Origin of the sequence: Cupriavidus necator A5-1, from assembly GCF_000744095.1 — a bacterium.
GTDB classification, from domain to species: domain Bacteria; phylum Pseudomonadota; class Gammaproteobacteria; order Burkholderiales; family Burkholderiaceae; genus Cupriavidus; species Cupriavidus necator_A.
Genome location: NZ_JQLI01000008.1, coordinates 1,476,921 through 1,704,399, shown reverse-complemented (window position 1 = coordinate 1,704,399; position 227,479 = coordinate 1,476,921). Strand labels below are relative to the sequence as shown.

General features: G+C 64.6%; 209 protein-coding genes, 1 tRNA gene and 13 pseudogenes (2 of these 223 only partly in view). 93 read left to right on the top strand and 130 right to left on the bottom strand.

Translation table 11 applies throughout. The features are described 5' to 3' along the window. Nucleotides 1–411 carry the 5' portion of a porin gene (locus K307_RS32025; protein WP_230626377.1) on the bottom strand. Its footprint begins 57 nt before the window's first position, so 411 of the gene's 468 nt are visible here — the first part of the coding sequence; its start codon is at nt 409–411; the stop codon falls past the left edge of the window. A gap of 58 nt (nt 412–469) precedes the next feature. Here K307_RS32025 and K307_RS32020 point away from each other — a divergent pair, with 58 nt between their 5' ends. Next, nucleotides 470–1,111 (top strand): IS607 family transposase, encoded by a 642-nt coding sequence (locus K307_RS32020; RefSeq protein WP_042878237.1) that lies wholly within the window; start codon nt 470–472, stop codon nt 1,109–1,111. Further along, on the top strand, nt 1,092–2,633 hold the full coding sequence (locus K307_RS32015; protein WP_051975251.1) for an RNA-guided endonuclease InsQ/TnpB family protein: 1,542 nt from the start codon (nt 1,092–1,094) through the stop codon (nt 2,631–2,633). The genes K307_RS32020 and K307_RS32015 overlap by 20 nt, the downstream gene beginning before the upstream one ends. Here the strand turns inward: K307_RS32015 and K307_RS32010 are convergent. Next, a complete protein-coding gene (locus K307_RS32010) occupies nt 2,610–3,149 on the bottom strand; it encodes a porin (protein WP_419187208.1) in 540 nt (179 codons plus the stop codon). The genes K307_RS32015 and K307_RS32010 overlap by 24 nt on opposite strands. A 37-nt stretch (nt 3,150–3,186) precedes the next feature. Between K307_RS32010 and K307_RS32005 the strand changes: the two are divergent. After that, nucleotides 3,187–3,636 (top strand): annotated as a pseudogene (locus tag K307_RS32005) (protein glxC); the annotation flags it as partial. A gap of 1 nt (nt 3,637) precedes the next feature. Next, nucleotides 3,638–4,995, top strand: a pseudogene (locus K307_RS32000) (FMN-binding glutamate synthase family protein). 10 nt (nt 4,996–5,005) lie between these two features. On the opposite strand, the gene K307_RS31995 reads toward K307_RS32000, so the two are convergent. The 3 genes from K307_RS31995 to K307_RS31985 are packed head-to-tail and all read right to left on the bottom strand — an operon-like array spanning nt 5,006 to nt 7,751. Continuing rightward, nucleotides 5,006–5,374, bottom strand: a complete 369-nt coding sequence (locus tag K307_RS31995; RefSeq protein ID WP_042884956.1) for a hypothetical protein — start codon at nt 5,372–5,374, stop codon at nt 5,006–5,008. Next, nucleotides 5,371–6,288: a DUF2950 domain-containing protein gene (locus K307_RS31990; protein WP_042884955.1), complete on the bottom strand. Its 918-nt coding sequence runs from the start codon at nt 6,286–6,288 to the stop codon at nt 5,371–5,373. The genes K307_RS31995 and K307_RS31990 overlap by 4 nt, the downstream gene beginning before the upstream one ends. A gap of 20 nt (nt 6,289–6,308) precedes the next feature. Further along, on the bottom strand, nt 6,309–7,751 hold the full coding sequence (locus tag K307_RS31985) for a DUF3300 domain-containing protein (RefSeq protein ID WP_042884954.1): 1,443 nt from the start codon (nt 7,749–7,751) through the stop codon (nt 6,309–6,311). A 151-nt stretch (nt 7,752–7,902) separates the two neighbouring features. On the opposite strand from K307_RS31985, the gene K307_RS48115 reads away from it, so the two are divergent. The 3 genes from K307_RS48115 to ppk2 are packed head-to-tail and all read left to right on the top strand — an operon-like array spanning nt 7,903 to nt 9,667. Next, a complete protein-coding gene (locus K307_RS48115; protein ID WP_155301307.1) occupies nt 7,903–8,148 on the top strand; it encodes a hypothetical protein in 246 nt (81 codons plus the stop codon). A gap of 24 nt (nt 8,149–8,172) precedes the next feature. Further along, nucleotides 8,173–8,745: a YSC84-related protein gene (locus tag K307_RS31980; protein ID WP_042884953.1), complete on the top strand. Its 573-nt coding sequence runs from the start codon at nt 8,173–8,175 to the stop codon at nt 8,743–8,745. A 40-nt stretch (nt 8,746–8,785) separates the two neighbouring features. Further along, a complete protein-coding gene (gene ppk2 / locus K307_RS31975) occupies nt 8,786–9,667 on the top strand; it encodes a polyphosphate kinase 2 (RefSeq protein ID WP_042884951.1) in 882 nt (293 codons plus the stop codon). 52 nt (nt 9,668–9,719) lie between these two features. Here ppk2 and K307_RS31970 read toward each other — a convergent pair whose 3' ends face one another. Further along, nucleotides 9,720–10,307, bottom strand: a complete 588-nt coding sequence (locus K307_RS31970) for a hypothetical protein (RefSeq protein ID WP_042887651.1) — start codon at nt 10,305–10,307, stop codon at nt 9,720–9,722. Nucleotides 10,308–10,644: 337 nt separating this feature from the next. On the opposite strand from K307_RS31970, the gene K307_RS31965 reads away from it, so the two are divergent. Next, nucleotides 10,645–11,460 (top strand): helix-turn-helix domain-containing protein, encoded by an 816-nt coding sequence (locus tag K307_RS31965; RefSeq protein ID WP_080745286.1) that lies wholly within the window; start codon nt 10,645–10,647, stop codon nt 11,458–11,460. A gap of 108 nt (nt 11,461–11,568) precedes the next feature. On the opposite strand, the gene K307_RS31960 is transcribed toward K307_RS31965, so the two are convergent. From K307_RS31960 to K307_RS31910, 11 genes are all read right to left on the bottom strand, one after another. Continuing rightward, nucleotides 11,569–11,970, bottom strand: coding sequence for a hypothetical protein (locus tag K307_RS31960; RefSeq protein ID WP_042884950.1), 402 nt, complete (start codon nt 11,968–11,970; stop codon nt 11,569–11,571). A gap of 84 nt (nt 11,971–12,054) precedes the next feature. After that, the gene (locus K307_RS31955; RefSeq protein WP_042884947.1) at nt 12,055–12,309 is read right to left on the bottom strand and encodes a hypothetical protein; all 255 of its coding nucleotides are present in this window, start codon (nt 12,307–12,309) and stop codon (nt 12,055–12,057) included. A 205-nt stretch (nt 12,310–12,514) separates the two neighbouring features. Then, a complete protein-coding gene (locus tag K307_RS31950; RefSeq protein ID WP_042884945.1) occupies nt 12,515–13,576 on the bottom strand; it encodes a phosphotransferase family protein in 1,062 nt (353 codons plus the stop codon). Nucleotides 13,577–13,605: 29 nt separating this feature from the next. Then, nucleotides 13,606–14,394 carry an SDR family NAD(P)-dependent oxidoreductase gene (locus tag K307_RS31945; RefSeq protein WP_080745285.1) on the bottom strand — a complete coding sequence of 263 codons (789 nt, stop codon included), beginning with the start codon at nt 14,392–14,394 and terminating at the stop codon, nt 13,606–13,608. A 35-nt stretch (nt 14,395–14,429) separates the two neighbouring features. Continuing rightward, nucleotides 14,430–15,899, bottom strand: coding sequence for an NAD(P)(+) transhydrogenase (Re/Si-specific) subunit beta (locus K307_RS31940; protein ID WP_042884940.1), 1,470 nt, complete (start codon nt 15,897–15,899; stop codon nt 14,430–14,432). Then, nucleotides 15,896–16,246 carry an NAD(P) transhydrogenase subunit alpha gene (locus tag K307_RS31935; protein ID WP_042884939.1) on the bottom strand — a complete coding sequence of 117 codons (351 nt, stop codon included), beginning with the start codon at nt 16,244–16,246 and terminating at the stop codon, nt 15,896–15,898. Before K307_RS31935 ends, K307_RS31940 begins: the two co-directional genes overlap by 4 nt. Before the next feature lie 22 nt (nt 16,247–16,268). Further along, nucleotides 16,269–17,387, bottom strand: a complete 1,119-nt coding sequence (locus tag K307_RS31930; RefSeq protein WP_042884937.1) for a Re/Si-specific NAD(P)(+) transhydrogenase subunit alpha — start codon at nt 17,385–17,387, stop codon at nt 16,269–16,271. A 113-nt stretch (nt 17,388–17,500) separates the two neighbouring features. Beyond that, nucleotides 17,501–18,295 carry a TauD/TfdA dioxygenase family protein gene (locus K307_RS31925; protein ID WP_042887647.1) on the bottom strand — a complete coding sequence of 265 codons (795 nt, stop codon included), beginning with the start codon at nt 18,293–18,295 and terminating at the stop codon, nt 17,501–17,503. Nucleotides 18,296–18,329: 34 nt separating this feature from the next. Further along, on the bottom strand, nt 18,330–19,301 hold the full coding sequence (locus tag K307_RS31920) for a zinc-binding dehydrogenase (protein ID WP_042884935.1): 972 nt from the start codon (nt 19,299–19,301) through the stop codon (nt 18,330–18,332). 61 nt (nt 19,302–19,362) lie between these two features. Continuing rightward, complete coding sequence (locus K307_RS31915; RefSeq protein ID WP_042884933.1) at nt 19,363–19,728, bottom strand: hypothetical protein; 366 nt, start codon at nt 19,726–19,728, stop codon at nt 19,363–19,365. After that, complete coding sequence (locus K307_RS31910; RefSeq protein ID WP_042884932.1) at nt 19,718–20,179, bottom strand: hypothetical protein; 462 nt, start codon at nt 20,177–20,179, stop codon at nt 19,718–19,720. The genes K307_RS31915 and K307_RS31910 overlap by 11 nt, the downstream gene beginning before the upstream one ends. Before the next feature lie 219 nt (nt 20,180–20,398). On the opposite strand from K307_RS31910, the gene K307_RS31905 reads away from it, so the two are divergent. The 6 genes from K307_RS31905 (at nt 20,399) to K307_RS31880 (ending at nt 28,301) form a co-directional block, all read left to right on the top strand. After that, on the top strand, nt 20,399–20,689 hold the full coding sequence (locus tag K307_RS31905) for a UxaA family hydrolase (protein ID WP_022534327.1): 291 nt from the start codon (nt 20,399–20,401) through the stop codon (nt 20,687–20,689). Between the two features lie 5 nt (nt 20,690–20,694). Then, nucleotides 20,695–21,849 (top strand): UxaA family hydrolase, encoded by a 1,155-nt coding sequence (locus K307_RS31900; RefSeq protein WP_042887645.1) that lies wholly within the window; start codon nt 20,695–20,697, stop codon nt 21,847–21,849. A gap of 6 nt (nt 21,850–21,855) precedes the next feature. Beyond that, nucleotides 21,856–22,560 carry a GntR family transcriptional regulator gene (locus K307_RS31895; RefSeq protein ID WP_042884931.1) on the top strand — a complete coding sequence of 235 codons (705 nt, stop codon included), beginning with the start codon at nt 21,856–21,858 and terminating at the stop codon, nt 22,558–22,560. Further along, nucleotides 22,557–23,591, top strand: a complete 1,035-nt coding sequence (locus tag K307_RS31890) for an Ldh family oxidoreductase (protein WP_042884929.1) — start codon at nt 22,557–22,559, stop codon at nt 23,589–23,591. Before K307_RS31895 ends, K307_RS31890 begins: the two co-directional genes overlap by 4 nt. A 91-nt stretch (nt 23,592–23,682) precedes the next feature. Next, entirely contained in the window at nt 23,683–27,249 is a 3,567-nt protein-coding gene (locus K307_RS31885; RefSeq protein WP_042884928.1) for an indolepyruvate ferredoxin oxidoreductase family protein, read from the top strand. A gap of 71 nt (nt 27,250–27,320) precedes the next feature. After that, a complete protein-coding gene (locus K307_RS31880) occupies nt 27,321–28,301 on the top strand; it encodes a tripartite tricarboxylate transporter substrate binding protein (protein ID WP_042884927.1) in 981 nt (326 codons plus the stop codon). A gap of 42 nt (nt 28,302–28,343) precedes the next feature. Here the strand turns inward: K307_RS31880 and K307_RS31875 are convergent, their stop codons facing one another. Beyond that, on the bottom strand, nt 28,344–30,074 hold the full coding sequence (locus tag K307_RS31875) for a SulP family inorganic anion transporter (RefSeq protein WP_042884926.1): 1,731 nt from the start codon (nt 30,072–30,074) through the stop codon (nt 28,344–28,346). 290 nt (nt 30,075–30,364) lie between these two features. On the opposite strand from K307_RS31875, the gene K307_RS31870 reads away from it, so the two are divergent. Then, nucleotides 30,365–30,715 carry a hypothetical protein gene (locus K307_RS31870; protein ID WP_042884925.1) on the top strand — a complete coding sequence of 117 codons (351 nt, stop codon included), beginning with the start codon at nt 30,365–30,367 and terminating at the stop codon, nt 30,713–30,715. Between the two features lie 26 nt (nt 30,716–30,741). Here the strand turns inward: K307_RS31870 and K307_RS31865 are convergent, their stop codons facing one another. Next, nucleotides 30,742–31,137, bottom strand: a complete 396-nt coding sequence (locus tag K307_RS31865) for a nuclear transport factor 2 family protein (RefSeq protein WP_051975247.1) — start codon at nt 31,135–31,137, stop codon at nt 30,742–30,744. Nucleotides 31,138–31,190: 53 nt separating this feature from the next. Continuing rightward, entirely contained in the window at nt 31,191–31,805 is a 615-nt protein-coding gene (gene wrbA / locus K307_RS31860) for an NAD(P)H:quinone oxidoreductase (RefSeq protein ID WP_042887643.1), read from the bottom strand. 319 nt (nt 31,806–32,124) lie between these two features. Between wrbA and K307_RS31855 the strand changes: the two genes are divergently transcribed. After that, nucleotides 32,125–33,036: a LysR family transcriptional regulator gene (locus K307_RS31855; RefSeq protein WP_042887641.1), complete on the top strand. Its 912-nt coding sequence runs from the start codon at nt 32,125–32,127 to the stop codon at nt 33,034–33,036. Between the two features lie 34 nt (nt 33,037–33,070). Here the strand turns inward: K307_RS31855 and K307_RS31850 are convergent, their stop codons facing one another. Beyond that, complete coding sequence (locus K307_RS31850; RefSeq protein WP_042884924.1) at nt 33,071–33,532, bottom strand: RidA family protein; 462 nt, start codon at nt 33,530–33,532, stop codon at nt 33,071–33,073. A gap of 476 nt (nt 33,533–34,008) precedes the next feature. Here K307_RS31850 and K307_RS31845 point away from each other — a divergent pair, with 476 nt between their 5' ends. The 6 genes from K307_RS31845 (at nt 34,009) to K307_RS31820 (ending at nt 43,471) form a co-directional block, all read left to right on the top strand. Further along, on the top strand, nt 34,009–35,250 hold the full coding sequence (locus K307_RS31845) for an efflux RND transporter periplasmic adaptor subunit (protein ID WP_042887639.1): 1,242 nt from the start codon (nt 34,009–34,011) through the stop codon (nt 35,248–35,250). A 281-nt stretch (nt 35,251–35,531) separates the two neighbouring features. Beyond that, the gene (locus tag K307_RS31840; RefSeq protein ID WP_042887638.1) at nt 35,532–38,723 is read left to right on the top strand and encodes an efflux RND transporter permease subunit; all 3,192 of its coding nucleotides are present in this window, start codon (nt 35,532–35,534) and stop codon (nt 38,721–38,723) included. Nucleotides 38,724–38,734: 11 nt separating this feature from the next. Then, entirely contained in the window at nt 38,735–40,216 is a 1,482-nt protein-coding gene (locus K307_RS31835) for an efflux transporter outer membrane subunit (protein WP_042887637.1), read from the top strand. 58 nt (nt 40,217–40,274) lie between these two features. Next, nucleotides 40,275–41,213 (top strand): LysR family transcriptional regulator, encoded by a 939-nt coding sequence (locus K307_RS31830; RefSeq protein WP_042884923.1) that lies wholly within the window; start codon nt 40,275–40,277, stop codon nt 41,211–41,213. A 131-nt stretch (nt 41,214–41,344) separates the two neighbouring features. Further along, nucleotides 41,345–42,232 (top strand): LysR substrate-binding domain-containing protein, encoded by an 888-nt coding sequence (locus tag K307_RS31825; protein WP_042884922.1) that lies wholly within the window; start codon nt 41,345–41,347, stop codon nt 42,230–42,232. A gap of 120 nt (nt 42,233–42,352) precedes the next feature. Next, the gene (locus tag K307_RS31820) at nt 42,353–43,471 is read left to right on the top strand and encodes an NAD(P)H-dependent flavin oxidoreductase (protein WP_042884921.1); all 1,119 of its coding nucleotides are present in this window, start codon (nt 42,353–42,355) and stop codon (nt 43,469–43,471) included. 36 nt (nt 43,472–43,507) lie between these two features. On the opposite strand, the gene K307_RS31815 is transcribed toward K307_RS31820, so the two are convergent. After that, nucleotides 43,508–44,188 (bottom strand): MOSC domain-containing protein, encoded by a 681-nt coding sequence (locus K307_RS31815; protein ID WP_042884920.1) that lies wholly within the window; start codon nt 44,186–44,188, stop codon nt 43,508–43,510. Between the two features lie 54 nt (nt 44,189–44,242). On the opposite strand from K307_RS31815, the gene K307_RS31810 reads away from it, so the two are divergent. Continuing rightward, entirely contained in the window at nt 44,243–45,124 is an 882-nt protein-coding gene (locus K307_RS31810; RefSeq protein ID WP_042884919.1) for a LysR family transcriptional regulator, read from the top strand. Nucleotides 45,125–45,178: 54 nt separating this feature from the next. Here the strand turns inward: K307_RS31810 and K307_RS31805 are convergent, their stop codons facing one another. The 7 genes from K307_RS31805 to K307_RS49935 all read right to left on the bottom strand — a co-directional run bounded on the left by K307_RS31805 (nt 45,179) and on the right by K307_RS49935 (nt 51,686). Beyond that, entirely contained in the window at nt 45,179–46,162 is a 984-nt protein-coding gene (locus K307_RS31805) for an NAD(P)H-dependent flavin oxidoreductase (protein ID WP_051975246.1), read from the bottom strand. A 2-nt stretch (nt 46,163–46,164) separates the two neighbouring features. After that, a complete protein-coding gene (locus tag K307_RS31800; RefSeq protein WP_230626201.1) occupies nt 46,165–46,713 on the bottom strand; it encodes a cytochrome b in 549 nt (182 codons plus the stop codon). A gap of 19 nt (nt 46,714–46,732) precedes the next feature. Continuing rightward, entirely contained in the window at nt 46,733–48,406 is a 1,674-nt protein-coding gene (gene actP / locus K307_RS31795) for a cation/acetate symporter ActP (RefSeq protein WP_051975245.1), read from the bottom strand. Continuing rightward, nucleotides 48,403–48,717 carry a DUF485 domain-containing protein gene (locus K307_RS31790; RefSeq protein WP_042884917.1) on the bottom strand — a complete coding sequence of 105 codons (315 nt, stop codon included), beginning with the start codon at nt 48,715–48,717 and terminating at the stop codon, nt 48,403–48,405. The genes actP and K307_RS31790 overlap by 4 nt, the downstream gene beginning before the upstream one ends. Before the next feature lie 194 nt (nt 48,718–48,911). After that, entirely contained in the window at nt 48,912–50,432 is a 1,521-nt protein-coding gene (locus K307_RS31785; RefSeq protein WP_042884916.1) for a CoA-acylating methylmalonate-semialdehyde dehydrogenase, read from the bottom strand. 364 nt (nt 50,433–50,796) lie between these two features. Then, the gene (locus tag K307_RS31780) at nt 50,797–51,390 is read right to left on the bottom strand and encodes a uracil-DNA glycosylase family protein (protein WP_080745434.1); all 594 of its coding nucleotides are present in this window, start codon (nt 51,388–51,390) and stop codon (nt 50,797–50,799) included. A gap of 122 nt (nt 51,391–51,512) precedes the next feature. Further along, nucleotides 51,513–51,686, bottom strand: a complete 174-nt coding sequence (locus K307_RS49935; RefSeq protein ID WP_230626199.1) for a hypothetical protein — start codon at nt 51,684–51,686, stop codon at nt 51,513–51,515. Nucleotides 51,687–51,924: 238 nt separating this feature from the next. Between K307_RS49935 and K307_RS31775 the strand changes: the two genes are divergently transcribed. After that, complete coding sequence (locus K307_RS31775) at nt 51,925–52,482, top strand: gamma-glutamylcyclotransferase (protein ID WP_196251629.1); 558 nt, start codon at nt 51,925–51,927, stop codon at nt 52,480–52,482. 70 nt (nt 52,483–52,552) lie between these two features. On the opposite strand, the gene K307_RS31770 is transcribed toward K307_RS31775, so the two are convergent. Both K307_RS31770 and K307_RS31765 read right to left on the bottom strand, forming a co-directional pair. Next, nucleotides 52,553–53,812, bottom strand: a complete 1,260-nt coding sequence (locus K307_RS31770; RefSeq protein ID WP_042884915.1) for an MFS transporter — start codon at nt 53,810–53,812, stop codon at nt 52,553–52,555. Nucleotides 53,813–53,845: 33 nt separating this feature from the next. Further along, nucleotides 53,846–54,394 (bottom strand): flavin reductase family protein, encoded by a 549-nt coding sequence (locus K307_RS31765; RefSeq protein ID WP_155301305.1) that lies wholly within the window; start codon nt 54,392–54,394, stop codon nt 53,846–53,848. A gap of 122 nt (nt 54,395–54,516) precedes the next feature. On the opposite strand from K307_RS31765, the gene K307_RS31760 reads away from it, so the two are divergent. The 5 genes and pseudogenes from K307_RS31760 to K307_RS31740 all read left to right on the top strand — a co-directional run. After that, on the top strand, nt 54,517–55,041 hold the full coding sequence (locus tag K307_RS31760; protein ID WP_051975243.1) for a MarR family winged helix-turn-helix transcriptional regulator: 525 nt from the start codon (nt 54,517–54,519) through the stop codon (nt 55,039–55,041). A 259-nt stretch (nt 55,042–55,300) separates the two neighbouring features. After that, nucleotides 55,301–56,569, top strand: a complete 1,269-nt coding sequence (locus K307_RS31755) for an acyl-CoA dehydrogenase family protein (protein WP_051975242.1) — start codon at nt 55,301–55,303, stop codon at nt 56,567–56,569. 55 nt (nt 56,570–56,624) lie between these two features. After that, nucleotides 56,625–57,599 (top strand): amidohydrolase family protein, encoded by a 975-nt coding sequence (locus K307_RS31750; protein WP_042884914.1) that lies wholly within the window; start codon nt 56,625–56,627, stop codon nt 57,597–57,599. A gap of 60 nt (nt 57,600–57,659) precedes the next feature. Continuing rightward, on the top strand, nt 57,660–58,571 hold the full coding sequence (locus tag K307_RS31745) for an intradiol ring-cleavage dioxygenase (RefSeq protein WP_051975241.1): 912 nt from the start codon (nt 57,660–57,662) through the stop codon (nt 58,569–58,571). Further along, a pseudogene (locus K307_RS31740) lies at nt 58,568–59,620 on the top strand (maleylacetate reductase); the annotation flags it as partial. The gene K307_RS31745 and the pseudogene K307_RS31740, both read left to right, overlap by 4 nt. A gap of 63 nt (nt 59,621–59,683) precedes the next feature. Here the strand turns inward: K307_RS31740 and K307_RS46695 are convergent. Next, complete coding sequence (locus K307_RS46695) at nt 59,684–60,577, bottom strand: HpcH/HpaI aldolase/citrate lyase family protein (protein WP_080745432.1); 894 nt, start codon at nt 60,575–60,577, stop codon at nt 59,684–59,686. 341 nt (nt 60,578–60,918) lie between these two features. Between K307_RS46695 and K307_RS31735 the strand changes: the two genes are divergently transcribed. The 7 genes from K307_RS31735 (at nt 60,919) to K307_RS31700 (ending at nt 67,905) form a co-directional block, all read left to right on the top strand. Next, nucleotides 60,919–61,104, top strand: coding sequence for a hypothetical protein (locus tag K307_RS31735; protein ID WP_042884913.1), 186 nt, complete (start codon nt 60,919–60,921; stop codon nt 61,102–61,104). A gap of 958 nt (nt 61,105–62,062) precedes the next feature. Continuing rightward, nucleotides 62,063–63,136: a substrate-binding domain-containing protein gene (locus K307_RS31725; RefSeq protein WP_051975240.1), complete on the top strand. Its 1,074-nt coding sequence runs from the start codon at nt 62,063–62,065 to the stop codon at nt 63,134–63,136. Between the two features lie 63 nt (nt 63,137–63,199). Beyond that, entirely contained in the window at nt 63,200–64,222 is a 1,023-nt protein-coding gene (locus K307_RS31720) for an ABC transporter substrate-binding protein (protein ID WP_042884911.1), read from the top strand. Between the two features lie 79 nt (nt 64,223–64,301). Continuing rightward, the gene (locus K307_RS31715; RefSeq protein WP_042884910.1) at nt 64,302–65,120 is read left to right on the top strand and encodes an ABC transporter permease; all 819 of its coding nucleotides are present in this window, start codon (nt 64,302–64,304) and stop codon (nt 65,118–65,120) included. 10 nt (nt 65,121–65,130) lie between these two features. After that, a complete protein-coding gene (locus tag K307_RS31710) occupies nt 65,131–66,015 on the top strand; it encodes an ABC transporter permease (RefSeq protein WP_042884909.1) in 885 nt (294 codons plus the stop codon). After that, nucleotides 66,008–67,066: an ABC transporter ATP-binding protein gene (locus K307_RS31705; RefSeq protein ID WP_042884907.1), complete on the top strand. Its 1,059-nt coding sequence runs from the start codon at nt 66,008–66,010 to the stop codon at nt 67,064–67,066. Before K307_RS31710 ends, K307_RS31705 begins: the two co-directional genes overlap by 8 nt. Next, nucleotides 67,063–67,905 (top strand): phosphodiesterase, encoded by an 843-nt coding sequence (locus K307_RS31700; RefSeq protein ID WP_042884905.1) that lies wholly within the window; start codon nt 67,063–67,065, stop codon nt 67,903–67,905. The genes K307_RS31705 and K307_RS31700 overlap by 4 nt, the downstream gene beginning before the upstream one ends. A 54-nt stretch (nt 67,906–67,959) precedes the next feature. Here the strand turns inward: K307_RS31700 and ggt are convergent, their stop codons facing one another. From ggt to K307_RS31675, 5 genes are all read right to left on the bottom strand, one after another. After that, the gene (ggt, locus tag K307_RS31695) at nt 67,960–69,666 is read right to left on the bottom strand and encodes a gamma-glutamyltransferase (protein ID WP_042884899.1); all 1,707 of its coding nucleotides are present in this window, start codon (nt 69,664–69,666) and stop codon (nt 67,960–67,962) included. Nucleotides 69,667–69,792: 126 nt separating this feature from the next. Continuing rightward, a complete protein-coding gene (locus K307_RS31690; RefSeq protein WP_042887622.1) occupies nt 69,793–70,332 on the bottom strand; it encodes a DUF1097 domain-containing protein in 540 nt (179 codons plus the stop codon). A gap of 29 nt (nt 70,333–70,361) precedes the next feature. After that, nucleotides 70,362–71,630, bottom strand: a complete 1,269-nt coding sequence (locus tag K307_RS31685; RefSeq protein ID WP_080745283.1) for an amidohydrolase family protein — start codon at nt 71,628–71,630, stop codon at nt 70,362–70,364. 212 nt (nt 71,631–71,842) lie between these two features. Then, complete coding sequence (locus tag K307_RS31680; protein WP_042884897.1) at nt 71,843–72,493, bottom strand: response regulator transcription factor; 651 nt, start codon at nt 72,491–72,493, stop codon at nt 71,843–71,845. After that, the gene (locus K307_RS31675) at nt 72,490–73,599 is read right to left on the bottom strand and encodes a PAS domain-containing sensor histidine kinase (protein ID WP_042884895.1); all 1,110 of its coding nucleotides are present in this window, start codon (nt 73,597–73,599) and stop codon (nt 72,490–72,492) included. The genes K307_RS31680 and K307_RS31675 overlap by 4 nt, the downstream gene beginning before the upstream one ends. Before the next feature lie 415 nt (nt 73,600–74,014). On the opposite strand from K307_RS31675, the gene tauA reads away from it, so the two are divergent. The 4 genes from tauA to K307_RS31655 all read left to right on the top strand — a co-directional run bounded on the left by tauA (nt 74,015) and on the right by K307_RS31655 (nt 78,093). Next, nucleotides 74,015–75,013, top strand: a complete 999-nt coding sequence (gene tauA / locus K307_RS31670) for a taurine ABC transporter substrate-binding protein (protein WP_042884894.1) — start codon at nt 74,015–74,017, stop codon at nt 75,011–75,013. 88 nt (nt 75,014–75,101) lie between these two features. Then, a complete protein-coding gene (locus K307_RS31665) occupies nt 75,102–75,878 on the top strand; it encodes a taurine ABC transporter ATP-binding protein (protein ID WP_042887620.1) in 777 nt (258 codons plus the stop codon). 10 nt (nt 75,879–75,888) lie between these two features. After that, nucleotides 75,889–76,764: an ABC transporter permease subunit gene (locus K307_RS31660; protein ID WP_042884893.1), complete on the top strand. Its 876-nt coding sequence runs from the start codon at nt 75,889–75,891 to the stop codon at nt 76,762–76,764. A 159-nt stretch (nt 76,765–76,923) separates the two neighbouring features. Then, entirely contained in the window at nt 76,924–78,093 is a 1,170-nt protein-coding gene (locus tag K307_RS31655; protein ID WP_042887619.1) for a monovalent cation:proton antiporter-2 (CPA2) family protein, read from the top strand. Nucleotides 78,094–78,584: 491 nt separating this feature from the next. Here the strand turns inward: K307_RS31655 and fabI are convergent, their stop codons facing one another. The 14 genes and pseudogenes from fabI to oxc form a co-directional block, all read right to left on the bottom strand. Then, nucleotides 78,585–79,364, bottom strand: a complete 780-nt coding sequence (gene fabI / locus K307_RS31645) for an enoyl-ACP reductase FabI (protein ID WP_042884891.1) — start codon at nt 79,362–79,364, stop codon at nt 78,585–78,587. 71 nt (nt 79,365–79,435) lie between these two features. Then, a complete protein-coding gene (locus K307_RS31640; protein ID WP_051975239.1) occupies nt 79,436–81,637 on the bottom strand; it encodes a DUF3141 domain-containing protein in 2,202 nt (733 codons plus the stop codon). A gap of 4 nt (nt 81,638–81,641) precedes the next feature. Then, complete coding sequence (locus K307_RS31635) at nt 81,642–82,820, bottom strand: acetate/propionate family kinase (RefSeq protein WP_042884890.1); 1,179 nt, start codon at nt 82,818–82,820, stop codon at nt 81,642–81,644. Between the two features lie 10 nt (nt 82,821–82,830). Beyond that, on the bottom strand, nt 82,831–83,772 hold the full coding sequence (locus tag K307_RS31630) for a phosphate acetyltransferase (protein WP_042887616.1): 942 nt from the start codon (nt 83,770–83,772) through the stop codon (nt 82,831–82,833). Between the two features lie 100 nt (nt 83,773–83,872). Continuing rightward, nucleotides 83,873–85,150 (bottom strand): MFS transporter, encoded by a 1,278-nt coding sequence (locus K307_RS31625; RefSeq protein WP_230626197.1) that lies wholly within the window; start codon nt 85,148–85,150, stop codon nt 83,873–83,875. Between the two features lie 61 nt (nt 85,151–85,211). Next, nucleotides 85,212–86,060 (bottom strand): pyruvate formate-lyase-activating protein, encoded by an 849-nt coding sequence (gene pflA / locus K307_RS31620; protein WP_080745282.1) that lies wholly within the window; start codon nt 86,058–86,060, stop codon nt 85,212–85,214. Next, nucleotides 86,060–88,321 (bottom strand): formate C-acetyltransferase, encoded by a 2,262-nt coding sequence (pflB, locus tag K307_RS31615; protein ID WP_042887612.1) that lies wholly within the window; start codon nt 88,319–88,321, stop codon nt 86,060–86,062. The genes pflA and pflB overlap by 1 nt, the downstream gene beginning before the upstream one ends. Before the next feature lie 495 nt (nt 88,322–88,816). Then, nucleotides 88,817–89,500: a YoaK family protein gene (locus K307_RS31610; RefSeq protein ID WP_042884888.1), complete on the bottom strand. Its 684-nt coding sequence runs from the start codon at nt 89,498–89,500 to the stop codon at nt 88,817–88,819. A 73-nt stretch (nt 89,501–89,573) separates the two neighbouring features. Continuing rightward, nucleotides 89,574–89,714 (bottom strand): annotated as a pseudogene (locus tag K307_RS51220) (IS4 family transposase); the annotation flags it as partial. Between the two features lie 43 nt (nt 89,715–89,757). Then, a complete protein-coding gene (locus K307_RS51215; protein WP_419187207.1) occupies nt 89,758–89,823 on the bottom strand; it encodes a hypothetical protein in 66 nt (21 codons plus the stop codon). 42 nt (nt 89,824–89,865) lie between these two features. Further along, nucleotides 89,866–91,065, bottom strand: a complete 1,200-nt coding sequence (gene yfdE / locus K307_RS31605; RefSeq protein WP_155301304.1) for a CoA:oxalate CoA-transferase — start codon at nt 91,063–91,065, stop codon at nt 89,866–89,868. Between the two features lie 16 nt (nt 91,066–91,081). After that, entirely contained in the window at nt 91,082–92,497 is a 1,416-nt protein-coding gene (gene oxlT / locus K307_RS31600; RefSeq protein WP_230626195.1) for an oxalate/formate MFS antiporter, read from the bottom strand. 220 nt (nt 92,498–92,717) lie between these two features. Beyond that, nucleotides 92,718–93,968, bottom strand: coding sequence for a formyl-CoA transferase (frc, locus tag K307_RS31595; RefSeq protein ID WP_042887609.1), 1,251 nt, complete (start codon nt 93,966–93,968; stop codon nt 92,718–92,720). Between the two features lie 50 nt (nt 93,969–94,018). Continuing rightward, nucleotides 94,019–95,791, bottom strand: coding sequence for an oxalyl-CoA decarboxylase (gene oxc, locus K307_RS31590; protein ID WP_080745280.1), 1,773 nt, complete (start codon nt 95,789–95,791; stop codon nt 94,019–94,021). A 661-nt stretch (nt 95,792–96,452) separates the two neighbouring features. Between oxc and K307_RS51210 the strand changes: the two are divergent. Continuing rightward, nucleotides 96,453–96,782, top strand: a pseudogene (locus K307_RS51210) (hypothetical protein); the annotation flags it as partial. Between the two features lie 123 nt (nt 96,783–96,905). Here the strand turns inward: K307_RS51210 and K307_RS31585 are convergent. From K307_RS31585 to aspT, 3 genes are all read right to left on the bottom strand, one after another. Beyond that, nucleotides 96,906–98,285 (bottom strand): glutamate decarboxylase, encoded by a 1,380-nt coding sequence (locus K307_RS31585; protein WP_042884887.1) that lies wholly within the window; start codon nt 98,283–98,285, stop codon nt 96,906–96,908. Nucleotides 98,286–98,364: 79 nt separating this feature from the next. Further along, the gene (locus K307_RS31580) at nt 98,365–100,020 is read right to left on the bottom strand and encodes a bifunctional aspartate transaminase/aspartate 4-decarboxylase (RefSeq protein ID WP_042884886.1); all 1,656 of its coding nucleotides are present in this window, start codon (nt 100,018–100,020) and stop codon (nt 98,365–98,367) included. A 54-nt stretch (nt 100,021–100,074) separates the two neighbouring features. After that, nucleotides 100,075–101,766: an aspartate-alanine antiporter gene (gene aspT, locus K307_RS31575; RefSeq protein WP_042884885.1), complete on the bottom strand. Its 1,692-nt coding sequence runs from the start codon at nt 101,764–101,766 to the stop codon at nt 100,075–100,077. Between the two features lie 344 nt (nt 101,767–102,110). Between aspT and K307_RS48100 the strand changes: the two genes are divergently transcribed. The 6 genes and pseudogenes from K307_RS48100 (at nt 102,111) to K307_RS31550 (ending at nt 107,130) form a co-directional block, all read left to right on the top strand. Then, the gene (locus K307_RS48100; RefSeq protein WP_155301303.1) at nt 102,111–102,311 is read left to right on the top strand and encodes a hypothetical protein; all 201 of its coding nucleotides are present in this window, start codon (nt 102,111–102,113) and stop codon (nt 102,309–102,311) included. Nucleotides 102,312–102,632: 321 nt separating this feature from the next. Then, complete coding sequence (locus tag K307_RS31570; protein ID WP_042884884.1) at nt 102,633–103,283, top strand: response regulator transcription factor; 651 nt, start codon at nt 102,633–102,635, stop codon at nt 103,281–103,283. Between the two features lie 83 nt (nt 103,284–103,366). Beyond that, a pseudogene (locus K307_RS31565) lies at nt 103,367–104,464 on the top strand (sensor histidine kinase); the annotation flags it as partial. A 16-nt stretch (nt 104,465–104,480) separates the two neighbouring features. After that, entirely contained in the window at nt 104,481–104,933 is a 453-nt protein-coding gene (locus K307_RS31560; RefSeq protein WP_042884882.1) for a response regulator, read from the top strand. Then, on the top strand, nt 104,927–106,405 hold the full coding sequence (locus K307_RS31555) for a PAS domain-containing protein (protein ID WP_042884881.1): 1,479 nt from the start codon (nt 104,927–104,929) through the stop codon (nt 106,403–106,405). Before K307_RS31560 ends, K307_RS31555 begins: the two co-directional genes overlap by 7 nt. Nucleotides 106,406–106,875: 470 nt before the next feature. Beyond that, the gene (locus K307_RS31550; protein ID WP_042884880.1) at nt 106,876–107,130 is read left to right on the top strand and encodes a hypothetical protein; all 255 of its coding nucleotides are present in this window, start codon (nt 106,876–106,878) and stop codon (nt 107,128–107,130) included. Between the two features lie 579 nt (nt 107,131–107,709). Here the strand turns inward: K307_RS31550 and K307_RS51205 are convergent. After that, complete coding sequence (locus K307_RS51205) at nt 107,710–107,865, bottom strand: helix-turn-helix transcriptional regulator (protein WP_419187206.1); 156 nt, start codon at nt 107,863–107,865, stop codon at nt 107,710–107,712. A gap of 566 nt (nt 107,866–108,431) precedes the next feature. Continuing rightward, the gene (locus K307_RS31545) at nt 108,432–109,235 is read right to left on the bottom strand and encodes an NAD(P)-binding protein (RefSeq protein ID WP_230626193.1); all 804 of its coding nucleotides are present in this window, start codon (nt 109,233–109,235) and stop codon (nt 108,432–108,434) included. Between the two features lie 413 nt (nt 109,236–109,648). Between K307_RS31545 and K307_RS31540 the strand changes: the two genes are divergently transcribed. After that, nucleotides 109,649–110,731: a hypothetical protein gene (locus K307_RS31540; RefSeq protein ID WP_042884879.1), complete on the top strand. Its 1,083-nt coding sequence runs from the start codon at nt 109,649–109,651 to the stop codon at nt 110,729–110,731. Nucleotides 110,732–111,144: 413 nt separating this feature from the next. On the opposite strand, the pseudogene K307_RS31535 reads toward K307_RS31540, so the two are convergent. The 4 genes and pseudogenes from K307_RS31535 to K307_RS31520 all read right to left on the bottom strand — a co-directional run. After that, nucleotides 111,145–111,438, bottom strand: a pseudogene (locus K307_RS31535) (LysR substrate-binding domain-containing protein); the annotation flags it as partial. 18 nt (nt 111,439–111,456) lie between these two features. Next, complete coding sequence (locus K307_RS31530) at nt 111,457–112,785, bottom strand: IS4 family transposase (protein WP_042875593.1); 1,329 nt, start codon at nt 112,783–112,785, stop codon at nt 111,457–111,459. A gap of 128 nt (nt 112,786–112,913) precedes the next feature. Further along, nucleotides 112,914–113,465: pseudogene (locus K307_RS31525) on the bottom strand (LysR family transcriptional regulator); the annotation flags it as partial. A gap of 292 nt (nt 113,466–113,757) precedes the next feature. Continuing rightward, entirely contained in the window at nt 113,758–114,738 is a 981-nt protein-coding gene (locus K307_RS31520; protein WP_042884877.1) for an alpha/beta fold hydrolase, read from the bottom strand. Nucleotides 114,739–115,009: 271 nt separating this feature from the next. Here K307_RS31520 and K307_RS31515 point away from each other — a divergent pair, with 271 nt between their 5' ends. The 5 genes from K307_RS31515 to K307_RS46680 all read left to right on the top strand — a co-directional run bounded on the left by K307_RS31515 (nt 115,010) and on the right by K307_RS46680 (nt 119,155). Next, the gene (locus K307_RS31515; protein ID WP_042884876.1) at nt 115,010–115,489 is read left to right on the top strand and encodes a DUF6130 family protein; all 480 of its coding nucleotides are present in this window, start codon (nt 115,010–115,012) and stop codon (nt 115,487–115,489) included. Between the two features lie 165 nt (nt 115,490–115,654). Next, nucleotides 115,655–116,119, top strand: coding sequence for a MarR family winged helix-turn-helix transcriptional regulator (locus K307_RS31510; RefSeq protein ID WP_042884875.1), 465 nt, complete (start codon nt 115,655–115,657; stop codon nt 116,117–116,119). 112 nt (nt 116,120–116,231) lie between these two features. Next, nucleotides 116,232–117,224 carry a carbon-nitrogen hydrolase family protein gene (locus tag K307_RS31505; RefSeq protein WP_042884874.1) on the top strand — a complete coding sequence of 331 codons (993 nt, stop codon included), beginning with the start codon at nt 116,232–116,234 and terminating at the stop codon, nt 117,222–117,224. Nucleotides 117,225–117,252: 28 nt separating this feature from the next. Further along, entirely contained in the window at nt 117,253–118,302 is a 1,050-nt protein-coding gene (locus K307_RS31500; protein ID WP_230626192.1) for an alpha/beta fold hydrolase, read from the top strand. A gap of 667 nt (nt 118,303–118,969) precedes the next feature. Then, on the top strand, nt 118,970–119,155 hold the full coding sequence (locus K307_RS46680) for a 2Fe-2S iron-sulfur cluster binding domain-containing protein (protein ID WP_329955939.1): 186 nt from the start codon (nt 118,970–118,972) through the stop codon (nt 119,153–119,155). A 342-nt stretch (nt 119,156–119,497) separates the two neighbouring features. On the opposite strand, the gene K307_RS31495 is transcribed toward K307_RS46680, so the two are convergent. The 6 genes and pseudogenes from K307_RS31495 to K307_RS31475 all read right to left on the bottom strand — a co-directional run bounded on the left by K307_RS31495 (nt 119,498) and on the right by K307_RS31475 (nt 124,173). Beyond that, nucleotides 119,498–120,427, bottom strand: a complete 930-nt coding sequence (locus K307_RS31495; protein WP_042884873.1) for a 3-keto-5-aminohexanoate cleavage protein — start codon at nt 120,425–120,427, stop codon at nt 119,498–119,500. 70 nt (nt 120,428–120,497) lie between these two features. Further along, entirely contained in the window at nt 120,498–120,644 is a 147-nt protein-coding gene (locus tag K307_RS48090) for a hypothetical protein (protein ID WP_155301300.1), read from the bottom strand. A 171-nt stretch (nt 120,645–120,815) separates the two neighbouring features. Then, on the bottom strand, nt 120,816–121,718 hold the full coding sequence (locus K307_RS31490) for a bile acid:sodium symporter family protein (protein ID WP_042884872.1): 903 nt from the start codon (nt 121,716–121,718) through the stop codon (nt 120,816–120,818). Between the two features lie 38 nt (nt 121,719–121,756). Then, nucleotides 121,757–122,361, bottom strand: a pseudogene (locus K307_RS31485) (HD domain-containing protein). A gap of 17 nt (nt 122,362–122,378) precedes the next feature. Continuing rightward, entirely contained in the window at nt 122,379–123,134 is a 756-nt protein-coding gene (locus K307_RS31480) for a class II aldolase/adducin family protein (RefSeq protein WP_042884871.1), read from the bottom strand. Between the two features lie 37 nt (nt 123,135–123,171). Further along, the gene (locus K307_RS31475; protein WP_042884870.1) at nt 123,172–124,173 is read right to left on the bottom strand and encodes a 2-hydroxyacid dehydrogenase; all 1,002 of its coding nucleotides are present in this window, start codon (nt 124,171–124,173) and stop codon (nt 123,172–123,174) included. A 230-nt stretch (nt 124,174–124,403) separates the two neighbouring features. Here K307_RS31475 and K307_RS31470 point away from each other — a divergent pair, with 230 nt between their 5' ends. Together K307_RS31470 and K307_RS31465 are read left to right on the top strand one after the other, a co-directional pair. Further along, nucleotides 124,404–125,378 carry an AraC family transcriptional regulator gene (locus K307_RS31470; RefSeq protein WP_230626374.1) on the top strand — a complete coding sequence of 325 codons (975 nt, stop codon included), beginning with the start codon at nt 124,404–124,406 and terminating at the stop codon, nt 125,376–125,378. A gap of 176 nt (nt 125,379–125,554) precedes the next feature. Then, nucleotides 125,555–126,247: pseudogene (locus K307_RS31465) on the top strand (C4-dicarboxylate ABC transporter substrate-binding protein); the annotation flags it as partial. A 473-nt stretch (nt 126,248–126,720) separates the two neighbouring features. On the opposite strand, the gene K307_RS31460 reads toward K307_RS31465, so the two are convergent. The 3 genes from K307_RS31460 to K307_RS31450 form a co-directional block, all read right to left on the bottom strand. Beyond that, on the bottom strand, nt 126,721–127,830 hold the full coding sequence (locus K307_RS31460; RefSeq protein ID WP_042876962.1) for an IS5 family transposase: 1,110 nt from the start codon (nt 127,828–127,830) through the stop codon (nt 126,721–126,723). 287 nt (nt 127,831–128,117) lie between these two features. Beyond that, entirely contained in the window at nt 128,118–128,897 is a 780-nt protein-coding gene (locus K307_RS31455) for an SDR family oxidoreductase (RefSeq protein ID WP_042884868.1), read from the bottom strand. Beyond that, nucleotides 128,894–129,226, bottom strand: coding sequence for a nuclear transport factor 2 family protein (locus tag K307_RS31450; protein ID WP_230626190.1), 333 nt, complete (start codon nt 129,224–129,226; stop codon nt 128,894–128,896). The genes K307_RS31455 and K307_RS31450 overlap by 4 nt, the downstream gene beginning before the upstream one ends. Before the next feature lie 90 nt (nt 129,227–129,316). On the opposite strand from K307_RS31450, the gene K307_RS31445 reads away from it, so the two are divergent. Both K307_RS31445 and K307_RS31440 read left to right on the top strand, forming a co-directional pair. After that, entirely contained in the window at nt 129,317–129,679 is a 363-nt protein-coding gene (locus K307_RS31445; RefSeq protein WP_042884867.1) for a winged helix-turn-helix transcriptional regulator, read from the top strand. A gap of 483 nt (nt 129,680–130,162) precedes the next feature. Further along, nucleotides 130,163–131,458 carry a tetratricopeptide repeat protein gene (locus K307_RS31440; protein WP_042884865.1) on the top strand — a complete coding sequence of 432 codons (1,296 nt, stop codon included), beginning with the start codon at nt 130,163–130,165 and terminating at the stop codon, nt 131,456–131,458. 164 nt (nt 131,459–131,622) lie between these two features. Here the strand turns inward: K307_RS31440 and K307_RS31435 are convergent, their stop codons facing one another. After that, complete coding sequence (locus K307_RS31435; protein ID WP_051975234.1) at nt 131,623–132,147, bottom strand: FAD-dependent monooxygenase; 525 nt, start codon at nt 132,145–132,147, stop codon at nt 131,623–131,625. 94 nt (nt 132,148–132,241) lie between these two features. Further along, nucleotides 132,242–133,270: an IS630 family transposase gene (locus K307_RS31430; protein WP_042884863.1), complete on the bottom strand. Its 1,029-nt coding sequence runs from the start codon at nt 133,268–133,270 to the stop codon at nt 132,242–132,244. Between the two features lie 456 nt (nt 133,271–133,726). On the opposite strand from K307_RS31430, the gene K307_RS31425 reads away from it, so the two are divergent. The 3 genes from K307_RS31425 (at nt 133,727) to K307_RS31415 (ending at nt 136,181) form a co-directional block, all read left to right on the top strand. Continuing rightward, on the top strand, nt 133,727–134,005 hold the full coding sequence (locus K307_RS31425; protein ID WP_042884861.1) for a hypothetical protein: 279 nt from the start codon (nt 133,727–133,729) through the stop codon (nt 134,003–134,005). A gap of 77 nt (nt 134,006–134,082) precedes the next feature. Continuing rightward, nucleotides 134,083–135,099 carry an SGNH/GDSL hydrolase family protein gene (locus tag K307_RS31420; protein WP_042884860.1) on the top strand — a complete coding sequence of 339 codons (1,017 nt, stop codon included), beginning with the start codon at nt 134,083–134,085 and terminating at the stop codon, nt 135,097–135,099. A gap of 647 nt (nt 135,100–135,746) precedes the next feature. Further along, entirely contained in the window at nt 135,747–136,181 is a 435-nt protein-coding gene (locus tag K307_RS31415) for a VOC family protein (RefSeq protein ID WP_042884858.1), read from the top strand. Between the two features lie 273 nt (nt 136,182–136,454). Here K307_RS31415 and K307_RS31410 read toward each other — a convergent pair whose 3' ends face one another. Continuing rightward, nucleotides 136,455–136,763, bottom strand: coding sequence for a hypothetical protein (locus tag K307_RS31410; RefSeq protein ID WP_155301299.1), 309 nt, complete (start codon nt 136,761–136,763; stop codon nt 136,455–136,457). Nucleotides 136,764–137,938: 1,175 nt separating this feature from the next. Here K307_RS31410 and K307_RS31405 point away from each other — a divergent pair. Next, nucleotides 137,939–139,063, top strand: a complete 1,125-nt coding sequence (locus tag K307_RS31405) for an alkene reductase (RefSeq protein WP_042884854.1) — start codon at nt 137,939–137,941, stop codon at nt 139,061–139,063. Between the two features lie 342 nt (nt 139,064–139,405). Further along, on the top strand, nt 139,406–139,678 hold the full coding sequence (locus K307_RS31400; RefSeq protein WP_042884852.1) for a hypothetical protein: 273 nt from the start codon (nt 139,406–139,408) through the stop codon (nt 139,676–139,678). A 51-nt stretch (nt 139,679–139,729) separates the two neighbouring features. On the opposite strand, the gene K307_RS31395 is transcribed toward K307_RS31400, so the two are convergent. The 6 genes from K307_RS31395 to catA all read right to left on the bottom strand — a co-directional run bounded on the left by K307_RS31395 (nt 139,730) and on the right by catA (nt 146,131). Beyond that, nucleotides 139,730–141,115: an MFS transporter gene (locus tag K307_RS31395; protein ID WP_051975233.1), complete on the bottom strand. Its 1,386-nt coding sequence runs from the start codon at nt 141,113–141,115 to the stop codon at nt 139,730–139,732. A 297-nt stretch (nt 141,116–141,412) separates the two neighbouring features. Further along, nucleotides 141,413–142,189 (bottom strand): benzoate diol dehydrogenase BenD, encoded by a 777-nt coding sequence (gene benD / locus K307_RS31385; RefSeq protein ID WP_042884849.1) that lies wholly within the window; start codon nt 142,187–142,189, stop codon nt 141,413–141,415. After that, a complete protein-coding gene (gene benC, locus K307_RS31380; RefSeq protein WP_042884847.1) occupies nt 142,186–143,208 on the bottom strand; it encodes a benzoate 1,2-dioxygenase electron transfer component BenC in 1,023 nt (340 codons plus the stop codon). The genes benD and benC overlap by 4 nt, the downstream gene beginning before the upstream one ends. A 38-nt stretch (nt 143,209–143,246) precedes the next feature. After that, nucleotides 143,247–143,735 (bottom strand): benzoate 1,2-dioxygenase small subunit, encoded by a 489-nt coding sequence (gene benB, locus K307_RS31375; RefSeq protein WP_042884845.1) that lies wholly within the window; start codon nt 143,733–143,735, stop codon nt 143,247–143,249. Next, a complete protein-coding gene (locus K307_RS31370; protein WP_042884844.1) occupies nt 143,732–145,090 on the bottom strand; it encodes a Rieske 2Fe-2S domain-containing protein in 1,359 nt (452 codons plus the stop codon). The genes benB and K307_RS31370 overlap by 4 nt, the downstream gene beginning before the upstream one ends. Before the next feature lie 105 nt (nt 145,091–145,195). Then, entirely contained in the window at nt 145,196–146,131 is a 936-nt protein-coding gene (gene catA, locus K307_RS31365; protein WP_042884842.1) for a catechol 1,2-dioxygenase, read from the bottom strand. Nucleotides 146,132–146,307: 176 nt separating this feature from the next. Here catA and K307_RS31360 point away from each other — a divergent pair, with 176 nt between their 5' ends. The 3 genes and pseudogenes from K307_RS31360 to K307_RS31350 all read left to right on the top strand — a co-directional run. Further along, nucleotides 146,308–147,231 carry a LysR family transcriptional regulator gene (locus K307_RS31360; protein WP_042884840.1) on the top strand — a complete coding sequence of 308 codons (924 nt, stop codon included), beginning with the start codon at nt 146,308–146,310 and terminating at the stop codon, nt 147,229–147,231. A gap of 100 nt (nt 147,232–147,331) precedes the next feature. Next, the gene (locus tag K307_RS31355) at nt 147,332–148,459 is read left to right on the top strand and encodes a muconate/chloromuconate family cycloisomerase (RefSeq protein ID WP_042884838.1); all 1,128 of its coding nucleotides are present in this window, start codon (nt 147,332–147,334) and stop codon (nt 148,457–148,459) included. 157 nt (nt 148,460–148,616) lie between these two features. After that, nucleotides 148,617–148,889: pseudogene (locus tag K307_RS31350) on the top strand (benzoate/H(+) symporter BenE family transporter); the annotation flags it as partial. A 74-nt stretch (nt 148,890–148,963) separates the two neighbouring features. Here K307_RS31350 and K307_RS31345 read toward each other — a convergent pair. Beyond that, nucleotides 148,964–149,254 carry a hypothetical protein gene (locus K307_RS31345; protein WP_042884835.1) on the bottom strand — a complete coding sequence of 97 codons (291 nt, stop codon included), beginning with the start codon at nt 149,252–149,254 and terminating at the stop codon, nt 148,964–148,966. A 146-nt stretch (nt 149,255–149,400) separates the two neighbouring features. Here K307_RS31345 and K307_RS31340 point away from each other — a divergent pair, with 146 nt between their 5' ends. Both K307_RS31340 and K307_RS31335 read left to right on the top strand, forming a co-directional pair. Next, nucleotides 149,401–150,042 (top strand): IS607 family transposase, encoded by a 642-nt coding sequence (locus K307_RS31340; RefSeq protein WP_042878237.1) that lies wholly within the window; start codon nt 149,401–149,403, stop codon nt 150,040–150,042. Further along, nucleotides 150,023–151,564 carry an RNA-guided endonuclease InsQ/TnpB family protein gene (locus K307_RS31335; RefSeq protein WP_051975232.1) on the top strand — a complete coding sequence of 514 codons (1,542 nt, stop codon included), beginning with the start codon at nt 150,023–150,025 and terminating at the stop codon, nt 151,562–151,564. Before K307_RS31340 ends, K307_RS31335 begins: the two co-directional genes overlap by 20 nt. Here K307_RS31335 and K307_RS48085 read toward each other — a convergent pair. The 7 genes from K307_RS48085 to cysS all read right to left on the bottom strand — a co-directional run bounded on the left by K307_RS48085 (nt 151,541) and on the right by cysS (nt 158,287). Next, complete coding sequence (locus K307_RS48085) at nt 151,541–151,837, bottom strand: DUF6538 domain-containing protein (protein ID WP_155301298.1); 297 nt, start codon at nt 151,835–151,837, stop codon at nt 151,541–151,543. The genes K307_RS31335 and K307_RS48085 overlap by 24 nt on opposite strands. A gap of 110 nt (nt 151,838–151,947) precedes the next feature. Next, nucleotides 151,948–152,041: transfer RNA gene (locus tag K307_RS31330), tRNA-Ser, on the bottom strand. Between the two features lie 129 nt (nt 152,042–152,170). After that, the gene (locus K307_RS31325; RefSeq protein WP_042887591.1) at nt 152,171–153,421 is read right to left on the bottom strand and encodes an aspartate kinase; all 1,251 of its coding nucleotides are present in this window, start codon (nt 153,419–153,421) and stop codon (nt 152,171–152,173) included. Nucleotides 153,422–153,543: 122 nt separating this feature from the next. Further along, a complete protein-coding gene (gene tilS / locus K307_RS31320) occupies nt 153,544–155,007 on the bottom strand; it encodes a tRNA lysidine(34) synthetase TilS (protein WP_419187189.1) in 1,464 nt (487 codons plus the stop codon). Beyond that, the gene (locus K307_RS31315; protein WP_042884833.1) at nt 154,973–155,944 is read right to left on the bottom strand and encodes an acetyl-CoA carboxylase carboxyltransferase subunit alpha; all 972 of its coding nucleotides are present in this window, start codon (nt 155,942–155,944) and stop codon (nt 154,973–154,975) included. Before K307_RS31315 ends, tilS begins: the two co-directional genes overlap by 35 nt. A gap of 115 nt (nt 155,945–156,059) precedes the next feature. Continuing rightward, the gene (locus tag K307_RS31310) at nt 156,060–156,902 is read right to left on the bottom strand and encodes a DNA-3-methyladenine glycosylase family protein (RefSeq protein ID WP_042884832.1); all 843 of its coding nucleotides are present in this window, start codon (nt 156,900–156,902) and stop codon (nt 156,060–156,062) included. Further along, nucleotides 156,899–158,287, bottom strand: a complete 1,389-nt coding sequence (cysS, locus tag K307_RS31305) for a cysteine--tRNA ligase (protein ID WP_022534226.1) — start codon at nt 158,285–158,287, stop codon at nt 156,899–156,901. The genes K307_RS31310 and cysS overlap by 4 nt, the downstream gene beginning before the upstream one ends. A 292-nt stretch (nt 158,288–158,579) precedes the next feature. Between cysS and K307_RS31300 the strand changes: the two genes are divergently transcribed. The 4 genes from K307_RS31300 to K307_RS31285 all read left to right on the top strand — a co-directional run bounded on the left by K307_RS31300 (nt 158,580) and on the right by K307_RS31285 (nt 161,343). Beyond that, on the top strand, nt 158,580–159,302 hold the full coding sequence (locus K307_RS31300) for a tetratricopeptide repeat protein (RefSeq protein ID WP_042884831.1): 723 nt from the start codon (nt 158,580–158,582) through the stop codon (nt 159,300–159,302). Between the two features lie 70 nt (nt 159,303–159,372). Then, the gene (locus tag K307_RS31295) at nt 159,373–159,957 is read left to right on the top strand and encodes a peptidylprolyl isomerase (RefSeq protein WP_042884830.1); all 585 of its coding nucleotides are present in this window, start codon (nt 159,373–159,375) and stop codon (nt 159,955–159,957) included. A 21-nt stretch (nt 159,958–159,978) separates the two neighbouring features. After that, complete coding sequence (locus K307_RS31290) at nt 159,979–160,479, top strand: peptidylprolyl isomerase (RefSeq protein ID WP_042884829.1); 501 nt, start codon at nt 159,979–159,981, stop codon at nt 160,477–160,479. Nucleotides 160,480–160,545: 66 nt separating this feature from the next. After that, a complete protein-coding gene (locus K307_RS31285) occupies nt 160,546–161,343 on the top strand; it encodes a UDP-2,3-diacylglucosamine diphosphatase (RefSeq protein ID WP_042884828.1) in 798 nt (265 codons plus the stop codon). A 211-nt stretch (nt 161,344–161,554) separates the two neighbouring features. On the opposite strand, the gene cysE is transcribed toward K307_RS31285, so the two are convergent. Both cysE and K307_RS31275 read right to left on the bottom strand, forming a co-directional pair. After that, nucleotides 161,555–162,298, bottom strand: coding sequence for a serine O-acetyltransferase (gene cysE, locus K307_RS31280; protein ID WP_042887586.1), 744 nt, complete (start codon nt 162,296–162,298; stop codon nt 161,555–161,557). Between the two features lie 272 nt (nt 162,299–162,570). Then, the gene (locus K307_RS31275; protein WP_155301297.1) at nt 162,571–163,473 is read right to left on the bottom strand and encodes an RNA methyltransferase; all 903 of its coding nucleotides are present in this window, start codon (nt 163,471–163,473) and stop codon (nt 162,571–162,573) included. A 187-nt stretch (nt 163,474–163,660) separates the two neighbouring features. Here K307_RS31275 and K307_RS31270 point away from each other — a divergent pair, with 187 nt between their 5' ends. The 6 genes and pseudogenes from K307_RS31270 (at nt 163,661) to K307_RS31245 (ending at nt 169,672) form a co-directional block, all read left to right on the top strand. Next, nucleotides 163,661–164,476: an inositol monophosphatase family protein gene (locus K307_RS31270; protein WP_042884827.1), complete on the top strand. Its 816-nt coding sequence runs from the start codon at nt 163,661–163,663 to the stop codon at nt 164,474–164,476. 234 nt (nt 164,477–164,710) lie between these two features. Then, complete coding sequence (locus tag K307_RS31265) at nt 164,711–164,923, top strand: YdcH family protein (protein WP_042884826.1); 213 nt, start codon at nt 164,711–164,713, stop codon at nt 164,921–164,923. A gap of 57 nt (nt 164,924–164,980) precedes the next feature. Then, a pseudogene (locus K307_RS31260) lies at nt 164,981–165,166 on the top strand (polyphosphate kinase 2); the annotation flags it as partial. A gap of 78 nt (nt 165,167–165,244) precedes the next feature. Next, the gene (locus tag K307_RS31255; protein ID WP_042884824.1) at nt 165,245–165,679 is read left to right on the top strand and encodes a universal stress protein; all 435 of its coding nucleotides are present in this window, start codon (nt 165,245–165,247) and stop codon (nt 165,677–165,679) included. A 259-nt stretch (nt 165,680–165,938) separates the two neighbouring features. Further along, nucleotides 165,939–168,647, top strand: coding sequence for a DNA mismatch repair protein MutS (gene mutS / locus K307_RS31250; RefSeq protein ID WP_419187205.1), 2,709 nt, complete (start codon nt 165,939–165,941; stop codon nt 168,645–168,647). Next, nucleotides 168,644–169,672: a metallophosphoesterase family protein gene (locus K307_RS31245; RefSeq protein ID WP_042884823.1), complete on the top strand. Its 1,029-nt coding sequence runs from the start codon at nt 168,644–168,646 to the stop codon at nt 169,670–169,672. The genes mutS and K307_RS31245 overlap by 4 nt, the downstream gene beginning before the upstream one ends. A 72-nt stretch (nt 169,673–169,744) precedes the next feature. Here the strand turns inward: K307_RS31245 and K307_RS31240 are convergent, their stop codons facing one another. After that, entirely contained in the window at nt 169,745–170,272 is a 528-nt protein-coding gene (locus K307_RS31240; RefSeq protein WP_042884822.1) for an FKBP-type peptidyl-prolyl cis-trans isomerase, read from the bottom strand. Nucleotides 170,273–170,283: 11 nt separating this feature from the next. Here K307_RS31240 and K307_RS31235 point away from each other — a divergent pair, with 11 nt between their 5' ends. Together K307_RS31235 and K307_RS46670 are read left to right on the top strand one after the other, a co-directional pair. Continuing rightward, nucleotides 170,284–171,489, top strand: a complete 1,206-nt coding sequence (locus K307_RS31235; RefSeq protein ID WP_196251628.1) for a cupin domain-containing protein — start codon at nt 170,284–170,286, stop codon at nt 171,487–171,489. Between the two features lie 199 nt (nt 171,490–171,688). Beyond that, nucleotides 171,689–171,925, top strand: a complete 237-nt coding sequence (locus K307_RS46670) for a hypothetical protein (RefSeq protein WP_080745275.1) — start codon at nt 171,689–171,691, stop codon at nt 171,923–171,925. A gap of 98 nt (nt 171,926–172,023) precedes the next feature. Here the strand turns inward: K307_RS46670 and K307_RS31230 are convergent, their stop codons facing one another. From K307_RS31230 to K307_RS31200, 7 genes are all read right to left on the bottom strand, one after another. Next, nucleotides 172,024–172,812, bottom strand: coding sequence for an MBL fold metallo-hydrolase (locus K307_RS31230; RefSeq protein WP_042884821.1), 789 nt, complete (start codon nt 172,810–172,812; stop codon nt 172,024–172,026). A 73-nt stretch (nt 172,813–172,885) separates the two neighbouring features. Then, a complete protein-coding gene (gene bamC / locus K307_RS31225) occupies nt 172,886–174,121 on the bottom strand; it encodes an outer membrane protein assembly factor BamC (RefSeq protein WP_042884820.1) in 1,236 nt (411 codons plus the stop codon). Between the two features lie 48 nt (nt 174,122–174,169). Continuing rightward, nucleotides 174,170–175,054, bottom strand: a complete 885-nt coding sequence (gene dapA, locus K307_RS31220; protein WP_042884819.1) for a 4-hydroxy-tetrahydrodipicolinate synthase — start codon at nt 175,052–175,054, stop codon at nt 174,170–174,172. Nucleotides 175,055–175,190: 136 nt separating this feature from the next. After that, the gene (locus K307_RS31215) at nt 175,191–175,781 is read right to left on the bottom strand and encodes a class I SAM-dependent methyltransferase (protein WP_080745274.1); all 591 of its coding nucleotides are present in this window, start codon (nt 175,779–175,781) and stop codon (nt 175,191–175,193) included. Between the two features lie 17 nt (nt 175,782–175,798). Then, a complete protein-coding gene (locus K307_RS31210) occupies nt 175,799–176,464 on the bottom strand; it encodes a site-2 protease family protein (protein ID WP_042884818.1) in 666 nt (221 codons plus the stop codon). Between the two features lie 75 nt (nt 176,465–176,539). Further along, nucleotides 176,540–177,163 carry an L-threonylcarbamoyladenylate synthase gene (locus tag K307_RS31205; RefSeq protein ID WP_042884817.1) on the bottom strand — a complete coding sequence of 208 codons (624 nt, stop codon included), beginning with the start codon at nt 177,161–177,163 and terminating at the stop codon, nt 176,540–176,542. A gap of 81 nt (nt 177,164–177,244) precedes the next feature. Further along, entirely contained in the window at nt 177,245–178,090 is an 846-nt protein-coding gene (locus K307_RS31200) for a 3',5'-nucleoside bisphosphate phosphatase (protein WP_042884816.1), read from the bottom strand. Between the two features lie 158 nt (nt 178,091–178,248). On the opposite strand from K307_RS31200, the gene K307_RS31195 reads away from it, so the two are divergent. Continuing rightward, complete coding sequence (locus tag K307_RS31195) at nt 178,249–179,325, top strand: NAD(P)/FAD-dependent oxidoreductase (protein ID WP_042884815.1); 1,077 nt, start codon at nt 178,249–178,251, stop codon at nt 179,323–179,325. Nucleotides 179,326–179,334: 9 nt separating this feature from the next. Here the strand turns inward: K307_RS31195 and K307_RS31190 are convergent, their stop codons facing one another. Beyond that, nucleotides 179,335–180,228: an alpha/beta fold hydrolase gene (locus tag K307_RS31190; protein WP_042884814.1), complete on the bottom strand. Its 894-nt coding sequence runs from the start codon at nt 180,226–180,228 to the stop codon at nt 179,335–179,337. 134 nt (nt 180,229–180,362) lie between these two features. On the opposite strand from K307_RS31190, the gene K307_RS31185 reads away from it, so the two are divergent. Further along, complete coding sequence (locus K307_RS31185) at nt 180,363–182,093, top strand: acyl-CoA synthetase (RefSeq protein WP_042884813.1); 1,731 nt, start codon at nt 180,363–180,365, stop codon at nt 182,091–182,093. Between the two features lie 107 nt (nt 182,094–182,200). Further along, nucleotides 182,201–183,292: pseudogene (locus tag K307_RS31180) on the top strand (MFS transporter). Between the two features lie 45 nt (nt 183,293–183,337). Here K307_RS31180 and K307_RS31175 read toward each other — a convergent pair. Further along, entirely contained in the window at nt 183,338–184,192 is an 855-nt protein-coding gene (locus K307_RS31175) for a ferritin-like domain-containing protein (RefSeq protein ID WP_042884812.1), read from the bottom strand. 170 nt (nt 184,193–184,362) lie between these two features. On the opposite strand from K307_RS31175, the gene K307_RS31170 reads away from it, so the two are divergent. From K307_RS31170 to K307_RS31160, 3 genes are all read left to right on the top strand, one after another. Further along, nucleotides 184,363–184,887, top strand: coding sequence for a gamma carbonic anhydrase family protein (locus K307_RS31170; protein ID WP_042884811.1), 525 nt, complete (start codon nt 184,363–184,365; stop codon nt 184,885–184,887). Nucleotides 184,888–184,937: 50 nt separating this feature from the next. Continuing rightward, nucleotides 184,938–185,939 (top strand): Hsp33 family molecular chaperone HslO, encoded by a 1,002-nt coding sequence (locus tag K307_RS31165; protein ID WP_042884810.1) that lies wholly within the window; start codon nt 184,938–184,940, stop codon nt 185,937–185,939. A gap of 133 nt (nt 185,940–186,072) precedes the next feature. Beyond that, complete coding sequence (locus K307_RS31160; RefSeq protein ID WP_042884809.1) at nt 186,073–186,498, top strand: hypothetical protein; 426 nt, start codon at nt 186,073–186,075, stop codon at nt 186,496–186,498. Between the two features lie 121 nt (nt 186,499–186,619). On the opposite strand, the gene ftsB is transcribed toward K307_RS31160, so the two are convergent. From ftsB to edd, 12 genes are all read right to left on the bottom strand, one after another. After that, entirely contained in the window at nt 186,620–186,961 is a 342-nt protein-coding gene (gene ftsB, locus K307_RS31155; RefSeq protein WP_022534196.1) for a cell division protein FtsB, read from the bottom strand. Nucleotides 186,962–187,129: 168 nt separating this feature from the next. Continuing rightward, nucleotides 187,130–188,419 (bottom strand): phosphopyruvate hydratase, encoded by a 1,290-nt coding sequence (eno, locus tag K307_RS31150; RefSeq protein WP_042884808.1) that lies wholly within the window; start codon nt 188,417–188,419, stop codon nt 187,130–187,132. A gap of 98 nt (nt 188,420–188,517) precedes the next feature. Next, nucleotides 188,518–188,811: a DUF1330 domain-containing protein gene (locus tag K307_RS31145; protein ID WP_042884807.1), complete on the bottom strand. Its 294-nt coding sequence runs from the start codon at nt 188,809–188,811 to the stop codon at nt 188,518–188,520. A gap of 82 nt (nt 188,812–188,893) precedes the next feature. After that, complete coding sequence (gene kdsA, locus K307_RS31140) at nt 188,894–189,763, bottom strand: 3-deoxy-8-phosphooctulonate synthase (RefSeq protein ID WP_011614920.1); 870 nt, start codon at nt 189,761–189,763, stop codon at nt 188,894–188,896. A gap of 28 nt (nt 189,764–189,791) precedes the next feature. Next, complete coding sequence (locus K307_RS31135; RefSeq protein ID WP_042884806.1) at nt 189,792–191,444, bottom strand: CTP synthase; 1,653 nt, start codon at nt 191,442–191,444, stop codon at nt 189,792–189,794. A gap of 160 nt (nt 191,445–191,604) precedes the next feature. Beyond that, nucleotides 191,605–192,411 carry an alpha/beta fold hydrolase gene (locus K307_RS31130; RefSeq protein ID WP_042884805.1) on the bottom strand — a complete coding sequence of 269 codons (807 nt, stop codon included), beginning with the start codon at nt 192,409–192,411 and terminating at the stop codon, nt 191,605–191,607. A 14-nt stretch (nt 192,412–192,425) separates the two neighbouring features. Further along, nucleotides 192,426–193,247, bottom strand: a complete 822-nt coding sequence (locus K307_RS31125; RefSeq protein WP_042884804.1) for a peptidase — start codon at nt 193,245–193,247, stop codon at nt 192,426–192,428. A gap of 139 nt (nt 193,248–193,386) precedes the next feature. After that, nucleotides 193,387–194,232: a transglutaminase family protein gene (locus K307_RS31120; RefSeq protein WP_042884803.1), complete on the bottom strand. Its 846-nt coding sequence runs from the start codon at nt 194,230–194,232 to the stop codon at nt 193,387–193,389. A gap of 59 nt (nt 194,233–194,291) precedes the next feature. Continuing rightward, on the bottom strand, nt 194,292–195,257 hold the full coding sequence (locus tag K307_RS31115; protein WP_042884802.1) for an alpha-E domain-containing protein: 966 nt from the start codon (nt 195,255–195,257) through the stop codon (nt 194,292–194,294). 55 nt (nt 195,258–195,312) lie between these two features. After that, complete coding sequence (locus tag K307_RS31110) at nt 195,313–196,788, bottom strand: circularly permuted type 2 ATP-grasp protein (RefSeq protein ID WP_042884801.1); 1,476 nt, start codon at nt 196,786–196,788, stop codon at nt 195,313–195,315. Between the two features lie 302 nt (nt 196,789–197,090). Further along, nucleotides 197,091–197,597, bottom strand: coding sequence for a gluconokinase (locus K307_RS31105; protein WP_042884800.1), 507 nt, complete (start codon nt 197,595–197,597; stop codon nt 197,091–197,093). A gap of 151 nt (nt 197,598–197,748) precedes the next feature. Then, nucleotides 197,749–199,656, bottom strand: a complete 1,908-nt coding sequence (gene edd, locus K307_RS31100) for a phosphogluconate dehydratase (RefSeq protein WP_042884799.1) — start codon at nt 199,654–199,656, stop codon at nt 197,749–197,751. A gap of 242 nt (nt 199,657–199,898) precedes the next feature. On the opposite strand from edd, the gene K307_RS31095 reads away from it, so the two are divergent. After that, nucleotides 199,899–200,891 (top strand): MurR/RpiR family transcriptional regulator, encoded by a 993-nt coding sequence (locus tag K307_RS31095; protein WP_042884798.1) that lies wholly within the window; start codon nt 199,899–199,901, stop codon nt 200,889–200,891. A 4-nt stretch (nt 200,892–200,895) separates the two neighbouring features. On the opposite strand, the gene K307_RS50695 is transcribed toward K307_RS31095, so the two are convergent. From K307_RS50695 to K307_RS31075, 5 genes are all read right to left on the bottom strand, one after another. Further along, a complete protein-coding gene (locus K307_RS50695; RefSeq protein WP_329955938.1) occupies nt 200,896–201,351 on the bottom strand; it encodes a hypothetical protein in 456 nt (151 codons plus the stop codon). A gap of 27 nt (nt 201,352–201,378) precedes the next feature. Beyond that, a complete protein-coding gene (locus tag K307_RS31090) occupies nt 201,379–203,289 on the bottom strand; it encodes a DNA internalization-related competence protein ComEC/Rec2 (protein ID WP_329955937.1) in 1,911 nt (636 codons plus the stop codon). A gap of 224 nt (nt 203,290–203,513) precedes the next feature. Continuing rightward, nucleotides 203,514–204,347, bottom strand: a complete 834-nt coding sequence (locus K307_RS31085; RefSeq protein WP_042884796.1) for a TatD family hydrolase — start codon at nt 204,345–204,347, stop codon at nt 203,514–203,516. A 12-nt stretch (nt 204,348–204,359) separates the two neighbouring features. Further along, a complete protein-coding gene (lolD, locus tag K307_RS31080; RefSeq protein ID WP_042884795.1) occupies nt 204,360–205,100 on the bottom strand; it encodes a lipoprotein-releasing ABC transporter ATP-binding protein LolD in 741 nt (246 codons plus the stop codon). Beyond that, complete coding sequence (locus K307_RS31075) at nt 205,093–206,343, bottom strand: lipoprotein-releasing ABC transporter permease subunit (RefSeq protein ID WP_042884794.1); 1,251 nt, start codon at nt 206,341–206,343, stop codon at nt 205,093–205,095. The genes lolD and K307_RS31075 overlap by 8 nt, the downstream gene beginning before the upstream one ends. Nucleotides 206,344–206,492: 149 nt before the next feature. Here K307_RS31075 and K307_RS31070 point away from each other — a divergent pair, with 149 nt between their 5' ends. After that, nucleotides 206,493–207,602 carry a hypothetical protein gene (locus K307_RS31070; protein ID WP_042884793.1) on the top strand — a complete coding sequence of 370 codons (1,110 nt, stop codon included), beginning with the start codon at nt 206,493–206,495 and terminating at the stop codon, nt 207,600–207,602. Between the two features lie 39 nt (nt 207,603–207,641). Beyond that, nucleotides 207,642–209,339, top strand: coding sequence for a single-stranded-DNA-specific exonuclease RecJ (gene recJ / locus K307_RS31065; protein ID WP_042884792.1), 1,698 nt, complete (start codon nt 207,642–207,644; stop codon nt 209,337–209,339). A 17-nt stretch (nt 209,340–209,356) separates the two neighbouring features. Here recJ and K307_RS31060 read toward each other — a convergent pair whose 3' ends face one another. Further along, complete coding sequence (locus tag K307_RS31060) at nt 209,357–210,070, bottom strand: peptidoglycan DD-metalloendopeptidase family protein (RefSeq protein ID WP_042884791.1); 714 nt, start codon at nt 210,068–210,070, stop codon at nt 209,357–209,359. Nucleotides 210,071–210,273: 203 nt separating this feature from the next. Between K307_RS31060 and prfB the strand changes: the two genes are divergently transcribed. The 4 genes from prfB to K307_RS31040 all read left to right on the top strand — a co-directional run bounded on the left by prfB (nt 210,274) and on the right by K307_RS31040 (nt 214,902). Beyond that, nucleotides 210,274–211,378 (top strand): peptide chain release factor 2 gene (gene prfB, locus K307_RS31055; protein ID WP_155301296.1). Its coding sequence is split into 2 segments (ribosomal slippage): nt 210,274–210,354 and nt 210,356–211,378, totalling 1,104 coding nucleotides; the frame shifts between segments, so codons are not numbered across the junction. Nucleotides 211,379–211,521: 143 nt separating this feature from the next. Beyond that, nucleotides 211,522–212,280, top strand: a complete 759-nt coding sequence (locus tag K307_RS31050) for an SDR family oxidoreductase (RefSeq protein WP_042884790.1) — start codon at nt 211,522–211,524, stop codon at nt 212,278–212,280. Nucleotides 212,281–212,331: 51 nt separating this feature from the next. Beyond that, the gene (gene lysS / locus K307_RS31045; protein WP_042884789.1) at nt 212,332–213,885 is read left to right on the top strand and encodes a lysine--tRNA ligase; all 1,554 of its coding nucleotides are present in this window, start codon (nt 212,332–212,334) and stop codon (nt 213,883–213,885) included. 267 nt (nt 213,886–214,152) lie between these two features. Further along, a complete protein-coding gene (locus K307_RS31040) occupies nt 214,153–214,902 on the top strand; it encodes a glycine zipper 2TM domain-containing protein (protein WP_042884788.1) in 750 nt (249 codons plus the stop codon). Nucleotides 214,903–215,124: 222 nt separating this feature from the next. Here the strand turns inward: K307_RS31040 and K307_RS31035 are convergent, their stop codons facing one another. Beyond that, nucleotides 215,125–216,897: a hypothetical protein gene (locus K307_RS31035; RefSeq protein ID WP_155301295.1), complete on the bottom strand. Its 1,773-nt coding sequence runs from the start codon at nt 216,895–216,897 to the stop codon at nt 215,125–215,127. Between the two features lie 155 nt (nt 216,898–217,052). Between K307_RS31035 and K307_RS31030 the strand changes: the two genes are divergently transcribed. Then, nucleotides 217,053–218,072, top strand: coding sequence for a hypothetical protein (locus K307_RS31030; protein ID WP_042884786.1), 1,020 nt, complete (start codon nt 217,053–217,055; stop codon nt 218,070–218,072). 43 nt (nt 218,073–218,115) lie between these two features. Here the strand turns inward: K307_RS31030 and iscX are convergent, their stop codons facing one another. The 13 genes from iscX to K307_RS30965 all read right to left on the bottom strand — a co-directional run. Then, complete coding sequence (iscX, locus tag K307_RS31025) at nt 218,116–218,310, bottom strand: Fe-S cluster assembly protein IscX (protein WP_013956121.1); 195 nt, start codon at nt 218,308–218,310, stop codon at nt 218,116–218,118. A gap of 33 nt (nt 218,311–218,343) precedes the next feature. Continuing rightward, on the bottom strand, nt 218,344–218,682 hold the full coding sequence (fdx, locus tag K307_RS31020) for an ISC system 2Fe-2S type ferredoxin (RefSeq protein WP_042884785.1): 339 nt from the start codon (nt 218,680–218,682) through the stop codon (nt 218,344–218,346). A gap of 40 nt (nt 218,683–218,722) precedes the next feature. Continuing rightward, entirely contained in the window at nt 218,723–220,588 is a 1,866-nt protein-coding gene (gene hscA / locus K307_RS31015) for a Fe-S protein assembly chaperone HscA (RefSeq protein WP_042884784.1), read from the bottom strand. Nucleotides 220,589–220,684: 96 nt separating this feature from the next. Beyond that, nucleotides 220,685–221,203, bottom strand: a complete 519-nt coding sequence (gene hscB / locus K307_RS31010; protein ID WP_042887579.1) for a Fe-S protein assembly co-chaperone HscB — start codon at nt 221,201–221,203, stop codon at nt 220,685–220,687. Nucleotides 221,204–221,266: 63 nt separating this feature from the next. After that, nucleotides 221,267–221,500 (bottom strand): DUF3565 domain-containing protein, encoded by a 234-nt coding sequence (locus K307_RS31005; protein ID WP_042884783.1) that lies wholly within the window; start codon nt 221,498–221,500, stop codon nt 221,267–221,269. A gap of 22 nt (nt 221,501–221,522) precedes the next feature. Continuing rightward, the gene (gene iscA / locus K307_RS31000; protein ID WP_042884782.1) at nt 221,523–221,843 is read right to left on the bottom strand and encodes an iron-sulfur cluster assembly protein IscA; all 321 of its coding nucleotides are present in this window, start codon (nt 221,841–221,843) and stop codon (nt 221,523–221,525) included. A gap of 31 nt (nt 221,844–221,874) precedes the next feature. Continuing rightward, nucleotides 221,875–222,273, bottom strand: coding sequence for a Fe-S cluster assembly scaffold IscU (gene iscU / locus K307_RS30995; RefSeq protein ID WP_010809025.1), 399 nt, complete (start codon nt 222,271–222,273; stop codon nt 221,875–221,877). Nucleotides 222,274–222,339: 66 nt separating this feature from the next. Beyond that, nucleotides 222,340–223,563 (bottom strand): IscS subfamily cysteine desulfurase, encoded by a 1,224-nt coding sequence (locus tag K307_RS30990; protein ID WP_329955960.1) that lies wholly within the window; start codon nt 223,561–223,563, stop codon nt 222,340–222,342. Nucleotides 223,564–223,630: 67 nt separating this feature from the next. Then, nucleotides 223,631–224,185, bottom strand: coding sequence for a Fe-S cluster assembly transcriptional regulator IscR (gene iscR / locus K307_RS30985; protein WP_042884780.1), 555 nt, complete (start codon nt 224,183–224,185; stop codon nt 223,631–223,633). A 108-nt stretch (nt 224,186–224,293) separates the two neighbouring features. Next, nucleotides 224,294–226,402: a site-specific recombinase gene (locus tag K307_RS30980; RefSeq protein WP_042884779.1), complete on the bottom strand. Its 2,109-nt coding sequence runs from the start codon at nt 226,400–226,402 to the stop codon at nt 224,294–224,296. Between the two features lie 98 nt (nt 226,403–226,500). Continuing rightward, nucleotides 226,501–226,989: a low molecular weight protein-tyrosine-phosphatase gene (locus K307_RS30975; protein ID WP_042884778.1), complete on the bottom strand. Its 489-nt coding sequence runs from the start codon at nt 226,987–226,989 to the stop codon at nt 226,501–226,503. Nucleotides 226,990–227,166: 177 nt separating this feature from the next. After that, on the bottom strand, nt 227,167–227,409 hold the full coding sequence (locus K307_RS30970; protein ID WP_042884777.1) for a hypothetical protein: 243 nt from the start codon (nt 227,407–227,409) through the stop codon (nt 227,167–227,169). Between the two features lie 40 nt (nt 227,410–227,449). Then, nucleotides 227,450–227,479, bottom strand: the 3' portion of a protein-coding gene (locus tag K307_RS30965) for a hypothetical protein (RefSeq protein WP_022534159.1). Its footprint extends 192 nt past the window's final position; 30 of the gene's 222 nt are visible here — the last part of the coding sequence; its start codon lies off the right edge, out of view — the gene reads right to left on this strand; it ends in the stop codon at nt 227,450–227,452.

Sequence of the window (227,479 nt, the reverse complement as noted above, 5' to 3'; positions counted from 1 at the left end):
ATGCGAGTTGGAGTCCTCGTGGTCGAAGAACACGTAAGGCGTGGTGCGCTTGCTCAGGCTGTAGGCGGCCTGCACCTTCTTGAGCCGGCCCTGCGGGTCGCGCTGCACCGCGCGTTCCATGTAGTTGACGGTCAGGCTGTGCGGGCCGTACGGCACAGAGAAGCCGACCAGCCAGTACGGCACGTCGGCCCTGCTCGTGGCCGTGCCGGCGTAGCGGTCGCGTCCGTAGATGCCATAGACGTTGACCACGGTGAAGTTGTAGGAGGCCGTGGCCTGCACCTTGTCGCGGAAGTCGTTAGCCACCAGGCCACCGGTCTTGGCATCGCGCGAATAGCCCAGGCCCGCGGCAAAATTGCCCGCGGCATAGTTCAGGCCGATGTCGTACTGGCGGAAATCGTCTTCCGCCTTCACCGGGGGCAAGTGAGCAGCCCCTTGTAAACTGCTTATAGGTGTGTAATTATTATCACCCATGAGCATACTTGCTAAAGTTACGATGAAGGAGGCGTGCGCGATGCTGGGCATCCACCCTGGCACGCTTCGCCGATGGGAGCTCGACGGGAAGATCTCCGCCGATCGGACTCCGGGTGGTCATCGTCGCTATAATTTGACCGCTCTAATGGAGTTGGCCGGCAAGAAGGTCGAGGAAGCAGAGCGCGGGCGTACTACGCTCGCCTATGCGCGCGTTTCCAGCCACGACCAGAAGGCCGATCTGGAGCGTCAGTGCCAGGTGCTGGAGTCGTTCTGCGCTGCGAAGGGATGGCCCTTCGAACTCATCCGGGATCTCGGCTCCGGCATGAACTATGAGAAGAAGGGCCTCAAGCAACTGCTCAAACGTATCTGTGCCGGAGGCGTTGATCGGCTTGTCATCACACACAAGGACCGGCTCTTGCGATTTGGTGCAGAGCTCGTTTTTGCTCTGTGCGAGCAATTCGGAACGGAAGTCGTCATCATCAATGCCAAAGGCGATTCGACGTATGAGGAGGATCTTGCCTGCGACGTGCTTGAGATCATTACCGTCTTTTCGGCGCGCCTCTATGGCAGCCGTTCCCACAAGAATCGTCACGCCATGAAAGCCCTGAAAGAGGCTGCAGATGCCATTCAAGAGGGCTGATCCCAGCACTATCCAGTTCGCGAGGAAGGTCCGTCTGGTGGTGGACGCTGATGCTGCGGGCAAGCTCGACGGGCAATCCAAAATCTGCAACTGGCTATGGAATCGACTCAAGGACGAAGTCGAGACGCGCATGGCGGAGTTGTCCATCGTCGGCGGCTATGGCTATCTTGATGAGGCGCGAACCAAGAAGCTCCTGTCGGAGGTCTATTCCGAGATCGGGCTTCGCAACCTCGTGCCGCCGCTCAAGGAGCGTCATCCGTTCTTGCGCTGCGTGTTTTCTTCACCGCTGAAGAATGTCGCGCTGCGCATGGCCAAGGCCATTGCCTCGCATCGAAAGTCGAAGAATGGACAGCGCTGCGGCCCAGACGTGGGCTGGGTCAAGTACAAGGCATGGGCCAAGCACTGGATGAGCCTGGAATACGACGAGCCAGGCAAAGGCTGGAATGTTTCCCAGTTCGGTTGGCTCAACCTATCGTTCGGCGCGAACGCGCAAGGACAGCGGCTGTCGCTGCGCCTGAAGATGGAGAAGACACCCAAGGAGATCGCGAGCGCTCGCACTTGCCGGATCGTCCGCGAGGGCCGCGACCGCTATTTCGCTGTGTTCACGTTCAAGGGGCAGAAGAAGGCCAGGCAACGCGGCACGCGCGTGGTCTACATCGATCCGAACCTGAAGAACTTTGGCTACGCTCTGGATACTGAGGGGCGCGCCTTCGAATTGTCCAATCTTGAGAGGTTGAAGGAGTCGGAGCACATTCTCGATCGGCTAACGAGTCTGCGTGACCGGTGCATAGCAAAGTCGCTGTGGGTAGATACCGTCCACGGCGATGGCACGGTGTCGACGCATTGGCGTCCCAGTCGCCGCTGGAAGCGTTTGGACGACGCTGTGGAGCGAATGCAAACCAAAGTGCGAGAACAGAAAAAGCACTTCATGTATTCGCTGGCGAACCAGCTCTGCAGGCACTACGACGTGATTGGGATCGGCAACTACGTGCCGGAGAACACCAACCACGGCAAGGGCCGCAAATACAACCGCGCGGTAAGAAACAGAACGATGCACGGTGCATTCAAGGACATTGTCTCGTGGGTCGCGACGCGCTCCAGAAAGCATGCGCTGGTGCTGGATGAAACCGGCACCACGCGAACGTGCCATGCGTGTGGTCACGTTGTCGAGGGCGGGATAGCGCCCGCAATTCGGGAGTGGGATTGCCCGGGCTGCGGCACCTGCCACCTGCGCGACGAGAATGCCTGTCAAAACGGTCTGCGGCGGCTGCTGACGCAAGTCGGCGACGCTGTGGACTGCTCCCATCTGCCCTGCTCGGGCCCCGTTCAGATTATCGGGCGGTGTGATTGGCGATTCCATCCGCAAGGATGGACGGGAGTCCCGAGAGGGGGCGCCAATGTGAATTCAATGCGCCTGCCGGAGTACCGGCAGCGAATGCGCGCGTTACCGCGCGCTCGGGTTGGTGACCGCGCGTCCAAATCTGCAAAGACGTCGCCATCAGCGATGCGTAGGCTTGCTTAGATTTGGAAGAGCGGAACTGACTTTGGGCGTGGCCGGGTCCGGCCCGGCCAGGTTCACGCGCGCGCGCACCGAGAAGCCGCCGAAGTCCGGCGTCATGTAGCCGACCGCATTGGAGACGCGATTGCGCGCGTTCAGCACCTTGGTGCCGATCGCAGTCGCGCCGGCATCGTGGATGACGAAGTCCACGTTCTGCGTGACCTGCGAATAGATCGGCGAGCCGACGATGGTCGCGGAATCCAGCCTCCCCAGCGCGATCGCGCCGAAGCCGCCGCGCAGGCCGACAATGGCATTGCGGAACTGTGGGTTGGTGGCCACGCCGTTGTCCGTGCCGAAGCCCTGCTCCAGGCCGAACGCGGCCTGCAGGTCGCCGCCCAGGTCCTCGCTGCCGCGCATGCCCCAGCGCGAGGCATTGTCAGTCATCTGGGTGGTCGATCCGTCCGGCCCCTTCGGGTATTCGACATCGGTGTCGAGGCGTCCGTACAGCGTCACCGACGCGTCGGCCGCTGCCGACAGCATCGCCAGCGCGCCGCCGACGCAGGCGTGCCGGATCACTGTGGCGGAGAACATGATGAGCGGCAGGGTCCATGTCAGGGGCTTCGCCTTCTACGCCGCGGGCGCCACCGCGCAAGGCGGGCTGCCGGTGATCGACGGCGATGCGGGGCTGCGCTGCGGGATCTCGCTCAAGGGTGCCGATATCGTGGTGGGCGGCTCGGTCGGCAGCTTTTCCGCCTTCATGGCGCAGGCGGGCAACTTGGTGGTGCTGGGCGATGCCGGCGAGGCGCTGGGCGATTCGCTGTACGAAGCCCGCATCTTCGTGCGCGGCAAGGTGAAAAGCCTGGGCGCCGACTGCGAGGTCAAGCCGATGGGCGAGGCCGAGCTCGGCATCCTGGCCGACCTGTTGCGCAAGGCCGGCCATCACGACGTCTCCCCCGCATCGTTCACGCTGTACGGCTCGGCCCGCACGCTCTATCACTTCCATGTCGACAACGCAGGAGCTTACTGAGATGAATGCACCGTCCGATCCCCACGCGCTGATCTCCGGCTCCACGCAAACCCCGCCGCGCTTCTCCGCGACCTTCGATCCGGCCACGCTGGCCGAGATCCGCCCCGCGCCGCGGCCACCGGCATCTACGATATCCGCGGCGGCGGCACCAAGCGTAAGCTGCCGCATTTCGACGACCTGCTGTTCCTGGGCGCGTCGATCAGCCGCTACCCGCTGGAAGGCTATCGCGAGAAATGCGGCACCGACGTCGTGCTCGGCACGCGCTTTGCCAGCAGACCCATCCACCTGAAGACCCCCGTCACCGTCGCCGGCATGAGCTTCGGCGCGCTCTCCGCGCAGGCCAAGGAAGCGCTGGGCCGAGGCGCCACGCTCGCAGGCACCAGCACCACGACAGGCGACGGCGGCATGACGCCCGAGGAGCGCGGCCAGTCGCAGACGCTGGCGTACTAGTACCTGCCGTCGCGCTACGGCATGAACCCCGATGACCTGCGCAAGGCCGACGCCATCGAGGTCGTGATCGGCCAGGGCGCCAAGCCGGGCGGCGGCGGCATGCTGCTCGGCCAGGAGATCAGCCCGCGCGTGGCCGCGATGCGCTGCCTACCGGAAGGCATCGACCAGCGCTCGGCCTGCCGCCATCCCGACTGGACCGGGCCCGACGATCTCGAGATCAAGATCCTGGAACTGCGCGAGATTACCGACTGGGAGAAGCCGGTCCACGTCAAGATCGGCGCGACGCGGCCGTACTACGAAGTGGCACTTGCGGTGAAGGCCGGCGCCGACGTGGTCGTGCTCGACGGCATGCAGGGCGGCACCGCGGCCACGCAGGAGGTCTTTATCGAACACGTCGGCATCCCGATCCTGGCGGCGATCCGCCCGGCGGTGAAGGCGCTGCAGGACCTGGGCATGCACCGCAAGGTCCAGCTGATCGTCTCGGGCGGGATCCGCAACGGCGCGGACATGGCCAAGGCGCTGGCGCTTGGCGCCGACGCGGTGGCGATCGGCACCGCCGCACTGGTGGCACTGGGCGACAACGATCCGCGCCACCAGCAGAATACGCAACGCTTGGCACCGTGGCCGGCGCGTATGACGACTGGCACGAAGGCAGGGATCCGGCCGGCATCACCACGCAGGACCCGCTGCTGGCCGCCCGTCTCGATCCTGTCCAGGCGGGCCGGTCGCCTGGCCAACTACCTGTCGGTCATGACGATGGAGGCGCAGGTCATCGCACGCGCGTGCGGCAAGTCGCAGCTGCACAACCTGGAGCCGGAAGACCTGGCGGCGCTGACGGTGGAGGCCGCGGCGATGACGCAGGTGCCGCTGGCGGGAACTTGCTGGATCCCCGGTGCAGCAGGTCAATGAGCGACGGGTCTCAGCGGCCCATGCGCGCGTCGTAGCTGCGCGAGATGCGCTCGAGCAGGCCGGGATCCCCCGGGTCGCCGCCGTCGAACTGCACCCGCACCGTGCCGTCCGCCTGCCGGCGCACGCTGGCCGTGACCGGCCGGTTGTTGCGGGTGCCGGCCACCGTGCCGGACGAGAAATCCTCCGTGCTGATCGACACACCCTGGTCGCGCATGGCGCCGGCGGCCGCGGCAAAGGCGCGGTCGTAGCGGCTGGGCTGCGGCCCCGGGTAGGTGGTCGGGACCACCTCCGCCGGGTAAGGGTAGGGATAGCACGCCGTCAGCACCGGCACCGCGCCGAGCACGGCAATGCCCGCCAGGATCCGCAGCGCGTGTTTCATGGCGTCACCTTGGTCCAGCCAGGTCCGGGATCGAAGGCCTTGGTCGCCGCGGCCTTGCCAGTGCTGTCGGGTCCCAGGTCGCGTTCATAGACCTGGCCGTCGTGGCTGACCATGAAGCTCTTCACGCCGGTGTCGCCGTAACGTACCGGCCAGGCCAGCACGGCAAAGCCGCCGAACAGCTTGCCATTGACGACATAGTTGTAGGCCCCGCCGGGTGCGTTGGGGCCCTGGGCCGTCAGCAGCTTGTAGTGATAGCCGTAATAGCCGCCCTGCCCCGGATTGCGCTGGCCGGCGGTCAGGAATGCGGCCCCGAGCGGGCTGGGCGTTTCGCCGCCCGACGTCGGCCAGTACAGGCCGTCCTGCTTGCCCGGCGAACTCGCAAGCTTGCCCGCGTAGGCCAGCAGGCCATCGCCGTCATGGTCGGTGCGCGCGTATTCGCGCTGGGCGTCATAGACCGCGAGCATGGTCTGGATTACCGCAAGCTCATTGCGGCCGATGCGGCGTATGCGAATCTCGTCGACCCCGGCACGCGTATCGAACTGCCAGCCCTTCGATGTCTTCACCAGCGGCACTGGCAGGGTCCAGCCGTCATTGCCTACGGCGATGCGGGCGCGGCTGTCGCCCTCGGGCTGGATCGCATGCGAGATCCGCCAGGCCTCGAGAAAGCGGTACCGGACGTCGGCGCCGACCGGCGGGATCAGGTCGTGGAACCTGGCGCCCAGCAGCACCTTCATGGCATCGTCGTCGCTGGTGGCGACCGCCTCGCCAAAGGCGTTCATGGCGGCCTCGGGGGTTTTGAAGGGCTTCTGCGCGTGCGCGGCGTGCATGCCGGCAACGGTCAGCGCGAGCGCAAGCGCCAGCGCGCAGGCCAAGCGGCCAGGCAGGGATCGGGCAATGCTCAGTGGTGACGTCATGATCGAGGCTCCCTGGTCCGCTAGCGCCTGCCACCGCGTCCGCCGCCGCCGCCGAACCCGCCGCCGCCACGCCCGCCGCCACCGCCGCCACCGCCGCCTGCGCCGCCTGCGCGGCCTCCGGCCGACTGCATGCTCGAGCGTCCGCGATCGAAGTCGCGCTGTGACGCGCCGCCGCCGCCCACGCCCTGGAATGCATTGTCGCGCCCGCCACCGCCGCCGCGGTCGGCTACGGTGGTGGCCCGTTCGCCGCCGCCCCGTGACCGATCGGCAGCCCCTGCGCGGTCCGACACGCCGGCCCGGTCAGATACGCCGCCTCGATCGGAGACTCCGGCCCGGTCAGAGACACCGCCCCGTTCGCCGCCCCGATCACCGGCCCGATCACCGGCCCGATCACCGCCCCGGTCTCCGGCGCGGTCTCCCGCCCGATCACCCGCCCGGTCTCCGGACCGATCCCCGGCACCCGGCCGGTCCTGCCCGCCTGCCCGGTCACGCGCCGCGCGGTCGGACACGCCGGCACCGCCCTCGCGGCCCCGGAACTCATTGCGCCGGTCTGCGCCCGGCACATCGCGGGAGAATTTCTCGCGGGTGGCATTGTCGCGGTAGGCCACCCCCTGCCGGTGACCGGCGTCGTGCTGCCAGCGCCCCCCGCTCTGCACCTTGGTGCGGTCAAAGTTGCGATCGATATTGGTGGCCCGGTTGACGTTGACGTTCACGTCGCCACCACCCCAGTTGCAGTTGCCGAAGATCGCCCCGGCGGCGGCCAGCCCGACGCCCCAGGCAAAGCCCGTGGCCAGCGCGGCGCCCGGGTAGTAAGCGGGGTACGGCGGCCAGTAGTACGGCGGATAAGACGGATAGCCCCAGGAACCGTAGACCACGGTGGGGTTGTAGGCCGGCACGTAGATGACCTGCGGGTCGGCCGGCTCGATGCGCACCACGGTCTGCACGCCCGGCGCCGCGCTAGTCGCGGGCTCGACAATGACATTCTGCTGTTCGGTGGACTTGAGGTTGCCGGATTGCTGCGCCTTGTTGCGCAGCCGCTGCACCGCCGCCAGCACGTCTTTCTCCTGGGCCAGGAAGGCGTCGCCGAGCTTCTGCGTCCAGTCGAGCTTGTCATTCATCGGTTCGAGCACCTGCGGGAAGGCCACCAGCGACTTCACGCTGACATCCCACGGCTGGTCGGCCACGGCCTTGACCGCGGCGTCGCCCTTGACCTTGGGATTGGCCTTGAGCCAGCGCGCCGCGTGCACGATCTCCAGCGGGTAGGTGGAGGCCATCAGCACCTGCGACAGCACGGAATCGGGATAAAGCGCGATCGGCGCGACCAGCGCCTCGAGCTCCTCCGGCTTGAAGGTGGGTGGCGGATTCTGTACGTCTTGCGCCGCGGCACCGCCCGCTCCCGCCATCAGCGTGACAAACAGCCACGCCCAGCCGCACCGAAGCAGCCGCCTGACCAGAAAGGCCATATTCCCTCCTCGCAGCCGGTGACGTTCGCCATCCGAGGCGGGCTGTGTCAGCGCATCGACGGAAATAGTGTCTTCGTGTTGCGTGCCATTGCCAGCCAACATACGGAGCGCATTTTGCTCCATACGCGCTACGAAGGTAGTACGGCGACCCTTGGAATTCAACCGTTTTCAAATCCATGCCATGCAAACAAAGGCGGCCGGGGATTTCGACAGAAAAATTGATCGGCGTCAGGATTTACCCCCGCATTGTTTCTATCGTGAAAGCGACCCGCGTGCGCGCGCACAGGCGGATGCTGCATGGCGGGATCTTGAAAGCGGGACGTTGACCATGCAAAAAGCCGGCACAGGAATAATCGGCTGCGCGCTTTCCCTCGCGGCACTTGCAGTACGCCCCTGATATGCAAATAACCTGTGAGCTGCCATGAAGCGCCGTGACTTTCTCCTGATTTCCTCAGCGTCGATTGCCACCCTGGCGACCGGCTGCACCACCACCGGCACAGGCAGCAGCACCGATACAGCCGCCAAGCGCCGCGAGATCGATGCCGGTGTCGATGGTGCGATGAACCGGCTCTTTTCCTCCGCGCGCGGCGCCAACGAGCTGGCGCAGAAGGCGCAAGGCATCCTGGTGTTCCCGCGCATCCTGGCTGCCGGCTTTGTCGTCGGCGGCGAATACGGCGAAGGCGCGCTGCGTGTCGGCGGCCAGTCGGTGGCCTACTACCGGACGACCTCGGCTTCGTTCGGCCTGCAGGCCGGGGCCCAGTCCAAGGCCGTGATCCTGATGTTCATGACGCCGGACGCGCTGCAGAAATTCCAAGCCAGCAAGGGCTGGACCGCCGGCGTCGACGGTTCGATTGCCGTGGCCAAGATCGGTGCGGGCGGCGACCTGGACACCAACACCGTACGCGCTCCCATCGTGGGTTTTGTCGTCACCAACGCCGGTTTGATGGCCAACCTGTCACTGGAAGGCACCAAGATCACGAAGCTGGAAATCTGACCGGACCCCGCGGCAGCGGGAACGACGATAGAGGAGGATCATGGCCAAGGGAAAAGGGAAGCGCAAGGACAAGGACCGGACCGACACCGAGCCGCGCGAGCCGGACGCGGCTGGCAGCCGCGAGGAGAAGCCGGACCAGCAGCCACGCGAGCGCATGTCGGAGAAGGCGTACCAGAAGGAACTCTTCCCGCTGCATGTCGAGCTCGTCAAGCTGCAGCAATGGGTGCAGGCCAGCGGCACCAAGGTCTGCGTGGTGTTCGAAGGCCGCGACGGTGCCGGCAAGGGCGGCACCATCAAGGCCATCACGGAACGCGTCAGTCCGCGCGTTTTCCGCGTGATCGCCCTGCCCGCGCCGACCGATCGCGAAAAGAGCCAGATGTACGTACAGCGCTACCTCCCGCACCTGCCCGCCGCGGGAGAGATCGTCATCTTCGACCGGAGCTGGTACAACCGCGCCGGCGTCGAGCGCGTGATGGGATTCTGCACCGAAACGCAGGCCGAGGAGTTTCTCCGGGCTGTCCCCCTGGTCGAACGCGCCATCGTGCATTCCGGCATCATCCTGGTCAAGTACTGGCTGGAGGTCAGCCAGGAAGAGCAGACCCGCCGCCTGGAAGGACGCATCCAGGACGGCCGCAAGGTATGGAAGCTCACCGACATGGACTTGCGCTCATACAGTCGCTGGTACGAATATTCACGCGCGCGCGACGCCATGTTTGCCGCCTCCGATACCGAATATGCGCCGTGGCATGTGGCCAATTCCAATGACAAGCGGCGGGCGCGCCTGAACATCATCACGCACCTGCTGGCACAGATCCCGTACAAGGAAATCGAGCGCAAGCCAGTCAAGCTGCCTGCCAGGCAGAAGGCGGGCGGATACCGGGAGCCCGACTACCAATATCGGTATGTGGAAGAGCGATACTAGTCCCGGTCCCCGGCTGGCACTCCCGGGCGCGTGAGCCCGGGGCCGCCGGCATTCACTTCTTCTTGGCAGGCTCCACCGAAATCGCCATGGCCTCGGTGTACACCACCTGTACCCGATCGCCCTTCTTCACCGACTTCAGTTGCCCGGGATCCTCTACCAGCAGATCGATCTGGTTGCCCTTCGGGCCCTTGAGCGTCACGGTCTTGCTGGCAGCGTTCACCGCCACCACGTCGGCCGTCACCGTGACCTCCCTGCCGACCACCCCGCCAGGCTTGGCCCCGGGCGCCGCGCGTTCTTCCGTGGCCCGCTCGGTCGCCGTGGGCGGCCCCGACGCCTTGGTCAGGCTGAGCGAGACGGCCTCCCGATACTGCACGGTCACGACGTCGCCGACGGCAAGCTGATCGAAATTGCGCGCCTCTTCCCCCACAATCAGCTGGACGCTCTTCCCCTTCGTCGTTTTCAGCGTCACGGTCCGGGTGCCACGGTCGATGGCGACCACAGTGGCCTTTACGGTCGCGGTGCCGGTCGCCTTCGCCTGGCCCTGCGAGCGCTGGACGTCGACCGTGGTCTCCGGTTGTGCCACCGCGGTCTGCAGCGCAAGGCCCAGGATGGCCACGCCCATCAATGCTGATTTCTTCATGTTGCACTCCTCTGGAATGGAAATCTGGCCCGAGACGATGTCCCGGCCCGGCGCGGCGGCCTGGCTGTGCACGAAGCCGCACCGGCTGGCCTCCTTCAATCTAGGGCGAGTCCGTCCGCAGGAAATTGATCCGGGGCAAGGTTGGCGGGTATCAGCCCCGGGCGGCTCAGACAACGGCCTCTGGGATTGCCATCCCCGGATGGGGTTCTAACGTGCAGGACCTTGAGTGACTTCGGATGCCCATGTCCGCCATGTTCGCTGTTCTTTGTCGTCATTTAGGTATTGAATACGTACCGTGAGGCAGCCAAGGTGGCTTCCGACCCACAGGGGGTATGCAATGCTAGACGCCCATCAGTCCCGACGAGGTAGTGAAGCACCATACGCCGACTTGACATGGGGCGGCGCGCACAAGGCCAGCGATAGTGCGAGGGCGGCAGCAACCGAAAGCGCCTGCTGGCCCGCAGCGGCAGCCCTGCGCCGATGGAGCCAGGACGCCCCCACCGAGGTCGACCTGGGCACGCTTCAATCCGTCATGACCTGCTGGCGCCTGGTCCGCAAAGGCGAGGCCCTGTTCCGCGCCGGCGACCGCTTCGAGAGCATCTACAAGCTGCGCTCGGGTACCGTCAAGACCGTGGTCTCCGATGCGGACGGCCATGAGCACGTCAATGGCTATTTCCTCCAGGGCGACATCCTTGGCCTGGGCGGGATCAGCACGCAAAGTCATCACTGCGATGCGACGGCGCTGGAAGACTGCGTGGCCGGCTATATCGCCTTCAGCCAGCTTGAAGCGCTCTGCCGCGAGGTCCAGTCGTTGCAGCAAGAGATCCACCGCCTGCTGAGCGCAGAGATCGTGCGCGAATCGACGCGGCTGATGCTGCTCGGCAGCCATGGCGCGGAACAGCGCGTCGCCAGCTTCCTGCTGGATGTGCGGGCACGCCTGAACGCGCGCGGCCAGGCCGGCAGCGATTTCCATCTGCGCATGACGCGGGAAGATATCGGCAGCTATCTTGGCCTGACGCTGGAGACGGTCAGCCGCACGTTCTCGCGGCTGCAACAGGAGGGCCTGATCGCGGTGCGCGGCAAGCACGTCACGCTGGTCGATACCGAAGGCCTGGAGCGCCTGTGGCGCGGGCAGCGGCATTGCGTTTCCTGATAGCTTCGCTGCCTGAAGACATGGGACTCCTGCCGCGTCTGAAACGATGATCTCGGCTCGCCTTGCCCGGTTCCTGCGTAGCGCCCGGCCCAATGGGTTCGTGCCGGTCTACAGCCGCAGCTTGCGCGACTTCCATTCCCCATTCTTCTCCTTGCAGTACCACCCGGTCCAGGCTTCGGTTTCGCCGGCCCGGCGGAATTCACTGCGCAGCTGCCGGCACCGGTCGCCGCGGTCGTGCCGGGAATGCATTGGCGTGAAGGAACCTTCAACCTGCCGCTCGCGCGCGTCAGGCGGCAGCCTGAACGCCACCCGGGTCCCGTCGGCGCCCTGCTCCAGCGTCCTGCGAAAGACGTCGGTCAACGCAGTGACCTGCGCGGGCGTGAGCGTGCCGACGATGGTGCCGCCAAGGTAGTGGTCGAAGTAGGCAAGGGCCGGCCCTGACGACATGGCGCCGGCAATGCATGCGGCAAGACATGCAAGCGCCCGCAAGACCCTGTATCGCCTGTTCATCTCGGCTCCTCCGGCACTGCCTGCCCGGAATCGGGCAAGCGCGGCAGCACCGGACCCAACTTGCCCGCCAGCCGCGTCCGCGGCCTATTCGAAGCGTTCGTTCAGCACCATCGCGTCCACCTTGCGCTGCTTCCAGAACAGGTGGTTGATGCGCGGCTGCAGGAGTCGCAGCGCGGCATCCTCGACCGCGTTGAAATGCAGCGACACTGCCGGGCGGGTGCCATCTCCCGGCAGGCGTTCGATTTCATCGCAAGCCGGGAAGCCGTAGCGACCGATGAATTCCTGGATTTCCTCGTCGGTGGTCGCCGCGTCGATATTCGTTAGCATCAGCACACTCATTGAAGTCTCCTGAAGGCTCGGGATGCCAGACTGCCTGGGGTAACCGGTTCCGATGCGGTCATGAATCCGCGGGCCCCATCTCCCCTTCCTATCTTTAAGCTAGGCCGGATCGGAAGGCAAACTTTGATTCCCGATAAGGAACCCAGGGCAGATTCCATCACCTGCGGAGGCTTCGATCCGGCTGGCGCCGGACCGTACGTCGACGCTAACGCCCTGCCGCGCGGTAGCGCATGGCGAATTGCCACCCGAGTTCGGCCAGCGGCACCGCCTTCCTGCCGGTCTCGACGGCATCCGCCGCGGCGGCGTTGCCGCTCCTGGCACGCTTCCCGATGCCGTGCATGATCGCCGCGAGCCGGAAGAAGTTGTAGGCGAGATAAAAGTCCCAGTGCTCGAGCGCGTGCGTGCCGTTGGTCTCGCCGTACCAGCGCAGATAGTTCGCCTCATTGGGAATGCCCAGCGCCTGCAGGTCGAGCCCGCCGATACCGCGCCACAGGTCGGCCGGAATATGCCAGCTCATGCAGTGGTAGGCCAGGTCCGCCAGCGGGTGGCCGAGCGTGGACAGCTCCCAGTCGAGCACGCCGATGACGCGGGGCTCGGTGGGATGGAAGACGAGGTTGTCCATGCGGTAGTCGCCATGCACCACGCTGGTCTGCTCCGCGTCCGGGATGTGCTGCGGCAGCCACTCTGCCAGCGCCGCCAGCGCCTTGTTGTCGTCCATGCCGGTGTCGCGGCACTGGCCGGCCCAGCGGGCAACCTGGCGCGCCACGTAGCCGCCGCTCCTGCCGTAGTCCGCCAGGCCGGCGGCGCGGTAATCCACCCGGTGCAAGGCGCCGATCACGCGGTTCATCTCGCGGTAGATCGCGGCGCGCTGTTGCGGGGACTGGCCCGGCAGGGACTGGTCATAGATCACGCGGCCCTGCAGGAATCCCATCACGTAGAAGGGCGTGCCAAGGATCGCGGTGTCTTCGCTGTACAGGTAGAGCCGCGGAACCGGCACGTCGCTGTCGCGCAGTGCGTGCATCACGCGGTACTCGCGGTCGATGGCATGGGCGGACGACAGCAACTGCCCCGGCGGCTTGGTGCGCAGCACGTATTGCTGCGCGCCGCAGGCCAGCCGGTAGGTCGGATTGGACTGGCCGCCGGCAAGGCGCTCCAGGGTCAGTTCCGGCCGGTCGATCAGGCCTTCTGCGTGCAGCAGCGCTGCCAGGGCAGCGCTGTCGAAACCCGATCCGACAGTGGCGGCGGGAACTGCAAGGGCTTGTTGCATCGGATCGCTCTCCTCGATTGCGGGTGGGCTCAGAGCGAGCTGACCGCGTGGCCGCCGTCAACGGGCAGCACCGTACCGGTCATGTAGTCGGACGCATCCGAGGCCAGCAGCAGCAGCGCGCCGTCGAGCTGGCTGGGCTGGCCCAGCCGGCGCTGCGGAATGCGCCCGATCATGGCCCGGCCGCTGTCGGTCTCGAAGAAGCTGCGGTTGATGTCGGTCTCGAAGTAGCCCGGCGCCAGCGCGTTGACGCGGATCCCGTGCCGCGCCCACTCCAGCGCCAGCGAGCGCGTCAGGTGGATCAGGCCCGCCTTCGCGGCGGTGTAGGCAGGGACCTGCTGCGCCACGCGCAGGCCGAGGATCGACGCGATATTGACGATGCTGCCGCCGCTGCCGGCTTCGCGCATCATCCGCGCCGCGCACTGCGCCACGCGCCAGGCACCGTTCAGGTTGGTGTCGATCACACCTTGCCAGGCGGCCTCCTCCACCTCCATGGCCGGCCCGGTGGTAGCGATGCCGGCGCTGTTGACGACCACCTGGACCGGGCCGAGCCGCTGGCGCGCTGCCTCGAACGCCGCACCGACCGATGCCGGGTCCCTGACGTCGAGCGCAACGACGCAGCCTTGCCCGCCCTGCTTGCGCAGGTCCGCCAGCACGGCCTCGCCTTCGACCACGCGCCGCCCCGCCAGTGCCACCTTGCAGCCGGCGCGCGCCAGCGTCTGCGCAAAATGCAGGCCCAGGCCGCCAAAGGCCCCGGTCACCAGCGCCACCTTGCCTTCCAGGTCGGCAAACAGGCCGAGGTTGCGTTCTTGCTGGTTCATTCCATGTCTCCTCGTTATTGCTGTGAATCTGCGGCTCAGGCGGCCTTGAGCATGTCCTCGACCACCTTCTTGGCGTCGCCGAACACCATCATGGTCTTGTCCATGTAGAACAGCTCGTTGTCCAGCCCGGCGTAGCCGGCGGCCATGGAGCGCTTGTTGACGATGATGGTCTTGGCCTTGTAGGCCTCCAGGATCGGCATGCCGGCGATCGGCGACTTGGGGTCGTTCTTGGCCGCCGGGTTGACCACGTCGTTGGCGCCCAGCACCAGCACCACGTCGGCCTGGCCGAACTCGCTGTTGATGTCTTCCATCTCGAAGACCTGGTCGTACGGCACCTCGGCCTCGGCCAGCAGCACGTTCATATGGCCCGGCATGCGGCCCGCCACTGGGTGGATCGCGTATTTCACGGTCACGCCCTTTTCCGTGAGCGCTTCGGTCAGCTCCTTGAGCGCGTGTTGGGCGCGCGCAACCGCCAGGCCGTAGCCCGGGACGATGATGACCGTCTCCGCATTGCCCATCAGGAAGGCGGCGTCATCGGCCGAGCCCGATTTCACGTTGCGCTGCGCCTGCCCTGCCGGGGCGCTCGCGGCCGCGGCGTCGCTGCCGAAACCTCCCAGCAGCACGTTGAAGAACGAGCGGTTCATCGCCCGGCACATGATGTACGACAGGATCGCACCGGAGGAGCCCACCAGCGAGCCCGCGATGATCAGCATCGGGTTGTTCAGCGAGAAGCCGATGCCGGCTGCCGCCCAGCCCGAGTACGAGTTCAGCATCGATACCACCACCGGCATGTCGGCGCCGCCGATCGGGATGATGATCAGCACGCCCAGTACGAAGGCGAGCGCCAGCATGACCAGGAACGGCATCCACGCCTGCGTCAGGAAGAACGCGATGCCGAAGCCCACCATCGCCACCGCCAGCAGCAGGTTCAGCCAGTGCTGGCCGGCAAACACCACCGGCGCGCCCTGGAACAGGCGGAACTTGTAGCGCCCGGCCAGCTTGCCGAAGGCGATCACCGAGCCCGAGAACGTGATGGCGCCGACGAAGCAGCCGATGAAGAGTTCGATGCGGTTGCCCAGCGGAATGTCGTGCGAACCGGCAGCCGTGATGCCGAAGGCAGCGGGCTCCGCCACTGCCGCCACGGAAATAAACACCGCCGCCAGGCCGATCAGCGAGTGCATCGCCGCGACCAGCTCGGGCATCTTGGTCATCTGCACCTTCTTTGCCACATAGGCGCCGATGCCGCCGCCCACCACCAGCGCAGCCAGGATCAGCGCCAGGCCGGTGCCCGGCGCGGACGGGTCCGCCCCGCCGGACAACAACTCGCTCTTCAGCTTGAAAATCAGCGCCACCGTGGTGAGTGCCGCGACCACCATCCCGGCCATGCCGAAGACATTGCCGCGCCGCGCCGTGGTCGGGTGTGAGAGCCCCTTGAGCGCCTGGATAAAGCAGACCGACGCGCCCAGGTAGGACAGGGTCACCATATTCATCGACAGGCCATTCATTGCGCTACCTCCGCCAGTTTGCCGCCGGGCTGCCCCTTGGCTTCAAGCTGCGCCTTGGGTGCCTTCTTCCTGAACATTTCCAGCATGCGCTGCGTGACCAGGAAGCCGCCGAACACATTGACCGCCGCCAGCGCCACCGCCAGCGTGCCCATTGCGCGGCCAACGTAGCCCTCGGTCAGGCCGGCGGCCAGCATGGCGCCGACGATAATGATGGCCGAGATCGCATTGGTCACCGCCATCAGCGGCGTGTGCAGCGCGGGGGTTACCGTCCAGACCACGTGGTAGCCCACGTAGATCGCCAGTACAAAGATGATCAGGTTGATCACCGTGTGGCTAACCATTTCCATCGATATCTCCTTGATTGCCCATTCAGCTGGCCAACGCCAGTTCTTCGCGCCGCGTCATCAGGCAGGCCGCGACGATGTCGTCGTCGGTATTGATCACGAGCTTGCCGTCCTTGTCGATCAGCAGCTTGAGGAAGTCGAGCACGTTGCGCGCGTACAGCGCCGAGGCGTCGGCCGCGACCATGCTGGCGAGGTTGGTGTGTCCGATCAGCACGACACCGTGGCGCTCGACCACTTCGTCGGCCACCGTCAGCGGGCAATTGCCGCCCTGCGCGGCGGCCAGGTCGACCACCACCGAACCCGGCTTCATCTGCTGCACGGTCGCTTCCTGCAGTAGCACCGGCGCCTTGCGGCCGGGGATCAGCGCAGTGGTGATGACGATGTCGGCCTGGATCGCGCGCTGGTGGACCAGTTCGGCCTGGCGCTTCATCCAGTCCGGCGGCATCGGGCGCGCATAGCCGCCCACGCCCTGCGCGATCTCGCGCTCTTCATCGGTGAGGAACGGCACGTCGAGGAACTTGCCGCCGAGCGATTCGATCTGTTCCTTGACGGCGGGGCGCACGTCGGAGGCTTCGATCACCGCGCCCAGCCGCTTGGCGGTGGCGATCGCCTGCAGGCCGGCCACGCCGGCGCCGAGGATCAGCACGCGCGCCGCCTTGACGGTGCCCGCGGCGGTCATCAGCATCGGCATGAAGCGCTGGTAATGGTGCGCTGCCACCAGCACGGCCTTGTAGCCGGCGATATTGGCCTGCGACGACAGCACGTCCATGCTCTGCGCGCGCGTGGTGCGGGGCGCGGCTTCCAGGGCAAAGGCGGTGATGTTCGCGGCGGCCATGCGCGCGTTGTTCTCGGCATCGAAGGGATTGAGCATGCCGACCAGTGCGGCACCCGGCTTCATCTGCGCCAACTCGACTTCGTCCGGTGCGCGCACCTTCAGCACCAGTTGCGCGCCTAGCGCCTCAGCGGCGGTACCGATGCGCGCGCCCGCGGCCTCATAGGCGCTGTCGGTCTGGCTGGCACGCACGCCGGCGCCAGCCTGGACCACGACCTGGTGGCCCTGTGCCACGTATTTCTTCACGGTCTCCGGCGTTGCGGCAACGCGCGCCTCCCCCGCCCGCGACTCAGTCGGGATCCCTATCTGCATTTCAATCTCCTTTGTTCCCGTGCATTCCGTGCGTCGGGGGTGGACGGGCAACCTGTGTGCCGGGCGCCGCGCCCGCTCTCTGGCGGATGCGGCGCCGGATGTGACGGTACTTCTCAGCGCGGCACTTCACCTTCCAGCGTCACGCGGTTCAGTACCCGTTCGGCATTGCCATAGTCGTGCACGGCGTAGTGCATGGTGCAGCGGTTGTCCCACATCACCACATCGCCCTCCTGCCACATATGGCGGTAGACGTTGTCCGGCGTCACGGAGTGCTCATACAGGAAGTCGAGCAGCGGACGGCTCTCCGCTTCGGTCATGCCTTCGATGCACTGCGCGGTGTCGGGGTGGCCGACATAAAGCGCCTTGTGTCCGGTCTCCGGGTGCGTGCGCACGATCGGATGCACCGCTGTCGGCACCTTGTCCGAACCCGTCATCTTGGCCAGCCGCGCACCCGAGAAGCGGGCCCGCAGCCCTTCGATCATGCGCTGCATCGCCGGCGACAGGCGGTCATACGAGACGTACTGGTTGCACCACATGGTGTCGCCGCCGATGGGGATGGTGACGGCCGACAGGATCGAGATCTTCGGCGGCACCTCGGTATAGATCGAGTCGGAATGCCAGGCCTCGGTCGAGGCAGTTTCCTTCGGGATCTTGGTGACCTGCGCCAGTTCCGGGAACTCGGTCAGGCCCTTGAGCAGCGGGTTGCCCTGCACCGGCTTGCCCCAGCGCCGGGCGAACGCAACCTGCGCGGCCGGCTGCAGATGCTGGCCGCGGAACACCAGCACGCCATGCTCCAGGAACGCCCGGTGCAGGATCTCGAAGCTGGCGTCGTCGAGCGGCTGGTTCAGGTCGACCCCGGTCACGGCTGCAGCCACGGAGCCGGTCAGCGGCTTGATCTGGATTGTCATCATGTCTCCTCTTATCTCAGGCTTCTCTGTGGATTCAGTCGACCAGCAACACGATCTTGCCGACGTGCTGGTCTTGCTTCATGTATGCATGCGCGGCGTCGATGTCGGTCATGGCAAAGGTCCGGTCGATCGGCAGGCGCACGCGGCCCGCGCGCAAAAAGGGCAGCATGTCGCGCGCGCAGGCCTGGATGCATTCCAGCCGCTCCAGTTCCGTGCGGGTGCGGAAGGTCACGCCGATCAGCTGCAGGCGCTTGAGCCAGAGCTGCGTCAGGTCGATCTGGGCGGTCGCCGAGCCCAGCCGCGCGATATTCACCAGGCGGCCCTTGACCGCCAGGCTTTTCATATTGGCCTCGAACACCGGGCCGCCGACGGTATCGATGATGATGTCGACCCCCTTGTCGCCGGTGGCACGCATGACCGCCTCGACCTGGTCGTCCTGCGAGGCGTCGATGCCGACATCCACGCCGAACTGGCTGATCTTGTCCAGCTTGGCCGCCGAGCGCGAGGACGCGATCACGGGCCGGGCGCCCATCAGCGAGGCGATCTGGATCGCCGCCATCGCCACGCCGCCCGAGGCGCCGTTGACCAGCACCGACTCGCCCGCCACCAGGCGGCCGTTGGTAACCAGTGCGTCATGCGCGGTGATAAAGACGTTCGGGAACGCCGCGGCATCGATCCACGACAAGCCGTCCGGCACCGGGATCAGTGCCAACGGGTCGGCCACCACGTACTCCGCCTGGCAGCCGCGGCCATGGCCCATCACGCGGTCGCCCTTACGCCAACCGCTGACGCCTTCACCGACTTCGGCGATCTCGCCGGCAAATTCGACGCCGGTGGTAATCGTGTTGCCCGAGCGCAGCTCCTTCGCCTGGTTGATTTCGCCACGGTTGAGGCCTGCAGCGCGCACCCTCACCAGCACCTGCCCCGCTGCCGCCACCGGCACGGGGATATCCTGCACTTCGACCTTGCCGCCCTCGGGGCCCGGCACTACACGGACTGCCTTCACTGTTGTCTCCTTTTCCTGTCTCTCGACGTGTCTCTTGCTGTGTCTGCTGCGAATGCCTGTGCTACGCGCCGCCAAGCGCCGTCGCGCGGATCAGCGACAGTAGTTCCAGCGCCCGTTCGGCGGCAGCTTCTCCACCCGGATGGTTGCCGCGTACAAACGGCGCCCGCGTGTCCTCGATGGCGGCCAGGGCATGCAGCGGCTTCTCCGCCGCCACCGCCAGCCGCCGGAATTCATTGACCGTCAGCAGGTAGGTGTGGAACACATCCGCCTGCGGCGAGGTCGCGCCCAGCTTGTGCAGCAACGCATTCAGCCAGTGCGTGCCCGCCAGCATCGCGCCTTCGATGGTCATCTCGTAGTCGGCGCTGGTGCACTTCTGCAGCGATGCCTCGATGCTGCGCGCCATCGCCATGTGCTGTTCAATGTCCATGGCAGTCTCCCTCCAGGCGCGCTTCCAGCAAGGCCAGGCAGCGGCGCAGCGCGGCGTCGCAACCCTCGGCAATCTCGGCGGTCGGCGCCAGCCCTTCCCGCAAACAGGGATCGCGGTAGTGCTCGATGTGCTCCATCGCTTCCATCATCTCGGCGATATCTGCAGGCACCGGCCCCTCCACTTTCGGACGGCCGACATGCAGTACGTCGCCCAGCGGCCGGAACGCCGGCTTCAGGGCGCCATCGGGCTGCGGCACCAGGTAGACGCCGGGTTGCGTCGGGAACCGGTCGTCGTCCAGCGTGACGCCCGCCTGGTGCAGTGCTGCATTGACGGCATGGGTGCCGGCGGTCATGCCTGCCCAGAACCACAGGCCGAAGTCCTCCAGCGGATCCAGCCGTGCGCGCAGGGCCTGCAGCTTCGCGATCTTCTCCTTGTGTGACATGACGTTCATGTCCGCCCTCTCCGTTGATTCACTGCGTCGATGCTCCGGCGCACTGACAACATCGCCGTTGTCATGACGATAGACAGCGGCCGGGCCGATGTCAACAAACTTCTATATAGGACTTCTACCGTGCGAGTAGTGGTTTTCTCTGAGTTCCCCTATTTCTTCTTGACTGCATACCGTCCGGCTCCCTACATTTGATCTCAACACCTATACAGGAGTTTATCAATGCCCCGAGCCATCGTACTGAACCCGGCCGACAATGTGGCCACCCTGCTGGACGCCGGCCAGGCCGGCGAAGCCTGCGCGCTGGAAGGCGAGCGACAAGGCAAGCTCGTGCTGCTGCAAGACGTGCCGTTCGGCCACAAGATCTGCATCGCCGACACGGTCGAGGGAGAAACCATCCTGAAGTACGGCCAGGTCATCGGCCGCGCCAGCCGCGCGGTGCGCGCCGGCGAACACATGCACGTTCACAACATCGAGTCGGCGCGCGCCCGCGGCGACCTGCAAAAGGGGTAATGCAGATGACAACAACCTTCCTCGGATACCCGCGCGAGAACGGCGCGGTCGGTGTGCGCAACTGGGTCGCGGTGGTCTCCGTGATGGACAACTGCAATCCGGTCACCCGCACCATTGCCCGCACCGTGGGTGGCTGCATCCCGGTCACGACGCTGTTCGTGCGCGGACAGTTCGGGGCCGACCTGGATTTCGCCTTCGAGTCGCTGGCCGGCCTGGGCCGCAATCCCAATATCGCCGCGGTGCTGCTGGTGGGCCTGGAGGAGTCGTCGACGGAAGAGGTCGCACGCCGCATCCGCAGCACCGGCAAGCCGGTCGAACGCGTGCACCTGCAGCCTGACGGCACGGTCGCATGCATTGCCGAAGGCACGCGCAAGGCCAGCCGGCTGTCGCTGGCGGCGTCGAAGGCGCGCCGCGTGCCGTGCCCGGTGTCGTCGCTGGTGATCGGCGTCGAGTGCGGCGGTTCCGATACCACTTCCGGGCTGAGCTGCAATCCGGTGATCGGCCGCATGGCGGACATGGTGGTCGCCGGCGGCGGCACCGTGATCATTTCCGAGACCTCGGAGTTCATCGGCGCCGAGCACCTGTTCGCCGAGCGCGCCGCCGATGGCCGGGTGCGCGAGGCCTTTGTCACGGCGGTGCGCAACATGGAAAACCTGGCGATCTCGCGCGGGGTCGACATGCGCGACGACCAGCCTTCGCCCGACAATAAGCGCGGCGGCCTGACCACGGTCGAGGAAAAAGCGCTGGGCGCGATGGCCAAGGCCGGCACCAGCCCGCTGGTGGGCGTGCTGCGCTACGGCGAGGCGCCGCAGAAGAAGGGACTGCATTTCATGGACGCGCCGGCCGCGGCAGTGGAAAATCTCACTGCGCTGGCCGCCGGCGGATGCCAGCTCACCTTCTTCGGCACGGGGGTGGGCAATCCGATCGGCAGCATGGTGGCACCGACCGTCAAGGTGTGCGGCAACGTCAATACCCTGCACACCATGGCCGACAACATTGACTTCGACGTCAGCGGAGTCCTGCAGAACGGGGACAAGATCTCCGACCTCGGCGAGCAGCTGTTTGGCTATGCGATGGACGTCGCATCCGGCACGCGGCTGACCAGCGAGGTGCTCGATATCCGGGAGACCGCGGTCAGTCGATTCGCACTGAGCCTCTGAACAACCATGACCAAACTTAGCAGCGTCTCCGACGCGATCATCCGCTCCATCGAATCCGGCGCACTGCGCGAGGGCGATCGCCTGCCTTCCGAGGGCGAACTTGCCAGCTTCCATGGAGTCAGCGTCGGCACGGTCCAGAAGGCATTGGCACGGCTGACGCACTCCGGCCTGATCACGCGCGAACAGGGACGGGGCACCTTTGTCTCCGGGACGCGCGTGGCGCCGGCCGATGTCCGCTACCTGCGCTTTCGCGACGAACAGGGCAATGAGCTGCCGTCCTACGTCCACGCGCGCTCGGTGAAGCGGATCAAGCGCAAGGGGCCGTGGTCGGAGTTCCTCGCCGGTGACGGCTACGTGCGCATCGAGCGCGTGATCAGCGTCGGCGGCCACTTCGACCTCTACAGCGAGTTCTGGTTGCGCGAGGAAGACTTCGCGCAACTTGGCGGGCTGGACCGGGATGCCCTGGAGAAGAACCTGCGCGAGCTGATCGGCCAGCGCCTGTCGCTGCCGACGCTGCGCGTGGATCAGTGGATCCGCTTCGGCCAGGCCCCGGCCGTGGCCGCGCAGGAACTTGGGCTCGACCCCGAGACGCCGGCATTCATCATGGAGTTGCGTGGCTACACGCTGCGCGACCAGCCGCTCTACTACCAGTCGGTCTATGCCGCCCCGTTCGCGGAGCGCCTGATGATCGTGCGGGAGAAATCGACATGAGTATCCGCTGGAACACCGACCACCTCGCGCGCTGGGCCGCCGCCGTGTTCGAGTCGTGCGGCGTGGCGCCGGACCAGGCGACCGAAGCCGCCGCCGCGCTGGTGCGCAGCGAACTGCGCGGCTACAAGACGCATGGCCTGACGCGAGTCCCCTCCTACGTCGAACGCCTGCGTGCCGGCGATTTCAACCCGCGCCCCGAGATGTCGCACAAGGCCTTCCCGGGCGGCATCGTGCTGGACGCCGACGGCGCCTTGGGCCAGATCGCGGGCCCGCGCGCCGTGCAACTCGGGCTGGAGGCGCTGCAATCGAGCGCGTCCGTGCTGGTCGCGGTGCAATCGTGCGGCCATCTCGGCGCGCTGGGCATCCCGGCGTTGCTGGCCGCCGAGGCCGGCGCCTTCTGCATGGTCGGCCAGCGCACGCCGCCCGTGCTCGGGATGGAAGGCTTTGCCCGCGCCGCGATCGGGCACAACCCCATCGCCTTCGGCTGCCCGTTGCCGGGCGCGGCGCCGATCGTGTTCGACGTGGCCTGCAGCGTCGCCGCGCGCGGCCATATCCTGCTGGCCGCCCGTGAAGGCAAGCCGATTCCCGCGGGCTGGGCGCTGGACGCCGACGGCCATCCGACCACCGATGCGCAACGCGCGCTGGAAGGCTCGCTGCTGCCCACCGGCGGGCACAAGGGCATAGGCATCGCGATGATGGTGGAGTGCCTGGCCGGCGCCATGGCAGCTACCGCGGACTCGCTTTCTCCCGCGCGCAACACCGTCTCCGGCAGCGGCGCGGTCGGCCGCCAGGGTGGTTTTGTGTGGCTGGTCAAGCCGGACGCCTTTGCCGGCAAGGAGTTGTTCGCCGACTACATGGCGCAGTGGACCGGCAACTATCTTGCCGCCGGCGGCGCCGACGCCAGGCTCCCCGGACACCGTGGCGACGCGCTCGAGCGCGAAGGCCGCGCGCAAGGCATCGCCCTGCCCGATGCGGTGGTCCGGGCATTGGATGCGCTCGGCCGGGAACTCGGCATCCCCCTCCCCGACTAGCGCCGCTTCCATCACCAGTATTGCCCGAAATCCGGGTGCCACGGCACGCCGGCAGCCCCCGTTCAACCCTGTTTGCCTGAAAACCGCCCTTATGAATGCTCCAATCCTCCCCGACGCGGCCCGGCAGGCCATGCAAGCCGTGTCGATCGACGACAAGTACGCGCTGGACTCCGGCCGTGCCTACATGAGCGGCGTGCAGGCGCTGGTACGCCTGCCCCTGCTGCAGCGCAAGCGCGATGCCGAGGCCGGCCACAACACCGCCGCCTTTATTTCCGGCTACCGCGGATCGCCCCTGGGCACCTATGACCAGGCGCTGTGGCAGGCAAAGAAGCATCTTGCCGACAACCACGTGGTCTTCAAACCCGGCGTCAACGAAGAGCTTGGCGTCACGGCGGTATGGGGCTCGCAGCAACTGGACTTCGATGCCGCCAGCAAACGCTACGACGGCGTGTTCGGCATCTGGTATGGCAAGGGCCCCGGCGTCGACCGCAGCGGCGATGCGCTCAAGCATGCCAACCTCGCCGGCACCTCGCCGCTGGGTGGCGTGATTGCGCTCGCCGGCGATGACCACGTCTCCAAGAGCAGCACGCTGGCCCACCAGAGCGACCACACCTTCATGGCGTGCGGGCTGCCGGTGTTCTTTCCGTCCAATGTGCAGGACATCCTCGACCTCGGCGTGCATGCCCTGGCCATGAGCCGCTTCAGCGGGCTGTGGGCCGGCATGAAGACCGTGCAGGAGGTGGTGGAATCGGGCGCGTCGGTGACCACCGACTCGGATCGCGTGCGCATCGTGCTGCCGGAAGACTTCGCCCTCCCCGACGGCGGCCTGCATATCCGCTGGCCCGACGATCCGCTGGCGGCGGAGGCGCGCATGATGGAGTTCAAGTGGCCGGCCGCGCTCGCCTATGTGCGCGCCAACCGCCTGAACCGCAACGTGATCGAGGGAGCCGGCGACCGCCTCGGCATCATCGCCAGCGGCAAGGCCTACAGCGACACGCGCCAGGCCCTGCTCGACCTCGGGCTTGACGATGCCACCTGCCGCGCGCTCGGCATCCGGCTGCACAAGGTCAGCGTGGTATGGCCGCTGGAGCCCGACAGCGTGCGCGACTTTGCGCGCGGGCTGCGCGAAATCCTAGTGGTCGAGGAGAAGCGTCCCGTCATCGAACAGCAGCTCAAGGACGAGCTGTACCACTATCCGCCCGACGCGCGCCCGGCCGTGTTCGGCAAGTACCACCACACCGACGGCGCCGGCGGCGAATGGAGCCACCGCAAGCCCGCCGAGGACTGGCTGCTGCGCGCCAAGGCCGATCTGTCGCCCGCGCTGGTGGCCAAGGCCATCGCGCAGCGGCTCAAGGCGCTGGGCGTGCCGGCCGATGTGGCCGCGCGCATGGACGTGCGCCTGCAGGAGATCGACGCCAAGGAACGCGCCACCGCCCAGGGCGATGCGCGCGCCACCGACCGCCTGCCGTGGTTCTGCCCGGGCTGCCCGCACAACACCAGCACCCGCGTGCCGGAAGGCTCGGTCGCCACGGCCGGCATCGGCTGCCACGGCATGGTGGTGTGGATGGACCGCTCGACCACTTCCTGGTCGCAGATGGGCGGCGAAGGCGTGCACTGGATGGGCCAGGCGCCCTTCAGCAAGCGCACCCACATGTTCGCCAACCTGGGCGACGGCACCTACAACCATTCCGGCCTGCTGGCGGTACGCCAGTCGATCCACGCCGGCGTGAACCTGACCTACAAGATCCTGTTCAACAGCGCCGTGGCCATGACCGGCGGGCAGCCGGTGGACGGCCAGCTCGACGTGCCGGCGATGACGCGCGAACTGGCCGCCGAAGGCGCGCGGCAGATCGTCGTGGTCACCGACGAACCGGACAAGTACAAGGGCGTCAGCAATCTCGCCGCCGGCGTCACCGTGCGCCACCGCGACGAGCTCGATACCGTGCAGCGCGAGCTGCGCGAGGTGTCCGGTGTGACCGTGATCATCTACGACCAGGCCTGCGCCACCAAGAAGCGCCGCGAGCGCAAGCGCGGCACCATGGTCGATCCGGCCAAGCGCGTGGTCATCAACGAGCTGGTGTGCGAAGGCTGCGGCGACTGCTCGGTGCAAAGCAACTGCCTTGCGGTGCAGCCGGTGGAAACCGACTTCGGGCGCAAGCGCAAGGTCAACCAGGACACCTGCAACAAGGACTTCTCCTGCACCAAGGGCTTCTGCCCGAGCTTTGTCACGGTCGAAGGCGGCAAGCTGAAGACCCCCGCCCCGGCGGCTGGCGGCCGCGCCACACCGCCGGCCATCCCGATGCCCGCGCTGCCGGACGCCGGCAAGCCGCAGCGCATCGTGGTCGCGGGGATCGGCGGCACCGGCATCGTCACCATCGGTGGCGTGCTGGGCATGGCCGCCCACCTCGAAGGCAAGGGCGTAATCACCCAGGACGCGACCGGCATGGCGCAGATGGGCGGTGCCACCTGGAGCCACATCCAGATCGCCGCCAGCCCGGACGCCCTGCATGCGAGCCGCGTCGACATGGCCATGGCCGACCTGGTAATCGCCTGCGATACCGTGGTGGCCGCCAGCAAGACCTCGCTGGCCGCGATGTCGCCGGCACGGACCTATGTGGTGCTGAACAGCCATATCACCCCGACCGCAGCCTTTGTCCGCAACCCCGACTGGGATCCCCAGGTCGGCGAGGCCGTGGGCAGGATCGCGCAGTCCGTCGGCGAGGGCCAGCTCGCCAGCTTCGACGCCGAACAGGTGGCGAAGCAGCTGCTCGGCCAGTCGATCTACGCCAACCTGCTGCTGCTCGGCTATGCCTGGCAGAAAGGCAAGGTGCCGCTGTCGCACGCAGCCCTGATGCGCGCCATCGAGCTCAACGGCGTGCAGGTCGACAGCAACAAGGCGGCCTTCGAATGGGGCCGGCTGTGCGCCCACGATATGTCGAAGATACCCGCGCAGCCGTCCGGCTCGCAGGTGATCCAGTTCGTGCGCAAGGTGCCGGTCGAGGAACTGATGAAGAAGCACGCCGACTTCCTGACCGGCTACCAGAACCGGGCCTATGCGGCGCAATACGAGTCGTTCGTCGGCCGCGTGAAGGCGGCGGAATCGGTCGTCGGCGGCACCCGCCTGACCGAAGCCGTGGCCCGCTCGCTGTTCAAGCTGATGGCCTATAAAGACGAATATGAGGTGGCTCGCCTGCATACCGGCGCCGCATTCCGCCAGCAGATCGCGTCGATGTTCGAAGGCAAGGTCCGGCTGGTGCATCACCTGGCCCCTCCCCTGTTTGCGCGGAAGAACCAGGCCGGCGAACTGGTCAAGGGCTCCTATGGCCCGTGGATGCGCAGCGCGTTCGGCGTACTGGCGCGCTTCAAGGGCCTGCGCGGCACGGCGTTCGATCCGTTCGGCTACACCGTGGAGCGCAAGGAGGAGCGGGCCCTGATCGGTGAATACCGGCGCAGCGTGGAAGCCTTGCTGCCGGCACTTTCCGCGAAAAACCTCGACCTGGCGCTGGAGATTGCCCGGCTGCCGCAGGAGATCCGCGGCTATGGCCACGTCAAGGCGCGCAACCTGGCGGCCACCCGCACGCGCTGGGAGCGGCTGATGGCGCAATGGCAGCAAGGAGACGCGCAGCCGGGACAAATCAAAGCCACCGAAGCGGCATAAACCAAAGACTGAACCAACGAAGGCCCCGTCACCGTCACCGGGGCTCATCAGAGACAGCGAGGAGACAAGAGATGAAATCCGTACTGAACCGTTTTGGCCGTACCCTGGGCGCGATCGCACTGGCTGCCTGCGCCACCAGCGCACTGGCACAAGGCGGCTATCCCAACCGGCCGATCCGCATCATCGTGCCCTGGCCGGCAGGCGGCGGCGTCGATGCCGTCACCCGCACGGTGGCCGAGAAGATGACGGCCAGTCTCGGCCAGCAGGTCGTGGTCGACAACCGGCCCGGGGCAACCGGCAATATCGGCGCCGGCATGGGCGCCAAAGCGGCGCCGGATGGCTACACGCTGCTGGTCGCCAGCGCGCCGATGGCGATCAACGCCAGCCTGCACAAGAACCTGCCCTTCGACATGGGCAAGGACTTCGCGCCCCTTGGACTGATGGCAAGCTCGCCGTACATGCTGGTGGTCAACCCGTCCGTGGGCGGCTCGGTCAAGGAGCTGGTGGCACGCGCCAAGGCGGAACCCGGCAAACTCAGCTATGCATCGGTCGGTCCGGGCACCCAGCAGAACGTGATCACCGAGGTGTTCAAGGAAGCCGCGCATATCAATATCGTGCACGCGCCTTACAAGGGCGGGCCACAAGCGCTGACCGACATGGTGGGCGGCCATATCCAGGTGATGTTCCACGGCGTGCCGGCGGTGATGCCGTTCGTCAAGGGCGGTCAGCTCAAGGGCATTGCCGTGGCCAGCAAGCAGCGGCTGCCGTTGTTCCCCGACGTGCCGACCATGGCGGAAGCCGGCTTCCCCGGCATCGAGGCCAGCGAATGGTACGGCCTGGTCGCCCCGGCCGGCACGCCGAAGGAGATCGTGGCGATGCTCGGCAAGGAGATCGACAAGGCCCTGAACGCACCGGGCGTGCGCCAGCAGCTCGCCAGCAAGGGTTATGAGCCGGCCGGCCAGAGCTCTCCGGACCAGTTTGCGAGCTTCATGGCGGCAGAGCAGAAGAGATGGGCGCTGGCCATCAAGCAGACCGGGTTCCGGCTGGAGTAGCCGGCGCGCGGCGCAACCGGCCTGCGCCGCGCCCGCGCGGCTTCAGGCTGGTTCGCCGAGATAGTCATCCACCGCACTGCCCACCGTGGGGTGGAAGTTCTTGTCGCCAATCGCTTCCATCAGCTCGAAGCGCTTGAGCTTGTCACGCACCGGATCCTTCATCTCGGCGAAATGCAGCGCAATGCCGCGCTCGCGCAGGATGTGGCTCAGTTCGCGCAGCATGTCGGCCGAGGTGACGTCGACACTGGTCACCGGTTCGGCCGCCACCACCACCCTGCGTACAGGTGTCGGCGAATCGTCGATCGCTTCCAACAGGCGCTCCTGGAACAACTCGGCATTGGCAAAGAACAGCGGCGCATCCCAGCGGAACAGCAGCAGCCCGTCGATGCGCTGCGCATGCGGGTAGCGCTTGGTGTCGTGGTATCCCCGCAGTCCCTCGACACGGCCGAGCACGGCATAGTGCGGCCGCCAGCCGTCCCACAGGAATTCGATCACCGCAAGGACCACGGCCAGGATGATCCCCGGGATCGCACCGAACACGGCGACCGCGGCGAAGCAGACCATCGACAGCCAGAACTCCCACTGCTGGATGCGGTAGATGCGCTTCAGGTCCGCGAACTCGAACAGCCCGATCGCCGCCGCGATCACCACCGCGGCCAGCGCGCTGTTTGGCAGGTACTGCAGCAGGTTGGGCGCGAACATCAGCAGCGCCGCCACGGCCAGTGCGCCCACCACACCGGTGAGCTGGGTCTTCGCGCCCGCGGCTTCGGCCACCGGCGTACGGGACGCGCTGCTGCTGATCGGAAAGCCCTGGAAGAATCCCGCGGCCAGGTTGGCGGCGCCCAGGCCGACCATTTCCTGGTTCGGGTCGACGCGGGTGTTGGTGCGGGCGGCAAAGGTGCGCGACAGCACGCTGGTATCGGCGAACGAGATCAGCGCGACGGCAATGCCACCCAGCAGGATCGCAACCAGGTCCGCGCCGCTCACCCAGGGCAAGACAAAGCCCGGCAGGCCTTGCGGCGTCTTGCCCAGCACTTTCACCCCGTTCTGGTCGAGGCCGAACACGCTGACGGCCAGCGTCGCGACGACCACGGCAATCAGGATGCCGGGCACGCGCTCGAAGCGCTTCAGGAACAGGATCAGCACCAGGCTGCCGGCGCCGACCGCGAAGCTGTACCAGTTGGTTTCCCCGGCCAGGATCGCGCTGCCCAGGTTGATCATGTCCCGCAGCGGACCGGCGTCTTCAAGCGAGATGGCGAACAGCTTCGGCAGCTGGCTGACCAGCACGGTGAGCGCGATCCCGTTCATATAGCCATAGCGGATCGGCTTGGACAGCAGCTCGGTAATAAAGCCCAGGCGCATCAGCCCCGCCACGATGCAGACCACGCCCGAGACGATCGCCATCATGCTGGCCACCATGACGGCGCGCGCCGGATCGCCGCCGGAGACCTGCAACACCACCGCCAGGATCGGCGCCGCCAGCGCCGAATCCGGCCCCAGCACGAGGATCCGGCTCGGGCCAAGCATGGCATACACCAGCAGCGGGATCATGGTGGCGTAGAGCCCGTAGACACCGGGCACGCCGGAGGCTTCGGCGTAGGCGATGCCGACCGGCACCAGCATGGTCGTGAGCACCAGCCCGGCGGCGAGGTCTTTCGGCAGCCAGGCCGGCTGATAGTTCTTTAAGACCAGCAGTCCCGGGAGCCAGCGCAACCATCCGGGTGCCTTGTTGACTTCGCGCTGCGCTGCGGGGGTCAGGTTCTGGGGCTGCATGGTTCGAGTTCTGCCCTTGGGGGCAAGGGGTATGCATCGACTATAGGAGGTCGCGCTTTGAAAAATGTGCGCCGGCTCAAAGAAAAAATGCATTGGCCTGCGCGGGCAACGCCGGACCGAGGACGCCGTGAAACCCCTCCAATGCTGCATCGCAGCACCGTTCTCATGTTGCCATGCGGCCGCCGGATTCGCGGTGCCGCTAGGATCCATTAGTTTCTGACATTCCCGCGATAGGCACATATGATGGTTTTCTGGCGGGCACGCCCGTTATCCGTCCCGGGGAGAGAACGATGCCGATATCCATGAGATGCCTGGTAACCGGCCTGCTGGCACTGGGCTGTGCCTCAACGGCGCTGGCGCAGCGCGCAGCGACCGAGGGTGCCGCGAGCGCCATATCGGATGCCGTTCAGGGCGGGACCAATCCCTATCGAGCCCCGTCGGCAGCCACCCAGGATCCTGAAGAGGCCGCGCGCGCGAAGTGCGAGGAGCTGAGGGAGCAGTACAACGCCACATCCAAGAAGCGTTCCTACCACTCTTCCGGCCCGGGCACGCAGACCGCGCAGGGCCGCACCATTCCCAAGATCGAACGCGACAAGACGCGCAAGCAATTGCAGCAGGCGTATCGGGACAATTGCACGTAGCCAGGGAGGGTCTGCCGTGGAGGCACTCAACGCTCCACGTGCGTATACAGCTTGTTGACGATGACCCACTGTCCGCCGGTGTTCAGCAGCGACAGGAAATTGTAGTAGTTGAAGTCGCCCACCCGCACTAGCACGTTGGCTGACGCCACCCTGCCGATTACTTCGACCGACAGCACCGACATGCCGTAGGGCTCGTTCTGCGAAGCCGGGCTCCTGCGCGACGCCACACCTTGCAGGTAGGCGTCCACCGGCTTGTGCACGAACTCGCCGCGGACCTCGGCAAACAGTTGCGCGTCCGGATGGAAGGTGGACCTGAGCGCGGCAGCGTCGCCGTCGTAGATCGCATCGAGATACACCTGGAGTTGTTGCAGAACCTGCTGGTGCGCATTGCCAACCGGTTCCTGCGCGGTAGATGCCGTCATGGTTGCTCTCCGTTTGCGATGATGGAGCGGCGCCAGGCCGCTCCCCTATTTCCTTACTGGTTGCGCCCGCGCAGCAGCGTGGTGGCGATTTCGGCTATATGCCGGCCCTGGAAGCGCGCGCCGGCCAGTTCGTTCTCGCTCGGCTGCCGCGAACCATCCACGCCGGCCAGCGTGGTGGCGCCATACGGCGCGCCACCGGTGACCTCGTCCAGGCGCGTCAGGCCGCTGAACGAGTACGGCAGGCCCACCGTGATCATGCCGTGGTGCATCAGGCTGGTCAGGATCGAGAACAGCGTCGTTTCCGCACCGCCGTGCTGGCTGGCGGTGGAGACGAAGGCGCCGCCGATCTTGCCAATCAGCTTGCCGCCCGCCCACAGCTCACCGGTCTGGTCGAGGAAGTTGGCCACCTGCGCCGACACCCGTCCGAAGCGCGTCGGCGTGCCGATGATGATGGCGTCGTAGTCCGCCAGTTCTTCCGGCCGCGCGACCGGTGCGGCCTGCTCGAGCTTGGCGCCGGCGTCGCGGGCAACTTCCGGCGGCATCAGTTCGGGGACGCGCTTGACGCTGACTTCCGCGCCGGCACTGCGGGCACCCTCGCCAATCGCGTTGGCCAGGTGTTCGGTGTGGCCGTAAGTCGAGTAGTACAGCACCAGGACTTTCGCTTTCATTTCCATTTCCTTTGCAGCGCTCGCCTGGCCGAAGCCGTTGACGAGCAGACGTTTGATGAGTTGGATCATGTTGCCTTTCGGTTCGCGCGCCGAAGCAGCGCTTGGAAGCAATGTAGGTGTCGGGCCGGTACGGAAAAACCATGCGGGTGGAACATGTGGCCATACACCGTGTAACAAGCCACGGCGCGAGCGGCCCGCCGATGGCGCGCACGGCAAAGCCAGAGACGTCCTAGAATGTCAGCAAATCAAGGTGCCGGCCTTGCCCGTCCGCGATGGACCGCAGCCAGCCGGCAACCGTCATGACACGGTGTCACAGACCATGAAGCGCCAATTCGACGATCTGCAACTGGGCAGCATCGAACTGTTCTGCCTGGCGGCGGAACTCAGCAGTTTCACCGCGGCGGCGGTTGCGGCCGGCGTGACGCCGGCCGCCGTCAGCCGCAGCGTCTCGCGGCTGGAAGAACGGCTGGGCGTGCGCTTGTTCGTGCGCACCACGCGGCAGATCCGGCTGACCGATGAAGGCAGGTCCTATTACGAGCAAAGCCGCACCGCGCTGGCGCAGCTGGTCGACGCCGAACGGCAGATCAGCGGCCAGCACGCCACGCCCGCCGGGCGGCTGCGCATCAGCCTGCCGACGCCTTATGCGCACTACCGCGTGCTGCCGGTGCTGCCCGCGTTCCGCGAACGCTATCCCGAGGTCGAGATCGACGTGCATATCAGCAACCGCAACGTCGACTTCGCCGATGACACCTACGACCTGTCGGTGCGCGGCCGCGCACCGGACGATTCGACGCTGATCGCCCGCAAGCTGGAAGACGCGGAGATGGTGGTGGTGGCATCGCCGGCCTACCTGCGGCGGCACGGCACGCCGCAGACGCTGGAAGAACTGCATGCGCACGAGTGCATCCAGTTCGAGCGCCCCAGCAGCGGCCGCCGGCTGCCGTGGACCTTCCGGCTGGAGGGCGAAGAAATCGAGATCGCGACGACGGGCTCCTATGGCACGTCGGAAGACGCGCTCGGCGGCGCCACGCTGGCACGGGCTGGCGCCGGCCTGTTCCAGACCTACCGCTTCGTCGTGGAACAGGACCTGCGTGAAGGCTCGCTGGTGGAAGTGCTGCAGCAGTTCGGCGGCAATACCCGTCCCTTTGTCCTGCTCTATCCGCACGCGCGCCACGTTTCGCGGCGCGTGCGCGCCTTTGTCGATTTCCTGATAGAGAAATTCGCCGACTAGGCGCGGGTCGCGCTGATGTGCCGCAGGACCGTGCTCAGTCCCTGACCTGTGCGATCACCACCAGGATCACCGCCGCATTGCCTGGCTGCTGCGCCGGAGCGTACGCGGCGCGCGCATGCCCGGCCTTGTCGCCGAGCAAGTCGGCAAACAGGTCCGAGGCCCCGTCCAGCACCGCGGGCTGGTCGACATTGCCCGGCGCACTGCTGATATAACCCTCGACCCGCACGATGTGGTCCAGGCGGTCAAATCCGCCCAGATGGGCATCGATCTGCGCGAGGACATTGAGCGCCGCCAACTGCGCCGCCTGCTTGCCCTGCTCGACCGTCAGGTCCTTGCCGACCTGCCCTTGCCAGGCCACCTTGCCATCCTGCAGCGGCAACTGCCCCGAGATAAACAGCAAGTCGCCGGCACGGCTGACGGCCGTATAGCTGCCCAGCGGTTGCGGCGGCGGCGGCAGCTTCAGCCCACGTGCAGCCAGTTTCGATTCGACGGACATGATGACTCCTGGTTGGCGCAATGCGTTTCGGTTGCGGGGGTTCGGTTCACTGGCTCGCGGCGCTCAGTCCCGCCGTCTGCCTTGGGTCGAACTATAGGAAGCGGCGCCAGGCCGATAAACCCGCCGGGGCACACAGGAATTGATACATGGGGGAACAAGTGCGGCGCGCGGCGCCTCCAGGGTGCCGCTCCCTGCCTTTGGAGCCCTGCAAGCGGCCAATTCGCGCCAAATACCGGCTAGCACAGCCCATTTGCTATCAAATTCATAGCATCTGGATCGCCAACGTCGATCGCGATAAAAGTGGATCGTAGCCCCATCTTTTCCGCGTTCTTGTAGGTTCCCTCCAAAAGCTTACCTTGACACTATGATTTTCATACGTATATTCTGTAACGACGGATGACACACCGCCGGCTCTTTCCCAGCCGATGCCGGGACCGCTCGCCGACGAAGCCAAACGCAACATGGAGTACAGCAGGATGAATCCCAAACCCCGACGTGCGCTGATCGCCGTTGCCATCGTGGCAATTTCCGGCGTGGGCGTCGCCACCACGCTGCTGCGCCCCGGCCAGGGCGCGCAAGCCCAGGCCAGCACGCCGCCGCCCGCTCCCGCTGTGGAAGTGGCAACCACGGTTGGCCAGACCATCACGGAATGGGATGAATTCTCCGGCCGGCTCGAAGCGGTGGAGCGCGTGGAAATCAGGCCGCGCGTATCCGGCACGATCGAAGCGGTGCATTTCCGCGACGGCGCGATCGTGAAGAAAGGCGATCCCCTGTTCACCATCGATCCGCGCCCATATGCCGCGGAAGTGGCGCGCGCCGAAGCCGCGCTCGCGGCGGCACAGGTGCGGGCCTCGCACGCACAGACCGAGAAGGCGCGCGCGCAGAGGCTGCTCGACGACAACGCAATCTCGCGCCGTGAATTCGACGAACGCATCAACGCCGCCAGCGAGACCTCGGCCGACGTGCGCGGCGCGCAGGCCGCGCTGGAAGCGGCACGGCTGAACCTGGGCTACACGCGTATCGTCGCGCCGGTCACGGGCAAGGTATCGCGTGCGGAGATCACCGTGGGCAACCTGGTGGCCGCGGGTGCCGCCGCGCCACCGCTGACCACGCTGATGTCGGTGTCGCCGGTGTATGCGGCCTTCGAAGTCGACGAGCAGAGCTACCTGCGCTACACCGCGCCGGGCGCCGCCGGCGGCAAGGACGGCCTGCCGGTGTACCTGGGCCTGGCCGACGAGGACGGCCATCCGCACAAAGGCAAGATCCAGTCGGTCGACAACCGCCTCGATCCGCGCAGCGGCACGATCCGCGTGCGCGCGGTCTTCGACAACGAAGACGGCCGCCTGCTGCCGGGGCTGTATGGCAAGGTCAGGCTCGGTGGCGGCGCGCCCCACCCGGCCGTGCTGGTCAACGATCGCGCAATCGGTACCGACCAGGGCAAGAAGTTCGTGCTGGTCGCCGACAAGGCCAACAAGCTCGCGTACCGCGAAGTGGAGCTGGGGCCGACGCATGATGGCCTGCGCGTGATCCGCAAGGGCCTGGCGCCGGGCGAGACCATCGTCGTCAACGGCCTGCAGCGCGTACGGCCGGGCGATACGGTGGTGCCGAAGAGCGTGGCGATGGCCTATCGCCGCGAGCTGGAACCGCGCGGGGTTTCGCCGGATCGCAGGCAGGCTGCGAGCGAGAAAGGCGATGCCGACGCGAAGCGGGTGAGCTGAGTATCAGTCATGCGAGCCGATGGTTTGCTCCCCTCTCCCGCTTGCGGGAGAGGGGCTGCGGGAGAGGGCAGGAGCTTCGGCGAAGTGCCGGTGCTTAAACCACCCCTCTCCCTAGCCCTCTCCCCTGAGGGGAGAGGGGACCGGCCTGATGAACATTCAATGCCGTCGCCCCTGGCAATCGCCTGAGCTCGCAGACCGAGCGTCCGTAGTTTTTATCGTTCCCCAAGCAGTTGATGGCCCGCCATGGCGGGCACCAGGGGGACCGCTTTCCCGAGACCAAGATGAACCTCTCGAAATTCTTTATCGACCGCCCCATCTTTGCGGGCGTGCTGTCAGTGCTGATCTTCCTGATCGGCGCCATCTCGGTGTTCAAATTGCCGATCTCGGAGTACCCGGAAGTGGTCCCGCCCTCGGTGGTGGTGCGCGCGCAGTTCCCCGGCGCCAACCCCAAGGTGATCGCCGAAACCGTCGCCACGCCGCTGGAAGAGCAGATCAACGGCGTCGAGGACATGCTCTACATGTCGTCGCAGGCCAACAGCGACGGTAACCTGACGCTGACGGTGACCTTCAAGCTCGGCACCGATCCGGACAAGGCCCAGCAGCTGGTGCAGAACCGCGTCGCGCAGGCCGAGCCGCGCCTGCCTGAAGACGTGCGCCGCCTGGGCATCACCACGGTCAAGAGCTCGCCGGACCTGACCATGGTGGTCCACCTGGTCTCGCCGAACAACCGCTATGACATGACGTACCTGCGCAACTACGCGGTGATCAACGTCAAGGACCGCCTGGCGCGGATCCAGGGTGTGGGCCTGGTCAAGCTGTTCGGCTCGGGCGACTACTCGATGCGGGTGTGGCTGAACCCCGAGAAGCTCGCCGAACGGCACCTGGCCGCTTCAGACGTGGTCAAGGCCATCCGTGAGCAGAACGTGCAGGTGGCGGCCGGCGTGATCGGGCAATCGCCGTCGCTGCCCGGCACCGACCTGCAGCTGTCGGTGAACGCGCAGGGCCGCCTGCAGACCGTGGAGGAGTTCGGCGACATCATCGTCAAGACCTCGGCGGACGGTGCGGTGACCTACCTCAAGGACATCGCGCGCATCGAGCTCGGTGCGTCGGAGTACGCGCTGCGCTCTCTGCTCGACAACCAGTCCGCGGTGGGCCTGCCGATCTTCCAGTCACCGGGCTCGAACGCGCTGCAGATCTCGGCAGACGTGCGCAAAACGATGGAGGAGCTGAAGCAGAACTTCCCGGAGGGCCTCGACTACCGCATCGCTTACGACCCCACCCGATTCGTCCAGCACAGCATCGATGCGGTGGTGCATACGCTGTTCGAGGCCATCGCGCTGGTGGTGCTGGTGGTGATCCTGTTCCTGCAGACTTGGCGCACGTCGATCATCCCGCTGCTGGCGGTGCCGGTGTCGATCGTCGGCACCTTCGGGCTGATGCATGCGTTCGGCTTCTCGATCAACGCGCTGTCGCTGTTCGGGCTGGTGCTGGCCATCGGGATCGTGGTGGACGATGCCATCGTGGTGGTGGAGAACGTCGAGCGCAATATCGAGGAAGGACTGACGCCTAAGGAAGCGACCTATAAGGCCATGCACGAGGTAAGCGGCCCCATCATCGCCATCGCGCTGACGCTGATCGCCGTGTTCGTGCCGCTGGCCTTCATGACCGGCCTGACCGGCCAGTTCTACAAGCAGTTCGCGCTGACGATCTCGATCTCGACCATCATCTCGGCGTTCAACTCGCTGACGCTGTCGCCGGCGCTGGCGGCACTGCTGCTGCGCGGCCACGACGCGCCCAAGGACTGGCTGTCGCGCTGGATGGACCGCGTGTTTGGCGGCTTCTTCAAGCGCTTCAACCACTTCTTCGGCCGCAGCGCCGAAGGCTATGGCCGTGGCGTGAAGGGGGTGATCCGCCGCAAGGGTTCGGTGTTCGGCGTCTACGCGGTGATGCTGGCGCTGACCTGGGGCGTGTTCCAGCTCGTGCCCAAGGGCTTCGTGCCGGCGCAGGACAAGCAGTACCTGGTGAGCTTTGCCCGGCTGCCGGATGGCGCCACGCTGGACCGCACCGAGGACGTGATCCGCCGCATGTCGGAGACCGCACTCAAGCATCCGGGCGTGCAATCGGCGGTGGCTTTCCCGGGCCTGTCGATCAACGGCTTCACCAACAGCCCGAACGCCGGCATCCTGTTCGTCTCGCTCAAGCCGTTCGAGCAGCGCAAGAGCAAGGAGCTGTCCGGCAAGGCGATCGCGGCCAGCCTGAACAAGCAGTTTGCGTCGATCCAGGATGCGTATATCGGCGTGTTCCCGCCGCCGCCCGTGCAGGGGCTCGGCACCATCGGCGGCTTCAAGATGATCATCGAGGATCGCGCCGCGCTCGGCTATGACGCGCTGTTCGATGCGACCAAGGCATACCTGGCCAAGGCGCGTGCCACGCCCGAGCTGGCCGGTGTCTTCAGCAACTACCAGATCAACGTGCCGCAGCTCGACGTGCAGCTCGACCGGACCAAGGCCAAGCAGCTGGGTGTGCCCGTGACCGATGTGTTCGACACGCTGCAGACCTACCTTGGCTCGGCCTACGTCAACGACTTCAACAAGTTCGGCCGGACCTACCAGGTCCGGGTGCAGGCGGACGCCCAGTTCCGCCAGCACGCTGAGGACATCCTGCAGCTGAAGACCCGCAGCGCGAACGGCGACATGGTGCCGCTGTCGTCGCTGGTGAAGGTGAAGCAGAGCTTTGGCCCGGACAGCGTGATCCGCTACAACGCCTTCACGGCGGCCGATATCAACGGCGGTCCCGCGCCCGGCTTCTCGTCGGGCCAGGCGCAGGCGGCCGCCGAGCGGATCGCCGCCGAGACGCTGCCCAAGGGCATCGGCTTCGAATGGACCGAGCTGACCTACCAGGACATCCTGGCCGGCAACGCGGGCGTGTGGATCTTCCCGCTGTGCGTGCTGCTGGTGTTCCTGGTGCTCGCTGCGCAATACGAGAGCCTGACGCTGCCGCTGGCGGTGATCCTGATCGTGCCGATGAGCCTGCTGGCAGCCATCACCGGCGTGTGGCTCACGCGTGGCGACAACAACATCTTCACGCAGATCGGTTTCATCGTGCTGGTCGGGTTGTCGGCGAAGAACGCGATCCTGATCGTCGAGTTCGCCCGTGAACTGGAGCACCACGGCCGCACCATCGTGCAGGCCGCGATCGAGGCCAGCCGGCTGCGCCTGCGCCCGATCCTGATGACCTCGTTCGCCTTCATCATGGGCGTGGTGCCGCTGGTGGTCTCGAGCGGTGCCGGTTCGGAGATGCGCCATGCAATGGGCGTGGCCGTGTTCGCCGGCATGCTCGGCGTGACCTTCTTCGGGCTGTTCCTGACACCGGTGTTCTACGTCGCGCTCCGGCTGCTGGCCACGCGCGGCCAGCGCCGCCCGGCGCCCGCGCCGGAAGCGTCGGCCGCGCAAGTCGTGGCGTCTGCGGAGTAAGGGTGATCGACATGGACAACGTGATCAAGCAATACCTACCGAAGCTTGCAACCCTGGCCGCCGCGCTGGTGCTGGCCGGCTGCTCGCTGGCACCGACCTACAAGGTGCCCGAGACGGCGACCGCACCGGCGTTCAAGGAAGCCGAGGCGGCCGTCACGGAAGGCGCGCAATGGAAGACCGCCACGCCGGCCGAAGGCCAGCAGCGCGGGGAATGGTGGAAGGTCTTCGGCGATGCCGATCTCGACCGCCTGATCGAAGCTGCCGGCACCTACAACCAGGACCTGGCTGCCGCCGCGGCGCGGCTGAAGCAGGCGCGGGCCTTCACCGGCGCGACGGAAGCGGACCTGTATCCGCAGCTGAGCCTCGGCCTCGATCCGACGCGTTCGCAGCCGTCGGCGGCATCGCGCGGCCTGCCCGATGGCACGCCCGTGCGCGCCCAAACCGTGCTCAAGGCGCGTGCGTTTGCCTCATATGAGCTTGACCTGTTCGGCCGCGTGGCGAGCAGCGTCAACGCAGCACGCGCCGAAGGCGAAGCTGCCGAGGACCTGTATCGCTCCGTGCAACTGGCGCTGCAGGCCGACACCGCGCAGGCGTACTTCGCGCTGCGCACGCTCGACAGCGAGCGCGAACTGCTCAAGGCGACCATCCGGCTGCGCGAGGATGCGCTGTCGCTGCTGAAGAAGCGCTACGACGCCGGCGAGACCACCGACCTCGATCCGGCCCGCGCCGAAGCCGAACTCGGCAACGCACGCGCCGACTTGGCTGGCATCGAGCGCCGCCGCGCCAACCAGGAACATGCGCTGGCCGTGCTGACGGGCGTGGCGCCCGCGCAGTTCACGCTGGCGGCGCACCCGCTCGATACCGAACCCGTGGCGATTCCGGCGGGCCTGCCGTCGGAACTGCTCGAACGCCGTCCCGACATCGCCGCGGCCGAGCGCCAGATGGCCGCGGCCAATGCCACCATCGGCGTGGCCAAGGCCGCGTTCTTCCCGCGCATCACGCTGACCGGGTTGTTCGGCTTCGAGTCGGCGGATCTGTCGAACCTGTTCAAGTGGTCGTCGCGCGCCTGGTTGCTCGGACCGCTGGTCGGTTCCACCATCGCCCAGACCCTCTTTGACGGCGGCCGCAACCGCGCCAACCTGGCCGGCGCGCGCGCCGCGCACGAGGAAAGCATCGCGCGCTACCGCCAGAGCGTGCTGGTGGCCTTCCGCGAGGTCGAGGACAGCCTGGCCGACGTGCGCTGGCTGAGCCAGCAAGGGACTGCGCTCGACAGCGCACTGGCCGGCGCGAAACGTGCGCAACGCATCTCGCGCAGCCGCTATGACGCAGGCGCCGTCGACTACCTGACCGTGATCGACGCCGACCGCACGGTGCTGCAGGCCCAACGCGAGGCCAACCAGGTCGCCGGGCTGCGCGCGGCAGCGACCGTGTCGCTGGTGCGCAGCCTTGGTGGCGGCTGGGGAATGCCGCCGGAGGCGGTGGCGAAGCAGTAGGCCGGCAAGACTAAGGGTGTTGCTTGACGCCATCGTTCACCTGACTGAACAATGAACGATGCGCTACGAAAAACTCGACACCCTCTGGCCCCAGCTGCACAGCCTGATCAAGCTGAGCGAGGCTGGCAGTTTCACCGCGGCCGCGGTCCAGCTCGGCATCAGCAAGGGGGCCATGAGCCTGCGCATCTCGGAGCTCGAGCGTGCCGCCGGCGTTGCGCTGGTGCAGCGCACCACCCGCAGCGTGCGCCTGACGGAGGCCGGCCAGAAGCTGGTCGACGCCACGCGGGGCTCATTTGAAACCATCGAGCAAGGCTTCAGCGATGTGACCGATGCCATCGGCCACCCGCGCGGCCTGGTGCGCGTAACGGCTCCGGTGGCGCTGGGCCGGCAACAGCTGGTGCCGCGCCTGCCGGCTTTCCTCGACGCCCACCCTCAGGTGCGGATCGAGATCGAACTCTCCGACAGCTTTGCTTCGCTGGCCCGGGAAGGCTTCGATCTCGCCGTGCGGCACTCATCGACCGCGCCGGATACGCATATTGCCTGGACCCTGTGCCGCACGCAGGCCGTGCTGGTGGCCTCGCGCGCTTACTTGCGGAGGTCCGGCAATCCCCAGTCACCCGCCGACCTGGCGGACCACAATTGCCTGCACTACTTCCGCCGCGGTGAGCAGCCGAGCTGGAGCTTCGTGCCCACCCGTGGCGCCGCCAGCCGGCAGAGCGTGGGCATTCACGGCTGCTTCGCGGCGAACAACAGCGAGGCGTTGCGGGATGCCGCGCTGAACGGCCTGGGCATCGCCCTGGTCCCCGACTTCACTGCGCAGGCCGACCTGGCGAGCGGCAAGCTGGTCCGGGTCTTGCCAGGATGGCGGGCCGCCGGCGCGTTTGGCGACTTTATCTTTGCGATCCGGCCCTACAGCCCGTTCGTGCCGCGTGCCGTGCGCAGCTTTGTCGACTACCTCAAGCAGACAATGAAGGACGGTTTTTCGGTCAGCGCCTGACGGGCGCTGCCGGCCGGAGGCCAGCGCTCCCGCGCGCGGCGCCGCGGAGCCTTGACTTTTCGTTCTCAAAAAACAATACTTGTCTTAACTTAATTCCCATAATGAGAACGACACCCGGTGTCGTCAATAGCGTGGATCTAGCTGAACTTGAGATCTTCCGGACCGTTGCACGCGAACAGAGCATCACCCGGGCGGCCCGGGCGCTTGAACGCGTGCAGTCGAACGTCACGACCCGCGTGAAGCAGCTCGAAGAGAGCCTTGGCGTCACCCTGTTCGAACGCGACAGCAAGAAGATGACCCTGACGCCGGAGGGGCACCGGCTCCTCGGCTATGCGGAGCAACTGCTGGCCCTGGCGGAAGAGGCACGGCAGTCGATGCGCGCCAATGCCCCGACCGGCGTCCTGCGCGTCGGGTCGATGGAGAGCTCCGCGGCCACGCTGCTGCCCAAGCCGCTCGGGCGCTTCCATGCGGCCTGGCCGGACGTCGAGCTGAAAGTTTCAACGGGCACGACGCAGGCCCTGGTCGACGGCGTGCTCAGTCACGCGCTCGATTGCGCGGTCGTGGCCCACCCGGGCACGGCGGCGCCGCGCAACCTCGATATCGCCGAACTCGGCGAGGGACTCGACGGCATCTTCCTGCAGACCGAGGAACTGGTCCTGGTGCTGCCCGCCAGCCACCCGAAGGTGCGCCGGCCGCAGGATGTGAACCTGCGGTTCCTCGCGGCCTTCGCGCGCGGCTGCACCTACCGGCAATGTGCCGAGGACTGGCTGCAGCAAGCCGGCGACGATATCCGTCGCCAGCTTTCGGTCGTGGAGATGCCCTCCTATCACGCCATCCTGGCCTACGTGTCCGCGGGATCGGCCGTGGCGATCCTGCCGCGCTCGCTGCTGGCCCTGCACCGGGATGTGACCGAACTCCAGACCGTGCCCGTGCGGCCTGTCCACACCTTCCTGGTCAGGCGCTCCGGGTTCACGACGTCGGCGTATGAAGCGTTCCTGCGGGAGTTGCGCCATGACTAGTTGGCCGACCATGCAGCAGGCAGGAACGCAGAGGCTGTGAGATGGCGTAATCACCGCCGCCGTTTCACAGCGCCAGGAAAAACGTTGGTACTTCAATCCGTTCAAACAGGAAGCACTGCCATGAACACCGCAACGCCACCGAACAAGCCCCGCGACCTGCGCTCGCTCCTGGGCATTTCCACGCCCATCATCCAGGCTCCGATGGCCGGCGTCAGCACACCGGCCATGGCGGCCGCCGTCTCCGAGGCGGGCGGCCTGGGCTCACTCGGCGTCGGCGCGATGGACGCGGAAGCCGCACGCAAGGCGATTCGCGAGACGCGCGCCCTGACCGGCAAGCCGTTCAACATCAACCTGTTCTGCCATGCCCCGGCGAACGCCGATGTCGCGCGCGAGAAAGCGTGGCTGGACTACCTCGCCTCGCACTTCGCCGAGCATGGCGGCACGGCACCCACGAGCCTGCGGGAAATCTACAAGAGCTTTGTGGCTGACGATGCGATGTTCCGCATGCTGCTGGAAGAAAAGCCGGCAGTGGTGAGCTTCCATTTCGGCCTCCCTGCCCAGGAGAAGATCGACGCGCTGCGCGCCGCCGGCATCGTCCTGCTGGCCAGCGCCACGTCGCTGCAAGAGGCCCGCCAGGCCGAGGCCGCGGGCGTCAACGCCATCGTCGCGCAGGGGATCGAAGCGGGCGGGCACCGCGGCGTCTTTGACACGAGCGGATATGACGAGGGCCTCGGGACGCTGGCACTGGTGCGCGTCCTCGTGCGAAACACGCAGCTTCCCGTGATTGCCTCGGGCGGGATCATGGACGGCGCCGGTATTGCCGCGGTGCTGGCGCTCGGTGCGGAAGCCGCGCAGCTCGGCACGGCATTCGTCGCCTGCCCCGAGTCCTCCGCCGACGCGGCCTATCGCGCGGCGCTGACCGCCCCCAGCCCGCGTCCGACCACACTCACCCGCGCGATCTCCGGCCGTGCGGCCAGGGGCTTCATGAACCGGTTCACGGAACTCGGCATTGCCGCCGGCGCACCCGCGATTCCCGACTATCCGATCGCCTACGACGCCGGCAAGGCGCTTCACGCCGCCGCCAAGGCACAGGGCAGCGCCGAATACGCGGCGCAGTGGGCGGGCCAGGCGGCGCCGTTGGCCCGGTCCATTCCGGCCGGTGAACTGGTTGCGCAGCTGAAGGCGGAAACGAAGGAGGCGCTTGAGCGGATGGCGGCGCTGGGGAAAGAACTGGCCTGACGTGAGAAGTGATGCGTGTGGGCCTGTCCCCCTGAATCACCCGCCTGACTGAGCCTGGCGACGCTCGCGAATCCAGCGCACCCGCTCCGTCAGGCGCACCTTCCAGTCGTGCGCGAGCCCGTCAACCGCAGCCAGTTCCAGCATGTCCTCGATCCGCGGCGAATGCGCCGACTGCACGTTCCAGAACTCGTCGATGGAAAACCGCTCTGACGTTCTCCTGACAAGCTCCAGCGGATCGCCTGCCCGGATCGTTCCGGCTTCGATCACGCGGTAATACCAGCCGGTCATCCGTTCCCGGGCAACCACAAGTGATACGCCTTCGGTCGCGAAGCGATGATTGATCTTCCAGCAAGGGGCGCGCGGCTGCGACACTTGCAGCGTCACGCCGCCAACCCGGAAAATATCGCCGATATGCACATTGCGTTCGGTAAGCCCGGACGTCGAAATATTCTCGCCCAGGCTGCCCGGCACCAGTGCATCCGCAATCTGCGGAAAAAATGAAGCCAGGCTTGCATAGTTCTCCGCTGCAAAATGATGCATCGCTTTTTCCGGCCCGCCATGGACGCGCCGATCGGCTTGTTCGTCACCGACGATGCCCTCTGCAAAGACGTGCACGTCGCCTTCTACCCGCCGTTTGAAGATGCCGCTGCGATGGCCCTCCTCCCCGAGAATGCCGATGCCGCCCGCAAAGAGGGCATCGACGACGACATCTGCCATAGGTTTAACCATCCGAATCTCCGGTCTAGATCACACTGATCAAAGGATTGAAACATGGAGTTGCGCCAACTGAAGATGTTCTGTGCCGCCGCGGAATGCGGCAGCTTTACCGCGGCCGCGGAAGTCGTGCACTGCGTGCAGTCGAACATCACCATGCGGGTGAAAGAGCTGGAGACCGAACTGCAGCAGCCGCTCTTTATCCGGCACAAGAGCGGTATCACCCTCACTTCCGCAGGACAGACCTTCCTTGGCTATGCCCAGCGGATCCTCCAGCTGACGGAGGAAAGCCGCAACGCATTGCTTGACGACACCATACCGACCGGCACCTTGCGGCTCGGATCGATGGAGACCACCGCCGCCGTCCGGCTTCCCAGGGTGCTGGCCACCTACCGTAAGAAATATCCTCGCGTGCAACTGTCGCTGACCACAGGCACCACGGCGGAACTGATCAAGGCGGTCGAGACGCATCGCCTGGACGGCGCCTTTGTCGGCGGATTCCATCAGAATCCCGCGCTCCATCAGGAAGCGATCCTCAACGAGGAACTGGTCCTGGTCAGCAGCAACAAGTACCGGACCCTCGCCGAACTCACCACGGAGATGACGCAGCAGACCGTGCTCGTGTTTCGATCTGGCTGCTTCTATCGTTCCACGCTGGAGCAATGGCTTTATCAGACCGGGCTGATTCCGGGACAGATCCTTGAACTTGGCACCCTGGACGGCATCTTGTCCTGCACCGCCGCGGGCATGGGGATCACGATCCTGCCGAAGGCGGTGGTCGAGCACCATGAATCGCGCGACCTGATTGCGTGCCACCGCCTGCCCGATGCGTTCGCCAACGTCGCCACGGTGTTCATTCGCCGCAAGGACGGCTTCGAAACGTCGGCGCTGCGCGCCATGGTGAGCGTCGCGCATGAGCAGACGGCTAGCCCGCGGTAGTCTTGCCACTGACCCTGACGATCGCCAGGGTCAGCCGTTGATAGTGCCGCCAGCTCAGGCAGCCACGGGTAGTGCCTGGAGCGTACTTGCAGTGTCCCCGACCTGCCACGAAGAGAATCCCGCGACCAGCTCCGCGACACGCTCCCGGGCGGGAGCGACGCTATGGATCTTCCCGACGCCCTGCCCTGCATACAGCGACAACTTCTCCGCCATCTCTGGCTTGTCGATCACCCGGGCGCCGCCGCCGACGTACTTGACCAGGTTCCATTTCTTCCGGTTCGGAATCACCCGGTGCGGCGTGCCGAACGGCCACCCGAACGAGTAGCCGGTGCGGTACTCGGTATCGTCGATGGTGGCCTCGACGATCTTCTGCTTGTAGAGGTCATGGGCGAGCGACTCGGTCGCCGCGACGAAGGCAGTCCCGGCCCATACGCCCGCAGCCCCCACCTCCAGCATGGCCCTGACATCGGCACGGTTGGTAATCCCGCCCGCGGCCAGTACCGGGCGCCCCTCGGCGATCTCGACAAAGGCGGGCACCAGCGACGACACGCCAATGGTTCCCTGGTTGAGGTGCCCGCCGCCTTCCGCCCCCTGGGCCACCACGATGTCCGCGCCCCAGGCGATTGCCTGCCTGGCGAGCGCCACCGACCCGACCTGCACGATCACCGTGATGCCGGCCGCCTTCGCGCGGGGAATCATCTCCGCAAAATCGCCATAGAAGAGCGAGACGACACGCGGCTTTTCTTCCAGGATGACGCGGAACTGCGCTTCGAATACCTCCGGGCCGCCGAAGGACGGGACGATATTCACGCCAAACGGTTTGTCCGTCAGCGCCCTGGTCTCCCGTATCCACTTGCGTAGCGCCAAGGGCGGAAGGCGGAGCCCGCCCAGATGCCCCAGGCCGCCAGCATTCGATACGGCAGCGGCCAACGCAGGCCCGGATATTCCCGCCATGCCGGCCTGGAACACCGGGTACTCGATATCGCACAGCGCGGCTGCGAGGCTCATGCCGCGGGTCGGTACATTGTCATGCTTCATCGTCAGAGCTCCACTTGCTTGCCAAGCATACGTTTCAGCGTGTCGTTCCTGAGAACGAAGTGATTCTTCATGGCACCGAAGATATGCAGCGCCAGCCCTGCCAGGAACGCATAGGCACCGATCTTGTGGAGCAGCTTCGCCACATACTCGACGTCGGCATTCGGCGCCATCAGCGCGGGCAGCGCAATCCCGCCGGGCAGCCGCACCACATCGCCAGCGGCTGACATCGCCAGCCAGCCATCCAGCGGCAACAGCACCGGCGCGAGCGCAAGCGCCACGGCAACCGAGCGGCTTATCATCACCTCGATGGGATTGGGCGAGCCGACCGGAAGCGGATGCCAGGAAGTGAGCCGCGCCCACAGCCGGTAGCTGGCGACCACGAACAGCAGTGTCCCCAGCGTGCTGTGCAGCCCGATCAGCTCGGCCTTGCCCGCTCCGGCCTCCAGCTGGCCTGCCGACAAGCCGAGCCAGACCATGAACGCCACCGTCGCCGCGATCAGCCAGTGCAATACGATCGTAATGGGCGAGAACCGCAGCCCGGTATCCTTCATCTGCATTTCCTGCTCCCGATTAGTGACTCACCGCACCGGACGCGCCAATGCCGGTGTGCGCGCGGACAAACTGGTCTTCATAGGCGCTGCGTTCCCGGTCGGCCCGCGCGCTGCGGTCAGTGACCGATCCCAGCCAGGTGACCAGCAGTGCCACGTTCATCGATACCAGCGCCGGATAGTCGTACGGAAAGACTGCGTGCCGGAAGCCCAGGATCTTGACCCAGACCGCGGGCGAGAGCACCACGAGCCCGACCGCGCAGACCAGTCCTGCGATGCCGCCCATCAGCGCGCCGCGTGTCGTCAGGCCTTTCCAATAGATCGACAGCACCAGGATCGGGAAATTGACCGATGCCGCGACCCCGAAGGCCAACGCCACCAGGAACGCGATGTTCTGGTCCTTGAACAGGATGCCGAGGGCAACCGCGACCATGCCGATCGATACCGAGGCCACGCGCGAGACACGCATCTCAGCCGCCGGGCTGGCCCGGTTCTTCTTGATCACCTTGGCGTACAGGTCGTGCGAAACCGCCGACGTGCCCGCCATCGTGAGGCCGGCAACCACCGCGAAGATGGTCGCGAAGGCTACCGCCGAGAGGAAGCCCAGCAGCAGGTCGCCACCGAGTGCCTTGGCCAGGTGCATGACCGGCATGTTGCTGCCGCCGATCAGCTTTCCTCCCAGGATTCCACCTTCATAGAACGCGGGATCCCGTCCGACGATCACGATTGCCGAAAGGCCAAGCACCGCCACCACCAGGTAGAAGAACCCGATGAACCCGGTTGCGACAAACACCGACTTCCTGGCCTCCTGTGCATCCGGCACCGTAAAGAACCGCATCAGGATATGGGGCAGCCCCGCCGTACCGAACACCAGGCCCACCGACAGCGACAGCATGGAGAGCGGGTCCGATACCAGCGTGCCCGGCGCAAGGATCTTCACGCCATCCTTGTGGCTCGCCACGGCCTCGGCCAGCAATGACTCGAACGAGAAATTGAACTTCCAGAGCGCCAGGACGGCGAGCAACGTGCCGCCCGCCAGCAGCAGGATCGCCTTGATGATCTGTACCCACGTGGTCGCCACCATGCCGCCGAACGTGACATAGATCATCATCAGCAGCCCTACGCCGATCACGGCGTAGTTGTACTCGAGACCGAACAGGAGCTGGATCAGTTGCCCGGCACCGACCATCTGCACGACCAGGTAGAAACAGACGATGGTCAGCGAGCCGAAGGACATGAAGGTCCGGATCTTCACCTGGTCCAGCCGATAGGAGGCAATATCGGCGATGGTCACCTTGCCGAGATTGCGGATCTTCTCCGCGAACAGGAACAGCAGCAACGGCCACGCGATAAAGAAGCTGATCGAGTAGATAAAGCCGTCGTAGCCTTTGGCAAAGATCGTGCTCGTGACACCGAGCAGCGCGGCCGCCGACATATAGTCGCCGGCCAGGGCAAGGCCATTCTGGAATCCCGTAATGCCGCCACCGCAGTTGTAGAAGTCGTTAAGGGATTTGGTCTTCGCGGCCGCCCAATAGGTGATGCCCAGTGTCGCGACCACGAATACCAGGAACATCACAATGGCGACGCTGTTGGTCGGCTGCTTCTGCACCGCTTGCAGCGCGCCTGGCGCCGCCTCGGCAGCGGCCGCCCATAGCAACGAGGCGGCGGCCACGGCTGACTTCGCATTGGACCTCATTTCGTCGTCTCCTCCAGCAGTTGCTTGTTGAGGCGATCGAACTCACCGTTGGCGCGCCGCACATACAGGCCGGTCAGGAGCCAGCCGCCGACGATCATCACGATGCCGACCGGCCAGCCTACGGTGATGCTGCTCTGCGCGGAAATCGGCCTGGCCAGCGTCTCCGGGCTCACGGCGGCCACCATGACGAAGAGGTAGTAGGGAACAATCGTCAGCAGCGACAGCAGGACCACCAGCCGCTTCCGGCGCGTGACCAGCTCTGCAAAGATTGCGTGGGTGCGAATGCTGGAATAAGCAATCGTGTCAGGCATGTCTCCTCCTTATGAGCCTCGCCTATGTCGGTCGAGTGCTTCGGGGCGGGCCATCGGTTCGCATGGCCCCGGGGGTTGCCCCCGCGGAGGGCGGGGGTCCCCACTAAGTTATGTCGCGCCAGACCTCATGTACAACGATATCTGGTGATGCTATCCATCACTGCCGGTGATGCCGCTGGCACGCATCGCCTCCCTTACTTGGCAGTGGGCATCGCGAACTCCGCGCCCTTGGCAATGCTGTCCGGCCAGCGCTGCATGACCGACTTCTGGCGGGTATAGAAGCGCACGCCTTCTTCCCCGTAGACATGCATGTCGCCGAACAGGCTGCGCTTCCAGCCACCAAAGCCATGCCAGGCCATGGGAACGGGGATGGGCACGTTGATGCCGACCATGCCGACTTCGATCTGCCGCGAGAAGGCGCGGGCAATGCCGCCGTCGCTCGTGTAGCAGGACACGCCGTTGGCATACTCGTGCGCGTTGATCAGCGCCACGGCCTCGGCAAAGTCCTTGACGCGGACACAACCAAGCACCGGACCGAAGATCTCTTCCTGGTAGATCCGCATATTGGGCTTGACGTGATCGAACAGCGTCGCCCCGGTGAAAAAGCCCGCCTCGTGCCCGTCGACACGCAAGCCACGGCCGTCCAGCAGCAACGATGCGCCCTCTTCCACGCCGAGCCCGATATAGCCTTCGATACGCTCCAGCGCCGCACGGGTGACCACGGGGCCCATCTCCACCTCCGGGCGCACGCCGTTGCCGATCTTCAGGTTGCGGGCGCGCTCCGTCAGCACGGGAATCAGCCGCTCGGCGGTATCGCCCACCAGCACCGCAACCGACACCGCCATGCAACGCTCGCCCGCGGAGCCGTAGGCAGCACCGATCAGCGCATCCACCGCCTTGTCGATATCGGCATCAGGCATCACCACCAAGTGGTTCTTGGCACCGCCAAGCGCCTGCACCCGCTTGCCCGCACGGCTGGCGCGCTCGCTGATCGATTGCGCAATCGGCGTGGAGCCGACAAAGCTGACCGCCTTCACCTCCGGATGGTCGATCAGTGCCTCGACCACGTCCTTGTCGCCTTGCACGACATTGAAGACGCTGGCGGGCAGCCCGGCTTCGGCGAGCAGCTCGGCCATCATCAGGCTTGCACTCGGATCGCGTTCGCTGGGCTTCAGCACAAAGGTGTTGCCCGCGGCAATCGCGACCGGGAACATCCAGCACGGCACCATGCACGGGAAATTGAACGGCGTAATGCCAATGGCCACGCCCAGCGGCTGGCGCAGCGTCCAGTTGTCGATGCCGGTGCTGACCTGGTCCGTGTAGTCGCCCTTCAGCAACTGCGGGATGCCGCAGGCAAACTCGATCACATCGATGCCTCGCGCCACCTCGCCCTGCGCATCCGAGAAGACCTTGCCGTGCTCGGCCGTAATGATCGCGGCCAGCTCATCGCGGCGCGCATTCATCAGTTGCAGGAAGCGTTGCATGATCCGTGCGCGACGGATCGGCGGCGTTTGCGCCCAGGCGGGGAACGCCCGGGCCGCGGCGGCGACGGCGGACTCGACATCACCGCGGGTGCCGAGGACCACGTGGCGCGCTACCGCGCCCGTGGCCGGGTTGAAGACTTCCTGGCGGCGCGTGGCTTCGCCCGTGGTTCGTTGCCCGCCGATGTAGTGGGTGACATCGCGTTCATCGTCATAGCTGTGCGCTGCGCTCATCTCGTGCTCCTCGTGTGGACTGTTGAGGATTCGAGTGTAGGAGCGGGTCAGGCCGGCAACAATCGACGTTGACTCGATTTACTGTTTAGTGGATTGAACAATCCGGATCCGGTCCGTCAGCAGCAGCCCTGCGCCGCCCAGGCCCTCAACACAGCACGCCGATAAAGCTCTGGCTGATCTCCTTGCCAAACTCGGAGCACGCCTGCTCACCACCTTGGCCGCGGCATGGGTCAGCACTTCGGCTGGTGGCACAGGATCACGATGCTGAACCCGGTGTACCCGGCGGCGGTCGTGGCGGGCAATGTACGGAGCGCCGCTGGTGGGATCGTCCGGGACTTGATGGATGCTGATGGCGCTGCCCGGGTCAATCCGCCAGCGTCATCGCCACCTGCTGCCGCAGCACTGGTACCACGTCCGCTTCGAACCATGGGTTCTGGCGCAGCCAGAAGCGGTTGCGCGGACTCGGGTGCGGCAGCGGCATCCACTGCGGCAGATAGTCGGCATATGCCGCAACGGTGTCCGCGAGCGTCGGCTTGCTCCTGCCTTTCAGGTAATACGCCTGCGCGTGGCGGCCGACCAGCAGCGTCAGGCGGATATCGGGCATGAATTCAAGCAGCCGCGCATGCCACAGGGGCGCGCATTCGCGCCGCGGTGGCAGGTCGCCGTGGCTGCCCTTGCCCGGATAACAGAACCCCATCGGCACGATCGCCACCCGACTGGCGTCGTAGAACTGCTCAGGCGTCAGTTGTAGCCAGGTGCGCAATTGATCGCCGGAGGGGTCGTTCCATGGAATCCCCGTTTCGTGTACGCGCCGCCCGGGCGCCTGGCCAACGATCAGCAGGCGTGCGCCGACAGTGGCGCGCACGACTGGGCGCGGCTCATGTGGCAAGGTGCACGCGCGGCAGTCGGCGATGTCGCCGAGCAGGCTGCCGAACGGGGAAACGGAGATGGCTGGCAACGAATCGCGGCGATAGGGATCGGAGGCCAATTGTAGGCGCTTTGCTCCGGCTGCAACGTGCCCGGGTCCCTTGATCGACAGCGCCGGCAACGTCACAAAAGAAGAAATTGACGACTCAATTCTTAGCTGTTCAGCTTGTCCGGCCGGTTCAGCGTAATCGTCGCCACGCCCTCATTGAGGGTCAACTCGATGTTGGTGAAATTCATGATGGGTTCCTGTGGGAATGCCTCGTCGATCTGCCGCTCGCGCCGCGCCGGCAGATGCCAGGCTGGCGCTATCTTTGCAGCCAGGCCCATCCTAGGAGACCCGATAATTTATGTCAATATCATTACGTATATGGAAACTGACCTCACAAATACCCCGATCTCTTAGAGGCCATGTCGACGGTACCCGACACCATATTGTCGTACCAGACTAGGATGCCCCCGCCTCCGAACCACCAATCGAGCACGATGAGCAAACTGACCCGAGATCAACTTGTCGATGGCAGTATCCGCAGCATCCTGTCGATGCCGGCGGAACTGGAGTGGACCGATGAACAGCTCCAGCGTTCTCTCAACACGCTGCTGGCGTCCCGTCCGTGCCATGTGGGTGTTTGCCTACGGTTCCCTGATCTGGAACCCGCTGATGGAGTTCGCCGCGCAGCAAACCGCAACGCTGGAAGGCTGGCACCGGCGTTTTTTCCATTCGCACCATCTCGGCCCGGGGCAGCCTGAGCAGCCGGGCCGCATTCTCGGCCTTGAGGCAGGTGGCACGACGCAAGGGATCGCCTACCAGCTTCATGAAGACCAGGCCCTGACCGAACTCCGCCTGCTTTGGGCGCGAGAAATGGCAAGCGGGGTCTACCGCCCGACCTGGGGTCCCCTCGTGCTTGGCACCGGTGAGGTCGTGACGGCCATTGTCTTCGTGGTGAATGCCGAGCAAGCGCTATACGAGGCCGATTCGACCGTGCCGACGGTGCTCAGGCTGGCTGCCAACGCTGCAGGGGTGTTTGGCTCCAATGCCGACTACATTCGCGCGCTGGATGATGCCCTGAACGAACGAGGCGTGGCCGATCCCTATATCAGTGAAATCGCCAGGGCGCTCAGGTAGAGCGGCCTGGCGGTCGAATGGAAGAAGTGGGTTAACTGGCAACGAATCGCGGCGATAGGCTTCGGAGACGTCAGTGTGCTGCCGTCGCCCTCGGCTTCAGCCGACGCAGTGACAGCACTGCGATCGCCGCCACGGCCGCGGGCACGGCCATCCAGGCAACCATTGCCAGGTAGCCCCATCCTTGAGCCAGGAAGAAGCCCCCGATCAACGGCCCGACGACTGTCCCGACACGCCCTATCCCCAGCGCCCAACCCACGGCAGTCACGCGGATACGCGTCGGATAGAGTTCCGTAACCACGCCATTCATCAGCAACTGGGAACCGACCAGTCCGGCGCCCGTCAGGAACGTGGCAACCATCAGCAATTGCGTACTGTCGCCGCTCGCCACCACCACGATCCCGCCCACGGCCGCTGCATACGAGAGCGCGATCAGCGACAAGGCGTGGAAGCGCCGGGTGGAAACGCTCAGCAGCGCACCGCCGAACACGCCGCCAAGATTCAGCAGTGCAGTGGTGACGATGGCCAGGGACACGCTCATGCCCTTCTGCTTTAGCAGCGTTGGCATCCACGCCGTCATGGTGAACACGACCAGCAGCGTGCAGAAGTACGCCAGCCACACCAGCAAGGTGGTCCGACGGAATTCCGTGCCGAACAACTCCACCACGCTGCGCGCCGTTTCGGCCGGCGCATGCGCGTGGGCGGCATGACTGACAGAGGGTGTGCCAAAACTCGGAGACTCAGGCAAGCGAAGCAGCAGTCCCAGCCCCACCAGCAGTGGCAAACCGCCCCCAAGGAAGAACACGACCTGCCAACCAAATTTTCCGATCAGCGCAGCGCTGGCGAAGCCGCCCGCCACGGCGCCGAGCGGGTAGCCGGAGAACATGATGGTGACCATCCGCGCCCGGTACCCCGGCGACGACACTTCCGACGTCAGCGCGATCAGGTTCGGCATGGCGCCGCCCAGCCCGATGCCGGTCAGGAAACGCAGCACGAGCAGTTGCGGAACGGAGCTGGCATACGCCGTCGCGAGCGCGAAGGCGCCGAAGATAAGCGTCGAGGCGATGATCACGGGCCTTCGCCCGACCCTGTCCGCATACGGGCCGACAAACAACGTGCCAACGGTCAGACCTAGCAAACCCGCGGCGAACACCATGCCGAAGGACGACGCCGGCACGCGCCACACCTCGGCCAGCACGGGAGCAACGTAGGCGATGGCCTGCGTATCGAATCCGTCCAGCAGCGCTACCAGCGCACACCAGGCGGCCACTTCTGCGGGAACCACGCGCGGAGCCACCTTCGCCTCCGTCAATGAGGTACTTGTACGATCCATGGTTATATCCGATCGAAAGGGGTGGTGTCGCCGTCAGGCCGACTGCAGGCAGGCATAGTTGCCGGCATGAAAAGCAAGGGGGTTGGCATCGGAATAGGTGTAGCGACGCACCAGGCCGTAGAACACTACGTGGTCGCCGACTACCTGATGCGAGACGCGCTCACACTCAAACGTGGCGAGCGCGCCCTTGAGCCTGGGCAGCCCGCCAATTCCGCTCTCGAAGGCTTCTGCCACCTCCTCGAACTTGTCCATCTGCGGCCGGCAGAAGTGCCTGGAGATATCGATCTGCTCCGCATGCAGCACGTTGATGCAGAAATGCTCCGCGGCAATGAACGTGGCGAGGCTGCCCGCCCCGCGACGCAGGCTCCACAACACGATGGGCGGCTCAAGCGAGACCGAGCTGAACGAATTTGCGGTAAGGCCCTCGCGCTTGCCATCCACCCCTTGCGTCGTGACCAGGCATACGCCCGTCGCGAATCGCCCGAGCGCGTTGCGCAAGTCCCGCGGATCGAAATCCAGCGCCTCGAGCTTGCGGCCGGTCAAATCGCCCGGCGAGGCCACCCATGCCTTTTCCCAACTCATGACAGTCTCCTCCAGTAGTTGCATCCGACGCGTCCACGGCGCGCAGGACTGCATGCATGCGCATGCTAAGATTCACTTCGCACCGACTACGCGACGCTGCTGCCGCAGCCACCGACGCCAGCATGAAGCCGACCAAAAAATCCCCCCGGCCCGCTGCCGGAAAAACCAGCACCTCCACGCGTGGCGCGCCGGCCGCCCCCGTCGTCCCGGAGGGCTTCGACCTCGAACAGTCGGTGCCCTATCTGCTGAACCGTGCCGGCGTTGGCATCGGGGTCGCGTTCACCAAGTACTTGCGCCAGTTCGACATCACCTTGCCCGGCTACCGGGTGCTGGCATCGCTGTCGCACAAGGACCAGCAGGCCATCTTCGAGCTCGCCGAGCACACCAGCATCGATGTCTCCACCCTGTCGCGACTGATCACCTCCCTCGAAGACAAGGGACTCGTGGCCCGCCGGCGCGATGACGCCGATGCCCGCTCCGTCAAGATCCATCTCCTTCCCCCGGGCGCCCAGCTCGCCTCGCAGACCATTCCGCTCGGCGTGCTGTTCGAGCGGGTGGTAACGGCCGGATTCAGCGCCGACGAGGTCAAAGTGCTCAAGCAGATGCTTGTGCGCATGTACGGCAATTTGTCGCCTCTCAGCGAGTAGCGGTTATTTGCATTTGCAAGTTGTTTGGCAGTATAGATACTCGCTTCCGCAATCAGTAAGAAATTCTCATCGGGGTTTTCCCAGGGGCGCTGACGCGCCTTGTCTCTGTAGGTCGCGCGTGGCGCGCCTGATGCGCCATCGCAGCTGACCACACGCATCCTGGCCGGGGTAATCCCCTACCTATTTTTATTTGCATTTGCAAATATCAAGACGTAAATTCCGGTCAGGCATCGACGCCGTGTTCTGAAGAGAGTCAGCGATGAATCATTCCTCCACACCCATCCCGACCACTGGGGCGGACCCTGTGCGCGCCCCGGGCAGGCACTCGCCAGTTGCGGGTGCGCCTGAACTATCGACGCTGGTGGCATGCGCCAGGGAGATCTCAGAGGGCTTCCTGAAGCCCCATGCGCAGCAGACGGAAGAGTCCCGCCGCGTGTCCGAAGAGGCGACGGCGCTGTTTCGCGATGCAGGCTTCTTCCGACTGATGCAACCGGCGCAGTTCGGCGGCTATGAGTTCGGCTTCTCGGCCTTTGTCGACATCATCAGCGAGCTCGGCCGGGGTTGTCCGTCGTCGGCATGGGGATGCTCATTGGGCAGTGTTCATCAGTGGCTCATCGGGACCTTCCCCGCCCAGGCACAGCGCGATGTGTGGGAGCTGAATCCCGACGCCATCGTCTGCGGTTCGTACGCCCCCACCATCAAGGCCGAAGCCGTAGAGGGCGGCTACGTCGTCTCCGGCCGGTGGCATTGGGCATCCAATATCGACAACTCCCAATGGGCGATGATCGGCGTGCAGTTTGCGCCGGATGGCGAGACGCCGACGCCGCACGCGGGCTTCCTTCTCGTTCCGCGCGAGCAATGGTCCGTGCATGACGACTGGTTCACCGCCGGCCAGGCGGGAACCGGCTCCAAGGCCATCGACATCAAGACGCCGACGTTCGTGCCCGCGTATCGCAAGCTCACCTTTGCGCAGGCGTCGTCCAACCTCCCGCCCGGTGCGGCGCTGAACACCAACCCGATCTATCGCATCCCCTTCCTGTCGGCATTGCCGGTGTGCCTGGTCTCGCCCATTCTCGGCGCCGCACAGGGAGCGCTCGACGAGTTCCTGGCGATGGCGGGCTCGCGCGTCACGCGGGGCGCCGTCGCCGGCGGCGGCAGCCGCCTGGCCGAGTTCTTCCCGGTGCAGTCCAGGGTGGCGGAAGCTTCCGCGATGGTCGATGCCGCGCGCCTGCTGATCTACCGCGACATCGCCGAGGTCGAGACGCACGCCATGGCGGGCAAGGCGATCGATGTCGATACCCGGATCCGCAACCGCCTGGACCATGCCTTTGCGGCGCGGCTTTCCCGCGACGCCATCAATGCGATCTTCGACAACATCGGCGGCAACGGCCTCGCGCTGTCACAGCCCATCCAGCGGCTGTGGCGGGACGGTAATGCCATCGCTAAGCACATCAGCCTGAACTGGGATGCGGTGTCGTCCATGGCCGGACAACATCTGCTTGGGCTGGAACCCAAGGGACAGTATTGAGCGCGCCCTATCCGCCCATACGCGCGTTTCACACAGACAGAAAACAAGGACCATCATGCAAGGAAAGATCGGACTGGAAGAGCATTTTGCGATTCCCGAGACGCTGAACGACTCCGCGGGCTTTGTGCCCGGCGACTACTGGAAAGAGCTGAGCCACCGCCTACTCGATATCCAGGATGACCGGCTTCGGCAAATGGACGAGAACGGCATGGAGATGATGCTGCTCTCGCTGAACGCGCCCGCGGTGCAGGCGATCCCGGATCGCAAGCAGGCCTGCGAACTTGCGGTGCGCGCCAACGACTTCCTGGCGGAGCAGGTCTCGCGGCGCCCGGACCGCTTCCAGGCGCTGGCCGCGTTGCCGCTGCAGGATCCGGATTTCGCCACCGCCGAGCTGACCCGCTGCGTCAATGAGCTCGGCATGCGCGGCGCGCTGGTCAATGGCTTTTCCCAGATCGATACACCCGAGAATGTCGTGTACTACGATGCGCCGCAATACGCATCGTTCTGGGCGGCGGTTGAACAGCTCGATGTGCCGTTCTACCTGCACCCGCGCAATCCCATCGCATCATGGGCGCAGATCTACGATGGTCATCCGTGGCTGCTGGGCCCGACGTGGGCATTCGGGCAGGAGACGGCGGTACATGCGCTGCGGCTGATGGCGTCGGGGCTGTTCGATCGCCATCCCGCCCTCCAGATCGTGCTGGGTCACCTTGGCGAAGGCCTGCCCTACAGCCTGTGGCGGATCGATAACCGCAATGCCTGGGTCAAGGCACCCAAGACCTATCCGGCCAAAAAGACCTTCCGGCACTACTTCCAGCAGAACTTCCACCTGACCACGTCCGGCAACTTCCATAACCAGACGCTGATCGACGCTATGCTGGAAATCGGCGCGGACCGGATCCTGTTCTCGACGGACTGGCCGTTCGAGAACATCGATCATGCGGCCAAATGGTTCGATAGTGCCAGCATCAGCGAGGCGGATCGCGAGAAGATCGGCCGCACCAATGCGATCAAGCTGTTCAAGCTGTAGTCACCTGGCATCCGCCCCGGCGGATGCCAGCCTGACACCAACCCAGGCCATGCACGGAACATGAGAGACATCGACGAATTCAGCATCACGCAAGCGGTGATCGAGGCCAACCGCACTGGCAACGCGAGGTTGGTGACCATCATGGAAAGCCTGGTTCGCCACCTCCACGAGTTCGCACGCGAAGTCAGGCTGACCGAAGACGAATGGTTCGAGGGCATCCGCTTCCTGACGGAAACCGGGCAGATGTGCGACGACAAGCGGCAGGAATTCATCCTGTTGTCCGATACCCTCGGACTGTCCACGCTGGTCACGGCCCTGAACAACCGCAAACCGCAAGGGTGCACAGAGGCCACCGTGTTTGGCCCGTTCTATGTCGAGGACTCGCCCCTGGTCGACAATGGCGACGATATTGCAAACGGCGCGCACGGCATTCCGTGCTTCGTGTCCGGCAGCGTGCATGGGCTTGACGGCAAACCCGTGGCCGGCGCGGAGTTGGCCGTCTGGCAGTCCGATGACGAAGGCCTTTACGATGTCCAGCGTCCCGACGCGACGGATCATCAGGCACGGGCGCGGCTGCGGACCGATGCTGAAGGCAAGTTCCACTTCCGCTCGATCCTGGCGGTGCCCTACCCCATTCCGCATGACGGGCCGGTCGGCAGGATGCTCGATGCCCTCGGGCGGCATCCGTGGCGCCCCGCCCACCTTCATTTCAAGATCGAGGCGGGAGGATACGAACGGCTGATCACACACATCTTCCGCAATGAAGATGACTATCTCGACTCCGATGCGGTGTTCGGCGTGCGCTCGACGCTGATCGCCGACTGGACCGCGCACCCGCCCGGCATCGCACCGGACGGCATCCGGATGGAGCAGCCCTATTACACGCTGCACCACGATTTCGTGCTGAACCCGAAGCCCGCAGCAACAGCGCCACCAGCAGCGGTGCAGGAGGAAAGGAAGGAATCCGCATGAATCCCTTCGTCTACCAGGCCAACCCGGCACGCGTCGTGTTCGGCGCCGGCGCATTTGCCCAACTTCCCGCCGAGATCGACCGCCTGGGTTGCCGGCGGGCACTGTTCCTGTCGACACCAAACCAGATCGATCTCGCGCACGACGCGGCAGACCTGCTCGGCGATACTGCCGCAGGCATCTTCGACCAGGCCCAGATGCACGTGCCGGCGGGCATCGCTGCACAGGCGAGCAAAGCCGCAAAGGACACCGGCGCGGACTGCCTGGTCGCCACCGGCGGCGGCTCCACGATCGGCCTGGCCAAAGCCATCGCGCTCGACACCGGGCTGCCGGTCGTGGCTGTGCCGACCACCTACGCCGGCTCGGAAATGACGCCGATCTACGGCATCACCGACGAAGGACGCAAACGCACGGGCTCAGATCCGCGCGTGCTGCCGCGCACGGTCATCTACGATCCGGAGCTGACCCGGGGCCTTCCGGTCGGCATTTCGGTAACCAGCGGAATTAACGCGATCGCCCACGCGGCCGAGGCGCTATACGCCAGGGACGGCAATCCCATCATGGAGACGTTCGCCGAACTCGGCATCCGGGCGCTGGCGCGGGCCATTCCCGCCATCCGCTCGGATGCGGCCGACATGCAGGCGCGCTCGGATGCCCTGTACGGAGCCTGGCTGTGCGGCACGACCCTCGGCCACGTCGGCATGGCCTTGCACCACAAGCTGTGCCACACCCTCGGCGGCACCTTCAACCTGCCCCATGCCGAGACCCACACCATCGTGCTGCCGCATGCGCTCGCCTACAACCGCAAGAGCACGCCCCGGGCGATGCAGGTCCTCGGGCGAGCGTTCGATGCGGAAGACGGTCCGCGCGCGCTCTTTGAACTCGCGCGGAACAATGGCGCGCCAACCGCGCTTCGCGACATCGGCTTCCGGGAGTCGGACATTCCGGTAGCCGCGGATATCGCGCTCACCAATCCTTACTGGAATCCGGCGCCGCTGGAGCGTGAGGCGCTACTCGGGCTGCTGCAGCGGGCCTACCGGGGCGAGCCGCCGGAAGCGGCCGAACGGGCTAATGGAGCAGATTGGGACGATCCGGGGGGGGCTGATCCAACCGAATCAGTCCTCCCCGTCCACGTGGCACAGGATCCGGTGTGCCAGCCGCAAATGGGGCCGGTCGATCATGGCATTGCCGAGCCTTGCCACGCCCGAAGCGCCAACCCTGGAGAACGCGTCGACGACATGCCGGGCCCAACGCACCTCTTCCTCCTGCGGCATGAAAGCCTGATTGATGGCATCGATATGCGAAGGATGCGCGGCGGCCTTGGCCGTAAAGCCGTCGCGCTTCGCCTGCGCGGCTTCCTGCCCGATCTGCGCGGGGTCTGTCAGGCTGGTACTGACTGCATCAATGGCATCGATGCCGGCCTGCGCGGCCGCCAGCAGGCACATCGTGCGCGCCACGGAAAACGGTGCCGTGAGTTCCTTGCCGATATGCGAGGAGAAGGCGCCCAGCTCGGCGGCAAGATCGTCCACGCCCCACATCAGCGCCCGCAGGCGCATTGGCGCATTGCGATAGGACGACAGGCCGAACACGCCTTCCGAGGATTCCGTCGCCATGGCGATGATGGCGACCTCCCAGTTGTCGGGCAACAGCGCGCATTCGAAGGCTGCGAGGAAATCGCAGAGCCGGTGCACATCGTCGACGCTCCGGCACTTCGGCAGCACGATCGCGTTTGGCCGGTGCGGGATCACGGCGGCGAGGTCGCGCAGGATATGGCCTGACGCCAGCCCGTTGACGCGCACCAGCAAGGCCGGCTCCATCGACGCGCGGTTCTGCTCGAGGAACGACACCAGCTTGCGCCGCGCGTCTTCCTTGCCATGCTCCGGCACGGCGTCCTCGAGGTCGAACACCAGCCCGTCCGCCCCCGACTTTAGCGATGCCGCCAGCTTGCGGTCGCTGTCCGCGGGAACGAATAGAAGGGAGCGCAGGCGCTGTGGCAGGTTGTCGTGCATGGTCGCTGGTCTCCGGAACCGATTAGGCTAGTGGCGGCCAGGCATCACGGGCCTGGCATGCTGCCAACAATGCCAGCGATCGCGCGACCAGGCAAACCGGGTTTTCCGAAAGCAGGTTTCGCCAACGGCGAATGGGTCGAAGCCAGGCGCCGGTGTCGGTCCGGCGCCATCCCTTGTGGATCGGGTGTACGGCGCAGCCCAACACTCCATACCGTCCGCGGCCCCGCTGGCATCACGCCCGCCCTCACTCCATGCAGAATGCTGCGCCTGCGCCCGACAGGCACGATCGTTGCTTTTTTCCGGTACGAGCGCCCCCGCTCTCTAACCGTTGGAGAACCACCATGAGCACCCTGATCATCCGCGACCTGCCCAGCCGCACCCTCGACGCCACCGCTATGTCCGCCATCCATGGTGGGATCTACCGCACGCCGCAACAAATTCTGGCGTGGGAGGTCACCCATTTGCCCGCCACGCCGGACGGCCGTGTGCTAGGCCCCGATGGCCAACTGCACGTGCCCTCGATCTAACGGCCCATCAGCACGCTCGATACCTTGAACAGCGCCGGCTGCTCCCCGACCGCCAGCTCGAGGCGGTCGGCTCCGTGCACCGGCGGTTGCAAGAGGAAGCCTTCGCATCCCGTGCCTGGTAATCGATACCCCACACGTCACGCCGGTTCGCCCGGCTCTTGTCTTTGTATCGACACTTCTACTCTTCAGGTCGGACGTTCGCGCAACCGATATTCCGCAAAGTCATTACGCAGATGCCGCACATGACAAAACTGTCGATGTACCAGAAGTGACGAGGGTTTCCACCGATCTATATTTGAACGACAAATTTTGTTTCAGCCGGGGGCGACTACCACCTGAAGGGAGGTGGGAAATGAGCAAGACACTGTTAGTACTGGGGGCGACGACGGTCGCGTTGTGCGCCGGGGCAGCATGGGCTGGGACCACCAGTCCGCGCGACGTTTACACAGATGGCGCCATGGGGGTGCGGACGCCAGATCCATACAGTGATGGGGCAAAGACAAGCAAGTTCGATGTCTACACGGACGGTGCCAGAATCTCGGACAGGCGTGACGCCTTCTCCGACGGCGCAAGAACTATCGATAAGCGTGACACGTTTACCGATGGCGCTTGATGGCAGACCAGGTTGATCAAGCGCGATCGCGCAGCATCGAGGCCAAGGCATTGCCTTGGCCTCTTCTTTTTCATCGGCAGCATCCATGCTGTTCGGGCCCTACGCCCCACTGTCATACCCGCCCGCCTGGCGTTGATCAGTGACAGCGCTGGTGCGCTGTCATGCGCCTGTCATCACGCGCGGAAACAATACGCGGCGATACAGGGCGTAAATATTCCTCTCATCCAAGCGACGGCCTGACGCCGCGCACCGGTGGAATGTTTTGGACGCCCGCTTTTTTCCATTCGAAATGAAAACGTTTTCATTCTGGCCAGCCTTGACCGGGCACAGCGAAGCGCAGCGGAAATGACTGGGAGGCATAGCCCCGATGGCAAGGCGAGATCCGGCAGCGGTCCGACGCTGGCAGACGTCGCGGACGCCGCGCGTGTTTCGCTGGCAACGGCGTCCCGCGTCTTCAGCCATCCCGCCATGGTGCGCGACAGCACCGCACAGCGCGTGCATGACGCCGCGCGCAGGATGGAGTTCCGCCCGAACCTGCTCGGCAGCAAGCTGCGCGCCCAGCAGACGCGGATGATCGGCGTGATGCTGCCGACGATGGACAACGCCGTGTTCGCCGAATGCTGGCGTGGCATCGAGGAGGCCGCGCTGGCCGCGGGCTACTCGCTGATGCTGGTCACCAGCGGCTACGACCCGATGCGCGAGCGCGAGCGGATCGAGTACCTGCTGCGCCATCGCGTGGACGGCATGGTGCTGACGGTGGCGGACGCCGCGCACAGTGCGGTGCTGGACCAGCTCGACGCCGAGGGCGTGCCCTACGTGCTGGCGTACAACCAGGCGGGCGGGCGCAGCCGCAGGCATTCCGTCTCCGTGGACAACCGCGGCAGCGCCTGCGACGGGGTGGAGGCGCTGATCGCCGCCGGGCACCGGCGCATCGTCGTGGTGTCCGGCGCGTTCATTGCCTCGGACCGCGCGCGCCAGCGCTATGCCGGCTACCAGGACGCGATGCACGCGCACGGCCTGGCGCCGTTGCCCGTGCTGTCCCTGCCCTCGCATACCGCCAGCAACGCTGCACAGATCCGCGCACTGATCGATGAAGACGATGCCCCCACGGCCTTCTTCTGCACCAACGACCTGCTCGCCATCGGCGTGATCTCGGACCTGCGGCGGCTGGGCCTGCGCGTGCCGGACGATGTCTCCGTGCTCGGCTACGACGGCATCGCGCTCGGCAGCGTGATGGAGCCCCCGCTGGCCACCGTGGTGCAACCCAATACCGACATCGGCGCGCGCGCCGTCGGCCACTTGCTGGCGTGGCTGCATGCGCCAACCGGCGAAACGCCAGCCGCCGCGCGCGTGACCCTGCTGCCGCACGCACTGCGCGTGAGCGGAAGCATCGCCGCGCCGCCGACCGTATCCACCTGAGCATGTTCCGTTCATTGTGGCCTGATGTCTTTCCACCGACCGTTGCCAACCAAGGAGCCTCTCATGCAACCGTTTTCGTCCTGGCGCCGTCCGCTGCGCCGGCTCACCCTGATGCTCGCCGCGGCCGCGTTCAGCCACGGCGCCTTCGCGCAGACCGCGATCTGCTACAACTGCCCGCCCGAGTGGGCCGACTGGGCCACGCAGATCCGCGCCATCAAGGACAAGACCGGCGTCACCGTGCCGCTGGACAACAAGAACTCAGGCCAGTCGCTCGCGCAACTCGTGGCGGAGAAGGCGAGCCCCGTGGCAGACGTGGTCTACTACGGCGTGACCTTCGGCATCCAGGCAAAGAAGGACGGCGTGACCGCCGCGTACAAGCCGGCGCACTGGAACGAGATCCCCGACGGCCTGAAGGACCCGCAGGGCAACTGGTTTGCGATCCACTCCGGCACGCTCGGCTTCATGGTCAATGTGGACGCGCTGCGCGGCAAACCCATGCCACAGTCCTGGGCCGACCTGCAGAAGCCTGAGTACAAGGGCCTGATCGGCTACCTGGATCCCGCCAGCGCGTTCGTCGGCTACGTCGGCGCCGTCGCCATCAACCAGGCGCTGGGCGGCTCGCTGGATAACTTCGGCCCGGCCTTCAAGTACTTCAAGGACCTGCAGAAGAACCAGCCGATCGTGCCGAAGCAGACCGCGTACGCACGCGTGCTGTCCGGCGAAATCCCCATCCTGCTCGACTACGACTTCAACGCGTACCGCGCCCGCTACAAGGACCACGCCAACGTGGCCTTCGTGATCCCGAAGGAAGGCACGGTCGTGGTGCCCTACGTAATGAGCCTGGTCAACAAGGCACCGCACGAGGCCGAGGGCCGCAAGGTGCTCGACTTCGTGCTGTCCGACGCCGGCCAGGCGCTGTGGGCCAATGCCTACCTGCGGCCGGTGCGCAGCGCCGGCATCTCGAAGGAGGTGCAGGCGCGCTTCCTGCCGGCTGCCGAGTATGCGCGCGCCAAACCCGTCGACTTCTCGCGCATGGCCGAGGTCCAGAAGGCCTTCAGCGAGCAATACCTGAAGGAAGTCCGCTGAAGCCGCCGCCGGCGCCAGCCCGCCGGTCCCCTTGTGTCCCCGCCGATGCGGGGACGCACGCCACCGCACGGTCCCTGCCATGACAAAGCGAAATCTTCTCCTGTTCGGCTTCGCGCTGCCCGCGCTGGTCGTCTTCCTCGCGTTTTTCTGCCTGCCGATGGCGCGGCTCCTCGCGGTCAGCGTCGACGGTCCGCAGGGCGCCGGCGTGTACTGGACCGTGCTGACGAGCCCGCGCTACCTGCACAGTCTGATGGTCACGGTGCTGCTGTCCGGCGCCGTCACGCTGGCGACGCTCGTCATCGCCGGGATCGCCGGCACCTTCCTGCAGCGCAACGCCGTGCCGGGCAAGTCCGCACTGGTCGCGGTGCTGACGTTCCCGCTCGCGTTCCCGGGCGTGGTGATCGGCTTCATGGTCATCATGCTCGGCGGTCGCAACGGCCTGTCCGCGATGCTCGGCGACTGGCTCGCGGGCGAGCGCTGGACCTTTGCCTACGGCTTGGCCGGTCTTTTTGTGGGCTACCTGTACTTCTCGATTCCGCGCGTGATCCTGACGGTGATGGCCGCGGTCGAGAAGCTCGACACCTCGCTCGAGGAAGCCGCCCGCTCGCTCGGTGCGAGCCCGTGGCGCGTGGTGCGCGACGTGATGCTGCCCGCGCTGATGCCGGCGCTGCTGTCCAGCGGCGCGATCTGCTTTGCGACCAGCATGGGTGCCTTCGGCACCGCGTTCACGCTGGCGACGCAGCTTGATGTGCTGCCGCTGACGATCTACAACGAATTCACCAACTACGCCAACTTCGGCATGGCCGCCGCGCTCTCGATCCTGCTGGGCTCGGTGACGTGGGCGCTGCTGGCCGTCGCGCGCTGGTTCTCCGGCGATGCCGTCGCCGCCACCGCGTAGGAGACCGACGATGTTTCCCGTTCGCCCTCGCTTTCGCTACTGGCTGCAGCTCGCGCTCACGCTGGCCGTCTGCCTGTTCATGATCGTGCCGGTCGTGCTGTCCGTGCTCGCCGGTTTCACCAACAATATCTTCGTCGGCCTGGCCAGCGGACTGACCACGCGCTGGATCGAGGAAGTCTGGTCGCTCTATCGCAACACCATCTTCCTCTCGCTGGGCATCGCTCTGGCGTGCCTCGCCTGCACGCTGGTGCTCGGCGTGCCCGCCGCCTACTACATGGCGCTGCGCCGCAACCGCGTGACGCGCCTGATCGAGGAACTGCTGATGCTGCCTGTGGCCATCCCCGGCCTGGCTACCGCGCTCGGCCTGATCCTGCTCTACGGCCAGTGGCAGGCGCTGCGCACGAGCTGGGTCTTCATCCTGATCGGCCACGTACTGTTCACGCTGCCCTTCATGGTGCGCGCCGTGCTGGCGATCCTGTCGGCCATCGATATCCGCACGCTCGAGGAAGCCGCTGCAAGCCTCGGCGCCGGCCGCATGCAGCGCTTCTTCACCGTGATCCTGCCCAACTGCCGCCAGGGCATCCTGGCCGGCGCGCTGATGGTGGTCACGCTGTCGGTCGGCGAGTTCAACCTGACCTGGATGCTGCACACACCGACCACGCAGACGCTGCCGGTCGGGCTGGCCGACAGCTATGCGTCGATGCGCCTGGAGATCGGCTCGGCCTACACCATCGTCTTCTTCGTCATGATCATTCCGCTGCTGGTGCTGATGCAGGCGCTGACCGCCATGGGCGCGCGCGCCCGTCGACACGCCCGCGCCGACGCGCCGTCTGCTGTCGCCGCGCCCCTCCCCACTGCGCCGGCCGCCACCTCCACCGAGACCCGCCATGCATGAACCCACCACCATCCGCCTGCGCCACTGCGGCAAGACCTTCGCCGCCGGCGCGCTGGCATTGCAACCGCTGGACCTCGACATCGGCGCGGCCGAGACCCTGGTGCTGCTCGGCCCCTCCGGCTGCGGCAAGACCACCACGCTGCGCATCATCGCGGGACTGGAGTCGCCGGACACCAGTGGCGAGGTCTGGTTCGGCGAGCACAACGTGACCGCGCTGTCGATCGAAGCACGCGGCGTCGGCATGGTGTTCCAGAACTACGCGCTGTTTCCCAACATGACCGTCGCCGAGAACATCGGCTACGGCCTGCGCGTACGCCGCGTCGATGCCGCCACGCGGCGGCGCCGCATCGACGACATGCTGGGCATGATGCATCTCGGCCCGTTCGCCGACCGCCGCGTCGACCAGCTCTCGGGCGGCCAGCGCCAGCGCGTCGCGCTCGCCCGCGCCATCGCCGTGCAGCCGCGCGTGCTGCTGCTGGACGAGCCCCTGACCGCGCTCGATGCCAAGCTGCGCGATACCCTGCGCGCCGACATCAACCAGCTGCTGCGCAGCCTGCGCATCACGGCCGTCTACGTGACGCACGACCAGGCCGAGGCCATGGCGCTCGGCGACCGTATCGTCGTCATGGACCGGGGCCGTATCGCGCAGTCAGGCACGCCGCAGGAGATCTACCGGGCGCCGGCCAACGCGTTCGTGGCGGACTTCATCGGCACGATGAACCGCCTGCCCGCCACGGCGGAGACCGGCATCTGGCGACTGCCGGGCGGCGCGTTGCCGCGTGCTGGCGCCGCTCCCGCCAGCGGCTGCGCCGAACTGATGTTCAGGCCAGAGGATGTGGCACCGGCGGAAACGCATGACGCCCACCTGCTCGGCGCGGTCGTGACCGCGCTGTTCCTCGGCAACTGCACGCGGCTGCTGGTGGATGTCGGCGCCAGCGCGCCGCTGATCGTCGATACCGCGCGGCGCGACGGCTGGCGCGCGGGCGACCGCATCGGCCTGCGCGTCGACACCGCCCACATGATCACGCTGGCGGAGGCCCAGGCAGCATGACCGCACCCTATCTCGTCGCGCACGTCACGGACCTGCACATCAAGGCCGGTGGCAAGCTGTCGTACCGCATGGTCGATACCGCTGGCGCGCTGCACCGCTGGATCGACACGCTGCTGGCCGCGCCGCAATGCGCGGATATCGTCGTCATCACCGGCGACCTCGTCGACTTCGGCGCCGAAGCCGAATACCGCTTCCTGCGCAGCATCCTGCAACGGCTGCCGATGCCCTACCGGCTGTTGCCCGGCAACCACGACAGCCGCAGCGCGCTGCGTGCGGTCTTTACCGACCATGACTACCTGTTCGCCAATGGCGATGGCGAGGCGCCAGTCCACTACGCCGTCGACGCAGGACCGCTGCGCATCGTGGGCTTCGACTGCACGGTGCCCGGCAAGCCGGGCGGACGCGTCGATGCCGCGGCGCTGCCGTGGCTGCAGGCGACACTCGCCGCGGCCCCGGCGACGCCAACGCTGTTGCTGCTGCACCATCCGCCCTTCTATACGGGCATCGGGCATATGGACGAGCAAGGCCTGGAAAACGCGGCGGCGCTCGAGGCTGTGGTGCGGCAGCATGCGCAGGTCGAGCGCGTGCTCTGCGGCCACCTGCACCGGCATATCACGCGGCGCTTCGGCGGCACCATCGCCATGACGGCGCCCGCGCCAGCGCATCAGGTGGCGCTCGATCTCGATCCGCAAGCGCCGTCGCGTTTCCGCATGGAACCGCCTGGCTACCTGCTGCACTGGTGGCATCCGCAGCATGGGCTGGTGACGCATGCGGCCGCGATTGGGGACCATGGGCCGGCGCATCCGTTCTTCGATGCCGAGGGCAAGCTGATCGACTGAGTGTCCTCCCGCTGAAGCCATCGCGCTTGCCCTCCGAGGCGCGGGCGCAACGCCCTACAGTCCCAGCGCCCGCCCGTCGCTGCGCGGGTCGTGCGCGCCGGTGAGATGCCCCTCCGGATCGATCCGGATCGCGCCCGGATGGCCGGCAAGCTGGCTCTGTGCAGGAATCGGACTCAACTGATGTCCGCGCGCTGCCAGTTCGCTGAACACCGGCACGCCGGCATCCTGTTCCAGCTTGAGGCTGTCGCGGCTGTCCGAGAAGGTCTTGCCCAGCAGGAAGCGCGGCCGGCCCAGCGCCGTCAACGGATCCATGCCGTAGTCGATCATCCGGGTGAGCACCGCGGCCAGCGTCTGCGGCTGGCCGTCGGCACCTTGCGTGCCGTACAGCAGTTTGGGGCGCCCGTTCTTCAGGTAGATGCCTGGGTTGAGGGTATGGAATGGGCGCTTGCCGGCCCGCAATACGTTGGGGCTCGCGGGGTCGAGGCTGAACGAGGCGCCGCGGTTGTGCCAGAGCACGCCGGTGTCGCCGACGACGAGGCCGCTCCCCCAGTCGAAATAGACAGTCTGGAGCATGCTCACGCAGCGACCGTCCTTGTCGGCGGCGCCGATATACACTGTGTCGCCGGGCTTGAATACATGCGGCCACGGCATGGCCCGGTCCATGCGGATACGCCGCGCGTGGGCATCGAGATGCTGCCTGGACAGCAGACGCTCCAGCGGCACGTCGACAAAATCGGGATCGGCGACGTAGCGGTTCCGATCCAGGAACGCCAGCTTGACCGCCTCGACCAGCAGGTGATAGTAGTCCGCGCTGCCTTCCGGGATGCCCGCCAGATCGAAGCGGTCCAGGATCCCCATGATCTCCAGCGTGGTCACGCCTTGCGTGGGCGGACGCAGGCCAAGCAGCTCGCCACCGCGGTAGGCGACGCGCAGCGGCACTTCTTCCCGCGCCTGGCAACGCGCCAGGTCTTCGCTGCGCAGCGGGGAGCCGGCCTTCGCCAACCCGGCGGCGAGCCGCCCCGCCACGTCGCCCTCATAGAACTCCCGCCCGCCCTGCGTCGCGACCCGGTCCAGGGTGCGGGCCAGCTCGGGCTGGCGGAACATTTCGCCGGGCTTCGGCATGCGTCCGTCGGGCATGAACACCCGGCCGAAGCCGTTCCAGCCGGCCAGGTCCGCCGAGCGGAACTCCTGCCAGAAGCACTGTGAAGGGGTGACGGGAAATCCGTTGGCGGCGTACTCCGTTGCCCGCGCCAGCAAGCCGGACCAGGCCTGGGTACCGCCCCAGTGACTGCGGCTGAAGGCAAAGGCTTGGTCCCAGATGGCAACGGTGGCTGCGGCAGTGAGCGCCGCGCCGGGGCCCCGCAGCGGTATGGTGCCCGCATAGCCCGGGGTCTGCGACGCGGCCTGGCCGATGCCGGAAAACGTGCGCACGCTGCCGTCGCGATCGCTGACCACCAGGAAGGCATCGCCCCCCAGCCCGGTAAAGTGGGGATACGTCACGCACAGTACCGCGCCGATGGCAATCGCCGCCTCGATGGCGTTGCCCCCGGCCTTCAGCACTTCCAGCCCCGCCTGGCTGGCGAGTTCATGCGGGCTCGTGACCATGCCCGCGGACGAATATGCCCCCGCGCGCGCCGCTGGCGGCGCCTCGTGTGCGACGGCAGGCAACACCGTGCTGCCCGCCAGCGCGGCCGAGCCGGCCAGGAATGCCCGGCGCGATGTGCCGGCGCCGCAGCGATCCACTTCACTCAGATATTCCATACCCTCTTCCCCCGGAAACGTGGCAGCCGGGCAGCGCATTGGCGCCCTGCGCCAGCTGCCGTGATATCGAATCAATGGTGGTGCCGAGGCCGTGTCGCCGCTGGCGCGAAAGCCCGGCAGGACACGTCAGCTCAGGCCTCGCTCTTCCACCTGCCACGGCTGACGGGTAGCGGCTTCCGGGGCGGCATAGCGCTGCTTGATCCACGCATATGCCGGTCCCAGCGCGTTCATGGCGACGACTGCGCCGAGCGCGACGACCGGATCGCCCGGTACGGGACCAAAGCCGCCGAACAGCGTGGCAAAGTACGAGGCAAAGCCGAAAAACATCCCGGGGATAAAGCGCAGCGTGGCGAACACCCGCGCGAGGAACATCATCGAGGCATTGAGCGTGAACAGGATCACCATCTCCGCCACGATCAGGGCGGGCCCCGAGAACTGCTCGGCCGCCTGCCTGAAGCAGAGCACGATCACGAAGGCAAAAAGCGAGCCCACGGGCAGGGTCGGCCATATCTTCTTCAGGTTCTTCGGCGTCGGCCCGCCCATGGCAAAGGTCGCGGCCCAACTGATGAAAATGGCCCATGGCGGCAGGTGCGAGGCGTGCGCGGCAATGGGAACCGTGGTGATGGCCAGCAGTGAAGCCACGACTTCGGCAGGCAGTTTTCTCATGATCGTCTCCTTGTTGGACTGGCGTGGCGTCAGTGCGCGCAGCACCCGTGCCGGTGGATTTCACAGCGATGCTGGGTGACTACGGTGATCTTTCCGCGCTTCACCACCCACAGGCGCGGGGGGATATCGATCAGCGCATCGGCCACCTTGAAGGTGTCGAGGATCACCAGGTCAGCCTGCCGGCCGACTGCCAGTCCATAGGTCTCGTGCAGCCCGATGGCGCGCGCCGCGTTGTGCGTGCCCATGTCGAGCACCGCCAGCTGGTGCTCCGGCACGCCGAACTGGGCCACGTGCGCGAGCATGTTGCCGATCTGCAGCATGTCTGCCTTGCCGAACGGCGTGAACGCATTGCGGATGTTGTTCGAGGAATACGCCACGTTGACCCCGCCGCTGTGCAGGGCCTTCACCGGCGCGAGCCCGCGGCGCTGGTTCTGCACGTCCTTGCGCCCGCCCAGATAGAGATCGGTGGCCGGCAGCGTGACGATGCTGATGCCGGCCTCGCGTATCTGCCCGATCAGCGGCTGCAGCTGATCCGCGTCGAGCGCGCCCAGGCTGGTGACATGGCCCAGCGAGACGCGTCCCTGGTAGCCGGCCTCAATGGTCTTTTGCGCGATGTACGACACCGCGGCAAAGCGCTGGTCGCCGGTGTCGTCGGCGAAGTCGGCATGCATGTCGACCGGCGCGTCATACCGTTGCGCCAGCTCGAAGACCATGTCGATATGCCGCATGGTGTCGGCCCAGGTCAGCTCGTTGTACGGGCAGCCGCCCACCACGTCGGCGCCCATGTCCATGGCCGCCATCATCAGCTCGCGGGTGCCCTGGGACTTCAGGATGCCCTCTTGCGGGAAGGCCACGATCTGCAAGTCGAGCAGGTCCTGGTACTCCGCCTTCAGCGCGAGCAGCGTCTCCACCCCGATCAGCCCCTGGATCAGGTCGACATCGGGGTGGGCGCGGATGGCCACGGTGCCGTGCCTGACCGCCATGTCCAGCACCTGCCGGGAGCGGTCCAGCACGTCCTGGCGCTGCTGCTTGCTCTTCAGGATGCCGGTGACGCGGATGGCCTCGTCCAGCGTGCCGAAGCGCGCCGGCAGCCGGCGGTGCAGCAGGGCCTTGTCCAGGTGGAGGTGGGGCTCGACCAGCCCCGGGATGGCCGCGCGCCCGCCGGCCTCGATCACTGCGTGCGCCGGCGCGTCGATGCCGGGTTCCATCGCGGCAATGCGGCCGTCGCGGACGGCGATATCGGTCAGGGGTGCGTCGTCGCGGACGCAGGCGTCCCGGATCAGCAGATCCAGTTGCATGGCTTGTCTCCTCAGGTCTCTTTTTTCGGGACGAAGCCATGCGGTGTCGCTGCTGTCCCCCAAATGAAGCGGCTTTGGGGGACGGCCTGCCGCGGGGTCATGCGCGGCGGAAACGGGGGCTTCGTGATCTGAAGCGTAGGTGCCGGGGCGGCAGCCCTACATCAGGATCGGCTGAATTGGACCTAAGGATTCGCTTAGACGCACCGCACAAACTAGGCAGCGTCCCCAGCTTCGGCGAGCAGCCCGTGACGGATGGCGTAATGCACCAGCCCTGCTGTCGAGGAGATATCCATCTTGCCCAGGATATTGGCCTTATGGGTGCTCACCGTCTTGGCGCTGAGTGACAGCGCGACCGCGATCTCATTGATGCCCTGCCCCTCGGCCAGCATCTGGAACACCTGTAGCTCGCGCGCCGTCAGCCGTGCATGTGGCAGCACGGCCTCCGGCTGCCGGGCCTGCATGACGAGCCGGTCGGCGATCGTGGGCGAGACCACGGTGCCCCCCCGCGCCACCTTGCGGATGGCGCCGAGCAGCTGGTCCGACTCGACATTCTTGGTCAGGTAGCCGGCCGCGCCCGCGCGGATGGCCTGGACGGCGTACTGCGACTCGCGGTACATGCTCAGGACCAGGATGGGCAGCGCGGGATGGCTGGCCCGGATCTGCTGGATCAGCAGGATGCCGCTCCTTCCCGGCATCGACATATCCAGCAACAGCACGTCAGGCACGTCCAGGCGCAGCAGCGACAGCAGCTCGTGGCCGTCGGCTGCCTCGCCAACCACCTGCATGTCCGGCACGGTGGAAATGATCTTCTTCAGCCCATCGCGGATGATGGTGTGGTCGTCGGCAAGCGTGATGCGGATCATCTGGTTCCTCCCTTGCCGGAACAGCCGGTATTGGGTATCTGCGCTTCGACCCGCGTGCCTCCGCCCTTCTCGCTGGTCACCGCGAGCTTGCCGCCCAGCATCAGCGCGCGCTCGCGCATGCCCACCAGGCCCAGGCTGCGCCGGTGCCCGGTCTTCGACGCATCGATGCCGCGCCCGTTGTCCGAGACCACCAGCCGCAGGACGCCGCCGGTGTCGCTGAGTTCAACCAGCACGCGATCGGCGCGGCCATGCCGGCAGGCATTGGTCAGCGCTTCCTGTGCGATGCGAAACACCGCGGTGCTGACCTCGGCGCTGATCTCGCCAACGGGGTGCAGCGCCAGCTCACAGGTAATGCCGCCACGCTCGCGCTCTGAAAGCGATTCGGCCAGCCACTCGATCGCCGCGTTCAGGCCCAGCTCATCCAGCAGCGGCGGCCGCAGGTCCGCCGCGATGCGCTGCACCGCCTCCACCGTCGAATCCGCGATCTCCTTGAGCATCTGCACATGCTTGCGGCACGCTTCGTCGGCATCGGAGCCTTGCTGCGCCTCGATGAAACTGAGCCCGAGGCGCAACGCCGTCAGCGACTGGCCCAGTTCATCGTGCAGTTCGCGTGAAATGCGGGTGCGCTCGGCCTCGCGCACCGACTGCAGGTAGGCGGAGAGCTCGCGCAGCTGCGCGCGCGACGCCAGCAGCTCCTGCCTGGTTCGCTCGCCCTTCTCCACTTCGGCAAGCAGCGCCTGCTCGGAGCGCTTCCGGTCAGTGATATCCCGCGAAATGCCCACCGTACCGACGACCTCGCCATCGCGGCCGCGAACCGGCATCTTGATCGTATCGAACCAGCGCAGGCTCCCGTCCCTGGCATGGCGGCTTTCCTCGTAGCGCCGGCGGATACCGCTGGCCACCACGGCCTTGTCGGTGCGCAGGTAGACCTGTCCCCATTCCTCTGACCAGACCTGGTCCGGCGTGCGGCCCAGGATCTCGGCCTCGGTCCGCCCGCATGCGGCCATGAATGCGTCGTTGACAAGAATGTAGCGCGAGCCGACGTCCTTCAGCCAGGCCTGGTCCGGGATGTTGTTCAGTATGGCCCGCTGCAGGTCGACATCCATGTCTCCTCCTGTCAGTGCTCGCCATTCATCGCGGGCAGGCATGGATTCATGCGTTGTGATCATCAAGTGGCATGGCGCGCCTGCGTTCCCCGCAGACTATAGCCAGTGGGCGCTGGCAATGCTCTTGTCGTTTTCCTGAATGGAAGCGCGGATGGCGGGCCTGTTGCTCGCGCCGACCCGCAGCCGTGCCTGCCTTCCTGCACGTCGTCGAAAAGACCCCGCCATCCGGGCCGCTACAGGATTTCCATGATTGACGGCCCCGCCCGCCACCGCTCCGCCCGGCGCACCGCGGCACGCGCCCGCGCGGCGGACTCTGGTCCCAGCGAATCCCGGCAACTGGACCTATTGGCCAGTGACAGCCCTCACCTATAAAGCCGGGACACCCAACACCTTTTCCCTCTCGAGGAGCACAACCATGCGGTGGATCAAGCAAATCGCGACCTATGTCGCCCTGGTGGCAGCGCTGGCGCCGGCCGCGCACGCGCAAAGCAAGAATGTAGTGATTGCTTACCAGGACATGGTAGTGCCCTGGCGCTACGCCCAGGACATGAAGGAACTGGAAAAGCAGACCGGTTACACGGTTTCGTTCCGCCAGTTCGGCGGCGGCGGGGATGTGATCCGCGCCATGGCCTCGGGCCAGATCGCCATTGGCGAGGCAGGCACTTCGCCGATCGCTTCGGCTCTTTCGCAAGGGCTGGATGTCGAACTGTTCTGGATCCTGGACGACATCAACGCGGCCGAGGCGATGGTCGCGCGAAACGGCAGCAAGATCGCCAGCGTCGCCGACCTGAAGGGCAAGCGCGTGGGTGTGCCATTTGTATCGACGACGCACTACCACACGCTGGTCGCACTGGAACGCGCCAAGATCAATCCCAAGGACGTCCGCATCGTCAATATGCGGCCGCCTGAGGTCGCGGCCGCATGGGAGCGCGGCGACATCGACGCCACCTTTATCTGGGACCCGGTGCTGGCCAAGCTCAAGCAGTCAGGCACCGTGCTGACGACCTCGGGGCAAATCGCCGCCGACACGGGCAAGGCCACCTTCGACGGCATGATCGCCAACAAGAAGTTCGCGCGTGAGAACCCCGAGTTCATGGTCAAGCTGGTGCGCGTGCTGGCCGCCGCCGATGAAAACTATCGCAAGAACAAGGCTGCCTGGACCGCGGACTCGCCCATGGTAAAGGCCGTGGCCAAGATGTCCGGCGCCAAGGCTGAGTCGGTGCCCGCGAGCATGGCGCTGTACGCCTTCCCCACGTTGCAGGAGCAGGTCTCGGAACGCTGGCTGGGCGGCGGTGCGGCGCGTGCGCTGCAGTCCGCGGCGCAATTCCTCAAGGAGCAGGGCACCATCCAGGCCGTCCTGCCGGACTATGGGCCGGGGGTCAACGCGGAGTGGGCGAAGCGCGCGCTGCGCTGACGCCGCGACCGTGTCGCTGAAGCTGGTCGCCGTGCGGGAAGCCAATCCCGGCACGGCAGCCCCGAAAGTCCTGTTGTGGAAGCCCCTCATGTACAAACTCGAAATCGACGATCTCAGTGTCAACTACGGCACGTCAGGCGGCGCCAAAACGCTGGCCCTGTCGCAAGTCAATCTCACCATGGAGCGCGGCGATTTCGTCGTCGCGCTGGGTGCCTCCGGCTGTGGCAAGACCACCTTGCTGTCGTGCATCGCAGGCTTCATGGAACCCTCCGAAGGCGAAATCCGTCTGTGCGGCAAGGCTGTACACGGACCCGGTGCCGAACGCGGCGTAGTGTTCCAGAAGCACGCCCTGATGCCGTGGCTCAGCGTGGCGGACAATGTTGCGCTGGGATTGCGCCTGCGCGGCGTGGCGCGTGCCGAGCGGCTACGCGTCGCGCACGAGAAGCTCGCCGCGGTCGGACTGCAGGCGGTAGCCGACAAGCCGGTCTACCAGCTCTCAGGCGGCATGCAGCAGCGCGTCGGGATTGCCCGCGCGCTCGCCAGCGATCCTGCGGTGATGCTGATGGACGAGCCGCTTGGCGCGCTCGACGCACTCACGCGCGAATCGATCCAGGGGCTGATCCTGAAGCTCTGGGCCAAGGAACAGAAGATCGTCTTCTTTATCACGCACAGCGTGGAAGAAGCGCTGTTCCTGGGCACGCGGCTGATTGTCATGACGCCCTCACCCGGCCGCATCGCCCATACCTATGAGCTGCCGTTCGCGCGGCGCTACATCGAGTCCGGGGATGCGCGCGCGGTCAAGTCCGACCCCGAGTTCATCCGCTATCGCGAAGAGATCGTCGATCTGATCCATGCCACCGCCTGAGGAATACGAGATGCCCGCTTCCGTCCAACGCATCGAACCCACGCCACGCGCCCCGGCCAATACCGCAGCCGGCGCGGGCCAGCACATGAAGACCGTTTCGGGCTACCGCCTGCCAGGAGAGGGATCCAGCTCACGCATCTCCACCGTCACCGTGGTCCTGCTGCTTGCGCTGTGGTGGCTTGCCAGCCATCTGCGCTGGCTGCCGCCGCTGTTCCTGCCGACGCCGGAGTCCATCGTCACCGCCTTCATCGACGCCTGGCAGGGCAACCTGCAAGGCGGGCAACCGCTGACCGAGCACTTCACGGCCAGCATGCTGCGCGTGTTCGGCGCGTTCGGGCTGGCGGTGGTCACGGCGGTGCCGATCGGCGTGATGATGGGCGTATCGCGGATCGCGCGCGGCATCTTCGACCCGCCGATCGAGTTCTACCGCCCCCTGCCCCCACTGGCATACCTGCCGCTGATCGTGATCTGGTTCGGCATCGATGAGACCTCGAAGGTGCTGCTGATTTTCCTGGCCTGCTTCGCACCGCTGGCCATGTCGGCCCAGGCGGGCGTGCGCTCGGTCACCATCGAGCAGATCAACGCCGCTTACTCGATGGGTGCCTCGCCATGGCAGGTGGTCCGCCATGTGGTGATACCCGCCGCACTGCCCGATATCCTTACCGGGATGCGCATTTCCATCGGCTTCGGCTGGACCACCCTGGTCGCCGCTGAAATGGTGGCGGCAACCGCCGGACTGGGCCAGATGGTGCTCAATGCGTCTAACTTCCTACGTACCGACGTGGTGATCATGGGCATCGTGCTGATCGGCCTGATCGCCTACGTGTTCGATATGCTGATGCGCAAAATGGCGACGTGGCTGGTGCCCTGGAAAGGAAGGATGTGAGGTGCGCGAGGCCCGGGATCCGACGCACCGGGGTCGGCGCTTGCGGATTCCGGCCTGGCGGAATTCCTTTCCAGATTCGCTGCGGTGTGCTTGACTGTCAACGGTGGACGGTTGACTGACACGAATCCATAGCCCGTCCCCGCAATCGGGAGGGGAATGATGGAGCAACTGCTGATTGACTCGGTTGTATTCCTCGCCGCGGCAATGATCGCGGTGCCGCTGTCGGTACGCCTTGGCTTCGGTTCCGTCCTGGGCTACCTGATGGCTGGCGTGGTGATCGGTCCGTGGGGGCTGCGGCTGGTCACCGATGTCGATTCGATCCTGGACGTGTCCGAACTGGGCATTGTCCTGATGATGTTCATCATCGGCATCGAAATGGACATCGAAAAACTGTGGGCGATGCGCCGCTCCATTTTTGGCTATGGCGGGATCCAGGTAGCGCTATGTGCGGTGCTGCTGGCGGCGATTTTCACGATCTTCGGCGCGCCATGGCGCGTCGGCGTTGCCGCCGGATTCGCCCTCTCGCTGTCATCCACCGCGATGGTGATTGCGATCCTCGAGCAGAATCGCCTGATGGATACACCGGTCGGCCAGGCCAGTTTCGGTATCCTGCTGTTTCAGGATATCGCCGCAATTCCGATGATTGCACTGATGCCGCTGCTCGCCCCGATGCCAGCGGAAGCGAGCGCCCCGGCTGGCTGGATAGTGGCGCTGAAAGCGCTGGCCATGATCGCGGCCGTTGTGATCGGCGGGCGCTTTGTTTTACAACACGCGCTGCGCATCATTCAGAGGAGCGGAACGCGCGAGATATTTACCGTTTTCGCGCTGCTCTGGGTCATAGGTATTGCCTTGCTCATGCACCTTGTCCACCTGTCGATGTCACTCGGTGCGTTCGTGGCCGGGATGCTTTTGGCAGGGTCCGAATTCCGTCACGAGATCGAATCCGACATGGCCCCCTTCAAGGGCATCCTGCTCGGCCTGTTTTTCATCGCAGTCGGCATGTCGATTGATTTTAGCGTCCTGGCGGACAAGCCATTGCTGGTTGCGGTCCTGGTTTTTTCCCTTGTCGCAGGCAAGCTCGCGGCACTCAGGTTCCTGGCTAACCGGATCAATCTGCCGCGAGAACAGCGTGCATACTTTGCAATCCTGCTTTCACAGGGAGGAGAGTTCGCCTTTGTCGTGATGGCGGCCGCACAGGCTGCGCGCTTGCTTGATGCCGGCCAGCTATCCGTCGTCACGGTGGTAGTCGCGCTATCGATGGCTACGACCCCACTGCTCCTGCTTGCTCATCGCAAACTGGTGGTGGTACGTGCCACCGAGGAGGCGTGAGCTGGACATCTTCCGAGTGACGAATGGATCTCCTTGCCGGCTGTGACCCATGGAGAGTGTAAATCTTCAGGCAATCAACCACCTGCCCTTTCCAGGCAAGCGACACAACTCAACCATGATCTTGCGAGATCGCGTGAAGAATCGCGTCGCCGCGCGAAGTTAAACTGGCATCTATGCATCCGTTCCGTCCGCGTTCGACGATTATCAGCTGCTGCTTATGCAAAACGTCCAGTTCGACTCGGTCCAGGACATGAGCAAGATTGCCGGCCTTAACGAGCATCAACGTAGCAAGCTCGTGCGCGCTTAGCACATCTGTCTCCGTATCAGGCTTGAAGGCTGCCGCCTCACCTGAAGCACAGCAAGGCTATTTGCTAACGCACGCTGGCCGTCATCGCTATTTCCGGGCGGAAGACTGCTGATCCAAAGTTCCATGCCAGTATCCATCACAAGTAGGAGTCGGGCCCGGGGACCCGGCTTTCGAACCGCCGCGGTCAACCCATGATGCTGACGCCGCCGTCAACAAAGATAGTGTTGCCCGTGATGTGCCGCGCGAACGGTGACGCCAGTGCGGCGCACGCGTAACCGACATCCATGATGTCGGCGAGTTCGCCCATCGGCGCGCGCTCGCGCGCCTCGTTGAGCAGCAAATCGAAGTCCTTGAGTCCGGATGCAGCGCGTGTCTTCAGCGGCCCCGGTGAGATCGGATGAACACGTATGCGTTGCGGACCGAGTTCGCTTGCAAGGTAGCGGCAAGATGCTTCAAGCGCCGCCTTGACCGGCCCCATCAAGTCATAGTTCGGCACGACACGCGTAGCGCCAAGGTAACTCATGGCGAACAGCGATCCGCCCTCGTCCATCAGGGGCGCAGCGAGCCGTGCCATGCGGATGAATGAATGACATGATATGTCCATGGCATTCGCAAAGCCTTCAGGTGAGCTGTTGATCAGGCCGCCCTGCAGGTCTTGCTTTGGCGCGAATGCGATTGAATGCACGCCAATGTCCATCCGCCCCCATGTTGTTCGCACGACCTCGAAGAGCGCTTCCAGTTCACCCGGCTTCGACACATCAAGCGGCATTAGCAGAGTCGCTCCAAGCTCCCGACTCAGCGGCTCGACGTAGGCTTTCGCCTTCTCGTTCGCGTACGTAAGCGCCAGTTCGGCACCCATTTCGCGAAATGCGCGTGCGCAACCGTAGGCGATCGAATGCTCGTTTGCGATTCCAAGAATCAATGCTTTCCGGCCGGCAAGCGGCTGATTGGATACGTCTGGCATTCAGGCCTCCAGTTGCTCAAGCGTGTGCAATTCGTACTTCCCGCGTTTGCATTCCATAGCGCGCTCCTTCATCAAGTCGGTTCAGTCGATTTCAGGGGCTTCTCTCGCGGCGCGAGGCCGAGCCTGGCGGCAACGCGGTCGAGGCGGACCTGTTGCGCCGGCGCGATGTCGCCACGCGTAGCCGCGAGTGCCCGCGCGGCGTCGAGTGCCCGGCGGCGCTCCGACGTTGTCGGCAGCAGTTGTGTAAGGCCAGCCACCGCGCGCTCTTCGTCCCACAGCACGAGGAACGTCTGACGCCTGGCGGCCTGCTTCAGGTCAGCAAGACGGATGGTGCGGTCGAGCCCGGATTCGCGCAGCAAGTCGCGCATCGCATTGAACGGTCGTTCGTCGACGACATGGAGTTCGCGGCCGCAATAGACCAGTACCCGCATCGCACCGTCAAGGAAAGTGCCATGCTCGAACGACGTTTCAAGCTCGCGGCGCTTAAGGCGCCTGACTTCTTCGTTAAGCCAGCTATCGGCCTCGTGCAGGCGTTGTTGCACGGACTCCCGCTTGAGGCCGACCAGTGCCGCGAGCCATGGTGAGTCGTAGACTGCCTTGAACACCATCTCGACCGTGCTGTCCCGGCATGCCCCATAGGTATCGAGCCCATGCGCGATCGCGTCCGATACGCCATGCTCGCTTTCAAGCAGTGGGTTCGTGGGCGAAACAGCCTGGCGGTGCGCACGCACTGCATCCGCCATCATCTTGACCCCCCACATCGCCGGATTCAGGTCTGACAGCGTCCAGCGCTCGACGCGTGCAGGGTTCATCAGCCTGGTGCACGCAGCCGTCCACGGATTCGATGCAGCTTTCACGAATGGGGATATAAAGGTGTCATAGAGGCACTGGTTGATCTCGGCGGTCCGCTTGACAACCTCAAATGCGCGCTCATCGTCGCGCCCGTCATCGAGTGCAAGTATGTCGTCGATTTCGCGCGCTTCGAAGCGGATCAGGTAGCGCCCCTTGACAAACTCCAATCCCGGCAGGCCAGACCGCGTATCCTCAATCACCGCTTCATATAAACCGGGCGGCAGAGTATCGATCAGATCGAGCGCGCTGATGAATTCCGTATGCTCCTTCTTCGCGACGCCCGCTGAGACGAATATTCCCAAATGACCGACCTTTTCGTTCAGGCAATAGACGATCGTCTGTTCGTGGATTCGGATCTCCTCGACGCTGTCGTACAGGTCAGGAATCCAGTTCAGTGCTTGTTGCGGCGGTGTAATGTTGTCGCCCCAGGAGGCGAACACGATGATGGGCGAACGGATGTTACGCAAATCGATACGAACGTTGCCGTCGGCCGACACCACCTCGCCTGCGGACAAACGATTGCCGACGAAAAGGTTTTGCGTGATCCATTCCATTTCCTCCTTGTTCATCAGGAAATGGCCACCCCACCAGCGCTCGAACTCGAGGAAGCGCTCCGCTTCGGTATCGATATTCGCGTAGACGTTGTAGAGCTTCTTCCAGTAGGTGTTCGCCGGATTCATCTGTTCGAAGTTATTGACCAGATAGGCGCCGTCGAACATGCCGTTCCCGAGATCGCCGGCGAGCGATGCGAGCCATGTTCCCCCGAGCATGCCACCTGTGTAACGCATCGGGTTCTTGCCTTCGACGCCAGCCCAGTACGAGACGGGCGATCCCGCGAGCAGAATCGGCCCGACGCGCTCGGGCTTTGCTGCAGCCAGAATCAGGAGCGCCCATCCTCCCTGACAATTCCCAATCACGAACGGCCTGGCTTCGGCGTCCGGATGCAATTGGGCTACCCGTTCCAGAAACGCGGCTTCGGCTCGTGCGACGGATTCGATCGTCTGGCCCGGCTGCGGGTACGGGAGGAAGAACACGAAATAACATGGATGCCCCTGGCGCAGCGCGATCCCGATTTCGCTGTCCATCTTGAAGCCACCGATACCTGGGCCATGTCCTGCGCGCGGATCGATGACGACGAATGGGCGTTTCGTCGGGTCCGGCGTGACAACACCATCGGGCGGAATGATGCGGGCCAGTGCATAGTTGACCGGATGTGGCAGTTCGCGACCATCCGCGACGACTTCATACTTGAACGCAAGGACGGGCGGCTTGCCGGCACTCGCGTGATCGAGATAGATGTTTCCTCGCTGGCGCAGCGCATCCAGAAACAGTGCGCCCCTTTGCCATGCGTCAGTCGCATATTCGATGATGCATTGGGCCGGCACGGCAATGGGAGAAACGGTATTGGTCACAGTGGACATGTCTTTACACCTCCAGTCGTTCAAGCGTGTGCTGTGCAATCATGAGCTCCTCGTTGGTCGGGATTACCCATGCCGCAACCGTGCTGCCCGCCGTGCTGATCCTCGGTCCGTGACGCCCGTTCGCAGCGACGTCGAGCGAGACGCCGAGCCATGCCGCAGCGCGGCACACCCGTTCGCGCACGGGCGGCGCATGCTCGCCGATCCCCCCGGTAAACACGATCGCGTCGAGCCCGCCGAGGGCGGCCGCCAGCGAGCCAAGCTCGCGCGAGATCCGATAGCAAAACAGATCGACCGCGTTGGCCGCCGCAGGATCGTCACTTTCGAGCAGCGTGCGCATGTCGCTCGATATGCCGGACACACCCAGCAACCCCGAGCGGCGGTAGAGCAGGTTCTCGATCGCGCGGGCGTCCATCTTGTGTTCGTCCATCAGCCACAGGAGGACTCCGGGGTCGAGGCTGCCCGTGCGCGTGCCCATCGGCAGGCCTTCGAGTGCAGTAAAGCCCATGGTGCTCGCGATGCTCCTGCCCTGGTCCAGGGCGGCCATGCTCGCGCCGTTACCGAGGTGCAGCACGACCGTCTTGCCGTGCGCAGCGCGCTCGTCGTAACGGGACAGGCCGGATGCGATGTACTCGTACGACAGGCCGTGAAAGCCATAGCGCCGCACGCCTTGCTGCGTGATGTCGCGGGGTAGCGCGAACTGCGTCGCGATTGCGGGCTGGCCGTGGTGAAATGCGGTATCGAAGCAAGCGACCTGTGGCAAGGCCGGATGCCGCTCAGCGATCGCCCTCAGCGCGCTGAGGTGGTGCGGCTGGTGCAGCGGCGCGAGCGGCACGAGCGCTTCGAGGTTGGCAATCACCTCGTCGTCGACGCGCACGGCCGTCGCGTATCGGCTGCCGCCGTGCACGAACCGATGACCGGCGCCGATCGCCCGGTAGCCAGCCGCATGGCTATGGAGCCATTCGAACAGAAAAGCGATCGCGCCCTCATGACCGAGCGGTTCACCTGCAGACCAGCGCTCTTCGGCCAGCGCTTCGCCGCTCGCATGTCGGATCCGGAGGTGTGGTTTGGTGTCGATCTCCTCGAAATTGCCCGTGCAGATGCGGCTGGGCTCAGCGCCGCTCACGCCGAAGACCGAGAACTTGACGCTTGACGAGCCCGCATTGATCACCAGAATGACGTCCATGGAATGCCCCTCAGTTGACGATCGCTCGCGACGGATCGCGCCGCGCGAGCGCAACCAGCGCGGCGACCGCGCAGGACGCGAGCCGGACGACCACCGAATCCGCCCGACTGGTCAGAATGATCGGAACGCGTGCGCCGAGCACGATCCCCGCCGCGTCCGCGCCGGCGAGGAACGTCAGGCTCTTCGCAAGCATGTTGCCGGACTCGAGGTCCGGCACGACGAGCACGTTCGCGCGTCCGGCGACGGGCGAGGCAATGTTCTTGATCGCCGCGGCTTCCGGGCTGATGGCGTTATCGAGCGCGAGCGGGCCGTCGAGAATGCCGCCCTCGATCTGGCGGCGATCGGACATCTTGCAAAGCGCCGCTGCTTCAACCGTAGACGCCACTTTCACATTGACCGTTTCCATCGCGGACAGGATCGCGACCCGCACTTCGGGAAAGTGCAGCGCATGAGCCAGGTCGATCGCGTTCTGCACGATGTGCATCTTGTCTTCCAGTGTCGGTGCGATGTTCACTGCGGCGTCGGTAATGATGAGTGGCTCGTCGTGTCCAGGCACGTCCATCACGAAGCAGTGGCTGATGCGGCGCGCCGTGCGCAGACCCGTCTCGCGCGCGACGACGCTGGACATCAGCTCGTCGGTATGCAGCGAGCCCTTCATCAGTGCCTGCGCTTTTCCCTCGCGCACGAGGGCGACGGCCGCGTCGGCGGCCGCATGGCTATGCGGCACGTCGACGATGGGCATGCCTGACACGTCGAACCCTTGCTCGGCGGCGACGGCGGTGATCTTCGCCGCAGGGCCGACCAGCGTCGGCGCGATCAGCCCGAGTTGTGCCGCCTCGACAACGGCGCCGAGCGAGCTTCGATCGCAGGGGTGCGCGACAGCAGTCCGCGTGGGAGGCAGCGCCGCGGCCATCGAGACCAGGCGTTCGTATTTTTCGCGTTTGCGTTCCACAAGGTGCTCCTTCATCAATTCGCTTCAAGGGATTTCGCGCGCTTCTCATCCGGCTCGAAGCCCGGGAAACCGGCATCCCGGCCAATATGAGCCGGTTGCCTTACGCATGTGTCGCCGTGCGCGCCGCGGCACCCGTCTCGCGCAGGAACAGGGTGAGCACGAGAGACAGCACGATCGCGCCAACCCAGATCAGATCCGCATGCTGGTACGTCTGCAGCGTCAGCGGCATGCCACCGGACAGACGCATCAGTGCGAGGCCGAACAAAGGTGCGAGGAACGCGCTGAGAACGAACACCAGGAAGTTCATTGCGCCGGCGGCGCTTCCCTTCACGTTCTCCGGGTTGACTTCCTTAATCATCGTGTAAGGGATCATCGCCGCGCCGGAGCCGATGCCGAACAGGAGGCCACCAACATAAGGCGGCAAGAGCGCGGGCAGATAGACGATCGCCGCGATCGATAGCAGCATGAGCACGATGCCGCCGACCAGTACGGGCTTGCGACGCCCAATCCGATCGGCGAGATAGCCGAGCAGCGGTGCGCCGATGACCCAGCCGAGCGGGACCATCGACGAGCGGGCCACCGCTTCTGCGGCCGGCACGCCAAGGCCCTGGCGCAGGAAGTTGACGCCCCAGATCATGTCGCCGATTGTGGTCGGCATGAACAGCAATCCACCCACGAGACCGCACAGAAAGGACTGCGGGTTCGTCAACACGACCTTGTACGGCGCGAACATCGACCACACGGACCCGCTGGCGGGTTCGCCGCGGCCCGGCGTCACGACGAGCAGGAGAACGGCGACGAGCGCAGTGGGCACGGCGGCATAGATCCAGAATGCCTGCCAGGAGACGACCCCGTGCACGAGCGGGCCGACGCCGAACTGTCCGGCGAAGCCCCCGAGCATCCCGAAGCATTGTGTGAAGCCGACCGCGGTGGCCAGCCAGCGCTGCGAGAAACCCCGCGTTGCAAGATACACGGCACCCGTGAACGCGAATGCCGATCCCGCCCCTTGCAGCAGCCGCCCGACTTCGGCCGATGATGCCGCGCCGAGCCCGAACAGGACGCTGCCGGCCGCTACTACGAAAGTGCCGGCGGCGAGGGGCAGCTTTGCGCCATAGCGGTCGAGCGTCGCGCCTGCGATGATGGCAAAGCCGGCGTACGTGTAGAAATAAAGTCCCACCAGCGAGCTGACGCCAAGCGTGGTGAGCCCGAATGCCGCGCCAATCTCGGGGACCATCACGCTTGGCGCCGATCGGATCGCGTACTGGATGAAGTAGAAGACCAGCGCGAGAAACCAGGCCATGAGAAAAGGCCACTGAGCCGCGTGCGTTGCGGGACCTGCGACGGTGCGGAGTGCATCGCCTGTCTGGGACATTGCCATCACAATTCTCCTCTTTTGTTTTTCGAGCCACCCTATAAGGGCATGTCATCGGACGATTCGCCTATCTCGCGCGGCAGCCCTCGCTGCGCAACAGCGCAAGGGCCTGCTCGGTCTGCGCGGCCGTACACGCGGCTTTGCCATCGAGCGGGTAGTCGAGCCCGAGCCTGCGCCATTTGAACGCGCCCATCTGGTGGAACGGCAGCACTTCGACCCATTCGACGTTGCGCATCGGCGCCAGGAACCGGGCGAGCGCGCGGAGATGGGCGGACTCGTCGGTCAGGCCGGGCACCAGCACATAGCGGACCCAGACCGGTTTGCCGAGCGCCGCAAGCCGCTCGGCGAAGCGCAATGTCGGCGCGAGAGCCACACCGGTGAGACGGTGGTAAAGCGCCGGCTCGAAAGACTTGATATCGAGCAGCACGAGGTCGACTTGGCTCAGATAGGCGTCGTCCGCCCGCGCGCCGAGAAAGCCCGACGTATCCAGGGCGGTATGCAGGCCCAGCTGCTTTGCGGCGGCAAAGATCCGACTCGAAAAGCCAATCTGCACGAGCGGTTCGCCACCGGACAGCGTCAGCCCGCCGTTCATCGAGCGCAGCGCCGGCGCGAAGTCGGAGAGACGCACGATCGCCGCGTCAGCCGTCACGCGCGTGCCGCGCTTCAGGTGCCAGGTATCCGGGTTATGGCAATACTGGCACCGGAGCATGCATCCGGCGAGGAACAGCGTGGCACGAACACCCGGCCCGTCGACGAGCGAGCCGGTTTCGAGCGAATGCACGTAGCCGAACGTGCCGATCTCGTCCGTGAACCCTTCCGTTTCCGGAGCGTCAGGCGAACGGATGGCGCCGAACTCGTGGCGGCTGCCCGACAGATCCAGACCGCCAGTATCCGGCGTAGCGTCGTGACGTTGCATCACAGAGCTCCGTGGAAGGTGCGGTGGATGACATCGAGCTGCTGCTCCCGCGTGAGACGAATGAAGTTCACCGCATAGCCGGAAACGCGAATGGTCAGCTGCGGGTACTTGTCCGGATGGTCCATCGCGTCAAGCAGCGTTTCCTTGTTCACGACGTTCAGGTTCATGTGATAGCCGCCCTCGCCGAAATACGCATCGAACACCTGGATCGCGCGATCGAGTCCTTCCTCTTCGGCAAGACGCGTCACGGTCGGCACGACGGACACCGTATAGCTGATGCCGTCCAGCGCATTCACGTACGGCAGCTTCGCTACCGAGAGGCACGATGCGAGCCAGCCGATATGATCGCGGCCGTGCATCGGGTTCGCGCCCGGTGCGAACGGCGCGCCGGCAAGGCGTCCGTCTGGTGTGTTGCCGGTGGCCTTGCCATACACCACGTTCGACGTGATGGTCAGCACCGACTGCGTATGCACCGCCCCGCGATAGCACGGATGCTTGCGCAGCTTCGTCATGAAGCGCTCGACCAGTTCAACGGCGATCGAATCGACGCGATCGTCGTTGTTGCCGTACGTCGGGAACGTCCCCTCGATCCGATAGTCCTCGACGATCCCGTTGGCGCCGCGGATCGCAGTGACCTTCGCGTGCTTGATTGCGGACAGGCTGTCGGCGACCACCGAGAGCCCGGCGATGCCGAAGCCCATCGTGCGCAGGACGTCCCGGTCGTGCAGCGCCATCTCCAGCCGTTCGTAGAAGTACTTGTCGTGCATGTAGTGAATGCAGTTCATCGCATGCACATAGGTGCGCGCGAGCCATTCCATCATCGCGTCGAACTTGGCCATCACGTCGTCATAGACCAGCACATCGCCGGTGACGGCAGGCGCCGGGGGCGCCACCTGCTCGCCGCTGATCTCGTCGCGGCCACCATTGATCGCGTAGAGCAGACACTTCGCGAGGTTGGCACGCGCGCCGAAGAACTGCATCTGCTTGCCGATGCGCATAGCCGATACGCAGCAGGCGATCCCGTAGTCATCGCCGTGGATGGGACGCATCAGGTCGTCGTTCTCGTATTGCACGGCCGATGTATCACGCGAGATCGCCAGGCAGAAGCGCTTGAACGGCTGCGGCAGCTGCTTCGACCACAGCACGGTCAGGTTGGGCTCGGGGGCGGGCCCCAGGTTGCGCAGCGTTTGCAGCATGCGGAAGCTGGTGCGGGTTACCAAGGTGCGGCCGTTCAGGTCCATGCCGCCGATCGATTCGGTCGCCCAATAAGGGTCTCCCGAGAACAGGTTGTCGTACTCCGGCGTGCGCAGGAAGCGAACGATGCGCAGCTTCTGGACGAGCTGGTCGATCAACTCCTGTGCGCCGGCTTCGTCGAGCGTCCCGTCCGCGAGGTCGCGCTCGATGTAGATATCGAGGAACGTCGAAATCCGGCCGATCGACATCGCCGCGCCGTTGGCCTCCTTGACTGCGCCGAGATAGCCGAAGTAGATCCATTGCACGGCCTCTGCCGCCGTTTGCGCGGGTCGCGTGAGATCGAAGCCGTATGCCTGTCCCATCTTGACGAGGTCGTGCAGCGCGCGGGTCTGCTCCGCGAGTTCTTCGCGCAGGCGGATGACGTCATCGGTCGGCCACTCGTCGTCGATCTGCGCGCGCTCCGCCGCCTTCTCGTCGAGCAGGCGGGCGACGCCGTACAGCGCCACGCGCCGATAGTCGCCGATGATCCGGCCGCGTCCGTACGCATCCGGCAAGCCCGTGATGATGTGGGCCTTCCGGCAGGCAAGGATCTCTGGCGTGTACACGTCGAACACGCCGTCGTTGTGCGTCTTGCGATATTGGGTGAAGATCTCGGCGACCTTCGGCTCGACCTTCATCCCGACAGAGTGCAGGCCGTTCTCGACCATGCGAAGTCCGCCCCACGGCATGATGGCGCGCCTGAACGGTTTGTCGGTCTGCAGGCCGACAATCACTTCGTTGGGTTGGTCGATATAGCCCGGTGCGTGCGATGTCATCGTTGACGGCGTTGCGGGGTCCACATCGAGCACGCCCTTATGGGCCTCCTCGCGAAAGTACGGCCGCAATACGGCCCAAACGGCTTTCGTTCGCTCGGTCGGACCGGACAGGAAAGCGCCGTCGCCCTCGTACGGCCTGACGTTGGCAACGATGAAATCCCTGACGTCGATGCGTTTCATCCACGAGCCTGGCGCAAATTCACGCCAGGGGTCCGTGTCGTTCAGCTCATGGAAAGTCGCGAGTATGCTCATTTCGGTGTATTCCTCTGCTACGTTGATCATTGGTCATTCGACGGTCCTCTGTTTTCCGGCGAACGGCATTCCCATCCCTCGGTGCACTGCTCGGTGCAAACGGAGATCTGCGTGACTTCAATATCGGCTCGCTGACGGGGAAGCACAATGGATTCCGTCCTGACGTTCTGTCAGTTTTTCCCTACAATGAAAACCCGATTGCATGTGAGGCGATGGCGCTCGTGATCAGTGAGACGGTACGCTCTATCCTCGTGCAGCACGGAGGTGGGACCCGAATGTCAGTCTGGATTGGCGCAGATATCTCGTCGAATGCGCGTGCGCTTTGCTTTATCGAATGTAAGCTTGAGTTCGAGGGTTATCTGCCGTGTTTCCGGCCTTGGGCTCGAATCTGGGCGCAACTAGCCCTTGGTACCCGGATGCAGTCGATGCCGCGTCATCCACAGACGGCTGAGGGCAAACAGCGCTCATTCACAGGCATATCAACGCGGCACGTCCTCAACCTGCTATGGAGTCGCACACACGGCCCCGGGCATGCCTGTATATCTCGACCAACGCCGCGAGCAGAAGTGCTGCCGGCAGCCAGAGTGCCGCATCGTGCAAGCGGTGAGTAATCAGTCCGCCTGCCAACGCACCGAGCACGAAACTGAGACTGATGGCGCCAAGCACCGCGGCATCGCGCAAACCTGCTGCCTTGAACTGCGGTATGGTCGACTCAAAAAACAGTTGGAGGCAACGCCGCAGATTGCTGGTGGTCATCACCGACGAATATGTCTGATTTCCTGAATGCGTAAAAAACGTCGATTGCTGCGTCGCGACGAACGCAACGCCTGCTAACAGCCAGAATTCCGGCAGCCCTTTCAGCGCTGCGAACGCCAGAAACGCGATTTCGAACACCAGTGAGATGATTGCAGGTTGGTGCGGGTAACGCCAGGCAATCAATTGCAGCAGACGCGCAGCAAGAATGCCGCATACGAAGCCGATGAGTGGGTAGATGTGCCTCAGCGCCTGTTGAATGTCGCCGCCGCCAAAATTGGCGGCCAGCATCACGATGTTGCCAGTCATCGAGTTAGCGAGTACCTTACCGTGGCCAAGATAGGTAAATGCGTCAAGAAAGCCGCCATTCAAAGTAAGCAAGATCGCCACGTTAGGATGCATTTGCGCCGATTCAAGATTATTCATCGCATTAGATGATGGAGTCTGGCTGCGACACAGATGCCGCCGAAGTCCCTGAAGCCATTGCATTACACGCAAGTCACTCGTGACCAGTTTCCCTGCCGTACTTGATGCCGGCGAGGAAGTCCATTACGCGTCGCAGGCCTTGCCAGATTGTCTTGACCCCTGGTTCGCCATCGCCCTTGCGAGCGAGGAAGCCGCCGAGCCTGGCAACCAGACGGCGGCGGCTCGGGCGGCTCTTTCCTGTTGAGAATGATCGCCGCTTACCATTCATCTCGCTCAAACAGGAATTGCGCTTCGAGCTCGGGGCAGGTTCGCCCCAGCCGCATTAGCCATCACCAAGACCAGCAGCGAAAGTTCGGTCGGCGCACTCATCGCACGGTCTCCGTCCGCAGCGCGGATTGCACGCCGAACTCGTGGCGCAGCGCGGGTCCGTGCTCGTCAAGCGCCGGCGCCCCCGCGCGAACCTTCGGGTCGGGATAACCGCTGATCTTCACCGGATTGCCAGGCATCCGCACCCCTCCCGCCTCGATGAACATGTTGCGCGCTTCGGTCTGCGGTAGCTGTGCCGCCTCGGCAATGTTCAGCAGCGGCGCCACCGGTACGCCGGCCGCGTGGATCACCTGAAGCCAATGTGCAGCGGTTTCGCGTTTGAGCACCGACTCGAGTTCCGCCTTCAATTCGGGCTCGTGCGCGACGCGACTGGTGTTGGTCACGAAGCGCGGGTCGGTTGCAAGCTCCGGCCGGCCGATCGCCGTGCACAGCAGTTCGAACAGGTGGTCGTTTCCGCAGCAGATGACGAACGGCTTGTCTGCCGCGGCGAAAACGTCGAACGGAGCCATGTACGGGTGCCGATTGCCAATCCGCGCGGGCGCTTGGCCGGTCGCAACGTACGACATAAAGCCATGCTCGAGGAAGGAAAGCGTCGCGTCGAACATCGCAATGTCGACGTGCGCGCCCTTGCCGGTTCGCTCGCGCGCGTATAGTGCACTCGCAATGCCGCAAAACATGAAGACCCCGCCGCATAGATCCGAGAGCGATGTGCCGACCCGCGTCGGCGGGCCGCCGGGAAAGCCCGTTTCGTCCATGATGCCGCTCATCGCCTGAACGATGGTGTCGTACGCCGGAAGCGTCGACAGCGGCCCGGTCTGTCCGAAGCCCGACGACGACGCGTAGACGAGTCGCGGATTGATTTTGGCCAGCGCCTCGTACGAAAAACCGAGCCGCGCCATCGTGCCAGGACGGAAATTCTCGGTAAGCACATCGGCCTTACGGACCATTTTCAGAAAGATCTCGCGGTCTGCGTCGTCTTTGAGGTTGAGCACGATGCTTTCCTTGCCGCGATTCACGAAGCTGAAATAGAGCGACTGGTCGCCGACATACGGCTCGCCAACGTACGGGCCGTAGGTGCGCGTGTCGTCGCCGTGCCCCGGCGGCTCCACCTTAATCACGCGCGCGCCCAGGTCGCACAGGATCGTCGTGCCGAACGGGCCGTTCAACACGTGCGTAAGGTCGATCACCAACAGGCCGGCAAAGGGGCCAGCGGCGTTCTTGCGATGAGTGGAAGACATGATTCGGCTACCTTTATCAACGGATTACATTGGCTTGTTCAACTGGAGCTACTCTGCTGTCCTTTTTTACTGGCTTGCCCATCTTGGGGATGACAAATGTTGCCAGAGCGAATGCGATGAAAGATGTAGCACCTGTGATCATAAACGCCGTATTCCAGCCGAACCTGGTAGCAATCGCTGCGCCAAGACCGCCACCGAAGATCGCTGCAATTGCTTTAGCTGCCCAGAAGAAGCCATAGTTTTCAGCCGAATAAGCCGTACCAAAAACGTCGCTGTTTGTCGGTGGGAACAGAGCGTAGCAACCACCCCAAGTAAAGAATGCCAATGCCAGTGCAACGATAAAGGCGGCTGTCGAAACTGCTGCGACTGTTGGGAACGAGAACAGGATGATCGAATTGATGCCAAATAGGATAGACATTGTCTTGTAGCGACCAATCTTGTCCGAAACCGCGCCCCAGAATGGACGGCAAATACCGTTGAACAGATTTTGGATCGAAACTGCAATCGCCATAGCGCCAGCAGCGATACCGAGGCTCTTACCGTATGGAGCACTATTAGCAACCAGCAGCAGACCGCCGAAGTTTGCCGAGAAGAATGCCGCCCACAGTATCCAGAATTGCGGCGTCTTCAGCATTTGAGCCGAAGTGAAGTCTTTTTCAGTAACAACTTTAGCCTCTTTGACACCCTTTTGTTGGCCTGGGAACTTGATGACCAGTGCGATTGCGATAATCATCAGACCTTCGATCAAGCCGGTGTATTCAAATGCAGGACCAACGCCGCGTGTCTTCAACATGCCGCTAATCAGTGGCAGGAAAGGCAGAACACCCAGACCGTAGCCAGCAGCTGTAAATCCCGATGCCAGACCGCGCTTGTCCGGGAACCAACGGTTAGCTGTATTCATCGCGATACCATAGACGACGCCAACGCCGCCACCAGCCAATGTGTACAGTGCGTACAGGGCTGGCGCAGTTTCAGCTTGCCCCATGAATGCCCAACCAACCAAAACCATTGCACCGCCGACCATCAGTGTGCCCTTAGGACCGAATTTATCGACGAAGAAGCCGCCACCTGGTTGCGAAACTGCTTGAATGACTTGCGACAGCGTAAATGCGGTTTGCACGGCAGCAAGCGAAATCCCCAACTTGTCTTTCAGTGGATTTGCATACAGAGTCCAGGAATACTGGACACCAGAGACCATACACATCAGCAAAACAGCTAATATCAAGTAAAGCCAACGATTTTCCAGCCAACCGGCTGGTTGAACTTTCTGCGAATTATTCACGGCATCCTCGCGAAGAATTTGATTGGTGATCGGATCGGCAGTGTCCGGCATATTTGAGGCCGACACTTCAATTCCTTGCTCACTTTCGGTTTCCCAAACTGGTTTGTCTGAGCGGCACTGCATCCGCTCGGCGGGGTGTCGGACCGTCATGTGGGTCGGCCGTCCAACGGCCCAATTGCTCTGTACTACTACCTAAATGGCGAAGACCGCCACGCGCGAAGGCGCCGCAAACGATCAGGCCGAGCGTTGGCGGGGCCGACGAGCGCCATCGCAACGCGCCGCGCGGCAGCAAGCGCCGCGGCCTCGTTCTCGGACACCGCGTCGTCGACAACGCCCTGATACGGCAGCAGTCCCGGTACGCGTATCGCAGTCAAACTGCCTTGGCCTCATGCATCCTGGCGATTTGCTCCTTCGTGTAGCCGAGTTGCGCAAGCACCTCGTCCGTATGCTCGCCAAGAAGCGGCGACGCCGTGATCTCGGGCTTCATGTCCGAGAACTTGATCGGGCTGCCGACCGTCAGGTACTTGCCGCGCACCGGGTGGTCCACTTCGACGACCGAACCCGTCTTGCGCATCGACTCGTCGTAGGCGAGCTCCTTCATGCTGAGCACCGGAGCGCACGGGATGTCGAACTTGCGCAGAATATCGACGGCCTCGTACTTCGTCTTGTCGGCGAGCCACGCCTCGATCTTCGCAAAGATGTCGAAAATATGGGGCTGACGCGCCTGGGCCGTCTTGTAGTCCGGATCGTTGATCCATTCGGGACGCCCGAGCGCGCGGCAGATCGGCTCCCACGCCTGCCCCTGAATCGTGAAGTAGATATAAGCGTTCGGATCGGTTTCCCATCCCTTGCACTTGAGCACCCAGCCCGGCTGCCCGCCGCCGCCCGCGTTGCCGCCGCGTGGCACGACATCGGTGAATGTGCCGTGCGGATACTGCGGATACTCCTCGAGGTAGCCTACGCGTTCGAGACGCTGCTGGTCGCGCAGCTTGACTCGGCACAGGTTCAGCACCGCGTCTTGCATCGATACGGCCACCTTCTGCCCCTTGCCCGTCTTGTCGCGTCCGATCAGCGCCGTCAGGATGCCGATCGCGAGGTGCATGCCCGTATTGCTGTCGCCGAGCGCGGCCGCGCTCACCGTCGGCGGACCGTCCCAGAAGCCCGTCGTCGAAGCGGCGCCGCCCGCGCACTGCGCAACGTTCTCGTAGACCTTCAGATCCGAGTAGTGATGGCCTTCGGAAAAGCCCTTCACCGAGGCCACGATCATTTTCGGATTGAGCTCGTTGATACGCTCCCACGAGAAGCCCATCCGGTCGAGCGCGCCAGGACCGAAGTTCTCGACGAGCACGTCCGATTCGCGGATCAGCTTCTCGAGGACTTCCTTGCCTTCTGCCGTCTTCGTGTCGAGCGTCAGCGAACGCTTGTTGCTATTGAGCATGGTGAAGTAAAGCGCGTCGGCCTCGGGGATATCCCGCAGCTGATTGCGCGTCACATCTCCCGAGCCTGGACGCTCGACCTTGATCACGTCGGCGCCGAACCAGGCGAGCATTTGCGTGCAGGCAGGGCCAGCCTGAACGTGCGTGAAGTCGATAATCTTGATTCCTTTTAGTGGGAGGTTCACTTTCATTCTCCGAAGAATATGGGGCGTTGATCAGGGGATTTAGGGGGGCTTTAGTGCGCTTTCGCCGAGCTATGCGGATTGAGGTTCGTCAAGCGGCCGCTTTCCGTGCCAGCGGATTCATCGATGACGGCGTTGATGAGGGCGGGCTTGCCGAGCTCGAGCGCTTCGTTCACCGCCTTTTCGAGCTCAGCCGTCGTCGTGGCGTGGTAGCCGATGCCACCGAACGCCTCGATCAGCTTGTCGTAGCGCGCATTCTTGACGAACACGGTCGGGGCTACATCCTTGGTTCCCGACGGATTCACATCCGTGCCGTGATACACGCCGTTGTTGTTGAAGACGACCGTGCAAACCGGCAGGTGATAACGGCAGATCGTCTCGATCTCCATGCCGGAAAAGCCGAACGCGCTGTCGCCGCAGACCGCCAGCACCGGCTTGCCGGTCACGATCGCCGCGCCCACGGCATAACCCATCCCGACGCCCATGACGCCCCACGTGCCGACGTCGAGGCGCTTGCGCGGCTCGTACATGTCGATCACGGCACGGGCAAAATCAAGCGTGTTTGCACCTTCGTTCACGAGCGAGATGCCCGGATTCGCCTCGATGACATCCTTCAGCACGCGAAGCGCGCTGTGGAAGCTCATTGGCGTCGGATCCTTGGCGAGCGTCTCTGCCATCTTCGCCAGGTTCTTGTCCTTGCGCTCGCCCACGGCGCCCAGCCATTCGGCGCTGGGCTTCGGGAAGCTCGAGCCGATCTCGCCGAGCATCGCCGAGACGCACGAACCGATATCACCGATGACTGGAGCGGCAATGGCGACATTGCTGTCGATCTCCGTCGGTGCGATGTCGATCTGGATGAACTGCTTCGGCTTGCCCCAGGTCTTGCCCTTGCCGTGCGCGAGCAGCCAGTTCAGGCGCGCGCCTACGAGCATCACGACGTCGGCCTCCGCCAAAACGAACGAACGCGCGGCCGACGCCGATTGCGGATGGGTGTCGGGCAAGAGGCCCTTGGCCATCGACATCGGCAGATAGGGAACTCCGGTCTTTTCGACGAGCTCATGAATCTTGGCGTCGGCTTGCGCGTAAGCCGCACCCTTGCCGAGCAGGATCAGCGGACGCTTTGCGCTTTTCAGCAGATCGACAGCGCGCTTGATGGAGTCAGGCGCGGGCAGCTGACGCGGCGCCGGATCGACCACCTTGATCAGCGACTTGCGGCCCTTTTCGGCGTCGATCGCCTGGGCCAGCAACTTCGCCGGCAGGTCGAGGTAGACGCCGCCCGGACGGCCCGATACGGCAGCGCGAATAGCCCGCGCGACGCCGACGCCGATGTCTTCAGCGTGCAGCACGCGGAAGGCGGCCTTTGCGTGCGGCCTGGCGATGGCGAGCTGATCCATCTCTTCGTAATCGCCCTGCTGCAAGTCGACGATCTCGCGCTCGCTCGAGCCGCTGATCAGGATCATCGGAAAGCAGTTGGTCGTCGCGTTGGCCAACGCCGTGACGGCGTTCAGGAAGCCAGGGGCGGAAACGGTCAAGCAAATGCCGGGCTTCTTGGTGATAAAACCGGAAATCGCGGCTGCGTTGCCTGCGTTCTGCTCATGACGAAAGCTGATGACGCGCATGCCTTCGGCCTGCGCGAGACGCGCCAGATCGGTAACCGGGATGCCGGGCAAGCCATAGATGTTCTCGATACCGTTCACCTTCAGTGCGTCGATGACGAGATGAAACCCGTCGGTCATCTCTGTCTCTTGTTGCAGTGTGTCTTCTGCAGCGGAGTGCTGCAATTGCGCGCTGCGGGTTGCGCGTTGGTCTTCGTTGAGGTCTAGCATGATAGATTCCTTAATTAATGCCTGGTCGGATACTCATTGGCCTTTTTGCACCGCGATCGGTAGCGTGGCAGTCCTGCGATTGGCGGCAGTGCAAGATTCGTTTGAACGTAATGCCTGGCATGTTCACAGAACCGGACCTGGCCGAAAACTGAACGATAGTCGCAAACGCGGCGGCATCGTTGGTACCAGTATTGACGCACCAGTCAATTTCAGAAATCAACTCACTCTTGGACTCCTGTAGGGATTGGCTTACGCAACCACGTTCTTGATGATTCACCGAAGCATTTAAACCCGTGCAAATCGAAATCAATTCAATTTCATCTTGAAATGCTATCGGCATCGGCTGATAGACCGATGCTGTCAGGTAAATCCGACAGAGAGTCCGTACGGAATTAATTTTGCTACCCGGTCAGCAAGTAGCACTCCTAGGACGTAAAAATGGCCTACTAAAGGAGAAGAAGGCGCTCCATACAGTAACGCGCAAAATCGTGGTTCTCCGGCGAATCATTGGAGAGCTTAATTCGCGGGCCTGATGTTTCTGACGGCAATAAAACTGCATTGCTGCAGCGCGGGGAAACACTGTCAAAGCGGATAGACGGGCTGCGAGCCTCGGTCGATGCCCACGGCGCCGCAAGTTCAATACTCGCGGACTTGGCTAAGGATGGTGCTCAACCGGTGCACGCGCAAACGCATGCTGCGCGATGAGATGGAGCGCGCCGGCCGTGGCGTGATCTTCTGGCGCCGATTGCGCCCCATGCACCGGCGAAAGTAACGGGCCGTCGGCCGTTCCCTGTAGAGGCAATGCTGCGCATGCACCTGATGCAACGGTGGTTTGGCCAGCGCCCGTGGCATCCTGCTCGAGGTCGAGTGGCATATCGCGATGCGCCCGGGCAAGCGCCGTGCGTTGGACAAGGAGAGTCCACTGGGCAAGTTGCGAGATGAGCTCGAACGAGTCAAAGCGCGCATTCGCGCCAAGGAAGACCGAAAATACGGCCGGCAACGCTCGCGCTCATGCCGAAACTGGCGTCAAGTTCGGCATGAATGACCCATCGAAGCCCTCTGGCAACGCCCACCTCTCAATTCGCCCCTGTAGATGTTCCTTTGAACACCATCCTTAGCACTTGGCAGGCGATCGATTTACCTCAGGGTGCCCGTGAAGTTTGGGAGCGGTCGCACTCCCCCCGTGCGCCTCGAGATACTTGCAGGCATTGATGATGTCACGCGCCAGCATCTGCGTCACGTTCTGGTTGAGGTGAGGCCTGACCACCACCCGCAGGCTCTTGACTTCTTCGGCGTTCGCTGGCATCGAATACGCTGACAGCACCCATCCCTTCTCCCGCACCTTGTTCGATACGTCGAACTCATTGAACTTGGTGACACGCCGGTCGAGCGTCACGGCAACGACAGGAATGCGCTGCTGCTCGTTCATGACGTTGAAATATCCACTCTGCACCAGTGTCTTGCGCAAGGCGATCGCGTTGTCAAGCGTATGCCGCATGATCCGCTGGTAGCCGTCGAAACCAAGGCGCAAGAATTGATAGTACTGGACGGCGATCTGAAATGCGTTGCGACTAAAGTTCAACGTAGCGGTCGGCATTTCTCCGCCCAGGTAGTTCACGTAGAACACCAGGTCCTCGTTGAATACCTGCCGTTCGCGAAAAATTACCCAGCCAAGTCCCGGCGGGGTCAGGCCGTACTTGTGCCCGGACGCGTTGATCGACAAGACGCGAGGCAGGCGGAAATCCCATCGATAGTCGGGATACAGGAACGGATTGACGAAGCCTCCGGATGCACCGTCGATATGCATTGGAATAGCGATGCCTGTCTTTGCTTCGTACGCGTCGAGCCAGTCGTGAATGCCCTGAATATCGTCGTCTTCGCCGGTGAACGTCTGGCCCGCAATCGCAACCACGGCGATCGTGTTTTCGTCTACGTACTTATCCAGGTCGTCCGCAGTAAGCCGATAGTTCCCTGGTTTGAGCGGGACAATCCGCGGTTCCACGTCGAAATAGCGAAGGAATTTTTTCCACACAACCTGGACGTTGCCGCCGGTCACCATATTGGGACGCGTAGCGTCTTTCCCTTCCCGTTCTCTCTTCTGCCGCCAGTTCCATTTGTGCGCGAGGCCCGCGAGCATGCATGCTTCCGACGATCCGATAGTCGCAGTGCCATACGGTTCGACACCATCCGGTCCGTTCCATAGCTGATGCAGCCACTTGACCATTCGTGTTTCCATTGCGAACAGCTGCGGATACATGTCATGGTCGATGTAGTTCTTGAACATGTTGCGTTTGGCTATCTCGACTGCCTCGGGCTCCGCATAGGTCGTTACGAAGGACGACATGTTCAGCATCGGATTTGTGTCCGTCCATTCCTGGCTCAGCACAAGCGCCTCGGCTGCCCGCGCGGAAATGCCGGTTTTCGGAAATTCGTTCTCCGGCACTTCGATGTTGAACTGGTCATAAGACGTTACTGCTGCGATTGGCGTGGCCATTTACTCTCTCCTGATGATGACATGAGTGTCGATAAATGTGAAGCTGCTGACATGGTGTGTGACAACTGCACGCAGAGCGCTACAAGACTTTGTTGGGGTCTAGCTCCTGACCGGTGGCAAGGTTGTAACGCTCGACATAGTCCGCCAGTAGCCTTCGAATTGCGCGCCCGATCCTGGCGTAGTCGCTTTCATTCAGGTTCGCGAGAGACACACGGCCGGAATGATGTGGCGTGCCGAAGCCACGCCCCGGAAGCACGACGACTTTCGCTTCCGCGGCGAGACGGAACAGCAACTCTGACGGTTGGGTATTCGTGAAAAGCCAGTCAACGAATGGCTGGCCATACGCGCGCTTCCCGAGGTATTCCAGATCGATGACGGTGTAATAGTCGACCGCGTTTGAATCGCTCGCGTCGAAGCGGACGCCGATTTCCGTGTAGAGCGCCTGTTTGCGCCGTCGAATCAATTGCCTCAACGTGTTCTTGTATGTGTCGGTTGTATCCATCAGCGCGAACAGCGAGAAAAGGACCATCTGAATCTGCTGCGGGGTTGAAAGACCTGAGGTGTGATTGAGCGCTACGGTCCGACTATCGGCGACCAGTCTGTCGATGAACTTGAGATGCTCTGGGTCCGTCGTGATAGATTTGTAGCGCTCGTTGAGCTCCCGCTTTTTTACGGGCAGAAGCTGCGCAATCCGATGATCGAGCACGTTGTCCTGGTGGGCAGCAATGGTTCCAAGGCGCCAGCCGGTCGCGCCGAAATGCTTTGAGTAGGAGTAGACAAGGATGGTGTTCCTTGGGCAAAGCGCGAACAGCGACACAAAATTTTCCGCAAAGGTGCCGTACACGTCGTCAGTCACGAGAATCAGATCAGGACGGTCCTGCACGATCTGTGCGATGTACCGCAGGCTTTCATTGTCGATCCTGACAGATGGGGGATTGCTGGGATTCACCACGAAGAAGGCTTTCACCTGCGGGTCGCGCAGCTTATCCAACTCCTTCTTGCTGTACTGCCAGCCGCTCTCGACATCTGCATTGATTTCGACAACATTCAACTGGTAGTCGCGCAGATGCGGAATCTCAATGTACGGCGTGAAGATCGGGGTGCCCAGCGCGATCGTGTCGCCTTTGTTGAGCAGATAGTTTTCGCGCAGTGTGTTGAAGATGTAGGTCATCGCGGCTGTGCCGCCCTCGACCGCAAAAATGTCGAATTCGCCTACGAATGGGTGTTCGCCCACCATTTCCCGCCGCAGGTAGTGCCCGACGATGATTTCAGACAGGCATAGCATGCGATCCGGAACGGGGTAGTTCGATGCGAGAATGCCCTCGCACATTTCGTAAAGAAACTCGTCTACATTCAGCGCCAGCTGATCCCGGACGTAGGACACCGCTGCGCAGAGAAAGTCGACGCCTCGCACGTTTTGGTTTTCGCGCGCGAAAATCTCGAATCTATCCTCGATGCCTTCCTTCTTCGGGAACCCGCCGACGCCAGTGTGCAGGTGAGCAAAGGTGCGCTCCGATTCCCGCATCGCGAAGAGCCCGAGCTGCCAGAAGCCGTGCCGAGGCAGCGTTGCGAGAAAGTTGGGGTTGCCGCGCCCCGCATTTAGCATTGCCAGGTTCGCCGGGCGCTCGACGGCGCTTTCCCCCGCTGCCTTGATCAGTCTGTCCTTGAGTTCGAACGGGCTGAGCGCTCCGATTCCTGACATGTCGCTTCCGAGTGTCTTGATGCTGGTAGTCATTCGAATGCTCTCCAATGAATAGCGAAATAAAGACAGGTGCTCTGCGGACCGCGGCTATGACAACAGCATGACGACGACCATGCCCCAGATCGTCAGCAGCGTGTTGCCGACCGCATACGTCACCGTGTAGCCAAGCCCGGGGACCTGACTCTTTGCGGCATCGCAAACCATCCCCAACGCAGCCGTTGTCGTGCGGGCCCCTGCGCAACAGCCAAGCACAATCGCCGGATGGAACCTGAAGACGTACTTGCCTATCAGCATGCCGAGAATGAGCGGGACGGCAGTCGCGAAGATGCCCCAGAGAAAAAGGCTGACGCCGAGTTGCTTCAGACCGAGGACGAAGCCTGGTCCTGCGGTAATCCCTACCACCGCGATGAATACATTGAGTCCGAGTGAGTTCATGAACCAGATAGTCGGTTCGGGAACGCGTCCGAACGTCGGGTGGATTGCGCGAAGCCAGCCGAACACGATGCCTGCGATCAAAGCCCCTCCCGCAGTAGAGAGCGTCAACGGAATTGCTCCGACGTTAATCGTGACTGCACCGACCAGCGCGCCTATGGTTATCGCTAACCCGATGAAGGCGATATCCGCCGCGTTCGTCGCCCGGTCCAGCGTGCCAAGTACTTTGGCTGCAGCGGTGGTGTCCTGGGTCCGCCCAACGAGGGTTATCGTGTCGCCCCGATGAAGTTGTGTGCTGGGGAGCACAGGGATCGGGGTCTCCGTCGGGCCGCGCTTGATTTTTCTGATGAACACGCCTCGCGCAGCCGGAAGCAAAGCCAGCTGCTGGAGCGTCTGGCCGTCCACCGCTTTTTCCGAGACGTAGACATCGACCCCCTCGGCAGGTACGGCGAGGAGTTCGGCGTCGTCGACCTCCGTGCGGTCGGTCCCAAGCACCGACACGAGCTCGTTACGACGTCCGGCAACGGCCACCACGTCACCTCCTGCGAGGACGTAGTCGAGCCTTGCCTCTTCGATTGTGATGCCTCGTCTGACGCGCTCAATGAACAGGCGATCGCCCTTGGCCTCTATCGCCTCCACCTGACGGACGGTCAAGCCGACGACTGGACTTTCACTGGGAATCCGATAGGCACGCAGTTCGTACTCGTGCCACGCGCTTCCCGCACTGACGAGTTGCTGTGTGGATCCGAGGCTCGCCTCATATTCCTTGCATGCCTTGACGAGGTCGATTCGCAAGAGCTTCGGACCGAGTTGGGCAATAATGATGGCGGAGCCGACTGTCCCGAAGATATAGGTGACCGCATACGCGGTTGGCATCGAATCGAGCAGCGCCTTGGTTTGTGCAGGACGCAGACCGAGCCGGCCGATGGCGTCCGTCGCGAGGCCCATCGAAGCCGATATCGTCTGTGAGCCCGCGAACAGTCCGGCCGCCGAACCTACGCCATACCCGGCGAGCTTGGCGGCAACAATCGGTGCAGCCAGGCACAGGATGCATTGGACGACCGAGAACAGGGCCTGTGGAAGACCATCCTTGGCAACACCTCGGACGAACTGCGGTCCTACGCCGTAGCCCACCGCAAACAGGAACATCAGGAAGAACACGGATTTAACATTTGCGGAAATCGGTATCCCGAGCTGGCCTATCGCGATGGCAGCGAGCAGCGTCGATGTCACCGCACCAAGGCTGAAGCCCCGATAACTTTTTCCGCCTACCCAATATCCGATTCCAAGCGACATAAAGATCGCTATTTCTGGATGACTGCGCAGTGTCGTAACTATCCAGTTCATTTGATCGTCTCCCTAATCATGGAGTTCTAGAATCAGGAATTCAGCTCGATGTTTTTAAAACGATTCAGGTCTCTGGCTATGCGATCAATCGGTCAGGCGAGGAGGCTCGCCATCGCGCTCAGACCTTGGCAGAGCACGCATCCCTCCCGAAAATAACTATGGTTGCAAACGTGGCGGGCTGGTTTGAGTATTGGCGCAGGTAACAATCGCGGCTATCGATCTCGTCCCCTTGCGCTGTCAGGATCGGCCTACTTTCCCGCGCCAGCTCTCGATGATTTGCCAAGGCTCTGTCGCAGAAGGCGGGCGCTACGATCCCGGGAACGACAGGAACGAAAGAATGCTTGATGAAGACGCTGAATCCGGTGATGGCCCGAGCACTCAAACGCCTGCACCATCGGCTGGATGTGATCCACGTGCGTGCGCCGGTGTGTCCGATGCGCCAAGCCTGCGGACCCTGGAAGAGATGGCTGAACGATCATTCAACCGTGCATCGCCGGGCCCTCAAGCGGTTGCCGGTGCTGAAGAATGCATTTCTTCGTCGCTAGCGCCTTTCGCGGGCTAATCGTCAACGACTCGCAAATCCCCGCCATCACCGATGGGTGCTATGACCTCTGGCAGGGCAGGAGATTGCTTGAAAGCACCTGCAACCGTGTCCCGAATTACATGAACATGTAGTTTCGCGGCCGAGCACAAACTTGTAGGCTTTCCGGTATCGCGCTTCGCTCTGAGCGCGTAAAGCTGATGGGATGTGCCTCTGAAGCGGGCGAACCACGGCCCGCTGCATCAAGCATGCAACGCTGGCAACGGCGGACGTGAGATCGGATTCCCTTGCATTGCCGCTTGCGACAAACGTGGAGAGAGAAGACATGATTCGCGTATTGATCGCCGATGACCACGCATTGATGCGTGAGGGCCTGCGGCATATCCTTGAGAAGGCAACCGGATTCCACGTAGTAGGCGAAGCGGCCGACGGCTCCGCGGCGTTGCGCCTTGGGCGCACCACGCCAGCGCAGGTCATGCTGGTGGACCTGTCAATGCCAGGACGCAATGGCCTCGAGGTCGTGCGCCAATTGAGAAAAGAGAACGTGCCCGTGCGCACGATCGTGTTGACCATGCACGGCGAGCACCAGTACGCGGAGCGTGCGTTCAAGTGCGGCGCGCGGGGCTATCTGACCAAGGAGAGCGCAATGACGGATCTGGTCACTGCGATCACAAAAGTCGCGAGCGGCGGCGTCTACTTGAGCCCCGCCATGGCCGAGCGCGTGGCCTGCAACCTGGACCGGGACGTTGAGGCTTTGCCGCACGAACAGCTATCGGATCGTGAATTCGACGTCTTCAGACGGCTTGTCAATGGTGAGACGATCTCGGAGATCGCAAACGGGCTGTGCATCAACTCCAAAACGGTCAGTACCTACAAAATGCGGATTCATCAAAAGATGCAGATGAACAACGACATTGCCCTCATTCGGTACGCGTTGAAGAACGGTCTGTGCAGCGTCCCAGGTGAAGACGCGTAAGCGTCGCTTTCCGCTGAAACCCAAAGAAAATCTTGTTGGGAGGCTGGATGGACCCACTCAAGGAATCAAGTGGCCTCACCAACGAACTGTTCCGCCAGGTGGTGGAGGCGGCGCCCAACGCCATGGTGATGGTGGACCGCGATGGCCGGATCGTCCTCGTGAACGCGCAGACGGAGAAGCTGTTTGGCTATGAGCGCGATGAGCTGATCGCGAAGAGCATCGAAACGCTTGTGCCCGAGCGCTTCCGTGCTGCTCACCCAGGCTACCGCAATGCGTTCTATGGGGATCTTAAGAGCCGTCCAATGGGAATTGGCCGCGAGCTTTACGCGCTGCGCAAGGACGGTTCCGAGTTCCCCGTCGAGATCGGACTCAATCCGGTCAGAACGCCCGAGGAAGTATTTGTGCTCAGCGCGATTGTCGATATCACAGAGCGAAAGCGTGCGGAGCAGGAACTGCTCAGAAAGACGGATGATCTGGCCCGTTCCAATCACGACCTTGAACAGTTTGCCTACGTCGCCTCTCATGACCTGCAAGAGCCGCTGCGTGCAGTCGCCGGCTCCCTGCAAATGCTGCAACGCCGATATCAGGGCCAACTGGATCCACGGGCCGATGAGTATATTGCGCATGCGGTGGATGGCGCCACCCGCATGCAGGCGCTCATCGACGACCTGCTCACATATTCCCGTGTGGGTCGATCGGTAGATACATGGCAGCCGACTGACTGCGGACAATCACTTGCTCAGGCGCTAAGGAGTTTGAGCGTCGTGATCGAGGAGGCCGGCGCACGGATTAACCGCGCTGCGTTGCCAACGGTGCTTGCGACTCCCACGCAACTGACGCTGCTGTTTCAGAATCTGGTCGGAAACGCCATCAAGTTTCGGCACAAGGACCGTCCTGTGCAGATTGATGTAGGTGCCCTACGTCAGGGCGATTCATGGATGTTCTGGGTCAAGGACAACGGAATCGGCATCTCGCCTCAATACTTTGAGCGCATCTTTCTGGTGTTCCAGCGCCTCCATACCCGCGCCGAACATCCCGGTACGGGAATCGGTCTGGCCCTATGCAAGCGAATCGTTGAACAGCACGGCGGCCGCATCTGGGTCGAGTCCGCTCCGGATCAGGGCACGACGTTCTTTTTTACTCTGCACGCGAAGGTCGACGACGGAATTCCGTCGCGATAACGTACCGACGGCCACCATGGTTACCCACGCATCCGACGATCTCCTTCATATTCTCCTCGTGGAAGACAGTCCCACCGACGTGATGATGACACGTGAAGCTCTTGAGTATCACAACGTGCTGAATCCGCTGGATGTGGTAGACGACGGCGTGGAGGCGATGGAATACCTGAGGCGTGAGGGAAAGCACTGCGCCGCGCCCCGGCCCGGACTCATCATTCTCGATCTCAACTTACCGCGGAAAAGCGGGCGGGAAGTGCTCGAGGATGTCAAAGGAGATCCGGAGCTGATGAACATCCCAGTGGTCGTGCTGACCACCTCCAAGTCAGAGGAGGATGTGGCGAGATCATACGGACTCTATGCCAATTGCTACATTACGAAGCCTGTTGATTTCACCAAATTCATGGACGTCGTACGAACCATCAGTGAGTTCTGGCTTGGCGTTGTGACGCTGCCGCTTGTCCGATCATGAGTAGATCGAAGGAAACCAGAATTCTTCTGGTTGAGGATAGCGTCAGCGATGCGTTTTTGATTGAAACGGCGCTAGCGGATGTGGTGGAGTTCGAGTATCGGCTGGTTCGGTCCGAGCGCCTGTCTGACGGCGTGGCTCGCGCAAAATCGATGCGTTTCGATGTCGTGCTTCTGGATCTCGGACTGCCAGACGCACAGGGCCTCGACACAGTCAGATCATTCATTCGGCTATCGCCGGATGTTCCGGTACTGGTTCTCACGGGTCTGGACGACGCATCGGCCGGCTTGCTGGCCATACAAGAAGGTGCGCAAGACTACCTTCTGAAAAGAGATATCCGTGCGTCGGAGCTGGGTCGCGCAATTCGTTACGCCATCGAACGTCATCGCATCGCGGCGGCTCTTAGAGCGAGTGAGGAGCGATTTCAGCTCGCTGTGAGCGGCGCTACCGCGGGACTGTGGGATTGGAATCTGCAGACGGGTGCGATGTACCTTTCGTCCTATTTCAAGGAAACCATGGGCTATGAAGATAGCGAACTGCCCAACGACGCGCGAGTAATTCGGGATGCCATTCACCCGGACGACGCCGATAAGGTATTCACGAGTCTAAAAGCGCACCTGGAGCATAAGCGCGTCTACGACGTGGAGTATCGAGTTCGAACCAAGTCTCCCGATTTCCGGTGGGTTCAGTCTCGTGGGCAAGCACTGTGGAACGATTCCGATCAGCCTTATCGCATGGTGGGCTGGATCATGGATATTACAGATCGAAAACGGGCCGATGACGCATTGCGCGAATCGCGCGAAGAACTGCAGCGCCTGTCGGCGAATATTCAGCACGTACGGGAGGAGGAGAAGAATCGTATTGCACGCGAACTGCACGACGATCTTGGGCAACAGTTGGCGACACTGAAAGTGGAAGCCGCCAAGATCGAAGACCATCTTATGGCTGCTGAGACGGCCGCGCCGCTTGCAAACTTGCGCAAAGTATACTCGCTGATCGACCAGGTCATTGGCTCGGTCAGGCGGATTGCGGCAGGTCTGCGCCCCACGATGCTGGACGACCTTGGCCTGACTCCAGCAGTCAACTGGCTAATTGATGAGTTTTCAGCGAGCCACGACGTACAGGTGGTCCGCCGAATTGACGCGGATGACATTGCCTTCAATCACGAGGGCGGCACCGCAGTGTTTCGAATCGTCCAGGAAGCGCTGACAAACGTCGCGCGCCATTCGGGTGCAACCTCGGTGACGCTCGAAATCGTGCGCGAGGAGACGAATTGCATAGTACGCATCGTAGACAACGGCAGTGGTTGCCCTAGTGACGCGCGACGCAACGCGAACGCCTTCGGCCTGCTGGGAATGCGTGAGCGTGCCGCGCGCCTCGGCGGCGCCATCCGGATCAAGACCGCACCCGACCAAGGCTTCGCATTGACCGTTGCGTTGCCACTCGCAGCCGTCGAAACCAGGGAAGGCGAATGAAGGCCGGTCGAATGTTGGCCAGAGGCTGAACCACAGGCACAAATGCCGGTGTGGCATTCCCATCGCCTGCTTCGTCGCAGCGTTGCCGCTGTGCTCGTGCACGGGACCGCTGATGCTCGCGCGTATTGCATGCCACCAATATCGCTTGTCGCGCGCCGCGCCACAATCGATTCCGTCGCAACCCCCTGTCAGCATTCGCTGACACGGTGTACGTCACGCAGGCCGCTGCGATCCATTCCTGGCGAAGCAAGTGGATGTTGCCGACCGCCGTGTCAGCGAATCCTGACGGCATCCCGAGATGAAGTCGATTGTCGGAATCGTTGAGGAACTCGATACTCAATGTGAGCGCGCTATGCGAGCATTGCCTTGACAGGATACCCGGCTCATGTCGCGTACGGGAGCCGGGTCGTCGTCAACACGCCGCTATTGCACGGAGGCCGCGTCGCCAACTATCGAGAAGAGACTGCACCATGTCCTGTATCCTGCTGACCAATATTGATCCCGGTACCTCCGACGACGAACTCCGGGCCTTCCTTGCCAAGTACGGTCTGCCGCCCTGTGACGGGATCGTGCATTATCCCGGAAACGGGACACGGCCTGCTGTCGAGCTACGGTTTGACGCCGTTGATGCAGGCACACTGGGCATCTTCATTGATCGCATTCACAACATCTTCTGGAAGGATCGCCGGATCAGCGTCGCTATGCTGCGCGACTCTTTTCTATAGCAGTCCAACCGATGTAGGTTGCCTTCGCCAAGGCCTTCAGCTCTGCAGCCCTTCCGCCCGGTCTTTCGTGCGTAGGCTGAGCATGACTTGCTGCCTACCGAAGCCGTGGATCAAGTCTTGGGAATTCTGCGGCGAAGAGTAGTAGACGCCGCGGCGACGCGGCAGGTGTGTTGCCATCCGACTCTCCGCCGGCCATGTGTAACACCCACGTGGTTGTGTAGCAGTCGGACCAGGCCCGGAAAAAAAACAAAACCCCGGAAGACCGCGATCTTCCGGGGTTCGCCGCCGTTGCTGGCGGAGACGGAGGGAAACTCCGGAGTTGATACCCTTCTCCGGGCGCCCTCACGCCCCCATACAAATCAAGCACTTAGACGATGCCGCTTGTCTCGCCGGCACACTGAACGGCTCGGTGAATGGGACAAGCGCCTGTGCCAACGGGGCAGGCACCTGTAGCGTAGATCGGGTCGCGGCCCCAGGCAAGCCCGCCACGGCGGCGGCTTCAAGATTAGGCCGCATGCCGGGCGCGCTGCCGCTTCGTTGACACGCGCGTGACCACCGCGGTCAGGCCAGGCGGGAAATTTACCGCCAGCATGGCCAGCCAGTCGTCTCGCCGCAGTACGGCGAGCGCAGTGTGGCCGCGCCGCGCTCGAGGTCCTTCACGGAGCGCAGACTGACTCCGGCTCGCGCGGCAAGCTCGGCCTGCGTCAAATTCCATGACAGCCGCAGCAGGCGCACATCACGACCCACTGACGTGCACGCTCCGGCACAGCCGCTTCGCCCATAGTGGCCTCCCGTCAAGGACTTCGGAAAATCTTCACGCACTCGTGCCTAAATATAACTTATTTGTTATGAAATGAGTGTATCAAGTCCGTCGCCGGCGCGGATTGGTTCAGGCGCCTTGTGGCGCCGGGAACTGGAACGCCAACGAGAATGGGCTGCGCGGCAGGCAGTGACCTGCCGCCCATCCCGCCCGCGCTTGTCTAGGGCTAGCATTCGCGGACCCTGCAGGTCACCGCAACAGACCTGCCACGTGCTGCGCCGCCCGGCGAACGCGGAGCCCTTGCCACGCCACTGCAACGGCGAGCGCGCGGGATGCCAGTGGCCATGCGCACCATCGTCCGAAGCGCCGCCCCGGCCGAAATTGCCTGGAGTAGTTTTCCGCCGGACGCGTCCTATCATTGTGTGAGGATCCGCGCACCATGCCCGACGCCTGTCCTGCTACGCCGCAGAACCCGCGACGTCTCGCGCCAATGCCCCTAGTGTGCCAGCACCGGCAATCGTTTGCGAAGACCTTGCCGAATTCATTTCCTCGCGTCTATGCGGATAAAGAGCTTGCTCACCAAGGTATTCGCGACAAGCTCGTCCCCGATCACAACGTCCGACGCGCCGGCGCTCTCAAGCAGGTTTTTCCGTAAATTATTCTCACCGGGCACGGCGATAGCGAGCGCAGGATTGAGTGTGTGGGCCATCAATGTGACAGCCAGCTTATTGTCAGCATCGTGGACAGCCACGACAAGAGCTTTGGCGCAATCAAGCCGCGCGAGCCTGAGGACTTCGTCGAACACGCCAGGTGAGCCAAGTAAGGCCATATACTCATGAGCGCATGCTCGCTCGGCCGCGTACCGATCCGCTACCAAGACCAGTATTGTCTCGCCTGCCTCGCGCAATCGTTCCGCCACCAATTCACCAAGCGCATCGAAGCCAACCACGACGACATGGTTGACAAGCCTTTCCAGCTTGCGCTCCATCGCCCTGTTCTCGCGATACGCCATCACGTCGTCGCCTGACAGCATGCCTGTAAGCCTTGAAACTGCGTAGCCTCCGACCAGCATGGTCGCAAACATGGCCAACAGCATGAACACCTTCTTGCGATCATCGAATTCGGAGAAATCGCCGAGCGTGGTGACAAGGTTCATGCCGTCCCACAATGCTGCAAACATTTTGGTGCCAGGCGATGCGTTCGATCGATCAAGCAGCGCCAGCCCCACGACGGCACCGACGAGCAGCAAGACCAGCAAACCAATCGTATGGCGCACACGACGGCGCCATTCCCGTATTCGAAGCGCTCCAAGGTGAGGTTCATCGACCCGATAGAGCCACATCATTTACCTCCCTAATCCAATAAGGGAATGAGCAACGGCGGCTGCATTAAATCGCTCGCCGTTTTTCCTGCATTTCTTCGGCACCGCGCGATCAATCCGTGTATGTGTCCGTGGACAATATGCCTCCTTCAGGATAGGCCATTCACGAGGGATTATCTGGCAAGCCCGGGCGAACGGCGTGCTGCAGCGCCGCACGACGCTAAAGGTCGCCATTTTGGCCACACGACTGCCAAGCTTTCCATCCTGCACCGATGGCCTCTCGCTGGTCTTCAGGTATGATCTGCCAGCAGAAAGGTCAGTCAGCGAGCAGATGAGCGCTGACGAGCAAATGCCAGCGGCCAGGCCGAATTCGCAATCGCTGATTCTGGACTACGCGAGATGATTTGGCGCGTTTCGCCACGCTAAGCGGAGGAGACATGTTCAGCACAGGCAAGTCTCGTAGCAGTGCAAGACTCGCCCTTGCCTGCGTCGGCGCGGCACTCGTTTCGGGATGCATGGTCGGGCCGGACATTATCCGCTCCGGCCGACCGGCCTACAACAGCGCAATACTCGCCACCGGGGACGAGCAACTCCTGCAGAACATCGTCAGAACTCGGTTCTATGACAGTGTAGGCTTTCTTGCGGTGGCTTCAGTGACCGCGAACGTTTCAGTCACAGCTTCGGCGACAGTGCAGGCGGGCTTTGGGTCGGCGAGCAACTACGCTGGCAACCTCGTTCCGATTTCCGGCATGCTCACCGCGGAGCAGAATCCCACCATCTCCTACGCACCTCTTGCGGGCGACCAACTTCTACGACACCTCGGCGCAGAAACGTCGATGGAGCGCACCTTCCTGATGCTGAACAGCGCGGCCACGCCGGAGCAGGTCTGGAATATGATCGTCAGACGCATTAACAACTTGCGCAACCCTGACTTTCCGGATCCGCCGCTGCTCACCGTCGACCCCCGGTTCGAAGAAGTCGTAACTACCGCCAGCCTCCTGCAGCGGCGCGGAGTGCTGTACTGGGTGCAACTCGCGGGCAGTCAGAGTGGCTATGGATTGGTGATACACAGCTATTCGCCAGCGAACACTCATGAGGTCGAGAAGCTGCTTGCGTTACTCGGCATGAAGTACCCGGTACTTGCCGGAAACGACATCGTAATTCCCGTCCAACTCTCCGTTGGCTCGCCAGATCCGGGCAGCATTGCCATCGAAACTCGATCGCTGTTCGACATGATGCGCATAGCAGGCGCCACTATCGACTTGGCCCCTGACACGTCGGGCGTGGGCCGTCTCCCTGTTCCTGGCCCAGCGGCCCGGGGCTTGCGAATTCGCTCGGGAACTACTCCGCCTGCTGATGCGCGGGTAGCAACGCAGTATCGTGGCAGGTGGTACTACATTGCCGACGACGACGAGTTAAGCAAGCAATGGTTCACGGTCCTGCAACTGCTAGCTGGCGCACCGGCGGGGGGTGGCTCCGCAGCGCCGGTGCTTACGATTCCTGTCACCGGCCGGCATTAAGGTTTCCATGACTTCCGACGCATGTTGATGCAAGACACAGTTGTCTCGTCGAGTCCAGTGTTTATCCCACTCATGGAATATTCAAACGCTTGCGTGCGGACAGGGAAAATGTCGGCACGCTCCCTTTGTCCGCTTATCGGCCATTTCTGCCACTTGGCCTGATGCACCTGAATGGCTGAGATGGGTCGGTCAGAGACAGCCGTGGCCTGGCGGTGGGCATCCGGCCGAGACTGGCCAGGAGCCGTCATCCACGACCCTGACTACCGGTGTCCGAGTTCGGGCCGTCTACGGTCATTCAGGGGGGCTTGAACGACTCAAGCGTCTTCTGCTTCCGAAGCCTGTCCCTGACCCGAAAGAGCGACGCAGCAGGGATGAGTCGAACGCTGTCCCATGCATGGAATTCGCGCAGACTATCAGCTTTTTTTTCGAAACCCCGCGCGCCTCGCCTCAGCTTGTACCCGGACCTCGCCATCGCCTGCCGTGCGGCTCTTCACATGATCGATGAACGCGCGCAACTTCGGCATGATCTGCCGGCGGCCTGTATAGCAGAGAAACAGCCCCGGCATCACGGGCGCGTATGCCTCCAGCACATGTACCATTTTGCCCGCTCTCAACCCAGCCGCTGCCAGCGGCTCAGGTAGCTGGGCAAGGCCCAGGCCTTCCATCGCCGCGCCAAGCGTGGTGGGAAAGTCAATGGCGATGAGAGGCATCTCCTTATACAGAAGTCATGACTCTTCCCGCAGTGCCTGAATGGTGAGCGCGGCATCCATGGTTCGCTGCATGCCGATCCAGATCGTCTTGGCGCCGGGCTCACCATCGCTCTTGCGCCCAAGGAACCCACCCAGGGAAGCCACCAACCGAATCATCTGATTGAGTGTGACTGGTACCTTCGGGCGGGCTTTTTTGGCGAGCACGTATGCCCCCCGAATCTCGTCGGCGTCGAAGAACAGTGACGCATCCAGATCCGGGCAGGTTCTGCCCAACCGCATCAAGCGGGCAATGCGCCACGCCACCACCATATACAACGCCAAGGCCCGCTCCACGCGATCCATGTGCGATAGCTGTAGCGCTTCGACCTTGCAGCCGGTCTTCAGGACATGGAAGAACATCTCCACCTCCCATCGGGCTCGGTACCAGTCGACGAGTTCGATGACAGCATCGGCGTCCTGCGCTTCTCGGTTCGTCAACAAGCGCCAAACCACTGGCTTGATGCCAGCGGGCGCTCCGATCTCCCTGGCCTCCACACAGGTGAGCGCCGCTCCAATCGTACCCGGCAGCTGCACACGTTGTGCACGTAGCTCCTGTTTGACCTCGCGCGCTTTCTGGCCTGCACGCCCTGGCAAGATAAAGGTAATTTCCCCAAGCACCGGGCTGGCGTCAACGCTATCCCACAGCTTGCCCGCCTCAGCAAGGTTGCGGTTGTATTGGCTGCGGATCAGCCAGTCAGCCGGCTGGCCAAGTTCCTGGGCGCGCGCCATCAGCTCGGCGATGTCACCCTCGCGGTCCGTCACATACACCAGCCTTGTCTGGGGCAGCAGCGCGGCTTGCTCCGCCACCCGTTCGTACCCCTCGATCCAGCGCACGCTTTCCTTGATCCCGCTGCGGTGGCCATCGGCGTCCTTCAGTTCCCGAGCCCACATCCAGGCATCGATCACCCCCAGCGGCTCCCGGTCTGGCGTCACCGCGTAGGTCGGATGGAGATACATTCCCCGCTGGGCTTCGTAGCTCAACGGCCCCAGCCCCTCCATTTCCTGGCCATTGAAGTTCAGCTCGGTGGTGTCAGCGATGCACAGCACCACCGGAAATTGCGCGGCCCTCGCTGCAGTGCGCTCCCAATGGGGCTGCATCACGTCCCGCCAATCGATCTGCTCATTGCCCAGAAACCGATACGCCCCAATGGTTTGCGACCAGTCATCGCACGCACCGGGAATGCTCGCCGTAGGCAGGGCCGCAAACCGCTTGAGCAATTCCTTGGCGCGCCGATCCCGCCGCGGATCACCAAGATCCAGACTCTCAAATTCCTCGTCCACCCATGCCCCCGACTCGTTGCTCATTGCCGCTCGAAAATCCGAGAGTAAACGCGAGTCTGCGGATGTTTACAACCCCTTTCCCCAGAGTTTTCGCGGCATCAGCTATCCCGCCCCGCTGCGGAGGCCGTTCTACTTCTGTATAAGGAGATGGATGAGAGGGCCATCTCGATCGTTTGGTCGTTGTCGTTGAATGACCATAGCGCGAGCGCGCCGTTGGATCGCCGCCATCGCAAGCATGCATGTTGGCGCAGGTCGTTCGGGTGTCTGGGCTGGCCGCGCTCCGCGAAGTAGGCAGGGCTGCCGACGACGATGAGGCGAAATGGTGGCGTCATTGGCACCGCGACCATATCGGGAGCAACGAGGTGCCCCTGCCGGACAGCGGCATCGAATCCTTGACGCAGCAATCCGGCCGGCCGCTGGCCGAGTCCACGCGCAACCTCACTGGCGGCGACCAGTTCCTCGAAAGCAGGCTTTGCGCGCGCGAGAAACGGTTCGCCGGCTTCGGACAAGCTGACACTGCGCGAGTTGCGTATGAAGAGCGCTGCGCCAATGCGCGCTTCGAGTACACGCACCGTCTGGCTGATAGCCGACGGCGTCACGCCGAGCTCCGCTGCCGCCTTGCGAAAACTGCGATGCTGGGCAACGCTCAGGAACACCTCCACGCCGTCCAACGCGCCCTGCCTGACTGTGAAGTTTTGCTTCATGACCCGTCAACATTGTGATGAGTATTCGCTCGCTTATATCGATGATACCGTGGCACAAGCAATTCACGAGTGAGGATTTTGCAATGACTGATGCACTTGATGGCGCACGCGAACACTGTCGCGCGACCGGCCTGACCGAGCGGCTGAAGATCGCGCCCACTCCTAACTTCTGAAGGACAAACAGAGGGCCTCCACCTCAAGCCGGCCACGCCCCGATGGCCCGTTGAGCAGGCGAGAACGCGGCTTCATCGCGTCGCCGGCGCCACCGCGATACCGGCCGGAATGCTCTGCTTCATTTGGCGTCGAATGCGGCCCTTACTTCGGCAATGGTTGCGGCCTTGTCCTGCAGATGCGGATAGTGGCCAATATTCGGAAGGACGTGAAAATCCAGTCCCGCGCGATTGGCCAGCTCCTGACCCATTTCCTTTCGAATATAGATGTCCTTCTCGCCCCAGATGACGCTGACGGGAGTCTTCAGCTTGCCCAGGTTGGCTTCGAAATAGTCCTGGTCACGCGTGAAGTGAGAGTAGTAGTGATAGAACGAGTCGGCAGACGTCAGCGCGCCGTTTTGCCATCCATGGGCGATGTCTGCCTTGAATTCCGGTGTCACTTCATAGCGTGAAGACTCGGGAAGCCCACGGGTAAAGGCGTTCTGCAGGATCTCGTCGCGTGTGCGGTTGAACGCGGCATGGACCGCCTCGGCCGTCACGGGATCCTTGAGCCCCTGCAGACGCTCCTGCATGAACTGCGGCCGGTTGAACGGCGCGAAGTCGCCGACGACGATGCGCTTTGCAATGGCCGGGTCGTCGATGGCCGCCAGCAGGGCCGGCAGCGCGCCAATGTCCGTCGCGTAGATCACCAGATGCTGCTTGTCGATTCCCGCAATAGCGATGTAGTCCTTCAGCACCTTTGCGTAGTCGCTGGGAGCGTAGGAAAACCTGTCGGCGGGGGGACGCGATGACTCGCCATAGCCTGGCCAGTCGAACGCGTGAACTTCATAGTTCTGGCCCAGCGAGGACGCGATGTCTTTCCACGCATACAGCGTCTCGGGGAATCCATGCAGGAACAGCACGGTGCCCTTCGCGGCGGCGTTGTGTACAACCAGGCGCCTCAGCTTGATATCGGGGTTGACCTGGACGAAGCCAATCTCCGGTGCTTCGGGTTGCGGTGCCGCCGCGTGCGCGGTGCCAATGAGCAGCGTGGCAGCCAGCGCCGCCGCACCTGCGGCAGCCGTGAATCGGAGCGCGTTGCGAACTGTGGTTTTCGTCGTCATGTCATCTACCTTTTGCTTGATGGTCTGCAGGCATCCCAACCAATGCGGCGGGTAGCTGTTGCATATGCAGCATTGAAGGATGGACATGTATCCTGACTGTAGCGGACAACGGCTCTTAATGTATTGATTCGTATCGGCTGCGTGCGCCGGTACGTTGTCATACAAAAATCCCGACTGTGCGCCGCAGACGTGTGCTCAGATGCAACGCCTATGCTCAAGTTGCACGCCACATCCGCTGTGGATGTGCGTGTCTGCATAGAAGGACAACACCATGCACCCCATCCTCAAGTACCTGTCGGCTGCTGCCGTTGCGACGGCATTCTGCGCGAGCGCGTCAGCGCAAGTCGCGCAGAATGCCATCCGCCCGCCTGCCATCCTTCCTCTCAGTAGCGAGCCCGCGCCAAAGCTGATCCCGTACGCGGCGCTGCCCGAGCCGCTTGCGCGCGGCGTGGTCATCATCCAGTTTCGAACCGAGAATTTTCGTGTCATGCCGGTATTCGGTAAGCCTGCCGTCGACATCTCGCCTCGTATGGGACACCTGCATGTGACGGTAGACGATGCCCATGGCACCTGGGCCCATACGAGTGAGGACCCGATCATCGTTGTCGGGCTCACGCCGGGACCGCACAAGCTTCGCCTGGAGCTGGCCGACCCGAGCCACAAGATCCTGGCCACCGAGGTTGTGGCCGTCACGGTCCCCGACCTGAAGGTCTCGGGCTCGGCAGCGCCCTCCGCATCACATCAGCATTGAAGAAATTTGTACCCGTCTGTATCGCGCGCCGGCATTGACATGTTTCATGACAAATCCACGCAAGGCGCCATGCGGACGGGATACAAGCCCCGCCTTAAATGGGTGCTGACGCGATGCCTTTGGGATCGTGACCGCCGAAATGGCTGCATATGCAACACGATCACCATGAAGACCTCTGACTCTCGCACCCCAACAAAGGCCAGCGCAGGCGGCGAAATCCTGCGGAGCTGCCTGCTTACTCGTACCCGCCAGTTATCACGCGTCCTGACTGCGCTCTATGACGACGCTCTCAGACCATTCGGAATCAATGCACCGCAGTTCACGCTGCTTGTGATGATTCATGAACTGGGACCGATCGGCCGCGCGGCCCTTGGCCGCCGCAACCATCACGACCGCTCCACGCTCACCAGGAACCTGCAGCCGCTGCTGGCACAGGGATGGATCGTCGAAGGGCCTCCGGACGAGGATGGCCGGACACGGCCGCTTGCCGTCACGGGTCTGGGCCGGAGGCTGCTGTGCGATGCCGCTCCCGCATGGTCCACCGCACAGGCCAAAGCCACCGCAATGTTGGGCGAGTCAAACGCGGAAGCCATCATGGATATTGGCCGCCGGCTGCCCAGACACCCGTAGATCGTGCACTGCCACGATGCCCAGTCCCAGTTTTTTCTCGCCAATGTTGCATATGCAATATCAACATGGCCGAGGATTGTCGTCACCACATGTCGTCGCAAAGGAAGTAGTCATGAAAGTCGTGAAAGCCGCCGCAGTCCAGTTCAGTCCCGTGCTTTATAGCCGCGAAGCCACCGTCGAGAAGGTGGTCAGGAAGATTCTCGAGCTTGGCCAGAAGGGCGTGCAGTTCGCCACGTTCCCCGAAACCGTGGTGCCGTACTACCCGTATTTCTCCGCGGTGCAGACACCGATCCAGTTGCTGTTCGGTGACGAGCATCTGCGGTTGCTCGACCAATCCGTGACGGTGCCGTCAGCAGCCACCGACGCAATCGGCGAGGCTGCCCGCAAGGCGGGAATGGTGGTATCCATCGGCGTCAACGAGCGCGACGGTGGCACCATCTATAACACCCAGTTGCTGTTCGATGCCGATGGCACGCTGATCCAGCGACGCCGCAAGATCACTCCGACCCATTTCGAGCGCATGATCTGGGGCCAGGGGGACGGATCGGGCCTGCGTGCCGTCGACAGCAAGGTAGGACGCATTGGCCAGCTCGCCTGCTTCGAGCACAACAACCCACTGGCGCGCTACGCGATGATTGCGGACGGCGAGGAGATCCATTCGGCCATGTATCCGGGATCGGCCTTCGGCGAGGGCTTTGCCCAACGCATGGAGATCAACATCCGCCAGCATGCCCTGGAGTCCGGCGCCTTCGTCGTGAATGCCACGGCCTGGCTCGATGCCGACCAGCAGGCGCAGATCATGAAGGATACGGGCTGCGCAATCGGTCCGATTTCGGGCGGCTGCTTCACGACGATTGTGGCACCCGATGGCATGCTGATTGGGGAGCCGCTGCGCTCGGGCGAGGGTGAGGTCATCGCCGACCTCGATTTCTCGCAGATCGCCCGCCGCAAGACGCTGATGGACGCGGCCGGCCATTACAACCGACCGGAGTTGCTCAGTCTCATGATCGACCGCCGTCCGACGGCGAACATCCACGAACGCACGGCGTTTCCCACTTCCCCCATCGATCAAGGCGCCGACGACCCGCGTGCCACGCTTGTTTGAACCGCTCCCGATCTCCTGGAGAAATACGTTGAATACTCCTGCCAAGTTCGCATTTGCCGGCGTCACGCTGGCCGTCCTGATGACGGCAGCGCTGCCTGGCGTGGCCTGGCCGCTCGATACGGCCCCGCCTGCATCGCACACCGCCCACAAGGCTGCGCCGATGCGTAAGGCCGATATCTCCGACGCCGCGCTGGTGAAATCGCTACCGGGCTTCCGCAATGGCAGCGCCGAAGTCAACGGCGTACGGCTGCACTACGTCGTCGGCGGCAAGGGCGATCCGCTGGTACTGCTGCCGGGCTGGCCGGAGACATGGTGGACGTTCCACAAGATCATGCCAACCCTTGCCGAACACCACACCGTCATTGCCGTGGACCTGCGCGGGATGGGCGGATCGTCCAAGCCCGCCGATGGATACGACAAGAAGACAATGGCGCGCGACATCCACGCGCTGGCGAAATCGCTTGGCTATGAAAAGGCCAGCGTCGCGGGCCACGACATCGGCTCGGCCGTGGCGTTCTCGTATGCCGCGAACTTCCCGCAGGCCACCGACCGGCTGGTGATGCTGGAGTTTCCGCATCCGGACGAAAGCCTGCTGACGTTCCAGTTGCTGCCTGCCCATGGCACCTTTGGCGACAAACTCGATTTCGCGCACCCGTACCTGTGGTGGTTTGCATTCAACCAGGTCCAGGGACTGCCGGAGAAGCTGCTTGCCGGACGCGTCCGGATCGAGCAGGACTGGCTGTTCAAGTACTTCCTTGTCGACGAGAACGCCATCGATGCCCGCGACCGCGCCGTGTATGAGCGCGCTTACAACAGTGCGGAAGCCATTCGCGCCAGCAACGGCTGGTATCAGACCTTCACGCAGGACATCGCCGACAGCAAGACATACGGGAAGCTGGAAGTGCCCGTTCTGGCGATGGGCGGTCCCGCCTACCGCTGGATGAGCAAGGTGATTCCGCCAAAGGCGTCCAACCTGACTACCGTGAACCTGGAAGGCACTGGCCACTTCGTCCACGAAGAACGTCCCGAGCTCGTCGCAAAAGCGATTACCGAATTCCTGGAGCGTGATCGTCAATAGGATTCGCCGACCCCGGTCACCAAGCGACAGCGCGCCGCCTGGGAGAAAAACCGGCAGGCGACGGCACCAAGCAGGCGAGGCGCTCGGACCTCGCGCCAGGCGCGAAGCCGGACCCCTATACTGACGGCGCTCGCGCTGGCAATCCTGACCCTTACACTGACGGCGCAAAGAGTTCCAAGTAGCCGCCGCTGCAACCCTTCGGCTGTAGGACGTTGGACATACAACCCCGCCGCGCTTGCGCGCTCGCGGGGCTTTTGTTACCGGTTTCCTATAGCACTTGCACTTCGCGCGCGCTCCCGACCGGTCCATTCCGGCACTATCCGGGCTTCCTACGGCCATTCGGTCCATCTCTGGCAAGACGGAGCCATCCCGCACAATGACCGATGTCGGCCCGCTAACGGACGTACTGTTTCGCAACGCTGAACGTCTCAATGGGTCGGGATGCGACGACCGGGTGAAGGTGAAACGTAGGTCGTTTTCCGGAGCATCAGCCGAAGGCCCGACCAGGCGGATCGCTAAAACGCTGTCGTCACCCCAACGCGCCCCAGCACCTGCGTACGCCCGCTGGAGAACAGGAGAACGGAGAATAGGGACAGAACTATTTCGGGACCGGAGAACAGGGACAGAACTATTTCAAGATCTAGAGCAGAAATAGATCCGTCCCCTTTTGCGCTGTCCCCTTTTGCGCTCGGCGTGTCGCGAGGGACTGTGCCGAAGCTGCGAATTCCCGCTGGCATCCGGGACACCCGATCATCGAGACTACGTGTTGAGCGAGGAGGAGCGAGTTGCGAACAAGTCGATCCTGATCTGCGTTTCACGCGCGAAGTGTGCGGAACTCGTTCTGGATGTGTGAGCACGGGCGGAAGCCAGGTGCGGCCGACCGATTCTCGGCGCCGCCGGTCCAGGCCGCGCAGCGCCGACGCGTGGTGCTGGCCGGTGCCACCTGGCTCACGGGCAGGGCTGGCCGAATTGCCGCCGTTCGGCCCGAGGGAGGCGACGACATTCGCGGAGTGTCAGTGAGTGTCCGGTCCGAGAAAGCCGCCATTCGCCACGATCGAGCGCCCCGAACATACGCTTGCCTGATAGCGATCTGTTCATCCATGACGAGGCGCCATTCCATCGCCGCCCGTCTTCGGGCGCAGGGAGCCAGGCAGGTCTGTCGTAGTCCGTGCTCAAGCCGTGATCTCCCACTACCTCAGCCGAGCAGTACTTTGTCCTTGCCTTTAAGGCCAAGCATCTGCCTCGCCTCGGCCGGGGTCGCGATCTCGAAGCCAAGCCTCTCCAGCACGTCGCGAATTCTCGAGACCTGTTCCGCGTTCGACTTTGCAAGCTGCCCAGCACCGACAGTCAGCGAGTCCTCGAGCCCCACGCGAACGTTCCCCCCCATCAAGGCCGCTTGCGTGACCAACGGCGTCTGATGGCGACCAGCACCCAGGACCGACCACTGGTAGCCATCGCCGAACAGCTTGTCGGCGATGCGCTTCATGTGCACCAGATTCTCGGTGTCGGCCCCGATGCCCCCGAGCACACCCAGGACAAACTGCAGGAACAGCGGGCCGGTCACGACGCCACGATCCACAAAGTGCTTCAGGTTGTAGAGGTGGCTGACGTCATAGCACTCAAACTCGAAGCGCGTTTGGTGAGCGTTGCCGAGCCGGTCAAGCACTTCCTCGATATCGGCGAACGTGTTGCGGAAAATGCTCCGCCGGGTTCCCTCGATGAAGTCCCGCTCCCACTCGTACTTGAATTCCTTCATTTTCTCCAGGACTGGATAAATGGCGAAGTTCATCGTCCCCATGTTGCACGACGCCATCTCTGCCGAGATATCCAACGCACCAGCAAGCCGCTGGTCCAGGGTCATCGAGAACGTGCCCCCCGAGGTGATGTTGATCACCGCGTCGGTCGACGCGTGTATCGGAGCAAGAAACTGACGATAAACCTCCGGCTCGAAGGCAGGACGGCCGTCGACGGGATTGCGTGCATGGAGGTGGAGAATTGCCGCGCCAGCCTTGGCCGCGTCGATGGCCTGCTGGGCAATTTCAGCCGGGGTCACCGGAAGATGCGGGGACATGGACGGTGTGTGAACCGAGCCAGTCACGGCGCAACTGATAATGACTTTACGCATGATTGATGTCTCTTTCTAAGAATGTATAAATAGCCGCCGCTCTCTACGAGGGCAGGCTCAATCGCAACAACTACGCCCCGGAATGACGCAAAGGGAGGGTCGGAATTTTGGCATCGCAGTCGATCGCGATCGCCTGTCCCGAGATGGCAGAGCCCAGGTCACCGCAGAGAAACGCAGCGAGGGCGGCGATTCCTTCCATATCGACGAGCTTCTTCACCGACTGAGACGCCAGCGCAAGATCGATCTCTGCCTCCCGGGTTCGGCCACTGGCGTCCGCCCGTGCTTTGATAGCTGGCGAGCCACAGTCTTTGCTTCATGTTGCTTTCAGTCTCCTGTCCCTTGTCACATCACGTCAGAATCTTGTCGTTTGCCGACAGCCGCGCGATTATCACTGCCGACTTGCCGGAAGCGCGCCCTTCGCGACCACAGCGCTACCGGCGCCCTTGCGCACCACCCACCAGCCGAACGCCGCCGCGGTGAAATACATCAACAGGCTGTAGACCGCAGCCGGCAGCGACATCGTGCCGTTCTTGAGCACGACCAGCGCCAGGTAGATTGCGAGCGCGCCGTTGTGGACGCCGATCTCGAACGCGATGGCGCGGTTCTGCCCTTCGGTCAGGCGGACAGTCTTGCCGATAAGGTAGCCAACCAGCAGGCTCGCCAGGTTGAAGACCAGGCACGCTGCGCCCACGATCCGGAAGTTGGTGGAGATCACAACCCATTCCTTCACCACGATCGACACGATCAGCAGCACCAGGATCAACGACGATGCGATCTTGACCGGCTTGTCCATCATTTTCGAGAAGCCCGGCAGCTTCGCATGGATGAACATGCCGATGGTCACCGGGGCGAGTACCATCACGATGACTTCTATCGTCTTCTGGAACTGCAGCGGGATGTAGGCCTGACCTTCCATGAACTGGCTGAGTGCGAAGTTGACGATGGTCGGGATCGTCACGATAGCCAGCACGCTGTTGATGGCCGTTAGCGAGATGTTCAGCGCAACGTCGCCCTTGAACAGATGCGAGAACAGGTTGGCCGTGGTGCCGCCTGGCGATGCGGCCAGCAGCATCAGGCCCACCGACAGCTCGGCCGAAAGTCCGAAGGCCTTGCAGATGAAGAAGCACAGTGCAGGCAGCAGCAGCGCCTGCGCCAGCAGCCCCATGGTGATGGCCTTGGGCTGGACGAGGATGCGCTTGAAATCTTCAAGGCGCAGGTGCAGGCCCAAGCCCAGCATGATGATGGCCAAGGCCACCGGGAGTGCGATCGTGGACAGCGCGTTATCTTGCATGAGTGTCTCCTGGGTATCGTTATGTAGCCGGGCCTGCGTTATCGAGCGGCCTGGTTCGTGTCCATCGCTGCCTTGTAGACACCGTTGCGCGGCCGGGCGAACACGCGGCGCACCATTGGCTCGAACTCGCTGATCGGCAGCGTTTCGCCGTGCGGGTCGAACGCGGGGTTGTCATACAGGGCGCAGAACTCCGCGGTGCGCTCGTAGCAAGGGTGGGCCTTGAAGTGGTCGCGCAGGTCGCGGTCCATGCCGAGGTGGTGGAAGAAGAAGTACCCCTGGAAGATGCCGTGGTGCTTGACCATCCAGTGGTTTTCCTCGCTCACGAACGGCTGCAGCAGCGTCGCGGCCACGTCGGGGTGGTTGAAAGTGCCCAGCGTGTCGCCGATGTCGTGGAGCAGGGCGCAGACCACGTATTCCTCGTCGAGGCCATCGCGCAAGGCTAGCGTGGCGGTCTGCAACGAGTGGTGTAGCGGTCCACCGGAAAGCCGCCGAATTCACCGTCGAGCAACTTCAGGTGGGCCAGGATGCGGTCGGGCAGGCCGGCCGCGAGCTGACGGAACTCGCCGGCGATGCTCTGCCAGTCTTCGCGAGTGCTTTGGTCCAGCCGCGTGAAGCGGCTGCTTTGAGTGGGGTTCACGCTCATCGTTGTCTCCCGAGTGCTCAGGTCCTGTAGCTGGGGTCGATCCGGTCCAGCTTGCGCAGCACTGCCGGCCAGGCGATCTGTGCACCCTCCCCGGAGGTACCCGTGCGGATCACTTCCTTTACGTCGCGCTGAATGTTCGGGTCGACGCGAATCAGCTCGCCGCCGGCCTGTGCCGAGATCTGGATCTGGCAGCAGGTCTCGAGGAAGTACATGGCCAGGAACGTCTCCGCCACGCTGGCGCCCACTGTCAGCAGGCCGTGGTTGCGCAGGATGAGGTAGTTGTTGTCGCCCAGATCGGCCTGGAGCCTGGGCTGCTCGTCGGGGCGCAGGGCAATGCCTTCATAGTCGTGGTACCCCAGGCTGTGCAACAACAGCGTGGATTGCTGGGAGATCGGCAGCAGGCCTTCGCGCTGGGCGCTCACTGCGACACCGGCGCGGGTGTGCGTATGCATCACGCATTGCACTTCGTGGCGCGCTTCGTGGACGCAACTGTGGATCATGAACCCGGCGGGGTTGACCGGAAACGACGACTCGTGGAGCTTGTTGCATTGCGCATCCACCTTGATCAGCGACGAAGCGGTGATCTCGTCGAACATCAGCCCGTAGGGATTGATCAGGAAGTGATGGTCCTTACCGGGCACCCGCGCACTGATGTGGGTGAAGACCAGGTCTGTCCAGCCGTAGAGGGCTGTCGCGCGGTAGAGCGCGGCGAGTTCGACGCGCAGTTGCCACTCTTCGGGGCTGGTGTGGGCTTGGAGCGAAGGGATGTTCATGTTGGGTCCAGACAGTTGAGTTGATGAGCAGTACACATCAGGATTGAGCCGGCGCCTGTGCCTCGGGGTTGAGGCAATTGGCCAACGGCGCGCCGCGCAGCGCACCAACCAGGTTCTGGAAAGCCTCGCGCGCCATTTGCCGGTGTGTCTCGTGCGTGGCAGCGCCGAGGTGAGGTGTCAGCACGACGTTGGGCAACGCCAGCAATTCGGGGTACACCTTCGGTTCCCCCTCGGTCACGTCGAGCCCGGCGGCGGCAATGCGGCCCTCGCGCAGGGCGGCGGCCAGGGCGGCGTCGTCGACGACGCCGCCGCGTGCGGTATTGACCAGCACGGCAGTCTTTTTCATCAACGACAGCTCGCGAGTGCCGACCAGGTGGTGCGTAGCGGGGCCATAGGGCACCTGCACCATCACCGCGTCGCTTTGGGTGAGCAGTTCGTCGAGCGGCAGCCAGCGCACGCCGAGCGCTGCTTCCTCCTGCTCGCTTACGGGCCGCCGGCTGTGGTAGCACACGTCCATGTCGAAGCCCCGGGCGCGCCGGGCCAGCAGCGCGCCGATGCGGCCGAGGCCGATGATGCCCATGCGCGTGTGGTGAACGTCCTGGCCGGGCAGCGGCGAGAGTTGCCCGACCCAGCGGCCGGCACGCACGAAGGCGTCCGCCTCCACGATGCGGCGCGAAGCTGCAAGCAGCAGGCCGAAGGCCATGTCGGCAGTGGCGGCGCACACCGCGCCGGGCGTGTGGGCCACCCGGATTCCGCGCGCGGTGCATGCCTGCAGGTCGATGTGGTCGAAGCCCGCGCTGATCGTGATGACGAGTCGCAGCCGCGGGCACGACGCGAGCAGCTTGGCATCGATGCAATCGCCGGGGATGACGAGCGCGCAGTCGGCATGCTCGAACAGCGGGGCCAGGTCGCCGCCTTCCTCGCGCTCGGCAGGCATACGGACCTCGCCGAGTTCGCGCAGGATCGCCAGCGAGGCGTCAGGGATACGCCGCGACAGGGCGATGAGGGGCTTGTATGCGGTGGTCGTGCCAGCGTTCATTTCAAGTCCTTTCCCGGGCGGGTCTGTTGAGGCCGGGTGACAGTGGCTTCGGAATGCATCGTTGCCTCCTTCGTGTAATGGATAGCGCTGGAGTGAGGACAACGATAGGCGCATTCCCACCCACTGGCTTGATTCTGCATGACAATTCCTTGATTCCATGCGACACTGCGAGGATGACAGTTCATCACAACCTCGTTCGTGCCGCGGCATTGGAGAGTTACTCGCCCTTGGTGCAGTCGCTCGGCGGAGATCCGCACGCGCTGCTCGCCAAGGCAGGCCTCGACGCGAGCTCGCTCGACGACCCGGATCGATACCTGCCCTATCGAAACGTGTTGCAGGCCGTCGAGATCGGCGCCATGGAGTTGGGCGTGCCCGACTTCGGACTGCGTCTTTCCGATGCGAAAGACCCCAGCTTTCTGGGCGTGCTATGGCTGGCCATCCAGTCGGCCCGCAGCGTTCGGGACGGCATGTTGATGGCGGCCCGGCACATGCACTACCATGCGCCGGGTATTGCCATTGAGGTGCGCGAGGCCCATGGGTCGTCGCACGAGCAGGTCGAATTGCGCTTTCTGCTGCCGGACCTGCCGCTGCTGCCTCAGGCAACCGAGCACGCAGTGAGCCATATCTGCAAGGTAGTTCGCGTACTGTCGGACGCGGAGGTCGGCCCCGCGGAGGTTCACTTCCGCCACGCGCAAGCGGGCAGCAACCGCCAGTACCGGGAACACCTGGGACTGGTCCCCTGCTTCCGGTCAACGTTCGACGGCATCCTGGTGGAATCGGTCGCGTGGCGCAGACGGCTTCCCCGACAGAACGATCAGCTCCAGGCCTTCGTGGAGCGCTACCTCGTCGCGGCGGCGCCGCGGGCAAAGGCTTCGCTGACCGAGCAGGTGCTGCAGACCTTGCGCACCCAGATGAGGCTGGCACCGGTCAACCTCGTGGTCGTCGCGCGCGTGCTGCGCCTGCATCCGCGCACCCTGCAACGACGGCTCCAGGAGGACGGGCAGACCTTCGAAATGCTCAAGGACACGGCGCGACGCGAACTCGCCGGCCAACTGCTCGCGCAAGCGGACATCGGTCTTTCACTGGTGGCGCAGTTGCTGGACTTCGCGGACCAGTCCGTGCTGACACGGGCCTGTCAGCGCTGGTTCGGGAAGCCACCGTCGGTTGTTCGTCGGGAGTCGCTGGCACGCAGCGCGGATCGCTGAGTTGCCTCGCGGGGCAGCCCTTCTTCCCGAAAGACGAATAGCCGCAAGTCGATCTGCGGACAATGCGGGTCCCGGGCGACGAGCCCAGTTTGCCCGAAACTCACCAGATATGGATGGATTTTGCCGGACGGGATGTTCGCCGCCTTCACGAGATGATCGCGTAGCGCCATCGGCCTGCGCAGGCGTTCGCCCAGGCGCAGAGGTTTCCCTCTCTCTCCAAGCTCACATTCCCGCGCTCATCGACCAGCATCGCCAAGGATCTTCCGCAGGCGGATGTCACGCTGCTGGCCGCCACGGCCCTGCTGGTCTCCAGACGCCCTCCACCCCGCCCTGGTCTACCTGTTGCTGGAGGCAACCAGGTCCGTGCATGGCGGCGAGGACTACTTCACGCGGCTGGGCATTTTCCCAACCTGAATACGAGCGAGTTTCCGATCTCGGACGAAAGCACGCGCTACTTCAAGTCCGGACGCCCCTTCCTGCAGCGCTACCTGCCTTTCTGGCTCGGCAGCTTCATCGAGCGGCGCCTGCTAATCCTGCTGCCCTTCATGGCTTTGCTGCTCGGCTTGCTGCAGGCATTGCCGCGCATGATGGAGGCGCGGTACAAGAACCGGCTTGTAGTCTGGTACCAGGAGATCAAGGCGCTGGAAGATGAAATCTGGAGAAACGGCGAGCCGACCATAGAACAGGTGGCGCAATGGCGCGACGAGATCGAGAACATCGATGCGCACGCCAGCCAGATACGGCTGCCGCAGCGCTACTTCCAGGATGTCTACGCCCTCAAGCAGGCGATCGGCGTCGTCCGAGACCGGATTTCCCAGGCAGCCGCGAAGGTAAAGGAGTCCCCGGGCGACCGAATCCCGGACCAATAGTGAGTCGTGCTGGTACCACATCCGCGGAGCAAAAGGCTGAATTCGTATGCGAGGGCGCTGTCTCATGTCAGCCTGAAGCGGTGAACCGCAAGCCCGGTCCGAACGGCTACTCCGGGGTCGCCTTCCGCCGGACCCGATAGGCAGAAGTCGGCCAGCTTGAGTCACTCAAACACGATTTTCGGCCGTCCGTTTCCGCCCCGAGAAGAGACGGTCGCCAATGATGCTTTGACCTTAGGCTCGCCGCCCCCTGCGGACGGTCGCGAACATGCCCTGTCTCGCCGATTTTTTCTTTTGGCTCTGCAATTCAACTCGCGCCATCCGACCTAACAGGCCGCTGAAGTACTCGCTGCAGACAGGGCAAAGCTTCCCCCTGCGCGACGCACATGCCTCGTATTTTTCATAATCCGGAAGCCGGGCGTCATTTCATCGATTTTCACGCGGTTTGATGCCCATTTTTGGCTTCCTTGCTCCCATTACAGGCCCTGCGGACGGACTTGTCCTAGCGATCGCATCCGCACGAGGTTGTAAGCGGCCATGCTAAGTACAAACATCTGGTCGACCTTCTTCAAGCCGCGCACCATCACCTGACGCATGCGCCCGACCGTCTTGACCCAGCCGAAGCCCTGTTCGATCAGCTTGCGCTTCTGCTGCGAGATGGCATAGCCGACGCTGCGGGCAATCTCATCGGGCACCGCCGAGCGTCGCCCTGAAGTGTTTTGCGCCACGTGCGGAGTCACCTTCATATCAAGGCAGGCTTGAACGAACTCCTCGGCGTCGTAGCCCTTGTCCGCGCCCACGGTAACTTCGACGCCCGGCTCGTTAGCGACCTGCCGGGCGTCGTTGAGCATGGCCTTCGCGGCCTCGCGCTCAGCATATCCGTCGGCTTGGGTCACCACCGCGCTTACCACCAGGCCGTGGCGGTTGTCGCTCAAGGTGTGACCCATATAGCGCAGCTCACTGGCGGTCTTGCCCTTGCGATAGAGCTTGGCGTCCGGATCAGTCTTGGACTGATGCGTCTCGTTGCTGCGCTTCTCTCCTTGGAAGCCGCCGGTGCCACCGCTGTCGCTGTCAGCGCCATCGCCGCCGTCCTTGCGTACGAAGCTCTTGTGGCCGGCCCAGGCCTTAATCATCGTGCCATCCACGCTGAAGTGCTCGCCCGACAGCAAGTTGCGCTTGTGCGCGATGGCCAGCACCTCGTTGAAGAACGTGATCACTGCATCGTGCTGGATCAGCCGTGCACGGTTCTTGGTGAACACCGTTGGCACCCAGACTGCGTCGTCCATCGACAGGCCGATGAACCATCGGAACAGCAAGTTGTACTGCGTTTGCTCCATCAGTTGGCGTTCAGACCGGATGCTATACAGAACCTGCAGCAGCATCGCGCGCAGCAGCTTCTCCGGCGCAATGCTCGGGCGTCCGCCCTTGATATCGGCTTCGTACATGCTTGCGAACAGCCGATTCATCTTCGCCAAGGCCTGGTTGACCATGGTGCGGATCGGGCGCAACGGATGCGATTGCGGCACGAAATCTTCGAGTCGCCGCATGGTGAACAGGCTTTCGGTGAAGGTGTCGGCGCCGCGCATGAATCTCGGATGGAGTGGTGTCCGGTAATCAACGCTTTGGCACGCTACCGCGCTGACTTCGGGCTAGGTATTTCAGCAGCCTGCTAAGCGGCCATTGCCAACCATTCCTAAGAAACCAACATAGGTGATGGAGTGTTCTAGGTGAAGCTTGACTTAGCGTAGGTCCTTGCCACTCGGTCCCGACGACTAACAGGGCATGATATGGCAGCGCAAACGAGGCGTGGTCGCGGCTATCCGGCTGCCTGCAGGAGCGATCGGCACCGAAGCGGCAGGGCAAGCGGCGCTGATCACGCAGTCGGAACAGTTCCTCCGTCGATAACGTACTCAGTGCCGGTGATTGCGCTGGCCCGCGCGGAGACGAGGAAACCAATGAGCTCGGCCACCTCCCGGGGCGAGCACGGCCGGCCGAGAGGAATGCCGCCGAGCGAATCCATGATGATCTTGCGGGCGCCTTCCGTATCGATGCCGTTCTGCCGGGCGATCTCAGCAACGAGACCCGCGGCGGCATCCGTCTCGACCCAGCCGGGGGAGACACGCACGACGCGAACGCCCTTCGGACTGACTTCCTTGGACAAGGCTTTGCTGTAGTTCGACAGGGCAGCCTTGGCGGCAGCATAAGCAATCGTGGCCTCCGGCAACGGTAACTGCCTCTGGATCGACGTGACGTGGATGATGACGCCCGAGCGCTGCGCGACCATCGAGGGCAAAAGCGCGCGATCGATGCGCACTGCCGGGAACAGGTTCAGGCTCAATGCCTTGTTCCATTCGTCGTCGTCGAGCACGCTGAAGCCACCCGCCGGCGCAGATGAGCCGCCCACGACGTGCACGATTATATCGACGCCGCCGAGCCGTTCGAGCACGGCGTCGACAATGGTTTTACAGCCCTCGGCCGTCGTGATGTCCGCTCCGATAAACCATCCTTCGGCAAGGTCATCGGGACGCGAACGCGCCGTCGTAACGACGTTCGCGCCCGCCCTGCAGAGGTGTGCGACAACGGCTTTGCCGACGCCTTTGGTGCCGCCCGTGACGAGCGCCCTAAGCCCCTGAAGTTCGAGTGCGTCGCTCATCGGCGGATCTCCAGAGACGCGATCTTGCCCCCGGTTAGGACGAACGTGTAGGTCAGCTCGACCGGGCTACCGGGGAAGGCGCCCGTGAGCCGTGCGTGCATCGTCACGGCGGCGCCGTCCTGGGACACGCCCAACGGCTCGACGCTGTACTGGTACTTGGTTTTGCTGTCTTTCTTCCAGGCCTGGATGGCGTCCAGCCCCTCGATCGTGCGGCCTTCGTCGCGCACGACGGCATCGGCAGTAAAGCAGTCCGCGAGAGAGGCGGTGTCGGTCGTGGCTTCCGCGTTCAGATAGGCATCCAGTGGCGGCGGCAGTGTCACATTCATCATGTGGTCCTTCCTGAACGTCAGCGTTCGCATGTCCCAATGATGGCGCTATAGTTACCACATCGCAAGAACGCACTAAAAAGTAAGCAGGCCTTGGCTAACCGAAAAAAGTACACCCCCGCGACCGCCGCAATCGATGTCGAAGCCGCATTCAAGCTGCTGGAAGGGCGCTGGAAGCTGGTGATCCTGTTTCACCTTTTCGGTGGCCAGGTGCAGCGCTTTTCGGACCTCGAGAGGCTGATCCCCGGCATCACGCAGAAGATGCTTGCCCAGCAGCTACGCCGCCTCGAAGAGGACGGCATCGTGACGCGTACGGTCTATCACCAGGTGCCGCCGAAGGTGGACTACCGCCTGACCGATTGGGGCCAGGCGCTGTGCCCGGCACTGGATGCGATTCTGAAATGGGCGGAGCGCCGCGAAGACTTTCCATCTGCTGCGTCGAGCGTGCGTGCCTGAGGCTAACAGGCCTGTTCTCCGGAACTCAAGTTTTGTGGGTCGCCGACGAGGTGCCCGCTGCAAGTCAACGGGCGCGTCCGCATCGGTTGGGGGCGCTCCCAACGTTTTTGGAATCACTCCGTCGTGTCGCGCTACGATGGACTGCGTTAGCGATCCGCCACGTTTTGTGATGGCCGACGAGCGGTGGGCCGAAGCGTCATGCGCGATCTTCTCATGTCGCTACGGAGCGGACAGTCGTAAATCCAGTTCGAGCGGCTCCATCGGGTCGGTCAGAGACAGCCGTGGCCTGGCGGTGGGCATCCGGCCGAGACCAGGTTGAGTCAGTCGATCCCAGACTTTCGATGACCGAGTTGGCCGAACAAGAGACGTTGGCGGAGCGGCGGCGGAACGTCACGTGCACTATAAATAACGGACACGGCCAACGCCGGGCGCGCCGGCCCACTTCAAAATGTGTACTAATCGCCCTGCTCACGGGAGTGTGCCGTGCTGGAAGACCGATATGGATTGCCGCTGTCGACCCCGTCGCAGGCGGCACGCGACGCCTACGTGGCTGGCGTCGACAGTGTGATCTCCGGCGTGGCTGGATACCGGGAGTATCTGGCCGCGGCCCTGAAGGCCGACCCTGCCTTTGCCCTTGCACACATCGCGTTGGCACGGGGCATGTTTCTCGATGCCGACGTGCTACCCGCCCGTGGGCTGGCCGCAAAGGCGCGGCAAATGGTGGCATCCGCCACGCCGCGTGAGCAAAGCCACGTGAGCGTGGTGGCGCTCGGCGTGGAAGGCAGGCCTGTGCAGGCGATGCAGGCGATGCACGAACACCTCAAGACCTGGCCGCGAGACGCAATGGTGCTGGCCCCTGCCACCAGCGTGTTCGGCCTGTATGGTTTCAGCGGCGACCCGGATCACGAGGAACAACTCTATCAACTGCTGGCATCGCTTGCGCCTGCCTATGGCCGCGACTGGTGGTTTGAGACAGTGTACGGATTTGCCGCCTGCGAGACAGGCCGGCTCGACGAGGCATGGACACTAATTGAGCGCGCCCTCGCCGCCAATCCCAGCCATGCCCACGCAGCCCATTTCCGCGTGCACGTGATGTACGAACGAGGCGAGTCGGCAGAGATCGTCGATTTTCTCGAAGGCTGGATGCCGCAGCACGACAAGCGCAGCCTGACCCATTGCCATCTGTCTTGGCACGTGGCGCTGGCGGCGTTGGCTGTGGGTCGCCTGGAACGCGCATGGGACGCCTACCGTACCAGCGTTTGCCCGGGCGGCGCGTGGGGGCCGCCCATCAACGTGGTCACCGATTCGGCGTCGTTCCTCTGGCGCGCGGAACTTGCAGGCCACCCTCGCGATGCCACGGCATGGGGCGTGGTGCACGATCACGCGCTGCGCTGCTTCCCCAAGGCCGGGCTGGGCTATGCGGATGTGCATGCTCTGATTGCGTGCATAGTTGAGGAAGACTTCGAAGCGCTTCAGACGCGATTGGCGGAGATCCGCGATAAGCTCGCTGTGAACAAATACCCCGCCAGCGACGTGGTGATCGGCATCGCCGAAGGCTTTGCCGCTTATGCGGCAGAAGATTGGGACAGGGCGATTCACGCACTAGAGCTGGCATTGCCCGAGACCGTCCGCATCGGCGGTAGCCGCGCGCAGCGCGACCTCGTAGAACTGACGCTGGTTGCCGCTTATATCAAGGACGGACGGCCCGATGCCGCGCGGGCGCTGATCGACCGCCGGCCCGTGCGGCGCGCTGCCGTGGGCGTGGCCGGATACCACTAGTCAGCTGTCCGGGGAAGTCCATGGCCGACACTGACATCAGTGTGGGTTCTGTGCTTGCGAGCGCGGACTATGGTGGCACGAGAAGAGCCGCGCAATGAGCGAGAGGCGCAATGCGCAATACTGCCGCTGTCGTGGTAGCCAGCTCTGGCGGGTTGGGTGCACGTTCATGCCCCGGGTCCATGCAGCCCGAAGATCAACTCGGGGTCGCCTGCAACCCAATTGCCGTCCACCTGCGAGCGACGGCCGATGCGCCGCGTGCGTTCGAGCAGTTGCTGTCCAAGTGCAAGTTGCCGCGGCTCCCAATCGGCCAGCGCAGCCACCACGTCCCCGTGACGCTTCAAGGCGCCCGCCAGGGCCCAGGCATCGGCTGCTGCCTTGGCGGTTCCGGCCGCTGCATGCGGCCTGACCACGAAAGCCGCGTCTCCGATCAGGCAGACGCGGTCAAAGGCCATTTGTGGCACCTCAACATCGTAAATAACCTGCAGAAATGGCTGCGCGGCGCCGCACACGACCAAGCCTGCGCGCTGAACCAGATAGCGGGCTGCGTCGGGCAGGAAGCCGATGCCAGCGCCACGCTGGACCAACTCGGCGGGCGAGCGCTCGTAGACATCGACCTGGATGCCAAGATCGCGCAGCAGCAGTGCGGCTGTCAATCCACCGAGCGAACCGCCGATAATGGCAGCGCGCATGCTGGCTCCCAGTCAATACTTGCCAAGGCGGGTGGCCGGCTGCAAGCAAATTGGTGACCAACCGACCTTTATATTCACAACGATTATCACTTACTCATAAGTCAGAAATATAGCGCACAGATGGGTGCCTGAAGAACGAGCGCACGAGCTTCGGGTTGCGTCTAATTTGTGCAAGCTGCTCATGAATTCGCGGGCCCAGCTTTTCGCCTTTTTGCAAAGGGGAGCGCGCGACGCCGCTGCGCTTGACGTGACTCCACACTAACTCATCCGGATTGAGGTCCGGTGCGTAACCGGGCAGGAAATGCAAGGTCAGTTTGCCCTGCATACTGGCAACGTAGTCCTTGACGATGGCTTTCTTATGCGCTGGCAATCCGTCGACGATCAGATGTACCGCCTTCTTTCGATTGAACATCAGCTTCTTGAGCAGCGTGACGAACAACTCACCGCTGAGCCCGCCTTCGTACGTTGCAAACCAGAAGGCACCCTTCGAATTGACGGCGGACGCCGCGCTCATGCTTTGCCGCTGGCCCGGCCGCTCGACTACGGGTGTTTCGCCGCGCGGCGCCCAGGTCTTGCCATGCACCGAGTCAGCTCGAAAGCCCGATTCGTCCCAGAAGAAGATATCCGCCTTCTGCTCACGAGCCTGCCTGGCAATGGCCGGATACGTGTCGTGCCGCCAGCGATCGATTGCCTCCGGATCGCGTTGGTAAGCGCGCTGCAGCGGCTTTTGCGGCGTCAGGTTCAGGCGTGCCAGCATTGCGCCGATCGAGGCCAGACTCAGCGTCACGCCGAACTTTTGCTGCACCAGTTCGCGAACCAGGTTGCGCGTCCACAGCCCGAAATCGAACCCGTACTGCATCGGATTCTTGCCGTTGATCCATCGCAGCACCCGCTGCTCCTGCGCGGGCGTGAGCGTGCGCGGGCGACCCGTGCCTTTGGTCGAGCGCAGCGCCCGTACACCACGGCCGCGCGCCTGGGCGCGAATCTTGTACGCCCACGACCGATTCATCCCAAGCGATGCCGCGACATCATCCGGATGCTCCCCCTCGGCCATGCGTTGCACCGCCAGGATGCGCATTTCTTCAAGCGTGTTGTGAGCCAGGCTGCGACCGTCCCGTTTCATGAGCGCTCCCTTCAATGACTTTCGCTCAAGCATAGACCATTTGTCCGCTAAGTTCCTGACTTATGAGTAAGACTCACCGGCAACTCATTGAAGGCTACAAGTTTAAATGCTAGTACATGCTGAAGTGAGGCGCCACGTCTGGACCGACAAGGGTTGCGGAAGTTCGACGCAGAGTCGGGGGAGTGCCTGACGCGGGCGAGGACGAACTTCCTGTTCAGGAGGGGACATTCCAGCGAGTTTCAGAATTCGGCCGCACCTGGACCGTCACGTCGCTCGCTGCACTTGCCCGGGTGTACCTTCTATTCTTGGGAAGAACAGCGGTATATGCTTTCTGGGCCGGTGTCTTGCAACTGACGTCAGTCTTGCACGGTGACTTCCTGGTAACCGGCAGAGTTCCTCGTTCACTTCAAGCCGATGCGCTCCTGGCAGGCATTTTGGTTTCAAGGAGGCTTCTCCATGAGTGACGATCATTCTTCAGCACTCGAATACCGCAGAGCGATCCAATTCCACGAGGCAAGGAAGAGCCTGCCGGCTCAAGCATCTGCGACGTTCGACCAACTGCTTGACGCTTTCGGCGGTCCGATGTCAGATGCGGGCATCGCGCCCGCAACGGTCATCGAGCGCCTCGCAAGGGCCGCGGAGCCTGGCCTGATAGGCAACACTGGAGTGAAAGTTTACTTCTTTGCGGGAGGCCGGCTGTCTCAGGCGGCGTTGGATCGGCTCGAGAAGGAGTAGGCGCAAGAACGTTATGCAGGCTGGCTATAAGCCGGCCACGTCAGCGCAGCTACCCGGTCGACCAGCGGGGAGGAGCTATGCAAGGGATCAATGACAAGGTATGTGCTGCAATTTCTGCCATGCTGATTTCACTGCTTACCGCATGCGGCGGGGGCGGCACGAGTAATGGCAGTGGCGCGGCCACCCCGGCGAGCGGCATTCATCTGCAAATTGTCTCGTTCGGCGACAGCCTGTCGGACGTCGGAACCTATGCCCCGATCGCGAGCGCGGTGGGCGGGGGGCGTTTCACGACCAATCCGGGGCAAGTGTGGACTCAGGATGTCGCGCAATACTACGGCGATACGCTAAGCGCGGCGTTTACGATCGACAGCACTCATAAATTGAGTGCGCAAAGCGGCCTTGGCTATGCGGAGGGCGGCGCCACGGTCGCGACGCAGGCAAACCTGTACGACTTTCTTGCCGACTTGATCGGCAATATCGAAATGCCCGTCAATCAACAGGTTTCGAGCTATTTGGCCACTCACGGGAGCTTCAACTCCAATCAACTGGTGCTGGTCTGGGCTGGCTCGAACGACGTGCTTCGCGCCGGGGCGCTGCCGCCCGCGGCGCAGACCGTGCAGACTGCGGCAACCACCCTGGCTCAAATCGTCGGACAAATCGTCCAGAACGGCGCCACTCATGTCGTGGTGGTCAATGCTCCGAATATCGGGCTATCGCCCAAAGGCATCGCCTCGCCCGACGGCGGGGCAAACCTGACCCAATTATCGCAAATCTTCAACGATAGTTTGAACGCTGCCTTGCAGGCCAATGGCCTGCAAGGCAAGGTTATCCAGATCGATTCTTACACTTGGATGAACCAGATCATCGCGAACTTTCAGGCCAATGGGTTCGCCGTGTCCAATACCAGCGTCGCCTGCGACCCCACGAAAACGCCCCGTGCCACGGCATTGCTGTGCTCGCCGAGTACCTATGCGACGGCCAATGCCGATCAGAGGTACCTGTTCGCCGACGACCTTCATCCGACTACCCGTCTGCATGCACTTTTCGCCCAGTTCGTGGAACAGCAAATCGCTAAGAGCGGTCTCGGTCACTGAGCCTGGCAAAATGATGGCTCGCTACCAGAATCGTCGGGTTCTCGCCGTATTCCGTCCGACCCCGTCTTGCAAACGCGTGATTTCTAGCTGATTTTCGGAGATACCGGGTCATGCGGTAACGGGGTGACGAAGGATGCATGGGATGAAGTTGCCATGCGTCGGCATCTTAGCGTTCATGTTCGTTCTGTGCGAGCAGGACCCACAGCATGCGGCGTGCTTGTTGGCAATCGCAATCACCCCCCTTGCGTTCATGGAGTTGCCTGAACCATTGTTGCATCGTGCAGGCGGTCGGCACGCAACACCGACTACAACGTGCGTCGGCGCCCTGAACGAGGAGCGTGAGTTGGAAGAGGTTGCCGCGCAGGCTGATATGTCCGGGCCGCGTCCTGCCGCCGAACAATTGTCGCGAGAACGACCGTTGGACCTTTGGAAGTCGCCATTCAGCTTGCGCCAGTCCCAATGGCCGGAGAGGGTCGACAAAGGCCCACCGGCCGGCAACTGGCGGAAGTCGCTTGCCGACCAAAAGCAGCCAGCCGCCAAGGGCAGCTCTCGGGTAGGCTGTTTCCTCGGTACAATCATCCGCCCGGCTCGATCTAGACGCCAATTCCCCCAAATACGCGACACCGTTGAAAGAGGGACCGAAGGACATGACAGTCAAGCGAATGGACAACGTCCTGATAGTTGTCGACGATCTCGAAGCGGTGAAGGCGTTCTTTATCGAGTTGGGCCTCGAGCTTGAGGGCCAAACCACGGTTGAAGGGCCTTCTGTCGGGAGCCTCATAGGGCTTGGAGACGTCCGAGCCACCCTCGCGATGCTGCGGACTCCGGATGGGCAGGGAATTGAACTGGACAAATTCCACACACCAAACGCAGTCAGGTTTGGGCCCGTGGACGCGCCAGTGAACGCCTTAGGTCTTCGTCGCATCATGTTTGCCGTCGATGACATCGATGCTGTCGTTGCGCGGATGCTGGCCCATGGCGCAGAACTCATTGGCCAGATGCAGTACGAGAAATCGTACCGGCTCGCCTATATTCGTGGGCCTGAGGGCATCATCGTCGGGCTTGCCGAGCAACTCGGCTAAGGGCGGGCGGCTCGCTCGCGCGCACGACAATCACCGCGCAGGCAGGCAGCCGCCTAACCCCTTGTATGCCGGCTTTCCGGCCGTCTGGCGAGCCGGAACGAAGTTCGCCTTTGGGTCGGGAATGGCCATCGACCGGTCCGTCGCTGGTAAGCGAGCAAGACTGAATCTCGCCAGGCCTAGAGATAGACGGGAATCGCTGGCTGATGGGATTGTCAAGCAATGCGCCAGCGAAAAGGTCTCTGTTACCAGCAGAGCGTCTCGCGTTCGTCAGAATCAAGATGCCGCCGACTGCAAGAGTTCCTCGACGCCAAGCTGCTCTTTCCTCCGGCTTTGGCTAGTTTTGTTGACGTAGCCCTCCGGAGCGCACTCGCTGGGCGAAACGCCTTGGTTGCGAAGGTGGGCCGCGACCACCTCACACCATTTGAGCAACTGGTGCTTGTCAATATCCGCGACCACGTCTTCACCGAAAAGATTCGAAAGCTCAAGCGCGACTCCTGAAAATGCGGCGCCGTCATCTCGAATGGTCAATACCCCGTCGCCATCGTGGTCGCACATCTCAATCCTTGCGGCAGACATATCCATTACCTCCTGAAGCTTCGTAACGGTCACTTGACTCGTAACCGGCATAGCAGGCGCTCCCTGCCTTGTCGGTCTCTTGGCCAGCGTATCTATGCTAGAAGATCGGCTTCCCTTCCACCAAGGTGAGTAACGGGCCCGGGGCCACCGTCCTTGACGGCCGGGACGATTTACTGTCAGCGTAGCAGGGAGCTGCACCGGTGGATGGCCGAGTCGGCGGATTCTCTCCCGTTCGCTCAGGAGTTAGCAATGGCGGTTGCCGGCCCAAGCGCCACCACTGCGTCATGGACATTGGCTGCCACTACGCGAGCATTGAAATCTCCGGTCCGCCGGTGAAAAATTGGTTCAGCCACTTGGGGAGAAATGTCAGCGAGTGCGTGTGGCCAGCGGTTATCCGGATGGAGCGCCCTGACATCTTGGCTTCCTGGCTCAACTCTGCACGGAGGCTGGTCATCAGGGTGATGATTGCAGCCGCACACTGGTCGACGCGCAGCGATCCGGCGAACCCAATGGCTGCAATACTGCGGATTCAACCGGTCGACGCAACGATTTGCGGGGAAGTCGTACAGAATGGCCCCCTTCTGCTCGCAATGGCAGCATCCCACGATCGCGGTAGGAATGCCCATTACTGAGCACCCCCCGCACCGTCCGGGCTTCGGCAAGGTGTTTGAGGCGGGCAAAATGACGCTGGGGTTCATCGTGCCAATACGGATGACTGGATCTGGCACGACCCTGATGCGCAACTGTTTAGCGAGCACGCCGCGCGCTGGCGGACTGCGACCGCTGACCACGGCTTCAAACCTTTCGGCTACGGAATCTTTTTCGATCTTGATGCCAATGCGGATGCACCGTTATCAACCGGCCCCGTCTTGCGCGGCGGTCGCCACGCCCAGGTCGAATTCTTGAAGTCTCAAGAGACGGACCGTCATCAATCACGTTGCTTTAAACCTCAAGCCCACGCGTCGAGTCTCGGCAGACATCATCGAAGAGCTTGGGCACACGTGATACCTCATTTCAAGTCAGAGAGTGGCGCCTAGACGCGCTTTCTACAGCGACTATGTCCGGCGCATTGGTCGCCCTGCCAGCTCTGGCAGGGCTTCCGCTCCTACATTGCCATCAGCGCCGGCTCAACGTGAGGCCGGTCCGTAATTTTATTTCCTCACCCGAAAAAGGAGTCAACGATGACTGAACTCTTCAAGCCGTACAGCCTCGGCGACGCCAAACTGGCAAACCGAATCGTCATGGCGCCAATGACTCGGTCCCGCGCACCCGATGACGTCGCAGATGAGCGGACGACGCTTTACTACGCGCAACGCGCAACGGCGGGCCTGATCGTCAGCGAAGGCACGCCCATTTCGCGGGAAGGCCAAGGGCATCTCTTTAACCCTGGAATCTATACCGACGCGCAAGTTCGTGGGTGGAAACTCACGACGGATTCCGTACACGCAATCGGTGGAAAAATCTTTGCACAATTCTGGCACGTCGGACGCGTCTCGCACACGACAATCCAGCCCGGCGGTGCGGCGCCCAGAAGTGCGAGCTCGAGGGTCGCGCAAGGGGCAGTCGCTTTCGGATACGATGAGGATGGTGAACCCGGATTCCTCCCAGCCTCTGAGCCGATGCCTTTGTCCACTGAAGAGGTCGAGCGCGTGGTACAAGACTTTGTCACCGCAGCGGCCAATGCCGTCGCAGCCGGTTTCGACGGCATTGAAATCCACGCCGCGAACGGATATCTGTTTGAGCAGTTTCTCAATCCGCTGGTAAACGATCGTACAGATCGCTACTCGGCCAGCGCGGAGAACAGGCTTCGGTTCACGCTTGAAGTTGTCGATGCCATCGTGACAAAAATTGGGGCCAGCAAGGTCGGCATCCGTATCTCGCCATACGGTCAACTTTTCGATATGCCGCACTATCCGGATATCCTCAAAACGTACGAGGCGCTTTCTGCGGAACTCGGTCAGCGTGGGATCGCCTACATCCACATCATGGATCAGACGAACTTTTCAATGGCGCCCAAGGACGCCCACGCCTCTGAAGAACGCACGTTGGAACTACTTCGAAGAATCAAAGTAGCCTCGGGCAAGACCTCGATTATTCTCGCAGGCGGCATGACGCTGGACCGCGCAAAAAATCTCGTCGGCGACGGCCTCATCGATCTTGCCGCTTTCGGGCAGCCATTCATCTCGAACCCGGATCTGGTTCGCCGCCTTGAGCAAAGCCTGCCGCTAGCAACTCCGGACCGCGACACCTACTACGGCGGCGGGCTCAACGGTTACGCTGACTATCCGCCCTTCGCGCCCCAATGACCTGCGCGCGCGCCCTCTGGCGACCCTGAGTAGTTCCGTCCGGTCTACGTTATGGCCGATCGTGGATGGCTCCAATGGATCCGGCAGCGGTCGCTGAGTCGACGGAGTTCAAATGACCGAAACGGGTTCGGCCGTCGCCTATCGAACTGCAGCGTCCGCGCAGGACTCCGGTGCGATCTTGCTGTGGATTGACCTGCTCACTCGCACCGATACTTTGCTATTTGTGCTCCGGCTCGCTGTACAGCCTCTGATGCTTGCTGGATCTGCCCCGGATTTTCACTGAGAATTGCCGGCTCAGAGCTGGCAACCGCGGCCTGATAGGATTGTCGCAGCGAAGGACAAATGATGCTCATCCGAAAGCACACCAAGGTGGATGGCTTCGTCCTCGGCGACAAGATTGAGCCTGGCGAGAACGAGGTGAACGCGCATGGTGAAGAGGTAAAGATCTACCCCATGCTCTATGACACCATCTTGGTCAGAGCCGAGAAGCGCCTCCTCAACCTGCATAGCCGCGTCAAGGATGCTCCCTTCCTGCTGGAGCAACAAGAGGAGCTCAAGAAGTTCATGGCTCCTCTGCCTGTGCAGCAGATGGATCTCGCCGAAGTCTCTCAGTAAGAGAGTGCCATGGGGAGCTACGCGAGCATCACGGTAGGTGGATACCCAACGTCATGACCGACGGTGTTGGGCGCGCAGAACGGCGGTATGTTCGGCATCCGCTGCGCCTTGGCTCGACTTGCTGTCGATCACCGACGCCGATCGCTGATGGTCGATCAGGAGCACAGCCAGCACCGCGATGACAGCAGGCACTGCCATTGCGACGAAATTCTGCTGCAGCGGCAGGGACATGCTCACCAGCACGCCGATGACAATGGGTGCGAGAATTGCACCGCTTCTCCCGACACCGGAGGCCCAGCCAATACCAGTTCCCCGGACGGTCGCTGGATAAAACTGACCTGCATACGCATAAGTCACGATCTGCGTACCAATGGTGGACGCGCCGGCAAGTGCGACCACGAAGAACAAGGCTTCGGCCGGCATCTTGTAGCCAAGCAGGGTGATGGAAATTGCGGCAAGCGCGTACATGCCAACCAGGACGTGTTTGATATTGAACTTGTCTGCCAGCCAACCGCCGCCGATTGCGCCAGCCATCGCGCCAAAGTTCAGCACCAGAACGAACGTCAGTGCCGACCCGAGGCTATAGCCCGCGCCAGCCATGAGTTTCGTGAGCCACGAGCTCAATGCATAGACCATGAACAGGCACATGAAGAAGGCAATCCACAGCATCACGGTACTGAATCCACGGCCATCACGGAACAGCATGCTGATGGGAGCACTGGCACCCTTCTTGGCCTGCGGCAGGTCGAACCGGTCTGTCGCCTGGGCACGGTAGGACGGATCCATCTGGAGGAGTACTGCTCGGAGAGTGTCCAGACGATTTCGCTGGATCAGGAACGGTAGCGATTCCGGCATCAGCTTCAACACAGTAGGGATGATCAGCACGGGAACGCTCGCCGCCAGGAACACCGATTGCCAGCCGTACGTCTCGATCAGTGATTTGCCCATCAATGCTGCGAGCATCCCGCCTACGGAATACCCGCTAAACATGAGCGTGACCATCGTTCCGCGTATCTTGCGCGGCGAGAACTCTGTCATCTGAGCGACGACGTTAGGCATCACACCGCCGATCCCCAGTCCGGCAAGAAAGCGCGTCACGCTGAACGAAATCGGATCATGAGTCATTCCCGCGGCAGCAGTAAAGACGCTGAACAGTGCGATGCAGATAGCAATGGCCTTGGGCCGACCAATGCGATCGGCAATGGTTCCCATGATGACAGCGCCGAACATCATGCCGAATAGCGCGGAACTGACCATAAAGCCGGCACGTGTTGCGTCGACGCCCATGTCTTTCATGATGGACGGGAGGGCAATGCCCACAACGGCGAGGTCATAGCCATCGAAGATGATGATGATCGCGCACCAGAACAGTAGTCCGGCATGAAACCGGTTGAAGCGCGCGTCGTCCGCAAGCTTGTGAACGTCAATGTGACGCATGATTTGTCTCCTCCGTTTTTTTAGGAATGGCCGCGACATCCCCCGCGGCGTCTGCAGCTTGCGTGGGTAGGCAGCGGCTATCCGAGCTTGAAAACGTTGAATTTGCCAGTCGCCGTCTTGCGCAGCGCGGGCGGGGATGCGATGGTGCGCGGATACTTGTAGCGGGCGAGGCGGTCCTTCACGCGGCTCTTCAGCTTTGCTTCGTGTCTCGACGAATCCGGTTGGGCGCATTCACAGATTGCGCGCAGGATCTCTTGGACCGCCTCCATCCCTACGCGACGCAATCTTCGACAAGTTCTAGCCGTTGTCGCCGCCTGCAACCGGCAGAACGGCGCCAGTGATGTAGCCAGCTTCGTCAGAGGCGAGGAAGAGAATCGGCGCGATTTGTTCGTCGAGTGTTCCGTATCGCTTGAGGAACGTCGACTCGGTCACCTGCGTCACCGCCTCGCTCATCCAGGCCTTCTCTTGTTCGTTATCCCCAGCCGCGTTGCGCGGCACGCGTCGCGGAGGCGCCTCGGTTCCGCCGGGTGCGGCCGCGACCACGCGAATGTTGTGCTCGCCATACTCCATCGCCAGCGACTGCGTCATCGCGTTGACGCCACCCTTCGCAGCCGAATACGGCACGCGGCGGATACCGCGCGTTGCATTTGAGGAGACGTTCACGATCGTTCCGCGACCTCGCGCGAGCATATGCGGAAGCACCGCGTGGCAGGCGTACAGGGTGGGCATGAGCGAACGACGAATCTCCGCGTCAATCTGAGCCGGTTCGAATTCGGCAAAGGGCCGCATCCGGATGGCGCCGCCCACGCCGTTGACCAGGATGTCGATTCGACCAAAGATCTTTACCGCGAACGCCATGGTGGCGGCTGCGCCTTCATAGGTCTCGAGGTCGGCAATGAAGCCGGCGGTGTCGCCCCCCGCTGCTTCGGCAGCGACCTCGGAAACGAAGTCGGCGCGGTCGACAAACAGGACCTTCGCACCCTCCGCCGCTGCGCGCAGTGCGACACCACGGCCGATACCTTGGGCGGCACCCGTAACCACCATCACCTTGCCCTCGAATCTCTGGGCGCTCATGGCGTCACCGGGGCCGCGTTGGGCGTGAACTTCTCGTAATGGAAGTTGTTGGGCCTCACGCCGTTTTCGTCGAAGTACTTGCGCACGGCGTCGACCATCGGTGGCGGTCCGCACAGGTACACGTCAACGTCACCGTCGTTCAGACAATCCGCCGGCATATGCTGGGTCACCCAGCCCTTGCGAGGGTGGCTCGATTCCGCTTCCGCGACCACGGTGCTGAACGTAAAGTTGGGCAACTTGGCGACGTATGCCTCAATCGCCTCAACCTGGACCAGGTCGAGATCTCGCGTCACGCCGTAGATCAGATGTGCCTTCTGCGGCGAGTTCGCACGAACCAGGACTTCCAGCATCGACAGGAAAGGAGCCAAGCCCGTGCCGCCGGCCAAAAACAGCAATGGACGTTCCACTGCCCGAAGATAGAAGCTGCCCAAGGGGCCGGTCAGTTGCACCTTGTGGCCCGGCTGGGCCGATTCCAGCCACGTGCTCATCACGCCGCCAGGAATTTTCTTGATCAGGAAGCTGATCTTCGATGCGCCCGGCGCGGACGAAAACGAATACGAGCGATGCTGCCCGCTGCCCGGAACATCGATGTTCACGTACTGGCCAGCCAGGAAGACCGGAGGAATGCTGTCAACGTCCAACTCAAGGACGACCGCCGCATCATTGTGCTGTTCGACTTTCGTGACCGTCGCAGCGAACTTGCTTTGCTCGGTCTTGCACACCGTCGACGATGCCGGAACGGCGATGACGCAGTCGCTTTGCGGCACCATCTGGCACGTGAGCACGAGACCACTATCCTTCTCGTCCTCGCTCAGTGCATCCTCAATGTAGTCGTCGCCCAGGTCGTAGCTGCCACTCTCGGCGCGGCACTTGCAGGTGCCACACACGCCGTCGGAACAATCCATCGGCAGGTTGATCTTGGCGCGAAATGCGGCATCGAGGACCTTTTCGCCGGCCTTGCATTCGACGAAGCGGGTCACGCCGTCTTCAAAATTCAGTGCGATGTTGTAGCTGGACATGTTGCCTCCTGCGTCCGTTCTCATTCCGACCTGTGGCATCAGACGTGGTAGACGTCGAGCACCTGGCGGATGTAGTCATTCTTGAGCGCAATCTTCTTGCTCGAGATCAGCAAGCGTTCGTCAACCTTGCGAAGGGTGAGGTAGACGGTGCCGAAGAACTGGTCTGTCACCTTGTAGCGATGGCTCAGCGTGTTGAAGTTGTAGCGAACGTCGACTTCGTTATCGCGCTCCGCCAGCACTTCGACATTGGTAACGTTGTGGCTGGTGCGCGGTTCCGGCATCGACGCGCTGCTGCGCTCGGTTCTGATACGAAACACCCGGTCTTCCAGGCCGCCGCGGTCCGGGTAGTACATCAGCGAAATTTCGCTTTGTGGGTCTTCGGTGAGCCTGTCATCGTCGTCCCAGGCCGGCATCCAGTAGGTGACGTCATCTGCGTAGCAAGCCAGCCACTCGTCCCACTGGCGGTCATCAAGAAAGCGCGCCTCCTGGTAGAGCGCCTGACAGATTTTTTGATAGTCGATGGTCATACGGCCGCCTCTGCTTGTTCTTTACGCAGGGCTTCGCGCATCACCTGCATCCAGTATTCGTGTTGCACCACGAAGAGACCTTCGTCTTCGCTGCGCTCGCCCGAGATGAGCGGATTCAACCCCATGCCCTTGGCGTTCGCGTCGGGGCCGTGGACCCACAACGGTGCACCACGCGACATGTCGTTCCACATCGACGTCGTGCTGGCATAGCCCGCTTGGCACGCACGGAACTCTTCGAGGTCGTCGCTGGTTCCCATGCCAGAGACGTTGAAGAAGTCTTCGTACTGGCGAATGCGGATGGCACGGTTTTCTGCGCTTTCGCCCTTCGGCGCGAAGCAGAAGATGCTGACTTCGGTCTTGTCGACACTGATGGGACGGACCACCCGAATCTGAGTACTGAACTGGTCCATCAGGAACACGTTCGGGTACAGACACAGGTTGCGCGTCTGATTTATGATGTAGTTCGCCTTGTCTTCCCCGACACGAGCAGCGATCTCATCGCGGCGTTGATAGACCGGACGCACTTCCGGATTCATCGTGTTGGTCCAGAGCAGGATATGGCCATGCTCGAAACCATACACACCCGCAATCGACTTGCTCCAGCCGTTCGCATCGACGGCCTTGGTGCCTTCGACCTTGCGGCGGCCCATCGTCGCGGCGTAGTTCCAGTGCACGGTGCTGACGTGATAGCCATCGCAGCCGTTCTCCATCTGCATCTTCCAGTTGCCGTCGTAGATGTACGAAGAGTTACCGCGCAGCACTTCGAGACCTTCCGGCGCTTGCGAAACGATCTGGTCAATGATGACCTTCGTCTCGCCGAGGTAGTCCTCGAGCGGCATCACGTCTTCACTCAGGCTGCCGAACAGGAATCCGCGATAGTTCTGGAAGCGCGCGACCTTCTTCAGGTCGTGCGAACCCTGCTTGTTGAACTGCACCGGGTATTCGGTGGTCTTCTCGTCCTTTACTTTCAGAAGCTTGCCGGCGTTCGAGAACGTCCAGCCGTGGAACGGACAGGTAAAACTGCCCTTGTTACCGTGCTTGCGGCGGCACAGCATGGCGCCCTTGTGTGCGCACGCGTTTATCACCGCGTGCAGCTCGCCGGTCTTGTCACGCGTGATGACAATTGGCTGGCGACCAATCCACGTGGTGTAGTAGTCGTTGTTGTTGGGAACCTGGCTTTCGTGCGCCAGGTAGACCCAGTTGCTCTCGAAGATGTGCTTCATCTCGAGTTCGTACAGATCGGCGTTCGTAAAGATGTCGCGGCGGCAGCGGAAGACGCCATTTTCCTTGTCATCCTGAACGGCGTTGCTCAGCAAATCGTCCAGTTGTCGTGCTTTATCGATAGTTGCGGACATGAGTCGTCTCCCTATGCAGGCTTCGTGGTCAAGCCCTGTGGCATTGGTGCAGATTGTTCGTGCGGAGAGGTTAGCGGCCTGGCCAGGCAGGCCGCCGTGCGGGAGTTACGCCGCGGCGGATACGCGCGGGCGATTCACGAGCTGGTTGTCCTTGCCTTGCACCAGCGGTGTCAGCGCGATGTTGAATTCGATTTCCTTGTACGCGTCGTCCTTGAGACCGAGCGCAGCGCCGCCGGTCTTCTCGACTACGTGCGGTACGAGCTCTTCGCGCGTCGCGTACGCAAAGTCGTCCCAGATCAGCGGGTCGCCTTCGATGTTGATCTGCGTCGTAAGCTTGCGAGTCTTGTCGCTCGTCACGAAGAAGTGCACGTGCGCCGGACGGTTGCCGTGGCGGGCCATCGCGTCAAGCAGTTGTTGCGTGGCACCTTGCGGCGGGCAGCCGTAGCCAACCGGCATCAGCGTGCGGAACTCGTACTTGCCGTCAGCTCCTGTCTTCACTGCGCCACGAAGGTTGAAGTCATCTTGCGCGCCGGTCGGGTCGAAGTGCGAGTAGAAGCCCTTGGAGTTGGCGTGCCAGCATTCGACGACCGCATCGACCACAGGCTTGCCGTCCGGTCCGGTCACCGTGCCACGGATGACGAGTGGGCCCGCGTCCTCATCGGCATTGAGGTCAATCTTGGAGACGCCATCACGCACCGGGGCGCCGGCAACATACAGCGGGCCCTCGATCGTGCGCGGAGTGCCGCCGTGGATGTCGGCTTCTCGGTCCGCTGCATCCATGCGGATATCGAGATACTTTTCGAGACCCAGGCCCGCGGCCAGGAGTGCCGCCTCACCGTCTTGTCCGAGCTTGTTGAAGTAATTCACGCCGTCCCAGATTTCGTCGGGCGTCATGTCCAGGTCGTCGATGGCCTTGAAAAGGTCGCTCAGCAGACGATGAGTAATCTGCTTGGTGCGAGCGTTGCCATCTTGCCTTCCCAGATTGGCAGCGGCCTTCAGCAGGTCCTGCACTTCCTTCGATTCGAATACCTTGGCACTCATGTCTGCTCCTAAACTTTCTGTGTTTTTGGTGGGGTAAACCCTCGTTTCAGGCCGATCTGAATGGCACTCAGAAGGTATAATGCGGCGTTGAAACAGAGCGTGAAAGCAGAATAGAGGACGGCAAACGGCTCAGTCCAACACCGTTTTAGTATTGAGCTATATCTTGGAGGTATTGTATGGAGCTGCGACATCTCCGCTACTTTGTAGCGGTTGCAGAAGAACGCAACTTCACGCGCGCAGCCAAGCGGCTCCACATCGCGCAGCCGCCGTTAAGCCGCCAAATACAGCAACTCGAAGAGGCGCTGGGGGTGCAGCTATTCGAACGGAGCTCGCGTCCCCTTAAGCTCACCGAGACGGGCAAGTTTTTTTACTCGCACGCGGTGCAGCTAATTGCACAGACAAACGAGTTGGAATCGATGACAAGGCGCGTTGGCAACATCGAGCGCAGTCTGTCCGTCGGCTTTGTGGGTTCCACGCTCTACGGCATGCTGCCAAAGATCATTCGGCGATTCCGGGACGAGAACAAGTCGGTCGAGCTCAGCCTCCACGAGATGTCGACGATGGACCAGATTCGCGCGCTCAAGGACGGACGTATCGATGTGGGGTTCGGTCGGATTCGACACGAGGACGCGAACATTCGCCGGGTGATTCTCCGCGAGGAGAAAATGATTGTTGCACTTCCCGTCGGTCATCCGCTCTCTATGTCGAAGCCGGTGCTCGCGCTTAGGGATCTCATCTACGAAACACTCATTGTTTTTCCTAAGGCACCGAGGCCAAGCTACGCGGACCAGGTTCTCTCGGCTTTCCAGGAGCGAGCGCTTACGCCTCGGCGTATCTATGACGTGCGCGAGTTGCAGATTGCATTGGGGCTTGTCGCAGCGGGAGAAGGGATTTCAGTCGTTCCGAGCAGCGTCTATGGGCTGAAGCGCGACGACGTGAGCTACATGGAGCTGGATGACCCAACCCTCACGTCTCCAATCATCATGAGCATGCGGGCGATGGACGAGTCGCGTGACATCAAGGAAATGCTGGAATTGATCTATCGGCTGTACGAGGAAGAGCGGATTCCCTACGTACCTCGCACGGACAAGGGAGAGTAATACGATCATACCCCGGGGGTATGGCCCTAGACGTCGATGGTCTTGGACAGACGAATATTGCCGACGCAATACTGAAAGCTCCCACTTCGTCATTCTAGGTATGAACGCCCAAATTACATCCGTCGAAGCGATTCTGGTCGATCTTCCGACCATTCGCGCGCATCAGCTTTCCATGGCGACGATGCAACAGCAAACTATGGTCATCATTCGCCTGCGCTCGAGCGACGGCATTGAAGGCATTGGCGAAGCCACGACCATCGGTGGTCTTTCCTATGGGGAAGAAAGTCCCGAGGGCATCAAACTGACCATCGACACCTACTTGGCCCCGGCGTTGGTTGGACAAGATGCGACCAGCATCAACGCGGCCATGCTCAAGCTGAACAAGGTCGCTCGCGGCAATCGTTTCGCCAAGTCAGGGATCGAGACGGCTTTGCTGGACGCACAAGGCAAACGCCTTGGCGTTCCCGTCTCGGCACTGCTTGGTGGCGCCGTCCGCAAGACGCTCCCTGTGCTTTGGACGCTCGCCAGCGGTGATACCCACCGCGACATCGAGGAGGCCGAAATGCTGCTCGCCGAACGTCGCCACAATGTCTTCAAGCTCAAAATTGGCCGTCGCAGCGTGCGTGACGACGTGGCTCACGTTTCCAAAATCAAAGCCGCACTGGGTGACCGAGCGAAAGTTACCGTGGACGTCAATCAGGCATGGAACGAAGTCGATGCAGCTTTGGGCATCGAAGCGCTGGAGGCGGCTGGCATCGATCTCATCGAACAACCAACGCCGCGAGAGCACCGCGGAGCGCTTGCCCGGCTCGCAGCACGATTCACTGTTCCCATCATGGCCGACGAAGGCATTACCGGCCCTGAGGACGCTATCGAACTCGTGCGGGACGCCTGCGCCGACGTGTTTGCGCTCAAGATCGCGAAGTCCGGCGGGATCTTCGGAATGATGCGCACGGCGGCTATTGCAGATGCAGCGGGCGTTCTTCTCTACGGCGGGACGATGCTCGAAGGTAGTATCGGCTCCATTGCTTCCGCACACGGATTCAGCGCGCTTCCGCAACTGGCGTGGGGAACGGAGCTATTTGGGCCGCTGCTGCTCAAGGATGACATTGTGATGGCCCGTCCGCAGTATCGCGACTTCGATCTGCATATCCCCGAAGGTCCAGGCCTCGGACTTCAAATCGACGAAGAGAAGCTCGCGTTCTACCGTCGCGACAAGCGAGCCTAAACGCCTACCTGTTTTGGCGCTCCTCCCACCCGCAGGAGGAGCGTCGCGCCTCAGGAGGAGACATGCTGTATCTCGTAAGAACCCATCCATACCTGACGATGCAGGTAACGCCGCTCGCACGTCATCCGTCGTCGACGTTGATGACGCCGGCGACGCCATGAGTCGGGACGCGAACGACACGTTGGATTCCGTGACTGCCAAAGGCACCTGGTCCGTGTCAGCAGTTACGGCGGGGCTGCTCGCCGTCATCATCTCTTATGCCGGCCCACTGGCCATCTTCTTCCAGGCAGCGCATGCCGCCAATGTCGGCAATGACGTGGTGGCCTCGTGGGTATGGTCGATTTCGATGGGCGCCGCAGTTTCGGGACTGACGCTTAGCTGGCTGCTGAAGCAACCCATCATCACTGCCTGGTCGGCCCCGGACGCAGCCTCGCCCTCGCACGTTCGCGCGTGGCAAAAGGACTCGAAGCTACCCTCACGGACGATGATGTCTGAGGTGCGAAGCTAGCACAGTTCATTCAAGCGAGCGCCTGTGAGATGGCCTAGCCGGGGAACCCAATACTTGACGGGCTCGGTGTCCCGGTACTTCGCCGTTGCGGCGAGGATGGATTGTGTCTGTTCCGGCGAGAACGGTTGCCGCAGTTCAATGGGGTCGGGGCGCAACTCCATTCCCTCGGCTGGGTTGGTGTCTATAAGACCGCGATTGCGCGCCACGGTCAGCAGCAGGCGGATAAAGCCGACCTTCTTCGACACGGTAGCAGCGCTGTTGCCCTTCTCCAGCCAGATGTCCCGCATCCCGGCCACAGTTGTGCGAGTTAGCGTCGCTACATGAGGGTTCCCGACCTCGGCTACGGCGCGGGCTACCGCGTCAGCGGTCTTGTCGGTGGGGCAAGTGAGCAGCCCCTTGTAAACTGCTTATAGGTGTGCAATTATTATCCCCCATGAGCATACTTGCTAAAGTTACGATGAAGGAGGCGTGCGCGATGCTGGGCATCCACCCTGGCACGCTTCGCCGATGGGAGCTCGACGGGAAGATCTCCGCCGATCGGACTCCGGGTGGTCATCGTCGCTATAATTTGACCGCTCTAATGGAGTTGGCCGGCAAGAAGGTCGAGGAAGCAGAGCGCGGGCGTACTACGCTCGCCTATGCGCGCGTTTCCAGCCACGACCAGAAGGCCGATCTGGAGCGTCAGTGCCAGGTGCTGGAGTCGTTCTGCGCTGCGAAGGGATGGCCCTTCGAACTCATCCGGGATCTCGGCTCCGGCATGAACTATGAGAAGAAGGGCCTCAAGCAACTGCTCAAACGTATCTGTGCCGGAGGCGTTGATCGGCTTGTCATCACACACAAGGACCGGCTCTTGCGATTTGGTGCAGAGCTCGTTTTTGCTCTGTGCGAGCAATTCGGAACGGAAGTCGTCATCATCAATGCCAAAGGCGATTCGACGTATGAGGAGGATCTTGCCTGCGACGTGCTTGAGATCATTACCGTCTTTTCGGCGCGCCTCTATGGCAGCCGTTCCCACAAGAATCGTCACGCCATGAAAGCCCTGAAAGAGGCTGCAGATGCCATTCAAGAGGGCTGATCCCACCACTATCCAGTTCGCGAGGAAGGTCCGTCTGGTGGTGGACGCTGATGCTGCGGGCAAGCTCGACGGGCAATCCAAAATCTGCAACTGGCTATGGAATCGACTCAAGGACGAAGTCGAGACGCGCATGGCGGAGTTGTCCATCGTCGGCGGCTATGGCTATCTTGATGAGGCGCGAACCAAGAAGCTCCTGTCGGAGGTCTATTCCGAGATCGGGCTTCGCAACCTCGTGCCGCCGCTCAAGGAGCGTCATCCGTTCTTGCGCTGCGTGTTTTCTTCACCGCTGAAGAATGTCGCGCTGCGCATGGCCAAGGCCATTGCCTCGCATCGAAAGTCGAAGAACGGACAGCGCTGCGGCCCAGACGTGGGCTGGGTCAAGTACAAGGCATGGGCCAAGCACTGGATGAGCCTGGAATACGACGAGCCAGGCAAAGGCTGGAATGTTTCCCAGTTCGGTTGGCTCAACCTGTCGTTCGGCGCGAACGCGCAAGGACAGCGGCTGTCGCTGCGCCTGAAGATGGAGAAGACACCCAAGGAGATCGCGAGCGCTCGCACTTGCCGGATCGTCCGCGAGGGCCGCGACCGCTATTTCGCTGTGTTCACGTTCAAGGGGCAGAAGAAGGCCAGGCAACGCGGCACGCGCGTGGTCTACATCGATCCGAACCTGAAGAACTTTGGCTACGCTCTGGATACTGAGGGGCGCGCCTTCGAATTGTCCAATCTTGAGAAGTTGAAGGAGTCGGAGCGCATTCTCGATCGGCTAACGAGTCTGCGTGACCGGTGCATAGCAAAGTCGCTGTGGGTAGATACCGTCCACGGCGATGGCACGGTGTCGACGCATTGGCGTCCCAGTCGCCGCTGGAAGAGTTTGGACGACGCTGTGGAGCGAATGCAAACCAAAGTGCGAGAACAGAAAAAGCACTTCATGTATTCGCTGGCGAACCAGCTCTGCAGGCACTACGACGTGATTGGGATCGGCAACTACGTGCCGGAGAACACCAACCACGGCAAGGGCCGCAAATACAACCGCGCGGTAAGAAACAGAACGATGCACGGTGCATTCAAGGACATTGTCTCGTGGGTCGCGACGCGCTCCAGAAAGCATGCGCTGGTGCTGGATGAAACCGGCACCACGCGAACGTGCCATGCGTGTGGTCACGTTGTCGAGGGCGGGATAGCGCCCGCAATTCGGGAGTGGGATTGCCCGGGCTGCGGCACCTGCCACCTGCGCGACGAGAATGCCTGTCAAAACGGTCTGCGGCGGCTGCTGACGCAAGTCGGCGACGCTGTGGACTGCTCCCATCTGCCCTGCTCGGGCCCCGTTCAGACTATCGGGCGGTGTGATTGGCGATTCCATCCGCAAGGATGGACGGGAGTCCCGAGAGGGGGCGCCAATGTGAATTCAATGCGCCTGCCGGAGTACCGGCAGCGAATGCGCGCGTTACCGCGCGCTCGGGTTGGTGACCGCGCGTCCAAATCTGCAAAGACGTCGCCATCAGCGATGCGTAGGCTTGCTTAGATTTGGAAGAGCGGATTGGCTCGGTGGCCGGGCCGACATGGATGGGGTGGGCTGCGAGGCTTGCGCCCGTTCAACAGAAGGCGGGGTCAGGTCACGCCTCTGTGCAAATTCATCGTCCAGCGCAACGACAGCGCGTAGAGCGAGACGGACGGCGGCGCCTCTGTCTTTGACCCTCAGGCTGCGCAGGATTTCTCGCTTGCCATAGACGGCAATGAGGTCAACCGGCACCCGCTTGCGCAGGTAGTAGATGCCGTCTCGGCGGGTGAGGTACATGCTGGCTCCAGTCGCTTGTGTAAGGTACACACGCGCCAGCCAGCGGAAATCCGGAGCACAAAAAACAAAACCCCGGAAGACCGCGATCTTCCGGGGTTCGCCGCCGTTGCTGGCGGAGACGGAGGGATTCGAACCCTCGATCCAGGTTTTGGCCCAGATGCTCCCTTAGCAGGGGAGTGCCTTCGACCTCTCGGCCACGTCTCCCAAACTTGCGTTGTGTGAGGGAGCCACACAACGAAGCGCGTATTTTAGCGGCGCTGCGCGGGTTGGTCAACGAAAAATCGATGACACAACACAAAATTTGCAGTGCCGCCAGAAGTGTTCACGAACGGATCACGCCTGTTCCAGTTCGAAGGCCTTGTGCAGGGCGCGCACGGCCAGTTCCATGTACTTTTCGTCGATCAGGACCGAGATCTTGATTTCCGAGGTGGAGATCATCTGGATGTTGATGCCCTCTTCCGACAGCGTGCGGAACATCTTGCTGGCGATGCCCACGTGTGAGCGCATGCCGACGCCGACCACCGACACCTTGGACACCTTCGGGTCGCCCGAGACGCTGCCGGCGCCGATATGCGACTTGACGCCGTCGTTCAGAATCGCCAGCGCGCGCTGGTAGTCGGCGCGCGGCACGGTGAAGGTGAAGTCGGTCTTGCCGTCGACAGACTGGTTCTGGATGATCATGTCGACGTCGATGTTGGCGTCGGCGATCGGGCCCAGGATCTGGTAGGCGATACCTGGCTTGTCCGGCACGCCCAGAACAGTGATCTTCGCCTCGTCACGGGCAAAGGCGATGCCGGAGATGACGGCTGCTTCCATTTCAGACTCTTCCTCAAAAGTAATCAGCGTGCCCGAATGCATTTCCTGCTCGAGCGGCATAAGCGGGTCGGTCAGCGACGACAGCACGCGGGTCTTCACGCGGTACTTGCCGGCGAACTCCACGGAGCGGATCTGCAGCACCTTGGAGCCGAGGCTGGCCATTTCCAGCATTTCTTCGAAGGTGATCTGGTCCAGGCGGCGGGCGTCTTCCACCACGCGCGGGTCAGTCGTGTACACACCATCCACGTCGGTGTAGATCAGGCACTCATCGGCTTCGATCGCAGCGGCGATGGCCACGGCCGAGGTGTCCGAGCCGCCACGGCCGAGCGTGGTGATGTTGCCGTCGTCGTCGATGCCCTGGAAGCCGGTGATCACGACCACGCGGCCGGCGTCGAGGTCGCCCAGGATGCGCTCGTCGTCGATCGATTCGATGCGGGCCTTGGTGTACGACGAATCGGTCTTCACCGGCACTTGCCAGCCGGTGTAGCTGACCGCGTCGATGTTCTCGCCGTGCAGCGCGATCGCCAGCAGTGCCACGCTGGCCTGTTCGCCGGTGGAGGCGAGCATGTCCAGTTCACGCGGATCCGGCTGCGGCGAAATTTCCTTGGCGAGTCCCAGCAGGCGATTGGTCTCGCCCGACATGGCCGAAGGCACCACGACTACGCGGTGACCGGCGCGGTGCCATTTGGCCACGCGCTTGGCGACATTCTTGATGCGTTCCGTGGAACCCATCGAAGTGCCGCCGTATTTGTGAACGATGAGAGCCATCTTCTTGTCGACGCCAGCGATTGTGCAAAGCCCTTGAAAATACACGAACATGCCCTGTCAGGCAAGGCGGCACGGGCGTTGCGGGGTCGATTCGATGTGACGCGCGCGCCAGCTCGCTGACCTTAGTGCGGCGGCCTGGCACCGACCGGCGGCTGCGGCAGCCATTCAACGCGCCAGCGCGGCGCAGCCGGCTCAGCCGGCCAGCGCCGGTGCATGCCGAGCCCCGCAGCCATCACCAGTGTGTCACCGGACCACAGCAGCGGCAGCCAGCCCCGGCGCCAAGCCGGAATGCCGGCCTCCTGGCACGCCTGTTTGAGCGCGCGCGCGGGGCCGCCGGGGCGCAGCACGATGCGCTCGCCGCCGGCGCGGGCGGCCAGGCGCAAGGGCTGGCGCAGCACCGCTTCGGGCACGCCGAAGGTGTCGTCGCGGAAAAAGCGCAACTCGCCCCGCCACGCCGGCACGACGATGCGGTCCTCGCCGCGCCAGTCCAGTTTCACGGGCGCGGGCGGCGCCGCCGGGGGCGGGGTGCAGGCCAGTACCCGGTCGCGGAAGCGGCGCAGCACCAGGCCGTCGTGCGCAATCGCAGGCTCGCCACCATCATGCGTCACCAGTTGCTCGCGCATCGCCGCCAGCCGCGTGGTGGACGGCGCGCGCACGCCCAGGTCACGCAGCCACAGGCGCAGCACGGCGTCGGCGTGGGCTGCGGAGAGCGTGCGCAGCCCGTTCAGGTCGAGTTCGGAGAGCGTGTCGGCATCGCGGCCGGGACGGGCCAGTTGCGACAGCGCCGTGCCTGCCAGGTGCTCGATCAGTTGGCTGGCCTGCGCGAAATGCGCCGCGGCCTGGATCACGTTGGCGCGCAGCGCCGGGAAGGCCGACACCAGCGCGGGCAGGTGCAAGCGCAAGGCATTGCGCGCGTAACGGGCATCGGTATTGGAGGGATCTTCGATCCATTGCAGCGCGTTCGCCGCGCAATAGGCATCGATCTCGTCGCGCGCCACGTCGAGCCACGGGCGCAGCAGCATGACGCCGCTCTGCTCGTCGAGCGGCCGCATGGCCGGCATCCCCGCCATGCCCGCGACACCCGCGCCGCGGAACAACCGCAGCAGCACGGTCTCGACCTGGTCGTCCTGGTGATGGGCGAACAGCAACAGGCGCGCGCCGCTGTCGGCACACATCGCCGCCAGCGCGGCGTAGCGCGCGCGGCGCGCGGCCGCTTCCAGGCCCTCGCCCGCCTCCGGCTGCACCGACACGCGCCGCACGAAGTAGCCGACCTGCCACTGCGCGCACAGCGCGGCGCAGAAGCGGTCCCAGTCATCGGCGTCGGCCTGCAGGCCGTGGTGGACATGTAGTGCCACCACGCGCGCCACAGCGCCCCAGTCCGCCACGGCCGCGCAGGCGGCATGCAGCAGCGCGACCGAATCGCGCCCGCCCGACAGCGCCACCGCGATCGTCAGCGCGCCCTCGCCCGCCGCCGCGCCGCCGCCAGAAACAACAAAGGCCGCACCGGCCTGGAGGGCCTGTGCGACCTTGTCGGTCAGCGGGGTGGACGGGTCAGTCCTGGACGCCGGTTTCCTTGAACTTGCCATAGGCGAGCAGGCGTTCGTAGCGGCGAGCCTGCAGCTCCTTCACGCTCATGCCCTGGAACTGGCGCAGCGACTCGGCCAGCGAGCGCTTGAGCAGCGCCGCCATGGCCTTGTAGTCGCGGTGCGCGCCGCCCAGCGGTTCGCTGACGATCTTGTCGATCAGGCCCAGCGCCTTCAGGCGGTGCGCGGTCAGGCCCAGTGCCTCGGCGGCTTCGGGGGCCTTCTCGGCGGTCTTCCACAGGATCGAGGCGCAGCCCTCCGGCGAGATCACCGCGTAGGTGGCGAACTGCAGCATCTGCACCACGTCGCCCACGGCAATCGCCAGCGCGCCGCCCGAACCGCCTTCACCGATGATGGTGGCGATCAGGGGCACCTTCAGGCCGGCCATCACGTACAGGTTGTGGCCGATGGCTTCCGACTGGCCGCGCTCTTCGGCGTCGATGCCGGGGAATGCACCCGGAGTGTCGACGAAGGTGAAGATCGGCAGGCCGAACTTGTCCGCCAGCTCCATCAGGCGCTTGGCCTTGCGGTAGCCCTCGGGCTTGGGCATGCCGAAATTGCGCATGGCGCGCTCTTTCGTGTCACGGCCCTTCTGGTGGCCGATCACCATGCACGACTGGCCGTTGAAGCGCGCCAGGCCGCCGATGATCGACAGGTCGTCGGCAAAGGTGCGGTCGCCGTGCAGTTCGTGGAAATCGGTAAAGATCTCGCGCACGTAGTCCAGCGTATAGGGACGCTGGGGGTGGCGGGCGATTTGCGCAACCTGCCAAGGGGTCAGGTTGGCATAGATGTCTTTGGTCAGCTGCTGGCTCTTGCCGGCCAGCCGCGAAATCTCTTCGGAAATATCAACAGCCGAATCGTCCTGCACAAAGCGCAGTTCTTCGATCTTTGCCTCGAGTTCGGCAATGGGCTGCTCAAAATCCAGGAAGGTGGTTTTCATAAAATCACACGTACCTGTCTGTGAAGGGGCGCATTCTACCGGAATTTGGTCGCTATCTTAGCGCCTGCCAGATAGCCCGGACTGCACCTGCCACTAAATTTTCTTGCCCTGATGCCTAATACGTCACTGGCAGCGGGTCGAGACTGCGCCACATATACCACGTCGCCACGGTTCGCCACGGCTCCCAGTTAGCCGCGACTTCGCGCGCCTCGCTGCGGGTGACGGGTTCGCCGCTGAAATAGTTGGCGGAGATCGCGTTGATCAGGCCGATGTCATCGAGGGGCAGCACGTTGGGCCGCATCAGGTTGAACATCAGGAACATCTCGGCGGTCCAGCGGCCGATGCCGCGGATCTGCGTCAGCTCCGCGATCACCGCTTCGTCGTCCATCTGCGCCCATTCGGCGACATGCACCGTGCCCGCCTTGAAGTGGTCGGCCAGGTCGATCAGGTATTCCCCCTTGCGCTTGGACAGCCCGCAGCCGGCCAGCTTCTCTGGACCGGCGCGCAGGAACTGTGCCGGCGTCAGCTTGGGGCAGGCCGCATGCAGCCGCTCCCACACCGACTGCGCCGCCTTGACCGAAATTTGCTGGCCCACCACCGCGCGCGCCAGCGTGACGAACGGATCGCCGCGCGACACCAAATGCGCCGGGCCGTAAGTCGGGATCATCTTGCGCAGGATGCGGTCGCGCTTCATCAGGTCGGCGCAGGCCTCGTCCCAGTAGGCGGGGCGCACCGCATCGATGACGGTCTCGACCGGCAGCGGCACCGCATCCGCCTCGGGCAGGACGGCCTTTGCGTTGCGCGCGGTTTTTCTTGCCGGAACCTTTGCCGTATCCTGGCCATCAGGCAGCGGCGCCTCTTTGGCGCCAGCCTTGTCCGGGCGCGGACCGGCCGCCTTCGCCCGGCCCGTTGCGGCCGGCGGCGTGGCGGTGGCGGGCTTGCGCGCGGCAGCTTTCAAGCACGCCTCCACTCGGTGGCACCGCCCGGCTTGTCTTCCAGCACGATGCCCGCGGCCAGCAGTTCGGCGCGGATGCGGTCCGCTTCGGCAAAGTCGCGCTGGACCTTGGCGGTCTTGCGCGCCGCGATCAGCGTTTCGATCTGTTCCGGCGACGGGCCGTCGTCGGACTTGCCGCCCTGCAGGAAGGTGTGCGGGTCGCGCTCAAGCAGGCCCAGCGTGCCGGCCAGGCCCTTGAGCTGGCGCGCGGCCGCGGTCGAGCCGGTGCGGTTGATCTCGCTGGCCAGGTCGAACAGCACCGCCATCGCGATCGGGGTGTTGAAGTCGTCGCCCATGGCCTCGGCGAAGCGCTTCGCGTGCGGTTCTTCCCAGTCCACCGCGCAGCCGCCGGGCTGGCTGTCCTTGAGCGCGGTGTACAGGCGCGTGAGCGCGTGGCGCGCGTCGTCCAGGTGCGCGTCGCTGTAGTTCAGCGGGCTGCGATAGTGCGCGCGCAGGATAAAGAAGCGTACGACCTCGGCATCGTACGACTTCAAAACTTCCCGGATCGTGAAGAAATTGCCAAGCGACTTGGACATTTTCTCGTCGTTGATGCGCACGAAACCGTTGTGCATCCACATGTTGACGAAGGGCTTGCCGCTGGCTCCTTCGGACTGTGCGATCTCGTTTTCATGGTGCGGGAACTGCAGATCCGCCCCACCACCATGGATGTCGAAATGCTCGCCCAGCAGCGCGCAACTCATGGCGGAGCATTCAATGTGCCAGCCCGGGCGGCCGGCGCCCCACTTCGATTCCCACTTGCTCTCGGGCGGCTCGCTGGCCTTGGCCGATTTCCACAGCACGAAGTCCAGCGGGTCCTGCTTGGCGTCGTTGGCGCTCACGCGCTCGCCGGCGCGCAGGTCTTCCAGCGACTTGCCGGAGAGCTTGCCGTAGCCGTCAAACTTGCGCACCGAGTAGTTCACGTCGCCGTCGCTGGCCTGGTAGGCCAGGCCCTTGGCTTCGAGCTTGCCGATCATGTCGAGCATCTGCGGCACAAAGTCAGTCGCGCGCGGCTCGTGGTCGGGACGGATCACCCCCAGCGCCGCGGCATCCTCGTGCATGTACTGGATGAAGCGCGTGGTCAGCTGGCCGATGGTCTCGCCGTTCTCGACGGCGCGGCGGATGATCTTGTCGTCGATGTCGGTGATGTTCTGCACATACGTCACGTCGTAACCGGCGGCGCGCAGCCAGCGGTGCACCATGTCGAACACCACCATCACGCGCGCGTGGCCGACGTGACAGTAGTCGTACACCGTCATGCCGCACACATACATGCGGACCTTGCCGGGTTCGATCGGCACGAATGGCTGTTTCTCACGGGCGAGCGTGTTGTAGATGTTCAGAAGCTGCATGAAACGATGTGAGTGATGAGAGGAGACTGCCGGGTTCGCACAGCAGGCAACGCGGGTTCGTCCGCGCCCGCGCCACGGGCGCACCGCTGGCACCGGCCGCGACCGCATCGGCTGGCGCTGGCGCAAATCCGCCGCGCCCCATATCTTACCGGAAGGCGGTGTGCCGGTTGGCCGCGCGGCGTCGCTGGTCCGCGCGTCAGCCCGCCCGCAGGTCGGTGCGCGCGCCGGGCTGCTTTCGTGCCGGACTTGCCGCTTTGCTAGAATGCCGCGGAGTATAACGGACCCGTCTTCAATGAGCCTGCTGCTGCCCTCCCCGCCTCCCGCCGCCTTCAGCGCCCCTGCACGCAGACACGGCGCCCGCGCCGCGCTGGCCATGCTGGCCCTGGCCGCCACGCTGGCCGGCCCTGCGCATGCGCAGCACGGCCCGCTGTCGATCCCTGCGCCCACTTCCCCCGTCGACGGCATCCGCTCGCTCGACCCGGGCATGAGCGCAGCCCAGCAGGCCGCCAACGCGCGCCGCTATGACGAAGCCATCAAGGGCTTCGACCGGGTGCTGGCGGCCAATCCGCGCAATGCGCAGGCCCGCTTCCAGCGCGCCTGGGCACTGGCGCAGTCCGGCCGCGAGGATGCCGCGATCCAGGCCTTTGCCGAGATGGCGCAGGACTTCCCCGAACTGCCCGAGCCTCACAACAACCTGGCGCTGCTCTATGCCAAGCGCGGCGACCTGAAGCGCGCCGAGGCCGAACTGGTGCTGGCCACCGAGGTCAAACCCGCCTTTGCCATCGCCTATACCAACCTGGGCGACGTCTACCTGCGCCTGGCCGAGCAGAGCTACGCCGAGGCGCTGCGGCGCAACCCGGGTGACACCCGCGCCAGCACCGCCCTGCGCCAGCTGCGAGAGACTGCCGCGCCGGCAAACCCGGCAACACCGGCAACGCCGGCCGCGCCCGCCGGCAGCCGCAAGCCGGCACCCGCCGGCCGCCGGGCCCCGGCCAGCGCGCCCGCGGCCAACTGACGCCCCCATCCCGAAGGCCCGGGCGCCGCGCGTCCGGGCCGTGTGTATCCAGACTTACCGGAGTTTCCCTATGATCCGTTCCCGTCGCATCGTGCTGGCCGCCCTGACGGCAGGCGCACTGGTCCTGTCGTCGTTCAGCGCCATGGCGCAGCAGAAAGCCCCCGAGCGCGTCCAGTTCGTCACCAGCGCCGGCAAGTTCACCATCGAGGTGTACCCGGATGCGGCGCCGAAGACGGTTGCCAACTTCCTGGAGTACGTGAAGAGCGGCTTCTACAGCGGCACCATCTTCCACCGCGTCATCAACGGCTTCATGGTGCAGGGCGGCGGCTTCGACCGCGACATGAAGGAAAAGCCCACGCGCGCGCCGATCCCGCTGGAAGCGCGCGGCGGCCTGAAGAACAAGGCCGGCACGGTGGCCATGGCACGTACCAGCAACCCCGACTCGGCCACCGCGCAGTTCTTCGTCAATGTGGTGGATAATCCGAATCTCGACTACCCGCAGCCGGACGGCAACGGCTACGCAGTCTTCGGCAAGGTGGTGGACGGCATGGACACGATCGACAAGATCAAGAGCGTGCCGACCACGGCCTACGGCCCCATGCGCAATGTGCCGGCCTCGCCGATCGTGATCGAGTCGGCCACTGTCGTCAAATAACACACCGAACAGAGGAAACCCATGTCCAAGGTACAGCTCCACACCAACCAGGGTGTCATCACTATCGAACTCGACGCCGAGAAGGCACCGAAGTCCGTCGAGAACTTCCTGTCGTACGTCGGCAAGGGCCACTATGACAACACTATCTTCCACCGCGTGATCAAGAACTTCATGATCCAGGGCGGCGGCTTCGAGCCCGGCATGAAGCAAAAGGGCACCGACGCCCCGATCGAGAACGAAGCCGGCAACGGCCTGAAAAACGACCGCTACACCGTGGCGATGGCACGCACCAACGCGCCGCACTCGGCCACCGCGCAGTTCTTCATCAACGTGGTTGACAACGACTTCCTGAACTTCACCTCGCCCACGCCGCAAGGCTTCGGCTACGCCGTGTTCGGCAAAGTCGTCGAAGGCACCGAAGTGGTCGACCAGATCAAGGGCGTGCGTACCGGCACCTCGGGCTTCCACCAGGACGTGCCGCTGGAAGACGTGGTGATCGAGAAGGCTGTCGTCGTCGAATAAGCCTATGCCTGCCGATTGCGGTTCCGTGCGCGCCCGCGTGCCGGCATTTTCCTACCGACACCACGCATGACCGCAATCTCCCACACGCCGGTGGCCGGTCCCCTCGAGGTACAGGCGCCGGCGTGGTTCATTTCAGACCTGCATCTCACGCCGGGCATGCCGCGCACGCTGGCGGCTTTCGAGCGCGTGCTCGAACGCGCCACGCATGGCGCGCGCGCGCTCTTCATCCTGGGCGACTTCTTTGAATTCTGGATCGGCGACGAGGAAACCGACTCGCCGTTCGCGCAACGCGTGGCGGGCGCCCTGCGCGCGCTGGCCGCGCGCGGCGTGGCCGTGTACCTGATGCACGGCAACCGCGACTTCCTGCTGGGCCAGCGCTTCGCTGCCGCCGCAGGCGCGACGCTGCTGCCCGACCCCACCGTGATCCACTGCGCCGGCCAGCGCGTCGTGCTGAGCCACGGCGACATGCTGTGCATCGACGACGAACGCTACAACCGTTTCCGCCGCTGGACCCGCAAGGGCTGGGTGCAGCGTGTGTTCCTGGCGCTGCCGCTGAGTGCGCGCTTGTCGATCGCACGCAAGTTGCGCGCCGACAGTGAAGGCAACCGTGCACGGCAGCGAAGCGCGGGCGCACCCGCGCCGGTAGTCTATGGCGATGTGGCGCCTGCGGCCGCGGCCGAGTTGCTTGGCACGGCAGGGGCATCGCTGCTGGTGCATGGTCACACCCACCGGCCGGCGCGGCATGAAGAGGCTGCGGGTGTGCGGTGGGTGCTGACTGACTGGGATTTGGATGGCGCGCATCCGCGCGCTGCGGTGCTGCAACTCGATGGCGATGGCTTCCGCCTGCTACCGCAGACGGACTGAAACCGCCGTTGAAAGACTGCGCCGCCCATAGCCCGTCGGGTCTCGAATCGCTGTTTGGGGTGCTCCCTCTCCCGCTTGCGGGAGAGGGTTGGGGAGAGGGCCGGTGCGTCGACGAAGTGAGGCGCTGCGGTATGCCACGGCCTGCCCTCTCTCCCCCGGCCCCTCTCCCGCATGCGGCATGCGGGAGAGGGGAGCAAACCGGCCGCACTTTTTACTTCATCAGCTTGCGCAGCTCACTGGCATCAAAACGATCATTGGGCGTGTTTTCCAGATGCTCACCTAGCCGATCCAGCGCGGCCAGCACCGTCTCGATGCGCTCATGCTGGCGCGCCGCATTGTCAATCAGGCTCTTGAGGGCCAGCGACACCGGATCGTCCGCATTGGGCGTGATGCCGTAGGCCGAGAACTCCTGCTTGGCGCCCTGCTGCGCGGCCGGCGCATCGGGCAGGATGATGCGGGCCGGCACGCCGACCGCAGTCGCACCCGGCGGCACCGGCTTGAGGACCACGGCATTGGAACCCACACGCGCACCGTCGCCCACCACGAAGCCACCCAGCACCTTGGCACCCGCGCTCACCACCACGTTGGCGCCCAGCGTCGGATGGCGCTTCTGGCCCTTGTACAGCGAGGTGCCGCCCAGCGTCACGCCCTGGTAGATGGTGCAGTCGTCGCCGATCTCGGCGGTTTCGCCGATCACCACGCCCATGCCGTGATCGATGAACACGCGCCGTCCCAGCCGGACCGCCGGATGGATCTCGATGCCGGTCAGGAAGCGCGACCAGTGCGAGATCCAGCGCCCCAGCCAGTGAAAGCCCCCGTGCCAGCAGGCATGCGCAAAGCGGTGGAACACCACGGCATGCAGGCCGGGGTAGCAGGTCAGCACCTCCAGGCGGCTGCGCGCGGCGGGATCGCGCAGCATGATCGTGTCGATATCTTCCTTCAGGCGAGAGAACATCTTGGTCGTGTCGTGTTGCCGCGCCGTGCGCCGTGCCACGCGAGGCTTGCGCCTGGGGCAGGGTCGCCGGCGAGGTCGGTGGCCGGTGAGGACGGGATCAGGGAGTGTAAGTGATTTGCTGGCCCGGCTTTTGGCGCCAGCTTTTGGCCCCTGATCCGTCAGGGACATTGCAGCAATGCGGCGATCAACATCGCCCGGGCATGCGCAAACCCGCGACCGCAGGATGGCAGCACACGCGCTTGCCGCGTGCGCCTGCATCGTCCTGCATCGAATCACTCCGGGTTGCTGCCACTTGTCCTCGCTCCAGTCGCTGGTCCCCCGTCAGTGCTCCTATCGGGGGCCGGCTTGTCCTTGGCGGCGATCAGCATGTGCTTGGCGATGCCGCGCAGGATATTCACTTCTTCGCGCTCCAGGCCGCTGCGGGCCAGCAGCCGGCGCAGCCGGGTCATCAGCTTGCGCGGGTTGGACGGATCGAGAAAACCGATCGCCTCCAGGCCCGACTGCAGATGCCCGAACATGGCCTCGACCTGTTCGGCCGTGGCCGGCTCACCAGCATAGCCGATATTGACGCCCGCGTCCGACGGCGCGCCTGGCGCGTTAGCCGCATCCAGCAGCGCCAGCCGCAGCTCGTAGGCCACCAGCTGCACGGCCTGCGCCAGGTTCAGCGAGGTATAGGCCGGATTGGCCGGGATATGCGTGACCGCCGTGCAGCGCTCGACCACCTCGTTGGGCAGGCCGTAGCGCTCGTTGCCGAAGACGAAGGCGATGTCGCCGCTGCCGGCCAGCGTCTGGCAGGCGCGTTCCGCCGCCGCGCGCGGCAGCAGCCGGGGCGGGCCGAACTCGCGCTGGCGCGCGGTCATGGCCACAGTCAGCGCCGCGCCGGCCAGCGCTGCATCGATCTGGTCGACGATGGTGGCGCCCGCCAGCACATCGTCGGCGCCACTGGCCATGGCGATGGCGTCGGGATGGCGCAGCACATCGGGCTCGCGCGGCGAAACCAGCACCAGGGTGCCGAAGCCCATGGTCTTGATCGCGCGTGCCACCGAGCCGACATTGCCCGGGTGGCTGGTCTCGACAAGCACAAAGCGCACGCGGCCGAAGGCATCGCGCCGGGCGCCGCCTGCGTCAGGCTGCGCGGCGGATGGGGACTGGCTCGTATCGATGGCCGGGTTCATATACAATTCGGGGTTCTTCTTTGGCGCGGCGCCAGGTATTTGCTTGCTCGCGAGACTTTCGCGGCACATTTCAGACCGGCGACGCCCGACGTTCTTCTACAATCCGTTGTGTTGTCAGCTGCCCATGGGCGGGCGCGCGGTGCCATGAGCACCTCGCCGCTTCGTCTTGGCCGGCCTGGAGAGATTCATGCATCCGATGCTCAATATCGCCATCAAGGCGGCCCGCAAGGCGGGTTCCATCATCAACCGCGCGTCGCTCGACGTCGATCTGGTGCGCGTCTCGCGCAAGCAACACAACGATTTCGTTACCGAGGTGGACCGCGCCGCCGAAGCCGCGATCATCGAGGTCATCCGCACCGCCTACCCGGAACACGCCATTCTAGCGGAAGAGTCCGGCCAGTCCTGGGCCGAGGGCGAAGACGCGCACGAGTACACCTGGGTCATCGACCCGCTGGACGGCACCACCAACTTCATCCACGGCTTCCCCCAGTACGCGGTCTCGATCGCCCAGCTGCACCGCAGCACGCCGGTGCAGGCGGTGGTCTACGATCCGACCCGCGACGAACTGTTCACCGCCACCAAGGGCGCCGGCGCCTTCCTGAACAACCGCCGCATCCGCGTGACGCGACGCGACAAGCTGGCCGACTGCCTGATCGGCACCGGCTTCCCGTTCCGTGACCTGGAAGGCGTCGACGAATACCTGGAAATCTTCTCGCTGATGACGCGCAGCTGCGCCGGCCTGCGCCGCCCGGGGGCAGCCGCGCTAGACCTGGCCTATGTCGCCTGCGGCCGCCTGGACGGCTTCTTCGAGCGCGGCCTGAAGCCATGGGACATGGCCGCCGGCATGCTGCTGATCACCGAATCGGGCGGCCTGGTCGGCAACTACGCCGGCGAACCGCGCCAGATGGAACAAGGTGAAGTGCTGGCCGGCAACCCCAAGGCATTCGCCCAGATGGTGCGCCTGCTGTCGCCATTCTCGCTCGACAACGCCAAGCCCGCCTGATACCGGCATATGGCCGCCTGACGGCCATGCCGCGCAAACGCCCGCCGCACTCCCGCGGGCGTTTTGCTTTCTGCGTGCCGGACGCGCCAATGGTCCCGTCTCGCCAGCGCGCCAGAGACTCTTCCCATACCCCGGACGGGCATGATCCTGATCAAGGTCGCGCCGCCCTGCCCTCCCCAGAATGAAACCATGCGCCACGCACTGTGCGTGCGGCGCCAGCAGAGGAGAGCCAGGATGTTTCCCGAATACCGCGACCAGATCTCGGCCCTGAAGACCCAGGACGCCCACTTCGCCCGCCTGTTCCACCGCCACAATGCGCTGGACCAGGAAATCCGCAATATGGAAGCCGGCATCGTGCCTGCCGCCGGCTTCGAGATCGAGCGGCTCAAGAAGGAAAAGCTGCAGATCAAGGACCAGCTCTACGAAATCCTGCGCAACGCGGCCTGAGGGAGGACGGCAATGACGGACCAGGACACCACCCCGGCCCCCTCCCACACTTGCGCGGAGGCGATGTTCGCCCACACCGATACCGCCGATGCGCCGTGGACCGTGATCCGCTCGGACTGCAAGAAGCGCGCGCGGCTCAATGCGCTGCGCTACATCCTGGCACGCTTTCCCTACGCCAACCGCGACACCACCGCCATCGGCCAGCCCGATCCGCTGATCGTCGGGCGCGCACTAGCCAACTGAACCCGGCGCCGCCGCCATGCAAGCGGTGGCGCCCGCCGGATCGCCCCCATTTCTCCGCCCCTTACTTCAAAGGCCCCTATGTTCAAGCACATCCTGCTTCCCATCGATGGTTCCGAGCTTTCCCAGAAGGCCGTGTCCGCCGCCATCCAGTTTGCCCGCACCGCCACCGCGCGCCTCACGCCTTATATGTGCGTGGAGACGTACCCCTACTCGCTGACCAGCGACAGCAGCCATGAGAAGCGCGAGGTGTTCCAGCAACGCGTGGAAGCGCAGGCGCGCCAGGAACTCGCCAAAATCGAGGCCGCGGCGGCGCTGGCCGGCGTGCCGTGCACCGGGCACGTGTCGGCAGCCATGGCGCCGTACCACGGCATCATCAACGCCGCGCGCGAGTTGGACTGCGACGTGATCTTCATGGCCTCGCACGGCCGCCGGGGCATCAGCGGGCTGCTGCTGGGCAGCGAGACGCAGAAGGTGCTAACGCACAGCGACGTGCCGGTGCTGGTGTTCCGCTGACGGCACGCCGCTGACGGGATTTCCGGCGCCAAAGGCACCGTGGCGCGGCGCCCGATTTGGCGCGGCAGCCGGGGTCCCGTGCTGTACCATATCGCCCATACTCGAAAACGCCCCTTCGCGCACGGCCCCAGGCCGCCGGACGACCGCCCTGTAGGCCCTGAAAGCCCCCGCGCGGCCGCCATCCGGACCGCGCCAGGGTGGCGATCCGTGCGGAGCGGGCGGCACAGCGCAGCCCCACCGCCAGACAGGCTAAATGGCAATGGGATTGCAGAAGAAAACAGACCCCGAACAGGTACAGGCGCAGGCAGATTCGGGCGCCAGCCGCCACACGCCAATGATGCAGCAGTACCTGCGCATCAAGGCAGACCACCCCGACACCCTGCTGTTCTACCGCATGGGTGACTTCTACGAGCTCTTCCACGACGACGCAGAGAAGGCGGCGCGCCTGCTCGATATCACGCTCACTGCCCGCGGCGCCTCCAACGGCGTGCCGATCCGCATGGCGGGCATCCCCTTCCATTCGGCGGACCAGTACCTGGCGCGTCTGGTCAAGCTGGGCGAGTCGGTGGCGATCTGCGAGCAGATCGGCGACCCGGCCACCAGCAAGGGGCCGGTGGAGCGCAAGGTGGTGCGGATCGTCACCCCGGGCACGCTGACCGATGCCGCGCTGCTGCCGGACAAGGCCGATACCTTCCTGATGGCCGTGCACCAGCAGACCACGCGCCGCGGGATCAGCAAGACCGGGCTGGCATGGCTGAACCTGGCCAGCGGCGAGCTGCGCCTGATGGAATGCGAGGTGGCGCAGCTGGGCCGCGAGCTGGAGCGCATCCGCCCGGCCGAGCTGCTGTACGCCGATGGCATCGAGCTGCCCGCGCTGGCCTGCGCGCGTACCCGCCTGCCCGAATGGCATTTCGACCAGGATGCCGGCACGCGCCGGCTGCGTGAGCAACTGGGCGTGGCCAGCCTGGATCCGTTCGGCTGCGCCGGACTGGGCGCGGCCCTGGGTGCCGCCGGCGCGCTGCTGAACTACGCCGCCACCACACAGGGCCAGTCGCTGCGCCATGTGCAGGGCGTGAAAGTCGAGCGCGAATCGGAGTACGTCGGCATCGATTCGGCCACGCGCCGCAACCTGGAGCTGACCGAGACGCTGCGCGGCGGCGAGTCGCCGACGCTGTTCTCGCTGCTCGACACCTGCTGCACGGCGATGGGCAGCCGCGCGCTGCGCCACTGGCTGCACCACCCGCTGCGCGACCCCGCGGTACCGCAGGCACGCCAGCAGGCAATCGGCGAGCTGATCGGCCAGGGCACCGACGCGCTGCGCGCGGCGCTGCGCCGGCTGGCCGACGTCGAGCGCATTACCGCGCGACTGGCGCTGCTGGGCGCGCGCCCGCGCGACCTGTCGTCGCTGCGCGATACGCTGCGCGCGCTGCCTGACGTGCAGGCCTGCATCCGCGCCGGCGACGACAGCCTCCTGCTGGCCCGGACGCTGGGCGAACTGGCCGTGCCGCAGGACTGCCTGGAGCTGCTGGTGCGCGCCGTCGCCGAAGAGCCGGCCACCGTGGTGCGCGACGGCGGCGTGATCGCGCGCGGCTACGACAAGGATCTGGACGAGCTGCGCGATATTTCCGAGAACTGCGGCCAGTTCCTGATCGACCTGGAAGCACGCGAACGCACCCGCACCGGCATCGCCAACCTGCGCGTCGAGTTCAACCGCGTGCACGGCTTCTATATCGAGGTCACCAACGGCCAGGCCGACAAGGTGCCCGACGACTACCGCCGCCGCCAGACGCTGAAGAACGCCGAGCGCTACATCACGCCCGAGCTGAAGGCGTTCGAGGACAAGGCGCTGTCGGCGCAGGACCGCGCGCTGGCGCGCGAGAAGCAGCTCTACGACGGCCTGCTGCAGGCACTGCTGCCGCATATCGGCGAGCTGCAGCGCGTGGCGGGCGCGCTGGCGCGCCTGGACGTGCTGGCGGCGCTGGCCGAGCGCGCGCAGACGCTGGACTGGTCCGCGCCGGAGCGCGTCGCCGAGAACGTGATCGATATCGTGCAGGGCCGCCACCCGGTGGTCGAAGGCCAGCTCGCGGCGGAATCGGTGGCGTTTATCGCCAACGACTGCCAGCTCAACGAAGCGCGCAAGCTGCTGCTGATCACCGGCCCGAACATGGGCGGTAAATCGACCTTCATGCGCCAGACCGCGCTGATCGTGCTGCTGGCCTGCGTGGGCGCCTATGTGCCGGCGCGACGCGCGGTGATCGGGCCGATCGACCGCATCTTCACCCGCATCGGCGCTGCCGACGACCTGGCGGGCGGGCGCTCCACCTTCATGGTGGAGATGACCGAGGCCGCCGGCATCCTGCACCACGCCACACCGGCGTCGCTCGTGCTGATGGACGAGATCGGGCGCGGCACCTCCACCTTCGACGGGCTGGCGCTGGCGTGGGCGATCGCGCGCCACCTGCTGTCGCACAACCGCAGCCATACGCTGTTTGCCACGCACTATTTCGAGCTGACGCAACTGCCGCAGGAATTCCCGCAGGCCGCCAACGTGCACCTGTCGGCGGTCGAGCATGGCGACGGCATCGTGTTCCTGCACGCGGTGCAGGACGGCCCCGCCAGCCAGAGCTACGGCCTGCAGGTGGCGCAGCTGGCGGGCGTGCCGCAGCCGGTGATCCGCGCCGCGCGCAAGCACCTGGCCTGGCTGGAGCAGCAATCGGCCGATGCCACGCCCACGCCGCAACTGGACCTGTTTGCCGCGCCGCCAACGCCGGACAGCGACGAGGACGAGGACGAGGACGAGGACGCATACGCTGCATCCGAGGCCCCCGCTGCACGCCTTGCGCCGGAACAGGCCGCGGTGATCGATGCCCTGACCGACCTGGACCCGGACAGCCTGACGCCGCGCGCCGCGCTGGAGGCGCTGTACCGACTCAAGGCGCTCGCAGGCGAGGCCGTCGACACGGCATGAACGCCTCGCGTCGGGCCCTGATTGCCGTGCTGCTGCCGCTGCTGTGCGCGGCCGGCACGGCTTGGGCCGCGCCGGCCGGCCGCGGTGGCAAGGCACAGCCCAAGCCGCAGGTGACCCGCATCGCACTGATCGCCGACCTGCCGCAATGGCCTGCCGCCGAAGCCAATGCGGCAACGCTGCTCGACTATTTCGCCGAGCGCAAGCTCGACCTGGTGATCCACGCGGGCGGCATCAAGGGCGATACGGAATCGTGCAGCGACGCGGTGCTGACCAGCCGCCAGCAGCTGTTGGACCGGTCGCCGCTGCCGCTGGTCTACGTGCCCGGCGAGACCGACTGGGCCGAATGCAAGCTGCCGGTCAACGGCAGCTTTGACGCGGTCGAACGGCTGAACCGGCTGCGCGAACTGTTCTTCCCCGAGGACGCCACGCTGGGCCGCCATCCGCGGCCGGTGCTGCGGCAATCGGACCAGGCGCTGTTCCGCAGCTTTCGCGAAAACATGCGCGTGAGCGTGGGCGAGGTCCTGATCGTCGGCCTGAACGTGCCCGGCGACAACAACCACTACCGCAACGAGGGCGGGCGCAACAGCGAGTTCGAGGACCGGCGCGAGGCCAACCGGCAGTGGCTGGCGCGCGCGTTCTCGGTGGCGCGGCAGCGGGACATGGACGGCATCGTGGTGGTCACGCACGGTGACCCGCACTTTGCCAACGGCTGGGAGAAGAAGGGCCGCCCGTCGCTGCTGGACGGCTTCCTGCGGCACCGCACGCGCGACGGCTATCTCGAGTTCAAGCGCCAGCTGCGCGAGCTGGCCGCGCGTTTCCGCGGCCAGGTGCTGCTGGTGCATGCCGGCGAGAACGGCTTCAGCATCGACAAGCCGCTGCGCGATACTGCCGGCAAACCTCTGCAAAACTTCACGCGCGTGTCGCTGCCGAACGACACGGTGTCGCAGTGGGTCGAGCTGGTGATCATGCCGGGCGCGGGGTCGCCGTTCTCGGTGCTGCTCAAGGACGCGCCGACCGTTCACTGAACGCGTTCGCTGCCGCCAGGAAATGAAAAAGCCGGCTATGCCGGCTTTTTCATGGGGCCCTGGGGAGCAAAATCAGTGCAGCGTGCGCGGGGTATCGTCGTCCTCGTCCTCGTCCACCACCTCGACTCCGGAAGCGCCATGGGCGTGGCCGTGCTCGATTTCCTCGGCGGTGGCTTCGCGCACTTCGGCAACCTTCAGCCAGAAGCGCAGCGCCATGCCGGCCAGCGGATGGTTGCCGTCCAGCACCACCTTGTCCTCGGCCACGTCGGTCACGGTGTAGATGACGGAGTCTTCTTCGTCGCCATCTTCCGGCATGCCTTCGAACTGCATGCCGACTTCCAGCGGCTCGGGGAAACGGTTGCGCGCCTCGACCTTTACCAGATCGGAATCGTAGTCGCCGAACGCGTCTTCCGGCTCCAGCTGCAGCTGGGTCTCGAAGCCTGTGTCATGGCCGTCGAGCGCTTCCTCGATCTTGGGGAACGTGCCATCATACCCGCCGTGCAAATAGACCATGGCTTCATCTGACTCCTCGATCAGATTGCCCTGCGCGTCTGAAAGCTTGTACATCACGGACACTACCGTGTTCTTAGCGATTTTCAATTCTTGACTCCATGAACGATTCCGCATTATACGCGCAGGCCCTGCCCCCTGGCCCCGTCGATCCAGACACTCCGCTCGGCCTGCTCGGTGGCATGACGCCTGCTGCATTCATGCGGGATGTCTGGCACCAAAAGCCCTTGCTCATTCGACAGGCGGTGCCTGAAATCGTGCCGCCTGTGTCGCGCGATGCGCTTTTCGACCTTGCCGACCGCGACGATGTCGAATCGCGACTGGTGACGCACTTCCGTAACCGCTGGAATCTCGAACATGGTCCATTTGCGCGCGAAAACCTACCCGCCGTCAAGACCCGGCAGTGGACTTTGCTGGTGCAGGGCGTGAACCTGCACGATGCCGCCGCGGCGGAACTGATGGGCCGCTTCCGTTTCGTGCCCGATGCGCGCCTGGATGACCTGATGATCAGCTACGCCACCGACGGCGGCGGCGTAGGCCCGCACTTCGACTCCTACGACGTGTTCCTGCTGCAAGTCTCTGGCCGGCGGCGCTGGCGCATCTCGTCGCAGACCAGCCTGGAACTGGTGCCCGACATGCCGCTGAAGATCCTTGCCGACTTCAGCGCCGAACAGGAGTGGGTGCTGGAGCCTGGCGACATGCTGTACCTGCCGCCGCAATACGCGCACGATGGCGTTGCCGAGGGCGAATGCATGACCTGCTCGATCGGTTTCCGCGCCCCGGCTTATCGCGAACTGGCCGGGCATTTTCTCGCGTGGCTCTCGGAGACGGTCGAGGACAACGAAGACCTTGGCGGCCGTTATGCCGACCCCGGCGAGCGCGCCGCGGCGCGCCCCGCGCAATTGCCCGCGGGCATGGCCAAGGCCGTCGCCGATCGACTGAAGGCGCTGCAATGGAACAGCCAGATGGTGTCTGAATTCCTGGGCAGCCACTTGTCCGAGCCCAAGCCCGGCGTCGAGTTTGCCGAGATATCCGACATTCCCCCGCGCCGTTATGCGAAACTGGCGGCCCAGCATGGCGTCGTGCTTGCATCGGCATCGATTGCACTGTACGACCGGGCCAATTTCTTTCTGAATGGCGAAGCTTACGAACCCCCGTCAGAACTGATGCCCTGGCTGAAAAAGCTGGCCGATTATCGCCACCTTAGTGGCGAAGATGTTGCAGCCTGCGCGGACTTGCCAGACCTGATGGAAACTTTCCATCACTGGACGCTTGAAGGGTGGTTACTGTTGGGCCCGCGCCTGTAATAATGCGTAACAATGCGAATCAGCAAATTTCTGCGCTACACAAGCCGGGAAAACGCGGATATAATCGGCGGCTGGCTAGTACTGTGGACCACTGCATATGTCGGCACCCGGGAGGGCCTCTATTTTGCAGTTCAAGAGCGATAATTACCGGTAATTATTCATCGCCTGTTTTCCGTTATTACAAGTTAAAGGACGAACAATGAAGAAGTCTCTCCTGATCGCATCGCTGCTGGCCGCTGTTGCTCTCGCCGCCTGCGGCAAGAAGGAAGAACCGGCTGCTCCGGCCGCTGACACGGCTGCTCCGGCTGCCGCCGCTCCGGCTGCTGAAGCTTCGGCTCCGGCTGCTCCGGCTCCGGCCGCTGCTGAAGCCTCGGCTCCGGCTGCAGAAGCCTCGGCTCCGGCTGCAGAAGCCTCGGCTCCGGCTGCCAAGCAGTAATCGGTTCCTCACCGATTAAAAAAACCGGCCTTCGGGCCGGTTTTTTTATTTGGCGCGCCGCCACGATTCTGCGGCCGCCGCTTGCACATCCCGCGGCGTCAGGCGCGCACCGCCTGCCAGCCCAGCCCCTCATCCTGATCCGCCACCAGCACATCGGTTGGCAGCGCGCCCAATGCGGCCGCCAGCGCACCGGTGGCCAGTTCGCGCGTGTTGTTCTGCTTGCTGAGATGCGCCGCGACCACGCGGTTCAGGCCCGCATGGGCCACCTGCCCCAGGATGCTCGCCGCCACTTCATTGGCCAGGTGGCCGAAGTCGCCGCCGATGCGCCGCTTCAGCGAAGCCGGATAGACCGAATTGCGCAGCATCTCGCGGTCATGGTTGCATTCGAGCACCAGGGAGTCGACCGCTGACAGGCGCGCGGTCACGTAGGGCGTCTCCATCCCCGCATCGGTCAGCACGCCCAGCCGCGCCCGTCCGTCGGACAGCACGAACTGCAGCGGCTCGCGTGCGTCGTGCGGCACGGTGTACGGCATCACCTGCAGGCTGCCGATGCCGAACGCATGGTCGGCGCAGCAGACCCGCACATCGGCCACGTCGGCGCCGCGCAGATGCGAAGTGGCCAGCCAGGTGCCGTGGCTGGTGTAGACGGTCAGGCGATGGCGGGCCGCAAAGGCGTAGGCCGAGCCGACATGGTCGCCGTGCTCGTGCGTCACCAGCACCGCGTCGAGCTGGTCCGGCGTGACGCCCAGGCGCTCCAGGCGCCGGGCGGTCTCGCGGATGCCGAAACCGCAGTCCAGCAGTACGCGGGTGGTGGTGGTGCCTTCGCGGGATTCGATCAGCAGCGAGTTGCCCTCGCTGCCGCTGCCAAGGAAGGCGAAGCGCATCATGAATGCGCCCGCCCTGGCCTGCCCTGCCGACGCGTGGTGCGCCGGCCGGTTGATATGCCGGTCACCCGCCGGCTCAGTGCAATTGCTCGTCGAGCAGCGACAGGATGCGCTTGCCGATTTCGCCGCTCTCGGGCTGGCCAGCGTCGTTGAGCACCGTCACCAGCGTACCGCTGCCGGTGCCCTTGAGCGACACGCGGTACTTCTTGGCGGTCTTGGGATCGTCTGGCTTGGTGAACAGCTTGGAGAAGAAGCCGCGGCTGTCGGCAACGGTGCGCGGGTCGACATAGCGCACGTAGTACAGCCCCTGGGCGCGGTCGCGGTCTTCGACGGTGAAGTTGACGCGATCCAGCGACAGCCCGACCGAGCGCCAGGCGCGGTCGAACGGTTCGGGGATCTGCAGCGCCGGGGCGCCATTGACCTGGGCCAGGTACGACTTGCCCGTCGCCGCGCCTTCTGCCGGGGCAGCGGTGCCCGCGGCAGCAGCAGCGGTACCGGTAGCAGCAGAAGCTGCGGCACTGCCGGCCGCAGCCGGGTTCTTGGCCATGCGGTCGGCCTGTTCCTTCTGCACGCCCAGGCGCTGGGCCAGGCGCGACAGGAATTCGGCTTCCAGCTCAGGATCGGCCGCACGCGGCGTCCACACCGTGCTGGACTTGTCGATGCCGGTCAGCTGCTCCTGCGCACCGCGGTGGCTGATGAAGACCTCCAGCGTGCCGTTCTGCGAACGCTCGACGCGGGTGCGGAACTTGTCGCGCTCCGAGGTCGAGTACAGGCCGTCGAACACCTTGCCGATGGTATTGCGGATGATGTCCTGCGGGATCTTGGCGCGGTTCTCGGCCCAGTCGGTTTCCATGATGCCAGTCTCGGGCGAGTCCTGCACCAGCAGGAAACCGCTTTCCTGCCAGAAGCCGCGCAGCTGCTGCCACAGCTGGTCGCCGCGCATGCCGTTGCTGATCACCAGCCAGCGCGTGTTGCCGTCACGCTCCATGCGGATGCCCTGCGCGGAGGGCAGCACGTTCTCGGTCGGGGATTGCTCGCGTACCCGGGTGGCCTGGCTGTAGTTCGACAGCGTCGAGGTGCCGTTCTGGTCGGGCACCGAATAACGGCGATCGCCCTCCAGCTTGGTCAGGTCGGGCGGGATATCCAGCGTAGGCGTGCGCTTCGAGGCCGACGACTTGTAGTCGATCTTGTCGGGCTGCATCGCCTCGTTGATGCTGCTGCAGCCGGTAATCACGCCCGCGGCGAGCACGGGCACAACCAGAGCGGCGCGGCGGACTTGCGTCGCGCCGCGGCGGTTAAGCTTCAGTTTCATTGACACGCAATCCTAGTTGAGGGAGCGACAGCAAGACGCCGCGGAAAATCAGGCCAGCAGGCCGGCGGCGGCCAGTGCCTTGCGTACGGTTTCGTGGTTGCCCTCGGACAGCGGGGTCAGCGGCAGGCGGATACCGCCTTCCATCCTGCCCATCTGCTGCAGCGCCCACTTGACCGGGATCGGATTGGCTTCGACGAACATGGCCTTGTTCAGTCCGATCAGTTCCATATGCAGGCGGCGTGCGGTGACGACGTCGCCCTTGAGCGCCGCGACGCACATCTCGTGCATCTTGCGCGGCGCCACGTTCGCGGTGACCGAGATATTACCGTGGCCGCCCAGCAGGATCAGCGCAACGGCCGTGGGGTCGTCGCCGCTGTAGATGGCAAAGCCTTCCGGCGCGTCGTTGATCAGTTGCGCAGCGCGGTCGATATTGCCAGTGGCTTCCTTGACGCCAACGATCCCCGGCACCTGCGCCAGGCGCAGGATGGTCTCGTTGCTCATGTCCGCGACCGTGCGGCCCGGCACGTTGTACAGCAGCACCGGCAGGTCCACCGCTTCCGCGATGGTGCGGAAATGGCGGTACATGCCTTCCTGGGTCGGCTTGTTGTAGTACGGCACGACCTGCAGCGACGCATCGGCGCCCACCTTCTTGGCGAAGGCCGTCAGCTCGATGGCTTCCTTGGTGGAATTGCCGCCGGTACCCGCGATGATCGGGATGCGCTTGCCGGCCTGTTCCACGGCGACGCGGATCAGCTCGCAATGCTCCTCGACGGTAACCGTCGGGGACTCGCCAGTGGTGCCCACGATCACGATGGCGTCGGTGCCTTCGGCCACGTGCCAGTCGACCAGTGCGCGCAGGGCCGGGAAGTCCAGGCTGCCGTCCTCATGCATCGGGGTGACGATGGCGACGATGCTGCCGGTAATCTGTGTCATAAGGTTAGGGATTCGGGATGCGAATAACGGGATTGTACCGGAACCGCAGGTCGCTTCGACCGCTGTCCGGACAGGGGTTGCTACCAACTGTATCAACGTGTGCAGCGGCATTCTCGCCGACCGCCCGAGGCCAGGGTCACGGCTCCAGGCGGTAGCGTGCCGGGGCAGCCGCATCGCCGGTGGAATCCGCCGCGCGCACCGCACATAGCCGCTGGACGAAGGCTGTTTTCGGCACTTCGGTGACGCCGTCCTCGTAGGCGATCACACGCAGGCCATGCGCATGCGCCACCTCGAGCAATTCGCCCGGACGCAGCAGGAAATCCGGCCGCGACGGCTTGCCGACGGTCTCGTTGCCCGCGGCAAAGGTCTCGTACAGCCACACGCCGCCCGGCGCCAGCGCGGCGGCCAGGTGCGGCCACAGCGGCCGGTGCAGGTAGTTGGTGACGACGATGGCGTCGAACGGCGCCTCCCCCGCCAGCGGCCAGCCGCCCTGCTCCAGGTCGGCCACACGGCCGCTGACGCCCGCCGGCAGGCCGGCGATGGCATCGGCATCGCGGTCGACCGCCAGCACCGCATGGCCGCGCGCGGCCAGCCAGGCGGCATGGCGGCCGCTGCCGCAGGCCAGGTCGAGCACGCGCGCGCCCGGGCGCAGCAGGTGGGCCCAGCGCGTGACCCAGGGAGATGGTTCTGAAAGTCCGGCATGCGATGCGGGTTGCAGCGGCATCATGGCATTACACCTCCCGCTCACTGCAGCAGCATCACGATCGGGCGCAGCATCAGCTCGATCAGCGACATCAGCAAGTTGACCACTGGCGTCATCCAGATCGTGGTGATCACGCCCGCCGCCACCAGCGCCAGCACCACGAAGATGCCGTAGGGCTCGATGCGGGACACCGCGCGGGCTATGCCCTGCGGCAGCAGCGCGGTCAGCACGCGGCCGCCGTCCAAAGGCGGCACCGGGAACAGGTTGAAGGCGGCCACCACCAGGTTGACGCGCACGCCGGCCAGCGCCATCTCGCCGAAGAACGGCTCGCGCACGCCGCCCCAGGTCAGGCCGATCGCCAGCAGCACCCAGACGAAGGCCTGCACCACGTTGCTGGCGGGCCCGGCCAGCGCCACCCACATGCCGTGCCAGCGCGGGTTGCGCAGGCGCTCGAACACCACCGGCACCGGCTTGGCGTAGCCGAACACGAACTGGCCGCTGGTCATGATGTAGAGCAGCAGCGGCACCGCGATCGTGCCGATCGGGTCGATATGGCGGATAGGGTTCAGGCTGACGCGCCCGAGCGCATAGGCCGTGTTGTCGCCGAAGAGCTTGGCCACATAGCCGTGCGAAGCCTCATGCAGCGTGATGGCGAACAGCACCGGCAGGGCATAGACCGCGAAGGTCTGGATAAGGGAGGAATCCATGGTCCCTATTGTAACGGCCCGGCAGGCTGCCAGGCGCAGGACGGCGCACCTGTTGCGGCGTCCGTGGCGGCGCGCTCAGAGCCCGAAGCGCTCGACGTCGCCGCGGCCGGCGCGCACCAGTTCGGGCTCGCCGCCGGTCAGGTCGATCACCGTGGTCGGCTGCGCCGGCGCCGGCCCGCCGCACACCACCAGGTCAAGCTGCTTTTCCAGCCGGGCGCGGATTTCGGACGGGTCGTTGAGCGGCTTCTCGTCGCCAGGCATCTGCAGCGTGGCCGAGATCAGCGGCTCGCCGGTCTCGCCCAGCAGCGCCAGCGGAATGGCATGGTCGGGCACGCGCACGCCGATGGTCTTGCGCGCCGGGTGCGAGAGCCGCCGCGGCACTTCCTTGGTCGCTTCCAGGATAAACACGTAGGGGCCCGGCGTGGCGCCCTTGATCCAGCGGTACTGCCGGTTGTCGACGCGGGCGAAGTTGCCGATCTCGGACAGGTCGCGGCACATCAGCGTCAGGTGGTGGCGGTCGTCGACGCCGCGCAGCCGGCGCAGGCGCTCGACCGCGTGCTTGTCGTCGAGCTGGCAGGCGAGCGCGTAGCTGGAGTCGGTCGGCAGCGCGATCAGCCCGCCCTTCTGCAGGATCTGGGCGGCCTGCTTGATCAGGCGCGACTGCGGGTTGAGCGGATGGATCTCGAAGTACTGGGACATGGGCCAGGTGTCGGTAACGGATGCTGACAGATCGGGGGATCGTAATGGAGGCTCATGGGAGGCCCATGCCGGGCATGCGCCTTACCAGTCGTGCCAGACCGGCGTGACCGACGGCGGCAGCGGCGGCAGCGCGCCCAGCTCCACCCGCCCTTCGCCGGGGCCGTGGAAGTCCGTGCCGCGCGAGGCCAGCAGCCCGTAATGGCGCGCCACGTCGGCATAGCGGCGGTACTGGTCCGGCGTATGGCTGCCGGTCACGACCTCGACCGCGCCGCCGCCCAGTGCGGTGAATTCGTCGAACAGCGCATCGTGCTGGGTGACGGTGTAGTTGTAGCGGCCCGGGTGCGCCATCACGGCAATGCCGCCGGCGGCGCGGATCCAGCCGATCGCATCCGCCAGGCTGGCCCAGCGGTGGCCGACATAGCCCGGACGGCCTTCGGACAGGTATTCGCTGAAGACATCGCCGATGGTGGCGCAATGGCCCTCATCGACCAGCCAGCGCGCGAAGTGCGTGCGCGAGATCAGGTCCGGGTTGCCCACGTACTTGAGCGCGCCTTCGAAGGCGCCGCCGATGCCGACCCTGGCCAACGCTTCGCCGATATCGCGGGCGCGGCGTGCGCGGCCGGAGCGGGTGTCAGTCAGGCCGTCGATCAGTTCGGGACAGAACGGGTCGATCTGCAGGCCGACGATATGGACGGTCTGCCCCGCCCAGGTCACCGAAATCTCCACGCCCGGCACATAGCGCATGCCGAATTCTTCCGCCGCGGCGCGCGCCTCGGCCTGTCCGGCCAGCTCGTCATGGTCGGTCAGCGCCCACATCGCGACCCCCGCATCGCGGGCGAGTTGCGCCACCGCGCGGGGCGACAGCGTGCCGTCGGACACGGTGGAATGGCAGTGCAGGTCGGCGTTGAGGGCGTGGGCGTTTTGCATGGGGCCATTCTACTCTTGTCGCCCCGGCTTGCGTGACGCCGGCGTGCCCTGGCAAAGCCCTGCCGGCAACGCTGGCGTCGGCGAAAACTGGCCTTGCGGGGGGTATAGTCGGGCTTTGCACCGTCTTCTTCGGGCGCTTGGTGTGCCCGCCATGCTCAATGTCCAACGACACCTCCCCCGCCGTCACCACCACCGACGTACTGATCGTGGGCGCCGGCCCGGTCGGGCTGTTCGCCGCGTTCCAGGCCGGCGTGCTCGGCCTCAAATGTGAACTGATCGATGTGCTCGACCGCGCCGGCGGCCAGTGCACTGAGCTCTACCCCGAGAAACCGATCTACGACATCCCCGCCGTGCCGGGCTGCCTGGCGCAGGAGCTGGTGGACCGGTTGCTGGAACAGTGCGAGCCGTTTGCCTTCCCGATGCACTTCGGCCAGCGCGCCGAGAGCCTGTCCGAAATCCCGGCGGAGCCGCCGCAGGATGGCCATCCCGCCCGCCAGCGCCTGCTGGTGACCACTGACGGCGGCAAGCGCTTCGATGTCGCCGCGGTGCTGATCTGCGCGGGTGCCGGCGCCTTTGCGCCGCAGCGCGTGTCGCTGCCGGAAGCACCGGCGCTGGAAGGCCGCCACGTGCACTACGCCGTGCGCGACGTGTCGCGCTTTGCCGGCAAGCGCGTGGTGGTGGCCGGCGGCGGCGACTCGGCGCTGGACTGGGCGCTGGCGCTGCGCAAGGTGGCCGCGCGCGTGACGCTGCTGCACCGGCGCGAGGGCTTCCGCGCCGCCGATGGCACCGTCGCCGAGATGCGCGAGGCCGTGGCGGCCGGCGAGATGGATTTCGTGGTCGGCATGCTGGGCGCGCTGCGTACCGCCGGGGAAGGTGGCGCGCTCACCGAAGTCGAGGTGCGCACGCGCGACGGCAGCACGGCCGTGCCCGCCGACGAACTGGTGGCGCTGTACGGCCTGGTGTCGGAGCCGGGCCCGATCGCGCAATGGGACATGGACATGCGCGCCGGCCGCATCCTGGTCGACACCACCACCTACGAAAGCTCGCGCCGCGGCATCTTTGCCGCGGGCGATATCGCGTTCTACACCAACAAGCAGAAGCTGATCCTGTCAGGCTTCCATGAAGCCGCGCTGGCGCTGCGCCGCGCTTACCACTATGCCTTCCCGGAAAAGGCACTGGTGCACGTGCACACCAGCAACAACGCCGCGCTGAAGGAAAAGCTCACGCACGCCTGAGCGGCAGCGTCAGCTGCAGAAGGACTCGACCAGTGCCGCCACTGCGGCGGGCTGGTCGTGGTGCAGCATGTGGCCGGCATCGTCGACCATCTCTTCACGGAAATCGCGGAAGGCGCGGAAGCGCTCCTTGAACTCGGCGATGGTCTGCTTGTGGGCGATATGGCGCAGCGTGTCCGAGTCGCGCGCTTCCACGTGCAGCACCGGCGCGCTGACCTGCTCCCAGATCGCCATTACTTCGTCGACCCGGTACAGCATCGGATTGACCAGCTTGTGCGCGGGATCGCCCAGGATCTCCCAGCGGCCATCGGCATTCTGGCGCGACCAGTGCGCGGCGAGAAAGGCGGCGCGGTCGTCCGGCAGCCGCGGATTGGTCTTCTGCAGCCGGGCGGCGACACCCTCCACGCTGTCATACGTCTTCAGTTCGGCTCCCGCGCGCAGTTCGTCGAGCCAGCGCGCATAGCGCCTCGGCGCATGCTGCGGCCGCGTCGCCGTCATGCCGAAGCCCTCCAGGTCCACCACGCGGCGCACGCGCTCGGGGCGGATGCCGGCGTACAGGCAGATCACGTTGGCGCCCATGCTGTGGCCGACCAGGTCCACCTGCCCTTCAGGCTGGTAATGGTCGAGCAGCGCCTCCAGGTCGGCGATGTAGTCGCCGAACCAGTAGGACTGCGTGCCCGGATAGCGCGTGGGCCAGTCGGTCTCGCCAAACCCGCGCCAGTCCGCCGCGATCACGTGCCAGTCGCCGCGCAGGTGGTCGACCAGGAACTGGAACGACGCGGCCACATCCATCCAGCCATGCAGCATGAACAGCTTGCGTGCGCCGGGTGTGCCCCAGTGGCGCACGTGGTAGCGCAGCCCGCGCAACGTGATAAATTCAGACCGCGAGGTTTCCTTGATTGTCATTGTCTCCACCCTTGTGCCGGGGTCTTCCTGCCGCTGAGCGCGGCGCCGCGGGGGTGGCAGGGAAGCCCGAACAAAATAGAACGATCGTTCGCTTGCGGGATTATAGCGCCGGGCGGACCTACAGGAGACCTTGGATGGCCGCAGCTGCCTTGCCGGCAAGCCGGCGCGACGATTACCGCGCGCTGTACGAATCCTACCGCTGGGAAATCCGCCCGCAGTTCAATATCGCCGAGGCCTGCTGCGGACGCTGGGCGCGCGAGCCGGCCACCATGGACCGCATCGCCGTCTACACCGAGCATGAGGACGGTCGCCGCAATGCCCATACCTTCGCCTACATCCAGGCCGAGGCCAACCGGCTCTCGGCGGCGCTGCGCGCGCTGGGCGTGGCGCGCGGCGACCGCGTCGCGATCGTGATGCCGCAGCGGATCGAAACCGTGATCGCGCATATGGCGATCTACCAGCTCGGTGCGATCGCGATGCCGCTGTCGATGCTGTTCGGGCCCGAGGCCCTAGCCTACCGCATCGCGCACAGCGAAGCCAACGTGGCCATCGCCGACGAGACCTCGATCGACAACGTGCTGGTCGCGCGCCCGGAATGCCCGACGCTGGCCACCGTGATCGCCGCAGGCGACGCGCACGGGCGCGGCGACCACGACTGGGACATGCTGCTGGCCGCGCAACTGCCCACCTTCACCGCCGAACAGACCAAGGCCGACGAGGCCGCGGTGCTGATCTACACCAGCGGCACCACCGGCCCGCCCAAGGGCGCGCTGATCCCGCACCGCGCGCTGATCGGCAACCTGACCGGCTTCGTCTGCTCGCAGAACTGGTATCCGCAGGACGATGACGTGTTCTGGAGCCCCGCCGACTGGGCCTGGACCGGCGGCCTGTGGGATGCGCTGATGCCGGCGCTGTACTTCGGCAAGCCCATCGTCGGCTACCAGGGGCGCTTCTCCGCCGAGCGCGCCTTCGAGTTGCTGGAGCGCTACGCCGTCACCAACACCTTCCTGTTCCCGACCGCGCTCAAGCAGATGATGAAGGCCTGCCCCGAGCCGCGGCAGCGCTATGCGATTAAGCTGCGCGCGCTGATGAGTGCCGGCGAGGCGGTGGGCGAGACCGTGTTCGGCTGGTGCCGCGACGCGCTGGGCGTGATCGTCAACGAGATGTTCGGCCAGACCGAGATCAACTACATCGTCGGCAACTGCACCGCGCAATATGACGATGAACGGCTGGGCTGGCCGGCGCGGCCAGGCTCGATGGGACGCCCCTACCCCGGCCACCGCGTGCAGGTGATCGACGACGAAGGCCGGCCCTGCCCGCCGGGCCACGACGGCGAGGTCGCGGTGTGCGCGACCGATATCGCCGGGCATCCGGATCCGGTGTTCTTTCTCGGCTACTGGAAGAATGACGCCGCGACCGAAGCCAAGTACGTCGAGCGCGACGGCCTGCGCTGGTGCCGCACCGGCGACCTGGCGCGCGTCGATGCCGACGGCTATCTCTGGTACCAGGGACGTGCGGACGATGTCTTCAAGTCATCGGGCTACCGCATCGGGCCGAGTGAGATCGAGAAATGCCTGCTCAAGCATCCGGCAGTGTCGAACTGCGCCGTGGTGCCCTCGCCCGATCCCGAGCGCGGCGCGGTGGTCAAGGCCTTCGTGGTGCTGACGCCGGCGGTGGCGCGCTCGTTCGACGGCGATGCGGCGCTGGTGGCGGAATTGCAGGCGCATGTGCGCGGGCAGCTCGCGCCGTATGAGTATCCGAAGGCGATCGAGTTTATCGACCAGTTGCCGATGACGACCACCGGCAAGATCCAGCGGCGGGTGTTGCGGCTGCTGGAGGAAGAGCGCGCAGGCAAGCGCCCCTAGGAGTCTGCGCGGCAGAAGGATTGAAAAATGAGCGCTCGAAAATCGACCTCTCAGAATCGCGCAGGATCGATTTATTCGAGGAGGGTAAGGCGTCGAGGACCCCTGAAATTGCCTCGTTTTGCAGCACCGGGCTTCTGCCGCGCAGACTCCTAGCCGTTTCCGAACCGCTTGCCGGTCAGTTGGTCACCATCTACGCCTTCGGTTCGCTGATCGCCGCGATCCCGCTGACCGCGGCCACGCAAGGCATGCGGCGACGGCCGCTGCTGGTGCTTGCCATCGCGGGATTTGCCGTCGCCAACTCGGTGACGGCTGTGTCCGGGGCAGCTATTTCCTGACGATGGCGGCGCGCTTTCTCGCCGGCGTATCGGCCGGGCTGCTGTGGGCGCTGCTGGCGGGCTATGCCGCGCGCATGGTGCCCGAGCACCTGAAGGGCCGTGCCATTGCAGTCGCGATGGTGGGCATTCCGCTGGCCTTGTCGCTGGGCGTGCCGTCCGGGACCTTGCTCGGCGCCATCATGGGCTGGCGCGCGTGCTTCGGCATCATGAGCGTGATGACGCTGGGCCTGGTTGCCTGGGTCCTGGCCAGCGTGCCGGATTTTGCCGGCCAGCCTGCGAGCCAGCAGCTGCCGCTCGCGCGCGTCTTCACCTTGCCGGGCGTGCGCACCGTGCTGTTCGTGACGCTTGCCTACGTGCTGGCGCACAACATCCTCTATACCTATATCGCGCCGTTCCTGCGCGAAGCCAACGCCGTGGGCGCGGCTGGATCTTGTCCTGCTGGCATTTGGCGTGGCATCGCTGGTCGGCATCTGGATCACGGGTGTCCTGATCGACAAGTGGCTGCGGGCGCTGACGCTGGCGAGCACAGTGCTGTTCGGGCTTGCGGTGCTGGCGCTCGGCGCGGGGGGCGTGTCCGCCGCCGTCATCTACAGTGCCGCCGCGATCTGGGGCGTGGGCTTCGGCGGGGTCTCGACGCTGTTCCAGACGGCGATCGCGAAAACCGCCGGGCCGTCCGCTGACGTGGCCCAGTCGATGCTGGTCACCGCCTGGAACATCGCCATTGCCGGCGGTGGCGTCATCGGTGGCTTGCTGCTGGATGGCCCTAGCATCGGTGCCTTCCCGCCCGTGGTGGTGGCGTTGCTGGCCGCAACCTGGCTGGCGGCCTGGTCGGCGCGTAAACATGGCTTTCCGCCGCACGGCTGAGGACGGGCAGTCCCCGGGGGGTGGCCAGGCAGGGTAGGCCGGGCTTTAGCCGGCCGATGCCTCCAGCCAGGCCAGCTCATCTTCGTCAAACCCGGCCGCGCGCCGCGCATCAAGGTTGAACGGCCCACGCAGCTTCGGCGCACGGTACTGCTCGGCCAGCTGCGCGTAGGTGGCAACCGGCTCCAGCCCCCGCTGCGCGCACAGCCAGCGGTACCAGTGATTGCCGATCGCAACGTGGCCGACCTCGTCGCGCAGGATGATGTCAATGATGGCCGCCGCCGCATGGTCGCCCGCCCCCGCCAGCTTGGCGCGCACCGGCGGCGAGGCATCCAGCCCGCGCGCCTCCAGCGTGCGGGGCACCAGCGCCATGCGCGCCAGCACGTCGCCGGCGGTCTTGTCGGTCATCTCCCACAGGCTGTTGTGCGCCGGGAAATCGCCATAGGCCGCGCCCAGCGTGCCGAGGTGGTCGGCCAGCAGCGTGAAGTGGTACGCCTCTTCATCGGCCACGCGCAACCAGTCGCGGTAGTAGGCGGGCGGCATGCCGGCAAAACGCCAGACTGCGTCGAGCGCCAGGTTGATCGCGTTGAATTCGATATGGCACAGCGCATGGATCATCGCCGCTCGGCCGGCCGGGGTATGCAGCGAGCGGCGCCGCTCGACGTCCTGCGGCGCGACCAACGGCGGCCGCTCGGGACGGCCCGGGATGCAGCCGGTGTGTCCGGCTTTGATCGATTCATCCGCGCCCAGTGCTGCATCCGGCAGCGCCATCGCCTGACGATACAGCGCCCGCGCCGCCGCGGCCTTGGCGCGCGCATCCGTCATGCACAGCACCGCCAGCGCGTGGCGGCGTGGCGAAAGTGATGGATCAGGCAAAGCCGCGGCGGGAGTTTTTTCTGGCATGGGCGTAAAATCCGGTCTGCCGCCATTGTAGGGCCTCGCCGACACCCCGCTGCCGCGAGGGTCGCGCAGCCCGTGGCACCCCGGCTCGCGGCCGCACCGCACCCCCACCGACCCTTTAAAGTCCGGCGGCAACCCCCATTTCAACAAAAGCCTTTCGTGCAGGAGACCTCATGGCGCTTTACCAGCTCGGCGACGTCAAGCCCAATATCGACAGCGATGCCTACGTGGCCCCTGAAGCCACCGTCATCGGCAACGTGACCCTCAAGTCCCGCGCCAGCGCCTGGCCCGGTGTCGTGATCCGCGGCGACAACGAGCCGATCGTGGTAGGCCACGACACCAATATCCAGGAGGGCTCCGTGCTGCACACCGACCCGGGCTGCCCGCTGACCCTGGGCGACAAGGTCTCGATCGGCCACCAGGCCATGCTGCACGGCTGCACCGTCGGCGAAGGCTCGCTGATCGGCATCCAGGCCGTGGTGCTGAACCGCGCCGTGATCGGCAAGGAGTGCCTGGTCGGCGCCGGCGCCGTGGTCACCGAGGGCAAGGTCTTCCCGGACCGCTCGCTGATCCTGGGCGCGCCGGCCAAGGTGGTGCGCCAGTTGACCGACGCAGACGTCGCCAACCTGTACCGCAACGCCGAGACCTACGCCACGCGCCAGGCCATATACAAGCAACAGCTCAAGCGGATCGGCTGAACCCAGTCCAGCGCCCCGCGGCAGCACTTACCGAAGCATCAACAGACATTGTGACCGATACCACCACCCCCGACACCCTGCAGAAGTTCCTGTTCGACGCGGCCCCCGTGCGCGGCGAGCTGGTGCGCATGGAAGCCACCTGGCAAGAAGTGCTGGGCCGCCACAGCTACCCCGCGCCGGTCCGCCGGCTGCTGGGCGAGATGATGGCCGCCGCGGCGCTGCTGTCGGCCAACCTGAAGTTCAACGGCGCACTGGTGATGCAACTGCACGGCGACGGCCCGGTGCGCATGCTGGTGGTGGAGTGCCTGTCCGACCTGTCGATGCGCGCCACCGCCAAGCTGGCGGAAGGCGCCGAGATTGCCGACGACGCCACGCTGGCCGACATGGTCCACGCCCACGGCCACGGCCGCTTCGCCATCACGCTGGACCCGAAGGACAAGCTGCCGGGCCAGCAGCCGTACCAGGGCATCGTGCCACTGGCCGACGCCCACGGCCCGCTGGCCTCGATCAGCGCCGTGCTGGAGCACTACATGCATGCCTCGGAGCAGCTCGACACGCGCCTGTGGCTGGCCGCGGACGACCACGTCGCCGCCGGCATGCTGCTGCAGAAGCTGCCTGCCTATGGCGGCACCGCGGAAGTCGGCGAAACCGGCGCGCCGCTGGCCAGCCACGCGCGCGCGCAGGACCTGGACACCTGGGACCGCGCCGTGCAGCTGGGCACCACGCTCAAGGCCGACGAACTGCTGGCCGAGACGCCCGACACGCTGCTGCGCCGCCTGTTCTGGGAAGACCTGCAGGATGCTGGCCTGCGCGTGTTTGAGCCGCTGACGCCGCATTTTCACTGCTCGTGCTCGCGCCCAAAGGTGGCGGGCATGCTGCAGTCGCTGGGCCAGGACGAGATCGAGAGCATCATCGCCGAGCGCGGCAATGTCGAGATCCATTGCGATTTCTGCGGCCAGCGCTATGAGTTCGACCCGGTCGACTGCGCCCAGCTGTTCTCGCCCACGCATATCGCCACCGGCGCCGGAGCCGGCGCGCACCAGCACCACTAAGCGCGGGCGCACACCACGGCGGAACACCAGGAAGGTGCGGGGCGGCGCAACGGAAACATCCACTGCGCCGCCCAGTCCAATGGCTGTACGATTGCAGTACTAGCCGCAGTACCTAGCGAGCCGGAGACCTGCCATGTCCGCCCGAGCCTCCCACCCCCTGCCCGAAGATTCCCGCGCCACCACGGGGGCCGTCTCGCGCGGCAGGCTGGGTGGCGCCTGCGCTTCGGCGCTGGCCGGCGCCCTCCTGATGACTGGCGGCTGCGCGGACTTGCCGCGCGACGAAAATGGGTCGCCGCCGACGGCGCGGCTCGCGCCCAATGCCGTTCGGCCCGCGCGGCTGACGCCCGAGCAGCGGCAGAAACTCGATACGTTGAACCAGGAAGTGCTGCGCGAACAGGCGGACGCCATCGCGCGCCAACAGCAAGCCGAAGCATACGCGCGCGCGGCGTATCCCAACACGAGCTGGAGCCTGTTCTACGGTGGGTGGAGTGGCTGGGGCGGCGGCGTCAGCGTCGGCATGCCCGGCTACTGGGGCGGCTGGTATCCGTACTGGTGGTGACGGGCGGAGGGTGCTTTTAGGGGTCGCGAACCGGAGCGCTGCATTAGGGCCACGAACCCTCGCGTACGCTCCCCTCTCCCGCACGCGGGAGAGGGGAGCAAACCGGCATGATCGTTATGACTCAGTGGCGCGCCATGCCAGCCGCCGAATTCGGCGGCGGCGGCAGCGGCGGCGTGGCGCTGACCTTGGGTGCCGGCGCGACGAACTGCACAAACACCTCGCCTTCCTTCACCATGCCCAGCTCATAGCGGGCACGTTCCTCGATTGCGCCGGTGCCGTCCTGCAGGTCGGCGACTTCCCCTTCCAGCTTGGCGTTGCGCAGCTTGAGCGTCTGGTTGCGGGTGCCCTGCTCGGTCAGCTGCCGGTTCAGGTCCCAGACACGCAGCCAGCCACCCTTGCCCAGCCAGAGCGGATACTGGATCGCAAGCAGCAGCACGAACAACAGCAGCGAGATCAGACGCATGAAAGGTTGCGGACAAGAAATTCCGCACAATGATCTGCGAACTCAGGCCGGAAGGCAATTGCCAGGCAGATTTCGATACAAAAACGGCGGCCGGAAATCAATCCGTACCGCCGCCCTTTGCGAACCAGCACGTCATTCCCGCGCAGGCGGGAATGACGACCACAGGCCTTAGCGCAGGTTGTAGAACGCGCTCTTGCCCGGGTAGCTGGCGATATCGCCCAGGTCTTCCTCGATGCGCAGCAGCTGGTTGTACTTGGCGATGCGGTCCGAGCGCGACAGCGAGCCGGTCTTGATCTGGCCGGCGTTGGTGCCCACGGCGATATCGGCAATGGTGCTGTCTTCGGTTTCGCCCGAGCGGTGCGAGATCACGGCGGTGTAGCCGGCGCGCTTGGCCATCTCGATGGCGGCAAACGTTTCGGTCAGCGTGCCGATCTGGTTGATCTTGATCAGGATCGAGTTGCCGATGCCTTTCTCGATGCCTTCCTTCAGGATCTTGGTGTTGGTGACGAACAGGTCGTCGCCCACCAGCTGCACGCGCGTGCCCAGCTTCTCGGTCAGCGTCTTCCAGCCGTCCCAGTCGCCTTCGGCCATGCCGTCCTCGATCGACACGATCGGGAACTTGTCGCACAGGTTGGCCAGGTAGTCGGCAAACTGCGTCGACGACAGCTTCAGGCCTTCGCCCTCCAGCTGGTACACGCCCTCGCCTTCGTGGTAGAACTCGCTGGCGGCGCAGTCCAGCGCCAGCAGCACGTCTTCACCGGCGCGGTAGCCGGCCTTCTCGATGGCCTGCACCACGGTGTTCAGGCACTCTTCGTTGGACGAGAAGTTCGGGGCGAAGCCGCCTTCGTCGCCCACCGCGGTGGACATGCCCTTGTCGGCCAGGATCTTCTTCAGCGCGTGGAAGATCTCGGCGCCGCAACGCAGGGCTTCGCGGAAGCTGGTCTGCGACACCGGCATGATCATGAATTCCTGGATATCCAGGCTGTTGTTGGCGTGCGCGCCACCGTTGACGATGTTCATCATCGGCACCGGCAGCTGCATCGCGCCCGAGCCGCCGAAGTAGCGGTACAGCGGCAGGCCGGCCTCTTCAGCGGCGGCCTTGGCGACAGCCATCGACACGGCCAGTGTGGCGTTGGCGCCCAGGCGGCCCTTGTTCTCGGTGCCGTCGAGGTCGATCAGGGTGCGGTCCAGGAAAGCCTGCTCGGAGGCGTCCAGGCCCATGATGGCTTCGGAGATTTCGGTGTTGATGTGCTCGACGGCCTTCAGCACGCCCTTGCCCAGGTAGCGCGACTTGTCGCCGTCACGCAGTTCGATGGCTTCGCGCGAACCGGTGGAGGCGCCCGACGGCACGGCCGCACGGCCCATCACGCCGGATTCCAGCAGCACGTCGCATTCGACGGTGGGGTTGCCGCGCGAGTCGAGAACCTCGCGACCGATGATATCTACGATTGCACTCATGAATTCCTCTCTGACTGTTGATTCTTGCTGCTGCTGATTACTTCAACCTGTCCGCGTGGCAGGCGCATGCCATGCCTGCGGCCCGATTTCAACCGATCTCAGGCCGCGCCTTCCACCACGATCATGTTCATCGTCGCCGCATGCTCGCGCGCCTTGCGGGCGGCGCGATAGGCTTCGCCGTCATGGAACGACTTGGCGGCGTCATAGCTGGGGAATTTCAGCACCACGACGCGCGTCGGCGCCCACTCGCCCTCCAGCGGCTCGGTCGTGCCGCCGCGTACCAGCACCTCGGCGCCATGGATCTGCATGGCCTTGCTCGAGAGCACCTTGTACTCCTCGTACTGCTGGGGGTCGGTCACGTCGACGTAGGCGATGATATAGCCCGCGGCCATGGAATATCTCCCGATTTTTTGTATTGTCTTTCGATATGGTTTGTCACCACCGGCATTGCGGTGGTGACAAAACCGGGCCGGCTCAGGCGCAGGCCGGCCAGCCGAAGTTGTCTTCCAGGAAGCCGGCGCGCTTGACCAGCGTGTCCAGTTCCTTGAGCACGGCCAGCAGTTCCTTCATGCGCGACAGCGGCACCGCGTTGGGGCCATCGGACATGGCCTTGCTCGGGTCCGGGTGCGTTTCCATGAACAGGCCCGCCACGCCGGTGGCGACGGCGGCGCGCGACAGCACCGGCACGAACTCGCGCTGGCCGCCCGAGCTGGTGCCCTGGCCGCCCGGCAGCTGCACCGAGTGGGTGGCGTCGAACACCACCGGGGCACCGGTCTCGCGCATGATCGCCAGCGAGCGCATGTCGGACACGAGGTTGTTGTAGCCGAACGAGACACCGCGCTCGCAGGCCATGAAGACGTCATCGGGCAGACCGGCTTCGCGCGCGGCATCGCGGGCCTTGTCGATCACGTTCTTCATGTCGTGCGGCGCCAGGAACTGGCCCTTCTTGATATTCACCGGCTTGCCGCTTTGCGCGCAGGCACGGATGAAATCGGTCTGGCGGCACAGGAAAGCCGGCGTCTGCAGCACGTCCACCACGGCGGCGACAGGCTTGATCTCGTCGATCTCGTGGATGTCGGTCAGCACCGGCACGCCGATCTCGCGCTTGACGGTCGCCAGGATCTCCAGGCCCTTCTCCATCCCCAGGCCGCGGAACGACTTGCCCGACGAACGGTTGGCCTTGTCGAACGACGACTTGTAGATGAACGGGATGCCCAGTTCAGCGGTGATGGCCTTGAGCTCGCCGGCGGTATCCAGCGCCATCTGCTCGGACTCGATCACGCACGGACCCGCGATCAGGAAGAACGGCTTGTCGAGGCCGGCCTCGAATCCACAGAGTTTCATGACAGTCTCTCCTGCTTGCAGCCGGGCCTCAGGCGCCCTTGCGCTGCTGGCTGGCCAGCGCGGCTTCGACGTAGGCCTTGAACAGCGGATGGCCGTCGCGCGGGGTCGAGGTGAATTCCGGGTGGAACTGCACGCCGACGAACCAGGGGTGCATCGACTCGGGCAGCTCCATCATTTCCGGCAGGTTCTCGGTCGGGGTGCGGGCCGAGATCACCATGCCGGCCTTTTCCAGCGTCGGCACGTAGTGGTTGTTGACCTCGTAGCGGTGACGGTGGCGCTCGTTGACCTCGGCGCCGTAGATGGCGGCGGCCTTGGTGCCATCCTTGACCGGCACGCGCTGGGCGCCCAGGCGCATGGTGCCGCCCAGGTCGGAATCGGCCGAGCGCTGCTCGACCTTGCCTTCGCGGTCCACCCACTCGGTGATCAGCGCGACCACCGGGTGTTCGGTTTCCAGGTTGAACTCGGTCGAGTTGGCGTCACCCATGCCGGCCAGGTGGCGGGCAAACTCGATCACGGCCAGCTGCATGCCCAGGCAGATGCCCAGGTACGGGATCTTGTTCTCGCGGGCGTACTGGATCGCACGGATCTTGCCTTCCGTGCCGCGCTTGCCGAAGCCGCCCGGCACCAGGATGGCGTCCAGCGGGGCCAGCACTTCGAGGTGGCCCGATTCCAGTTCCTCGGAATCGATGTACTCGATGTTCACGCGCGTGGCGGTGTGCATGCCGGCGTGGCGCAGCGCCTCGATCAGCGACTTGTATGACTCGGTCAGGTCGACGTACTTGCCAACCATGCCGATGGTGATTTCGTGCTCGGGATTTTCCTGGGCCTTGACCAGCTTTTGCCACATCGACAGGTCGGCCGGCCTCGGATCCAGGCGCAGCTCCTCGCAGATCAGGCGGTCCAGGCCCTGCTCGTTGAGCATCTGCGGGATCTTGTAGATGCTGTCCGCGTCCCACACCGAAATCACGGCGTCTTGCGGGATATTGGCGAACAGCGAGATCTTGGCGCGCTCGTCGTCCGGAATCGGGCGGTCGGCGCGGCACAGCAGCGCGGTCGGCGAGATGCCGATTTCACGCAGCTTCTGCACCGAGTGCTGGGTCGGCTTGGTCTTCAGCTCGCCGGCGCTGGCGATGAACGGCACCAGTGTCAGGTGCACGAAGGCGCAATGGTTGCGGCCCATGCGCAGGCTCATCTGGCGCGCGGCTTCCAGGAACGGCAGCGATTCGATGTCACCCACGGTGCCGCCGATTTCCACCAGCGCAACGTCGGCCTTGCCGTCGTGCGACGCGGCCGCGCCCTTCTCGATGAAGGCCTGGATCTCGTTGGTGATATGCGGGATCACCTGCACGGTCTTGCCCAGGTATTCGCCGCGGCGCTCCTTGCGGATCACCGATTCGTAGATCTGGCCGGTGGTGAAATTGTTCGACTTGCGCATCTTGGCCGAGACGAAACGTTCGTAGTGGCCGAGATCGAGGTCGGTTTCCGCACCGTCTTCCGTGACAAACACCTCGCCATGCTGGAAGGGGCTCATCGTGCCGGGATCGACGTTGATGTAGGGATCTAGCTTGAGGAGGGTGACTTTGAGGCCGCGCGACTCAAGAATGGCCGCGAGCGAGGCAGCAGCGATGCCCTTGCCGAGAGAAGAGACGACGCCACCGGTGACGAAGACGAATTTGGTCATAAACCGAGCTTGCCGGGGAAATCGGGATTATACATGAGAGCCCGTTCCCCGCCGACCCGGAAATTGTGACATCACCCCTCTTTTGCGGGGCTGCGGCGGGTTGCAAACGGTAGCAAACAGGGGTTCAGCCGTCCTGCGGCGCATGCGCCGCCTGGGGGCTTCAGCGTCCGTCGCGGCGCATCGCCCCGATCAGATCCTGCACCAGTTGCGCGGTCTCCAGCGGCCGCTCCATCGGGTACAGGTGGCCGCCTTCGATAAAGCGCAGGTTCGGCCCCACCAGCTTGCGGGTGGCCCCCAGCCCGGCCTGGCGCACCTCGCGCGAGCGCGTGCCGGCGACGAATCCCACCGGCACCGGCGCGCCGCGCGCCACCTTGCGCCCCAGGCTGGTGGGCAGCGTGCGGTAGATCCAGTATTCGACCTCGCGGCTGAAGCGCAGCCGGCGCTCCTTGTCCTTGCCGGTGGGCTCGGTGCCGTGGATGGCGTAGTCGCGCAGCACTTCCTCGTCCCACACCGCGAAGTTCGGCTTGGAGCGAAAGTGTTTCCACACCGCCTCGGCATCGGGCCAGTGGGTGCGGCGGTTCTTGGTCACCGCGGCCGGGCCCGGCTTCTCGTCCACGCCGAGCCATTGCGCCGTCTTCAGCAGCGAAGCGCGCCAGCCGGCGATGATCGGCGAATCCAGCATCACCACGCCACGCACCCGATCGGGACGCCGCAGCGCCGCCATCAGCGACAGGAAGCCGCCCAGCGAGTGCCCCACCAGCCACACCGGCGCATGGTACTGGCGGTCGATCTCGCCCAGCAGTTCTTCCACCAGGTGCGGCCAGCCGCGCGTGACCGGGAACTGTGGCTTGTGTCCGTAGCGGTCCACCGCGCGGAACTCGAAGTCGTCTTCCAGCGCCGCGAACAGCTTGCGGTAGGTGGTCACCGGGAAGCCGTTGGCATGAGAAAAATGGATGATCTCGCGCATCGCCGCTCCGCCGCCTAATCCTGGGTGCGCGCGGGATTGCGCCTGGCGCGCACCGGCTGGCCCCAGCAATCCGGCTCGCCGGCGCGCGCCAGCGGGAATTCCGCCGGCTCGGTGGGATTCCATTCCGGGTTCTGGATCTCGCCGAAGACCTGGCGCAGGCGTTGCCCCCAGGTGTCGCGGATCATGCGGAAGTAGGTGTTGCGCTCATCGATGTTGACGAAGCGCGTGACGCGCAGCGAATCGGCCTCGTAGACCAGCAGGTCCAGCGGCAGCCCGACCGAGATATTGGACTTGAGGGTCGAGTCCATCGAGATCAGCGCGCATTTGGCGGCCTCGCCCAGCGGCAGCGACGGGTGCACCACCCGGTCGATGATGGGCTTGCCGTACTTGGCCTCGCCAATCTGGAAGTAGCAGTTCTCGGGCGTGGCCTCGACAAAGTTGCCGGCCGCGTAGACGTTGAACAGCCGCACCCGCTCGCCGCGGATCTGGCCGCCGAAGACCAGGCTGACATTGAATTCGATGCCGGCGTCGCGCAGTGCGTGCGCATCGCGCTTGTGCACCTGGCGCACAGCCTCGCCGACGATGGAGGCGGCCTCGAACATGTCGCGCGCGTTCCATAGCGAACGCTTCTCGTCATGATTCTCGGCCAGGATCTGGCGCACCGACTGGCTGATGGCCAGGTTGCCGGCGGTCAGCAGCACCATCACACGGTCGCCGGGTTCTTCGAACACCGTCATCTTGCGCGCCGTGGAAATGGCGTCTACTCCGGCATTGGTGCGGGAGTCGGACAGGAATACCAGGCCGGCATCCAGCCGCATGGCTACACAATACGTCATGGTCTTGTTGTGTTGTTCTTCACGGCGGCCCCTGAAGAGTTCGACGGGGGCCGGTGGGCTGCATTACCCCGGATTCTAGCGCCGGTGCCTCGGCACTGGGCCCTGTCTGGAATCAAGCACCTAATTGGCGCAGCTGCGCTCAGTCCTGGGCCGGAAGTGGCGCGATACTGACATTTACCTCCAGCGTTTCGCCGGAGCCTCCTTCAAGAATGCCCCGGACTGGTGCGGCGGACTGGTAGTCGCGCCCCACCGCAAGGCGCACATGGCGCTCATCGGTCACGCAGGCGTGCGTAACGTCGATACTGCACCATAGTTCGCGCTCGGCATCCAGGCTGATGTCCGCCCAGGCATGGCTCGCCATTTCGGTGGCGGCCGGATCATAGAAGTATCCGCTCACATAGCGCGCGGGGATGCCCAGCGCTCGGCACGCTGCCACCATCACCTGCGCCTGGTCCTGGCATACGCCGCTGCCCAGGCTGAAGGCCTCGGCCGCAGAGGTGCCGACATCAGTCGTATTGGGCTTGTAGCGCACCCGCTCGGCAATGCCCTGGGCCAGCGCCAGCAGCGCCGGGATGTCATGGCCGGCGGCCAGGAACGGTGCGGCGAACGCCTGCATTTCCGGTGGCGCCGTGGTCAGCGGCGTGCTGCCGAGGAAGTACAGCGGCGATACCCGCGACTCGCCGGGGGGCGGCACATCGCAGAACGCGTGATGGCCGTCGCGGTCGAGGTCGCCATGGGGCGGCAGGACTTCCACCTCGCCGCTGGCCTCGATGGCGATGGTGCTGGTGGGCCCGGCGACGGTGAAGTTGTGCACGATATTGCCGAAGCCGTCGCGTGCCGCCGACGGGTTGCCGGGCGTGGCCAGCTGCCAGCGGTGCACGGTCTGCAGCGGGCCCGAGCGCGGCTCGAGCCGCACCTCGTGCACGCTGCGGCGCACCGGCTCGGCGTAGCGGTAGACAGTATGGTGGTGGATCTTGTATTTCACGATATCAGGGCGCGGCGCGGCGGCGGCAGCACATGGCGATCGCCGCCGGCAGGCCCATGTCAGGCCACCTGCAGCGGCACGAGGAAGTCCCGGCTGATGCCATTGCCGAGATCGCCGATGCGCTCCAGGAAGCTGGTCAGGTACGCATGCAGGCCGACGGCAAAGATATCGTCGATCCGCGCGTACTTCAGGTCGGCGTGGAGTTTACCAGCCTGGCGCTCGGTTTCCGCCGACTGCTGGTTGTGCACCGTGCCGAGGATTGCCACCACCTCGTCCATGCTCGATACCAGCGAGCGCGGCATGTCCGGGCGCAGGATCAGCAGCTCGGCCACGCGCTGCGGCGTGATCACCGCGCGATAGACCTTGCGGTACACCTCGAAGCCCGATACCGAGCGCAGCACCGCGGCCCAGTGGTAGAAGTCGTTCTGGTCGCGGCTGGGGTCGCGGTGAACTTCGCTGTCGTCGCTGGCCGAGGCCTGGAACTTGACGTCAAGAATACGCGCGGTGTTGTCCGCGCGCTCCAGGAACGTGCCCAGCCGCATGAAGTGGAAGGCGTCATCCTTGAGCATGGTGCCGAACTGCACGCCGCGCGCCAGGTGCGAGCGGAACTTGACCCACTCGAAGAACGCCGACGGGTCCTCCTTCAACACGCCGTCGGCGATCATGCGCTGTACCTCCAGCCAGGTGGTGTTGACGGTCTCCCAGACCTCGGTGGTCAGCGAGCCGCGCACCGCGCGCGCGTTCTCGCGCGCCGCGCGCAGGCAGGCCATGATCGACGAGGCGTTGGTCATGTCGCGCACCATGAAGTCGATCACGTCGTCGCGCGACAGCAGCCCGTACTTGTGGTCGAAGGCTTGCGTCAGCTCGGAGATATCGAGCATGGCCCACCAGCCCTGCTCGGCCACCTCGGCCGATTGCGGCAACAGCGAGGTCTGGTAGTTGACGTCGAGCATGCGGGCGGTGTTCTCCGCGCGCTCGGTATAGCGGGCCATCCAGAACAGGTGGTCGGCAGTACGGCTCAGCATGTCGGCTCTCCTCGCGTGGCGGCGGCAGTCTTTATTACGTGGTTGGTTGTCGTCGTCATCGTTCCAGCACCCAGGTATCCTTGGTACCGCCCCCTTGCGAGGAATTGACCACCAGCGAGCCTTCGCGCAGCGCCACGCGGGTCAGCCCGCCGGGCACCATGCGCACTTCCTTGCCCGACAGCACGAACGGCCGCAGGTCGATATGGCGCGGCGCAATGCCCGCCTCCACATAGGTCGGGCAGGTCGACAGCGCCAGCGTCGGCTGCGCGATATATTGCTCCGGCCGTGACTTGACCACCTCACGGAAGGCATCGATCTCCGCGCGCGTGGCGGCCGGCCCCACCAGCATGCCGTAGCCGCCGGCGCCGTGGGTTTCCTTGACCACCAGCTCGTCCATGTGCTCGAGCACGTATTGCAGGTCGTCCGGGCGCCGGCACATATACGTGGGCACGTTGCTCAGGATCGCCTCTTCGCCAAGGTAGAAGCGGATCATGTCCGGCACGTACGGGTAGATCGACTTGTCGTCGGCCACGCCGGTGCCGATCGCATTGCAGATGGTCACGTTGCCGGCGCGGTAGACCGACAGCAGCCCCGCCGCGCCCAGCGCGGAATCGGGCCGGAACACCAGCGGGTCGAGGAAGTCGTCGTCGACGCGGCGGTAGATCACGTCGATGCGCTGCGGTCCCTGCGTGGTGCGCATGAACAGGTGGTCGTCCTCGACGAAGAGGTCGCTGCCTTCCACCAGCTCCACCCCCATCTGCTGCGCCAGGAAGGCGTGCTCGAAGTAGGCCGAGTTGTACATGCCGGGGGTCAGCACCACCACGGTGGGATCGGCGATGGCCTGCGGCGAGACGCCGCGCAGCATGTCGAGCAGCAGGTCGGGATAATGCGCGACCGGCGCCACGCGGTTGCGCGCGAACAGGTCGGGGAACAACCGCATCATCATCTTGCGGTTCTCCAGCATGTACGACACGCCCGAGGGCACGCGCAGGTTGTCTTCCAGCACGTAGAACTCGCCCTCGCCGGCGCGCACCACGTCGATGCCGGCCACATGCGCGTAGATGTCGCGCGGCACGTCGACGCCGAGCATCTCGGGCCGGTACTGGGCGTTGTTGTAGATCTGGTCGGGCGGGATCACGCCGGCGCGGATGATGTCCTGGCCGTGGTAGATGTCGTGGATAAAGCGGTTCAGCGCCGCCACGCGCTGGCGCAGGCCTTTTTCCAGCAGCGCCCATTCGCTGGCCGGGAAGATGCGCGGGATCACGTCGAACGGGATGGTGCGCTCGGTGCCGCTGTTGGCTTCGTCCTTGTCGCCGTAGACGGCAAAGGTAATCCCCACGCGCCGGAAGATGAGGTCTGCCTCGGCGCGCTTGTTGTCCATGGTGCTTTCGGACTGTCGCGCCAGCCAGTCCGCGAAATGGCGGTAGTGTTGGCGCACTGCGCCGTCGGGCAACGCTTGCCCCGCCTGGATGACCGAGGGCGCGCCGTCTGCGCGCCAGTCCAGCATCTCGTCGAAATACCGCCCCGCCATGATGGCCGTTCCTCCATGTCGCGGGCGTCCGGTGCCTGCCACTTCCTCGTTGCTACCGGCGCCCTGGTTTTGCCCTGGCTGTCCTGCCCCAAGCCCGCCGCGCGCTGCCCGTTTTGGGGGGTGCCGCGGCGATGCTGTCGAGTCACTGGCCCTTTCAGCATACTTGTGCCGGCGAAAGCCGCAAGCTGGCGGACCCCTGCCGGCACGGAAAGTGAACTAGCAAGATGTCTGCCAGCGCACGTAAAAAACGGCCGCCAGCGAGGCTGGCGGCCGTTTGCAGCCCGGGAGGAACGGTGCGGCGGTCAGCGCGTCGCGCCGGCGCCCTGCGCTGCGTTGGCCCGCAGAATCGTGTCCACCAGCGCTTCGGGGGACTGCCGGATATCGAGCACCAGCGCGTCGCGCGGTTCCTCGAGGGTATCGAACTGGCTTTGCAGCAGGTCCGGGTTGAAGAAGTGCTCGGTACGCTCGGACAGGCGCTGGCCGATCAGCGACGCATCGCCCTTCATGAAGACGAAGGTCACGCCGCCGTCGGGCGGCGTCAGCCGGTCGCGGTACGCCTGGCGCAGCGCCGAGCAGGTGAACACGTGCGTGCGGCCCTCGGCCCGGGCGGTGTCGATGGCGGCGCGCATTGCCGCCAGCCAGGGCCAGCGGTCTTCGTCGGTCAGCGGGATGCCCGCGTGCATCTTGGCCTTGTTGGCGTCGCTGTGGAATGCGTCGGCGTCATCGAAGCCGCAGCCCAGGCGCTGCGCCAGCAACTGGCCGACCGTGGTCTTGCCGCTGCCAGAAACGCCCATCAGGATATAGATCATGTCTGCTCCGTCGGTCTTGGTATCGGATGGTGTGGCCATCCTTGTCGGTCCTTGTCCAGCCTGACGTCCTTGCGCTGACGCAAAAGGCGTCCGGGGGGGGCGCTGCCGCCCCCGCTGGAAACTTCAGGGGAAAAATCGGCCTCTGGCCTGGCTATTGTGCGACGGATTGCGCCACGCCGGCAGGCTTGCGCCCGCTCGCGCCGGTTTTGGCATCCGCGGCGGCATCCGCCTCGGACAGGTCGAGTGCGCTGCCGCCCTCTTCCGCGATGCGCGCATGGCGGCGGAACAGGCCGAACAGGCCCCGTCCCAGGCTGAACTGCGCAAAGTCGTCGGCCGGCGCGGCGACCAGGTCGCGCGCCGAGAACTCACCTTCGTCGCCCAGCCATTGCAGCGTGCCGGCGACGGCGTCAACGCGGACGCGGTCGCCGTCGCGCACGCGCGCCAACGGCCCGCCGGCGAGCGCCTCCGGGCCGACGTGGATCACCGCCGGCACCTTGCCCGACGCGCCGGACATGCGGCCGTCGGTCACCAGCGCCACCTTGTGGCCGGCGTCCTGCAGCGCGCCCAGCACCGGCGTCAGCCGGTGCAACTCGGGCATGCCGTTGGCGTTGGGGCCCTGGAAGCGCACCACGGCGACCAGGTCGCCTGTGAGCTCGCCGGCATCGAAGGCGGCCTGCAGCCCTTCCTGCGAATCGAACACCCGCACCGGCGCCTCGACCACGCGGTGCTCCGGCGCGACCGCCGACACCTTGATCACGCCGCGGCCCAGGTTGCCCTGCATCAGCCGCAGCCCGCCCTCGGGCGAGAATGGCGCCGCGGCGCTGGCCACCACCTGCTCGTCGCCGCTTTGCGCCGCGCCGTCGCGCCAGCGCAGCACGCCGTCGGTCATCACCGGCTCCTGCGTGTAGCGCGCCAGGCCGGGACCGGCCACGGTCTGCACGTCCTCGTGCAGCAGCCCGGCCTGCAACAGCTCGCGAATGACCAGGCCGGCGCCGCCGGCGGCGTGGAAGTGGTTCACGTCAGCCGAACCGTTCGGGTAGACGCGCGCCAGCAGCGGCGTGATGCGCGACAGGCGGTCGAAGTCGTTCCAGTCGATCACGATCCCGGCCGCGCGCGCCATCGCCACCAGGTGGATGGTGTGGTTGGTCGAGCCGCCGGTGGCCAGCAGGCCGACCATCGCGTTGGCGATGGCGTATTCGTCGACGATGCGCGCCAGCGGCAGGTATTGGTCGCCACGCGCACGCAGCTCGATGGCCCGCTGCGCCGCGGCAGCCGTCAGCGCGTCGCGCAGGCCGCTGTCCGGATGCACGAAGGCCGCACCCGGCAGGTGCAGGCCCATGATTTCCATCAGGAACTGGTTGCTGTTGGCGGTGCCGTAGAAGGTGCAGGTGCCGGCGCCGTGGTAGGCCTGGCATTCGGCCTCGAGCAGCGCGTCGCGGCCGACCTTGCCGGTGGCGTAGAGCTGGCGCACGCGCGCCTTTTCCTTGTTGGACAGGCCAGTGGCCATCGGCCCCGCCGGCACGAACACCATCGGCAGGTGGCCGAACTGCAGCGCGCCCATCAGCAGGCCCGGCACGATCTTGTCGCATACGCCCAGCATCAGCGCCGCGTCGAAGGTGTTGTGCGACAGCGCGACCGCGGTGCCCATGGCGATCGCGTCGCGCGAGAACAGCGACAGCTCCATGCCCGGATTGCCTTGCGTGATGCCGTCGCACATCGCCGGCACGCCGCCCGCCACTTGCGCCACCGCGCCGACCGCGCGCGCCGCTTCCCGGATCACGCCGGGGTAGCGCTCGTAGGGCTGGTGCGCCGACAGCATGTCGTTGTAGGCGGTGACGATGCCGAGGTTGGGCGCATGGTCGACGCGCAGCTTGAGCTTGTCGTTGGCCGGCAGCGCGGCAAAGCCATGCGCCAGGTTGGCGCAGGACATGCCGCGCAGCGGGCCCAGCTCGGCCTGTGCGCGCTCGCAGCGGGCAAGGTAGGCAGCACGGCTGGCGCGGCTGCGCTCGACGATGTGTTCGGTGACGGCCAGAAGCTCGGCATGGACGGCGATGGGCATGGCGCAGACGTTCCTTGTGGGCTTGGCGACGGCACGGCATGACCTGCCGTCGCATGTAGAATTTCTACATTATACCGATCGCCGGTCCGACGTCGATTGGGCAATGCGTCACAATGGCGCTTAATTGCGCAGGATTCTGGAAAACCCTGACTGCAAACCACACCCGATTTTGGGCATGATGCCGCGCCAATCTTGTAGAATCTCTACATATTATCTAATCAACATTTCCCACCCCCGCCGCCATGCGCGACCGAATCCTTGCCGTCTACGACACGCTCCGCCCTTCCGAACGCCGCCTGGCGGACTACGTCGCCCGGCATGGCGCCGCCGTGATCCGGCTGTCGATGCCCGAACTGGCCGAGCGCGCCGGCGTATCGCAGCCGACCATCGCGCGCTTCTGCGCGGCGCTGGGCTATGACGGTTTCCGCGAATTCAAGCTGCAGTTTGCGCAGAACGTCGGCGGCGGCACGCCCTTCGTGCACCAGGACGTGGAGGCGCACGACCGCCCCGCCGATATCGCCGGCAAGGTCTTCGACCGCACCATCGCCACGCTGATGAGCGTGCGCAATGCGCTGTCGGCCGACCAGATCGAGCACGGCATCCAGCTGCTGGCCAGCGCGCGCCGCATCGAGTTCTATGGCTGCGGCAACTCCGGCATCGTCGCGCTGGATATCCAGCACAAGTTCTTCCGCCTGGGCATGCCGACCGTGGCCTATTCCGATCCGCATGTGTTCAGCATGTCGGCAGCGCTGCTCGGCCCCGGCGACGTGGCCGTACTGGTCTCCAACAGCGGCCGCACCTGGGACATGCTGACCGCCGCCACGCTGGCGCGCAGCAGCGGCGCCAGCGTGCTGGCCATCACCCACAGCGGCTCGCCGCTGGCGCGGCTGGCCGACGTGTGCGTGTTCTCGGACGTCGAGGAAGACAGCGAGGTCTATACGCCGATGACCTCGCGCATCAGCCACCTGGTGCTGGGCGACGTGCTGGCCGCCGGCGTGGCGCTGGCGCGCGCGGATACGGTCGCGGCCGGCCTGCAGCGCGCCAAGGCGCATCTGCGCGAACGGCGCATCGCCGGCGCCGAGCCGGCACGGGCGGTACCGCCCGCCAAAGGCCGCGCAAAGCCGGCGACTGCGCCCGCGGAAGACCCGGCAGATCCGGCTGCCGCGGCGCAAACACGCAAGCGCGGCGGCACCGCGCAGCCCGCTACCCGCACGCGCCGCCGCAAGGCCGACTGACCGGCTAACGCGGCGCCAGCGGCCGTGCCCGCCAGTAGCGGGGCTCAGCCTGCCGGAACATGGACAGCACATAGCCCGCCGGCGACGTCGTCATGGTCACCGCCCCGGTTTCGTCGGTGCGGTAGCGCAGGATGCCGGCGCCGCCATAGCGCTCCCACACCTCGGCCTGCGGGTGGCGATAGCGGTTGGCATAGCCGAGCTGAAACACCGCCGCGTGCGGGCGCACCGCGTCCAGCCAGCCCGCGCCTGAGGACGTGCCGCTGCCATGGTGCGCTACCACCAGCCCGTCGGCTCGCAACCCGGCACCAGGCTCGCGCTCGATCAATGCGCGCTCTTCCGCCAGCCCGATATCGCCGGTCAGCAACAGGCTGTGCCGCGCCGTGTCCACGCGCAGCACACAGCTGGGGGCGTTGCTGGCGACCACGGCACGCCGTGCATGCCCGGCGAGCGGACGCAGCACCGCGAAGCGCACGCCGTCCCACGCCCATTACTGGCCTGCCGCACACGGCGTCCAGTCATCGCGCTCTGGCCCGAGCAGCGCGTGCTGTGCCGGCGCCCCGGTGCTGCGCGCGGCCACCGCCACTGCAGCGGACACATCCGCCACACCGCCGGCATGGTCGGCATCCTCATGGCTGACCATCAGGTGATCGAGCCGCCCGATGCCCGCGCCGCGCAACAGCGGCACCACCACCTGCGCCCCGGCACTCGATCCCAATGCATAGCCAGGTCCGGCGTCGTACGGCAGCGCAAGCGAGCGCGTCTGCACCAGCACCGCGGTGCCCTGCCCCACGTCCAGCATCACCGCCCGGAACTCGCCGTGCGGCACCGGCGGGCCGCGTGCCAGCACCATCGGCAACATCAGCAGACCGCCGTGCAGGCGCACCCGAGCCGTGACGGGAGGTGCAACCAGCAATGCCACCCCGATTGCAGCCAGCAGCAGCGGCACCGGTCCGGCGCTGGCCGCTTCCCACATCGCCCACGGCAGCCCGGATAGCCACGCCGCCAGCACCGCGGCCAGCCACACGATCGCCTGGTGCGCGACCACCAGCACGGGCATGGCCAGCAGGGACAGTGGCGTCACCAGCAGGCTCACGACCGGGATCGCTACAGCACTGGCGAACGGCGATACCACCGACACCTGCCGGAACAGCAGCAGCGTCAGCGGCACCAGCCCGATGGTCACCGGCCATTGGGTGTGCGCCGCGGCGGCCAGCGTCGTCCGCAAGCGTTGCCAGCGTCCTTCCGGCACGGCATCGCGCCCGAGCCGCGCGGCGAAGAAGATCACCGCCACCGCGCCGAAGGACAGCCAGAAGCCCGGCGACATCACCGCCCACGGATCCAGCAGCAACGCCACCAGCGCTGCCCACGCCAGCACCACGGATGCCGGCGGCGCGCGTGCGCCCCAGACCGCAATCGCCGCCACGCACAGCATCGCCACAGTACGCAGCGCCGGAGTCTGCATGCCGGCCAGCAGCCCATACGTCAGCGCACTGGTCACCGCGGCCACCAGCGCCGCCTGACGGGCCGGCAGCCACAGCGGCAACGGCCGGCGCAGCCAGCGGCCGAGGCCGAACGAGTGCCGCCACAACAACGCCGCCGCCGACGCCACCATGCCGGCAATCATGGTGATATGCAGCCCCGAGATGGCGACCAGGTGGCTGATGCCCGTACGCCGGAACAGCTGCCAGTCGTCGGCCTCGATGCCGCGCTGGTCGCCGATCACCAGCGCGATCACCACGGCGCCGAAGCGGGCCTCGGGCGGCAGCGCCGCGCGCAGGTGGTCGCGCACGGCGGCGCGTTGGGCTTCGATGCGCCATGCCAGCCGCTCTCCTGACGCGTCCTGAGGCGGGCCATTTGCGCGGCGCACATAGCCGGTGGCGCCATAGCCCTGCGCCAGCAGCCAGTAGGCGTAATCAAAACCGAAAGGATTGGCGAGCCCGCGCGGACGTCTCAGCCGTACGGTCAGCGTCAGGCGCTGCCCGGGGCGCAGGTCAGGCGGTGCGCCGCGCCAGTTGAGGACCACGCGGCCGGGCAACTGCATGTCCGCTTCGGCCTGCTCGACGGTGAAGGCGAAACGCGTCCCGCCGGCGGTATCCGCCGGCAGCCCCGACACCACGCCGCGCACATCGAGATCGCGCGACTCCAGCGCCGCGGGCAACCAGTCGCGCATGCGCAGTTCGGCGCGCCAGGCGGCCCAGCAGAACGCGGCACCGAACGCGAGGCCGGCGAACGCAACGCCGCGCAGCGCGACACGGAGCCGCCTGCCTCGCATGGCCATGCCGATGGCGACCAGCAACACTGCCAGCGCAGCCAGCAGCAACGCATACTGAGACGGCAGCGTTGCCTGCTGCTGCAGCACCCAGCACCCTGCGACGAAGGCCACCACGAACCAGCGCACCACAACGCTCCTGCATGTTTCGCACAGTGAGGGTTGTACCGCCGCAGCGGGGCTGGAAGCTTGTCAAGCTGTCAGGAGGAAGTGAAGTTGTGTGACTGGCATCCGTGGATGGATGCCAGGGATTGGAAGGTGGTGAGGTACTGCTAGCGCCTGCCCTCTCCCCCGGCCCCTCTCCCGCGCGCGGGAGAGGGGAGCAAACCGTGCGAATGCGGGACGCGCTGGCTTCAACCCAATCGCGGCGCCATGCTCTCGGCAAACGCCGCCAGCCGCGGCAATGCGTCCACGGCATTGCGCCATGTCGCCTGCGCCAGCGTGGGCGCATCGATGCCGCGCAGCTCGCCCATCACGCGCGCCACGCCCGCAACCTCCGCCGGCGTATTACGCACCTTGTGCTGCTCGCCGAACTGGTCGTCCGACAGCCATGCCGGGGCAATATCGGGCGCATCGGTTTCCAGCACCAGCGCTTCCAGCGGCAACTCCGTCGCCAGCCGACGGATCTGCCGCGCGCGGCTGAACGTGACGTTGCCGCCAAAGCCCAGCTTCATCCCCTGCTCGACAAAACGCCGCGCCTGCTCGTTGCTGCCGTTGAACGCATGCGCAATGCCTCGCCTGACGCCCAGCTTGCGCAGTTGCGCGCCGACCTGGTCCTGCGACTTGCGCACATGCAGCAGCACCGGCAGGTCGAATTCGCGCGCGACCTTCAGTTGCTCGGCATAGAGCCAGGTCTGGTGTTCGGCATCGAGCCCGGCCACGAAGAAATCGAGCCCGATCTCGCCGATGCCGACAAAACGCGGATCGCCCATGCTGGCCGCCACTTCGCGCCGCAGCGTGTCCACATCCGCCTGGCCCGCCCCGGGCGAGCACAGCGGGTGGATGCCGAGCGCATAGACGCAGCGCGCATCCTGCCGCGACAGCGCGCGTACGGCCTCGAAATTCCATACCGCCACCGCCGGCACCACAATGCCGCGCACGCCGGCGGCCTCGGCCGCATCGGCCACCTGGCGGCGGTCAGCGTCGAACTCGCTGGCGTCGAGGTGGCAATGGGTGTCGATCCACATGGGCGGGCCGGCTCAGCGTTCCTGGTGCAGGTGGCCGTCGCGCAACCGCAGCACGCGGTCGCAGCGTCCGGCCAGGTCCAGGTCGTGGGTGACGATGACAAAGCTGGTGCCGAGCGTGCGCGACAGCTCCAGCATCAGGTCATAGACGCCGCCGGCGGTGTGGTCGTCGAGGTTGCCGGTGGGCTCGTCGGCCAGCACGCAGGCGGGCTGCCCCACCAGCGCGCGGGCGATGGCCACGCGCTGGCGCTCACCGCCCGACAGCTCGCCGGGCCGGTGCTTGGCGCGCTCGCCCAGTCCTACGCGCTCCAGCATTGCCTGCGCCACGCCGCGCGCGTCATGCTGGGTCAGGCCGCGGATGCGCATCGGCATCGCCACGTTGTCCAGCGCAGTGAATTCCGGCAGCAGGTGGTGGAACTGGTAGACGAAACCCAGCGAGCGATTGCGTACCACATTGCGTTCGCGCTCGCGCAGCGCGGTAAAGGGCTTGCCGAGCAGCGCGACGCGGCCCGAGTCGGGATTGTCGAGCCCGCCCAGCACATGCAGCAGCGTGCTCTTGCCCGAGCCCGACGCGCCCACGATGGCGACCTTCTCGCCCGCATCGACGCGTACATCGACGCCACGCAGCACGTCCACGTCGAGTTCGCCCTGGCGGAAGCGCTTGGTCAGTCCTTCGGCCACCAGCACCGGCGTGCCGGTGCGCGGCTGCCCGGTGGCGGGCGTGGGGGTATCTGCGTGCAACACGGCCTCACTCATAGCGCAGCGCCTCCGCCGGGTTGACGCGGGCGGCACGCCAGCTGGGGTAGAGCGTGGCCAGCGTGGCCAGCACGAAGGAGATGATGCCGATGGTGGCGATGTCGTTCACGCGGGGATCCGAAGGCAGTTCGCTGATGAAATAGATGTCGCGCGGCAGGAACTGCACCTGCAGCACGCGTTCGATAAAGGGCACGATCACGTCGATATTGGTGGCGATCAGCGTGCCGCCGGCCACGCCCAGCACCGTGCCGATAAAGCCGATGGCCACGCCCTGCACGATAAAGATCTTCATGATCGAGCGGGGCTGCGCGCCCATGGTGCGCAGGATGGCGATATCGGCCTGCTTGTCGGTGACGGTCATCACCAGCGTCGACACCAGGTTGAACGCGGCCACGGCGATGATCAGCGTCAGGATGATGAACATCATGCGCTTCTCGGTCTGCACCGCGGCGAACCAGTTGCGGTTCTGCTTGGACCAGTCGCGCAGATAGAGCTCGCCCGACAGCGTGCCGGCGAGCTGCCGGGCCACCTGCGGCGCGCGCTGCATGTCTTCCAGCTTCAGCCGCACGCCGGTGGGGCCGCTCAGGCGGAACAGGGTCTCGGCGTCGTGCATGTTGACCAGCGCCAGCGCGCTGTCGAACTCGAAGTGTCCCGACGAGAAGATGCCGGTCACGGTGAACTGCTTGAGCCGCGGCAGCACGCCCGCCGGCGTGATGGTGCCCTGCGGCGCCACCAGCGTGACCTTGTCGCCGACCTGCACGCCCATGGCGTTGGCCAGCTCGTTGCCGAGCGCGATACCGAATTCGCCCGGCGCCAGCGCGTTCATGCTGCCGGCCTTGAACTGGTTGCCGATGTCGGAGACCTTGGGCTCCTGCGACGGCTCCACGCCGCGCAGCAGCACGCCACGCACGGCGTCGTCCCGGGTCAGCATGGCCTGTGCCGCCACGTAGGGGGCAGCGCCAACCACTTCCTTGTTCTGCATCGCCTCGGCCGCAGTCTTCTGCCAGTCCGGCAGCGCCGACGGGCCGATCACTTCGATATGCGACAGCACCGACAGCATGCGGTCGCGCACCTCCTTCTGGAAGCCGTTCATCACCGACAGCACCACGATCAGCGCGGCCACGCCGAGCGCGATCCCCAGCATCGAGATCATCGAGATGAACGAAATGAAGGTGTTGCGGCTGGCGCGCTTGCTTGCGCGGGTGTATCGCCAGCCGATCTGCCACTCGTAGGGAAAGTTCAAGAGGATTCCTGTTGTTTCGGGAAAGCGCGGCAGCCCGGTAAAGGGTCGCCGGCGGCACGCTTGCGCGCCCTGGCGTGCGTCGCCCCGGTCACGCAACGGCGTGTCGCGGGAGTGGCGCGAGCCAGCCGGGAGTTTACAATCTCGCCACCATGATGACGCACCTGACCCTGATTGTGCCCTTTTCCGTCCCGCCGGGCGCCGGCGACGACGGCCGGGACGATGTCGTGCCCGGCGCGCTGCTGCGGCAGTTGGAGCTGCCCGCGCTCGGAAAGTTGCTGACCCGGGCCGAGCCCGGCCCGCGCGAGCAGCACGACGACCCCTTTCTGCGCAGTCTGCCGCAAGAACGCTGGCTGGCCGACAAGGCGGGGCTTGACACCAGCCGGGTGCCGTTGGCGCCCTATATGCGGCTGGCCGACAGCGGTGCGACCGGCCCGGCGGCCGCGGACGGCCAGGCCTGGGCCTGCCTGCAGCCGGTGCATATCCACGCCGCGCGCGACCATCTGGTGCTGATGCCGCCGGGGCAGCTCAATCTCCGCCCCGAGGAATCCGCCGCCCTGTACGCCGCCATCGAAGGGCTGCTGCAGGAATCCGGCATCGCGGTGGAAGCCCCCTGCCCGTCGCGCTGGTACCTGCCCGAGGCGGTGTTCGGCCCGCTGGAGGCCACCACACCGCTGCGCGCCGCCGGGCGCAACATCGATATCTGGATGCAGGCCGGCGAGCGCGCCCGCGACTGGCGCCGCATCCAGAACGAAATCCAGATGACCTGGTACGACCACCCGGTCAACCAGGCCCGCGAAGCCGCCGGCGAGCCGACCGTCAACTCGGTCTGGCTGTACGGCGGCGGCACCCTGCAACCGGTGCCGCGGCTGGCCGACACGGTGCTGAGCGGCGATCCCTTCCTCGGCGGCCTGGCGCTGGCCGCCGGCAGCCGCGTGCTGCCGGTGCCGGCGGGCCTGGCGGGCACGGCGGGGCTGGAAGGCCTGGTGCTGGCCATGCTGGACCACGCCACCGAGGCGCATATCTTCGAGGACTGGGGCCTGTGGCTGGACCGCATGCACGCGCTCGACGCCGACTGGTTCGGCCCGGCGCTGGACGCGCTCGCCGCCGGCCAGATCGGCGCGGTGACGCTGGTGCTGGGCGGAGAGAACCACTTCGCCGAGTTCACCGTGCGTCGTGCCGACCTGCGCAAGTTCTGGCGCGGCATGGGCTCGCGCGGCGACTGGCGCGCCTTGCTGTCCGACCTCGGCTTCGCCGCCTGACCCGCTGCAGCCGACCCGAAACCTTCACCTGCCCCGCCCATGACCCGGATCGCCATCCGCCAATATTCCCCCGAACACGCCAGCTCGTTGGCCGCCGCCGGCCTGCATCCCACGCTGGCCCGCATCCTGGCCGCGCGCGGCGTGGCCCGCACCGCCGAACTCGCGACCGATCTGCCCGAACTGGTGCCGCCCGCCGCGATGAAGGGCATCGGTCACGCCGCCACTTACCTGGCCGACGCGATCGCTGCCGGCAAGCGCCTGCTGATCGTCGCCGACTATGACTGCGACGGCGCCACCGCTTGCGCCGTGGGCGTGCGCGGGCTGCGCATGCTGGGCGCGCGGGTCGAGTACATCGTGCCCAATCGCTTCGAGTACGGCTACGGCCTGACGCCGGAGATCGTGGCGCTGGCGGCGAAGCAGCAGCCGGACGTGATCGTCACGGTCGACAACGGCATCGCCAGCGTCGACGGCGTGGCCGCGGCCAATGCGCTGGGCATCGACGTGGTGGTGACCGACCACCACTTGCCGGGCGCGGAGTTGCCGGAAGCCGCGGTGATCGTCAACCCCAACCAGCCGGGCTGCGAGTTCCCCAGCAAGAACCTGGCGGGCGTGGGCGTGATGTTCTACGTGCTGCTGGCGCTACGCGCGGAGCTGCGCAACCGTGGGGTCTATACGCAGGCGACCCAGCCGCCGCTGCAGACGCTGCTGGACCTGGTGGCGCTGGGCACCGTGGCCGATGTGGTCAAGCTCGACACCAACAACCGCATCCTGGTGGCCCAGGGCCTGCGCCGCATGCGCGCCGGGCGCATGCAGCCCGGCGTGGCGGCGCTGTTCCGCGCGGCGGGCCGCGAGGCCTCGCGCGCTAATACCTTCGACCTCGGGTTCGGCCTCGGTCCGCGCCTGAACGCGGCCGGGCGGCTGGCGGACATGTCTCTCGGCATCGAATGCCTGCTGACCGACGATGCCAACCGCGCCTGGGAAATCGCGCAGGAGCTGGACAGCATGAACCGCGAGCGGCGCGATATCGAGGCCGGCATGCAGCAGGAAGCGCTGCAGATCCTGGAGCAGCCGCTGGCCGGCCCGGACCCGTCGGCGCGCTTTACCGTCAGCGTGTTCAACGACACCTGGCACCAGGGCGTGATTGGCATCGTGGCGTCGCGGCTGAAGGACAAGTTCCACCGCCCCACCATCACCTTCGCGCCGGGCGACGAGGCCACCATCAAGGGCTCGGGCCGTTCGATCCCCGGCTTCCACCTGCGCGATGCGCTTGACCTGGTGTCCAAGCGCCATCCCGGCATGCTGGTCAAGTTCGGCGGCCATGCGATGGCGGCCGGCCTGACCGTGCGCGCCGAGCGCTTTGCCGAATTCCAGGAAGCGTTCGAATCGATCGGCAAGGAATGGCTGACCGATGACCAGCTCGCACGCGTGATCGAGACCGACGGCGATATCGAGGACCAGTGCTTCAGCCCGGAATTCGTCACGCTGCTGGAGCAGCAGGTGTGGGGCCAGGGCTTCCCGGCGCCGACCTTCTGCGGCGAGTTCGACGTGCTGCGCCAGAGCGTGCTCAAGGGCAAGCACCTGAAGCTTCAGCTCGGGCGCGGCAGCCAGCGCTTCGACGCGATCTGGTTCAACCACGCCGACTCGCTCGGTGCCAGCGCGCAGGTGGCCTACCGGCTCGACAACAACACCTTCAACGGCGTCACGCGGGTACAACTCGTGATCGAGCACGCGCAATAGAATGCCCGGGGGGGCGCTCAGCCCCGCGCCGGCAGGTAGTTGGCCGGATCGACCGGCTTGCCGTTGCCGCGCACCTCGAAATGCAGCTCGCTCGCGCTCGCGCCCATGCGGCCCACGTCCTGGCCGGCGGAGACTTGCGCGCCTTCGCTGACCAGCGGCTGGTCCAGGTTGCCGTACACGGTCAGCCAGTCGTCGTTGTGCTTGACGATCACCAGCATGCCGTAGCCACGCAGGTTGCCCACGTGGATGGCCCGTCCGGCGGCGGCGGCGCGCACCGTCCCGTTGGCCGGCACGCCGATGCTCAGGCCCTTGCTGGCCGGCGGCGAGAAGCCGGCCGTGACGCGGCCGTCGGCCGGCCATTGCAGGCGGATGCCGCTGGCGGGCGGCTTCGACGCGCCACTGTCCACGCGCGGGGTCTCGGTGACGGTCTGGCCGGTGCCGGCAGACGCTGACGCGCTTGCGCCGGGCGGCCGCACGCGGATCAGCTGGCCGACCTCGATCTGGTCCGGGCGGCCCAGGTCGGGGTTCCAGCGGGTCAGGTCGCGCACGCTGCGGCGATGCTTGCGGGCGATCGAATAGAGTGTGTCGCCGCGCTCCACACGGTAAAAACCGTCCGGCGCCGGCCCGCTGTCCATGGTGCTGCAGCCCGTTGCGGCCATGGCCGCGGCGGCCAGCAGCAGGCCCAGCGCGCGGCGCCGGCCTGGCTCGATGTCATGTCTGGTTTGCGTCATTCGTCCCTGTTCGTTGTCTTGCCGGGGGCGGCTTACAAATGGGTATTATCGCCGCGTGCACGGCCCGGCACCGCCGGATAGACCGTTTCGGGCGCGTTCCGTTCGCCGTCCAGGGCCCGCGAACCGGCCCGAATCCCTGAATCCGCGCCCGAATCGGGGTCCCGATCCGCTATAATTCAAGGTTTTCGAAGCGCAGGAACATCATGGAAGCAGAACGCCTCAACGCCATCTCCGGTGCCATCTCCGATCTCCGTTCCCGGACGGAAGATCTACGGGGGTATCTTTGACTACGATGTCAAAGTAGGAAGGCTGGACGAAGTCAACGGCTTGCTGGAAGACCCCGACGTCTGGAACAACCCCAAGCGGGCCCAGGACCTCGGCAAGGAAAAGAAGGCACTCGAGGGCGTGGTAAGCGTCCTCGGCAAGCTCACCGACGACCTTAGCGGCGCCGAGGAGCTGTTCGAACTCGCCAGGGAAGAAGGCGACGACGACACGCTGGAAGCGATCGAGGCCGACGTCACAGGCTTCGAGGAGATCGTCGCGGGCATGGAATTCCGCCGCATGTTCTCCGGCGAGATGGACCAGGCCAACGCCTTTATCGACATCCAGGCCGGCGCCGGCGGCACCGAAGCGTGCGACTGGGCCTCGATGCTGCTGCGCCAGTACCTGAAGTACTGCGAGCGCAAGGGCTTCAAGGCCGAGGTGCTGGAAGAGTCCGAAGGCGACGTGGCCGGCATCAAGAGCGCGACCATCAAGATCGAGGGCGAATACGCCTTCGGCTACCTGCGTACCGAGACCGGCGTGCACCGCCTGGTGCGCAAGTCGCCGTTCGATTCGTCGGGCGGGCGCCATACCTCGTTCTCGTCGGTGTTCGTCTACCCCGAGGTCGACGAATCGTTCGAGGTCGAGGTCAACCCGGCAGACCTGCGCGTGGATACCTACCGCGCCTCGGGCGCCGGCGGCCAGCACATCAACAAGACCGATTCGGCGGTGCGGATCACGCACATCCCGACCGGCATCGTGGTGCAGTGCCAGAACGACCGCTCGCAGCACCGCAACCGTGCCGAGGCCATGTCGATGCTGAAGTCGCGCCTGTACGAGCATGAGATGCGCAAGCGCCAGGCCGAGGCCGACAAGCTCGAAGCGGGCAAGACCGACGTGGGTTGGGGCCACCAGATCCGTTCCTACGTGCTGGACCAGAGCCGCATCAAGGATCTGCGTACCAACGTGGAAATGTCCAACACCCAGAAGGTGCTGGACGGCGACCTGGACCCGTTCATCGAGGCCAGCCTGAAGCAGGGACTATAAGGCCGTACCGGGCCGCCCGCCCCGCGCCCTGCGGCGCGGCGGTGGCGCCCGCGGCGGCACAGCAACATCACCGCAATCGCTGGATCATCGCTGTACCGCCGCCCGCGCCACACCGGCACGGCGGCCTTTCCGACCGGGGCACCATGAGCGAAGCCAATCACCTGTACATCATCACCGGCGCCTCGCGCGGGCTGGGCGCGGCACTGACCAATGCCCTGCTCGTGCCGGGCAACCGCCTGATCTGCGTGGCGCGCAGCCGCAACAACGAGCTGGAACGCATCGCCACGCTGAGCGGCGTGCCGGTGGCGTGGCACCTGCAGGACCTGTCGCAGGCCGGCCCCGCCGCCAGCTGGCTGGCCAGCGTGCTCGACACGCTCGACCAGCCGCCGACCAGCGCCACGCTGATCCTGAACGCGGGCGTGGTCGAGCCGATCGGCCCGGTCTCGCGGCTGCAGGAAAGCACGCTGGTGCCGCACCTGCTGACCAACCTGGCGGCGCCGATGACGATGACCGGGGCGTTCCTGGAGCGCACCGAGAAGTTCGACTGCCCGCGCAAGGTGCTGGCGATCTCGTCCGGCGCGGCGCGCCGCCCGGTCGAGGGCTGGAGCGCCTACTGCGCCAGCAAGGCTGGCCTCGACATGTTCATGCGCTCGGTCAACGCCGAATACGCGCAGGCACCCGCACCGCGCACCGTGCGCGCGGTGGCGCTGGCCCCGGGCGTGATCGACACCGGCATGCAGGACGTGATCCGCAACGCCGACTTCGCACAGGTGCAGCGCTTCCGCGACCTGAAGGCGAACCAGCAGCTTGCCTCCGCCGAGGAAACCGCCGGCCGCATCGTCGCCTACCTGCACCGCCCCGACTTCGGCAGCACCGAGCTGGACGATCTCCGCAATTACTGAAGCCATACTGAATCGGCGCGCGGCCCGCCGCGCGCGATCCCACAAGACATCATGACTGAACCGAACCGCGCCCAGGCCCAGCCACAAACCAAGGCCGCCGCAGAAACGTCCGCCGTCGACGAGAACAAGATCATCGCGGAGCGGCGCGAGAAACTGGCCGCGCTGCGCCAGCAAGGCGTGGCCTTCCCCAACGATTTCCGCCCGACCCACCAGGCCGCCACGCTGCACGCGCAGTACGGCGAGACCGACCAGGCCGCGCTCGAAGCCAGCCCGGTCGAGGTGTCCATCGCCGGCCGCATGATGCTCAAGCGCGTGATGGGCAAGGCCAGCTTCGCCACCGTGCAGGACGGCAGCGGCCAGATCCAGTTCTACATCACGCGCGACAAGGTCGGCGAAGAGGTCTACGCCGCGTTCAAGCACTGGGACCTGGGCGATATCATCAGCGCCCGCGGCGAGCTGTTCCGCACCAACAAGGGCGAGCTGTCGGTGCAGGTGCGCGAGCTGCGCCTGCTGTCCAAGTCGCTGCGCCCGCTGCCGGACAAGTTCCACGGCCTGGCCGACCAGGAAATGAAGTACCGCCAGCGCTATGTCGACCTGATCGTGTCGCCGGAAACGCGCAACACTTTCCGCGCCCGCACCAACGCGATCTCGTCGCTGCGCCGCCATATGGCCGATGCCGGCTTCATGGAAGTGGAAACGCCGATGCTGCATCCGATCCCGGGCGGCGCCGCGGCCAAGCCCTTCATCACGCACCACAATGCGCTGGACATGCAGATGTTCCTGCGCATCGCGCCTGAGCTATACCTGAAGCGCCTGGTCGTCGGCGGCTTCGAGCGCGTGTTCGAGATCAACCGCAACTTCCGCAACGAAGGGGTGAGCCCGCGCCACAACCCCGAGTTCACGATGATGGAGTTCTACGCGGCCTACACGGACTACCGCTGGCTGATGGACTTCACCGAAGACCTGATCCGCAAGGCCGCGATCGATGCACGCGGCAGCGCCGTGCTGACGTACCAGGACCGCGAGCTGGACCTGTCCAAGCCGTTCCACCGCCTGACCATCTGCCAGGCGATCCAGAAGTTCGCGCCGCAATACACCGATGCGCAACTGGCCGATGCGGGGTTCCTGCGCACCGAGCTGAAGAAGTTCGGCGTCAACACCAACGCGCCGCAGTTCCTCAACGCCGGCCTGGGCACGCTGCAACTGGTGCTGTTCGAGGAAACCGCTGAAAGCCAGCTTTGGGAGCCGACTTTCATCGTCGACTACCCGGTCGAGGTCTCGCCGCTGGCGCGCGCCTCGGACACGGTGCCGGGCATCACCGAGCGTTTCGAGCTGTTCATCACCGGCCGCGAGATCGCCAACGGCTTCTCGGAGCTGAACGACGCCGAGGACCAGGCCGACCGTTTCCGCAAGCAGGTCGAGCAGAAGGACGCCGGCGACGAGGAAGCGATGTATTTCGACGCCGACTATATCCGCGCGCTGGAGTATGGCATGCCCCCGACGGGCGGCTGCGGTATCGGCATCGACCGCCTGGTGATGCTGCTGACGGACAGCCCCAATATCCGCGACGTCATCCTGTTCCCGCACCTGCGCCGGGAAGACTGATGCAGTCGGCGTCCGGCAGGACGCCCCACTGCGGAAACCGGGAACCCCACCGCCTGCGGTGGGGTTTTTCTTTGGGCCGCGAAAGGCATGCCAGCGCGCCGACTGTTACAGCCTGGCCCGCAATCGCGCCGGCAGGATGACCGCAATCCATTGAATCTAAAGGGTTTTTCCGCCTACATATATTTACAAAAACAAACGGAAAAAGCCGCCCGCTTCCGCCAAACTGGTTCCATCCCATCGCGGTCCTCGCCGCACGGAGCCAGAACAATGCAAATCCCAACCACCTCGCAAGACCACGCCCCTGCCCCGCTGCCGCCGCAACGCCGGCTGCATCCGCTGATCGGCGCGGCAGCCGTGGCCATGGTGATCGCCAGTCTGACCGCTGTCGCCGCCGTGACCGGCGTGTTGCCGATCAGCAAGGCCAACCCCGACCTGCAAACGCAACAAGTTACACAAGGTCCGCAGGGTCCGCTGCCAGTCACCTCGGAGACTGCGCCCCCGCCGGGAACCACCACGCGCCCGCCGGTCTACGATGACGGCCAGCCACGCTCGGCCAATCAGGACGCCGCCCGTTCGTCGCAAGTCGCACCACGCACCGCCCCGGCACGCCAGGCCGCGCAGCGCGACAGCGAGCCGCGTGCCGGCCAGCGTGCCGACACCGAGCGCCAGGCCGCCAAGGCCAGTCCCTACGCCGGCCGCGTGGTCGCCGTGACGCCGATCCAGACCCAGAAGCCCAACACCAGCGGCCTGGGCGCGCTGGGCGGTGCCGTGGTCGGCGGCCTGCTGGGCAACCAGGTTGGCAAGGGCAATGGCCGCATCGTCGGTACCGTGGTCGGCGCCGTAGGCGGCGGCGTGGCCGGCAACCAGATCGAGAAGGCAGTCAGCAAGGACACGCATTACGAAGTCCGCGTACGCATGGACGATGGCAGCCATCGCAGCTTCACTTACGAGCAGAACCCTGGCGTGCAGGTGGGCCAGCGCGTGCACCTTGAGAACGGTGCGCTGGTCACGGGGTGACCGGCCACACACCGGCGCGTCTAATGTGCCGTTACAACAAGGCCGGCTTGTCGCCTAGGCGGTCGCTTAAAGTGTTGATGTAATTCTCAATGGCCATCTCTGGACTAGCAGAGATGGCCATTCTCTTAGGCAAAATTTCTTCCACAAGAGAACACGGCGACAAAACGCAGTTTTCACTGCGCCGCTCGAGGTCCTAGAGGTCTCGAGCTGAAAACCACACTTCTATCCCGTTGGCAATGACGCCACACCAGGCTCGCAGACGGTCTGCGGGGAAGGGGTTTCGACCTGGCAGAGGAACCAATTGCGGAGGTTTTCACCCCATCGCTTCCGGTTCTTGCCTAGAGCCCGAGCGACATCTCTCCATTGAGCCCCTGCCAGGGCCGTCTTGCTCTGCTTCGGGGTGGCTGGCAGGTGCGAAAAGACGAGTCGCTCGTTGTGCCTCTTGACGAAGCACTGGGCACCCACTGTCTTCCAGGGGATACCGTACAAAGCTTGCCGGCCCAACCAAAGAGCGGCGGACTCATCCGCGCCGATTCGATTGGGACGGCCATATTTGGTGAAGCCTCCGACCGCACTGTACGAAGGGTTCACCAAATAGAGCCGAACATGAGCTTTTTCACAGGCACGGGTCATCAGCTCTGCGAACTGTGAGCTTGCAAACGAGCTCAGCATCTCGTTGTATCGCTTGTTGACGCCGCCGGCGCGCAAGCCGGCCTTCTTCGTCGCGAAATCCAGGTTCTCGATGGCCACTGCGAGGCCTAGGCGCTTGCCCAGGCGGGCAAGCTCTGCAACGGTTGTTCCGATGACTTGCTTGCGTACAGCGTCGGAAAGGCCTTTTAGGTCCCAGCCGAGAAAGCCGCTCTGCGGATGACCCTCCCGCAACCGGTTCCCATCGGGCTTCACCACAGCCCAGGCAACGCCCCGGGCATTCAAATCCAGTCCAAGGACACCAGCCTCTCTAGTGCGAGCGGTCTCTGGGTTGAAACCGGTGGGAACGTCAACGCTCGCTTGCAGATACCAAATGCGCTCGCCGCCCGGTGATAGCCTTTGCAAGAGCCGCATTGTGACAGGCCGCTTTCCAAACGCGTCAATCAGCGCTGCGCGGGCCGCGCCCCGATGCGAGGCAAAGTCGACCCCGTCAATCACAATGAATCGGCATTTCATGCGAAGGGGCATCACCTTTTGCGGCCCTCCGCTGCGAGGAATGCCCAAAGCGTCCATGCGTTCATGCGCAAGCTTGTCCGTCAACCGGACGCGCAACTGGTTGGTATCCGGCAGCCACTGTAGTTCGCTATTGCCGCTGGGCTTAGCCGTATGTCCTATCGACCAGACCTGACCGTTTCGGGCTGTGTCCCAGGCCTCGTGCCAATCCTCGACAGAGGCGAATGGAGTGGTCTCGGTGTTGTGTTCGCCGGGCCGCTGCTGAAGCAGCTTCTTCGAGCCAAAACAGAGACTGTAGCGGCCTTCATCAATAGCTTTAAGCAGCGCGGACAGCTTGCCGCGCTTGGCAGTAAGAACGCGTTCTTTTTGTGCGACCCAGTTGCGGCAAAATTCGAGTTCGGTATCGACTTCCCGTAGGCGGGCTAGCCTCGTAAGGTAGCGGTTTGAACGGGCTTTCCCCGGCTTCGGTGCTACTTTATCGCGTTGAGCGCGTAGCTTGGCTTGCCGTTTTGACAGGGCCTGAATTTTCTTGCCTTTGTCGGCTAGTGCGCATTCGCGTCGCTGAATGGCCAGCTCAAGCTGACCTCGTTCGTACTTTTTGAGTTCGACCAAGCCTGCATGGCGCATTTCAGCTTGCGTCAGCATGGAATCGACTTGATGCGAGGTAAAGCCTTCCCTCGTTAAGGTGGCGTAGGCGGTCGTTCGAGTGAGGTTTTGTCGATACAGAAGACTCCAAGCCTTACGCGCGCCCCACGACCAGCGTTCCGAGTTAGCCGCCAACAAGGCGGCTAACTCGGGGGTCAGATTGAGGCGGGCTTCAAAGGTGTGGAGCAAAGGCCTACCTAGGGCACTGTATGGATATACAGCACTCTATGCTTTTCTCGTTACCCCCGTCAACACTTTAAGCGACCCCCTTGGGCTTGTCGCCGGTCTTTTTTATGGCTGCTTTGCTATGATCCTTGGGCGCCCCTTGGCCCGGAGTTCCTACCATGCAGCCCGCTCCCCACAGTACCGGCAGGATCTTGCAACGGCTTCTCCCACTGGCCGGCGCGCTGCTGCTGGCGCTGTCGCAACACGCGGCGTACGGGCAGGAATTGCTTCTGCTCGGCGGCCTGCAGTCGACGGAATCCCTTGGCGAGCGCAGCTACGGCTACGCCTACTCCTACCAGCACAACCTCGGCGAAAACTGGTACGCGACCTTCACCTACCTGAATGAAGGCCATGTCACCAACCACCACCGCGATGGCCACAGCGTCCAGCTGTGGTGGCGCTACCTGGCCCTGGACCGCAGACTGACACTGGCCCTTGGCGCCGGCCCTTACCGCTATTTCGATACCACCGACCAGCGGTCGGACGGCACCTACGACAACCACCACGGCTGGGGCGCGCTGCTGAGCGCCGCGGCAACCTGGTATGTGAACGGTGGCCCCTGGATGTTGCAGGCGCGCTACAACCGGACGCAGACGGCTTCGAGCATCAAGACCAATACGCTGCTGGTGGGCGTCGGCTACCAGCTCGATCGCGGTGACCGTGGCGGGCCGGTGGTGCCGGCGCCGGGCCGGACCGACAATGTCACGCAAAATGAGCTGACGGTGTTCCTAGGCGAAACCATCGTCAACAGCTTCGACTCACAAACTTCCTTCGCCAAGGCGGTGGAATACCGGCGCGGGCTGTGGCACTACGTGGACGGCACTATCAGCTACATCAACGAAGGAGAAAACGCGGCGCTGCGCCGCAACGGCGTGGCCGCCCAGGCCTGGCTCACGCGCGCGTTCTTCCACGACAAGCTGACACTGGGGGTCGGCGTGGGCCCGTACTATGCGATCGACCTGAGCGCGAAAGCATTGGGCGCGGCCAGCCCGCCGTCGCGCTGGTCCGGCCTGATGTCGATGTCGGCCAGCTACCGGCTCGGCGACCACTGGCTGACGCGGCTGACATGGAACCGCACCGTGACCGGCTACGACCGCGATACCGACGTGATCCTGGCGGGCGTCGGCTACCGCTTCTAAGCGAACAGGCCGGCGGAGCCGGCCTGTTTCAGGGAGTTCTTGCTTATTGGGATTCTTCGATCCAGGCGGCCTGGATCGCTTCCAAGATCTTCTCGCCGGAACGCTCCGGCACATCGGCAAAGCCATCCAGTTCCAACACCCAGCGGCGCAGGTCGGTGAATCGCACCGACATGGGATCCACATCGGGATACTTGTCGTACAGGGCTGCGGCGATGTCGTAGGTATCGGTCCACTTCATGGGGTTATTCTCCGCTGAGGTCTGCCGGGCCGCTCAGTGGCCTTCCTTGGCGTGGTTGATCGTGTACTTCGGGATCTCGATGGTCAGGTCTGCCTCATCGACGATGGCCTGGCACGAGAGGCGCGAATTCGGCTCGAGGCCCCAGGCCTTGTCGAGCAGGTCTTCTTCCTTCTCTTCGGCCTCGTTGAGCGAATCGAAGCCCTCGCGCACGATCACGTGGCAGGTGGTGCAGGCGCACGATTTCTCGCACGCATGCTCGATCGCGATGCCGTGGGTGAGCAGCGCATCGCAGACGCTGACGCCCGTTTCGGCTTCGATCACCGTCCCTTCCGGGCAGTATTCGACGTGAGGCAAAATAATGATCTGAGGCATGTCGTGTCCTGGTATCTGTAATGCGGTGCAGGCGTGGTGATCAGCCCAGCTCCTGCACCTTGCGCCCCGCCAGCGCGCTCTTGATCGAGCGGTCCATGCGGCGGGCGGCGAATTCGTCGGTGCCGTGCGACAGCTTCTCCACCGCGGCGTGGATGGCGTGGTGGTCTTCGCCGGTGGCAATCTCGCGCACCGAAGCCATCAGCGCCTCGACGGCGGTGCGCTCCTCGGCCGACAGCAGGTCGCCGTCGGTTTCCAGCGCGCGCTGCGTGGCCTCGACCAGCCGGTCGGCTTCGACACGCTCTTCCGCCAGCGCGCGGCTCTTCATGTCGTGCTCGGCCTCGCGGAAGCTCTCCTGCAGCATGCGCGCGATATCGTCGTCGGCCAGGCCGTACGACGGCTTGACCGTCACCGAGGCTTCCACGCCCGAATGGGTCTCGCGCGCGGTCACCGACAGCAGCCCGTCGGCGTCGACCTGGTAGGTCACGCGGATGCGTGCCGCACCCGCCACCATCGGCGGGATGCCGCGCAGCTCGAAGCGCGCCAGCGAGCGGCAGTCGCTGGCCAGCTCGCGCTCGCCCTGCAGCACGTGGATCGCCATCGCGGTCTGGCCATCCTTGAAGGTGGTGAATTCCTGCGCGCGCGCCACCGGGATGGTGCTGTTGCGCGGGATGATCTTCTCGACCAGGCCGCCCATGGTCTCGACGCCCAGCGACAGCGGGATCACGTCGAGCAGCAGCCAGTCTTCACCCGGGGCATGGTTGCCGGCCAGCAGGTTGGCCTGCATCGCGGCGCCCAGCGCCACCACGCGGTCCGGGTCGAGGTTGGTCAGCGGGGTCTGGCCGAAGTAGTCGCCCACGGCCTTGCGGATCGACGGCATGCGCGTGGCGCCACCGACCAGCACCACGCCCTTGACCTCGTCGGTGGTCACGCCGGCATCGCGCAGCGCCTTGCGCACCGGCGCCAACGTTTTCTGCACGAGATGCGCGGTGATCTGCTCGAAGGTCTCGTCGGTCAGCGTCAGGTGGACGATCTCGCCGGAATCGAGCACGGCGTCAATCACGGTGCTGTCCGCTTCCGACAGCGCTTCCTTGGCCGCGCGCGCACGCACCATCAGCAGGCGCATGTCCTGCGCCGACAGCGGCTGCAGGCCGGCCTGCTCGACGATCCAGCACAGCACGCGCTGGTCGAAATCGTCGCCGCCGAGCGCCGAGTCGCCGCCCGTGGCCATCACTTCGAACACGCCGCGGGTGAGCTTCAGTACCGAAATATCGAAGGTACCGCCGCCCAGGTCATAGACCGCGTAAATGCCTTCCGACGCATTGTCCAGCCCGTAGGCGATGGCCGCCGCGGTCGGCTCGTTGAGCAGGCGCAGCACTTCCAGGCCGGCCAGGCGCGCGGCGTCCTTGGTCGCCTGGCGCTGGGCCTCGTCGAAATACGCCGGCACAGTGATGACCGCGCCGACCAGGTCGTCGCCGAGGGAATCCTCGGCACGCTGGCGCAGCGTGGCGAGGATCTCGGCCGAGATCTCGACCGGGCTCTTCACGCCCGCGGCGGTCTTGATCTGCAGCATGCCGGGCGCGTCGACGAAGTCGTACGGGCTGTGCTCGATATTGGCGATGTCGCGCAGGCCGCGGCCCATGAAGCGCTTGACCGAGACGATGGTGTTCTTGGGGTCGCGCACCGCTTCATCCTGGGCCCGGTAGCCGATATGCGTGGTGCGGTCCGGCAGGTAGCGCACGACCGAGGGCAGCAGTGCGCGGCCGCGTTCGTCGCCCAGCACTTCGGGAATGCTGCTGCGTACCGCGGCCACCAGCGAGTTGGTGGTGCCGAGGTCGATGCCGACGGCCAGGCGGCGTTGGTGGGGCGCCGGCGACATGCCGGGTTCGGAAATCTGGAGCAGTGCCATGGTAATTCTTCGCTGTCTTGTGCGGCAGGGGAAACCGCCATGCGGGCGGATTTCGCGCCGGGCGCCATTGTGTCACGGGCCCGGCAATCGTGCCGGTCAGTCTTCCAGCCGGTCGATGGCCTCGCTGGTATCGTGCTCGATCTTCTCGATGAACATCAGTTGCCGTACCGCGCCGCCGGCCGCCTCGTTGTCGCCGGCGTCCAGCAGCGCACCCAGCGCGGCGTGGCGCTCGCGCTTCTCCTGCCGCAGGCTGCGCAGCAGCGCATCGAGCCGGTCCACGTCGCGTGCTTCCACCGCTTCCTGCAGCGCCTCGCGCCATTCCATCTGCTGCATCAGGAAGGCCGGCGTCATGGCCGTGTTGTTCTCGGCCTGCACATCGACGCCGCGCAACTTCAGCAGGTAGGTCGCGCGCCGTAGCGGCTGGCGCAGCGTACGGTAGGCTTCATTGGCATGCGCGGCCCATTGCATCGCCACGCGACGCTCGGCATCGCCGGCCTGGGCAAAACGGTCCGGATGCGCCTGCGACTGCACGGTGCGGTACGCCGCATCCAGCGCGGCCTCGTCGACGCCGTATTGCGCGGGCAGGCCGAACAGCGCAAAAAAATCGTCTTTCAACTGCTTCCCCAAGAAAAAGGAGCGGCCGCGCCGCCCCTTTGTCCATTGCCGCCCCGGTACCGCTCAGGCGGGCTTGCGCGCCCGATCCCGCGCCCACTCGGCCGGCGGTTCATTGCGGTCGCACTTCAGGCAGTTCACCCGCCTGCCGATCATGCCGGCGCGGCCCTGCGCGCTCTGCGTCCATGGCCGCGACTGCCACGGCGGGTCGTGCCGCATGTGCTGGCCGTGCCCGCAGTCGAGTTCGGCCACCCAGTGGCCTTCCTCGTCCCGGCGGAACCCGACAATGCTGCGCTCCACCGGAGCTTGCTTGCGCTGACGTTCAGACCGTGAAGGACTCGCCGCAGCCGCACTCGTCCTTGACGTTGGGGTTGTTGAAGCGGAAACCTTCGTTCAACCCTTCACGCGCGTAGTCGAGTTCGGTGCCGTCGATATACGGCAGGCTCTTGGCGTCGACGATGACCTTGATGCCGTGCGATTCGAACACCGCGTCTTCGGGCGCCAGTTCGTCCACGTATTCCAGCTTGTAGGCCAGGCCCGAGCAGCCCGTAGTCTTCACGCCCAGGCGCAGGCCCACGCCCTTGCCGCGGCGTTCCAGGTAGCGGGCGACGTGCTTGGCCGCCTTCTCGGTCATCGTGATCATCGTTGCGTCTTCCTTGGTCGAATCGACAGAATCAGGCGGCCTTCTGCTCGGCGCCGTGCTTCTTCTTGTAGTCTTCGACAGCCGCCTTGATGGCGTCTTCAGCCAGAATCGAGCAGTGGATCTTCACCGGCGGCAGCGCCAGTTCTTCCGCGATCTGGGTGTTCTTGATCTCCAGCGCCTGATCCACGGTCTTGCCCTTGACCCACTCGGTCACGAGCGACGACGAGGCGATGGCCGAGCCGCAGCCATAGGTCTTGAACTTGGCGTCTTCGATCACACCAGCCTCGTTGACCTTGATCTGCAGCTTCATCACGTCGCCGCAAGCCGGTGCGCCAACCATGCCGGTGCCGACCGCATCGTCGTTCTTGTCGAACGAACCGACGTTGCGGGGGTTTTCATAGTGGTCGAGAACCTTTGTGCTGTATGACATTTTGCTTACCTCTTGCGTATCTTTTGCGGGGGTATTGCTGTAATTTGTGCTGTTCCGGCGGGCGCGTCAGTGCGCGGCCCACTGGATCGAATTCAGGTCGACGCCGTCCTTGAACATTTCCCACAGCGGCGACAGGTCGCGCAGCTTGCCGATCTTCGACTTCAGCAACTGGATGGTGTAGTCGATTTCCTGCTCGGTGGTGAAGCGGCCGACCGTGAAGCGGATCGAGCTGTGCGCCAGTTCGTCGTTGCGGCCCAGCGCGCGCAGCACGTAGGACGGCTCCAGCGAGGCCGAGGTGCAGGCAGAACCCGACGACACCGCCACGTCCTTGATCGCCATGATCAGCGATTCGCCTTCGACGAAGTTGAAGCTGACGTTCAGGTTGTGCGGCACGCGATGTTCCAGGTCGCCGTTCAGGTAGACCTCTTCCATGTCCGACAGGCCATTCCACAGGCGGTCGCGCAGCATGCGGATGCGTTCGTTCTCCGTCGCCATCTCTTCGCGGGCGATGCGGAAGGCTTCGCCCATGCCGACGATCTGGTGCGTGGCCAGCGTGCCCGAGCGCATGCCGCGCTCATGGCCGCCACCGTGCATCTGCGCCTCGATGCGCACGCGCGGCTTGCGGCGCACATACAGCGCGCCGATGCCCTTGGGGCCGTAGGTCTTGTGGGCCGAGAACGACATCAGGTCGCACTTCAGCTTGTTCAGGTCGATCACCACCTTGCCGGTCGCCTGCGCTGCGTCGCAGTGGAAGATGATGCCCTTCTCGCGGCAGATCTCGCCGATCTGCTCGACGTCCTGGATCACGCCGATCTCGTTGTTGACCAGCATCACCGACACCAGGATCGTGTCCGGGCGCAGCGCCTGCTTGAACACTTCCATGTCGAGCAGGCCGTTTTCCTTCACGTCAAGGTAGGTCACCTCGAAGCCCTGGCGTTCCAGTTCGCGCGTGGTGTCGAGCACGGCCTTGTGCTCGGTCTTCACGGTGATGAGATGCTTGCCCTTGCCCGAATAGAAGTTCGCGGCACCCTTGATCGCCAGGTTGTTCGATTCAGTCGCGCCCGACGTCCACACGATCTCGCGCGGGTCGGCGCCGACCAGTGCGGCCACCTGCTCACGCGCCTCTTCCACCGCGCGCTCCGCTTCCCAGCCGTACGCGTGGCTGCGCGAAGCGGGGTTGCCGAACTGCTCGCGCAGGTACGGAATCATCTTGTCCGCCACGCGCGGGTCCACCGGCGTGGTGGCCGAGTAATCCATGTAGATGGGAAAATGTGGGGTGCTCATCGTTATGACTGCCTTGTTAGGGACCGCTGATCGCTGATTTCTACCGTTGCCTGTCGTGCGCCCGAGTACGTGCTCAGGACTGCGCCAGGCTGAAAACTGAATTCACCACCCTGGCCCGGACCGGCTTTTCCTGCTTGTCGGCCTTGCCGCCGCGCGCCGCGGACGACTGTGCGGCAGCTTCTTCGCGCATGTCGTGCAGCACCGCGGGCTGGCGCTCGCGCTGCTGGTCCACCAGGTTCTTGAGGGAAACGGAGTCGAGGTACTCGACCATCTTCTGGTTCAGGGTGGCCCACAGTTCGTGGGTCATGCAGCGCCCGGAGCCGTCATCTCCGTTACAATTGCCCTTTCCACCGCACTGGGTGGCATCCAGGGGCTCGTCCACGGCGATGATGATGTCCGCCACCGTGACGTCTTCGGCCTTGCGGGCGAGACTGTAGCCGCCGCCCGGGCCGCGCACGCTTTCGACGATCTCGTGCCGGCGCAGCTTGCCAAACAGCTGCTCCAGGTAGGACAGCGAGATCTTCTGCCGCTGGCTGATGCCGGCGAGCGTGACCGGTCCCTGGTCCTGGCGCATGGCCAGGTCGATCATCGCGGTGACCGCGAAGCGGCCTTTGGTGGTCAGTCTCATGGTGCAGGGCTTTTGGGGTAAAACGCTGGGGTGAAGCTAATACTTGATCGTTTCCGTCAAGTATAAAGGTACCCGACTAATTCAGTCAACTACCCCTCCCGCAGTGCATCAAGCCTCCCGGCCGCCCGCGGCCGTTTCCGGGCCTGCCACGCGCGGCGGCATCACCAGCGACAGCGGCTGTTTCAGGATGCGCCGCCGCACGGCCCGGCTCAGTTCGGCCCGATCCACGCGACGCAGGTTGCGTGACCGCAGCGCCATATTGAACGCCAGCGCAAAGCTCACCGCGACGTTCAGCACCCCCATCAGCGCGATCCCAGCCACCGCCAGCCAAAGTGACGGCATGCGCAGCGCATCAACACCCAGGACGCCGATCGCCGTGCCGACCGAGCCGGTCGACAGCGTCACATGGCGCACTTCCATATGCGGCCCGAAGAAGCTCAGGATCTCCGGCCCCAGCCCCAGCAGGAAGCCCAACGACACATTGGCGACGATGCCTGACAGGTTGCGCTTCCAGAAATCCGCCAGGCGGGTGGCGCCGCGTGCACCAAGAACGTATTGCAGGCGCCGGTTGTACGCCATCACGTCGTGCACCCGATGCAATGCAAACCAGTTGTCGGCCCAGCCGGCGACCAGGCTGGACAGCCACAGCAGCACGCCGGTGAACGCGGCATAGAGCGGCGTCGGCCCCAGGATCGAGAACGACTCGATGGTGGCGATGGCCTTGGCCGGCGTGATCAGGTTGGCGCCCAGCAGTTTGTGCGCGAGCCACTGGATCGCCAGAGCCACCGGGAACACGACCGCCAGATTGCCGACGATGGCCGCGGCATTGGAGCGGATCATGGCGACGGTGTCGTCGACAAAGGCCTCGCGTCCTTCCGGCCGCCCCGCCCCGTCGAGCCGGTGCGCCAGCGCGGGCCCGGTCATGGCCGGCTGCTTGGTCGCCAGCGTGAAATGCGCGAAGTGAATGGTCAGGAAGCTGCCCGCGTAGTTGAGCGAGGCCAGCAGGCCTTCGCTGAACTTGTCCAGGTGCAGGCCGTAGATCATGAACTTCAGGTACACCGTGGCGACCGTGATCAGGCCGCCGCCGGCCGCGGCGCGCACCAGTTCGGCGTACTCCTTGCGGTCGCGCGTGATGTAGTGCTCGCCGGTTTCGGCCGAGCGCTCGACTACCTTGCGCGCCAGCTGCGCGAACGAGGTGGCGGCCAGGTGCGAGAGGCTGCGGCGCGCCTGTGTCGAGCGAATCAGCTCGGCCACCAGGTGCGCATGCATGCCGGGGCGCCCGGGCTCGACCCAGGCGGCCAGCAGCAGTTCGATGCGGTGGAGCTGCACCTTCATGCGTTCGATCTGGAACACCACCTCGATCGATACGCCGTTCTCTTCCAGGTCCTCGTAGACATGGCGGGCAGCGGCATGGCAGCCGTCCAGCAGCCCGCGGAAGTAGTTCAGGCGCTGGCCAAAGCTGTCGTCGTCGCGTTGCAGCCCCTCTTCGCGCAGCGCCTGCACGGCCTCGTCCAGGCGGAAAAACGGGGTGTCTTCCACCCGGCCCTGCAGCCGCGAGCGGATCGCCTGGCTCAGGCCGGTGGCGCGCACCTGGCTCACCAGCACGGCGATACTGGTGACCAGGGTCTGGCCCAGCGCCTGGCCCAGCGCCTGGCGATACTGCGCCATGCCGCCGCGCTCGCTGTCCGCGCTGCCGGCGTGCAGCACGCGCGCAAACCGCGCCATCAGCTCATCGTCGATGGCCTCGACCCACTCGGCGTCCTCGTCACCGACGAACACGAGGGCGAACAGGCCGGCCATGTCGCTGAGATTGGGCGGCGGCGGCAGGAAGCGGTCCTGCAGCCGGCTGACCATCTCGCTGACAAAGCCCGGATGCAGCGCCACGCCGGTATCGCAGAACAGGCCGGTGGGATCGTTCTCGCGCACGATGCTGCGCACCGTCAGCGCAAAGCGTTCGGCCCAGTCCGGATGGCGCTCCAGCACCTGCAGCAGGTAGCGCAGCCGCACGTGCTCGGGGTGGCTGCGGTCCGCGCCGGACTCCTGGCCGTCGCCCGCGGCGCCGAGCCCGCCGTCGCGGCGGATCCAGTACCCCAGCTCGATCAGCCAGCCGTTGCAGTCCGCCAGCGGCGCTTCCGGATCGGCCGCCGCCAGGATGGTGTCGAGCTGCAGGCTGGCATTGCGTGATTCGCGCCATTTGCGGAACAGGTTGCGAAGCATGAATTCTCGTGAGATCGGGCCGCCGGCCGCGGCGCGCGTGGCGTCGCGGCGTGGGCCGCTCGCCGATAGCTGAAGGGGGAGTAAAACGGGCGCCGGGATCAGCCGGCGTCGTCTTGCAGGCGCTGGCGCAGCATCTCGACCAGGCCGTCGCAGGCGTCCTCGATGTAGTCGAGCACGCGCTCGAAGCCGTCGCCCTCGCCGTAGTACGGATCCGGCACTTCGTCGGCGTCGTGGCGGGTGGCGAAGCTCATCAGCAGGCGCACCCTGTCGGCGGCGTCGGGGCGCAGCCGGGTCAGGCCCACCAGGTTCTCTCTGTCCATCGCCAGGATCAGGTCGAAGCGGTCGAAGTCGGGCACGCCTACCTTGCGGGCACGCAGCGCCGACAGGTCATAGCCGCGTTGCAGCGCGTGGCGCTGGGTGCGCGGGTCAGGCGCGCGGCCGAGGTGGTATTCGTGCGTGCCGGCCGAATCCAGTTCGACCAGCGGCTCCAGCCCGGCTGCCGCCAGCTTGGCGCGCAGCACGGCCTCCGCCGTCGGCGAACGACAGATGTTTCCCATGCAGCACATCAGGATGGCGTATTTCTTCATCGGATCACGACTTCGAGGGGAGGAATGGCGGGGGATGCTGGCGTCCGGCGGCGACCGGCAAGCAGGCGCAATTCTACCCGCTGCGGCGCGCGCCGCTGGCGCATCCGTCCGCCGCGCGAGAGCGCAGTGCCGCCCCGCCGGCGCCGGCGACACACAGGCCACCGGTGTCGCTGGCGCCTAGGCCAGTTGCTTGGCCAGCCGCTCGCCGTGCGCAAAGCCGGCGATCTCGGCGGCCTCGGCCGACTTGTAGTGATCGGTGATGCGGGAGCTTTCGCTCAGCGTGCCGGCCGCGCGGATATTGGTGCCCGGGCGGCAGACGCGCACGGTGTAGGTCCATTCGCTCTGCGAGCGCGGCTTGACCTGGACCTGCACCTCGTGAGTTTCATAGACTTTTTTCTTCCATTCGCCGATGTCGGGCATCGTGTTCTCCTCGGGAAGTGGGGACGCGGGACTGGCGCGGCTAGTTGACCTCGCCCGCGTCGATGGCCCG

What these genes read in the sequence shown, in the direction of transcription:
- K307_RS31915 (WP_042884933.1), bottom strand. Translation starts at nt 19,728, where the DNA reads ATGGACATTGAACAGCACATGGCGATGGCGCGCAGCATCGAGGCATCG.
- K307_RS31770 (WP_042884915.1), bottom strand. Translation starts at nt 53,812, where the DNA reads ATGGATCGTACAAGTACCTCATTGACGGAGGCGAAGGTGGCTCCGCGC.
- K307_RS31640 (WP_051975239.1), bottom strand. Translation starts at nt 81,637, where the DNA reads ATGTCCACTGTGACCAATACCGTTTCTCCCATTGCCGTGCCGGCCCAA.
- K307_RS31355 (WP_042884838.1), top strand. Translation starts at nt 147,332, where the DNA reads ATGAACGCCCAAATTACATCCGTCGAAGCGATTCTGGTCGATCTTCCG.
- K307_RS31720 (WP_042884911.1), top strand. Translation starts at nt 63,200, where the DNA reads ATGCAACCGTTTTCGTCCTGGCGCCGTCCGCTGCGCCGGCTCACCCTG.
- K307_RS31990 (WP_042884955.1), bottom strand. Translation starts at nt 6,288, where the DNA reads ATGACGTCACCACTGAGCATTGCCCGATCCCTGCCTGGCCGCTTGGCC.
- K307_RS31760 (WP_051975243.1), top strand. Translation starts at nt 54,517, where the DNA reads ATGAAGCCGACCAAAAAATCCCCCCGGCCCGCTGCCGGAAAAACCAGC.
- K307_RS31755 (WP_051975242.1), top strand. Translation starts at nt 55,301, where the DNA reads ATGAATCATTCCTCCACACCCATCCCGACCACTGGGGCGGACCCTGTG.
- K307_RS31900 (WP_042887645.1), top strand. Translation starts at nt 20,695, where the DNA reads ATGACAACAACCTTCCTCGGATACCCGCGCGAGAACGGCGCGGTCGGT.
- oxc (WP_080745280.1), bottom strand. Translation starts at nt 95,791, where the DNA reads ATGCTAGACCTCAACGAAGACCAACGCGCAACCCGCAGCGCGCAATTG.
- K307_RS31725 (WP_051975240.1), top strand. Translation starts at nt 62,063, where the DNA reads ATGACTGGGAGGCATAGCCCCGATGGCAAGGCGAGATCCGGCAGCGGT.
- K307_RS31115 (WP_042884802.1), bottom strand. Translation starts at nt 195,257, where the DNA reads ATGCTGAGCCGTACTGCCGACCACCTGTTCTGGATGGCCCGCTATACC.
- bamC (WP_042884820.1), bottom strand. Translation starts at nt 174,121, where the DNA reads ATGAAACTGAAGCTTAACCGCCGCGGCGCGACGCAAGTCCGCCGCGCC.
- K307_RS31515 (WP_042884876.1), top strand. Translation starts at nt 115,010, where the DNA reads ATGCACCCCATCCTCAAGTACCTGTCGGCTGCTGCCGTTGCGACGGCA.
- K307_RS31910 (WP_042884932.1), bottom strand. Translation starts at nt 20,179, where the DNA reads ATGAACGTCATGTCACACAAGGAGAAGATCGCGAAGCTGCAGGCCCTG.
- K307_RS31855 (WP_042887641.1), top strand. Translation starts at nt 32,125, where the DNA reads ATGAAGCGCCAATTCGACGATCTGCAACTGGGCAGCATCGAACTGTTC.
- K307_RS31810 (WP_042884919.1), top strand. Translation starts at nt 44,243, where the DNA reads ATGGAGTTGCGCCAACTGAAGATGTTCTGTGCCGCCGCGGAATGCGGC.
- K307_RS31830 (WP_042884923.1), top strand. Translation starts at nt 40,275, where the DNA reads ATGCGCTACGAAAAACTCGACACCCTCTGGCCCCAGCTGCACAGCCTG.
- K307_RS31340 (WP_042878237.1), top strand. Translation starts at nt 149,401, where the DNA reads ATGAGCATACTTGCTAAAGTTACGATGAAGGAGGCGTGCGCGATGCTG.
- K307_RS31815 (WP_042884920.1), bottom strand. Translation starts at nt 44,188, where the DNA reads ATGGCAGATGTCGTCGTCGATGCCCTCTTTGCGGGCGGCATCGGCATT.
- K307_RS31960 (WP_042884950.1), bottom strand. Translation starts at nt 11,970, where the DNA reads ATGAACAGGCGATACAGGGTCTTGCGGGCGCTTGCATGTCTTGCCGCA.
- K307_RS31800 (WP_230626201.1), bottom strand. Translation starts at nt 46,713, where the DNA reads ATGAAGGATACCGGGCTGCGGTTCTCGCCCATTACGATCGTATTGCAC.
- K307_RS32015 (WP_051975251.1), top strand. Translation starts at nt 1,092, where the DNA reads ATGCCATTCAAGAGGGCTGATCCCAGCACTATCCAGTTCGCGAGGAAG.
- K307_RS31820 (WP_042884921.1), top strand. Translation starts at nt 42,353, where the DNA reads ATGAACACCGCAACGCCACCGAACAAGCCCCGCGACCTGCGCTCGCTC.
- iscR (WP_042884780.1), bottom strand. Translation starts at nt 224,185, where the DNA reads ATGAGACTGACCACCAAAGGCCGCTTCGCGGTCACCGCGATGATCGAC.
- kdsA (WP_011614920.1), bottom strand. Translation starts at nt 189,763, where the DNA reads ATGAAACTCTGTGGATTCGAGGCCGGCCTCGACAAGCCGTTCTTCCTG.
- K307_RS31970 (WP_042887651.1), bottom strand. Translation starts at nt 10,307, where the DNA reads ATGAAGAAATCAGCATTGATGGGCGTGGCCATCCTGGGCCTTGCGCTG.
- K307_RS31765 (WP_155301305.1), bottom strand. Translation starts at nt 54,394, where the DNA reads ATGAGTTGGGAAAAGGCATGGGTGGCCTCGCCGGGCGATTTGACCGGC.
- K307_RS31785 (WP_042884916.1), bottom strand. Translation starts at nt 50,432, where the DNA reads ATGAGCGCAGCGCACAGCTATGACGATGAACGCGATGTCACCCACTAC.
- K307_RS31735 (WP_042884913.1), top strand. Translation starts at nt 60,919, where the DNA reads ATGAGCACCCTGATCATCCGCGACCTGCCCAGCCGCACCCTCGACGCC.
- K307_RS31215 (WP_080745274.1), bottom strand. Translation starts at nt 175,781, where the DNA reads ATGATGCCGCTGCAACCCGCATCGCATGCCGGACTTTCAGAACCATCT.
- tilS (WP_419187189.1), bottom strand. Translation starts at nt 155,007, where the DNA reads ATGGCAAGTTCAAGGAAACCGGCGTCCAGGACTGACCCGTCCACCCCG.
- K307_RS31880 (WP_042884927.1), top strand. Translation starts at nt 27,321, where the DNA reads ATGAAATCCGTACTGAACCGTTTTGGCCGTACCCTGGGCGCGATCGCA.
- K307_RS31335 (WP_051975232.1), top strand. Translation starts at nt 150,023, where the DNA reads ATGCCATTCAAGAGGGCTGATCCCACCACTATCCAGTTCGCGAGGAAG.
- K307_RS31285 (WP_042884828.1), top strand. Translation starts at nt 160,546, where the DNA reads ATGACCGCAATCTCCCACACGCCGGTGGCCGGTCCCCTCGAGGTACAG.
- K307_RS31435 (WP_051975234.1), bottom strand. Translation starts at nt 132,147, where the DNA reads ATGCGCGCTGCCATTATCGGCGGTTCGCTCGGTGGATTGACAGCCGCA.
- K307_RS31395 (WP_051975233.1), bottom strand. Translation starts at nt 141,115, where the DNA reads ATGCGTCACATTGACGTTCACAAGCTTGCGGACGACGCGCGCTTCAAC.
- K307_RS31660 (WP_042884893.1), top strand. Translation starts at nt 75,889, where the DNA reads ATGCCCGCTTCCGTCCAACGCATCGAACCCACGCCACGCGCCCCGGCC.
- K307_RS31850 (WP_042884924.1), bottom strand. Translation starts at nt 33,532, where the DNA reads ATGTCCGTCGAATCGAAACTGGCTGCACGTGGGCTGAAGCTGCCGCCG.
- K307_RS31455 (WP_042884868.1), bottom strand. Translation starts at nt 128,897, where the DNA reads ATGAGCGACGCACTCGAACTTCAGGGGCTTAGGGCGCTCGTCACGGGC.
- K307_RS31520 (WP_042884877.1), bottom strand. Translation starts at nt 114,738, where the DNA reads ATGACGACGAAAACCACAGTTCGCAACGCGCTCCGATTCACGGCTGCC.
- iscA (WP_042884782.1), bottom strand. Translation starts at nt 221,843, where the DNA reads ATGATCACGATGACCGAGAAGGCGGCCAAGCACGTCGCCCGCTACCTG.
- actP (WP_051975245.1), bottom strand. Translation starts at nt 48,406, where the DNA reads ATGAGGTCCAATGCGAAGTCAGCCGTGGCCGCCGCCTCGTTGCTATGG.
- K307_RS31275 (WP_155301297.1), bottom strand. Translation starts at nt 163,473, where the DNA reads ATGAACCCGGCCATCGATACGAGCCAGTCCCCATCCGCCGCGCAGCCT.
- K307_RS31895 (WP_042884931.1), top strand. Translation starts at nt 21,856, where the DNA reads ATGACCAAACTTAGCAGCGTCTCCGACGCGATCATCCGCTCCATCGAA.
- K307_RS31865 (WP_051975247.1), bottom strand. Translation starts at nt 31,137, where the DNA reads ATGACGGCATCTACCGCGCAGGAACCGGTTGGCAATGCGCACCAGCAG.
- K307_RS31160 (WP_042884809.1), top strand. Translation starts at nt 186,073, where the DNA reads ATGTCCGCCCGAGCCTCCCACCCCCTGCCCGAAGATTCCCGCGCCACC.
- K307_RS31530 (WP_042875593.1), bottom strand. Translation starts at nt 112,785, where the DNA reads ATGAGCAACGAGTCGGGGGCATGGGTGGACGAGGAATTTGAGAGTCTG.
- K307_RS31425 (WP_042884861.1), top strand. Translation starts at nt 133,727, where the DNA reads ATGAGTGACGATCATTCTTCAGCACTCGAATACCGCAGAGCGATCCAA.
- K307_RS31775 (WP_196251629.1), top strand. Translation starts at nt 51,925, where the DNA reads ATGAACAGCTCCAGCGTTCTCTCAACACGCTGCTGGCGTCCCGTCCGT.
- K307_RS31170 (WP_042884811.1), top strand. Translation starts at nt 184,363, where the DNA reads ATGGCGCTTTACCAGCTCGGCGACGTCAAGCCCAATATCGACAGCGAT.
- pflB (WP_042887612.1), bottom strand. Translation starts at nt 88,321, where the DNA reads ATGAGCATACTCGCGACTTTCCATGAGCTGAACGACACGGACCCCTGG.
- iscU (WP_010809025.1), bottom strand. Translation starts at nt 222,273, where the DNA reads ATGTCATACAGCACAAAGGTTCTCGACCACTATGAAAACCCCCGCAAC.
- K307_RS31845 (WP_042887639.1), top strand. Translation starts at nt 34,009, where the DNA reads ATGAATCCCAAACCCCGACGTGCGCTGATCGCCGTTGCCATCGTGGCA.
- K307_RS31995 (WP_042884956.1), bottom strand. Translation starts at nt 5,374, where the DNA reads ATGAAACACGCGCTGCGGATCCTGGCGGGCATTGCCGTGCTCGGCGCG.
- K307_RS31030 (WP_042884786.1), top strand. Translation starts at nt 217,053, where the DNA reads ATGCAGCCCGCTCCCCACAGTACCGGCAGGATCTTGCAACGGCTTCTC.
- hscA (WP_042884784.1), bottom strand. Translation starts at nt 220,588, where the DNA reads ATGGCACTGCTCCAGATTTCCGAACCCGGCATGTCGCCGGCGCCCCAC.
- K307_RS31905 (WP_022534327.1), top strand. Translation starts at nt 20,399, where the DNA reads ATGCCCCGAGCCATCGTACTGAACCCGGCCGACAATGTGGCCACCCTG.
- K307_RS31890 (WP_042884929.1), top strand. Translation starts at nt 22,557, where the DNA reads ATGAGTATCCGCTGGAACACCGACCACCTCGCGCGCTGGGCCGCCGCC.
- K307_RS31505 (WP_042884874.1), top strand. Translation starts at nt 116,232, where the DNA reads ATGAAAGTCGTGAAAGCCGCCGCAGTCCAGTTCAGTCCCGTGCTTTAT.
- ftsB (WP_022534196.1), bottom strand. Translation starts at nt 186,961, where the DNA reads ATGCGTCTGATCTCGCTGCTGTTGTTCGTGCTGCTGCTTGCGATCCAG.
- K307_RS31210 (WP_042884818.1), bottom strand. Translation starts at nt 176,464, where the DNA reads ATGGATTCCTCCCTTATCCAGACCTTCGCGGTCTATGCCCTGCCGGTG.
- K307_RS31190 (WP_042884814.1), bottom strand. Translation starts at nt 180,228, where the DNA reads ATGACAATCAAGGAAACCTCGCGGTCTGAATTTATCACGTTGCGCGGG.
- K307_RS31675 (WP_042884895.1), bottom strand. Translation starts at nt 73,599, where the DNA reads ATGGATGTCGACCTGCAGCGGGCCATACTGAACAACATCCCGGACCAG.
- cysS (WP_022534226.1), bottom strand. Translation starts at nt 158,287, where the DNA reads ATGCAGCTTCTGAACATCTACAACACGCTCGCCCGTGAGAAACAGCCA.
- K307_RS31705 (WP_042884907.1), top strand. Translation starts at nt 66,008, where the DNA reads ATGCATGAACCCACCACCATCCGCCTGCGCCACTGCGGCAAGACCTTC.
- K307_RS31945 (WP_080745285.1), bottom strand. Translation starts at nt 14,394, where the DNA reads ATGAACCAGCAAGAACGCAACCTCGGCCTGTTTGCCGACCTGGAAGGC.
- K307_RS31745 (WP_051975241.1), top strand. Translation starts at nt 57,660, where the DNA reads ATGAGAGACATCGACGAATTCAGCATCACGCAAGCGGTGATCGAGGCC.
- K307_RS31545 (WP_230626193.1), bottom strand. Translation starts at nt 109,235, where the DNA reads ATGATGTGGCTCTATCGGGTCGATGAACCTCACCTTGGAGCGCTTCGA.
- wrbA (WP_042887643.1), bottom strand. Translation starts at nt 31,805, where the DNA reads ATGAAAGCGAAAGTCCTGGTGCTGTACTACTCGACTTACGGCCACACC.
- K307_RS31200 (WP_042884816.1), bottom strand. Translation starts at nt 178,090, where the DNA reads ATGCAAAACGCCCACGCCCTCAACGCCGACCTGCACTGCCATTCCACC.
- yfdE (WP_155301304.1), bottom strand. Translation starts at nt 91,065, where the DNA reads ATGTCTTCCACTCATCGCAAGAACGCCGCTGGCCCCTTTGCCGGCCTG.
- K307_RS31870 (WP_042884925.1), top strand. Translation starts at nt 30,365, where the DNA reads ATGCCGATATCCATGAGATGCCTGGTAACCGGCCTGCTGGCACTGGGC.
- aspT (WP_042884885.1), bottom strand. Translation starts at nt 101,766, where the DNA reads ATGAACTGGATAGTTACGACACTGCGCAGTCATCCAGAAATAGCGATC.
- fabI (WP_042884891.1), bottom strand. Translation starts at nt 79,364, where the DNA reads ATGCCAGACGTATCCAATCAGCCGCTTGCCGGCCGGAAAGCATTGATT.
- K307_RS31040 (WP_042884788.1), top strand. Translation starts at nt 214,153, where the DNA reads ATGCAAATCCCAACCACCTCGCAAGACCACGCCCCTGCCCCGCTGCCG.
- K307_RS31345 (WP_042884835.1), bottom strand. Translation starts at nt 149,254, where the DNA reads ATGCGGGACATCTGGCTGGAGAAGGGCAACAGCGCTGCTACCGTGTCG.
- dapA (WP_042884819.1), bottom strand. Translation starts at nt 175,054, where the DNA reads ATGACACAGATTACCGGCAGCATCGTCGCCATCGTCACCCCGATGCAT.
- iscX (WP_013956121.1), bottom strand. Translation starts at nt 218,310, where the DNA reads ATGAAGTGGACCGATACCTACGACATCGCCGCAGCCCTGTACGACAAG.
- K307_RS31570 (WP_042884884.1), top strand. Translation starts at nt 102,633, where the DNA reads ATGATTCGCGTATTGATCGCCGATGACCACGCATTGATGCGTGAGGGC.
- K307_RS31710 (WP_042884909.1), top strand. Translation starts at nt 65,131, where the DNA reads ATGTTTCCCGTTCGCCCTCGCTTTCGCTACTGGCTGCAGCTCGCGCTC.
- benB (WP_042884845.1), bottom strand. Translation starts at nt 143,735, where the DNA reads ATGACCATCGACTATCAAAAAATCTGTCAGGCGCTCTACCAGGAGGCG.
- K307_RS31925 (WP_042887647.1), bottom strand. Translation starts at nt 18,295, where the DNA reads ATGACAATCCAGATCAAGCCGCTGACCGGCTCCGTGGCTGCAGCCGTG.
- K307_RS31840 (WP_042887638.1), top strand. Translation starts at nt 35,532, where the DNA reads ATGAACCTCTCGAAATTCTTTATCGACCGCCCCATCTTTGCGGGCGTG.
- oxlT (WP_230626195.1), bottom strand. Translation starts at nt 92,497, where the DNA reads ATGACGGTCCGACACCCCGCCGAGCGGATGCAGTGCCGCTCAGACAAA.
- K307_RS31255 (WP_042884824.1), top strand. Translation starts at nt 165,245, where the DNA reads ATGTTCAAGCACATCCTGCTTCCCATCGATGGTTCCGAGCTTTCCCAG.
- K307_RS31130 (WP_042884805.1), bottom strand. Translation starts at nt 192,411, where the DNA reads ATGCGCGAGATCATCCATTTTTCTCATGCCAACGGCTTCCCGGTGACC.
- K307_RS48085 (WP_155301298.1), bottom strand. Translation starts at nt 151,837, where the DNA reads ATGTACCTCACCCGCCGAGACGGCATCTACTACCTGCGCAAGCGGGTG.
- K307_RS31415 (WP_042884858.1), top strand. Translation starts at nt 135,747, where the DNA reads ATGACAGTCAAGCGAATGGACAACGTCCTGATAGTTGTCGACGATCTC.
- K307_RS31610 (WP_042884888.1), bottom strand. Translation starts at nt 89,500, where the DNA reads ATGAATAATCTTGAATCGGCGCAAATGCATCCTAACGTGGCGATCTTG.
- K307_RS31290 (WP_042884829.1), top strand. Translation starts at nt 159,979, where the DNA reads ATGTCCAAGGTACAGCTCCACACCAACCAGGGTGTCATCACTATCGAA.
- K307_RS31580 (WP_042884886.1), bottom strand. Translation starts at nt 100,020, where the DNA reads ATGACTACCAGCATCAAGACACTCGGAAGCGACATGTCAGGAATCGGA.
- K307_RS31685 (WP_080745283.1), bottom strand. Translation starts at nt 71,630, where the DNA reads ATGCAACTGGATCTGCTGATCCGGGACGCCTGCGTCCGCGACGACGCA.
- K307_RS31360 (WP_042884840.1), top strand. Translation starts at nt 146,308, where the DNA reads ATGGAGCTGCGACATCTCCGCTACTTTGTAGCGGTTGCAGAAGAACGC.
- tauA (WP_042884894.1), top strand. Translation starts at nt 74,015, where the DNA reads ATGCGGTGGATCAAGCAAATCGCGACCTATGTCGCCCTGGTGGCAGCG.
- K307_RS31405 (WP_042884854.1), top strand. Translation starts at nt 137,939, where the DNA reads ATGACTGAACTCTTCAAGCCGTACAGCCTCGGCGACGCCAAACTGGCA.
- lysS (WP_042884789.1), top strand. Translation starts at nt 212,332, where the DNA reads ATGACTGAACCGAACCGCGCCCAGGCCCAGCCACAAACCAAGGCCGCC.
- benC (WP_042884847.1), bottom strand. Translation starts at nt 143,208, where the DNA reads ATGTCCAGCTACAACATCGCACTGAATTTTGAAGACGGCGTGACCCGC.
- K307_RS48100 (WP_155301303.1), top strand. Translation starts at nt 102,111, where the DNA reads ATGAAGACGCTGAATCCGGTGATGGCCCGAGCACTCAAACGCCTGCAC.
- K307_RS30975 (WP_042884778.1), bottom strand. Translation starts at nt 226,989, where the DNA reads ATGAAGAAATACGCCATCCTGATGTGCTGCATGGGAAACATCTGTCGT.
- K307_RS32010 (WP_419187208.1), bottom strand. Translation starts at nt 3,149, where the DNA reads ATGCTGTCGGCAGCGGCCGACGCGTCGGTGACGCTGTACGGACGCCTC.
- K307_RS31495 (WP_042884873.1), bottom strand. Translation starts at nt 120,427, where the DNA reads ATGCGTAAAGTCATTATCAGTTGCGCCGTGACTGGCTCGGTTCACACA.
- K307_RS31835 (WP_042887637.1), top strand. Translation starts at nt 38,735, where the DNA reads ATGGACAACGTGATCAAGCAATACCTACCGAAGCTTGCAACCCTGGCC.
- K307_RS31940 (WP_042884940.1), bottom strand. Translation starts at nt 15,899, where the DNA reads ATGAATGGCCTGTCGATGAATATGGTGACCCTGTCCTACCTGGGCGCG.
- K307_RS31750 (WP_042884914.1), top strand. Translation starts at nt 56,625, where the DNA reads ATGCAAGGAAAGATCGGACTGGAAGAGCATTTTGCGATTCCCGAGACG.
- K307_RS31295 (WP_042884830.1), top strand. Translation starts at nt 159,373, where the DNA reads ATGATCCGTTCCCGTCGCATCGTGCTGGCCGCCCTGACGGCAGGCGCA.
- K307_RS31105 (WP_042884800.1), bottom strand. Translation starts at nt 197,597, where the DNA reads ATGATCTATATCCTGATGGGCGTTTCTGGCAGCGGCAAGACCACGGTC.
- K307_RS31070 (WP_042884793.1), top strand. Translation starts at nt 206,493, where the DNA reads ATGATGACGCACCTGACCCTGATTGTGCCCTTTTCCGTCCCGCCGGGC.
- K307_RS31550 (WP_042884880.1), top strand. Translation starts at nt 106,876, where the DNA reads ATGTCCTGTATCCTGCTGACCAATATTGATCCCGGTACCTCCGACGAC.
- K307_RS31985 (WP_042884954.1), bottom strand. Translation starts at nt 7,751, where the DNA reads ATGGCCTTTCTGGTCAGGCGGCTGCTTCGGTGCGGCTGGGCGTGGCTG.
- K307_RS31955 (WP_042884947.1), bottom strand. Translation starts at nt 12,309, where the DNA reads ATGAGTGTGCTGATGCTAACGAATATCGACGCGGCGACCACCGACGAG.
- K307_RS31145 (WP_042884807.1), bottom strand. Translation starts at nt 188,811, where the DNA reads ATGGCCGCGGGCTATATCATCGCCTACGTCGACGTGACCGACCCCCAG.
- K307_RS31475 (WP_042884870.1), bottom strand. Translation starts at nt 124,173, where the DNA reads ATGAACGCTGGCACGACCACCGCATACAAGCCCCTCATCGCCCTGTCG.
- K307_RS31315 (WP_042884833.1), bottom strand. Translation starts at nt 155,944, where the DNA reads ATGAAAACCACCTTCCTGGATTTTGAGCAGCCCATTGCCGAACTCGAG.
- K307_RS46695 (WP_080745432.1), bottom strand. Translation starts at nt 60,577, where the DNA reads ATGCACGACAACCTGCCACAGCGCCTGCGCTCCCTTCTATTCGTTCCC.
- K307_RS31560 (WP_042884882.1), top strand. Translation starts at nt 104,481, where the DNA reads ATGGTTACCCACGCATCCGACGATCTCCTTCATATTCTCCTCGTGGAA.
- K307_RS31665 (WP_042887620.1), top strand. Translation starts at nt 75,102, where the DNA reads ATGTACAAACTCGAAATCGACGATCTCAGTGTCAACTACGGCACGTCA.
- K307_RS31655 (WP_042887619.1), top strand. Translation starts at nt 76,924, where the DNA reads ATGGAGCAACTGCTGATTGACTCGGTTGTATTCCTCGCCGCGGCAATG.
- K307_RS31265 (WP_042884826.1), top strand. Translation starts at nt 164,711, where the DNA reads ATGTTTCCCGAATACCGCGACCAGATCTCGGCCCTGAAGACCCAGGAC.
- K307_RS31410 (WP_155301299.1), bottom strand. Translation starts at nt 136,763, where the DNA reads ATGGATATGTCTGCCGCAAGGATTGAGATGTGCGACCACGATGGCGAC.
- lolD (WP_042884795.1), bottom strand. Translation starts at nt 205,100, where the DNA reads ATGAGTGAGGCCGTGTTGCACGCAGATACCCCCACGCCCGCCACCGGG.
- K307_RS31135 (WP_042884806.1), bottom strand. Translation starts at nt 191,444, where the DNA reads ATGACCAAATTCGTCTTCGTCACCGGTGGCGTCGTCTCTTCTCTCGGC.
- K307_RS30980 (WP_042884779.1), bottom strand. Translation starts at nt 226,402, where the DNA reads ATGCTTCGCAACCTGTTCCGCAAATGGCGCGAATCACGCAATGCCAGC.
- pflA (WP_080745282.1), bottom strand. Translation starts at nt 86,060, where the DNA reads ATGCAACGTCACGACGCTACGCCGGATACTGGCGGTCTGGATCTGTCG.
- K307_RS31680 (WP_042884897.1), bottom strand. Translation starts at nt 72,493, where the DNA reads ATGATCCGCATCACGCTTGCCGACGACCACACCATCATCCGCGATGGG.
- K307_RS31510 (WP_042884875.1), top strand. Translation starts at nt 115,655, where the DNA reads ATGAAGACCTCTGACTCTCGCACCCCAACAAAGGCCAGCGCAGGCGGC.
- K307_RS31430 (WP_042884863.1), bottom strand. Translation starts at nt 133,270, where the DNA reads ATGAAACGGGACGGTCGCAGCCTGGCTCACAACACGCTTGAAGAAATG.
- K307_RS31195 (WP_042884815.1), top strand. Translation starts at nt 178,249, where the DNA reads ATGTCCAACGACACCTCCCCCGCCGTCACCACCACCGACGTACTGATC.
- ggt (WP_042884899.1), bottom strand. Translation starts at nt 69,666, where the DNA reads ATGGAATATCTGAGTGAAGTGGATCGCTGCGGCGCCGGCACATCGCGC.
- K307_RS31490 (WP_042884872.1), bottom strand. Translation starts at nt 121,718, where the DNA reads ATGCAAGATAACGCGCTGTCCACGATCGCACTCCCGGTGGCCTTGGCC.
- recJ (WP_042884792.1), top strand. Translation starts at nt 207,642, where the DNA reads ATGACCCGGATCGCCATCCGCCAATATTCCCCCGAACACGCCAGCTCG.
- K307_RS31125 (WP_042884804.1), bottom strand. Translation starts at nt 193,247, where the DNA reads ATGACGTATTGTGTAGCCATGCGGCTGGATGCCGGCCTGGTATTCCTG.
- K307_RS31205 (WP_042884817.1), bottom strand. Translation starts at nt 177,163, where the DNA reads ATGTCCCAGTACTTCGAGATCCATCCGCTCAACCCGCAGTCGCGCCTG.
- K307_RS31690 (WP_042887622.1), bottom strand. Translation starts at nt 70,332, where the DNA reads ATGAGAAAACTGCCTGCCGAAGTCGTGGCTTCACTGCTGGCCATCACC.
- K307_RS31450 (WP_230626190.1), bottom strand. Translation starts at nt 129,226, where the DNA reads ATGATGAATGTGACACTGCCGCCGCCACTGGATGCCTATCTGAACGCG.
- K307_RS49935 (WP_230626199.1), bottom strand. Translation starts at nt 51,686, where the DNA reads ATGGGCCTGGCTGCAAAGATAGCGCCAGCCTGGCATCTGCCGGCGCGG.
- K307_RS31715 (WP_042884910.1), top strand. Translation starts at nt 64,302, where the DNA reads ATGACAAAGCGAAATCTTCTCCTGTTCGGCTTCGCGCTGCCCGCGCTG.
- K307_RS31175 (WP_042884812.1), bottom strand. Translation starts at nt 184,192, where the DNA reads ATGCCAGAAAAAACTCCCGCCGCGGCTTTGCCTGATCCATCACTTTCG.
- benD (WP_042884849.1), bottom strand. Translation starts at nt 142,189, where the DNA reads ATGAGCGCCCAGAGATTCGAGGGCAAGGTGATGGTGGTTACGGGTGCC.
- K307_RS31185 (WP_042884813.1), top strand. Translation starts at nt 180,363, where the DNA reads ATGGCCGCAGCTGCCTTGCCGGCAAGCCGGCGCGACGATTACCGCGCG.
- K307_RS31885 (WP_042884928.1), top strand. Translation starts at nt 23,683, where the DNA reads ATGAATGCTCCAATCCTCCCCGACGCGGCCCGGCAGGCCATGCAAGCC.
- eno (WP_042884808.1), bottom strand. Translation starts at nt 188,419, where the DNA reads ATGAGTGCAATCGTAGATATCATCGGTCGCGAGGTTCTCGACTCGCGC.
- K307_RS31625 (WP_230626197.1), bottom strand. Translation starts at nt 85,150, where the DNA reads ATGGCAATGTCCCAGACAGGCGATGCACTCCGCACCGTCGCAGGTCCC.
- K307_RS30970 (WP_042884777.1), bottom strand. Translation starts at nt 227,409, where the DNA reads ATGCCCGACATCGGCGAATGGAAGAAAAAAGTCTATGAAACTCACGAG.
- K307_RS31700 (WP_042884905.1), top strand. Translation starts at nt 67,063, where the DNA reads ATGACCGCACCCTATCTCGTCGCGCACGTCACGGACCTGCACATCAAG.
- K307_RS31790 (WP_042884917.1), bottom strand. Translation starts at nt 48,717, where the DNA reads ATGCCTGACACGATTGCTTATTCCAGCATTCGCACCCACGCAATCTTT.
- mutS (WP_419187205.1), top strand. Translation starts at nt 165,939, where the DNA reads ATGGGATTGCAGAAGAAAACAGACCCCGAACAGGTACAGGCGCAGGCA.
- K307_RS31420 (WP_042884860.1), top strand. Translation starts at nt 134,083, where the DNA reads ATGCAAGGGATCAATGACAAGGTATGTGCTGCAATTTCTGCCATGCTG.
- K307_RS31050 (WP_042884790.1), top strand. Translation starts at nt 211,522, where the DNA reads ATGAGCGAAGCCAATCACCTGTACATCATCACCGGCGCCTCGCGCGGG.
- K307_RS31540 (WP_042884879.1), top strand. Translation starts at nt 109,649, where the DNA reads ATGTTCAGCACAGGCAAGTCTCGTAGCAGTGCAAGACTCGCCCTTGCC.
- K307_RS31875 (WP_042884926.1), bottom strand. Translation starts at nt 30,074, where the DNA reads ATGCAGCCCCAGAACCTGACCCCCGCAGCGCAGCGCGAAGTCAACAAG.
- edd (WP_042884799.1), bottom strand. Translation starts at nt 199,656, where the DNA reads ATGCCCATCGCCGTCCATGCCGAGCTTCTGGCCGTCACCGAACACATC.
- K307_RS31110 (WP_042884801.1), bottom strand. Translation starts at nt 196,788, where the DNA reads ATGGCGGGGCGGTATTTCGACGAGATGCTGGACTGGCGCGCAGACGGC.
- K307_RS31370 (WP_042884844.1), bottom strand. Translation starts at nt 145,090, where the DNA reads ATGTCCGCAACTATCGATAAAGCACGACAACTGGACGATTTGCTGAGC.
- K307_RS46670 (WP_080745275.1), top strand. Translation starts at nt 171,689, where the DNA reads ATGAAGAAGTCTCTCCTGATCGCATCGCTGCTGGCCGCTGTTGCTCTC.
- K307_RS31805 (WP_051975246.1), bottom strand. Translation starts at nt 46,162, where the DNA reads ATGAAGCATGACAATGTACCGACCCGCGGCATGAGCCTCGCAGCCGCG.
- K307_RS31965 (WP_080745286.1), top strand. Translation starts at nt 10,645, where the DNA reads ATGCTAGACGCCCATCAGTCCCGACGAGGTAGTGAAGCACCATACGCC.
- K307_RS31235 (WP_196251628.1), top strand. Translation starts at nt 170,284, where the DNA reads ATGAACGATTCCGCATTATACGCGCAGGCCCTGCCCCCTGGCCCCGTC.
- K307_RS31460 (WP_042876962.1), bottom strand. Translation starts at nt 127,830, where the DNA reads ATGCGCGGCGCCGACACCTTCACCGAAAGCCTGTTCACCATGCGGCGA.
- K307_RS31950 (WP_042884945.1), bottom strand. Translation starts at nt 13,576, where the DNA reads ATGCAACAAGCCCTTGCAGTTCCCGCCGCCACTGTCGGATCGGGTTTC.
- cysE (WP_042887586.1), bottom strand. Translation starts at nt 162,298, where the DNA reads ATGTTCTCTCGCCTGAAGGAAGATATCGACACGATCATGCTGCGCGAT.
- K307_RS31325 (WP_042887591.1), bottom strand. Translation starts at nt 153,421, where the DNA reads ATGGCTCTCATCGTTCACAAATACGGCGGCACTTCGATGGGTTCCACG.
- K307_RS31935 (WP_042884939.1), bottom strand. Translation starts at nt 16,246, where the DNA reads ATGGAAATGGTTAGCCACACGGTGATCAACCTGATCATCTTTGTACTG.
- K307_RS31245 (WP_042884823.1), top strand. Translation starts at nt 168,644, where the DNA reads ATGAACGCCTCGCGTCGGGCCCTGATTGCCGTGCTGCTGCCGCTGCTG.
- fdx (WP_042884785.1), bottom strand. Translation starts at nt 218,682, where the DNA reads ATGCCTCAGATCATTATTTTGCCTCACGTCGAATACTGCCCGGAAGGG.
- K307_RS31930 (WP_042884937.1), bottom strand. Translation starts at nt 17,387, where the DNA reads ATGCAGATAGGGATCCCGACTGAGTCGCGGGCGGGGGAGGCGCGCGTT.
- catA (WP_042884842.1), bottom strand. Translation starts at nt 146,131, where the DNA reads ATGAGTGCCAAGGTATTCGAATCGAAGGAAGTGCAGGACCTGCTGAAG.
- K307_RS31230 (WP_042884821.1), bottom strand. Translation starts at nt 172,812, where the DNA reads ATGATGCGCTTCGCCTTCCTTGGCAGCGGCAGCGAGGGCAACTCGCTG.
- K307_RS31400 (WP_042884852.1), top strand. Translation starts at nt 139,406, where the DNA reads ATGATGCTCATCCGAAAGCACACCAAGGTGGATGGCTTCGTCCTCGGC.
- K307_RS31980 (WP_042884953.1), top strand. Translation starts at nt 8,173, where the DNA reads ATGAAGCGCCGTGACTTTCTCCTGATTTCCTCAGCGTCGATTGCCACC.
- K307_RS31585 (WP_042884887.1), bottom strand. Translation starts at nt 98,285, where the DNA reads ATGGCCACGCCAATCGCAGCAGTAACGTCTTATGACCAGTTCAACATC.
- K307_RS31635 (WP_042884890.1), bottom strand. Translation starts at nt 82,820, where the DNA reads ATGGACGTCATTCTGGTGATCAATGCGGGCTCGTCAAGCGTCAAGTTC.
- K307_RS31060 (WP_042884791.1), bottom strand. Translation starts at nt 210,070, where the DNA reads ATGACGCAAACCAGACATGACATCGAGCCAGGCCGGCGCCGCGCGCTG.
- ppk2 (WP_042884951.1), top strand. Translation starts at nt 8,786, where the DNA reads ATGGCCAAGGGAAAAGGGAAGCGCAAGGACAAGGACCGGACCGACACC.
- K307_RS31300 (WP_042884831.1), top strand. Translation starts at nt 158,580, where the DNA reads ATGAGCCTGCTGCTGCCCTCCCCGCCTCCCGCCGCCTTCAGCGCCCCT.
- K307_RS31095 (WP_042884798.1), top strand. Translation starts at nt 199,899, where the DNA reads ATGCGCGACCGAATCCTTGCCGTCTACGACACGCTCCGCCCTTCCGAA.
- K307_RS31085 (WP_042884796.1), bottom strand. Translation starts at nt 204,347, where the DNA reads ATGTGGATCGACACCCATTGCCACCTCGACGCCAGCGAGTTCGACGCT.
- K307_RS32020 (WP_042878237.1), top strand. Translation starts at nt 470, where the DNA reads ATGAGCATACTTGCTAAAGTTACGATGAAGGAGGCGTGCGCGATGCTG.
- K307_RS31270 (WP_042884827.1), top strand. Translation starts at nt 163,661, where the DNA reads ATGCATCCGATGCTCAATATCGCCATCAAGGCGGCCCGCAAGGCGGGT.
- K307_RS31480 (WP_042884871.1), bottom strand. Translation starts at nt 123,134, where the DNA reads ATGAACATCCCTTCGCTCCAAGCCCACACCAGCCCCGAAGAGTGGCAA.